The sequence below is a fragment of the Butyrivibrio sp. WCD3002 genome (genome assembly GCF_000424265.1).
Lineage (GTDB): Bacteria > Bacillota > Clostridia > Lachnospirales > Lachnospiraceae > Butyrivibrio.
On the sequence record NZ_AUJO01000004.1, the window covers coordinates 1 to 214018 of the forward strand.

Below are 214018 nucleotides of genomic sequence, written 5' to 3' on the forward strand. Positions count from 1 at the left end.
CGTTTCCAACTGTTATCCCCCAGTACGAGGCAGGTTGCCCACGCGTTACTCACCCGTCCGCCACTAAGATTTAACAAGATTCTGCCGAAGCTTCATCAGCGTTAAATCTCCGTTCGACTTGCATGTGTTAGGCACGCCGCCAGCGTTCATCCTGAGCCAGGATCGAACTCTCACGTTTAAATTCTATCTAATCACTTAAAGTGACTGGATCGTTCGTCTGACCAGAACTAAAGCTTGGCTTTGTTCTGTCCGTTTTTACCTTGTTAGGTTTGTTTTGTTCTCTGAAATTTCTTTTTGGAATTTTCAGGGTTGCATTACTATTCCATTGTCAAAGTGCTTTGTCTTGGCTTGTCAGCCGCAACTCTGATAGAATATCATGTTTGGCTTTCTCTGTCAAGAACTTTTTTAAATTATTTTTTCGTTCGCTTTTCTGTGTAGACGCTGAAGCCTTCCGGTCAGTCGTTTCTATCACTCGCAGCGAGCGAATATAAATATAACATCAGTGCCTTAGTGTGTCAATTACTTTTTTCAAATTTTTTTAAAATTTATAAAAATTTCTCAAACCCTCGTATTTACTGCGGTTTTGACGACGCTGTCATATATATTTTAGTTTTTCTTTATATTGTTGTTTTAATTGTATATGAATCTTTTAACTACTATATATAGTAGTTATTATATAGAAGATACTTATATCATTATTAGTTACTCTTCACTTTTGGCATTCTTTTTCTATTACTAATATGTGTTTATCTTTTCGGATCAAATAAATATAAAAAATCCTGACTAATAATAAATAGAAATAATCCCGTCCAGAAAATGCAACTTATAAAAACAATTTCTTATCCGGGAACTCATGAGAATAAAAAAATAGAGAGCATTGATTTCAATGCTCTCTGGAAGTTTCAACGGAGAAAGAGGGATTTGAACCCTCGCACCGCGTGAACGGTCTACACCCTTAGCAGGGGCGCCTCTTCAGCCACTTGAGTATTTCTCCATGTCTGAAAACCTCTACCAAACGGTATTTGGTTTTAATGGTCAGAGCTAAATATCTCTAACGCAAAAGTAATTATACAAAGACATTGATGCCTTGTCAACACATCTTTTAAGAAGTTGTAGCTCTTAAGCATCTTGCATTACTGCAGATTATTGAATCTTTTCAGTATTAAACTCCTTAATTGCAGTCTCGTAAAGATTATTACCTGATGAATCTATAACCACAATAGCCGGAAAATTCTCTACTGTAAGCTTTCTGATCGCCTCAGTTCCGAGGTCATCGTATGCCACTACTTCCGATTGCACTATTGCCTTAGATAAAAGAGCCCCTGCCCCGCCGATAGCAGCCAGGTATATTGCCCCGTTTCTGACAATAGCATCTATTACAGCATCTGATCTTTTACCCTTTCCAATCATGCCCTTAAGGCCCATATCCAACAGTGTCGGGGCATATTTATCCATTCTGCTGGCGGTGGTTGGGCCGGCAGATCCTATAGGACGCCCCTCTCTCGCAGGAGAAGGCCCCATATAATAGATGACATTTCCATCCACATCTATAGGAAGTTTTTCTCCATTGTCTATTGCTTCTTTCATTCTCTTATGGGCAGCATCTCGTGCTGTATATATAGTTCCCGATATAAAAACCATATCTCCGCTTTTAAGCTTCGCTATTGTTTCTTTATCAAAGGGAGCGGTGATCTTATATTCCATCAGCTTATTTATTCCTTCCGGTATAAATATATAGTAAGTTTACAAACTAATACTGCGATGCCTGTTCACATGGCAGCAAATATTCACAGCTACAGGTAGACCTGCAATATGGGTAGCATAGGTGTTTATATTAACGGCAAAAGCTGTTATTCTGCCTCCAAGACCGCCGGGACCGATTCCGGTACTGTTGATCCTTGTAAGTACTTCCTCTTCCATTTTTGCTACGTATTCGATATCTGAATGCTGTCCCACGGGTCTGGTAAGAGCTTCCTTGGCCATAAGTGCACACTTTTCAAAGGTACCGCCAATACCGACACCTACAACCATAGGCGGACATGCATTGGGGCCTGCATCCTTTACTGCCTGCACAATTGCATCCTTAACGCCATCTTCACCATCTGCAGGCTTAAGCATGAATACTCTGCTCATATTCTCACTTCCAAAACCCTTAGGTGCTATTGTTATCTCAACCCTGTCGCCGGGTACAATATCATAATGAATTACAGCCGGTGTGTTGTCCTTAGTATTTTCTCTGATAAGCGGATCACTTACTACGGATTTCCTAAGGAAGCCTTCCGTATATCCCTGCCTTACACCTTCATTTATGGCATCTGTTAAACTTCCACCCTCAAAATGAACATCCTGGCCAACCTTTATAAAGAAGACAGCCATTCCGGTATCCTGACAGATTGGTATAGTATCACTGTCTGCAATCCTAAGGTTATCCTCAAGCTGAGACAGTATTTGCTTTCCCAATGAGGATTCCTCCTCTCCTCTGGCCTTTTGAAGTGCAGCTGTCATATCCGGCGAAAGTCTGTGGTTAGCCTCTATGCAAAGCTCCTTTACAGCTTCTGTTATTTCTGATGTATTAATCGTTCTCAAAATATTCCTCCGCTATTATCAGGCCTTAAGGTTTTCACACAGAGCCTTTAATTCTTCAGCGGACGGCTCGGTGGGTTTCCAAAGTATGTGCTGACCATCATTCTCATATCTGGGAATAAGGTGCAGGTGGAAATGATTTACGGTCTGGCCTGCTGCCGCACCGTTGTTCTGAACAAGATTAAGACCATCTGCAGAAAGCTTTTCTGTCAGAGTCTTTGCAAGCTTCTTTGCAAGCTTCATAGCTTCTGCTGCTGTATCCTCAGGAAGCTCATACAGATTTGCGTAATGCTCCTTGGGCAGAATAAGGCAATGTCCCTTTGTAGCAGGTCCATTATCAAGGATTACATTGAAATTCTCGTCCTCATATATTGAATTTGTAGGAAAAACACCATTTGCAAGCTTACAGAAAATACAATTATCGTCCTTCATAGCCACTCCTCCATCGTGTATTCTTTTTTGAATATTTTAGTTATTAAAAATGTAATAATGATTCCACCAATCAGTCCGCCAATATGGGCTGCATTATCTATATTCTCTTCTCTAAAGCCGCTATATACTGAAAGACAGATAATAGCTATCAGTCTCCCCAGCAAATTCGAACCCGGCCTTAGATTTTTTCTTCCATATATAACAATGATTAAAACTGCACCAATTACGCCAAAAATAGCACCGCTTGCGCCAAGGGAAGGAGTAAGGTCATTTCTTATGACAGCATCCATAAGACTCACCATATCCCCTGCTAATCCCGATATCAGATACACGAAAAGATAGCTGATGTGTCCGAGATCATGCTCAGCATTTGCACCTATAAAGAACAATATCAGCATATTGCTACCGATGTGTTCTAAGGATGCATGCAGAAACATCGATGTAAATAACCTGTAATACTCCTGATTCTGGAAAAACCTGACAGGATCAAAATCGAATCTGTCCTGAAAATCATAACCTGCAAAGAAGCCATAAACAAAGATGATTACATTGCATGCAATAATCGCGATATTTATATAGGAAGATAAGAAAATCTGAGTCTGTCGCTTCCAAAAGCCCTGCATAGGATCCTCTTCTAAGCGATAATCCTCATTTTCCACCTCTTCCACCAGGTTTTCATCATTGTGTTCTTTCAATATTATTTAAAATCAAACAGCTGATCCATATTTCTCAGCAGTTTGAAATCTCCCTTCATCTTAAGGTTGCCCTCCATGAAAGCTCTCTGGAAGGTCATCCTGCCCTGAATTATCTGCTCAAGAACAGAGGTTGTCATGGATGCATGCACATCACTGCCGCTAGCCTCCTCAGCCTTGCACTCAAGATTCTGATTTTCTACTCTAAGCAAAATATCTCTGTCCTTGGTCTGATCCGTAAGTGTAATGTGATAAACAGCATGAAGCCCTGCAACAGGTTTAAAGTGGCTCTTAAGCTTACCCATAAAGTCTTCAATATGTCCTGCAGTCTGCTCTTTATCCATCTTATCTCTGAAAATATTACTCAGCTCTGCTATATCTTTTTTCTGGGTCTGCACGTATTCATCGTTGGAGACATATCTTGAAAGCTGCTCAGTCTCCTGCGGTGTCAGATCTGTTATTTTGGTAATGGCAACGCTGTTCTTAACAGCCTGATTACTAGTGGGCAGGGAATCCATTTTCTGATTCATGCTTCTGTAGATATTCTCGGCCTTTTTCTCTATGAGCTTCTGATAGCTTTCGTTTCTCTCAAAGGTTGAGGTATCAGCCACATAACCACAGATACCATCAAGAGGTATTCCGCCAAGCATCTCCCAGGCACAGGCAAGCTCCATCATGCCCTCACGCTCCCCATGGGTTGTGGACATTACAATAGGTGCCATATATAAGCCCTTGAGCTTATCCTCATCGCCGTAAAGCCAACATGCATCGAGAAACTGGTGCATGTATCCGCCTATTCCGAACCACTCTACAGTAGAAGCTAAAATAATACCATCTGCGCCTTTAAGTGTTCCGGGCAATGCCGTTATTCCGCTTTTATGCTCAAAGAGATTAAATTGTTCGACCTGAACATTGAGCTCCCCAAAAACATCCGACATTCTGGAAAGAACACCAAGAGTCGGATCATCGATAATTCCTCTTCCGCCATAATATATATTGATTTTCATACCATACCCCATGTACATGATTTAGAATAATCTAAATCACATTATACCACAAAGCAGATTTCTGAAATATACGAAGGCTCATTATTATCTGAATGAAAAAGCACATTTACCAAAGGATATCTCATCATCTGCTGTAATGATTCTCTTTTCGTTCGGAAGAAGTCTGATACCGTTAATGAAGGTTCCGTTCTTGGAGTTCAAATCCTGAAGCATCATCTCTCCTCCTATACTGAATACTTTTGCATGCATTCTGGATACTGTAGGATCCTTTATAACCGCATCGGCACAGGAAGAAAGCTTACCGATAACAACAGGAAGATTATCCAGAGGAATATTCTGTATTCCATCGGTTGCACTGTACAGTTTATGCATTTTCCCTGCAAAATTGAAATTCAAAAGGACTGTCTCTTCATTTTCATCATCCTCTTCCGGTGAATAGACTGTATCCTGCATATGAACAACCGCAGGAGCAGATTTCACCTCAGTAATTTCTTCGGGTTTTGCGTCCTCATCATCCTCATATTCTTCATCATCCTTATGCCTTTTGCTTTTCCTAATAATCGTTTTATTACTGCCGGATGCTTTAATGGTCTTAATGAAGCAGATAAGCGACATCATAACGGATACCATAAAGACTACAATATCAAGGAGGTTTTCTTCATAAGTCAGGATATATACTGCTCTGATATACCATAGCGCTCCGGCAACCATCGCAAAAAGTGCAGCCATTAACATACTGGCTCCAAGAGGGAGCTTTATGCCTATGCCCTTTCTTTTTTCATCAGCCTTAGCAGCTTCAACTTCATCATCTGAATCCTCCTCATCAATGTCATCTTCAGAAAATACACTTTGACTTATAAGAGTATCATCAACAGACTTCTTCTTTTTAAGAATTTCACCGATTACCATGGAAAAACACGGGCCATCCGGCTTAATTCTTTCGCAGATATCATAAATAAGCTCCGAAGCCTCCTGATCATTTATATCAATCATTTCAAGGAGGGATACAAAAAAGGATTCTGCATTCGAATTCTCATAGTCCGGGTTGTATAAAAAATAAAAGCTTCCCGTTGTTAAATCCTCAAAAATATAGTCTCCTGCAAGCATCAGATGATTCTCATCCAGGAAAAATCTTGATATTTCCTCGGTCACTTCAACAATAGAATTAAGGAGTTTTTTAAGCTTTTCATAAGGAATCCTGCGATTAGAGTACATGTTTGCTATGCTCTGCTTTGAATCTATCTCATAATATATGGCTGTCTCGCCGTCCATTCTCCTTATGGTAAAGGGAATTATCCCTTTTACCTGGTTATTTTCAAGCATCTTGTACTGATAGCTGTCAGTATCAGCTTCATCTATCTTAAGGATAAGATAATTATGAAGCGCTTCTCTATAATACTTTATGTCCATTTATGAATCCTTTCGTTTCTTACTTTTTACTGGCGACTTTCTTTGCTACGTCCAGAGATCGTTTGTATTTTCTAAGCTTTCCGGCAGGGTCTCTAAGTCTTACGGATGCCCTGGCACTTCCTTTGAATGTGGAAGGCAGGGCCTTAAAGTAGCCGGATATGGCATTTGTCTTTGTAGAAAAACTACCTTCTGTCACTAACCTATCTCCGCTTTTTGATGCGGATATAACAGGCTTATCAGCACCAAAATATCTAGCTCCTGTCTTACTTGCGGCTTTATCTCTTACATAATCTGTTTCCGAAGAGTATCCCTGTCCCTTTGATAAAAGCTCCGCCCGAAACCCCAGAATATATACATCCTGGGATAATAAGCATCTTCCGTAAAACCAAAAGGCCAGATAAATGATAAATGCCATAATAAAGGTTGCTGCCGGAACAATGAAGGAAGCTTCAACAGTCATGTAGGCAGGAAGCTTTTTCTCTTTAAATAAATGCAAAGGAAATTACCCCCATTCCGGCTGTCAGATATGGCAGAAATGCCATCTTACTCTTAAGAGATGCCTTCCCGGATATCAAAAGGAAAATACTGCCTATTGCCGAAAACACAAATGCCATGGTAATACCCGCAAAGGCAAGCTCCGAACCAAAAACAGGACCTGCTGCAATGACCATAAGGCCGTCGCCTATACCAAGACCAGTTTTCAAAACACAGGAAAGGGCCAGCATAATTGCACCGGGCAGAAGAGAAAGCGCCATGGTAAAAATGCCTTCTTTAAGATATATAATGCTGTAAAAACTCCATATTACCGATATAAGCGCACATGCCAAAGGATATATGATATCTATTTTCCTGCTGCGCATATCCTCAAATGCTGATATGAGCATTATGAGTAGTACTGCTACTCTGATTAATGTCTCAACTATTATTCTTTCTTCAATGATTTCCATATACTAATAACCTCGTAAATCTATCTATGTGCATTTATCCGCATTCTTTGCAGGCCCTTCTTCCTCCTACTTCGGAGAGCGGAACGGTTTTTACATTCCTGTTTATGGCGGAGCACTTATTCGTGCTGTGATATCTGTTTCCATAATTTGTAATGTACACAGTACCTCCTGCTTTCTTGCCGCAGTATTCACACGGATAATACTTTGAACCATCACTGCTTCTTTTGTTACCGATATTGCTTTTGGGGCAGGATTGTACCGAAACCTTTAGATGTGAACAGTTAATATTTCTGTGGTAAACACTGCCATTTTCCGTTATGTATACGTATTCCTCTTTTTTACTTTCATCATTGCCATGGCCGCCTGTAGGATCATAGCCCGTAAAGGCATGACCGTAAAATCTGCTTTCAACAGTAAAATCCGTGAAGCCTGCAATTCCTATAAGCGGATGTACCTTATAGGAAGCTACTATATCGATGATGTCACCGTCTGATCTAAATGCAGTCTGTAAAAAAGAAATGCCACCTGCTCCGCCTCTTATACAACTGTTTTTTAAGTAATCTTCTCCCAGATATGCCTTTACCTTTTTGGCTGCAAGCCCGCTTGTCAAAGCACCTTCTGCATAAGATGCACCTTTACTTTTTTCATTACCTGTAAGCATATCCGCATAAGCTGCCTGTTCCATAATCTGACTCCCCGTTTGATGCAGAGCAGCCTCCATATCACACTGTAGCCGCAAAATATCAAAGGCTCCCAGTATATTTATGAAAAAGAAGATAAAAAGAGGCAGAACAAGTGATGCCTCGACCGTTATTGAAGCGGCCGGTGACGGCCTTTTTCCTGTAAAAACCCGGAGAAGCAGGTCCTTTATTATTGATATTTTTCTTGATTTCATGTTAAATTTTCCTTTATTTGAAAAAGGCCATAACCGACCACTCCAACTGATATCATCCCATTTCATAGCTATATATTCTGTCCACTTCAAAGCTTTTCATTCCTCTGGAGGAAGCCTTAAAGTCAGCCTTGAAAGCATCAATACAATTATCTATTTTGAAGCTATCGTTACCTTTGGTGCTTCTTACATTCATCTCAATTACATCCATGAGCCTCATTGTTTTCTTGCCGTCATTTTCCGTAAGTATCAGCATTCTGAGGTAATCCTCATATTTAAGACCGGAGCCTCCACCGTCTTTTAGGTGATCGCCAAATGAGAGCATGGCTTCCAGCGAAAGCCTCCAGCTCTTTGCCGTTTTAACAAGCGGCACCTTTCCGCCTGTAAGCAGAATATGAAGGTCTGAAACACTCTCTGCAAAGGTCCATGACAGGATTATTGCAGTTTTAACAATCTCACAGAGCTCCGGCATGGCTATAACCGCCGATGCTGTAAGTGCAAGTGCTTCTGCTTCCGCAAGCTTAGATTTATCCGTCATGATATATGCAAAATTTGACGCCTCTCTCCAAAGAAGAAGCTTCTCTGCCACCTTCTCAAGGTTTTTGTAATCGCTGTCCTTTCCCGCATAGATGTATTCAAGCTCGTATTTAAGTCGTGAATCATCCTTCTCAGCGCCGTAGCAGGACGTTTTCTCAAAAATGTATTCGTTGAAAAGTGCCTTTTCTGATGCTCCCATCGAAAACTTATCATCCAGTCCCGTTCCTTTTGACAATGATCTATGGGATGCATATAGATCGCTATTAATTGCAGCTGACGAAATTTTTGACATATCGGGGGCTGCAAGAGTCAGAATCCCTAATCTCCTTTTTGATGCAACCGACTGGGCAGGATTATCGATATCAATTTCTTCATCTTCCCCGTCGCCATCGGTATCTGCTGAATATGTTTCGGAAATTTCCGAATTATTCTTGTTTACCTTTTTCTGAAAATCCGTGGAATCATAGCCTGTCTTATTAAGATCATCCACATTTTTGCTGACGTTCTTCACGATTTTTCCGATGGCATCCCCTTCCATGTATGAAAGGATTTGCCTTTTTAATACTGCTCCGCCATTATCTGATGCAACAGAATATCCGGTAATGCCTGATTCAAGAAGCTTTGCTGACATATATGTCTTTCTTCCTGTGATGCCTTTGTCAGTAAGCTCAAAGTTTTTCCTGAAATAATCCGCAAGATGCTCCTCTACATTTTTTATTGAACCGCTTTTACTTCCATAGGAATCATCCAAAAAGAGCAGCCCATATCTGTCAAAAAGCTCTCTGTTATATTCGCCGAGTACTGAATTCATTGATATATCCGAAACAAGCTCTGTTTTCATTTTGACCGCACCTATCCGCGCCCCGGAAAGGAGCGCAAGAATAAGTGATAAAATCACGGTCATTGAAAGTGAGAGATATACTGTAAGGTATCCATTAGCCTGTGACTTTAGCTGCATCTGTGTTAATTGTTTTAAATATCTCATGAACAAGACCATCAAGCTCCTTTTTAAAGATGATAACCAGGCCGATCAGCACCACGATGATAAGAATGACCTCCACTGTGCCCATTCCTCTCTCATCAAGAAGAAATTCCTTTGCCTTAAATGCCAGATAATTTCCTCTGTCTCTTACTGTTTCGATTACTCCTCTTAATCCTTCTTTTACTCTGTTTTTCATTTTTCTCCTCCTAATATGGTTAATAATTTATTTAGTAACACTCTTGTGATTACTATCAGAATGATAAATATGCGGGAACCATGATAACTATCATTACAATAAGCAGCATCATTATCATGGGGACAAGAAGCTTGGTCCCCGCTTCTTCGCCAAGCCTTCTGGCGTAGCTCATGCGCTCCTTTACTGCTTTATCCGCTTCTTCTTTTAGCAAAAATGCGAGCTCACTGTTTCCTTTTTTCAGATTTTGAGACAAAAGTGTCACCAACCTGGTGTACTGCTGGGCTCCGCATCTTACCCCAAATCTCTCATATACAGAAAGCTCTGATACTCCGCTTTGAAGCTCATTTGATGATTTTTTAATCTCTTCATATAAAAAGCTTTTGGCGCCGCCGCTATCCAGCTCTTTCTTATACTCCTCTGAGAAAAGCTCAAGAATGGCTCTCACTGATAAACCGGCCCCCATATAGAGGACAAGCCTTGATATGAACTGCGGATAATCCAGAATCAGCTTCCTTTTTCTCTCTTCCACCGCTTTATCCAGCTCCTTATCCTTAAAGACAAAGATTAGCGCTGATGAGATAATGACCAAAATAAGTATCATGAGACTGTTGTCATCTATAGTCTCTGAAAATATCAGCGACTTTCCCAAAACCTCACTTGGAAGCTCGAAGCTTTCCTTTTCTCTGCTACCTTCCTCTGCCTTTATCAGCTCCTCCTGAATTTTCTTTCGTAAAAAATCCGCTCCTGTGAGTTCCCTTTCATAAACATTTACAAAAAACTCATGCTCCCAGTTCATTTCCAGATAAGATATCTGTGCTGTTAAAACCACCAGGGCTCCTTTATCCGGAATCCCTTCTCCTGCAACCCTTCCATCGTAGGAAATTACATCACAGTCATCCGTTTTCCAGCTTATTTCAAAGGGATATCCCGGCACCTTTGTCACAAGATTAAGGTCCTTTTCTACATGACTTAAATCCTCATTTTCACCAAGAATTATCGTAGGAAGCTCCCCTATCAGCTTTGTAAACAGCTCCTGCGCCTGCTTCCTTGTATAGGCTCTCTCTTTAACAAGCAGTTCAAAATCGCCGTAGCTTTCACCGTCTTGACCTGTTACCGTAAGGGTTTGTGTGGTTTCGCTTTTGTCATATCCATTTCTTATGAGAAAGCCCTTTTCATCAAAAATGTCACTTCTTCTGGCCTGCAGATAACATACGGCCGCAAGAAATGAGCCCATGGTGATAAGCATCAGCGTAAAGCCAATTTTTCTGATGTAGTACTCACCCTGCTCCTTCTCCACATCAGTCTTGGAATTAAGAGCCTTTAAGCCGCTTTCGACCTTCTTCCTTGAAGGTGATCTATAGAAAAACCTGCTTTCTTTAATAAATCTTCTGTACAGAAAGGCAGCTATTTTATTAAAAAGGGTGCTTATTCTGTCCTTTGATAAATCTAAGGAAAGCTTCTCTTCAGCAGATAAGAGATATAAAAGTCCCATATATGCCGGAATCATCAGATATAATGCTATCAATGCAAAACCTCCATATTAAATCTCTATCGTTACTATCTTCTCTATCATCAGATATGCAGCTATGTAGATAAGAAGGCATACAGTCATGACAAACACGCCAAGCACATTTCCATATAAGACATCAAAAAATCCCGGATTTGTCAGTCCTACGTATGCCATTATTCCAAAGGGGACCATTTCCATAATCTGCGCCTCCATACGCTTCGCGGATATAATCACGTCTATCTCATTTTCCACTTCCATTCGTTTACCGATTACATCCACGCACCTCTCTATGGTCTCAGTCATATTTCCGCCACTTCTCTTTGCTACGGCAAACACTCCCGCAAACTCTGAAATGTCTCTGTTTCCTGATTTTCTGCCAAGCTTACGTATCATTTTTTCCACGGAGATATTGTTATTTATACCCTGGTGAATAATCTCCAGCTCTTTGCAGATAGGAGCATGCTTTCCGTAGAGAAGCTTCATATCGTGCTTTGCTTCAAGAAAGGAATTCTCCACTGAATATCCGGCTTTTTGAGCAGTGGACACTGCCATCATGGCATCCTTAAACTGTATGCCAAGATCGTGGTTGTCTTTTAGTTCTTTTTTCTTCTTTTCATGAAAAAACCAGGGTACCGAAAGAGGCAGAATGAAGACGGATACGGCAAATGATCCGTAAAAGAGCTTACCTGCAAGAAGAAGTATCAAAACATTTCTTAAAAGAATTGGTATATCAGATGGCACATATCTATATCGTAAGGCCTGCTGCCAATAGCTTTTCAACGTTTGTAAGATCATTTTCTTTTCTCCACTCACCTATGACTTTGTTATTTTCATCTACTCCGGTCTCCTTAAACCGGTACAACGTACGCATTACTATTTCTCCGGTCTTATCGTCCAGCTTTCCCGTCAGTTCGCATATTTCAAGCACCTTCCTTGTTCTGTCACGAAGTCTTCCAAGCTGCACAATTATGTCGATTCCCGATGCAATCTGTCCTCGTATCGCACTTAGAGGAATGTCCATTCCCATTAGTACCATGGTCTCAAGACGGGAAAGCATGTCAGATGCACTGTTGGCATGACCTGTTGACATTGAGATATGCTCCTCTTACACATCTTGACCCGAATAGGGACAAGGTGTTTTTTTTCACCTTTCAATACAATGCACCTGAAAATAATCAATTAACCATCAGATGCTATCTTAGGTCCATTTGAAAAGGGGTAATGGTGAAAAAACATTTGAAGTAAAGAAAAATAAATATAGTGTTCAAGTAAACACAGAAAATACGTTTTTAAACATTTCATAAGGGAGGATTGTTAAGATGTGCAAAGTTATAGCCGTAGCTAACCAAAAAGGGGGTGTTGGTAAGACTGTTACCAGCGTAAACCTTGGAATAGGACTTGCAAGAGAAGGCAAAAAAGTCATGATCATTGACTCAGATCCACAAGGCAGCCTTACGATCAGTCTTGGGTGTAAGGAACCTGATAGCCTTGATTATACTCTTGCGAACGCCCTTATCAACATCATAAATGATGAGCCTACAGACATAAATAAGGGTCTTATCCATCATGTGGAAGGTATTGATTTAATGCCTGGAAATATAGAACTTTCAAGTTTGGAGATAACACTTACAGGAGTTATAAGCAGGGAAACAATCCTACGGCAATACGTTGAAAAGGCTAGAAATATGTATGACTACATCATCTTGGACTGTGCTCCATCACTAGGGATGATGACCATAAACGCGCTGGCATGTGCAGATTCAGTGATAATACCTTGTCAGGCGGCATATCTCCCCGTCAAAGGACTTCAGCAACTGATAAAGACCATAGGCAGGGTAAAACGTCAGCTCAATCCCAAACTTAATATAGAAGGAATTCTTATTACAATGGTGGATAACCGCACTAATTATGCAAAAGATATCAGCAATCAGATCTATGAAGTATATTCATCTAGCATAAAAGTATTTCCAATAGGGATTCCATTATCAGTAAGGGCTGCGGAGATCAGTGCTACAGGAAACAGCATATACGTATATGATCCCAAAGGCAAAGCAGCATTTGCTTACAAAGAGCTAATCAAGGAGGTTATGAAGAATGACGAAAAGAGTTGGTCAGACAGTAAAGCTGTCTAGTATTGAAGAACTCCTTGGTGTTCCAAATACCGAAGGAACTGTGGATCTCGATGTGCAAACGATTTATCCGTTTGAGAACCATCCTTTCAAGGTCGTTGATGATAAAAAAATGAACGACCTTGTGGAAAGCATAAAAGAAAGAGGCGTACTTACACCAGTCCTTGTCAGACCTGATGATGAAGGAACTTATGAAATGATTTCCGGTCATAGAAGACTTCATGCAGCCAAGAGAGCTGGGCTGCGGAAGATACCTGCAATCATTAAAGAAATGACAAACGATGATGCAACCATTGCCATGGTAGACAGCAATGTTCAACGAGAAGAAGTTTTACCGAGTGAAAAAGCATTCGCATATAAGATGAAACTCAATGCTATCAAACATCAGGGTGTTAAAAGAACTTCACCCCAAGTTGGGGTGAAGTTACAAGCAGCAGATATCGTAGGTGAAACATCTGGAGTCAGTGGTACACAAGTTTCAAGAATAATCAGGCTTACAGAGTTAATTCCAAAGCTTTTAGATATGGTCGATCAAAAGAGACTTGCTGTAAATGTTGGTGTGGAAATTTCTTTTTTAAATAAGAACTATCAGCAATGGCTCTATGAATACATCCATGAAAATGGCATGCTCAAGCTTAAACAGGTTATGGAATTAAGAAAATACCGCGATGATGATTCACTCACTCAGGAACAGATGATAGACATCCTTATCAAAGGCAGGGCAACATCACAGACAAGAAAGAAAATAACCATTACTGAGCATAAGCTCAGCAAGTTTTTCCCAGCAAATTATACACAGCCAGAGATAGAAAGAATCATAGTAGAACTTTTGGAACAATGGAAACAAGAACATGAAAGTGAAGAACAGAATAATGCTTGAATACTATTACGGAGCACAGTCCAGGCAGTATGCCTCGGTGGAGATACCGAAGGAACTCCTGACGGGGAAGGATTTTTCTTCCCTGTCACCATCATCAAAGGTGCTGTACGCAGTACTACTGGACAAGATGCATGATGCCAAGAAAAATAACTGGTTTGATGAGAATAACAGGATTTACATCATTTATCCACTAAGAAAGATTGAAGAAGATATCAATTTTTCAAAGCATACAATTATTGACTGCATGAATGAACTAGAAGAAATGGGGCTAATTTGCAAACTTCAATCAAAAGGAAAACCTAGCAGAATTTATGTAAAAAATTTCAACAAAAGACATACATTTCAACTAATAGGGTAGTGCAAAAACTGCACCACTAAAATAATAGAATGGAAATAAAATGAAGGGAGAAGAAAAGCTTGAACGCAAAAATCGTTTTTGACTATTTTTATGGTCAGGAATCCGAAATGCATACATTTTACAGAATTCCAAAGCTCCTATTTGATAATTCATATTTCATGGATATGACAAATGATGCGAAGATCCTGTATGGACTTATGCTGGACAGAATGTCATTATCACAGAAAAACAAGTGGTTTGACGAGCAGAACAGGGCATTTATCCTGTTTTCACAGACAGAAGCCATGAATCTGATCAAATGCAAAAAGAATAAGGCTATAAGCTTATTCAGGGAATTAGAGAATATTGGACTTGTTGAGAGAAGAAAGCAGGGGCAGGGGAATCCGGATAGATTATATCTAAAGGATTTTGTTGAGAGAGATACAGAAAAGAACCAGAGGTTGGAAAAATCAACTTCAGAACAAGATGAAAAAGTTTCAGAGGTTGGAAAAATCAACCGGTTGGAAAATCAAACTTCTAGTAGTTGGAAAAATCAGCCTCTAGAAGTTGGAAAATCCAACCCTAATTATAATAATATTAATAATACTAACAAAGTAATACTAACAAATCATATCTCTTCGATAGAGCCTGATGCGAATGATGAATATGAAGCATATTCCGAGATTATCAGAGAGAATATATCACTGGACATCATGCTGGAACGCTTTCCTGATGATAAAGAGATTATTGAAGGAATCTATGACCTTATCCTCGAAACGGTGCTTTGTAAAAATGAAACTACCTGGATTGCCAAGAACCAGTATCCTACCAATTTTGTAAAATCCAAGTTTCTCAAGCTTAACAATCTGCATCTCGAGTATGTGATGGAATGCATGAGAAATAACACAACAAAAATCAGAAACATGAAGAATTATCTTCGGTCTACACTGTTTAATGCACCTTCGACCATGGGCAGTTACTTCCAGTCAGAAGTCAGTCATGACAAGGCTTGTGGAATCATTTGAAACCCGAAGATAGATGAAGGACATTATGTTAGCAGTTATTCTTATGCCACCTGGCTTATTACATTGAATTGCAAAGATGCATGTGGCAAGGTTTGCCTTTGCTCAACGCAAAAATAGGAAGATCCGTGCCGGCGTTCATGATACAGAACACGTAACCTAATAATGACCGGACTAAATAGCTCATATTTAGTATAACGGTGTTTGAATGCGGAGCAGTGGGAGGGCCTGGCTTCCCAAGAGATATAACATTAATAGCAAAAACCTGAGATTGCTCCTTAGGCTGAACAATCTCAGGTAATCCCTTAGTTCAACTGTGTAACATCTATATGTCCTTCTCTAATAACTTTAAATAGTAAATCTGATAAGTCTTTGTTCGTTATATCAAGTTTGCTTAACTTATCTCGTACATCTTCGTCAACCTTTGACATCGCGTTTTTAAGCGATTTATTAAATCTACCTGTAGAAAGTATCACATCTATTGAATTTGTCGGATTCTTTATTTGTGCTGTCAAAACAGGATCAAGAATCATCATAGCATCTGCCATAACATTTATTACTGCGGCACCACTTTGAGGTTCAGAATCTTCGCCAAAAATGCTATTTATTTTCTTTAGCAGTTCTTCAACGAGTATCTTATTATTGGAATTAACCGTTTTGCCATTTCCTGCACTCATAGGATGAAGAAGTACGGGGTCTTTCCACTTCCCTTCAATATGAATAGGATCTGAAAGTCTAAAGTCTTTTAAAACCAAATTTTTAACATCTATATCCTCTGCCCCAGCTCCGCGCAATGTTCTAGAGAGAAGCTGGACGAATTTATGAAAAACTTCAAGATCTGGATCACAAATATCAATCACCTGAGAAATATAGTTATAAGAACTATAGTACTTTCTCAAATCGCGCTTAAATGCACGAAGGTTGAGCAGTTCGTCTTGAATCTGTCTTAATCTAAATTCCATAGCATCTTTACTATCGGGATTTTTGACTATTGCTTCTTCACATTGCCGCTCCTCATTATGATAGCTCTGATATAGATTATTCCATTTGTCAGCTGGCTTTATGATAGCTCCATATAGCTTCCGTCTTAAATCATGTTTATCATTCTTATTAACAATATCCCTTTGTGCAGAATAATAGACCTCTTTAAAATTAGCAACATCATTATCATAATAGATATCTGCTGCATCTAGTCGTCTTTTTATTTGGTAAATTATGTTCAAATCCTGAGCTTTTTGCATCTCTGCTCCTAAATCATATAACTTAAAAGCCTTTTCTACTGCATCCGGAGCGTTGACAAAATCGACAATAAACACATCTTCTTTATTTTTATAGATTCTATTTAAACGCGAGTAGGTTTGAACAATTTCAACTGGAGAACCTATTTTTTTATCAACATACATCGCACATAATTTGGGTTGATTAAACCCTGTTTGAAACTTATCCGCAACAATCAATATTTTTCGTTCTCGACTTTCAAAAGCATCTTCTATTGTTTGTTGCCCTAATCTGTTAAAGTCCTCCTCTTTATATTCATAGTCAGCTTTAATCGCTGCAAACGGATTGGTTTTTATTCCGTATTTTTCAAAATCTATCGTATTATCCGCGTCTAAGATAGCTTCTTTACCTAAGACTTTGTTTGAAAAGGCAACAAGTGGATCTCCTGGTGCTTTAAATGACAAAGAATCCATTATAGGTGAATATTCAGGATGTGCCTTAATATAAGCATCCATGGCTCTTTTATATCTAATTACAGCTGCTCGCGATGATGTCACTACCATTGCTTTTGCTTCACCGCCTAACATAGTAACAACATTTTTCATAAAATGATCAACTATAAAAGCCGCCTTTTCCATTACATTTGTTGGGTGCAATGAATTCCACTGTGCTATACTTCGCCTTGCAGTCTTTTCATCAACCGGTTTATCTGTTTTCACTTTTTCTTGAATATTTCTAAGCGTTACATAATGGCTATATCCTTTAAGTACATCCAATATATATCCCTCTTCAATTGCTTGCCTCATTGGATATAAATCAAATGATTCCTTAAGCTCATTTCCATCCTTATCGTATTTTCCGTAAAACCTTCCAAATGTCGTTTTTGTCTTATCTTTAGGTGTAGCGGTAAAAGCAAAATATGAAATATTGGAAGGTAAAACATGATTTGACTGTTGCTCAGCAAAATATTCGTTTATAACATCCTCATCCGTTACCTCTGCTTCATCTGCAGGATTTCCTGCTTCCTTAAGTGCTGTATTTAACGCCGTGAATGCTGTACCCCCTTGAGAAGAATGTGCTTCGTCTATAAGAACCGCAAAACATGACCCCTGTAAACTCTCATTGGCGATAATTTCTTCTATAGCATATGGAAATGTCTGTAACGTCACTATTATTATCTTTCGTCCATCCTCAAAAGCCTTCGTCAACTGTGTTTTTTTGGCTCCGGATTTTCGTGTAACATCATCTCCTCCAATCATTTCTATTGCTCCCATCGTTCTGTTCATTGGAAGTTGTTTGATGGTTGCTTTAATATTTGTATCAAGATTAATCCTATCGGTGACAATAACTATATTTCTAAAAACATCTTCTTTTGTCTCTATATTCTTAAGTTGAGACAACATATAAGCCGTCCAGCTTATCGTTTCTGTTTTTCCACTACCAGCTGAATGTTCTATTAGATAGTGCTGCCCCACTCCATATTTATTTATATCTTCAAGGATTTTCGAAACACATTTCCATTGATGGAATCTTGGAAAAATCTGCTTTTCTTTAGGAATTAACCTACCCTTTTCATTCTTTACTATCTTTCTCTCTACAAATACAAAATCATGGAATATTCTTATCCAACTTGATTTTTCACAAACATCATTCCAAAAATATGATGTGGGATAGTCATCATCCCCCTCCTCGAATGGCTTATTGGGCATAAATAATCCATCTTTATCAAAATAACCTTTATTGAACGGTAAAAATACAGGCATACCTTTTCTTGAATCAAGATTTGTACACATCCAAATCTCGTCTTCAGAAATAGCAAAATGAACAATTGCTCCTCGCCTTGGCATAAGTAAATTATATTGATTACCAGAAGATGGATTATATGGTTTTCTATCATTTATATACTGTACGATAGCATCTTCTACTGTCTGGCATAATTCTGTTTTTAATTCTGCAGTAGCAACAGGTATGCCATTTATAAAAAACACTAGATCAATTTCGTCGCTCCCACCATCATCTTTATATCTGCATTGCCGCATTACCCTGAGGATATTATTCTCATACATTTTCCTCTGTTCTGCTATAGTATTATCAATCGGAACATTTCCACATAAATAAATAGTGCCATATCCTATTTCTTTAAATCCATCACGCAAAACCGCTATTGTTCCATCTTGATCTAAGTGGTCAGTTATTGTTTTTAAAAGATTTTTTTCCCAATTGGGGGATTTCTTTTTATCATCAATAAATTTCTTATTCGAATCATTCGATTTTTCAAGATAAGAAACGACATCATTTAAAAAGATTGCTGATGTTGGATCAAACCCATGACTGTTTTGGCTTACTACCCAATCTCCAGTTGTTTCCAGCTTCTCTGTAATGTATTCCTCTAAGTTTTCTTCAGTGTGTATATTATTTCGCACAGTTTTGATTGTCATTTATTTTTCCTTTCTACAATCAATCTTTCCAGTAACAGCATCATAAATGACAGATTTACGATATTCTTCAAGCTTCTCAATTGCTAATTGCTGTCTACTTACAGCTTCATCTGTCTTCGAAATAAATTCAACTAGGTATGCACTAATTCTTTCTTGTTCTTCTTTCGGTGGATTAGGAACCTTTATTCGTAGCAATTCATGAGGATAGGTTCTCCACCTCATTTTCATAAGACCATGACCGTTCAAATAACAGTCCTCATTAAACTGAGTATATCTGAAATAGCTGTTGTAATATGCCTTTGACACATTAGCCCCTGGTATTGCTCGATAAACATCATAATCAGGACTAGTTACTCCATCGTAATCAGAATAAGCTATAGCTCCCATCCAAGCCAATAGCTTATTAACTATAATATCGTTCTTTTTTACCTTTTTATAATCTATCACTGTTGTAGCTTTGTTTCCGCGTTCTTCAAGTTCATTTCTTGGTTTAACACCTATAGCAGTATATAGCGAAAGTAATAAAGCATCTGGATCTTCATTCCTTTCGTCTACGGTTCGAAACAATGATGTCAATGGAACAAATCCCCAATGTTCAGGGATTTCCTTAATCCATGGGCTAGCAACTGACTTGAGTTCGACATTTTTGTCAATCCCTTTTGTTACAACTTCTCTTATAACTGCTCTCTTATACTCTTCTATTCTCTCTATGATTTGATTATGTCGTCTAATAGCTTCATCAATCTGTGCTGTAACTGAATCTAAGTAGTCTGTTATCGCATACTGTACTTTTTTAGATGGAAGCAAAACATATGTGTTTTTTAAAGTGGTTTGTGAAATTGTGTAAAGCTTAACCTCCGTAAGTTGCTTGACGATTTGTTCCCTCCATGCTTCAGTACGCATAAGATATGCAATATACTTTGTGTTCATATCCTTTTTTAATTTCATAGTAATAGTGTGGTATCCTGAAAAAATAGGATCTTCCGTGCTAATTCTAACTGCATTACCACATCCTGCTATATCTTCAGATGTATCTGCCACGATGATATCATTTTTAGACACTAGTGAATTACTACTAGTATTTATGAAAGATTCATCAACATATCTAATTAGTTCATCATCAATTTCTACTCCGCTGCACGTTTTAGCATGAATCTGTCCATAACTAATAACCGGACAACCAGTCTCTTTTAAATCCGATTTAGTTATTGATAATCCTTTACCAAATGTAAAAATACTTTCTAGAGGAACTTTTTCCCAATCAGATGGAACCTCACCAGCCCATGCGCATTTATATGTATTTGAATCAATCATTTCAAAAATCCCTCCATAAATGATTCAAGTCCGTTTTCGAGTTCGAGAATTTCATCAGCAATTTCTCTTGGCTTACGAGGTGTATCATAATGATAAAAATAATTATTAAAGGATATTTTTGTTCCCACTAGACCTACTTTATCGTCTCCCATTCCCGCCATTTTTTCTCCAGAATCAGTAACACTCATGTCAATCCATGTGTCTGGAGCATATGGCAATACTTCACGTTGCATATATGAATCAATTTCTTCAAGATAAGGAATATCTTCATAGTCTTTTAACTCAGGATCAGGAACCATGTCACCATTTTTGTCTAAACAGATATCGTAGGAACTATCCTTAACTCCATATACTGATATCATGGCGTTAAATAACTGCTTATTTGTTACAAGTTTTTTTTGCTTTTCAAATTTAGATCTTATTGTGGATACAAAATCATCTAATTCCTTATAGACAACAATTTCATCACTCTTTTCATATATATACTCCTGAAGAATCTTCTTATTTGCGTCTGTCAGCCCTTTTACGCCAGTAGATTGCATCAGCATAGCAATTTTCTTCTTATCATCATCCAGCAATATTGCTTGTCTAAGTGGTCTTAGCGTAGTTATTCTACGATACATAAACTCTTCGACTGGCACTATCACACTTTTTCCATGATCATTCCCATCAATATATGTTTTACAAATCCAGTCCATTTGCACATCTGAAATATCAACTCGCTTCCTCCCCAAGTTTTTTCGTCTCACCTCATACATATCTGATGCATCAATAAGCTGAATTTTCCCTTTTCGGCTTGGTACTTTATTATTGTTTAGAATCCATAGATATGTAGAAATTCCCGTACTATAAAGTATGGGTAATCCACCCATTGTCTAAACACTCACTTCCCCTGATAAACACGGGGGTTCAGGACTGCTTTATACAGAAATCCGACTTATACAACCTTAGACAGCTTCATACACTTGATTTTTCGGTAATCCGACTGTATATTTAAGGTATTGGTAATTCAGATTTTGTCTAAATATCAACTCGAAATCAGACATATTTCACGTAGGAGGTACCAGTATGTACAGAATAATTGAAAAACAGAATTCAGCTGGCGCTTGCTATGAGATGCAGACTTACGACGGGCAGAATAGCCTGGTCTATACCAAACTTATACAGGTGAAATCATATGCAACGACCAGCGACGATGGTACAGACATGATAATGCTATATGACAGCCGGATGCAGCCCATTGAAGATGCTATCCGTTTCCTGAACTTCGGCGGTATGACTGGTCAGTCCCAGAACTATGTATTCCTCGCTACAACCGCATTGAAGTTCCTGTATGCATATCTCGACATATACGGCATCCGTTTACAGGACATGACCAAGAAGGAAGCCACTGGCTTCATAGACTTTCTGAAAGGGATTTCCAGAGAAGGACTGCTTTATAATACAGAATTGACAACCAAGAGAAAGAATGAAACCGTATCATCCTATATCAAGGTCGCAAGGAAGTATGTCGAGTATCTTGGCTATGATAAACATATCCTGCTCTCCAAAAGCAAAAGCTTCAAGACCATAATCATGCCTGAGTCAGACGGGGCCAAAACAATCCAGTCATACGATGTTTCTGTCAAGACAGCGAAAAGGACGGATTATGTCCCCGCTTATATCAATATCGAAGAATACAAGGCTCTTCTGAAGGAAACAGAGGACACTGCTACTCCACTTCGAGATCGCATCATATGCCGCCTTCTGTTTGAACATGGGCTTCGTATCGGAGAAGTATTCGGCTTGACTTTGGAAGACATCAAATCCAGGGAGAATAAGGATTTCACCGTTCAGTACAGGCTTGAACTTCGTAATCGCCTCTCGGATACGAAGGAACAAAACGCCAAATCTGCGATGAATGTTACTTCCGCTGACACTTACAAGGACCCTGATTACACCCGTAAAGGCATCGGATACCAGACCATAATCATCGGTGAAGATCTTGCCATGGAGTTGCTGGAATACATCAATATCGCCCATGACAGCAATAATAAGAGGTACATGGAACGCAGGGATACTTTTGCCACAGCAGATTCCGTCCCTTTTGGAAATCCGGATATCAGGCACAATTATTATGTCTTCCTGAATACACTCGGCAGACCGCTTTCCGAAAACATGTGGAACAAGAACCTTCGGGTGATATTCAAAAAAGCAGGGCTTGCTGTCGATGAAGGAGTCCGTAAGAACAACCTTAATCACAGGCTGAGACACGGATACGCCATGTATCTGTCAAATGTCCTGCATCTGCCAGATTTCGATGTGAAAACGCTTATGAGGCATAAGAACCTGTCCACTACAGCCATATACCACAACCCGACGCCAGAGGATACAGAACGGTTGCAAGAACAGCTTATCGAAAAATGGCAAATTAGCTTATTAAAGGATGGTGACGACTGATGGGTGTTAGAAAAGGCGAAAAGAACCCCAACTATCCAAAGAATAGGAAGTCAAGATATTACGCTTCCGATTATAATGAATCGCTCAAGGGAAAGAACAAATTCTCTGTTCCTGAAACGCAGGAGTTTATAGACCTGATGTATCAGTCCTGCGATACATATGGTGACGCACGCTTTCAGTCGCAAAGGGATGGATATAAGCGTACATTGGGACAGTTTGTCCTTGGTCTCGATATCGGTTTTGATATCAGCCAAATAGACGGCTCATATCTTGTGGATTTTTACTTCAATGCACCAGGAAGACGTGAATACACCACCCCTGTTGCTAAAGACCTGATATATCATTATCTCACCCTGAACAAGAAGTATCACTGGCATCCAGAACTCGATATCATCGCTGACAATACCTTCCCGTTCTGGAACGATATCCAAAACATGGGGCATCTTGTCATCCCGATGCTTGACGGTAGCAAAGACCCACACAGATGCCGCTTACTGAAAGCAAAAACAATCATGAAAAGCGGCAATCAGGTTTTAACCCTGGTGGACTTTGATACCGACAATCGTTTCATACAAGACCTTTTGATTGAATATCATCATTCTCAGCATGATGTTATTCCGAGGGTTTATCAGCTGGATTTCTTCAATCGGTTTGCCGAGAGCCTTGATTACCAGCTTCCTTCTAACATTTACGGCTTCAACGCAGATACTCTTCTGAAACAAGAAAAGTTCTTTGCAGCTATCCGCCGTGAACCAGAACTAGAAAACAGGTTCTTTTACCGCTTCATCCTTAGCAAACAGGGCGACAGAAAAACCATATCAATCGCTGACGGTATCACGCTTGGTTATATCATGAGCGAAGGATTCGCAAAATACTTCGTAAACGGCTACAGGTATGTTCCATTGAACCCGAACGAACCCATTCCCGCCATTGATTTATGGGCCATATCTCCGAATGGATTGGAACAGACTACGACAACCGATAAGCCTGAACATTTAAGATATCTGGACTTCACACGCATCAGCAATCCTACTGTGCGTCAAGCAGCAAAACAGTGGTTCTGGTCAGAGGCTAAGGCAGGCTTCGAAAACAGATGTCGTAATGCTCTGTATATCATGGAGTTCTTCGAATACAGAGATACCTTACGGTCTATGTATCTTGACAGGTTTATTCAGATCAGAGCAGGGACCGACCTCGATACTGCAAACACAGTTCTTACCGAAGAAGTCGTCATGTATACCAATGAGTGGAACGAAAAACTAACTTCACAAAGTTATACATCCCGCATGGTTCCGCTAAAGCTGTTCCTTCAGTTCATGAACGATAACGGTATTTATAAAACTGAAGTTGCTGCATTTGAATACCTTGACACAGGCGGCAAAGGAACAAAGTCGAAACAGGAAATCCTGCCTGTTCCGAAAGATGACTTCATGAAGCTGATAGCGAAACTGGAAGAAAAGGCTCAGAACAATACTCTTCACATGCTGTATTACATTGTATTCTGTCTGAACACACTCACCCCGCTCAGAATCAGTTCCATACTCGACCTTGATGACAACTGCCTGGTTGCAAAGAGCAAAGGCATTTATGCTCTTGAGGTAAAGGTGAAAACTTCTGACGGCGATGAAAAAGACATACAAATCTCCAAAGAAGTAAAGCGACTGGTGGAGGTTGCTCTCTCCCTGACAAAGGAGACACGAAACAACGCTCCTGCCGAACAGAAGCATTACCTGTTCCTTGTGAACAATCAGAAGGACTTCTACAGAAGCATTCCGAGCAGAAGTTATGCTAAATACTTGCATGATTGCTGTAATGAGGCTGGCATTCCGAAATACTCTGCTCAGAACCTTAGAAAGACATATTATACGAACCTTGTTGAGAACGCCATCAAAAACAATGTAAGCCTGATGAGTCTTAAAGAATTAACAGGACATGCCAACATAGATACGACTGAGAACTACTATGTAAAAGAAAACATTCGGAACTATCTTGAAGCAACATATGGTGTAGAAATCGGAAACATGCCCGTTGTCGGAACTGTCGCCAAGGACTATCCAGAAGCCAAGCACGAAGATATCGTGAACGATGGTTGCGGATACTGTAGGAATCCTGAATGCAACGTTCTCGGGACAGCGAACTGCCTGATGTGTAAGGGATTCATAACCACACCAAAACACATCGCTCAGTTCGAAGAAGCTATAAACATACTGAGCCAGCAAATCGTTGATAACGAGAATCCTCACGACAAAGAACATCTGTATGCGGTCAAACGGCTTTATGCCGCATATCTGGAACAGTTGTACATAAGAAAGGAGGAGGCTGAGAATGCAGCAACAATTAGTTGATGGCACAAATGTCTTAAAAATTGACTTCTTCGACTCAATCGGCATTCAGCTGATTCCAGAAGTCGAATCATTCCGTTCAGGATTGATGCCGAAAAATCAGATACTGGAAACATTCAAGCGGATTGATAAGCTTCCGTTTTCAAACCTTGATATCAGATTTTCTGATGATACATGGGACTTCTCTGCCACAACAGACTTGCCTGTATCCAAAACAAAGCTGGTGTTTTATTTCGACTCTTCCAGTGCCTATTGTGAGCCTTTGAAGATGTATGTTCTTGACGGCATCCTGAAAAAGAACGTTAAAATCAGAGTTCTTCAGAACAAAGTCATCAGCGTTATGCGTTTCCTTAAGCAGTTCGAAGCTGAAGGCTATAAGGTGTATTCCAGAGTGCCGAAAACAGCATTTAAACGCCTTTTCGACGACATGGAAGATACTTGTTCTTACAACACGGTTTGCGCATACAAAGGGCATTTATTGAGGTTCTCGGACTTCTATGAAAGAAACTTTGAAGAGCTTGCTGATAAGAGCATCCGCAAATTCTTGCAGGATAGAAATACAGCAAAGCTGAACGACATCAAACACGCAAACAAAACGCCTGAAGTGCCGATTGATTACTTCCCAGTATTCCTCGATGCTGTTAAAGCAATCATGCGAGACGAAAAGGAAGGCCCAGAAGACAGAATAACGGCTGCTACGATTGTTCTGTACAGCCAGATAGGTTTCAGAACCGCAGAACTCTTTACGGTGAAGACAGCCTCTATTCACAATGTATATTCTCCCAATAAAGACAAGCCTTTATACTACATGGATTTCATTAGCTTTAAACATGGTAAGGGAGAAAGCGGAGGCACTATCGCCCACACATATATCAATTCACTGTCAAGAGAGGCTTATAACCTCCTGGAAGAATTATGTCGTGAATACCGAAACAACCTTGGTGTTGATACACTGTTGGTTACGAAGTTTCAGAAAAACGCCACTACTACTGCCCAGCAGTACAGCACACGATACCGTAAGTTCGTAATGCGCCATTGGAAGGAGCTTCAATGCCTGAACATCGGGGACGATTATGAAGACCTGTCATTTTTTGAAGTTGGGACATTCTTCCAGCCTGACAAGGATGGATATTACACTTACGACAAGAATGCTGACTGGGCAAAAGACCTGCAGATGGACGACAGGATTTATTATCCCACCATCAGGCAATTCAGGGTCAGTGTGTGTACTTCCCTGTACCGTCAGCAGGTTCCTCTCCATTACATCAGGAAGCACATGAACCATCTTTCTGAGGATATGGCAGCCTATTACATCAGGCCACAGAAGAACCTCGAAAAGGAATACTCTGAAACCATCTACCGTGCTGTATTCAAAGACGGTTCAAAGATGCTTGGAACGAACGGTGATGCCTTTATTCAGAAGATTAACGAATTCATCGAGCAGAACCACATGAACATTCAGGATGACATGGAAGGTGTTATTCGGGTCGTTGCAAAGAAGTTTCCACTTCGAAGCAAAGTCGGCGGCATGTGCATCCGTTGTGGAGAAGTGATTCCGTGTGCATCGAATAACTCAACAGACGTTATCTACTGTGCCTTCGGCATGTGCCCGAATCATTGTCACATGTTTTTCATGGCGGATATCTCGTATGAAGAATACCTTCAGAACAGGGATACCGCTCAGTATAACAAGGATAACGGCTATAAAAAGGCTTATCAGAAAGAAGTCAACAAGCTGAAATACATCATCGAACACTCTCTGATGCCAGAACTGACCATGCTTAAAGATGAACTGGAACGGCACGGCGAAGAGGACATTCTGGAAAAGTATCCTCAGCTGACATATATCGTAAACCACTTAGATTCCATTAAACAGGAGGTTCAGACATGGATGTAAATGAAAGAGTCATGGAGAACCTGAAGACATTCGGCTTAGATACAGAGATCAAGCCTGTTACTATGAAACATTTGTCGAAGGTTGATGAAGTGCTTGCATCTATGGTGCAGGCACAGACCGATGCCATTCAGGAGATCAGAAACAACAAGATATCCATTAACCGGGTTGCGAAAGAAAGCGGTATTGCACGTCAGACTTTCTACAACAACCCAATTATTACAGCATATATCGAGGCTTATATTGCGGCTAACACGACAGCAAGTCCTTATGAAACCATTGAAACACTCAGGGAAGAAATCCGCAGGAAGGACGAACAGATTGCGGGACTGGTCCAGAGGGATGCTACTGTTTCCAAATGCAAGGCCGAAAACCTTAAACTTACTGACGAAATCGCTTCTCTCCGTGAGACCATTAAATCGCAGGAAGAGTTGATACGACAATTAAAGGCGGATACACTCAGATAGAACTATTTAGTTACCATTGAACGAGAAGGGCCCCACGGCAATGAACCGTGGGGCTGATTTTACTTCGCTGTATAAGACTTATTATCGTCTTCCGAGGCGTTTTCTTTGTTTGCCATATACTTTGTCAGGTAATCATCCAGAATGCGTTCTATGGCCATTGTAGCTGTCTGTCCGACGTCTTCACAGTACGCATCCAGCTTATCTTTGACATCCCGGCGGATGAAGTAGTTGATATTAACTCCGTCTTTCTTCTGTCTCGGCATAGCATCACCTGCTTTCTACAAAATCATGTATCGAACCATTGTAATCAATAAGAACACGCTTCACTATCACCTGCTGTTCTTCAGGAACCATGCTTTGGATTTGTTTCTGCAGCTGTCCTGTAGTAAGTGAATATCGAGAGTTGTTTACTAATACTCTTTCGTCGAACCTTTCTGCAATCGGTGTGTTATAGTGAATAAGCTGATCCTCAGCTATACGCAAAGTCTTTGTGACTGACATGCCATCTGTTGCTCCGGCAAGAAATGCCTGTATCAGTTCTTTGAAGGTCGTTGTATTCCTCATGCCATCACCTCACACAAACATCTGCTGAAGCAAACCTTTTTTGATTTGCATGACAGCATCATACATATCTTTTGACTCAAGAGACCACATATCAACATTTGTCAATTGCTCAGCCAGCTTATTCTGTTCTTCCATAGAAGGATATGGAACATCAATCTCCCAAAAGCCGTCCATATTGATAGACTTTCCGTCACGAATACCTTCCGTCAACTCACTTAGTTTACCTTTTATGAAGGCATCAGAGCGGAAGTAGTACTTGTAAAAAAGCGGGTTAATAGGTTTTTTAGCTCTGAGTATAGTGTATGCAGGACTAACAATCCCTTTTAATGTTGCCATTTCAAGTCCACCTTCAAATGACCTCAGGTGCATAATGAAATCATTTGGATGAACAAGCTTATAAGAGCCTGCAGCGGATTTATCATAACTGATTTTTCTTCCCGAACTCTCTCTCGGAACGGTTCCAATACCTTGAATGATAGTTAACACGGTTTCTTCGGGGTGGTTCTTTTCAGAGATACTCTCAAACAATTCAGACATCAGCAAAGTGTCACAGGTGTTAGTGTCTATTATGGACTTATCATCCCAATTATTGATAGCAGTTCTTGTATAGGTATTACCCTTTTCATGTAATTCTCCCACCAAAGTGAACAGCATATTGACATCTACTGGTGGCTCCTTCTCGGAGGCATCAACATATCTTGGTATATTACAGTTAAAATCGTTCTTTTCACGTATTTCATCTATTGATACTACATGCGCATATTTAGGAACATCTTCTCTTGCAACATAGGCATTGACTATACGGTCGATATCATCATCAGAGATATAATTCGTAGTTTTTTCAGTTGAATAATACTTACTTGCATCGATAAACAAAACATTTCCCGCATTGCCGTTTCTCTTTTTCTTTAGCACCATTACAATAACCGGCAGTTTTGCACCATGAAACATTTTAGGTGGCAACGCAATAATGGCATCAACCACATTCAGATTTTCTATCAGGTGCTTTCTTATCTCATATTCTGCATCATTTTTCTTGCCGTTTCTTCCACGCTTTCCTCTTGATAACGCTCCATTTGGAAGCAGAACAGCAATCCTGCCGTCTTCCGACATATGATATACCATGCTCTCCACAAACATCAGATCAGCCTTACCCTGTGGAGCAAGCACTCCACAAGATGAATAACGAGGGTCGTCCAATAGTTTCGGATTCTGGTCGAACTTGGCAGAGTATGGCGGATTCTCAACCTGAATATCGAACATTAGCGGTTCGTTATTCTCATAATAGTTGTCCGTTTTGATGGAGTCCGAATTAAAACAACTAAACTTCTTATAGGGAACACCATGCATCAGTAGGTTCATACGAAGCAGATTGTAGTTGCTGCCATTTTTTTCGGTTGCATAGAAGTGTCCAACTTTCTTTGTGGACAGATGGTTTTGTACCTCTAAAAGTAGAGATCCAGAACCGGCACAACTGTCAGCGGCATTCTTTACCTCATCCAGGCCAACGGTTGCAAGGCGGGCAAGAAGCTTGGATGCACAAGTTGGCGTAAAGAATTCTCCACCTTTCTTGCCTGCATCAGAAGCGAACAGAGAAATCAAAATCATGTAAGCTGTTCCCAGAACATCCATCTCAGCATCATCGACATTGAAGGAAATATCATCGACCTTCTGCATGACCTTAGCAATCAGAGCTGTCCTTTCGGATACTTCTTTGCCGAGATCCTTATCCTGAAGGTTCATATCGTCAAATAGTTTATCAAAAGCAGCTTCCGATTCTTGCCCAATAGTGGATGCCACCAGAGCAGAAATCGCCTTATCAAAGTGTTCAATGGAGAATTCAGACCCCTTTATTTCATCTATAAGAGAAGCCCATAGATACTTTGGCTCAATGATATAGCCAAGGTGTTCAATAGACCATTCCATGACAGTGGGCGCCAATTCATCATTTTTCAAAGCCTCACGATATGAAATACCATCATCCTTTAACAGGTCATCCATGTAACCCTCTGTTTTCTCCGAAAGATATCTGTAAAAGATAACACCAAGGATATAGTTCTTGAACTTACTGGCATCCATGTTGCCACGAAGTTCATTAGCGATAGCCCAAAGCTGGGTTGCCAGTTCTTGGGACTGTTTCTGTACGGCATCAGCCATAGTAGTATTCTCCTTTCATTATTCACCTTCAGCGGTGAATTTATTGTAGTTTTCCTCAAGGAATCCATTCAGCCGCTTGATATATTCAGTTATCCGCAACAAACCTTTCACACCTTGTTGCTGAAGTTCCACTCTCAGAAATTCTTTTGTAACTGATTTCGTGTCGATGAAGTATTCATGGACCATTCTTGAAACAAAACTTGTGTCCAGTTTGTTTTCACAGGAAAAGGATTCAATATCAGCCTGCATTACTTCACGTTCATATTCGTTGTAAGCCTCGATGATATCAGCATCAGGATCCAACTCAAAGAACCGTTCTGTCACGAATGCCTTCATAATATCCCGCTTATAACGCATCTTTTCATTATCGGAACGTTCGATTTCTCGGAGTATAAGGTCGACGGACTTGGTCATCTCATCATTGTCATTACGGTTGATATCCTTAAGAAGGTTCAGGATGTAAACTACATTGATTTTATCAGTTCTAACCAATTCGATATTGAAGTCCACATCAACCAGTACAGACTCTTTGTTGCCACCTTTATGCTTATCATAGTAGTACAGATACCAAGATTTAAAGTCGGCATATTCGTCTTCATCCAACGTCGGAGCAAGGTCAGCCCAATCGAACTTCGAGAAGGTCTTAAGTGTGCTCAGAATACCTGCCAACGTTCTGAATGCAATGACAAATGCCCTGATATCATCCTCAGACTGTAGGTTTCCTGCGTCGTCAGGTGTTGCCACGATGGATCTCAGTTCGTCTACCTGCTTATAGTATTCAGTGACATAATAATCATACGACTGAAGAAGATATGCGTTCGGATCTCCGTCACCGGAATACAGTTTCAACGCATCATCCTGCGCCTTCTTGATATTGCGGTAAGTAACTATCTGCCCAAACTGTTTCGTAACCTTGTCAACACGATTTGTCCGGCTGTATGCCTGAACCAGAGAATGCCATACCAAGTTTTTATCAAGGAACAAGGTATTAGTCGGTTTGCTATCAAATCCTGTCAGAAACATATTCACTACCAGAAGCAGGTCTACCTGAGGCAGGTCTTTCTGCTTCATGCGCTTAGAAATATCCTTGCGGTAGGCATCAAACTTGCTGAGGTCATAGTCCGTACCGAACATATCATTGTAGTCCTTCATGCAGGCTTCCAGATGCTCACCAGCGTGCTTGTCTGGGCTTTCTTCCATATCCTGATTGGCCTGATAAGTGAAGATGGCAGCAATCTTATATCCCTTAGAGTTGTGAGCCTTCATATAGTCATAATACTTCACCAGTGTCTCAATCTTATCAATGGCAAAGATAGCAGTATAAACACTGTTGTTTTCCAACCTGGTATGCTGGTTCAAATGTTCCAGGATATCATCCGAAATTGCTGCTATGCGCTCATCAGAGTGATACAATTCATCAATGTCAATCTTGTGGCGTTTGCAATATTCCACATCGTCCAGCGCCTTTGGGTCAATCTTGGCATCCTTAATGCCCGTGACAGAAATGCTCCTCATATATTCCACAGAAAAGCGAAGCACATTGCCATCGGCGATAGCTTCTTTGATCATATACTTATGGATGCACGGATCCAACTTACCAGAATGGAAAATATCAGCTGTTGTCTGTCCCTGCGGACCTTTATTCTCCTTAAAGATAGGAGTCCCGGTAAAGCCAATGTAATTGGAATTCTGGAAGTGTTTCCGGATCTGAGCGTGCATCTTGCCAAACTGCGAACGATGACACTCATCAATAATGAATACGCATTTCTGCTGTTTGAACGTCTCCATAATGGTATCGTACTTCTCAGAACGAAGAGCTGTAGCCATCTTCTGAATAGTCGTGATAATCAGAGTCTTAGAAGAGTCCTGAAGATCCTTTACCAGATTATAGGTACTGTCCGTTTGGTCAACACAACCTGCTTCAAAGCTGTTGTATTCATCAACTGTCTGATCGTCAAGGTCGCTTCGATCGATGAGGAAGAATACCTTGTCAATCCTGCGATCATCACGAAGTAGAGACGCCAATTTGTAGCTCGTCAGTGTCTTTCCTGAGCCAGTGGTATGGAAGACATATCCGTTCATATTAGCCATGATAATACGGTCAAAAGCTCGTCTTACGGCATAGACTTGATACGGTCTCATAATAAGTAGAACAGGCTCAGTATCCTTGATAACAAAATATCTGCTAAGCATCTCCGTTAGGTGGAGCTTTGTCAGGAACGTGTTTGTAAAATCCATCAGCTTATTTACGCGGACGTTATTCTCATCTGTCCAGAAGAATGTCAGAGACTTCAGAATATCCTGCTTATGACCGAACGGATCATTCTCATTGATATTTGCACAGTACTTGGTCATCGTGGAGTTGGATATTACAAACAGCTGGATAAACCTAAACAAACCTCTAAAGGAGAATCTTCTGTAGCGGTTAATCTGGTTCACAGCCTCATTTATTTCAATACCGGGGCGCTTTAGTTCCGTCTGCACAAGAGGCAAGCCATTAATCAGAATGGTGACATCGTAACGATTTTTATACAGAACATCACCCTTGTGGGCTGGATCCATCGTAACCTGATGTGTGACTTGATAACTGTTTCTCGTCTCATCATTGGTGAAAAACACAACATATACAGTCTTTCCATTATCAAGTTCCAGCACCCACTGTTCTCGCAATATCTTTGCAGATTCGTAAATGGTATGGTTTTCAAGGCGTATCATTACACGGTCAAACTCTGCATCTGAAAGTTCCGCCACGCCCTTTGCTGCTATCAGTTCCTTGGCATTAAGCTTACAGAACTGCTTCCTGAAGTTGGAGCATACATCGTCATAGTTCTTTAGGTCTATATATTCATAGCCCATGTCGTCAAGCCTGCCGATGTACAGTTCTTCAACTTCATATTCTGACTTTGCTTTAGGCATATAATCAATCTCCTTTGTAAAATAAACCATTGATATAATTATATTGTTAGTTCCAATACAATTCTACAAAACTATTGAATTATATTGATAATACAACCTAAAAAAAATAGGGATTTTCCCCTGTGTCATACAACTACCTGTCTAAATAATTATGCTGCTAATATATAATGCTCATTATTCAGTATTTTTACAATAAACAAATTACTGATATGGAAAAACAATGCTTCAGGTAACTTCACGATACAGTCAACTACATCTATCTTAAAAAGCCATCTTCTAATATTAGATTCTCCTTGTCCTGGGTCTCCATTAAACAATGGAGAGCCTGCTAATACTACAGCTGCTTTTCCACCACCTTGCTCAGTAGAAGCCATTTTACTCACTACATGCTGTAAAAATAACATTGCACCGTCATTAATTCTTGGAGTTCCTGCTCCGAATCTGCCATCATATCCCTTCTGCGCCTCTTCCTCAACTTTTTCTTTTTGCTTTTCCCATTTTTTTCCATATGGTGGATTAGAAAGAATATAATTAAATTTCATACTTGAAAACTGATCATCTATAAGTGTATCTCCCCACATTATGTTTTCTGATAAATCCTGAGTATTATTAAAATCATCTCCATCATTACTACTAATATTTCTAATAAGAAGATTTGACTTACCGATTGCCCAGGATTCCGCCTCACATTCCTGTCCATAAGGAATAATCATGGCTGGTGCAACCATATTTTTATCAGAATGCCATTCGTCAAGAAGATCAAGCGCATCACATATAAAACCTGCTGTTCCAAGTGTAGGATCATAAAGAGTTCTTATGGCTCCATTATCACTATTTAAAAGCTCGTCATCATTAGCAAAAATCATCTTAACCGCAAGTCTTACCACATCCTTAGGTGTCATGAAATCCTCTGCATCCTCTGCTATTTCTTCACCATATCGCTCTATTAGATGCTCATAAATATCTGACATCTCTCTATCAGAAACATTATCTGGTGAGAGATTAAATTTAGAGAATCTCTGGCAAACTTCATAGAGCATTCCTGCCTCTTCGAGGGTAGTACATGTATCTGCCATCTTAAATTTTTCCATTATTTCTCGAGCATTTTTACTAAAGCATCCAATATAAGCTTTTAAAGTTAACCATGTATTGTTAACAGGAATTGTTTTCAAACTATATTTTGAATAATTATAAAAGGGTTTTTTTGATACACTCGTGAAATCATATTCTTCTTCATTCTCATTTTTTTCTTGCTTTTTATACTCTTCAACAACAGCATCTTTAGTATCTTCAAGTGCGCATTCCAATCTTCGAAGTAATGTAAATGGTAATATTACTTTGTCAAAATCCTTTCTATTTATAGTATCTCTCGTATATTCCGCTATATCCCAAATGCTCTTTTCATAGTTAAAATTATCTTTAGCCATCTTTTCTCCTTTGTAATTCTTAATCTATATTTATTCTTGAATAATTGACTTATTCTTTGCTCTTACCAAAGTTGCTTTACTAATTCCCGTCATAGCTGTTACTTGAGAATAACTATGATCAATAAGTAGCTCTAATGCATGTTCTATCTGTGCAGCAGTATATTTCCTAGGTCTTCCTTCATGGAAATCCGGATGTTTCCTAGCAATAGCCCTACCCTCTTGAGTTCTTTCCACAATCATATCTCGTTCAAACTCTGCAAAAGCAAACATAATTGTACATATTAGCTTTCCTGTAGGAGTATCATCCATTTTCCCCATGTTAAGTACATTTACAGATATGCCCCTGTTTATTAGCATTTGAATGAATTTAGAACCTTCAGCCGCACTTCTAGCTACACGATCCAACTTTGTAACAACTAAGGTATCACCAGGAATAAGTTTGCATATAAGCTTTTCAAACTCTGGACGATTTGTTGTTGAGCCTGTAAATGTATCTTTATATATTACAGAAGCTCCTGCTTGCCTTAATGATAATTCCTGCGCTTCTAAGCTATTCCCATCTTTCGCCTGAGCCTTAGTACTAACTCTTGCATATCCATATATCAATTTTTCTCCTCCTTACAAAAACAGACCCAAAATATGACATCATTAATGATACCATATTTTGAGTCCGATAAATTGCCCATACTATGCGCTTTTTATATCAGTTTCATAACTTTTAAGTTATGAGACATCTATACATTTTTGTTAACATATCCGCAGATATTAATTTCTAAATTTTATAGTTGAAGGCAATCCTGCTTCCTGCAGCATTTTTGAATATACCCTCTTTTTGTTTTTAAAAATACAGTATTGTTACTCTTTTTTATTCCCACAAAAATCCCGCTTTATACTCTATTTCAGCTAAAGCACCTATTCCTATAGATCGTAGCTGTGCTACCCCATTTAGTCCTAGCCCCTTTAGTGCTTGCAGAGTGGTTATATTTTGCCTGACAAGAGCATAATAAACTCTATTAGATAGTTCCAGATCTTCAAGAGTCTCAATGGTATAAGTTGTACCCTTATCCCAAAACAAAGCACCAAATTGACGCTTAGAACCTATAATCTTAAGTATACGTTTTATAGTGTAATGTATGTTTTGCTTTGAAACCACGTAGTATTCTGCAATATCTTTAAACGTCTTTCCCTCAACATAGCGACGCTGAATCAATTCCTTTTGTTCTTCAGTAAGATCATCTAACATTTTCAAAAGAATAGAGTTTGTCTCTTGAGATATCGAAGTAGGTAATTCTTCCTTGCCCTGCTCTTTGCAGATATCTCTTAAGAGATTTAGCGGGTATTCATATTTTGGAGAAGAGTTTGCTTTTTTAGTCATGACAACATTATATCATCTAATGCCACGCTTTACATGGGATAACGCCATATGATATGGTGCACCGGGCAGGGTTATCATTATGCCCTGCCCGACCACTGCCCTGATCACATGGCGCAGGGTCACATGTCAAGCGTGGCTTTTTCTTTTATAAGCTGTTCTTCTTTATAAAAGCAACATTTAGCCTTGTAAAATGAGGGCTTTCCATTCTGCGTATTTTTTGCTTTCCATATACTGCAGGTTATTCCCTTCTCACCATCTTTTATCTTATATATCACGCCTTTCTCAGCACCGATCTTATCCCATTCACTCTTACAATGAAGAGGTATATATCCTTGATCTATAAATTCCGCTATCTCAAGTTCAGAAAATACCCCATGCTCCAGAGCAGCATTAGCAATAAGTTGCAGATTATTCATCAAAAGTTCTCCCTTCAAAAATAAATCTCTCTGATAACAACATCGTTACCAGAGGGATTGTTGTATTAAGCAGCTGTTCTCAGACCTTCCTCGATACTATATACATATGCATGATCGGCCAATCTGTCCTCTAATGACACCTGCGTAGAATTTACTTCATTTATCATCATCTTAAGCCCCTTGCTGTCAAAGCCCAGATTCATCGGAAGTATGATTACTTCGTGTACAGAAGATGGGATGACATAAAACTCTCCGCCAAGTTTTTCATATATATTATTCATCATTTCCGTATCCAACAGAGCTGAGGCTCCATGCAATTTGGATTTATTACTTAATACATACATTCCACTGTCTTCAGGCATTATGTCTTCAAAATCTCCACCTATCATCCTGCTGAGTACTTCAAACATTGACTGGAAAGTACTCTGCTCTATCACTGGAAGATTTTTAAGGGCTGTCTTATGTAATTCCTCTGTTGTTACTCCCCAGCTTCTCATGATACTATTTGTTACCGCAACTCCGGCTGTACCGTCCTCGCTTCTGTCCAGTATCACATAATATTGAACAGCAAGATCCTCTATTACCATATGCGGTCTGTCCTTAAGCAATTCCTTATTCATTTCAAGCGATACCAGTCTCGGTACAATCCTGTCCATACAATACGCAAACTCATTCAGACTCTCAACATCTAAATTATCAGGAGCTTCATTCTCAGTTCTCATATTTGCAATCTTCTGTAAGATAGTTCCCATATCCTCACCATCTCTATATTCTTCATAAAATTTCTCAAGATAGATTGTAGGAGCTATATTACTGTCCACCTCCTTGATTGTAAGCCCTGTAAGTCTTAAAGAATTATTCTTTGTCACAACCTTAATATCTACATCAGCATTAGAAAACCTCTCAGGTAAAAATTCTCTGATTCTACCTGCTATCTCATTTACAAATTCCTCAAACATCATGCTATTCATTATCATTATCTCCTTTTCTATTAACTACTCTCTTAACTACTAAAATGTTATTTAATTCAAGTGCCCCATCTGGGCCTCTGACACATATCATGGACATACCTCCTTGTGCAGTATTGGCAGTTGCTATGCCATACGACACCGCGCCATCAGAGGTTCTTGCAAGGGTTCGCTTGCGAACATCGCCTGCCCTTGCATGGTTCTCTGATGGCGCGTAGTCTGGCAATAGCAGCTGCCTGCACAAGTGATATGTCCATGTGTCAGATGCCCAAAGGGCACTTGAATAACTTTCTCTGCTAACATTCCATAATTAAAAATCCCTTATGCATAATGTCTGTAGCAAATGACTCCGGGATTGGATTTACATATACTATGTTGTAAATCTTTCCCTTGCAGATAACCCTAGCCCTCCTAAATATATGCATGAAAAAAGCACCTACCCTCAGGTAGATGCCTAAATAAAAAATACATTACTAATGATACGTTATGATTACCTTTGCATCTGGACTAAAATATTTGTCTGAACTAAATGAAGCTTCTCCATTAATTGTTATACTTTCTATCGTATCTTCCTTTTTCAGCCACCCTGCATCGTCTAAGTCGATCTCTGTAATATTTGTAAACCCAGCACTTTTTAGTTGTTCTTCGACAACATGATATTTTTTTCCTTCCATATCACTAGATGCTTGCCCCACTTTAATTAGTCCCGCATCTATGTTATTCCTTTCAGCCACGTCGTCTGACATAGCCCACCAACGTAAATCAACAAATATTAAAACCAAAAGTATAGACAATATAATTAATGCAAATATTGCTGCTTTATTCTGTCTCGCGTTCTCTCTATCTTTTCTTATTTCCTTCTCAACTGCAGCATCGTCAGTATATCTTTTATGGATATTTATATTATGTGTATAAACGCGTTCCCCATCATCAACCGAGAATTGGCTCCCACAAAAAGGACAAAAAAGAGTTTTCCTCCCCTGAATATCCATGTTTATTCCTGCTCCGCATGAAGGACAACTTAACTTATCAATTTTATATGCCATAAACGATTCCTCCAATCATGTGAAAACTTACGGCTTTTATGAATATTATAATTCCAGGATTAAAAAGAATCAAAATCGTCCTGCGTGGCCAGAACATCATATTCGCAGTTATCATTACCACTCTCAACGTACCCTGTATGCGTTCTGCCATATCATTTAACATAGGAATAGATTCTAAAGCGGTCTTACCATATATACCTCTAATACCTAGATTTGTATAGTTACCATTGCAATCCAATCCGTAAAACCTATTATCTCCTTCTGCAGCATCATAATAATATCGAGAATAACTATATGTAATGTTTAGCCACGCCTCAGCAGTTGGTGCAATCGCAAACATACCGGTTTTCTCGTCATATACGGCGTGACATGTTCCGCCTGCCATTATATGCATTATCGGTAACTCTATAGTTTTTCCTGTTGCCTTTCTAAAACATTAGTCGCATATTCATTCAGACTTTTATTGAACATAATCGCTAATTCATCATATCTTTTTCTATCGTTTTCCCCAATTTCGTTATAGTAGCTGTCTAATTGATTTCTAAGTTCGAAGAAAACCATTCTGTCTTTTATTAGCCTGTACTGATCGTAATCAAGCTTTTCTTTAGAGTACAAGACGTAATATATCGCATATGCAAATGGAGCAGTGAAAAGCAACATTACAAATACTCCGGTACCAGAACCAATAGTCAAAGAAAACAAAAGAAAAAATATATTGAATATAGTTATTGCACCGCCAACTACCAATACAAATTTCCTTACAGGATTGTCCATTGCTCTTTTTATACGTTCACTCATTGATTTTATACTCCTTCACTTGCTAGGTATAACTGTTATAAATCGAGCATATTCTATAACACAGAAATTTTAATTCGCAACTATACAGTTGTTATTGAAATAAATTTTCACACAAGTTGGGAAATAGCATTTTCTCTTTGTTCCCTATGTAATATTGAAATATAATGATTGTTGTATGAAAAAAGCTGGGAGGTATAACATAGATGTTTGATAGATGCTGTAGTACTGGTGCTCCAAAGATAAAATATAATATTATTCATAAACCCAAACCAATTATTTTATCAGAGTCTATGGATGAAAACATAAAAAATTTGCTTTGGTATGTTCCTAATATTAGCTCGTTTCAGTCCTTTAAAAATGAGTTGATTGAAGACAAACTTTACAATGATTTTTCATTTTCCTTTATATTGCATGAAATGGGTATAGATGAAGATCAGGACGTTAAGCTGTTGGATTCGAAAACAGCAATAGACGATGATGATTGGAATTACTATTTGAATGAAATATGCTGTGACTGCCAAAAGGTGATTATTTCTGCAATTGCTAGCCAATCCAAGACGAATAATCTATTGCGTTGTATAAGAAATTGCATAGCTCATGGTAGATTTGCTGTAATTGATGACAATTATTTTATTGGTTTTAACACTTCATCTGATGCACCTAATAGTGCCAAGAAGGCAATTGTTAAGATTAAGCCTGAATTATTGCTAAATGCTCTTAAAAAGCTAATGTCCCCATACGGAAGAGAAATTCTAATAAAGCATGCTCTTAATAGGGTGGGATATGTTGTGTCAGAATCAGCAGCTTTTGATATGTTAGCTGAGAAAGACGGAAGAAAATTTGCGATCGAACTGAAGCAATTCAAGGGTAAGCGATATCTACATTTAAGTGATGTTGAAGATATTCTGAATAGGATGAGAAAGATGCCAGCTGATGTTGAACGAGTGCTATTCATTGATACATCCCAGGTAATAAAAGAAGTCAATGTCGAAGTTGCTAAAATTGATAATTTCCGTATTATTGATAGCTCACAGATAAAAAAATTATTGAATAATCCTCCGGAAGATATTTTGTTGAAGAAATAAAAAACTTCAACTTTTGTGCGCTATGAAATATAGCGATGAAACATTCAAAAAAATAACATTTAAACTTGAACCAATTATATGAAACAGCTAAAGCATGAGGGAATAAGCATGTACGAGGAAACAACAATATAACTTATGGCATGTTGCAAATTAAATTATAATATGATAATATTCCTTCCGGTGGGGACCAAGGGGTCCCCATTTTTTTTGCAAATATTTAGAGGGTTGTTATGGAGTACAGAGTTAAGTGTAACGTATGTGGAGAAGTTTTTTGTTATACAGATCAAGATATTGCTAAGAATAAAAGCGCTTCAACAATGGAAGCTTTATCAGCAATAGGTTCGATTGCTGGGGCTCTTTCTGGCAACTGGGTTGCTGCTAGAGCAAATCAGGCAGAAGTTCATAATCAGGAAAGAAAGATTATAGATTTTGAACATTGTCCACATTGTCGATCTACTAATTTACATTTTATGACTGATGAGGAATGGAATGATTATCGCCAGAGCCAAAGCATAGCATCTGGAGCAGGATTTTCAATAAACTCTAATGCAACAGTTGAGACTTTGAAAAAAAGAGTGGAGCTGTTCCTCGAACAGAAAGAATGGACTAAAGCTGATTTATATTGCGAGCAGGCTTTGGATATGGAACCAGAAAATGGGGAATTATACTTTTTGAAATTGCTTGCTGATAAAAAAGTGGCCAATTTCATAGAATTAAAAGCATATAAGGACATATGTGATCATAAGTATTTTTCTTTAGCAAAAAAATATGGCAACGCAGATGTTCAAGAAAAGATTGTGAAACTAGAATATGAGCTAAAAAAGATTGAATATGAAAATCTTATTAGTTCTATAGATGAGAATCGTTCTAGTCTAGAACTGGCAAAAACAGCATTAGCTCTTAAGTCTATGATTCCGTTTGAAGATGCTGAGAAATACTATCATGAATGTGATGAATTATGTACTCGTAAGAAAGAAGAAGAACGTCAGGCAACTCTTCAGAGTTATTATACAGATTTGAACAATGCTCGGACTATTGAGGAAGTTGAAGCAGCAAACGAAAAGATATTAGAGATATCCACAGATTCAGAGAAAACATACTCACAGAAAGCATATCTCAATAAAAAAGAAGAAATAGAAAAGGCAATTGGCAAATCTGAAAAACAAAGAAAGGGCGTACTTGTTGCTTTAGGGATAATTAGTGCCATATTAGTGCTGGCATTTACAGTTATTATTCCGCTGGTTCAGTTTAATGTAGGATTTGCAGAAGCTAAATCACTGTATTCTTCAGGGGATTATAAAGGCGCAGATAACGCGTTGGACAAGCTTAGTATTACAGGTATAAACCAATATCGTAAGGCGGAAGTTTCCTACATGCGCGGCTTATGCAATGAGGCAACTGGTATTTCCGGCTATTCACATGCTATCAATTATTTCTTGGAAGCAGGTAATTATTCAGATGCGCAAGAAAAAGCCAAAGCACTATCGTATGCATATGGGATTAACTATTGGGATAAAGGTGATTTCTATGGATCACAAACATGGTTCGAAAAAGCTGATGGATACAAAGATTCAGGTGAATATCTAAGTAAAACGGAAGATCTTGTCTTGATGGACAAGGCAACAAACAAATTCTCTTTCAATGAATATAATGAAGGCTATGAATTGTTGAACCAGGTTTCTGTTTTAAAGGATGAAGCAGAAAAAATCCGTGCCTTCTACAAAACATATGAAAAATATACTGGTGATTGGGTTGTTGTTAGCCATGAGTATAAAGATGAGCTTTGGACTAGTGGAAAATGGTATAAAGACGATATTGATTTGAATGATACACGTCATGAAGGTACAGAAAATATTACATTCAAAGTAAATGTCAATATTGGAGTAGGAGAGCCAGAAGAATGTTTTACCCTCTATTGGGGAGATTGTGATAATGAGAAAGATCGTGAGATTAATGGGAGTATAGAAAATAATGTATTCACAATGATTCCGAAGGATTCCCAAAATCCCAAAAAGCTAACATTTAATCTTGAGACTGGAGAATTGCTATTTGAGGATCCGACCGGGTTTGCTGAATGTGATAAATATAAATACAAGAAAAAATAAAATATTGTTCACACTTTGAGTAGTCACTAAGTCAAACTGAATAAAAAGAATAGTATATAGTCATAGTGTTCAGGAATAATGAGGAAGGGAACGGTAATGAGATACATAGATATTGAACGACTCAGAAGTGATATAGAATCTGAGTGTATAGGAGCATTTTTAGGTGGCGGCTTTGGCGCTGCATTAGTAGAAGCTGGAGATGTTAAAACCGCATCTGTAGAAGATTTATTAGAAATGGCTGAGAAGTTTGGAATAGATATTTCAAAATATATTCAGTAGTCATTATTTTGGGGAAGGACATGTTATGAGCGAAAAGGTAGTTATCCAATATAGCACTAATAACAAAAGGGCTTATATTGTGCTGATTTGTCTAGTTATCATTGGCTTTTTATTTATAATTGCGTCAATGGTAAAAGCACATGAAAAAGAATGCTTCGCAGTGGAAAAAGAATTTAAGGCTGATATTGAGTCAGAACTGTCAGAAATGTGTACTGATCCATTTAAAAGTATTATTGATTATCATGTGAATAATTTGACTTATTCCATTAATAGAATAATAAAAAAATCAGATGGATCATATGTTATTGATTTAGCGTTATATGCTTTTTATGATTATTCAAAATATGGAGATCAGTTTTCAGACAGTCTAATAAGCTATGACCTTGAAGATTTGGTAGACCGATATAAATTGGAAAAAGACGGATTTAAGGTATCTTTAGTCGGTGACGTTTATATTAATGGAAATAAAAATATAAACGGCTCTGACTCACTTATTTCAAATAGAAAGGTTAGTGATTCATTTAAAACTAAAATATTGACTGCCTTCGTGTTTTTCATATTACTGGAGGCACTTTTAGGATTTTTGTTATATAAAGAAATCCAGAAAAATGAGGATAACCCCGATGCGCTAAATAGAGCAAAAATGGATCGGGTTGTGCTTATTCTATCTGTTGGTATTTGTATATGTTGTGTAATTGGTTATTTTGTGTACGCATTTAATAAGTCCAAGCTTGGTGATAATAGATTGGCTGATGGGGACTATGAAGGAGCCATAGATTATTATACAGATTCTTTAGGATATCCAAATGCGCTTAACAAGCTTTCATTTTCTAAAGCTTTGTTTATGGGAGAATATGAGGATGCTTATCTATTATCAAAGCAGATAAATAATGGGAACACTTATGTTGAACCAGTATTATACCAGAAAGCTTTAGAGTATATAGAAGGTAACGATTATAAAAAAGCAGCAAAGTTAATAGAGCTTATTCCTGATTATGAAGGCGTTTCTGGAATATACGACGATGTAAAGAACTATGAGTTGTATTATGATGCTTTGGAGTATGAAACCGAGTCTTTATCTGGGGCCTTGGAATTATATAAGCAACTTCCGTCCGACTTTGAAGATGTATCTGCAAGGATAAAAGAATATGAAAAATATATGCCGTTTGTGGGAATAAATTATGGAAGTGGAAGCTTTATAAGTGAGTACTATTATCTTGATGATTTCTATTGTGTTGATGGCAAGATTTTTGCTGATTCAGGAAATTGGGAGGATATAGAAATTAAGCCCTCGAATAAATCTGGATATGAGCTAATGGGAACGTGGGATGAATATAACAGAACCATATATTTGTCTCTAACGGAAGCAAATGTGGTTGATGGTGGCATTAATAATATTTTAAAGGCCAATGGTAGAACTGTTGCAAAAGGTCAGAAATCCGGAGCTGCTGCATCTGGGACTAATTCTAGTTCAGGCAGGTGCTCAAACTGCGGAGGTACTGGGTACGTAAAGTACTATTATGGTGGCAGTAATCTGGAAGCATACTTATCTGGTCATGATGCTTTCGAAATAGGAGTATGTGGTATGTGTAATGGTTCAGGAAAAAGTAAATAAAATACATGTTAGTTATTTTGTAATATTATGAAATTAAAGGAGCATATGAATTATGAAACAAACTTTTATTAAGACATTACTTGTAATAAACATTATAGGGGTACTTGTGTTAACCGGGTGTGGCGCGAAAAAGAGCAAGGAAGAACAATTGGCGGATCAGATAGCAGAGTTACAGGAAATGGCCAGTAACATTCAGATAAGTAGTCCTTTTGATGATGCACCAGAGGGAATGCAAATAGTTCATGAGTTGTGTTCCTATTTAGAAACACTACAAAAGCCTGCCAATAATATAGAGCATTATTGTACGTATGGTTGGGATGCGGATTTAGAAATAGAAGCGGATATGTTTAATAAGGCATATGCAGAAAAAGACACATATGTAGAACTGGCTAATAAACTAACAGACGAATACAGCGCTGATAAAAAGGCGTTTGACGAAGCCATGAAGTGTTATGCAGAGTTCTCTGAGCAGCTAAAGGATTTAGATTCGATAGAAAAGGCTCATGAATCAGGCCAATCGGTATTACCGGAAAAAACAATCTATTATTATAATTCAGTTTGTGAATTCAATAATAGTTATCTAAAACAATTACAAGGAAACTAAAACGCTTAGCGATGACAGTAGTTATGCGAAGTTTACTGGCAAATACGAAAAAGGCGATCCGGGGTTGGATCGCCTTTTCCTCTGCCTATTTCAAAATAAAAGCCCTCGAACTGGGATAGTAAAAATAGAGCTGTTGTCATTTCTCTATCAGTTGCTGGAAGTTTTTTTAGACTCTTCCTGCTGGTTAATATTCATCCCCCAAAGAGATATAAGCTCTGGAAGAATTTCATAAATAGAAAATGTTGAGAACTGATCAAGCCATTCGTCAGGTGAACTAAACTTCTTATCAGGATCACCCTGCTTAGCAAATACATAGGCCAGGTTCTCAAACAGCTCCAATGAAAACATATCCAGGTCTTCTTCGCCGCTTTTATCGATATCCTTCTCAAGCTTTGAAAGGTCCTTAAATATATCCCTTCCAAACAGATTGCGATAGATTCTTGGCGTAGCTGCACTGGCCATAAATATTACATCTCTCCAACTTTAAAATTCAGTTTTCTCTACTGCGGGAAAAGGCATGGAAAAACGGGCACGGCGCAAGCCGGGGTGCATGGGGGTTTTTCCATAAAAAAAGCCGAAGCATCTGCTCCGGCTGATTTCTGAAAAAGAACCAAGGGATTAACCCTCGGTCTTTGACAGGAAGTTTGCGCTGATATTTGTAATCTTGTTATTGAGCGCGTTAACCATATCGACAAGGCAGTTACAGTCCTCTGTCACCACGGCCTTCATCAATTTATAAAGATAAATTCTGTGTCCTTTCTGCGTAAGATCCCACTTGAAGGTAACCTCGGCATCAGATGGGAATTCCTTTGCCCAGTCATTAAGAAGCAGGTTATCAAGGTCAGTAGCCTCCAGGATTACTGTATTCTCCTTGCTGTCATATGTTGCTGAATTGATTGTAACGTACATAGTGTTTCTCCTTTCATGAGACGAGTTGATTGTTTTCTGCAGCCTCGCTGCGTGGCACATACAGTACGAAGTGAGGCGTGGATTCAAGGATGCCGTGGCACTTGCAAGGATTTTTTTAGCATGGCGTTAAGAAAAAATCCGCCGTCCTTGAAATCCATAACAGCGGAACGAAGTACAGTGCCAAAACGCAAGAGGTGCATAAAACACAACGAGCATGAAAGATCAGAAACACTTTACGTTAAAATCAGTCATGCAACATACAGCAAGGGACATACAGTAACCCGCTACTGACATCCTGCTTCGACCGGGCAAAGGAATCTCCATAGCAGAGGTTAACAGTGGGATCAAAATGACACGGAATTTATTAAATTGATGCCGTGGTGGGACTGTTGGCAAGATATGGTTACCGCGCTCAACAAGATTACATACAAGCAGACTTCATAAAGACCGTGGGTTAAGCACTTATCAATATGGAAATCTTAACGGAGCAGATGCTTCGGCTTGTCCCCCTTGAGGGGGCATGGGGGTGATCGTTTCATTCCCTGTCATGCCGCATCATTAAGGCTGTCTTGGTGACAGCCAGCGGCATGTGGTCTGGGAGCTCGGGCAGACCTGCGAAGCTGCTGGGAATGGTACAATTATAAGATGGCAGCGCGGAGAAAAAGCATTAGTGATAGTCCGCATGTATATTATAAAAATCTATTAAAAATATGAGCCGGTTCACCGCCATAAAAAATGCATTTTTAATGAGCCTCAATTGTGTAAATCATATATTAACTGCATCCTGCATTTATAAATATTTGTTTGATATTTCCTATTGCTGTAGAATGCACCATTTCCTATAATATACATATTATTTTTGTTTATGGTGAGACGGTAAGAACTGCCTCGGGAAAATCCTGTTAGCACAGGTATCCCGGGGCTTTTTTTGTCCTTTTTTATATCTCATGTAAACATGCATGGAAGGAGGTGAACAATATGCTGTTATTAGAGAGTTATGGGCTTTATAGTATGCCACTGCATCACAGAGTCCGTAATAAATTCATCATCTGCTATCGGAAAATAAAAAAGAGAATCGACCGCATCTTTAGATTGGGCACTAAGAAGTACATCAATCCACACATCTATGATGAATCGTATCTTTGGTGCTGGCGGTTACTTATTGAGTCATACAATCTGGACAGAGAAATGACACAAATTGGTGCTAAAAAGATAGCAATGATTCTTACATTGGACAGGCAGTATGATCTCTTTAGTGAGAAAAAACTCAACCGTCTGGTAAAAAAATTTGGCACCAAATATGGTGTCCCAAAAGAAGAAAACTAAAAAATGCCAGGCCAGAATGCTGCAACATTTTGGCCCGGCATCAGTATGATATTCAGCTGTAAAGAGCTTAACCATCCATTAGCAGGTTTATTATAGCTCTTTGCTGACATTCATTGCAAAAATCATGAAGCGAGGAGGTTTATATATGAGCAAAAAAAATATGAGCATAAGTGCTCAGATAGAATCATTGGAAGAGGAGTTATCAAGACTCCGTTCTTTAGAAAACATGTCCCTTAAAATGCTTGATCAGCTGCTCAAATCCAATTATGGATTGGGAAATAATGAGCTAAAAAATATGCTGGAATTTGGAACAAAAAATGATGTTTTTGAAGGAAAAATCAGCAAGTATTTTAATCTCAAAAATGCTACAGAAAAGGACACGTTCATCAGTATTATGTGCAATGAAGCAAGCAGAAAATACTATAAAGAAATGCTTCAGAAAATCCCTAAAAATACTCATAACGTAGATCAATGAAAGCAGGGTAAACGCATCTTTGAAGATGCGTTGAAGGGGCGCAGCCCATTACATTTACAAGGGCTAAATGCCTGCAGTAAATGTGGCAAGGGTGTAATTAAAACACGACCATCGGGAGAGTGTTTTAATTACGTAGGGAGTGCAACTCCCTGCAGTTGCGGAATAGCGGAATGTATCAACAAATGCAGGCATATTTTTAGTACGTTCTACGTACTAAAAATATTGCCAAATGAGTTGTTACATGAAGCTATGTAGCAACTGGCGGAAGGGGGTTAGTGCTTCGCTTGGGGGAACCTGCAAAGGGTCCCCCGGTAAGAACAAATAACCCGTAGGGCGTGAAGGGTTCGGAGAACACGTAGCGGGGGAACTTGTTCCCCTTATTTGTAAGGGCAAAGTAGAAATCAGCATCTGCGGATATGCTGTCAAAAGCGTCTTTGCATGAGCACTGAAAAATGCAAAGACGCTTTTGACAATCTTTTTCATCACGATATTGGGAGCATTTATCCGAGCTAGGTAGCAAGGATAAATCGACCTTTATCAGTGATGAAAAAACCGCAGATACTGATTGGAATTTTGTCCTTAATAACATTACAGGAAGGAGACATTTTTTGGAATTCTTAAAATATAAAACAGATAGCGAAATTGTTGCACACATCAAGCATGATATTCGCGCTCTTGAATCATACGGCAATGAGGACATTGATTCCTCGTTATCCCATAAGAATTACAACCTTGTTGATAGAGGGAAAACTGTCGAAGAAATAAATCAATACAGAAAAGATTTCGAAGCAAGCTGCTTCAAATATAACCGCAAAGGTCTAGTTCGTTCCATGGAGCTAATTTTTCATAAACCTGTAGATACTCCACCCGAACAAGAGGCGATATTTTTTAGGGCTTGCATGGACTGGTATGTTTCAGAGTATTTAGGCGGATGTTCAGACGCAGTATACGGAGCCACATGCCACGTTGATGAAAGAAAGTATGTAAATGAAGTTGATACCATAACTGGAGAAACAAAAAAACTCTTAGTGAGCAAAAACCATCTACATCTTTCAGTAATCCCAATCATCCCGGCTGGTTCAAAACATCCTGAATATAAGTATCGTCTCTGTGCAGACCAACTTACAAAAAGAGCCGTCCTTAAATCCATGGGACCTTCACTTCAGGCGTTCCTCAAAAAAAGAGGAATAGACGGTACTGTTTATAACCCCAATTCTGAATCCGGAAAGATAATAAAGCTTTCTGTTAAACAGCTGAAAGAGATAACGAATAAAACCGGTATTGTCATAAAGAAATCTCTTACTGTGGATCAACTTGCTGATATACTTCGCGAAAATCAGCAAGTAAAAATACATGATAAGAAGCTGGTGCAGTCATTAAAAAAAGCTTATCACAAAATCGAGATTCAGTCTCAAGAACTATCTAGAATTGGAATCTTAGAGGAACAGCTAAGCCAAGCAAAATCTGTTATCAGTGCTCTCAATAGTAATATTGCCATTTCTAACGAGAGGAATCATACTCTGACAGCAGAAAACAATCGTCTGACATCAGAGTTGCAAGAAAAGAATACAGCCATTCTTGATCTTGAAAAAGCTCTACGCATTAAGGAACAAAGTGTTGATCACACTAATAATGGATGGGGAAGTTCAGGCTCATGGGGAAATGATAATTCTTGGAGCCAAAAACAGGAGGAAGAATATACATGGTAACAGAAAAGAGATTTTCCATTTTTACAGATATTATTCTGTATTATCACATTTTATTTTTTGTGTTATATGGTGCTGTTTTGTTTCAAATCAGATACGTTCCATATATTCTGCTAACAAAACAGATGGGAACCGCCGACATGATGGTCACATTCATTCCCATTATAAGCACGATTCGAAAGGCAATCCGGTACCTGACGCAGCTCCTGATTCTTTTCTCATGGCTGATTCCATTTTTTCTAACTCTGAAAGCTAAATACTATATGCAATCTACTGGAAGAACATTTATGGAATATATTCAAGATATGCGTAGTAGTAAACCATATTTTCACCTTATTTCTTACTTTAAAAAAAATCTAGAAGGAAGAATAAAAAAAACAGATCTGCCTCAGATTCCATGGCGAAAGTCTTCAGGTTTTGTATATGGAAAAATAGATGATAAGTATCTACTTACATTTGATCCCTTCAAAGATAGAAATGGCATCGTATCAGCTATATGGGGCGCCCCCTCTACAGGAAAATCCGCCGGGGTAATAATTCCATCGAGTCGTACCTGGGGCATGAAACATGGCAAGCAACTGGGCAGCACATGCTTACTTGATCTTAAAGGAGAAATTTATGACGCCAACAAAGGCTTTCGCAAAATAAAAAGATTTTCTACCATACATCCAGAAGAATCTTATAAATTTGATCCTCTTATTAATGCAAGGTCAATGGATGATGATGAACGCGCAGAGTTCCTAAATGGCCTTTCTAGTATTCTTATCCCGTATGGTTCTTCTGGAAGTGAAAATGAATATTTCGTGAATACAGCCAGAACATGCTTTATTGCGATTTTTCTCTATTGTCTTCATAAGGATCCTGACATCAGCTTTCCTGACATATGCAAAAAAATAGCATTAGGCAGTTATAAAAAGTGGGGAGCCATTATTGAATCTGACAATTATGAGCCTTCTCTTATCTACATTAACAGTCTGAAAGATGAGAATGAAAAAAATGCCGGTTCTGGTTACAGCAAGCTCGTAGAGCCTTTACGTATTTATACAACTCGTACTCTTTCGTATCTACTTGGAAACGATGGTGAAATGATTACTCCTTCTGATCTCGAACACTGTACAGATATCTACATTCAGATAGATCCGAAAAAACTTCGAGAAGAACATGGACCGGTTGCCTCCATGTTGTTCGAATGCCTAATACGAGCAACCATGAATCGCAAAGAGCATGCCAATCCACCAATAGCCTTCATTCTTGACGAATTTGGGCAATTACCTGTCATTCCTATACTCCTGCAGGCTGCAGCTCTTCTACGTTCCTACAATGTATCCATTCTCCTAAGTTGTCAGTCTTTAGCTATGATAGATCAGCATTATGGAACCAATGATCGAAAAGCTCTGATGGATTGTATCAAAATACATGGATTCCTGTCTGTAAGTGATGTTGAAACCCGCCGATGGGTAACAGAAAAAATCGGCAAAAAGCGTGTTCTTAACTTCAGTAGAACTAGTAGCACAAATAGTAATGATACCAGTAATCATGGCATCACTGCTTGTGAAGGCGAGGAAGATGTTATTGCTCCCAGAGATTTAGAACAGCTCCCTTATAAGGATCAGATACTTATTGACTATGCCGGAAAATATGTTCTTGCAGAAAAGACATATTACTTCAAATAAGTTACATGATTAAAATATAAATCCGGTTTACGAAAGCAACGGCATATTGTAGGCTTTTTGAGGCAGGGATCTCTAAAAGATTTCCCTGCCTCTTGTGCATAATATCATGCGTCAAACCTATTTCCGCTTTCGTCATACATAATTCCTTTCTGATCTACTGTAAGCAGGTAGGAATGATACAATAAAAAAGAAATCTAAAATTACAGTGTTTGAAACACGCTTAACCACTAGCTTATAAGTATAGTCAAAAAAAATATGATCTCCCCCTTGTTAAGGCTCTGCGCCTTGCAATACACTACTTAATGATTTGACTATAGTAGATCTCTTAGATGGATTCCATCTAGATGTTACACGAAAATTATGTTCTCAGTCTATTAAGATATGAAAAGCGCTAAATAAATGGACTAGAGTACATTCTCTACATAAATACCAGTTTAGCTGGTAAGAGGTACAAACATGGAGACTAACAATATAACCATGTCGTTAGAGATCCTGCTTTTGAATGATCTGCTCCAAACGGGTGTAATAGATGATTCAATTTATGACAGGGTTTCTTATAAAATCCAAAAAGACATGAAAGAACAAAACGTTAACAATATAGCTGATCATATGCTTCATGGAGGTTCTTATGACGTCTAAGCGTGCAGCGATCTATCATTTCACCGATGGACTTCGACTTAAAAGTATATGTGATAATGAGATCGCCCGTATTAAAGAATATGCAGCTTCTAAAGGATACGATGATGTCGATGTATTCTGTGACGTTCGTACATCAAGAGAAGAACACGAAGTATTGGACGAACTGATTCAAAAGCGAAATCAGTATTCTGCTGTCTTTGCACGAGATTACTTTCACTACAACAAATACATTTTGAAAGTGAAAGAAATGCTACGCATGTTTGATGAAGATGATATTCATGTTTACACAAAAGATGATCTTCCTTTATCGTTCTCAAGTAATGCACCTTTTTCAGAGAATCTGAATGTCATATCATATTGTTGTCATTGGACGAAGCATTCTGATCCCAATGATCTTAAGCTAAAGAATGATATCCTACGACACTTTGTGAAAAATGAGACCAACTGGAATCTACTGACTCAGATTTCTGAAGAAGAGCGAAAAGGGCACGCTGGAATTCAGCCAGGACTATCCCATCTGTTGGAAATGAAGGACAGCTATCATATCATCTTGGTTGATAGCATCTCTTCTATCCATTGGCGGACACACAATTTCTGTGAGAAAAGAGGGCTTCTGGAAAAAGATATATTCTCACTGAGAGAAGGGTTTATTAAATTTGAAAGGAACCAAGTATGAGTTACGCAAGTGAAATACATAGGAAAATAAATAATTGTGAAGATCCTCTGAATGCCGTGATCTACGCAAGAGTCTCGACCGAAAATGATTCTCAGAAAGAATCCTGTGGTCATCAGGTTGCTCTGGCTGAAGCATTTTTATCCAAACACCCTAATATCAGGCTTTTAGAGACATATGTTGATGATGGCATCACTGCAGTCCTTGCCAACAATCGGCCTCAATATAAGCTCATGAGACAGCGCATTGCAAAAGGGGATGTCGACATAATCATCACAAAAGCATTATCAAGACTTAACAGGAATCAGTCAAATGCTCTTTCTTTGCGTGATCTTCTCATAGAACATGAAACTACTGTTTTTACATTGGAAGATAACCACCTCAATGACTTTGAAGACATGAACTGTGATATGATGCACAGTGTCCAATCAGTAATGAATGAACATTATTCACGCAGTCTCAGCGCAAGTCTTCACCGATATAATGATGTTCGATATAACAGTAAAGAACTAGCTGCAAGGAATATCACATTTGGTTACGGTTGGAATAAGGATGCAAAAGACGTCTTTATAAAGGAGGAAGAAGCCGAGATTATTAAGTGGCTTTTCAAGCATTACGTCTATCAGAATGAGACACCTGCATCTTTACGTAGAGCACTTAAAGCTAAGGGGATTTCTGTATGTGAGCGTACTGTTATAAATTACATCACCGATGAGAGATACATCGGTAAGTTCTACATTAACAAATGGGGCAGCAAATTCCGTCCTGGGAGAGGCGCCAAAAAATTCAAAAATGATAAGATCGACTGGGTTCTCGTCGAACGTCCTGATCTTCAGATAATAGACGAGCAACTGTTTGAATTAGCCCAACGTATCCGGCAGGCCAGGATATCAATTAATAATATTCCAACTTCTAAGGAAGCGACCCAAGCCAGATTTCGCGGAAAATATAAGTTCAGTAACAAGATATTCTGTCCTGAATGTGGTAAGGCATACCATTTTGACTATGCCGACGTACACAAGACGATACCAATCTACCGCATAAGAAGTCACTCAAATTGTACAAACAAGAATAATAGGATAGATGAAGAAGTTATTGAAGATATAACCCGACAGGCACTTAAGCATACTTACAAAAATAAGGAATCAATAATCTCTATTTTTGAAAGCGAAATAGCTAAAGTAGTAAAAGAATCTCAGAATAATGTTTCAGAGGTTCAAAATCTGAAGAAAAAGAAAAGTACTTACGAAAAGAAATTTAATAACTTGATGGATTTTCTATCAGAAGGTGGACTTTCTGTGCAGGCAAAAGCTTCCATCAAGGATAAGCTGAATGCCATCACTTGCGAAATAGACGACCTTGACAGAATGATTGAAGCCAGTGAGAATAGTGTCTTAGATGAATCATATGTCGAAGAAAAACTGATTGCCATCAGAGAAGCTCTCAACGAATTATGTGAGTTTACAGTTATAGACCGGAGCCGTATTCTAAATTACGTAGATAGAATCGAGATTCCTTCCGATGGTACAGTTGAAATTTGTTTTAAAACGGGGCATTTAATAATGTTCGACAGTGCAAAAACATGTTATAATCCTATTGAATCTAATTCTAATTCTAATTCAGTCAAGATGTGTACAAAACATGGCCGGTATTCATAGCCTGCAGCATATCTACACATTCCTCGCCGCGGACTTCACCTACAACTATTCGGGTTGGTCTCATACGAAGCGATGACTTTATCAGGTCCCTAATTGTGATTTCTTTACAGCCATCTACATTGGCGTTTCTTGTTTCAAGGCGCACCAGATTAGGGACATGTAAAATCTGTAATTCTGCATTGTCCTCAATTGTGATAACTCTGTCATCACTGGGTATACTGTCTGATAAAGCATTTAGGAATGTGGTCTTACCGGATCCGGTACCACCTGAGATAAAAATATTATAACCTGCTGCCACAAGAGTACTCAGAAAGCCGGCAAGTTCTGCGGGGATTGAGCCTATCTCTATAAGCCTGTCCATCGTTATCGGATTGTCCGGGAACCTTCTTATAGTCAATATCGGTCCGTTTAATGCGATGGGGCTGAGAACTATGTTCACTCGTGATCCGTTCTCCAGCCTGGCATCCGCCAAGGGGCTTGCCTCGTTGACAACCCTGTTGCATTTACTGACAATCTGCTGGATCACGTCCTCAAGCTTTTCTTTTGACTCAAACCGCAGGTCATATCTGAATAATCTTCCGTCCTTCTCCACAAAGATGTTGTCTGTTCCGTTCACCATTATTTCCGTGACAGAAGGATCATCCACCAGGATCTGGAGAACATCCAGCTTTCTTATGGAATAAAAAAGTTCCTTTCGAAGCCTTAGCTTTTCCTCCATAGATATTCCTTTTGATCTGCAGGCCTTGAGGATATTCCTGTCTATTCGATCAAGCATTTCCTCATCATCCACATCTCTGGAAAAATCCATCTCCGAGAGAATACTTTCCTGTATGCTCTTTTTTAATTCTTCATGTTCCATCAGTCTGCACTCCTATGCGGCTTTCTCTGATATGCCTGTAAAGATTACCCTTACTCTCTGAAGCATCCTCATAGATTATTCTGCCCTCGTTCATCCCTTCAAGCTCAGATAATTCCTTATTGAAATTCTTTATCCGCTCCTTTGCTGCAGCATCCTTTGCGCTTAGAATGACAATCTTGTCACATATTTTCAGCACATCAGTAAGTCCTGAAAAGCTCTCTGCAAAGTCAAGGATTATATAATCAAATCCTCCTGCCTTCTGAAGAAGGCTAATAAGCTTATGGTATTCATTTGCGCATAAATCTCTGACTGAAGAATGATCAGAAGGCAGATAACACAGCTTCTTATATTTTTTTCTTATTCTCTCAAGATATATTGAAAATCTCTCTTCATCGCATTCCGCGTAATACATAAGATCGCATATATTCTCGCAGGGCTCCTCTGTTCTGATTTCTGAAATACTACTTAGAGAATCATTACAGATATAGAGTACATTTCCGTGCTCTGAGAGACTAACAGCCAGATCAAATGCTGCTCTTGACTGATCTATTCCTCTGACGGGTGTATAAAATGCTATAAGCTTTATCTGAGTAGTTGCTGTTAACGACAATCTACCCGGCAATAACTCCGGCATCTCAAGGCACATGGAAAGTATGCTGTCTGCTACCCTCTCACTGCTTTGATACTTCCCGGTATGTCGAATGTTTAAATTACTTTCATCTCCGAATGCTGCCTCGCTTTCTGATAGCACACCCTGCCTCTCATCAAGAATCAGAATATTTTTAAAACCTTCAATAACATTGTTATTAAATAGTTTTTCAGAAATAACAAGAAGCGCATTTTTCTTATGGGCAAATTCCTTAAGCTTGGTATTCTCGGTAAAGCTTACTATTTCAAAAGGTATACTCAGTGCTTCTCTGAGGAAGCTATCCATTTTCTTGCAATACCTGCTATCAGGATCGCAGATAACCAGTGTGTTTTTCATCGTAGTCTCCTATTAAAAGCTTAGTAAAAGGCTCGTTTTTGTGATAAGCAGGACACTTATAAGCACCGGCAGCGCAAAATGGATTGTCTGGTTGATGCTTCTATACTTTATAGCCTTCAGTATTCCCAAAAATGCCGCAATTACAAAAGAGCATATTATTACCGCTATTATCTCTTCGTAGCCAAGAAACATGGCCGTAACAGCTAAAAGCTTTAAATCACCGCCTCCAAGGCCTCCGATTATATAGACCGGCAGAAGGCATATAAGCGTGATAATCGCTCTTAAAAGCTTCATGTAAAAAGGATCCTGGGATTGCCCAAAGAATGACAAAAGGGTTCCTACCACTGCTCCAAAAAGAAGCCAATAGTTTAAAATCTTGTGTCTGTAAATGTCAGTAAATGCTGATCCTGACAACAAACAGTACAAAACAGGTATTTCCATTGTTTATCCTTTCATTATTTGAAAAATTATACGAATCGGTATAAGGAAATTAAGAATTGTCACCAGGCTTAAGTGAAAATACGGCTTCGCGAATGCTTTTGGGGAAATGCTTTTAGGGGGGATTAGATTAGGTATAGTAGAAGGTGCTTGGCGAGTGCCAGCCGATCATTTTCACTTTGCTGATGTTTGACAACGAAAGCGATAATATCAGCTGGCCGGCCTGATGTCAAAATGGTAATTTTCTAACATAAAACAAATATTAAGTTTTTATGAAGATGATTTTTTTCAATAAAAAAGCCGGACATGATCTGAGATTCAAACCTATGTCCGGCTGTTTTTATTATTTTTTATCGTACAAATATCTTTTCTTAAGGTTTTTTGAAATTTACAGCTGAAAAAAGATTACGCCATAAATCCTCTTGATGTGACATTGCCCAAAACACTCTCACTAAGGGTTCCTCTGCCATAAGTAAGTCCTGCATATACCTTAGGGACATTTGTCATTACTGCACTTTCAGCATCTTTTTTTTCAAGCTCTATGTATGCCGCCCTTAAACTCTCGAAGGTCTTCACCACATGCGAAAGCCTTTCTTCATTCATTTTCACGGTGCATGAAATCAATGTTCTCTTTTCAAAAAGATATAGCTCAAGCAGTGTTCTTCCAAGCTCATAGCTTATGTTCAGAGAATGAATGAGTTCATCTATACAGCTCATTGCACGATACATGGATTCTGTATACATATTCTCGTCATCTTCTTCGTAAGCCTTTTTTGCATCATCGATATAATCAAGCACCATCTCATATAAAATGGTTATCATCTGAGTTTTGTTGGCCATCGTAATGCGTCTGGTGTAGGTCTGTATTTTTTCACGTGTCATAAGAGTCCCTCCTGACTGGTGCGAAATTCACTGTAACTATTACTGCAGGAGCTGAAGCACCTGTGAAGGTCTCTCATTAGCCTGTGCAAGCATGGTTGTTCCTGCCTGGGAAAGAACCTGCTGTGTTGAGTATACTGTCATCTCTTCTGCCATATCTACATCCATAAGTCTTGAATAAGCGGCAGTCATATTTTCGTTGGTAACGTTGATATTGCTGACTGTATGCTCCAGTCTGTTCTGATAAGCACCAAGTCTGCTTCGTATATCAGATACCTTCTGAATGGCATTTTTTATATCTTCTATGGCCTGATCTGCACCGGTATGAGGCGCCATCTTATAGCGCTTGTCTGCATAAGCCTTGATTTCATCAAGTTTTTCATTATAAGAGGCAAGCGGAGCTGCTCTAAGTACATCATAATACGCAATGGTGTCGGCAATCTGAGTGTTTCTGTTCTGATTTGCTGCATCTATCTGTGCTGCAATAGTGGGATCCATGGGAGTAGTGCTGGCTCCCGGATCTGCCATGTATGTTGCAATAAGCTCATCGGCCGCCTTATTTATCTCTCGAACCTTTTTCTCCTCGGCGGTGTCATAGATATAGGTCTGCTCACGATACTCCTTTTTTGCTTCAATTATTGCTCTGGCATCCTCTATGTTAAAGAAGTAATAATCCTCATTTTCACCGGCTTCCTTATTTTCATTAATCCTTTCCAAATCAAGATCATAGTAGGTCATGTCTATAATCTCGTTTTTCTCAGTAAATGAAAGGATATTGTTGGATACATTATTTACATAATCAACAAAATCAAGGAGATCATCCTTATATGTGCGGCTGACATCAGTATATTCCAAGCCAAGATTGGAAAGAGTAATCTTTGGAACTCTGATATCAAGTGTCTGACCTTCATTTGCTCCAATCTGCATAGTCATGGCACCTTTTCCTGTCAGCTCAAAATCGATTTTTTCGCCAACAAGCTTTCTGTTTACCTTAACCTCTATCTCTCTGCCGTCTCTTGTAGCTACCTTAAGCAGATCTCCATCAACTGTGACGGTTGCATCAGCCATATATGTGATGGTCTCACTTCCGCCCTGAGAAGTGATAACCCTGGATACATCAACATTTAACGAATCCACATAATGCGGATACTTAACATTGTCAATTTCCTCTACTTCAAAAAGTCTTACTTTGCCTGTTGCTTCGTCATATTCAGCATTTATTCCCTCAAAGTAGTAGTTTCCACCATCCACAAAATCGCTGTAGCTGTTAACTGTAATTGCAGGATCAGTTCTGTTATTTACGGTTGCATAGCCCTTAAGATCAAAGGAACCATCCAGAAGGCTTTGTCCGTTAAATTGGGTAGCCTCAGATATTCTGGTTATCTCCGCCTTAAGCTGACTTATTTCATCCTGAATAATATCCAGATCGCTCTCACTGTTTGTTCCGTTTGCAGCCTGAATAGACAGCTCATTCATTCTCTGGAGGATATCGTGTACCTCCGACAATGTGCCGTCTGCTGTCTGTATTACTGATATTCCGTCCCCCGAATTGCCACCTGCAACCGTAAGGCCCTTTATCTGTGCATTCATTCTTCTGGAAATTGCAAGACCTGAAGGATTATCCTTTGCATTTGCAATCTTAAGACCACTGGATAGCCTTTCGATTGAAGCTGCCAGCTTGTTATCGTTCGAAACAAGTGCATTGTTTGCGATCATTGCGGAAATGTTGTAGTTAACTTGCATGTGATGGACCTCCTACTGCATGCGTCACGCCTTAAAGTGCATGAACAAATATCGCTGCCATCCTTAGCAACTGTCTGTTATCGGAAAATCCTTTTTCCGCGCCTCGTACCACGCTACCTGCTTCGCTTCTGTGATACATAATACTTATGTTACTTTCTTTTATATCTAATTCACTATCCGGTAAATCAGCCTCTTTAACGAACCTGCTCCTTAGCTCTGTCATATACTCTATGACATCTTCAGATTGAGTAAGAGAAGATGCAAATGCACCCTTAAGCTCACCATTCTCGATGGTTACTGCCATCGATATTCTTCCATAAAAGCCGCTTTCCACGCTGGCTTCCATCTTAGAGCCCTCATTATCACTGTCCTTTAAGGTTACGTGCATGGATACTGTTCTTCCATCCACCTCGACAGGTATCTCAAAGCTTCCCCGATCTGCCATCTTTACTGCCACGGTTATCTGCTTTTGCATAAGCTGAATAGCCTTAACATCGATAAAAGATGCAGTACCTGACTCCTGTGTCAGCATATCATCAAGACTTTCCGAAAGCTCTTCAAGCTGCTCTTCATAGAACTGCTTAAATTCAATACCGCCTGCCAGCTCGTCTAAAATTTCTGCTTCCTTTTCCTTAAATGAAAGATCGGAAATTCTTTCTGCCTGATTAAATAGTCCGTTCCTTCCTCTCCTTCCGGCTCTCAGGTTAATAAGTGCTTCAAGATTTGATACGTTCACTTCAATTTCATTTCTTATAAGCTCTTCTGCAACATCTGTGTCATCAGCCATATCTACGATGGCTCTGATTCTGCGGGATTCCTCTGAATAATAAGCTTTTTCTGTTTCTATGGCTGCCGAATCTTCCTGCGTCATAGCAAGCTCATCTGCCAGCTTATCCAGGAGGGTATCCTCCTTGGGTTTAGCTTTATTCAGCTTCTCGGGATCAAGATTCTGATAAACAATATCAGCCTTTTCACTGTAATATAAAAATGCTGTTTCTATTTGGCTGTCTATGGCCTTTGTAATCCTTTCACCTGCATCTATGCCGGAAAAGTTTTCATCAAGCTTATAATCAAGACCTCTTTTTTCTGCCTTCAGTGTCCTTGTAGCACTGAGAAGATTTTCAAGAGTCATAGGAGCTCCGGTTTCAAGAACCGTTCCTATTGCTGCATTGTCAGTCTTTTTCAATGTATGGAAAAGTCTGTAAATACCAATGTAGCTTTCTTTCTCCTCAGGAGATATTTCGGCATTTTTCTCCAGTTTATAAAGGAACTTCGCATATTTTTCCTCTCTGCCCGATCTGTCCTTATCTCCGTCTGAGAGATTATTGGAAAGCTCATCCAAAGTCATATTTAAAGGATTCTTTCCTTCTCTAATCATATTCAGTACTGCCTGAGGTTTAAGCTTATCTATGGCATTTATAAGCTTTTCATCGACAGTTCGAACCTTCTCGATGTTTTCAGGAGATATCTCCATGCGGTTATATCCAAGTATTCTTACAACTCTCCTGTTTTCATCATTTAAGTCTTCCTTAAGATCAGTTAAAATATCATCGACATTCCTGAAGGCTTTCTTTATATTATCTCCAAGGTCTGCTCTAACCTGTGTTCCAACTGCTTCATAGGTTGCACCGGCCTTTTCGTATCTAAGCTTTAGCCTATAGCCGGACTCAATAATTGCGTCAAGGCTGTCATTTTTCTCAGGATCTATTCTGCCTACAAGAGCCAGAGGATACGTTCTGAATTCGTTTAGTTTATTTTCTGTGGTATCAAAAAGTCTCAGTTTCTCTGCACATTCTTTTCCCGTAATATCAGGAGTGCTGCCAAAAATACTTTTTCCTATTTCTTCTATTTCATTATTAAGGCTTGTTATGAGCTCCTCCATGGGTGCAGTATCTATTGAAAAGCCCTTATCTATCAGGCGAAGATTCGCTGTAACAGACATGGAAAGTCTTACTTCCTCAAGCTGCTTTCTTGCAGTAAGGAAATTAACATCCTGATTTTTTACAGGCTCACTTATTTGACTTTGCTGACCCTTTTCTTCATGGACATCAAACAGGGTCTTGAGATTTATCTTTTCGCCTCTTTTTACTGCTTCCTCTATATCGACATCTGTAATAAGCCTTGTCTTTTTATTTATAGCGACTGCCTTTTCAAGATGGTTTTCTTCTCCTGTAACAGTGCCTGCTGCCGCTGTATTCTTGTTGGCTATGGATTTTACAGCACTGTCTACTATAGCTTCCACGCTCATCGGAAGCTTTATGTTCGACAGCTCATCTGCCTTTTTTAGATTGTCCGTTGTAAGCGGTATGGACTGTTCAACCATCCACTTTGCAAGCTTTTCGTTTTCCGGTGTTGTCTCAAGTCCGGCTTCTTCAATTATTCTTGCTGCCTGATCTCTTAATGAGTCCCATTCGATCTTATCTGCTTTCTGGGCATAATATCCCCCCGCTTCAAGTGCTATAAGGCCGCGGCTTTTTGCATTTTGTCCATTTGTGGCATGCTCTGCCATGTAGATATTATCCATGGTCGCAGTAAGGTTGTTTGTAACCATGAATTTAACAGCGCCTTCGGAAAGAGAGTCTATTTCAGACATCTGCCTTACGGTCTCGGTCACTTCCTTAACATTTTCTTTTGTAACAGGGATATCATTTTTATGAAAAGTTGATACTATCTGGTTTGCAAGTCCTTCACTTCCGGTGATTTTTTTGAGCTCGCCGGCAGAAAGGTCATCAGTATATCCGATAATCTCTTCTCCTGACTGTGCGAGAACCGCCTTTATCTTATCAAGTATTGTTACTGTCTCATCTGAAGAGGTCTGTGAAAAATCAAAGCCCTCCTCCGCAGCCTTGGCGTAGTCTTCGGGAGATAAGGTATTTGCCATTACTGACATGTAATTATGGCGAATGGACATTTCTGTATTTTGCGCCTGTGCCATTATGTCATTTTGTGTCTTTGTGCCTTCTCCGTATGCATCATTACTAAACAGACTGCTGCCTAAGTCAACAACTGCTGCGCTCTGAGATTTAGTTACCTTCTGATTATTAAACTGAAAGCCTGCTTCCATGCTGACTGCTTTTTTATCAAAATCGGATTCCGTTCCTGACAATGCATTTATACTTATGTTCATATATCCTCCGAATGCAGGTCCATAAAAAGTAAAAAAGGTGACAGACATAATCCATCACCTTTTATTTCGGAATAATTATTTAATTTCTAAAGAACCGTTATTTCTTCTTTTTTGTAGCAGTCTTTGCTGCCGGCTTTTTTGCCGGTGCTTTTTTAGCAGGAGCCTTCTTTACAGGCTTTTCTTCCTTTCTATCCTCTACCTTTACTTCCTTTTTGGGTTCAGGCTTGGCATCAGGATTCTGGAAAACAAAAAGCTCTGCGCCATAGGGCGGAAGTGTCAAAGTAATACTGTAATCCTTGTAGTCACAAAGACCGGGCTCTGCCTTGATCTTATCCGGAACGCCACTACCGCAGCCTGCATATTTCTTATCAGCGCTGTCCAAAATGTGTTTATAAACGCCCTCGAATGGAACACCAACCTTGTAATTCTGAATCTCCATAGGAGTAAAGTTAATTACGAAAAGAACATTATCCCTTCCATTGCTGGCTCTTCTGTAAAAACTGAAAACACTGTGGTCCGAATCATCTGCATTGATCCACTCAAATCCACCCCAGTCATTATCAACCTCGTACAGTGCAGGATATTTCCTGTAAATCTCAAGAAGGTCTCTTACAAAATCCTTCATTCCGCGATTTAAATCCTCTGCAAGGAGGAACCAGTCAAGCTCTCTTTTTTCGCTCCACTCACGCTCCTGGCCAAAATCCTGTCCCATGAAAAGAAGCTTTTTACCGCTGTGTCCAAACATATATGCATATCCGGCGCGAAGGTTAGCATACTTATCTACCTTATATCCGGGCATCTTCTCAAGCATTGAGCACTTAAGGTGTACAACCTCATCATGTGAAAGAGGAAGGATATAGTTCTCTGCATTGTTATAGCTCATTGCAAAGGTCATCATATGATGGGCACCTTTTCTGAAATACGGATCAAGCTTCATATATTCACAGAAATCATGCATCCATCCCATATTCCACTTAAATGTAAAGTTGAGACCATCCTCTTCAACAGGTGCTGTAATCTTAGGCCATGCTGTTGATTCCTCTGCGATCATCATTACCTGAGGATAGGTTCCTCTTATTACGCTGTTAAGGTGCTTGAAGAATTCGATAGCTTCGTAGTTTTTATTTCCGCCGTCTTTATTGGGAACCCACTGACCATCTCTCTTACCATAGTCAAGATAGAGCATGGAGGCTACGGCATCTACTCTGAGTCCGTCAATGTGGAACTCCTTTATCCAGAAAAGAGCATTTGCAATAAGGAAATTCTTAACCTCATGCTTTCCAAGATTGAAAATCTTGGTACCCCAGTCAGGATGCTCTCCCTTTCTCGGATCCGGATCTTCATAAATACAGGTTCCGTCGAAGCAGCTAAGACCGAATTCATCAGGACAGAAATGTGCGGGAACCCAGTCAAGAATGACACCGATGTTGTTTTTATGAAGAAGGTTAACAAGATACATAAAATCCGTAGGCTCGCCGTAGCGCGCTGTAGGTGCATAGTAGCCTGTTACCTGATATCCCCATGATCCGTCAAAAGGATGCTCGGCGATTCCGATAAGCTCTATATGTGTATATTTCATCTCCTTGAGATATTCGACGATTCTGTCTGCGAACTGCCTGTAATTATAGAATCCGTCTTCTGTTCCGTCAGGATGCTTCATCCATGAACCGATATGGCACTCATAAATTGCAACAGGCTCTTTATTAATGTCCTTGCCCTTTATGGAGTCAAACCATTTTTCGTCGCTCCACTTAAATTTGGACAGATCTGTTGTTCTTGAAGCATTACCCGGGCGAAGCTCGGCATAGTTAGCATATGGATCAGCTTTGTACAGCTTCCTTCCATCCTGAGTGTAAATCAGATATTTATATAACTCACCTGTTCCAACTCCAGGAATAAATAACTGGTAGATACCCATATTTCCCATGCGCTGCATAGGATACATGTCCTCATCCCATCCATTGAAAGAGCCGATAACATGGACAGCTGCTGCATTTGGAGCCCAAACAGCAAAGAACATTCCTTTGACTCCGTTCTCTTCAGAAACATGTGCACCAAGCTTTTTATAAATATCGTAATGTGTTCCCTGACCGAAGAGATATTCATCCGCTTCGGAGATAAAAACTGTCTGACCCATATATAATTTCCCCTTGATAAGTTTATTTGTTTTACATTATAGCACAAAAAAAGGACAGACCACATTAATGGCTGTCCTTTTTGAATTAATGAAGGAAATCTTTTTCTCTAAGAATGATCATGTCATCCTCATCGAAACGCTTTCTGAAGATAACATCCACAACGTGACCAACAGAAGCTTTATCTGCGTAGTAGATAGCATCATCTACCATTTCCTTAACCTCAGAAACAGTAACCTCATGATCTACGGTCTGACGTTCACTGATTTTCTGATGCAGTGCAAGGATTCCCAGGTTATCTATTACATGCTCCTTTTCAAGTGCATACTGCTTAGCATAAGAAACAAGAGAATCGTCATCAAGGGCTTCAATATCAACACGTACATTAAAGCACTTCTTAAGATCCGGATATTTATCAAGAAGTCTGTCTATATCATCCTTCGTATCCTCTATGATAACAATATAGCCTTTATTCTCTATCTGGAGCTGCTTGAGAATTGTAGCTACCGTATCCTCCTTAAGATCTGCTGCCCTTCTGATGATAAGAGCACCATTTACAATCTTTTCAAAGATGGTACTTACGGATTTCTTATTCAGCGTTATAGCGCTGATCATTGCAACCTTACCTGAGAAGTTTGAATCTGTAGCCTGTACTGCTTTGATAAGTCCCTTTGCAAGGCTTACCGTTCCTGCACCCTCTTCACCTGTTACAATGGCATTGTTGGTATATGCTGCCATACTGAGATTATCGATGGCTTCAATAATCTGCTTTCTGGACTTGCGATGCTGAATATAGGGTCCAAAGAGCTCTTTTTCTTCGGGAGTCATGACTCTGACTCTTGTTTCGAGGGCTTTGTCCTCCTTTTCGTCAGTATCATCTTCCCCTGCCTTCACCTTAACTCTTTCTTTAGGTGCAGGTTCTTCCTCTTTTGAGGGTTCTTCATCGATCTCAGCAGTTTTCTCTTCTTCTACTTCTTCTGAAGCTTCTGTGTCTTCAGTCTCTTTTGCTTCAGCTAAAGTGTCATCCTCCTGATCCTGCCGACTTTCGGATTCTGCTTCCTCAAGCTCACTTACTGCTTTCTCTACTTCAGCGCTTTCTATCTCAGTGGTTTCCCCAAGATCCACCTCGGCTGCATCCACATCTGCTTCCGCTGTATAAACAAGCTCATGAAGTCCGTTGTCCTGTACAGTATCCTCGTAGCTTTCCTCTTCCGGATATTCACCCTCGTCAATATCCTCATCATCAGGATAATCTTCCATGAGTTCTTCTTCGTTATAGAATTCTTCCTCCTCCGGAAGTTCCTCAGGCTCTGTTTCTTCAGGCACATCCTCCTGCTCGGAGATAGTATTGGCAAATTCCAGATCTTCGCCTGTTATCTGTACCATGGACTGGGTGTTCTGCAAATCCTCCATGGGAACAATATCCTGGCTGCTTTCGGGTTCCTCGGGCTCGGGCATAAGGACCTCTTTTATCTGAGGCTCTTCTGCTTCTTCCATCTCTTCTTCCAAGAGAGGTTTTGCTGCCGTCTCATCAAAATCCTTAAAGAGCTCACCGGTTTCGGATGCCACCAGCTTTTTAACATTGTCGAGCTGCTGCTTTTGCTGATCCTTCTTGTAGCTTTCCCAGTCGCTCATAAAGTCACCGATACTGATCTGACCGGTAATCTGCTGTTCAACCTGCTTCTGCTCATCGATAGCCATACTGATCTGACCATCATATTCCTGAGAGAGCATCTTATCAAAATGGTTATTTACCTGATAGCGTACATTAGGCTTTATTACTGCACCGGGAACTTCATCCTGAAGTGGTTCATCAGTGAAAACCGCTCCCTTATAAAGTGCATGCTCATTTAGTGTAGCTGCCGCAATGTTAGCTACTATCTCTTTATCTTTAAGCTCGTCTGCAAGAGACGTCTTTATAATTGGTGTACTCTCTGTCTGCGCTGTCGGCTCAGAATAAGGCTGTTTATCCTCGTAGAATACCTCTGACATGGATGGAGCAGACTGGATGTCAATGGTGTCTGTAGTATCATACATCTCACCTGCATCATCGGCTTCCGGCTCATCATGTACTACCTTAGGCCCGTTGGCATCAGCAAAAAGCGCAGCTTCAGGGCTGTCTATCAATACCTCTTTAAGATTCTCTGCGATCTCCTTTTGAAGATCCACGGTATTATAATCACCTACATTAACGGTAGGAACCTCATATTCGGGTCTTGCCTCTACAGTATCCTGTATCTGCTGAACCTCTTCGGCGCCCCATAACTGAGTTTCCTGATTATAAACACTATCAGATGTATCGCTTGGCTGCTGCTCAACATATTCAACTGTATTACCAATTATCTGAGTTGGACTGTCATTTATGTCATTCTCCTGAGAATACTCCTGTACATTCTGGTAATTCTCAGAAACGGCCTCGTTTACTTCATCTGTTTTCATCTCAGCCGTATCCGCTTTAGCAAGGTCACCTGCTTCAAAATCTTCCGGAACCTGCGGAAGCTCCTTGGTAGGTGTCTTAGAACCTTCCTGAACATCGCGGCCAATTGCAGGCGAAGGCATCTCAGGAGCACTAATCGTGCCACCGGTTGCAGCTTTATACTGTGCATAAACTGCCTTCTGTTCAGGCGAAAGGGGCTCATGAAGTGCCTTAAGCTCGAGAGCCTTTATTACATATCTGCCCTCTCTCATATAAAGGAAAAGCTCATCACATTCTTCTATACATTCAGTTGTAAGACCGACTCTGTGGTAAAGATATGCCAGTTCGTAGGCCCACTTCTCGTTGTAATCGTGCTTTTTATATTCCTCAAGAACAGCTATACGTTCCTCTAGGCTGACTTCCTGCGCTTCATAAAGCTTGTACTGCAATATGTACCTGGCAGTATTTCTGGGCGCAAGTCTTACAAATTCTTTATAATATTCAACAGCCTGGACAAATTCGCCCATGGCAATAGCGAGTTCACACAGGGAGTAAACTATCTCTCTTCGTGTAGGACTCCTGTCATATGCAAGAAGCAGAATATCTCTACTCTCCTCCAGCCTTCTGTTTACTTTGTACAGATCACTTATAGCACAAAGCATACCGACACTCTTAACCCTCTTCCAGTCAATTGTGTCGGCTATCTTAACGGCATCAGCATAACGCTGTGCTTTTATTAGCGATTTAATCTCCTCAGCTCTGATTTTGTATTCTGTTTTATCCAAAATATTGCCCTCTAAAACTTTTTCATACTATATCTAGTGTAAATTTTAGCATAGCATACTATTGATGTCAAAAAAGTATAACGAAAAAACCGCGAAAATACGCGGGTTTTAATGATTTTATATTCTATAAAGTCGTTTTGCGTTTGATGTTGTTATATCCATAACTTCATCTGGTGTTAATCCCTTAATTTCTGCAATCTTTTCCACCACATAAGGCAGGTAAAGTGAAGAATTGCGCTTTCCTCTGTAGGGCTCCGGGGCAAGGTATGGAGAATCCGTTTCTATTACAATCTGTTCAATAGGAGCATATTCCACAACTTCCCTTAGCTTCTTGCCGTTTTTAAAGGTAATAACGCCGCCGACACCGATGAAAAAGCCCATGTTAAGATATTCTCTGGCCATCTCCACAGAGTATGAAAAGCAGTGGATGTCTCCACCGATTTCCTCTGCCTTCATGGCCTTCATGATATCCAGGGTATCCTTTGCAGCATCTCTTGAGTGAATAATCACAGGAAGCTTAACGTCCCTTGCCATCTGAAGCTGAGCCTCAAACCATTTCTTCTGAACATCCTTTGGAGGTTCGTCGTAGTGATAGTCGAGTCCAATCTCGCCAACGGCAACGGCCTTCTCGTAGGAGCACTGATTCTTTAGCCATGAAAGCTCTTCCTCATCCATCTCAGCGCAGTCACTTGGATGAACACCGATTGTGGTATATATAAACGGATATTTTTTGCAGAGCTCAAGGGACTGTTCTACAGTCTTTTTACTGGCTGTTGCATTTACTATTAAGCCAATTCCGTTCTCGTTCATGGATGATAAAAGTTCATCCCTGTCTGTATCAAATGCCTCATCATCATAATGGGCGTGGGTTTCAAAAATCATTATTTATCTCCGGTCTTATTTACTAGTGGATATAAGAGGTTTGAAAGCTCTGCGAATTCTGCAAGGCTGAGCTTTTCGCCTCTTACTGAGGGATTAAGTCCCATCTTGGAGAGGGCATCTGTGACCTGCTCTCTGTTAATACCAATATTTCCGTTCGCTACGCCATTGGAGAGGGTCTTTCTTCTCTGGGCGAAGGCTGAGCGGATAACTGAAAACATAAATTTGGAATCAGCTACTTCAACAGGGGGCTCTTTGTGACACTTTAAGTGGATTACCGCAGAATCCACTCCGGGCTGCGGAATGAATGAGCTTGGCGGTACTACCTGCACAAGTGAAGGCTCAGTATAATACTGAACCGCCAGAGAAAGTGCACCGTAATCCTTTGATCCCGGCCTTTCTGCCATTCTGTCTGCAACTTCCTTCTGAACCATTACAGTTATGCTGTCTATCGGAAGTTCACTCTCTAAAAGTCTCATGAGAATTGGAGTAGTGATATAGTATGGAAGATTTGCTACTACCTTTATGGGCTTTCCTCCATTTTCTTCCTGAACAATGCTCTCTATGTCGACCTTCAAAATGTCCTGATTGATAACCTTAACGTTATCGTATTCAGAAAGGGTATCTTCAAGAATCGGAATAAGCATTCTGTCGATTTCCACAGCTATTACTTTTCCAGCGCTCTCAGCTATATACTGAGTCATGGTTCCGATTCCCGGGCCGATTTCAAGGACAGTATCTTCCTTTGTGACGCCTGCTGCCTCAACGGTTCTGCTGAGGGCACTGTCATCAATTAGGAAATTCTGTCCGAATTTCTTCTGTATACTCAGATTATATTTTTCTATAACCGCCCTTGTTCCGGACACACATCCAAGTGTTGGCATAATACATCTCCATCGAATAACACATTTTAATGAATCAATTTCATTATACACTATATATTTATTTCCGTTTAAAAGTCAAAACCGAGAGCCTGGCTCCCGGTTTCAAAATTTGTGCAATAAACTTTTTTCAGTCATCATTATGCTCTGATAGAACTATATTGCCCTCTTCAAGGGTTTTAGGCACATCGATGATTCTCTGATTGGATGAGCCTCTGAACTTAAGTGATATATTCTTAAGATCAAGCTTAAACTCACCGTCCACAAGAACATCTATCATTGAAAGAATGGTATCTGTGTCATCGCAGTGGCAGCGGGCATTGTTTTTATCTGTAAGTTCTTCCCATACATAACCTGAATAAACCCAGATAGTTTTGTCTGGAAGTTCTTTTTTGATGCGCTCGATGAAAGGGCGAAGAGCCTTCTGATTAACAACCTCCATGGGTTCGCCTCCAAGGATTGTAAGACCTGTTACATAGACGGGACGAAGGGATTCAATGATCTCATCCTCTACTTCCTTGGTGAAGGGCTTTCCAAAATTGAAGTCCCAGGTCTCCTCGTTGAAGCAACCCTTACAATGGTGGGTACATCCTGAAACAAAAAGTGATGTTCTTACACCAACTCCGTTTGCAATATCAGTGGTTTTAATTTCGCCGTAATTCATAAATTTCCTCTTATTTATACTACTTATTTTAAGGTTTAGAAAGGAGCTACCATTTGATAGCTCCTTCTCCCCATTTTTAATATACCTTTTTCTCCTCCCTGATCCACCGAAATACTTCGGCCGCTCCGAATCAAAAGGGATTCTATGGCAACATGCATCAAAGATGCAGTACGCGCTCTTTAATCTCCTGTGTACGTCCCTGGTTCCAATACTGGGTTCCGATATATCCACAGGTACGTCTTGCTACGTTCATCTTGGTCTGATCTTTGTTTCCACAATTCGGGCATACCCAGATAAGCTTGCCGTCTGTGTCATTTTCAATCTGAATCTCGCCGTTGTAACCGCAGCACTGACAATAATCACTCTTGGTGTTCAGCTCAGCGTACATGATGTTCTCATAAATGTACTGCATAACTGCAAGAACAGCCTCGATGTTGTTGTTCATGTTGGGAACCTCAACATAGCTGATAGCTCCACCCGGTGAAAGTGCCTGGAACTCAGATTCAAACTTGAGCTTGGTGAAGGCATCAATCTTCTCTGTTACATGAACATGATAGCTGTTTGTGATGTAGTTCTTATCAGTAACGCCTTCGATCATACCAAAGCGCTTCTGAAGTGCTCTTGCGAACTTATAGGTTGTTGACTCAAGCGGAGTTCCGTAAAGGCTGAAGGAGATGTTGGTCTCTTCTCTCCACTTAGCACACTTATCGTTCATGAACTGCATAACACGAAGTGCAAAGTCTTTTCCTGAAGGATCTGTATGTGTAACGCCCTTCATGTACTTGGTACACTCGCAAAGTCCTGCATAGCCAAGTGAGATTGTGGAATAGTTATCAAACAATAATTTGTCGATCTTCTCACCCTTCTTAAGTCTTGCAAGTGCTCCGAACTGCCATAAAATAGGTGCTACATCTGAAGGTGTTCCAAGGAGACGGTTGTGTCTGCACATAAGAGCCTTCTTGCAGAGCTCTGTGCGCTCTTCCATCAGTTCCCAGAACTTTTTCTCATCTTTTCCTGAAGAGCATGCTACGTCAACAAGGTTGATAGTAACAACACCCTGGTTGAAACGTCCGTAGTACTTGTGCTCTTTATTCTCTCCAAGTCCCTTGTTGTCAGGAGTAAGGAAACTTCTGCAACCCATGCAGGGATAAACGTCGCCGTTCTTATATTCCTTCATCTTCTTTGCAGAGATGTAATCAGGAACCATTCTCTTTGCTGTACATTTTGCTGCAAGCTGTGTCAGATACCAGTAAGGTGTACCCTCATGGATATTGTCCTCGTCAAGAACGTAGATCAGCTTCGGGAAAGCAGGTGTGATATAAACACCCTTCTCATTTTTAACGCCTATGATACGCTGCTTGAGCATCTCCTCAATAACAAGCGCAAGGTCATCACGAAGCTGCCCCTCCGGTACTTCGTCGAGGTACATGAAAACAGTAATGAAAGGAGCCTGACCATTTGTAGTCATAAGAGTAATGACCTGATACTGGATAACCTGAACTCCTCGCTCGATCTCCTTGCGTACACGCATCTCGGCTATCTCATTTATCTGATCATCAGTTGCCTGCATTCCGGCATCCTCGAATTCCTTACGCACTTCTCTGCGGAACTTCTGTCTGCTTACATCTACAAAAGGCACAAGATGTGACAAAGTAATACTCTGTCCACCATACTGTGAACTTGCTATCTGTGCGATTGCCTGTGTTGCAATATTACAAGCTGTTGAAAAGCTCTTGGGACGCTCGATCATGGTCTCAGAAATAACTGTGCCGTTCTGGAGCATATCATCGAGGTTAACAAGACAGCAATTGTGCATGTGCTGAGCAAAGTAATCTGAATCATGGAAATGAATGATTCCCTCCTGGTGAGCCTTAACAACGTCCTCAGGAAGAAGGAATCTACGTGTGATATCACGGCTTACTTCACCTGCCATGTAGTCTCTCTGCACACTGTTTACTGTGGGATTCTTATTGGAGTTCTCCTGTTTTACTTCTTCGTTATTGCATTCGATAAGAGACATAATCTGCTCATCGGTGGTGTTTGATTTACGCACCAGGGCATGACGATAACGGTAGGTAATGTACTTACGTGCAACCTCAAACTTGCCGGATTCCATAAGGCCGTCCTCGACCATATCCTGGATCTCCTCCACGTTTGCTGCTCTTGTGAGAAGGCCGCACTTCTCCTCTACCTTTGCCTCTATGTTTTTGATCTGATCCGCAGACAAGCTTTTATCCGGTGTTACTTCCTTATTAGCCTTCTCTATTGCCGCAAGGATTTTCTCGCCATCAAAAGTGACTTCTTTTCCGCTTCTCTTGATAATTTTCACTGGTGAACCCCCTATGACTTCTACAACAATCAGGCACCCCCTATGTACCCGATCCCGTACTAGATTTAGATGATTATAGCCACATGAAAACTATATCTTGTGGCTACAATTAAACTATAATACATTATGTTGTATAAATCAAGTGACAATTTATCGATATTAAAAATTTCGCATAAGTTCAAGGCGGTTCAGCATTCTGAGGTACTTTGACAATCTATTGTTATCCGTAATTTCGTATCCTGACTCATAGTATGTGGTATTATGAGTAACTACAATATCTTGTGGTGTATTAAAAATAATCTTGCTATTTGCATCATTTTTAATATCGATGCCCATAACATCACCCAGGTGTCTGACGGTTCCATAGTTGCCATCCACCAGTTCTATACTGTCTCCAAGGATTTCTCTGTACAATGGCTTGAAATAATTAAAGTGGGTACACCCAAGAACCAGTGCACTGTATTTTGAGATATCATAAGGAGAAAACTGCTTCGTAATGTACTCTTTTACTTCGTCTGAATCAAATTCTTCCCTCTCTGCAAAGGTAACAAGCATGGGCATTTCCAGAAGATCAACTCTGTGAAGGTTGTCAACTCTGCTAAGAAGACTTGCGAGCTTCTCCTCCCTTAAAGTAACAGGAGTAGCCATAACCAGAATCCTGCTCTCTTCACTGGTGTTCTCAACTGCTGGCTTAACTGCCGGCTCCATACCAAGGATAGGAAGGTCATATTTTTTTCTGACATATGAAGCAGCAACGCTGGTAGCGGTATTACATGCTATTACGATAGCGTCAACTCCCTTTCCTATAAGAAAGCGGACTATTTCATCAACATATCCCTTTATCTCTTCCTCGGACTTAAGTCCGTAGGGTACATGCTCCGTGTCCGCATAAAATATGTATTCCTGATCTGAAAGAAGATGGTAGGCTTCGTGTAAAACAGACAGCCCTCCCATACCGGAATCAAAAATTCCTATTCGCATATCTATCCTCGTTGTTGTATAGTAGTTAAAGAAAATATTTATTTTACTATATCACTTATTAGGCGTAACCATGAAAGAATCTTATACTAACGAATTACAAAAATTATATGACGATGAGCGCGTAAGTCCCTTTATTCAGGAAATATGTGAGTACTATGCATCCTCAAGGGATTATGAGGACGGTTCATATATTGAGGAGATCGAGCCCCGAGAGATTGTGGAGCCTGTATACATCCTCTTTTTCCTGCAAAGGCGTGAGACATTGCTTGATGAGCTCTCTTATGTAAAAAAGAAGTATCCTGCACTCTTTGAAGCAGTATCCGATCTGCATGAAGAAATCCTTATACACATGGACATTCGCTCTCTTGAATCAAAAAGCTCACAGCGTCTGGTCGCCGCAATGGATGGAAAAATAGCATCCGCGCAGATCTTTGACAAAATCGAAGAGCTTGCAGACAGATATGATGAACTGTCAGAAGCTCTTGATCCATTTTATTCATGGCTGCATTCCTTCTCGTAAGGAGCAGCTTTTTCTTTACCTGAATTTCGTACAATACTTCTTTTTAATGAATAACTCTATGTGAAATTTACTCTTCTACCCTCAGGTATTTCATTACGCAGTACAAAACCTTTTCATCGTATTCCACCTGGGCCCATACGCCGTCATCACTTACAGCTATTCTGTCGAGAACTGTTCCCTCAGGAACCTGTGCCTCTATAAAATCATCTGAAATAGTACTTGGCGTATTTCTCAGGTTAAGCTCTGTGGTAGTCACAACCTTGTCGTTGGTGTAGGTGTATCCTGCAACCTGACCAACCTGTACGGTCCCACGCACTTCATCAGGATCAGGCTTTAAGTAAACATCATAGACCTTAGCCTTAAATATCATTCCCATAAGGATAAGAATAAAAATTCCGGTAAGGGCCGAAGCAATCCTTACAACAACATAAGGATTGATGCCACCGCCCATATCTTCATCCTCATCGAACCAGTCATCTTCATCACGGCCTCTTCTTCCCTTGTCCCGGGATGATTCCTTTACTGCTTTACGAGAAGCCTTCTTTTCCATTTTCTGTTGAGACTTCTTTTCTGCTTTACGGGAAGGCTTCCTTGCCGGTTCTCCGGCAGGACGGCGAGCAGGCCTTTCTTCATATTCATAGTCCTGGATATCTTCCTGTTCTTCCCTTACAGAGTGCCGAGGCTGCTCCTTCTGCTGTTTTGGAGGCTCATCATCAAAGTAGAACTCAGAAGAATCCTCATCTAAGCTCTCTCTTTCCCTGTCCATGGCTTCATGCTGAGTTCTGTAGTACTCCTCACGCTCACTCGCGGACAAAAAATCCAGGGGATCCTGAATCTCAATATCTATCTCTTCAGTATCCTGCTTCTCAAGATTTACTTTTTTCCTATAATCGTTAAAATTTCTGATATTATCTGCCAAAAGCTCTCCTCCGAATTCTTCAGGCCAATATCTCCCCCTGAAATAAGTAAACATCACCTTTTTTCCTAAAATCTAAAGGTTTTTTACTTAAATCAAAAGATATTTTATCACAAAACCAAAACATCTTCATCTTTTGGGCAAAGTTAAAGCCTCTCCGCTATGGGAGAGGCCTCATTCAACCATTATTTTATGAAACGATCTTATCGATCATGTTCTGGAGCTTAGCCTTACTCTGAGCACCAACTGCAGATTCAACAAGCTCACCATCTTTTATAAAGGCAAACATGGGAATTGACATTACACCGTATTTCTGAGCAATCTCTGGCTGCTCATCAACGTTGATCTTGCCAACCTTAAGCTCCCCATCGTACTCCTTGGCAAACTCATCGATCATGGGTGCCATCATCTTACAAGGACCGCACCAATCAGCCATGAAGTCAATAAGAACCGGAATCTTGCTGTTGAGAACTTCTTCTTCAAAGTTCTGTGTAGTAAAAGTATACTCCGCCATTGTCCACCTCTTTCCGCGATATCCTCTTATCGCTGTGTTAGATTTTAAAGTACTTACCTTTTAATAATATATTTGAAGATCGGATTGCCTTTCGCAGAAAACCGTTCCTCATATTCAGTCATTATATTGCCTTCATTCATAACTTCATCATTATGGAGATCGAAGGTAACCGCCTCAGCATGCCAACCTGCGGTATTGAGCTCCATAAGTGAAAAATCAAACAGATCCTTGTTGTCTGTCTTGAATTCCAGCTGTCCGTCCTCTTTTAAAATCTGATCATATCTGCTTAAGAAGGTACTGGAAGTAAGTCTTCTCTGAGCATGTCTCTCTTTTGGCCAGGGATCTGAAAAATTAAGATAGATTCTGTCTACCTCACCCTTCTCAAATACTTCTGTGAGAATCTCGGCTTCCATGCGGATAAATCTTACATTCTTAAGCTCAAGCTCTGTCTGTTTCTGTATTGCTCTTAGAAGTACGCTTGAATACTTCTCTATTCCAACGTAATTTATATCAGGATTGGCTGCTGCCAGATCCATTATAAATCTGCCCTTACCTGTTCCAACTTCTATACGGACAGGATTGTCATTGCCAAATACCTCTTTCCATTTTCCCTTGTGCTCCTCCGGGTTATCTATGGCAAAGGGTGACTCTGCGATCCTCTCTCTGGAACCGGCTATATTTCTTAAACGCATTAAAACATTTACCTTTCATTTTCCTTCTCTTTTAGTGTATCATAAATGGACAGAAACTTTATACTGTTTGACTGAAAAATAAGAAATTTTTCATATTTTTATCTGTATTTGGAGCAAAATAAATTGAAATTTAGCAAATTTAAAACAATAGCAATAATGCTTCTTACAGCACTCATATTTGTTAACTCAGGCTTCTATGTCATGGCAGAGACTCTTGAGGAGGAGGCTAATGAAAGAAAGCTTCTTCCAATTGAAAGTAACTCTATTTCCGGATGGCCGGAGGGTCCGGAAATCGGGGCAGAGGCTGCCATTTTGATGGAGGTAAATACAGGCACAATTTTGTATTCCAAGAACATACATGAGGAGCTCTATCCTGCAAGTACCACTAAGATAATGACCTGTCTTCTTGCAGTTGAAAACGGAAACCTGTCAGATACAATAAAATTCACTTATGATGCCATTCATTCAGTTCCGGCTGATGGCTCCAATATAGGTATGGATGCCGGAGAATATCTTTCTCTTGAGGAATGTCTTTATGGAATAATGGTCGGCAGTGCCAATGAGGTAGCTAACGCCGTAGCAGAAAATCTTTGCGGTTCCATATCTGCATTCGTGGATCTTATGAATGAAAAAGCTAAGTCCATCGGTTGTACCAATACTCATTTTGTAAATACCAACGGACTTCAGGACTCTGATCATTACACAAGTGCCTACGACCTTGCTCTTATCGGATGTGAGTTTTTCTCTAACGAGCTTCTTTGCAGAGTTGGAAATACACCAAGATATCACTTTGAGCCAAGTGCAGGTCAGCCCGATGATTTCTATCTCAACAATAAGCACAAGCTTATAAATGGTGAGATTCCCTATGTGGGAATAATCGGAGGAAAGACAGGCTACACGGATCTTGCAAGAGAGACTCTTGTAACCTGCGCTGAAAGAGGCAACATTAAGCTTGTATGCGTAATCCTTAAGGAGGAATCTCCTGCCCAGTTTACTGACACAGTTCAGCTTTTTGATTACGGTTTTAATAACTTCAAGGCAGTAAATGTAAAAAGTGAGGAGACCGGATATATTCCGAAGGATAACGCCTTCTTCTCACAGGGTGAGGATATTTTCAATGTAAAAGGCGCTTCTTTGGAATTTACCAAAAATGATTATGTATGTCTTCCTCAAAACGCCGAGTTATCTGATGCAACCTCAGAGATTTCCTATACAAACGATGAAAGCTCTCCTGAATCCATAGCCACTATCAGTTATTTTTACAGCGGTGTGCCCATCGGTAACGGACACATAGTTGTAAATACCAGTACTGCTGCAGATTCTAATGAGCATACACCTGAGCAGACAATTTACATTAATATAAAAACAGTCCTTTCCGGCCTTTTGTTAGCCGGAGGACTGCTGCTTTTATCAATATATATCAGTGCTCTCATATCAACCTACAGCTTCGGTGGAAGCCGTGAGGACAGAAAGCGTCTTTCAAGAAGAAAGAAGGAAGCCAAAAAAAGGAGCGGCCCGAGATTTTAATATTTCTTTTTCTCGGATTTTGCCTTAACCTCACGCATTTCCTTCTCTGTTATAAATTTCAGGGTTTTAACGGCATAGTACTTATCACGTTCAGTTTTCTTAACGCGGACCTTGGCCTTCATATAGCCGTGCTCCTTACAGACAGATACGCTGTAAAAGTGCTTGCCGTTAATGGAAAACCATTTTATCTTACGTCTTAAGGGATGGTTGCAAAGATAGCACTTTGTACCCATTACCTCGGGATCTGCCAGGAGTTCTTCCTTGGTCTTAAATTCCCTTGATATGTATTTTGCATAGTGATCAAAAATAATATGTACTTCCTGATCCTTGGTCTTTGGTGTCACATAATTATCAAAGGAATAATTGTAGAGAACCTTTTTATCAAGCTCAACAAAAATCCTTGCGGTATAATCCGCATCTGAGAGAGCCCTGTGAAAGGCACTGTCCTTCTCCATTCCAAGGCTGTCCGTGGCATGCTCAAGGGATCGTCTCATCTTACCGTCTTCATACATGATACTGTAAAGCTTTTGCACATCGTAGAAGGGAAGCGGTCTGTCGGATAAAAGCTTCATATCAAAAAAGTCCATATTGCGCTGAAGCTCTGTAAGATCAAGAGGTCCCCAGGTACAAAATATGGGATTCTCACCGCACCATTCAAGAAAATCCTTTATGACGGTTACAAAATCATCCCCGCTCTTAAGATCATCCATCGTGATGTGAATGAGATTCTCCGTTATCTTATGCATTTTTTTGTAAATCTGGGGACAGATGAGTCTGTTAAACTCACCTGTACGATTCATGTTTTCATCAAGACGGATTGCGCCTATCTCGATAATTTCGAAGGGCAGCGATTTTCCGTCCTTTTCCTTAACTGATTTCCCCTGATTCCATTCAAGATCAAAAACAATATAGTTTCCCATAAATTATTACTGTCTTTCTTTAATAATTAAGCGTCTGTGACCAGTGTTCCTGTCCGTAAATATCTGTGAATCTGAAGGATACGAGAATCTCTCCGTCTCCCACGCTTCTGTTTGAAATATGCATATCTTCCATGTCGCCATCAACTATAACGGAATCTCCAAGGAAATATGTATCCGTGTAGGTCTTATCGTATGCGTAGCAGTCGCAGATATATTCAAGCTTGTCGCCCTCTGACAATTCTGTCAGATTCTTTGCCACTGTATCTGTCTCGCCATTGACATAGTCGTAGGTTACGCCTGCCACATATCCGTCTTCATTCTCTGAATCAAAGATAAGGATAAGGTCTGCTCTTTGATCATTGAGAATTACGGGAACTCTTCCCATTATAGCGTAGTTATCGGAATCGCCCTGGGTATCAACGTGATAATAGGATACTATCTGATCGTCAATATAAAGCCAAGTTCTGTCAGAGGGTGCTACAGGGTTTCCATCATCATCAATATCATAGGAATTATCTAAACCAAGGTCCACATATCTGGTTCCGTCATCATAGAAAACATTGACCTCAAGATCCTGTACAAGATCCCACTGCTCGGCAGTCATCTGAATAGTATCGTCGCCATCATCATTTTTGACAAACATAAGAGCATTTTCATCAAACTGATTGGCTGATACATAGTCCGCCATATCCTGAATATCAAGACCTTTTCCAAAGAACTGTGTATTGGATGCATCAAGTCCTGAGATTCCACTATAGCTTCCCGAGAGCATTGTTGTAAACAGCTCAATAAGGGCATCACTGCTCGTTGTAGAGGATGAACTCTGGTAATCTCCAAAAAGACTTCCGGCCGGAGTCTGTGTTCCGCCTGCTGCCATCTGACCTGCTACCTGCAAGGAAGCAACCTTCTGAATACATTCAGAATAACTCTCATCCATTCCGATCGCTTCGCTGGTGCTGACCATACTGTCTACCTTAGAGGATTTCCTGTAAGGGAAGTACATGGAAAGGCCATAGGCGTTGGTCATGCCCTGGCTTGTGCGATTATACTTAACACAGCCTCTGATGGCATTTGCCAGTTCCTGTCCTTCCTCTGTTTCCATATTGTAACAAAGATGAACAAGGTCAACCTGGTCAATCTTGGTAGAAGCTGCAAATTCTCTTGTCTGAGCTCTGGCATTTGATACCTTCTTATACTGTTTATCAGAAATCAACTCAGAAGTAGAATTTGCAAAGCTCTTAAGCTCATCAGGTATTGTTTTCTCAAGCTCTGCAAGATCAATAATTGAAAGTGTTGTCTTCTGACCTCTGCAGGTGTTCTCGCAGGTTTTGGTAAATCCATCAATTATGTTTTTACCAATTTCAAGAGTAGCCATTGAGGGATTAGCTGAATATGCATTAAGCCAATCGGTGTAATACCAGCCAACACCGGGCTCTGTTTCTTCCGAAGCAATGAGATAATCACCGTATGAAGCAGTCATAAGTGCTGTCTCAACAGTAGCCATAAGGCAGGCATCAAAACCGATAAAGTCAAAGGTTACTCCGCTACCCTTAAGAGCCCTGTTAATACCGGAAAGTCCCATTGAGCCGTACTGGGCATTTTTCTCATCATAACCGTAACCGCTTACGGAGCCGCCGCCATGATCCCATAAAATAAGATCGTATCTGTTGGCAGGATACTGAGCCGCTGTCCATTTAATAAAGGATGCCAGATTATCAGGATCCGTCATTGGCTTTTTACCTACATCATCCTTAAGGACTCTGAGGACGCCCTTTTCAACCTTGTATATCTGGTTAACGGAACTGGATACTACATTGTTCTGCCACTTCTTACAGCCACCTGTATATACAATGATGTTTATCTGATCAGAGATATTTGCAGCCATCATTTCCTGAAGGTCCTTGGTGGCCATGGCGCTTCTGCTCTCAAGATCGGTTCCGCACATGTATACCATAATGGTGGTCACATCACTGCCATCATCCTTTATAACTGTGCGCTTAGCTCCAGCACCTTCAATAACTTCTTTATTTAGAACTCCTGTATTAGGTTCCTCTGCCCATTCACTTGATGTAGAATCATAATATCCAGTGCCGCCTCCAAGGAGGGATCCAAGAAGAGATCCAATCTGAGAAGATCCTGAGGTCGTACCGGACTGAGTCGTATTCGAATAGGAGTTATCTGTTGTCGCTACACTTGTACTATTATTGGTAGTTGAGTTTTCTATAGTCGCTGTCTGAGTATATGATTCTGTATCACTTTCTGAAGAGTCGCTAAAAAGTGATGAAAGACCGCCGCCTCCGCTAAGCAGAAGGATCACAAGTACAACTACTATTGAAAGAGGGCTTATTCCTCCGCTCCTTTTTGGACCTCCACCGTTTGATCCGCCGCCTGAGCCTTTACCTTTATATCCATCAGATGATCCCACCGGTCCTGTTCCAAGACCATCGCCTCTTACGTGGACGCCGTTTCCACCTTCTTCTATATTTTTCTTTCGCCTTACAGGTTCTGCCATGATGCCCTCCACTTTATATAGACTTTTTTCCATTCTATCATATTGTACTACTTATCGCGCTTTTTTGCTTTTAATCTAGTTAACTTCTGCCTTTCTTTCCTTTATTAAAATTCCATTAAAAAAGCTTTAATATCGGCATTTTGAAATACTTGTGATTTATAATTAAATATAGAATTTTACAGAGGGCGATGTATATGGCTACTGAAAACACTTATCAGGTTAAAAAATACTCATATAAAGAAATAAACGCCTCTATGGATTCCATGCGTGTAATGTTTGACATAGTAAGGCTTGTTGATGCTGAGGAATGCAGAGAGGTTAATATATCAGCTGATGGTGAATTGTGCTTTGGCAGGGAGTGCTATGCCGTTTGGAATGCTGATCACAGATGTGCCAACTGTACAAGCTTTCAGGCTTGCCATACTCAGTCCAAAAAGAGCCGCGTCGAGTATTTTAATGGTAAAACCTTCCAGATTCAGTCTGTTCCCATCGTTCTGACTTTGAAGGACGAATCTCCCTACTGCTGCAATTTAGAGCTTATTTCTTTCACTGATGATGCAGCTTCAGATGCTATGCTCCAGGTCGAAAAGGACAAGTGGGAAACAAGCGGCTATCTGTCTACTCATGATACTCTTACAGGTATACTTAACTGGGACGGATTCTGCAAAGGAGCCCGTAATTTAATCAGTAATAATTCTGAAAAGAAACTTTTTGTAATTTCTGCCGATGTTGATAACTTCAGGCTTGTTAATACTCTGTTTGGAAACAGTAAAGGAAATGAAGTTCTGGTAGGCATTGCAAAAATATTGGAAGAAATGTGCGGAAGTAGCGGCGTTGCAGGAAGATGCGGCGGCGTAAACTTTGCACTGTGCATAGATGAAAAGGATGACCTCGAAAAGTGGCTTCGCCAGATTTCCTCAAAGGTCGCGGAGCTTATTCACTCTCCGTCGTTTACACTGACTATGCACTTTGGAATATTTGATGTTAAAAACCAGAATCTGCCTATATCCATAATGTATGATCGTTCATACATGGCTTTGGAATCCATAAGAACAGATGAAAGTGTTTTCTATACATACTTTACTGATGAGCTTTTAGAGCAGGCAGTTCATGAACAGAAGATAATAAATGAGTTTAAATCAAACCTCAAAAGCGGACAGTTCATTATTTACTTACAGCCTCAGGTTACCAAGGACGGTGTGATCGAAGGCGCTGAATGTCTTGTAAGATGGTGTCTGCCCTCAGGTGATGTTCTTCCTCCTCTTGAATTTATAGAGATTTTAGAGCAGGTTGGTCTTATAGGTTCTCTGGATGAATATGTGTGGGAGCTGGCAGCTAAGCAGCTGTCTAAATGGAAGGGTACAGAGTTTGATAAGCTCTATCTTTCGGTGAATGTCTCGCCAAAGGACTTTTACTACCTTGATATTGCCAAGATTTTCCCTGCCCTGTGTAAAAAATACGACATATCTCCTTCAAAGCTTCATATAGAAATAACAGAAACCGCCATCGCTGATGAGATGTCCGGCAACATGGCTATTCTTGAAAGCCTGCAGGCAAACGGATTCACCGTAGAAATTGATGACTTTGGTAAGGGCTCCTCATCACTTGGTCTTTTAAAGGATTTAAAGGCCGATGTCCTGAAAATCGATATGCGCTTTATTCAAAGAAGCAGTGATGATGACAGGAGTAATGTAATTCTCGAATCCGTGATCGATATGGCAAAAAAGCTTCATATGGAGGTTATCTCTGAAGGAATAGAAACAAAGGCTCAGTTAAATAACCTGTCGGAACTTGGCTGCGACGTATTCCAGGGCTTCTATTTTTCAAAGCCAATTCCTGTGGCTGCCTTTGAACAGTATGCTAAAAAAATATTATAAAAATACGAAAATCAAAAATGCCCATCACCCGTTACAGGATGATGAGCATTTATTTTTTTACTTATAAAGTTCTTCCATTTCTTTAAGTGCTTCGCCAAATACTTCAAGTGCATCATCGATGGGCTTTGAAGTAGTAAGATCAACTCCTGCAATCTTAAGAAGACTTACCGGATCGTCTGTGCATCCGCTCTTTAAGAAATTCTTATACTGCTCTACTGCACTTTCTCCCTCTTTGAGGATGCGGCTTGCAATTGCAACAGATGCTGCAAAGCTTGTAGCGTACTGATAAACATAGAAGTTGTAATAGAAGTGAGGTATTCTGCACCACTCCCATGCAATCTGAGGATCAGAAACCATATCTTCTCCAAAGTACTGCTTATTCAGCTCATAGTATACATTTGAAAGTGACTCTGCTGTCAGCGGCTCACCCTTTTCAGCCATGTCATTGGTCTTTCTCTCAAACTCCTCAAACATGGTCTGACGGTACATTGTTCCCTTGAAGCTCTCAAGGAAATGATTTATGATGTATGCCTTCTCCTCCTTGGACTTTGCATTGTCCTTAAGATAGTGATAGAGAAGAACCTCATTTGTTGTGGATGCAACCTCTGCAACGAATATCTTGTAATCTGCGTTAAAGATGCTCTGCGCATGGTCTGAATACCAGGTGTGCATTGAGTGTCCCATCTCATGTACGAGTGTAAATACATCTTCTAAAGTGTTGTTGTAATTAAGAAGCATATAGGGATGTACTCCGTATGCGCCGCTACTGTAAGCACCACTTCTCTTTCCCTCATTCTCAACCACATCGATCCAGCGATCTTCATAGGCTTTTTTCACGATTGAAAGATACTCTTCACCAAGAGGTGCAAGAGCCTTCAGGGAAATATCCTTAGCTGTCTCGTAGTCAACCTCCATGTTGAAGTCCTTGATCATGGAAACATAAACGTCATACATGTGAAGCTCATCTACGCCAAGAAGCTTTTTCCTGAGGGAAACGTAGCGGTGCATCTTATCAAATCCCTTATGGATTGACTCGATAAGCATATCGCAAACCTTAGGATCGACGTTATTGCCATCAACGGCTGCTTCAAAATTGGAATTATATTTTCTTGCCTTTGAGTTGAAAATTCTGGCCTTTACTTCGCCGTCATAGAGAGCTGCCCAGGTATTCTTGAACTCCTCATATCTTCCATAGAATGCTTCGAAGGCTTTTTTTCTAAGCTCTCTGTCCTTGGACATCTGAACTGGAACAAATCTTCCGTTTGAAAGAACAACTTCTTTTCCTTCCGAATCCTCTACGCTGGGGAACTTAAGGTCTGCATCTGAAAGCATGTTAAAGCCTGTATAGGGAGTGTTTGCCATCTCGCCTGTTGATGCAAGGAGCTGCTCCATCTCTTTACTTAAGATGTGATCCTTAAGTCTTCTCATCTCTTTGATTATGATCTCATACTGCTTAAGAGAGGGCTCTTCCTTGTAGAAGGAATCAAGCTTCTCATCTGAAAGTCCAAGGATTTCAGGCTCAACAAATGATGTTTTCTCACTTATTGCAACGAGAGCTGATGAGGATTTTTGGTTCATTCCGTTATATTTGGAATTAGCTGTATCCTCATCATGTCTCATGTGTGCATAGCCATGGAATCTGCTCTCTAAAAGTTCAATCTGCTCATAGAGATTTAATGCTTCATATAAAGACTTTGCGCTCTCAGTAAGCTTTCCGCTGTATTTTGCAAGTTCTCCTGAAAGTTCAATAGCTTTATCAACTTCCTTTTGCCAGTCTTCTTCGTTTTCGTAAATATCCTCAAGTCGCCATGTAAGCTCAGCTGCAACTTCGGATCTCTTTGGTAATCTGTCCTGCATTTTTCTTCCTCCATTTAAAGATTTATTTGTAAATTTTATTTTCCCCCGATTTAGAACTGGAAGTATACGAATGGGTTCTCACCTGTATAGGCAAGAGTCAGTATAAGTCCAAGTTCAATAAAGAACAATGTCATTCCCTTAACTGTACCAAGGTCAAGTATAGGATAAAATCCGCTTAGTGTGCGATTTTCCTTTTTTGCTTTTCTATCTGCATAAATCGATGCTATAAGAAGTACTGCCATTCCCACAAAGGACCAGGCAAATGGCTGATTTATACCCTTCTGTAAAGTAACGATTCTCTTTAATATGAGAAACGCATCTGAAAATTTCTCGGATCTGAAAAATACAAAAGTTAATGAATTGAACATAAAAACATCAAATATGTTAAGTGCTCTTATAACCTGATTCTCAGATTTTCTTGGAACAAACTTATCCACGCAAAGCATGATTCCGTGGAGCCCGCCCCAAAAAACATATTTCCATGCAGCGCCATGCCACAATCCACCTATAAGCATTGTAAGGAACAGATTAAGGCACTGTCTGTATAGTCCTTTTCTGTTTCCTCCAAGAGGAATGTAGACATATTCCTTAAGCCATGTTGAAAGACTGATGTGCCATCTTCTCCAGAGCTCTGATATGGTTCTTGACATATAAGGTATGTTAAAGTTTCTGCTAAAGTCATATCCAAGGCATTTAGCGCACCCTATAGCCATGTCTGAATATCCGGAGAAATCAAAATAAATCTGAACCGAGTATGACATGGTAGCAAAAACCAGCGTAAAAGCACTAAAAGCAGCAGGCTTTGAATAAACATCATCAACAAATACGGACATGTGATCCGCAAGAACTATTTTCTTAAAAAGTCCAAATGCAAAAACCTGAAGTCCCCACTGAAGATTCTGCCAGTTAACAGATCTCTTTTCATAGAGCTGTGGCAAAAACTCCGATGCACGGACAATAGGCCCTGCTACCAGCTGAGGGAAGAAGCTGACATATAAGGCAAGCTTGATGAAATCCTTTTCAACAGGTATTTTCGCTCTTTTTACATCTATTACATAGCTAAGAGCCTGGAAGGTATAAAATGAAATTCCCACAGGAAGTATTATTTTAAGTGTACCAAGGTCACGGCCTATCATTGCTTCGAAGGTATCCATAAAAAATCCAAGATACTTGAAAATTCCAAGAACCGATATTGGTACCACTATTCCTGCCACGAACGCCGGCTTACTGGCTGTGTGCTGTGCCGAAATATATGACACAACTATCACAAATAGAAGAAGGAAACAAAAGCGGTAATCCCAGTAGCCATAGAAAAAGAAGCTGGCCAAAAGAAGAAATACTTCTTTTACCCTCTGTTTAAAATGGCGCTCTATAAAAGCCGTTCCGGCAAGCACTACAGAGAAGAATATTAAAAAATCAACTGATGAAAATGTCATTTGTTCTCCTCTAAATACTTATAAAGTTCTTCTGCAATCATTCTTTGTCCCTTTTTATTAAGGTGCCCCAAGCCCACCGAGGTATTAGTAAAGCCGTAGGCAAGGGTATCATTTTCATAGTATTCAAAAGCAAAACGCTCTGACATATCTATGTAGCCAATTCCGACTTCGCTGCATAATCTCGCATACTGAAGGCTTTCATTGTCTGTATTATCGTAGGTAAGTACTCCCTCATGATCAAGTCTCATTGTGGGATGAAAAAGTATTATTATTTGAACACCACTTTCATCTGCCTTCGCTTTTATTTTAGAAAGCACTTGTCTTAGAAGTTCTTCATTACAAAGATTATCTTCTTTCTTCTCTTCTACTAATGCCTCAGTAGTGGCACCTGCCTTTTCAAAAGATATTATCTTATCCTTTATTTCGCTTGGTCCAATTATCTCCTTAAAGCTCTCAAGCTGATAATACATCTGCCTGAGAAAAGGATTTTTCTGAAGCATACCGATTATGCCATCTGCGTGAGAACCTATGGTTTCTACAGTGCCATCAAGCATCTGATTAAGCTCTTCATCTGTAAAGTGAAGATAACCTGTCTCAATTACCACATCTTTTGAAGGCTTATATTTGTTCATGGCTGCATCAAAATTATTAACGCAGGTCGCAAAATAGTGCCCTGAAACACCTATGTCATAGATTCTAAGATCCGGTAAACTTTCTGATAAAAGTGCCGCAGAGGAATATCCGGAAGGAACATTGGATGCCTCCATCTGAGACGAACCCATAATGAGGATATCTATGTTTTCTCCCTCTACATAATCTGTAGTATCGTAGTAGCCTTCATTATTGGTCAATCCATAGGAATAGCCTTCTGTCCACTGTGAATGGAAGGTTTTTGGTTCCCATCTGTAATCAGTTGCACCATCAGGATCATCATAATGAACAGGAGTATTCGAATAGAAAAAACAAAAAGCAGATAATACGCAGAATGCCAGTATCATGGATAACAGTGTTTTGCCTGCCTTATTAAAAAACTTTGAAATCATAAAAAACCCCATAAATCTATATTGGCTGTCAAATATTTGTGTATACAAAACGAGGAAGCCTTTTGGCTTCCTCTCTCTAGACGTTCCCGATGTGGTGCTGCACATCCGGGGGATGTGCGCTTAGCACTGACCGAAGTGGAACGGAGATCGAACACACGACCTTCCGCTTATCTACCAAACGTTCCCGATGTGATTCGAACACACGACCTTCCGCTTAGGAGGCGGACGCTCTATCCAGCTGAGCTACGAGAACTCACTATGCGCTATTTATACGCGCCTAGTTATTTTATCACAGCAGTTTTTATTGTTCAACTAGCTTTGCCTTTTCTTTTATGGTAAAAGACCAGAATTACAATTGCTGTTACAACAGATATTATCTGAGCAAGTCTCCAGGTAAACGGCTCACTGAAGTATACTTTTATACTTCCGCTAAAGCCTGCAGGAATCTCAACAGCTACTTTTTTTGAGTCTGACTCTGTCACATTAAGTGATTTACCATCACTCTTTGCCTTATATTTTTTATAGCTCCAAAGCGGAAACTCTGCTGTAATATCCTGTCCGCTCTCGTTATTTATATCAGCAAATATAGTTGTGGCTTTCCTCTTAGTAATACCTCCGGAGATACCTTCTACTTCAGGAAGTATAAGCTCTGCCTCTCTGTAAGCTAGAGCGGCGTCAGCCCCTATGATTCCAAACTCATCAAGACCGTTAAAATAACATTTTCCTGAATCTATTGCAGAAACTGTATGTCCAGTTCTTAAGAGCTCATCGTAAAAAGTAAGGTCTTGCCCTATTGTCAGGATAGTCAGACAAAATGCTATGATGGCAGCTATCTCCATTCCAAGTGCTTTTCCTTCTTTTACAAAATTATCCTCTAATGCACCAAGTGATAACACAGTAAGAAGTACCACAAGTACGCTTATTACTCCGAGGAAATGCCATGGGAACTGAAGTATCTCCAGGGCTGAGTATAATTTTTCCGGAAGAAATCTGTAAACATCATAGTATGGGAACCACTTTGTGCACATGAAAATAAGTACTACTGTGCATAAAAGGAGCTTTGTTACCGTATTCTTAAGCTTACCAAAATATCCTTTTCCAAGAACTGCAGCGCAGATGAAAAGTGCTATCAGTGATGAGAAGCCAAGTGCTGCCCATCCTCCCGTATACTGCATGCTATCGGGTTTTGTCATAAAAAGATATTCCGGATTTGTGGCATTTCCCCAAAGGATATATCCATGCTCACCCATAAGCATTGGCACATTCATCAGATAGTCAACTACAGGAAGCATGAAATGTAATCCGAGAAGAATTGTAAGGCCAAGAGTTTTAAGGAGCTTTATGAATATCTTTTTGGAAAATGTCATCCTGAAAAATACAAGGCAGATAACCGGGATAACCATTACAAGTATAAATGTGGAATGGACATGGGTCTCGATAGTCATATCGATTCCAACAGCCATCTCAATTATGCCTATATATCCACCCAGCTTCACGCTGTCTGTATATATATCCCACATTCCAAGAAGGATAAGAGGCAAAAATGCGAAGGCCGCAAACTCTCCCACAAGGGCACCTGAGTAAATACTGTGAAGGTGGAATCCCATAAGTGAGTAAAGGGCTGCCCCGGCAACGCCGAGATATTTTTTATTTGTGATATTTCCAAAGGCTTTGTATGAAATAAGTACTGCTATGACATTCATCATCAGAATGTAGAACTTATATGCAAAAGCCAGTGAAAAGCCTAGAACTATCAGTACTGCCGAAGGGTAAAGGAACATGGAACCATATCCTACTCCATCAGCATAGCCATAGCCGTTGCACCATAATGGGTGTATTTTTACAGGAAAAATACCACTTTTAATTCCATCTGCTATAGCACAGAATCTTGTGAGATGATAATTTAAATCATCTCCAAAATACACACCCTTATGAACAAGAGGATAACTTGATAAAGCAATGATTCCAGCAAGAAGGGCTGCAACAGCGGCATTTTCCTTAAGCCATTTATCAGTTTTTTCTTTATAAAGCACAAATGCTGCTATCAAAAGATCAATTACTAAGAATAAAAAAAGCCATATTGAAAATTCGTGAAGTATTGTTCTACCTCTAAGATATTCAATGTGAATATCTCCTACCATGATGTAATCTTCATCTGCCAATACAGGGAAATTAACTCTGAAATTTCCGGATCTGTTGATATACGCAAGATGTCTGCCTGTCTTATTTTCTGTATTGTAAATACCAATTACATCCGACACCACATTGTCTGCACCTTTATTTCCGGAAAAATCATCCACCGATTCAATCTCGGAATAGATATCCTTTTTGGAATCCTCGTAAACATTATTAGTATCATAGGTGTAGCTGATATCATATATACCTTTTTCAAGATATATATTTTCAGTGGTTATCATCTGACCATTATGATACGAATGATCACAATAAGCGCCCTTCTCATATCCGTTATCTTTTCCCATATATAACAGAAGGTCATCCTGAAGGATGTCCGTTGCCATTTGTCTGTTAAATGACATGGTGTGTACTCCTAAAAGGATGACTTCTAATAAAATAATCAATGCAAAAAATATGCGTTTTTTATTCATGATACTTTTTGTTTTCCCCTAATTTTTTCCATACACAATCATATTAGTGGCTGATCAATCCTCTGCATAATTGACATAACCCTGCATCCAGATATTTCCTTTAAATCTTCTTCCGGGCTTTGGTTCTCCGAGAAGATCCTTTCTGTTAATGCAAACATCAAATATGAATTCATTGCAGTTTATTGTCATTACTACAAGAGTCTGGCCTGTGAGTCTGTTAGTCTCCTCGTGGCAATCCATTATTTCTCCCATAACAGAATACTGGTCACTTTCAACTCCGTAGGGCATGAAGTAATTATCTACAAGAGTATAGATATCAGTAGTCTTTATCTGCTTGGAAAGTGCACTGTAGGTATCCATATCCTCTATTGACAAGGATTCCATTGCTGACTCATCGCCTTTTCTGGCTTTGTGCATCAGCTTTTCTCTCTCGCGTGTTCTTTTTCTGACAAAACTCTTATCACTGTCTGTCTTTGCTATAGGCATTACGACAGTACCATTAGTTGAAAGAGCAGACATTGTAAGAGTGGTGCCGCGTATCGGAAATTTGTTTTCATTCTGCACTTTGATATATGGAATCATGTTTTGCAGATAAAAAATGATGGTAACTCCGACACGAAGATCATCACAGACACCGGCATAGGATTCTCTTGAAGCGTGACGTGTAACTGTAATGTCTTCTTCAGTTGTTATGCCGGTACCTCTGATATAGGGATAATAGTAATCGTACATGAATTTGTCCTGCTCGTTGAACTCGCCGCAGACACAAATTCCTATACCATCAGCGAAATCCTTGCAGAATTCTCCGAGCAACTTATCGCCATCCTTGGTAACATAGGATCTTGAATCTGCTTTCTGCACTGTCATCGCTATCAAATTCTGAATGTCTTCTCTGCTTTTTATATTTTCAAAGCCTATTGCCCGTAAATAATTATGCACGGATTTCACCTCCTTTCGTTCTTTCTATAAATATTTCTATAATCTTATTTTACAGGGATGAGCTTCTCTTTTCCACCCATGTAAGGTCTAAGTGCAACAGGTACATTTACTGATCCGTCTTCATTGAGATTATTCTCAAGGAATGCAATAAGCATACGAGGCGGAGCAACTACTGTATTGTTAAGTGTGTGAGCAAGATAATTTCCATCCTTGCCCTTGATTCTGATCTTAAGTCTTCTTGCCTGAGCATCACCGAGATTTGAGCAGCTGCCTACTTCGAAGTACTTCTTCTGTCTGGGTGACCATGCCTCAACGTCGCAGGACTTGCACTTAAGATCTGCAAGATCACCTGAGCAGCACTCAAGTGTACGAACAGGAATATCCATTGAACGGAAAAGATCAACAGTGTTCTGCCAGAGCTTGTCATACCAAACCTTTGATTCTTCAGGCTTACAAACAACGATCATTTCCTGCTTTTCAAACTGGTGAATTCTGTAAACACCTCTCTCTTCGATACCATGTGCACCTTTTTCCTTACGGAAGCAGGGTGAATAGCTTGTAAGAGTCTGAGGAATGTCAGCTTCTTCAATAATCTGTTCCTTGAACTTACCGATCATTGAGTGCTCACTTGTACCGATAAGGTAAAGGTCCTCACCTTCAATCTTATACATCATGGCTTCCATCTCAGGGAAACTCATAACACCTTCTACAACATTTCCGTGAATCATGAAAGGAGGAACACAGTAAGTAAAGCCTCTGTCGATCATGAAGTCTCTTGCGTAAGAGATAACTGCAGAATGAAGTCTTGCGATATCGCCCATAAGGTAATAGAAACCATTACCTGCAACTCTTCTTGCTGCTTCAAAATCAATACCGTTGAATCTTTCCATTATATCTGTGTGATAAGGAATTTCAAAATCCGGAACTACAGGCTCGCCGAACTTTTCAATTTCAACGTTCTCAGAATCATCTTTTCCGATCGGAACGCTTTCATCTATGATCTGAGGAATTACCATCATGATCTTAAGAACCTTCTCGTCAACAACCTTCTGGTTTTCCTCAAGCTCTGCAAGTCTCTTTGCATTAGCTGCTACCTCAGCTTTTTTAGCCTCAGCCTCTTCCTTCTTACCCTTAGCCATTAATGCTCCGATCTCTTTTGAAATCTTATTTCTGCTTGCGCGGAGATCATCTGCTTCCTGCTGATTTGCTCTTCTCTCGTTATCAAGTTCGATAACCTCATCAACAAGTGGAAGCTTTTCATCCTGGAACTTCTTCTTAATGTTTTCTTTTACTACTTCAGGATTTTCTCTTAAAAATTTGATATCTATCATTTTTGCATCTCCTTATTTATGCTTATTTTTTCTGACTTAAAACATAGATTTATCTATAGTTAATGGCTTCATCCAACGCAATCTGTTCTTCTTCACCAAGCTCAAGATCACATTTACCATTTTTGATTTCCTTTGAATATGTATAATTTCCATCAGTGCTATGAACTGAATTCAGTAGGAAACCGTTGTTGTCTTCATCAAGAAGTGCAAGTGCATAACTAAGTTTTCCACCCATCTGATTGAAGGCATCATATTTAATAATACCGATTTTCTGGAAACAGTATGCTAATCTGTTATACAGATTGTTAATGTCTTTTTGATTCTTTTGTGTCGCTTTTTTGATAATCTCATTATCCTCAAAAAGAGCAACAATTTCATCTTCTAGGGAAGCAGCCTGCTTTCCCTTCATAAATTTAGATATCTGTTCCTTGATACTCTTTATTTTTTTACCCTGCATTATTATGATAACAAACAGGATTATTATCAAGAGGATATTTATTATTAGTACATATGTAATATCCAAATTTATTCCCATTGAATCTAAAAGATTACTATTCATTTATTTCCCCTACCCCATTTTTATTTATAAAGCTTTTCTGTAATTTTCTCCAAATCATCTGTGCTATAGAACTCTATCTCAATCTTACCGGTTCCATCTCCCTTGGAAACAATCTCTACCTTTGTTCCAATTGCCTGCTTACATCTCTCCTCAAGCTCTCTGTAAGCTGATTCAACACTTTCGTTTTTGTCTACAGATTTCTTCTTCTTTTTATCCGGCTTACCGATATTTTTTACAAGCTTCTCTGTTTCTCTAACGTTAAGCTTTTTATCAAAAACTTCCTCAGCAATCTGAAGCTGTTCTTCCGGATTCTCTATAGAAATAAGTGCTCTCGCATGTCCCATGCTGAGCTTCTCATCTATAAGCATCTGTCTTACTTCATCGCAAAGCTTTAAAAGTCTAAGAGAATTGGTAATAGTTACTCGGCTCTTTGATACCTTCTCAGCAACAACATCCTGAGTATATCCAAACTCATCGATGAATCTCTTATATGCCAAAGCTTCTTCTATAGGATTGAGATCATCTCTCTGGAGGTTATCAATAAGAGCATACTCTGCAATTTCTTCCTCAGTAAGATTTTTAATAATTACAGGAACTTCTTTAAGACCTGCCTTCTTGGCAGCTCTCCATCTTCTCTCTCCTCCGATGATCTCATAATGATCACCTCTGTCCTGAACAATAAGAGGATTTATAATTCCGTGCTGCTTAATTGAATCAGAAAGCTCGATGAGTTTATCCTCATCAAAGGTTTTTCTGGGCTGATCTCTGTTAGGTTCAACCTTTGTAATATTGACTGTTGTTACCTGTCCCTCTTCAGGAGTCTCGGAGGTATTTGATTTAGTTGATGACTTAGGTGCGGGTGCAATAAGAGCATCAAGTCCTTTTCCAAGTCCTCTCTTTGCATTTTTTGGTGGCATATTTCATCTCCTCTATATTTAGTATAATGTTTCACGTGAAACACTAATAGTTGTAATTAATTAAAATTTTCTTCCGATTACTTCATCTGCTAAGAGTCTGTATGCTACAGCTCCTGCTGACTTAGTATCATAAAGATTTATCGGTATTCCATAGCTGGGTGCTTCTGCAAGTCTGATATTTCTAGGAATGATTGTTTTATATACATTCTCATTGATGTGATCTTTAACATTCTCTACAACCTGTAAAGAAAGATTTGTTCTGGAATCATACATTGTAAAGATGACTCCTTCCATCTCAAGTTCATTGTTGAGTCTGTCCTTTACAAGATTAACAGTGCGTACCAACTGGCTAAGTCCTTCCAATGCGTAGTACTCACATTGAATCGGAACAAGTACAGTATTTGCTGTAGTCATTGCATTTATAGTAAGCATACTAAGTGAAGGAGGACAATCGATTATAATAAAATCATAGTTATCTCTGATTTTCTCGATCGCATTCTTTAAGATATATTCCTTCTCTTCCATGTCAATGAGTTCGATCTCAACAGCAGCAAGATCAACATTGGCAGGAATAATATCAAGTCCATCTACTACATTTTTAATAAGAACGTCTTCCACATCAGCCTGTCCTATCAGTAATTCATAGATTGTATTTTCTAATTCATTCTTATCAAGTCCAAAACCACTGGTGGTATTTCCCTGAGGATCGGTATCGATCACAAGAACTTTTTTTCCTTTTTCTGCCAGGGTAGCAGATAGATTAATTGAAGTAGTTGTCTTACCAACTCCGCCCTTTTGGTTAGCGATTGCAATTGCTCTTCCCATATTTGCTATATCTCCCTCTTATTATTAAACTCAATTTTGTATTATATCATAATTATAAAATTATTTTATTGGCAAATTGTTTAAATTATATGCTCAATTTTCTAGTAATTAATGTTTCACAAATAAAAACAACTATATATTGGGTGACAATGTTTCACGTGAAACAATTACTTGTAAGAAAATATTTTCAAATTGTAATGTTTCACGTGAAACTTTTATAAAGGTTTTTTTTGTGGTGTACCTGCTTTTCGAGGATACTTATGTGGAGTATTCTGTCTCTTCTTAATAATACATATAGTTCTATTCACATCAGTACCGGGAAGATTAAATTCTTCGATTGAATCTGTTTTACCACCAAGAATAAATATAGCATTATTGGCTTCATCAATTTCTTCTTTTGCTTTATCTCCCTTATATGAAATAAATGATCCGTCAACTTTGATATAAGGAAGACAGTATTCACATAGTGTTGAAAATCTGGCTACTGCTCTTGAAACACAAATATCAAATTTTTCTCTAAGTTCACCTGTTTTGTAATCAGAAAAATCTTCTGCTCTTCCATGAACGGTTTTAATAGATCCAACACTATTAAGGTCAAGTTCATTAATTACTTCATCAAGAAAATTCAATCTCTTTTGGAGAGAGTCTAATAGAGTTACATGCAATTCAGGAAAAACAATTTTAAGAACAATGCCCGGAAATCCGGCTCCTGTTCCAACATCTATAAGTGATAAATCTTTTTTAGTAAAATCAAAATATTTTGCTGATGAAATACTATCAGTAAAATGTAATTTACATACTTCATCAAATTCAGTTATGCCGGTAAGATTCATTCTGGTATTCCAATCAACCAACATTTCAAAATATTTATCAAACTGATTTAATTGGTTTTCAGAAAGACTAATACCAAAGGATTTAAAGTCTTCAATCATAGTTTCAAAACTATGCATTTATATTTCTCCTTTAAAATACAATATATAGTGTTTCACGTGAAACATTATATACAATTAGTAGTTATTCAGATTTAGTTCCTCTATTATAATTTTCAAGATAAACTAATAAGACTGAAATATCAGCAGGATTTACTCCACTTATTCTGGATGCCTGTCCAACATTTACAGGTCTAAACTTTTTAAGATTTTGTCTGGCTTCTAATCTTAGACTAATTACATCATCATAATCTATATCAACCGGAATTATCTTTTTCTCAGTCTTCTTAAATTTGTCGACCTGTCTCTGCTGTCTTTCTATATATCCCTCATACTTGATATTGATTTCAACCTGTTCGATTACATCGTTCGGAAGTTGAGGTCTTTCAGGATCAATATCACTTATGTTTTGATAATTTAGCTCGGGTCTGCATATTAACTCAGCAAGTGAAACTGCTGTTTTTAATCTGGGTGATTCGTGCTTATCCATAAATTCCTGAATTTTAGCATTAGCACCAACCTTAATACTCTTTAATCTTTCAGTCTCTTCCTGTATCTGTTTTTCTTTTAAGATAAGTGCATTATATTTTTCTTCAGAAATGAGTCCTACTTCATAGCCTTTTTTTCGAAGACGAATATCTGCATTATCCTGTCTAAGCAAAAGTCTATACTCAGCTCTTGATGTCATCATTCTGTATGGTTCGAGATTATCCTTTGTTACAAGGTCATCGACCAAAACACCAATATAACCCTCTGATCTGTCTATAGAAATATAAGGTTTACCAAGTATCTGCATGCAGGCATTTATACTTGCATATAATCCTTGAGCAGCAGCTTCTTCATAACCACTGCTACCATTAAACTGACCTGCACTGAAAAGTCCTCTTACTTTTTTAATTTCAAGTGTAGGATGAAGTTCACCAGAGCATAGGCAATCATATTCAATTGCATAAGCATTTTTTACAATCACACAATTTTCAAGTCCGGGTACAGTTCTGTACATCTGAAGCTGAACATCCTCAGGCATGGATGAACTCATTCCGTCAACATACATTTCATTTGTATGTGTTCCCTCAGGTTCAATGAAAACCTGATGTCTGATTTTATCAGGAAATTTAATAACCTTATCCTCAATAGAGGGGCAATATCTCGGTCCTATACCTTCAATTACACCTGCATATATGGGTGACCTATCTATGTTATTTCGTATTATTTCGTGTGTTTTTTCATTTGTATAAGTAAGATAGCAATTATGCTGCTCCTTCTGAACAGATTCAGGATCAGTATCAAATGAAAAAGGTATTACAGGAGTATCACCGGTCTGAACTTCCATCTTGGAATAGTCGATAGTATTTCCATCCATTCTTGCGGGAGTTCCTGTTTTAAATCGTCTCAGATTTATTCCGGCTTTTATCAGAGAATCAGATAAAAGGTTAGAAGGCTGTAATCCATTAGGACCGGTATACTGAATTGATTCTCCGCAAAGACATCTGCTTTTAAGATAGGTACCGGTACAAAGAATTACTGATTTTCCTAAATATTCCAGACCAGTAACTGTCTTAACACCTTTTATAATTTTTTCATATCCTTCTTTTTTAAGCTCTGCATCTTCAATATCTTCAAAAAGAATTTCTGAAATCTCAGATTGCTTTATTATAAGATTCTCCTGGTTTTCTAAAATTCTTCTCATGGAATTTGAATATTCAAGCTTATCTGCCTGGGCACGAAGAGAATGGATGGCAGGTCCCTTAGATTTATTAAGCATCTTGGACTGAAGAAAGGTCTTATCTATATTTTTACCCATTTCTCCGCCAAGAGCATCAATCTCTCTTACAAGATGACCCTTTGATGATCCTCCAATATGTGGATTACAGGGCATGAAGGCAATATTGTCCGCACTTAATGTGAACATTATAGTCTTAAGTCCAAGCCTTGCAGCCGCCAGGGAAGCTTCGCATCCGGCATGACCTCCACCTATTACAATTACATCTACAATATCAGCTACCATAAAAACTCCTATTTACCCATACAGAATTTTGAGAAAATCTCATCAATAAGATCTTCATCAACTTCCTGTCCAATTATTTCACCAAGAAAAGCATAAGCATTCATAAGATCAATTGAATAAAAATCTTCAGACATTCCATCTTCAATACTTACGCTTACCTTTTCAAGACTGGTCTTAGCATTTATTAAAGATTCCTTTTGTCTAAGATTAGTAATATATACCTCTTCTCTTGGCATGATATTTCCGCTTAAAAACATAACAGATATTATTTTCTCCAGTTCTTCAATACCTGTCCTGTCAATCATTGAAGTTTTAATAACTTCAATCTCGTCTCCATACATTTTGTGTATGGATTCTTCAGTGATACTAATACTATCACTGATGTCATTTTTATTAAGTAAAACAATCACATGATTGTTATGGATTATATTTTTTATTCTTTCATCATCTGACAACTCATCATCTGTGGAATCAATGATATATAAAATAAGATCAGCTGTTGAAGCAGACTTAACTGCCTTTTCAACTCCTATTTGTTCAATCTTATCTTCGGTGTCTCTTATTCCGGCAGTATCAATTACATGAAGCACAATATCGCCAAGCTTAATATTTTCCTCAATAATATCTCTGGTTGTTCCTTCAATATCTGTAACTATTGCTCTCTCTTCACCGGCCAGCATATTTAAAAGAGATGATTTACCTGCATTTGGTTTTCCAATGATTACAGTTTTGATTCCATCTTTTCGAATGATTCCTTCATCGGAATTCTTTATAAGCTTATTAATTTTAGCAAGCCACTTATTATTCTTCTCAGAAAGATTTTCATCAAATCCGGTAAGATCATAATTCTCAGGATCATCTATTGCCGATTCTATAAATGCCATCTCATATAGAATTTCTTTTCTAAGTTCATCAATCTGTTTAAAAAGTTCACCTCCAAGCTGAAGCTCAGAATTTTTCATGGAAAACTCATTCTGAGAATGAATAAGATCCATAACAGCTTCTGCTCTTGTAAGATCAATTCTTCCATTAAGAAAGGCTCTTTTAGTAAATTCACCGGGCTCAGCAAGTCTGCATCCATTTTTTATAAGAAGCTTTAAAATGGTTTCCATAATCAGTCGACCACCATGAGAATTTATCTCTACTACATCTTCCTTAGTGTAGCTTCTTGGTGCTTTCATTACAGATATCATAACTTCATCAATTTTATTTTCATTTTCATCACATACAAATCCGTAATGAATAGTATGAGAATCAAAATTCTTTAAAGAATGATTTCCTTTAGCATCGATATAGAATTTGTCTGCCTGTTCAATAGCTGATGGCCCGCTTATTCTGATGATACCAATACCGGCATCTATCATTGCGGTAGCTATAGCACAGATTGTGTCTTCTTTAAAATACATATTATTCCTCTGAAAAAATGAAAACAAAATTTCTTTGGCAACCTTTTTATCATATATGAAATATCAAGGAATTTCATATATGATAAAAAAGCTGCCGCATTAAATGCGACAGCCCCATAATTATTTCTTCAGTGTAACTACAACTCTTCTGAAAGGTTCTTCGCCTTCACTATGAGTAGTAACATACTTATCACCCTGTAGAGCTGAATGTATAATTCTTCTCTCATAAGGATTCATAGGTTCAAGTGAAACTGATTGCCTGTTTTTACGAACCTTATAAGCAATATTTTTTGCAAGATTCTCAAGTGTGGCTTTTCTGCGAGTTCTGTAATTCTCTGTATCAACCTTAACGTGAATATAATCTTCACTGTCTCTGTTAACAACAAGAGAAATCAGATACTGGATAGAGTCAAGAGTCTGTCCTCTCTTACCGATAAGAACACCCATCTCATCTCCTGATAAATCAACCTCGAGAACTTTATCTGTTTCGTTGTATTTGGCATCAACGTTTACTTCCATCTTCATAGCACCAAATACATTTGATGTAAATTCTTTAGCCTTGCTGATAAATTCATTATCATATACATAAGAAGCAGGCTTTTCTTCAGGTATTTCTTCCTTTACTTCTGAAACCTTTTCAGGTTTGATGTTTTTCTTCTTTTCAGAATTAAAGGCCTTTTCTGATTTCTTTTCTTTTACAACTTTTTCTTCTACTACTGTGCTCTCTTCAACAGGTTTTTCTTCTGATTTAACCTTAGCCTTGATTATTGCAGGCTTTACATTAAAACCAAATAATCCGATTGAAGGCTGCTGTATTACTTCATAGTCAAGTTTATCGCTTGTAACGGATAACTGAATGCAAGCATCTGTGATACAATCATCAACTGTTTTAGCTGATATCTCAATGTATTCCATTACTGTTCCCCCTTATTATTTTTCTGATCGAATTCCTTAACCATATTAGCTCTTGCAAGAAGACTGTTCTTATTAGCTTTTCCGGAAGCGTAGATATCATTTGCCTTCTTAATCTTCTCATCCTTTTCAGCCTGAGAAATCTTAGATGAAGATGCTGCAGACATATTTCTTGTGTTCATGTTTGCATATCTGTTCATCTGAGGAGTTGCCTTCATTGCTTCAAGCTTTTTGTTATATTTATCGATGTTCTTCTCAATCTGAGCATCGATGTCCATCTTATCAATGTGCTTGTTGATAACAATCTGCTGAATTGTTCTTACTACGGCATTTGCAATCCAGTAGATACCCATACCTGCCGGGAATGTAAATGTGAAGAATAATGACATAACAGGCATCATCATGTTCATGGTCTTCATTGAGTTAGCCATCTGAGCTGCCTGGTCATTAGGGTCATTCGATGTATTTGCTGCCTGAGGCATAAGCTGGATGCTTACCCACTGAGTAAAAGCAGAAAGTGCAGGAATGATAATAGCACCTATAAGTAAAAGGAAGTGCTTTTCTGAAAAAGCAGTCTTTACCATAAAAATAGGTGAATCAGCAATGTTAAGTCCAAGGAAATTGTTGAATCTGTTAAGAAGATCATGGGTCTGATTTACATAACTTGAAAGATCACCAAAATTATCTAACAGATTATTCCAGTCTGTTGTAGATGCCTTATTAAGTACATCGATGAAAGTATTTTCGATGTATTCAACATTTCCTGATGTGAAAGAATCGTTTGTAAACTGTCTTGAAAACTGAGAAGCGCTTGATAATGTCTGTAAGAAATCACTTGCTCCTGCAGTCTCGCGAAGCTTTGAAACTAAAGGATAAAAAGCATCCTTAACCTGTGCAACATAAGCAGGCATTGAATAAATAACACGATAGAGTGCTATAAGAATAGGAAACTGAATAAGCATCTGAACGCAGCTTCCTGTCTGCGATACACCATACTTAGCATAAAGAGCTTTTATCTCTTCCTGCTGGGCAAGCATGGAATCATTATCCTTTTTGCCTTTGTACTTTTCCTGAATAACCTTAAGTTCAGGACTAAGTCTGCTCTGAAGCTTTGAAAATTTCTGCTGCTTATAAGTTAAAGGTAACAACAGAATATTTACTATAACAGTAAATAAAATAATAGCAAGACCGATATTAGGAATACCAATTTTATTAAGAGCCATGAAAATCCAGTTCATGATATGGCCAAGAAACCATGCAACTGGTCCTACGATCTTCCCCTGATATTGTGTTAATGCAATTAAATTCAAAATTCATCCTCCGTAATTACGGTACAGGATCATAACCCCCGCTTGAAAAAGGATTACATCTTAGTATTCTCCATAAAGCTAAAATGCTTCCTTTTAAAGCTCCGTATTTTTCTATTGCTTCCAATCCGTATTCTGAACACGTCGGTATATACGGACATTTTGTTCTCTTTAAAGGAGAAATATACTTCCTATAAAGTTTAATCAGAAATATCAGTATTTTCTTCATAATTCACCTCATCATTTTTCCTTAGATGAGACTTTCCTGCCAGATATAAGAATGACTTCTCGATTTCAAAGAAACCTGCATCCTTAGCACGGCTTCTGGCAACGACTACTATATCTAAACCACTATTAAATATATTTTCATGTAGCCTGTACGATTCACGAACAAGTCTTGCAAACCTGTGCCTTACAACACTGTTCCCAACTTTTTTACTTGCTGAAATACCAAGTCTGTTTATTTTAAGACCATTTTCTCTGACATAAACAACAATATTTTTATCCACATAGCTCTTACCGGTCTTATAAACAACATGAAAATCAGCTGTCTTTTTTAGCGATTCTGTTTTGATCATTCGTTAATTCCAAATTGAAACTTTATATAACATATAAAGAAATACGCGAACATGCATAGTAGCACATTCGCGCAAAAGACCACAATATGTGGCCCTATTATGCAGATATTCTCTTTCTACCCTTAAGTCTTCTGGCAGCAAGTACCTTTCTGCCTCCCTTAGTTGCCATTCTTGCTCTAAAGCCGTGAACACGAGCTCTCTGAAGCTTATGCGGCTGATAAGTTCTCTTCATAGTCGAAATACACCTCCTTCTTTAATTTGTATGCTAAATTGCATGCAATAAAAATTACTGTCTAATCAGAAAAAATCGATGTTATTATAGTAAAAATAAGAATTTTAGTCAAGCACAAAAAGAAATGTGGATAACTCGCAATTTTTTTCACAAAAATTTCTTCCAAGATATAGTATCAAAAAAAGTTATCCACACCAAAATGTTGATTTTGTGGATAACTTGTTATTATCTGTAAATTTAATATTTTTATCCACAAAATGTGGATAGAATGTGGAAAACATGTTTGAATAATGTTTATAATCAATTAAAAAATCCAGTATTTATGCGGGATTCATTCAGTGAATTAATATTTTCCACTTTTCCACTTTTTCCTCTCATATATTAAATTATAATTTTTTTTCAATATTTTTAAAAAAGTTATCCACAAAATGTACTTGTTTGATATTTATACCCCTATACGCTAAAATATTTCATAAATTCGCATTGGGAGAAATATATGGAAAAGGATACTGAAATTACACAAAAACTACATGAAAACTGGGAAGTTTTAAAGGATGAAGTCAGGGGAGATCTGGATATGACCACAATATCCTTTGACACCTGGGTAAAGCCTCTTTCTTTTTACAGTTATGAGAACGGAATTGCTACTATAATAATACCTTTTGATGACAGCAACGCTCTTAACTATATAGAAAAGAAATATCTAAAATTCTTCATAGTAAGAATATCTGAATTTCTTGATAAGAATGTGGAAGTAAAATTCGTACTAGAAAAAGATATTATTAATAATGAAGAAACTCATCCAAAAAAATCTGAAGAGCATGAAAACAGTCTTAATAACTATGAGTTTTCAAACCTTAATCCAAAATACAGATTTGATACATATGTCGTAGGCGGCAATAACAGATTTGCTCATAATGCATCTCTTGCTGTAGCCGAGTCACCAGGAGAAGCCTACAATCCTCTTTTCTTATACGGAGGACCGGGACTTGGTAAGACTCACCTTATGCATGCTATCGGACATTTCATTATTGAGAACAATCCCGGATCAAAGGTTCTTTATGTTACTTCTGAGCAGTTCACCAATGAAGTTATCGAATCCATCAGAAGTGGTAAAGCTGAAGCCATGAGCAGACTAAGAGACAAATATCGTACTGTGGATGTTCTTATGGTCGATGATGTTCAGTTTATTATAGGAAAAGAAAGTACTCAGGAAGAGTTTTTCCACACCTTTAATGTTCTTCATCAGTCAGGAAAGCAGATCATTCTTTCATCAGATAAACCTCCGAAGGAAATGGAGACTCTTGAAGAAAGATTCCGTTCAAGATTCGAGATGGGTCTTATCTCAGATATTCAGGCTCCTGACTATGAGACAAGAATGGCAATTTTGAAAAAGAACGCCGAAAACAATGCCCAGACAATAGATGATGAAGTTTTTGAATATATAGCTACCAATATTAAGTCTAATATCAGAGAGCTGGAGGGTGCTTATAATAAGATCATCGCTTTCTCAAGACTTAAAGGAATGGCTACTATTACAATAGATGATGCCAAGGAAGCTCTGAAGGATATTATTTATCCCGATGTTTCCAAGGTAATAACAATTCCTCTTATTATAAGTACAGTTTGTGAGCAGTACGGAATAAAGCAGGATGACATCACTTCCAAAAAGAGAAATAAGGAAATTGTACTTCCAAGACAGATAATCATGTATCTTTGCAGGGAATATACAGATGCTCCTCTCGAAGAAATCGGAAGAGCTCTTGGTAAGAAGGATCACACAACCGTAATGAGCGGTATAAATAAAATTAAGGATCTTCTTATCGGAGACAATGAAGTTTCAAGAACTATAGATATTATTAATAAGAAGCTTAACCCCGGAACATAATGTGGATAAATTTGTTTATAAACAGTTTATAAAATGTTTATAAATTAGTTTTGGGAGTGGAAAACTTTTTTATGGGTTTAAATCGCAAAATTTGCCTTGTGGTTAATCTGAAAGTTTATAACATTAAATTTTTATTTATCAACTATTAAAAATTTGTAAAAAAGGCAGATAAATTGTATAATGAATAAGGATTTCCACAAATCAACAGCTATTATTATCTATATTATTAAATAATAATTAATTTATATATATTATGGTTTTTCGAAGGGAGCTTTGAGCAATGAAATTTGTTTGTTCTAAATCGAATCTTGTTTCCGGATTACAGATAGTATCCAAGGCTGTACCAAACAAGACTACAATGTCTATACTTGAATGTATTCTTATTGATGCAACTGAAGGAGTTATTAAATTCATTGCTAACGATATGGAACTGGGAATACAGACCGAGGTAGACGGTAATATTTTAGAGAGAGGTTTTATAGCTATTGATGCAAAGATTTTCTTTGATATCATTCGTAAGCTTCCTGATAATGATGTAACTGTAGAAGCTGATGCTTCAAGAAAAGTAACTATCAGCTGTGAAAAGGCTAAATTCAGTATTATTGGAAGAAATGCAGATGACTTCACTTATCTTCCCAGCATTGAGAAGATTGATGGAATAAGTGTTTCACAGTACACCCTTAAAAATGTAATTCAGCAGACAATCTTTTCCATTGCGGAAAATGATACAAATAAGATGATGAGCGGTGAGCTCTTTGAAATTAACCAGGATACACTTAAGCTTGTATCTCTTGATGGCCACCGCATCTCTATCAGAAAAGTAAAGCTTCAGAACTCTTATGCACCTAAGAAGGTTGTAGTTCCCGGAAAAACATTATCTGATATCAGTAAGATTATTACCGACAGCACAGAGAATAATGTTGATATTTACTTTACAGATAAGCATATTCTTTTTGAGTTTGATAAGACAATAGTAGTTTCAAGACTTCTTGAAGGAGAATACTTCAACATCGATCAGATGCTTTCAAGTGACTATGAGACTAAGATGACAATTTCAAGAAGAGAGATGATAGACTGTATCGACAGAGCTACTCTTCTTGTAAAGGAAGGCGACAAAAAGCCAGTTATCATTTCCATCGGTGATGAGAAGATGGAACTTAAGATCAACTCTACCATCGGAAGTATGGATGAGGAAATAGATATTGAAAAGCAGGGAAAGGATATCATAATAGGATTTAATCCCAAGTTCCTGCTTGATGCACTTCGTGCTATTGAAGATGAAAGCATAGATATTTATATGGTTAATCCCAAGGCTCCCTGCTTTATAAGAGATAAGGATTCAACCTATATTTACCTTGTTCTTCCTATCAACTTTACAACAGTCAGCTAAAGAGAGAATAAATGATTAAGATTAGTTTAAGAGAAGGCGAAGAATTTATAAAACTTGGTCAGGCCTTGAAAAAAGCCGGCCTTGAGGAGTCCGGTGTCGATGCCAAGATGGATATACAGGATGGTCTTGTAAAAGTAAATGGCGAAGTGGACACAAGACGCGGACGCAAGCTCTATGAGGGTGATGTAGTAGAATTCAGAGATGAACAGGTACAGATAACGAAATGATAATAAAGTCATTAGAACTTGCAGATTTTAGAAATTATGAAAATCTGAAAATAGAATTTAGCAGCGGTACCAATATTTTGTACGGCGATAATGCTCAGGGCAAAACAAATATCCTTGAAGCAATCTATATGGCTGCTACTACTAAATCTCATAAGAGCAGTAAAGATAAAGAGATTATTTCTTTTGGAAAAGATGAAGGTCACATAAGGACCATCATTGAAAGAGATGGTGCAGAGTATCGGGTAGATATGCATCTTCGAAAAAGCAGATCCAAAGGAATAGCCATAGACGGACAAAAAATAAAAAAAGCTTCCGACCTGGTCGGAAGATGTAATGTAGTTTTTTTCTCACCAGAAGATTTGAGTATCATAAAGGATGGTCCGGTTGAAAGACGCAGATTCATGGACATGGAGCTCTGTCAACTGGATCAAATTTATTTAGAAAATCTATCTAAATATACCAAACTGATTGCAGAAAGAAATAAGGTTCTCAAAGATATTTTTGAACATCCGGAAACAAAGGTTTTACTTGATGTACAGGATGCTCAGATTATTGAATACGGATCGGTAATAATAAAATCCAGAGAAAAATTTATTAAAGAACTCTGTGAAATAATAGGTCCCATTCACCAAAAGTTAACAGGTGGAAGGGAAAATCTGAATATTTACTATGAACCCAATGTAACTGTTGCTGATTTTGAAAAAAAGCTGAGAGAATCAAGGCAAAAGGATATTTATCTTAAGCAAACAACAGTAGGTCCTCATAAGGATGACTTTTCTTTCAATGTCAGAAGTGAGAATCTTACTAACAAAGATGAAATAGATATCAGAAAATACGGTTCACAGGGACAACAGAGAACTGCTTCTCTCTCACTTAAGCTCTCTGAGATAGAAATTGTAAAAAAATCCAAGAAGGAAAACCCTGTTCTTCTTCTTGATGATGTTTTATCAGAGCTTGACAGTAACAGACAGAATTATTTGTTAAATACAATCGGTGATATACAGACGATCATAACCTGCACGGGTCTTGATGAGTTTGTAAATAACAGATTTGAAATCGATAAAGTATTCAGAGTAGTAAACGGAACAATTCCGGAAGACTAAAGGGGATAAAATGAGTAACGAACAAAACAACTATGGTGCTGATCAGATACAGATTTTGGAAGGACTCGAAGCTGTTCGTAAAAGGCCCGGTATGTATATCGGAACAACAGCCAGCAGAGGACTTCACCATCTCGTTTATGAGATTGTGGATAACTCAGTAGATGAAGCACTTGCAGGATTTTGTGATCACATAGAAGTAAATATAAATGCAGACAATACCATTACCGTTATGGATAACGGACGTGGTATTCCTGTAGATGTTAACCATAAATCAGGACTTACCGGTGTTGAAGTTGTATTTACAATCCTTCATGCCGGCGGAAAGTTCGGCGGTGGCGGTTATAAGGTATCCGGTGGTCTTCACGGAGTTGGAGCTTCTGTTGTTAATGCTCTTTCTGAATGGCTTGAGGTTCAGGTTGTCAGAGGCGGCAAAATCTATCAGCAGCGCTACGAAAGAGGTAAGGTACTCTACCCTCTTAAGGAGGTTGGAACTACCGATAAAGTAACTTCCGGTACAAAGGTTTCCTTTAAACCCGATGCACAGATTTTCAAAGAGACTACAATTTTTGAATATGACATTCTTAAGAAGCGTCTTAGAGAAATGGCGTTCCTTACAAAGGGACTTAAGATAACTCTCAGAGATTACAGAGTTGCCGAGGGAGAGGAAATTGTTGAACAGCATTTCCACTACGAAGGTGGAATTAAGGAGTTCGTTCAGTATCTCAACAAGAGTAAGAACACTCTTTATGATCAGATAATGTACTTTGAAGGAAACAAGAACAACGTTCAGGTTGAAGTATCACTTCAGCACAACGACTCCTTCAATGAAAGCACATATACCTTTGTTAATAACATAAATACTCCTGAAGGCGGTACTCACCTTGAGGGATTTAAGGCTGCTCTTACAAAGACCTTTAATGACTATGCAAGAGAAAACAAAATGCTTAAGGACAACGAGGAAAACCTCACCGGTGATGATATAAGAGAAGGTCTTACATCTATCATCAGTGTAAAGATTGAGGATCCTCAGTTTGAAGGACAGACTAAGCAAAAGCTTGGTAACAGTGAAGCAAGAGGTGCTGTAAACAGTATAGTTTCAGAACAGCTTACATATTTCCTTGAGCAGAATCCTCAGGTTGCAAAGGTTATACTTGAAAAAGCAATCCTTGCCCAGCACGCAAGAGATGCTGCAAGAAAGGCAAGAGATCTTACACGTAGAAAATCTGCTCTTGATGGAATGGGACTTCCCGGAAAGCTTGCAGACTGCTCCGACAAGGATCCTAAGAACTGTGAGATTTTCATAGTTGAGGGAGATTCCGCGGGTGGTTCTGCTAAGACAGCAAGATCCCGTGCAACACAGGCTATTCTTCCACTTAGAGGAAAAATCCTTAACGTTGAGAAGGCAAGAAGAGACAGAATTTACGACAATGCCGAAATCAGAGCAATGATCACTGCATTCGGTACAGGTATTCACGAAGACTTTGATATTGAAAAGCTTCGCTATGACAAGATTATTATCATGACCGATGCCGACGTAGATGGTGCTCATATCGCTACTCTCATGCTGACCTTCCTTTACAGATTCATGCCTGAGCTTATTAAAACAGGTCATGTATATCTTGCTCAGCCTCCGCTTTATAAGCTTGAGAAGAACAAGAAGGTTTGGTATGCCTACAGTGATGAAGAATTAAATAAGATTCTTAGTGACGTAGGTCGTGATCAGAACAACAAGATTCAGAGATATAAGGGACTTGGAGAAATGGATCCCGAGCAGCTTTGGGAGACAACAATGGATCCTGAGAGACGAATTCTTCTCCGCGTAAATGTTGATGAAGAAGCTGAGTCCGATGTGGATGTAACCTTTACTACTCTTATGGGTGACAAGGTTGAACCAAGACGAGAGTTCATAGAGAAAAACGCAAAGTTTGTTAAGAATCTTGATATATAATATTGGCCTTTCATTTTATATTTTATGAAAAGGCGTCAGCGAAGCTGACGGATAAGGATAAAAAATGGCGGATAACAATAATAACAACAATAATCAGAATGGCGAGGAGTTAGCTGATGATGCATTTGATCAGGTAACTACTGACAGAATTAAGGAAGTTGACCTTCAGAAAACAATGGAGTCTGACTATATAGACTATGCCATGAGTGTAATTGCATCCCGTGCTCTTCCTGATGTCAGAGACGGACTTAAGCCTGTTCAGAGAAGAATTCTCTATTCCATGATAGAGTTGAACAACGGACCTGATAAGCCACATCGTAAGTGTGCCCGTATCGTAGGTGATACAATGGGTAAATTCCACCCCCACGGTGACAGCTCAATTTACGGATCATTGGTAAATATGGCTCAGCCCTGGTCAATGAGATATTGTCTTGTTGACGGACATGGTAACTTTGGATCTGTGGATGGTGACGGCGCAGCTGCCATGCGATACACAGAGGCAAGACTTACCAAAATCTCAATGGAAATGACTGCAGATATCAACAAGGATACCGTTGATTTTGCTCCTAACTTTGATGAGACTGAAAAAGAGCCGGTTGTTCTTCCTGCAAGATTTCCTAATCTTCTTGTAAATGGAACAACAGGAATCGCTGTCGGAATGGCTACAAACATTCCTCCTCACAACTTAAGAGAGGTTATTGCTGCTGTTGTTAAGATGATTGACAACAAGGTAAATGAGGACAGAGAGACAGAAATAGAGGAACTTCTTCCCATCGTAAAAGCTCCTGATTTTCCTACAGGTGGTATCATCCTTGGCACAAGAGGTGCAGAGGAAGCCTACAGAACAGGTAGAGGTAAGGTTGTAGTCCGCGCTGTAACGGATATTGAGACAATGCCCAACGGTAAGAGCAGAATCATTGTCACAGAGCTTCCTTACATGGTAAACAAGGCAAATCTTATTACCAAGATTGCTGAATATGTAAAGCTTAAAAAGCTTGATGGTATCACAGCTCTTAGAGACGAATCAGACCGCGAAGGTATGAGAATCGTTATTGAGCTTAGACATGATGTAAATGCAAATGTAATGCTGAACCGCCTGTATAAGCATACTCAGCTTCAGGATTCATTTGGAATAATAATGCTCTCTCTTGTAAATAACGAGCCCAGAGTTCTTGGACTTGTAGATATGCTTCACCACTACATCGTTCATCAGGAGGATGTAGTTACAAGAAGAACACAATACGACCTTAATAAGGCTGAAGAGAGAAATCACATTGTTGAAGGCTTGCTGATAGCTCTCGACAATATTGATGAAGTAATAAAGATAATCCGCGGAAGTGCAACTGTTCAGATAGCAAAAGAACAGTTGATGGAAAGATTTGGATTATCTGATGTACAGGCTCAGGCTATCGTAGACATGCGTCTTCGTACTCTCACAGGTTTGGAGAGAGATAAGCTCGAGCAGGAGCATGCTGAATTATTAAAGAAGATCGAAGAATTAAAGCTGATTCTTTCCGACAAGAAGGTTCTTCTTGGTGTAATAAGAAATGAAATCTCCGAGATAGCTGATAAGTACGGTGATGATCGTAAGACTCAGATCGGACATGATGATTCAGAGATTGATATCGAGGATATGATTCCTAATGTAAACACAGTCATCGCTATGACAAATGTTGGATACATTAAGAGAATGTCTATCGATAATTTCAGAGCTCAGAACAGAGGCGGTAAAGGAATAAAGGGAATATCCACAATCGAGAATGATTATGTGGAAGACCTTCTTATGACCACAACCCATAACTACATAATGTTCTTTACAAATAAGGGAAGGGCTTACAGATTAAAGGCATATCAGATTCCCGAGGCATCAAGAACATCAAGGGGAACAGCAGTTGTAAATCTTCTGCAGCTCTCTCCCGAAGAAAAGATCACTGCTACTATTCCAATTAAGGAATATACTGATGAAAAGAATCTTTTCATGGTAACCAGAAAGGGAACTGTTAAGAAAACTCCTATAATGGAATTTGCCAACGTCAGAAAGAATGGTCTTACTGCAATAAACCTTGATGATGATGATGAGCTCATCGAGGTAAAGACCACAAAGGCTGATTCAGAGATATTCCTTGTAACAAAGAACGGAATGTGTATCCGATTCAAGGAAACTGATGTAAGACCTACCGGCAGATCATCAATGGGTGTTCGCGGTATTATGCTGGGCGATCAGGACGAAGTAATCGGAATGCAGCTCAATACCCAGGGAGATTCACTCCTTATAGTTTCTGAAAAAGGTTATGGCAAGAGAACCGAGCTTCAGGAATTCCACATTCAGAACCGTGGCGGTAAGGGTGTAAAATGTTATAAGATAACAGAGAAGACCGGAAATGTAATCGGTGTAAAGGCTGTTAACGGTGAGCATGAAATAATGATGATAACTGACAGCGGTATCATTATTCAGCTCAGAATGGAAGAAATAACCGTTCACGGAAGAGTAACATCGGGCGTTAAAATGATAAACCTTGATAAGGGTGTATCAGTAGTAGCTATTGCAAAAGTCAGAGAAAAGATTTCAAACGGTGATGAAGAATTTGAGGACATAGAGGACGCTATGGAAGAAATTCCTGAGGAGACGGTATCCGAAAATGATTCAGATGATTTTGATGAAACTGATGACTCTGACGACACAGAAGTTACGGGTGAAGACGAATAATGAGAATAGGCTTACTTATTTCCGAGTTTAATGACAAAAAAGAATGTGATATTTGTCTTGGTGCTGACAGAGCGGCAAAGGACCTTGGTGCTGAGCTGATCATCTTCCCGGGAAAGTATATTATCACTGATAAGACTTTCGATAAGGAAGACCCATATCTTTATCAGCACCAGGCTGTCTATGACTACAGCATAGACGCAGACTTTGATGGATTTATCGTTGATATCGATAAGATTGGGCATAAGTCTGCCATCTTGAAGAAGGAAGCTTTTCTTAAGCAGTTTGGAAAAAAGCCCCTTATGACTATCACCGAAACCGAAGGTTTTGATTCTGTTGTTGCAAAAAAAGATACAAGTGATGTTGAACTTGGATATCTGGCAATAGAGCAGATCATAGGAAAAGTAACCGGAAATCATGTAAAAGCTGTAAGAAGTGAAATAGAAGATTTCACAGAAGAAAATTACAGAGAGACGATAAAAAAGATCTCTTCCGTATCCGATATTATTATCAATAATAAGTGTAATGATGATTTTGATATCGGTGCGCTGAAATTCATAAATGCCGGAGTCAATAATTACGAAGTATATATACTTGAAGAACCTGTTGAGTATTCACTTAAAAAGGGCTGGAAGGTTCCGAAGCTCTGTAAGAAGTTATTTTCTATACATGATGGTAAACCTGATACTACAATAAATTCCAAGGATATGAAAATATCCGAGGTTTTCAATGAAACAGGTATCAGCGGAACCAAGGTTATAAGAAATTTCTTTTACGAAAGAGATCAGCTTGGATTCTTTATTATTGATTTTACAGATGATTTTAGAGTTGGATATTATGATGATATCCTTACAAATTGTTTAGTTGCCGGAAGCAGAAACGGATATCTTGAGAATCGTCTGAAAAATGCTGAAAGAGAGCTTGCCGAATGTCAGGAAGAAATCGCAAGAGACGGATCTGTACTTGATCATATCGGAGATATAGATTATCTTACAAGTCTTCCCAACAGACGAGGATTCTTTGCTAAGGCCTATGATCTTCTTAAAGAGCATTTCAGAGAAGGAACCTATGCGGTTGTAGCATACATCGACATGGATTCGCTTAAAAATATCAATGCCATTCACGGACATGACGAAGGTGATCATGCAGTTATCAGAGTATCCCAGATACTTCAGGAAGTATTTGGTGAAAAGAGCGTCTGCGGAAGAATTCGCGGCGATGAGTTTGCAGTACTGCAGGTTACTGAAGAAGAGGATAAAGCAGAGATACTCAGAATTGAGATGGCAAGACAGAACAATAAGCTTCTCATGGATAATACCAAATACCTCAATCACCTCATTTATTCCATCTGTGAATTTGACTATGAGGAAAGCCTTTCTCTTAGAGAAATGCTTAAGGAAACAGACGATAATCTCAAGAATATGAGAAGAATGGAAACTTTTAATAAATAATTATCAAAATGGCTATGTGAAACCGTAGCCATTTTTGTATATATTAAGACTAAGCTCACAAATGCCGATATATAGAGTAGAGATATAATGCGAAAAATAAAAAACATTGTAAAAAAGCGCATTATCAAGTATCATTTGATTAACAAATGAGGTAAATACAATGGGAACAGATACAAGCGGACTTAGTCCTGAACAGCAGGCATTATTTGCCAGCATAATGGGTAACTCGTCTCAGCAGGGTGCGGGTAGTTTTACTATGCCCGGAGCATCTTCTGCTACACCTGCTCCTACTGCTTCAGCAAACAGTAACAGACAGCTCAGTCAGGCAGAGATTGATGCACTTATAGCTTCGATGGGAAATAACTGATAAAAGCTGATATGTATAGAGGATCAAATGAGCGAGACAAATAATTCTGAAAATATAGAGTCACATTACAAGCACCAGATGAGGAGACTCATGTCCACTATAAAGTGGCTGGTACTTGGAATATTGATTGGTGTTTTGGTAGGGGCAGTGGGAGCTGCCTTTTTCCATGGGATAAAATTTGCTACTGAGTTTAGAAAAGCTCACAGCTTCGTGATTTTTCTGTTGCCGGTAGCAGGTCTTTTGATTGTACTGCTTTATAGACTCTCAAAGGATTTTGAGGATACCGGTACAAACCTTGTTATTACGACAATATCTGCCGGAGATCATCTTCCAATCAGGAAAATTCCACTTATTTTTGTAGCAACAATATTGACCCACCTTTGCGGAGGAAGTGCAGGACGAGAAAGTGCTGCTCTTCAGCTTGGCGGAAGTATGGGCCATAATTTTGGAAAGCTGATTCATCTTGACGATGACGACTGCAAGATAATTACTATGTGCGGAATGAGTGCAGCCTTTGCCGCGCTCTTTGGAACACCTATGGCAGCTGCATTTCTTGCCATGGAGATTGAGAGTATCGGTGTTATGTACTATGCTGCTCTCATACCCTGCGTTCTTTCTGCTCTGGTATCAAGCAGCGTTGCTATGTATTTCGGAACAGTTCCGGATGTATTTACAGTTAACATCGTTCCGGAGTTTACAGCATTTAGCGCTGTCAGATATGCGGTACTTGCAGTTTTATGTGCAACCATAAGTATTCTCTTTTGCATAGTGATGAAAAAAAGCGGCGAGCTTTACAAAAAGTTCTTCAAAAATCCCTATGTAAGGATATTTGTAGGTGGCTGTCTTGTAGTAATACTTACGCTTATTGTAGGAAACAACTACTACAACGGCACCGGTATGGATGTAATAGAGCTTGCAATAGAGGGAAAAGCTCCTTACGCTGCTTTCGCACTTAAAATGCTATTTACTGCCGTGACTATGGGAGCCGGCTATAAAGGTGGTGAAATAGTTCCTGCCCTCTATATAGGTGCAACCTTTGGTTGTCTCTATTCACAGATTTTTGGATTTAACTCGGCACTTTGTGCTGCTATAGGAATGGGAGCACTTTTCTGCGGAATAACCAACTGCCCTATCTCATCTCTTCTTTTGTGCTTTGAGATGTTTGGATATAACGGAATGCCATATTATCTTCTGGCGATTGCGCTTAGCTACACCTTTTCAGGATACTATGGTGTTTACAGTTCCCAGAAAATCATGTATTCCAAGTTTCACAATAAATACATTAACCAGAAAACCAGATAAATACGGAGTGATAATTTATGTCTAAAAAACTTGTATCATGGAACGTAAACGGACTTAGAGCATGTGTTTCAAAGGGTGAATTTCAGAAATTCATGGATGAAGAACAGCCTGATGTAATAGGTCTTCAGGAAACCAAGCTTCAGGAGGGACAGATAGAAGTTGAGCTTCCGGGCTATCATCAATATTGGAATTATGCAGAAAAAAAGGGGTATTCGGGTACTGCGCTTTTTACAAAGGAAGAGCCTATTAATGTAACCTACGGTCTCGGAATTGATGAGCACGACCATGAAGGCAGAGTTATCACAGCGGAATATCCGGACTACTATTTCATCACAGTCTATGTTCCAAATGCAAAGGAAGACCTTTCCAGACTTGAGTACAGATGCAGATGGGAGGATGACTTCCTTGCCTATGTTAAAAAGCTCGAGGAAAATAAGCCTGTTATTTTCTGTGGTGACCTGAACGTTGCCCATAAGGAAATTGATCTTAAGAATCCAAAGACAAACAGAGGACATGCGGGATTTACCGATGAAGAAAGAGAAAAATTCAATAATGTAGTTTCTTCTGACCTTGTTGATACATTCAGATTTTTTTATCCTGAGCTTGATGGAGCTTACTCATGGTGGAGCTATCGCTTTCAGGCAAGAGCAAAAAATGCAGGCTGGCGTATAGACTACTTTGTAACATCAAAGGCACTTACGGACAGACTTGAGGATGCAGTGATCTATAAGGATCAGATGGGTTCGGACCATTGTCCCGTGGGACTTATTATAAAATAAAGGCATTTAGATTTAGACCATGTCATTTAATTCATTTTCATTTATTCTAGTATTCCTGCCGATGGTACTGATCCTCAGGCACGGATTAAATAAACTAAAAATATGGAAGCTTGCAGACCTTTCACTTATTGCAGCTTCCTTAATTTTGTATGGGCTTTTTTCAGTTGATTTTGTATTGATACTTCTGCTTAGCGCTTTCATTACCTACTTCCTTGGAAATCTAATAATAAAAGCGGACGGAAGCCTCAAAAAGGGGATAACAATAGCGGCGGTAATCCTTAATTTACTGCCCCTTGCATATTTTAAATACACAAACTTCTTTCTTGAAAATGTATATGCGCTTGTAGGAAAACAGTACACAAGCCTTTCCCTTGTACTTCCGATTGGAATAAGCTTTTACACCTTTTCTCAGATTGCGTACATAATAGATACCTACCGCGAGAACACGCCGGGACATCCTGCCTTTAATGAAAAGGAAAGGCTTGGACGGGTATCTGTTACAGAATATCTTTTGTATATCACATATTTTCCTAAGATAATCCAGGGACCAATAGCTCTTCCATACGAGATGATAAGTCAGTTCAGGGATGATAAAAAAAGAACCTTGGATGCAGAAAAATTCAGAAGGGGCTTGATTCTTTTTGTAATCGGTCTCTCAAAGAAGATGCTTCTTGGGGATAATCTTGCAAAAATCGCAGACTACGGCTTTAAGTACACCTATTACATGGATACAATAACAGGAATCCTTGTACTTATCTCCTACGCCTTCCAGCTTTACTTTGATTTTTCCGGTTACAGCGATATGGCAGAGGGAATAAGTCTCATGATAGGCTTTGAGCTTCCCCAGAACTTTAATTCACCCTATAAAGCAAGGAGTGTCAGAAATCTCTGGCAGAGATGGCACATGACGCTTACAAGGTTCTTTGTAAGATACGTATATATACCTCTTGGTGGCTCAAGAAAAGGAAAAATGCGTACAGCGCTTAATGTACTTATAATCTTTTTACTGAGCGGACTTTGGCATGGCGCCGGTTGGACCTATCTATGCTGGGGCCTTGTTATGGGAATTGTTGTGGTCTTCGATGATCTTGGAATTATGGCTACAAAGGAAGACCTTAAAAAACACTATCTCCTAAGGGAAAAGCCTATGCTTGTGATTCCCGAAAAGCTTGGACAGATACTTACCTTCTGCGTATTTTTAATATCCCTTGTATTTTTCAGATCCCAGGATATGACCTATGCTATGCAGATGTTTAAGCAGTTCTTCATCTTCACCTGGCCGGGATTTATGTATAAGACTTCAGCAATGCTTGATATTTCCGAGAACTATCTGCTGCTTACTGCTGCAGGCCTGTACGCAAAGGAATTTAAAAACTATATTTACCTGGCAAGCTGGATCATCCTTGTCGCAATATCATTTTTTGTAAATTCAAGGAAAAACTCGAGAGAAATAGCTTACGGCGAAATACCGAATAAAGGCTTTACCGCACTTTTGATAATCCTTTTTGCATGGTCATTTATATCACTTTCACAGGTAAGCACATTTATTTATTTTCAGTTCTAGGCATCAGAAACAGGCGTAATTACCAAAGAATTTGATGCCTATAAGAAGAAAATGTTTGGAGAATATTTTTGAAAGATACTAAAAGCAATTCTAAATTCATAAAGCGGTTTGCCATTGGAGCCGTATCATTGCTGGTACTCATAGCTCTTGTGGTTGTGGTATTCGATCCATTTTTCCATTACCATAAGCCCTGGCTTGGACTTAAGGCAGTACTTAATGACAAGGAATATCAGTGTATAGGCACTCTTCGCCATTTTGATTACGATGCTCTGATAGTGGGATCCTCAGTTGTTGAAAATAATGACAACAGCTGGTTTGATGAAGCCTATAACTGCAAATCAATCAAGGCAGTAAGGTCATACGGTGCCACGGCAGATCTTTGCTATCTCATAGATGAAGCCTACAAATCGGATAATGAGATAACAAAGATATTTTATAACATAGATCCTTCTTCGCTTATCGCAGATACGGAGCCTACCTATGAATCCACAGGCTGTCCCATGTACCTGTATGACAACAATCCATTTAATGATATTCAGTATCTTTTCAATAAGGGAGTTATCCTTGAAAAAATCCCTTACATGATAGTGAATTCATATATTGCGGATTACAATGAAAATCTTTCCTATAACTGGGCTAAGTGGAAAAGCTTTGATTCGGGAAGTATTCTTGGATTGTATTTCAGGCAAAAGGAAATAAAGCCTATGCTGGATGAGAAGGTGTATGAGGAGCAGCTTAGAGGTAACATAAAACTTCTTACAAACGAGCTTAAGAAGCATTCAGATACGCAGTTTTATTTCTACTTTCCCTCCTACTCGATGCTTTGGTGGGATGGTATTTACAGAACAGGAGAAAGAGATGCCTTCATCTATGCGGAAAAGGAAATGATAAATGCTCTTCTTCAGTATGAAAATGCAGAGGTGTACTTTTTCCAGAAGGATGAAGAGGTAATCACAGATCTCGAAAACTATCTCGATACCATTCATTTTTCGCCTGAGATAAATAAGAGAATGCTTGATAAAATGGCTGGAGGTCAGGACAGACTAACTAAAGAAAACTACGAGGAAAAGCTTGATGAAATGAAGGCTTTCTCAGATAAAATAGTTGATGAGCTGGTAGTTCCATACGAGGAACAGGAAAGATTCAACTACGAAGAATAAAAGTAGTCACAACAATGCCCCTTTGGAAACAATCCAAAGGGGCTTTTTTACTAATTGCTATTAAAAAACTTACTTCAGTAATTTATCAGTAATTTACCATATCATGGAATAGATCATAGGAATCCTGCAGATGCTGACGGATATTCTTAAAGTCCTTATTGGCAACAGCCGTATAAAGAGTGTCCACAAGGAAAAGCTGAGCAAATCTTGAGCTTGTAACACCGCTCTTTTTATCTATTTCAGGGGATGTGGTGAACATTACATGATCGCAGCCCTGTGCAAGAGGACTGTTTCCAAGCTTTGTTATTGCGATAGTCGTCGCACCCTTGTTTTTGGCAATCTTTAGAATCTGCATTATCTCCTCTGTTTTCCCGGAATCACAGAGAAAAATCGCTACATCACCGCTTTTAAGCTGCGCTGCGTTCATAAGGCTGTTATGGTGATCCTCATTAAAGGTGACATTGTAGGATAATCTCTGGAATTTGGTATAGAGATCATAGGCTGCAAGTCCGCTGCTACCTACTCCAAAGATTCTGATCATGTCTGCGGAAACAATGGAATCTACAGCGCCTTCAAAGGACTTAGTATCAAAGAGTCTGTAGGTTGTCTGAATTGCCTGGGTGCTTGTGGCACATATATTATCGGCAATTGCCTGCATGGAGGTATACTGATCGATATCCTTAAACTCGATCTTTGGTCCTTCCTTTTCGGCATTATTTGCATTTGTAAAAAGCTCATGCTTTAAGCCTTTAAGTCCGGTATACCCAAGAGATTTTGAAAAACGACTCCAGGTAGCCTGCGTGGTTCCAGAATCATCTGCAAGCTCTGCCACTGTCTTATTAAAAATGCTGGCATCATTTTTCAAGCAGTAGTCAGCTGCCTTTCTTTCTTCTCTGGTAAGATTTGTATAAACACTTTTAATTCTTTCTTCAAGGATACTCATATTTATCTCCTTAATCCCCTATGGTTACAGTATATCGCAAAAACACAAAGAATATTATTAAATTACAATAAGAAACAACGCATATTTATTAAAATTCTATAAACGATATTATGTATATGATTTATTTGATATACTAATTATTAGGCAATTATAGGTTTTTTACTTGTAACATTTAACTTTACGGATTAATTGTCCGCAGTCAGAAAGGAGATTATAGTTATGAAATGGGTTTGCTCGGTTTGTGGTTACGTTCATGAGGGAGATACTCCTCCGGCAGAATGCCCCGTATGTCATGCACCTGCAGAGAAGTTCACAAAGCAGGAAGGCGATATGGTATGGGCTGCAGAACATGTTGTTGGTGTAGCTAAGGGAGCACCGGACGATATTATTCAGGATCTTAGAGCTATGTTTAACGGCGAGTGCTCAGAGGTTGGTATGTACCTTGCAATGAGCCGTCAGGCTATAAGAGAAGGATATCCTGAAGTTGGCGAATTCTATGCAAAGGCTGCTTGGGAAGAGGCAGAGCATGCTGCTAAGTTTGCAGAACTCCTTGGAGAAGTTCTTACAGATTCAACAAAGAAGAATCTTCAGATGAGAGTTGATGCTGAGCACGGTGCTACAGAAGGAAGAGTAGATCTTGCAAAGCGTGCAAAGGCTCTTGACCTTGATGCTATCCATGACACAGTTCATGAAATTGCTCGTGACGAGGCAAGACACGGCAAGGGATTCAAGGGACTCCTTGACAGATATTTCAGCTAAAAGACAGTTTCACAAAACTAAGAAAACAGAGAACCAATGGAGCAATCTGTTGGTTCTCTTTAAATAAAAATCTCTGATAAGCATATTTCGGATCAATATGGAAAGTAAAGCATTAAAGATATTTACCGATAAATATATATCCAATCGCCGGTTGTGCTGGGAAATGGACCAGCAGGTGATGTCAGACCTTTCATTTGCTAAATGGAAGGATACACTTATTGCGCGCTCAGAGATAATGAGAAAAATCTATCTGGAAAACGAAAAGTTCCTTGCTGATCTAAAAAAGGAACTTGAATCTGAAATTTCTCCTGAATTTTACGAACAACTTTTTAATACTGTTAAACTTCTTTATGACGGTGGTTACGATGATCTTTTCATAATGCGCACAATTGTGAATAGGATATTGCCTTATTTTGAGGAGAAAAAGGATTATCCCAAAATCCTATTCCTGAGAAAGGTAATAGCCTACGAACATTATGAGTTTTACGGAAGACTATCCCATGAAGAGGGTATGGATAAAGCCCTTGAGCTATATGAAAAGACTATAGAGTTAAAGGAATACTACGCAGAGCTTACCGACAGAGCAGACAGAAGAGCTATATTTGTATGCTACAGTAATCTTGTGGCCATACTGGCAAATGAAAAAGAAGATACATCCGAAAAGATTTTTAAATATATTGATGAAGGACTTAGATTCTGGCAAACCGATGTAGTTCAAAGAATTGACGGAAATGATACCGAATTCAATGAGCGCATGGATAGGCTGGAGACAGAGATTCTCTATGCAATAGATGCATCCAAGATGAAGGATGAAGAGCTAAGGGATGAGTATATAGGTCTTGTTCACAGACTAAAAAAGAAAATTGATAATGACGGACTCCCCGATACTGACGGAGGGCTCTTCAGAGCAGAAATTAAATGCAGACTACTTGAAAATGAAAGTGAGGAGGCACTTATAGAAGAGCTTATAGCTCATATAGACGGCCTTGGAGAGCTTGATTATGATGACGGAGATGTGGCGCTTGAAAAGCTTCTTGATTATCATAACAGCGGCTGCGAGATTTTTGACATCATAGAAAAATCCGAAAACAGACAGAAGCTTGAAGATAAATTTATTCCGAGATTTGTAAGTAAGATTACGGACATTCATGCCCATATTCCGTTTGGATTCTGGACAGGCGTTGTGGATGATGCCTGCGCGGAGTGGTTTTCCAATGCTGCTCCCTATGACAAGAATCCGGCAAGAAAAGCAGAGATGCTCCTTAAGCTTGTTATAAGCAGACAACCGATAACCTATATCCACAGTCTCATGGTGGGAGAAATAGCAGCACGTATCACCATTTCACTGATTAAGAGCAATCCTTCATTTTTCATAGGAATTCTTGATATGAAAGATGAAAATCAGGTAAAGAGCAGCCAGGAAGAGCTTTGTGATTATGCTACAAAGGCAGCACTTCTTCATGATTGCGGGAAATGTGAGATAGTTGAGGTTGTAAACAGACAGCACAGACATCTTTACAAGGAAGAATATAGTGTTATTCAATTGCATCCCGACAAGGGCTATGAGATGCTGCAGCACGATCCGGCATTTGATAAATATTTTGATATTATCAGAGGGCATCATAAAAGCTATGATGGAAAAAGCGGATATCCGGCGAATTTTAATAATGTCAAATCCAAGCTAAAGCCCATGATAGATCTGATAACAATAGCAGACTGCATCGATGCCGCAACAGATATTCTCGGAAGAAATTATGTTAAGAGCAAGGATTTTAACACTATCTATAATGAGCTGATTGCAGGTAGCGGAACTATGTATAATCCTGAAATAGTAGAGCTGATAGGCAGTGATAAATCGCTCTATCAGGATCTTTTGTATCTGACAGGTGAGGGCAGATTTGAGGTCTACTACAGAGCCTACAGAGAAATCATTCTAAGATAGCAGGTATTTTGAAGAGCTTCAGAATGCCTGTTATCTTTTTGTTATACGTCTGTATTCGCCGGGGGTCATGCCGCATTCTCTTTTAAAATACCTGTTGAAGTGATAAATATTTGTAAAGCCGCTCTGCTCTGCCACCTCTGCTATATGCAGCTCCTGGTTTGTAAGAAGGTGTTTTGCTTTGTCAATTCTGGCCGCCAGGAGATCATCCTTGGGAGAGGTATAGAAAAAGGTCCTGTAGTAATGATAGAACTGACTTCGTCCAAGGTTGGTCAGAGCGCACATTTTATCAATAGTCCATTCATCGCTGCAATTATTAAGCATCTCTACTCGAAAGGCCGTGAGCATGGAATAATTAACCGCTTGTTCATTAACGCCTGTGGGGAGGGAAAGGCTTCTCTCAGCAGTGATGATCAATTCTCTTATCAAAAGATCAATCATTCTCTCTCTTCTGATTTGCTTTGACAGATATTCGAATTGAAGCTTTCTTAAAATCTCTATTATCTGCTCATCATCCGCCGGTCTGAAAATAGTGTTCAGAGGAATCTGTACACCCTGAATCTCTGAGGGTTCGCAGGTAAAATGAGCAAAGGAGTTTATGAATCTCTTTTGTGCCTGGTAGTACTGCAGACTTCCGGGAGAATATAAAATACAGTCGCCGGGACGGCCCGTGACTCTTAAGAGCTTAATACCATCTCTGTAAACGGGCTTTGTATCTATTTCTCTGTCATCATCCTGATCATAGACGGACATATCCACACTTTCATAGGGAAAATAGAAATCCATTTTAGAAGCAAGATGGAGAAAAAGATAATCTCCTCTCCCTTCCGGTCTGTAAATGGTATCCCTGTCAGGATTATGAAAATTGTAGCCGCAGTAGTCTGTTCTAAACATGATAAATCCCCTTTTATAGAATCATCTCATAATAATCAATATGGAATATACCGGACAAAAAGTCAATAATTTCGGAATAAAAGCTATTTAAATGACAGATATCATCTGTGATAATAACAATATCTTAAAACAAAACATCAATTCTTAGTTTTATTTTGGAGGTTACAAAATGGCAAAGAAATTACAGAAAGCACAGATCTGTATCGACAGAGATTTTGAAATCAGCCAGATCGATAACAGAATCTACGGCTCATTCCTTGAGCACCTTGGAAGAGCAGTTTATGAAGGAATTTATCAGCCCGGCAATAAGAATGCAGATAAGAACGGATATCGTAAGGATGTTCTTGAGCTTATAAAGGAAATTCAGGTTCCCATCGTAAGATATCCCGGCGGAAACTTTGTATCAGGCTTTAACTGGGAGGACAGCGTAGGCCCTAAGAAGGATCGTCCCCGCAGAATCGAGCTTGCATGGAACGTTATCGAGACTAACCAGTTTGGTCTTAACGAGTTCATGGATTGGTGTAACAAGGCAAATACAAAGCCCATGATGGCAGTAAACCTTGGAACAAGAGATATTGACGCTGCTAAGAACATCGTAGAATACTGCAACATCAAGAGCGGTACCTACTACAGTGATCTTCGTATCAAGCACGGCGTAAAGGATCCTCATGACATCAAGCTCTGGTGCCTTGGTAACGAGATGGATGGTCCCTGGCAGCTCGGTCACATGACAGCTGCTGAGTACGGTATGAAGGCAGGAAGAGCAGGCCACATCATGAAGCTTGTTGATCCTTCCATCGAGACAGTTGTTTGCGGATCATCTTCACTTTACATGGATACCTTTGGTGAGTGGGAGAGACAGGTACTTGAGTGCAGCTATGATTCAGCTGATTACCTTTCACTTCACTCCTACTATGGCAACGCCGAGGATGATACACCTAACTTCCTTGCAAGCAGCGTAGCTATGGATAAGTTCATTTCACAGGTTATCTCAATCTGCGATTATGTTAAGGCAGTTAAGCGCTCAAATAAGACAATCAACCTTTCCTTCGACGAGTGGAACGTTTGGTATCACTCCAACGAGCAGGACAAGAAGCTTGAGAAGTGGGTTGAGCACCCGCATCAGCTTGAGGATGTATACAACTTCGAGGATGCTCTCCTTGTTGGTTCTATGCTCATCACACTTCTTCGTCACGCTGACAGAGTTAAGATTGCATGTCTTGCACAGCTTGTAAATGTTATTGCTCCTATCATGACAAGCGACACAGGCGCATGGAGACAGACCATCTTCTATCCTTACATGCATGCAAGTGTATACGGAAGAGGCACTGTTCTCAACACAGTTGTTAAATCTCCTTCCTATGAGAGTAAGCATGGCGATGCTCCCTACATCGACAGCGTTGTTACAGCAGATGATGAGAACGAGACAGTTACCATCTTTGCTGTTAACAAGAACCTTAAGGAAGACTTCGAGCTTACCTGTGACCTTAGACAGTATGCCGGTTATAAGGTTGTTGAGCACATCGTTCTTACAAATGATGACCTCAAGGCAGTTAACACAGAGAAGAAGCCTAACACTGTTGCTCCTGTAAACTCAAATGCAAGCAAGGTTGAGAAGGGTGTTCTTTCATCAGTTCTTCCTGCAAAGAGCTGGAATGTAATCAGACTTGCAAAATAAAAATCTCTAAATAACTCTCTTTTTTAAAATTCCTCGTATGGTAAAATGAACCATATGAGGAATTTTTTTATTAAAAAATCAAAATACATATTTTTTCTGATATCTGCGATGGCATTTCTAATGTTGGCTTCAAGGTCATCCTTTTTGTATGTGTTCAATAACTGGGATGATGCCAACAGCTATCTGTCTGTAGGAAAAGCGCTTTTTAACGGTAAAATGCCATACCGCGACGTCTTTGATCAAAAGGGTATGTACCTATACTTTTTCTATGGTCTTGCATATCTTGTATCCCACACTACCTTTGCAGGAGTTTATATTCTTGAAGCAATCCTTGCCTTTTTTGATATCCTTGGATTTTATAAGATATTAAGACTCTACACGGGAGAAAAGACATCTCTTATATTTGCTCCGCTAACCTTCGCGGTTACGGTTGTTTCAAAAAGCTTTTGGTGGGGCGGCGCAGCTGAGGAGATATGCCTTCCCTTCTACGTGTGGGGATTATATCTGATAGTCAGATATTTCAGGGAAGACTATCAGGAAAAGACCATGTCCATGAAGCAGATATTCTTTGGAGGAATCCTTGCAGGAATAATTGCCAATATAAAGTTCACAGGACTTGGCTTTTTCTTTGCATGGATGATGATGGTGTGGTTTTCCTTTATCTTTAGAAAAGAATTTGCAGATAGCATCAAGGCCTGCTTTGTTTTCCTCTTTGGAATGTTTGTAACCTTTATTCCCTGGATAATCTACTTTGGTATTCAGGGCGGACTTTATGAGTGGTACTGGGGATATGTTTATATCAACGTATTCCTCTATCCAAAGACAGAAGGCGGCAGCATATTCAGCCTTATCTATTCACTGGCAAAGATACTGTATTTCCTGATTCTGGATAATTATCATTACTTCATATTGGTGATTGTCGGAATTGTTTATTCTGTGCTCTCAAAGACAGAAGGGTTCCTTGGAAGACTGGTAGTACCGGTGCTTTTTGGCTTTTTATTCCTTGGAATATTCATTGGCGGAAGAACTCTTCCCTACTACTCTCTTCCCCTGTCTGTTTTTGCGGTGTTTGGCTTTGCACTTTTGGGAGCCGCACTTGAGCTTTTATTTGTAAAAAAGACGGACTCCGATATAGGAAAAAAAGGATATGGTATTCTCATGTTCCTCGGATGCTGCGCAGCGGTATTATTATCAATGCTTTTCATCTACAATACCTCCATGAACATATCCTATATGAAGGATACGGACGAAAGCTTTTTCCTGTTTAGATTCAGGGACGAGGTTCTTGAAAAAGAAAACCCCACCCTTTTAAATGTGGGCTGTCTCGACGCAGGACTTTATACTCTTACTGGTGTTGTTCCAAGCTGCAGATGGTTTCAGACCCAGACTCTTGATGTACCGGAGCCTGAAAATAACCCTTACCATGAGCAGGACAGGTATGTAAGGGAAGGCCTTGTTGATTTTGTTATAGCAAGGGATTCATATCCTGAGTGTATCTATGATAATTATGAGCTGATAGACAGTGAGGATTACAGCTTTAGCGGCATAGACTTTAAGTATTATCTTTTTAGGAAGAAATAATGCATAGATATACTATAGGTGATAGAATGAGAATAGTGCATAACCATGCATTTGATAAACTGATGATTATTATTTATTCAAAAAGGAGATAAAAATGGATTTAATACCCAGTTTTTCTGTAGATCACAATCTGATCGTACCCGGAATATATGAAAGCAGAGTTGATGAAGTAGGCGGAGAAAAGGTAACTACCTACGATATCAGAGTTACAACACCCAACAAGGAGCCTGCTGTTGACGTAGCTGCCATGCATACACTTGAGCATATTATTGCTACATATCTTAGAAATGATCCTGACTGGAAGGATGAAGTCATCTACTGGGGTCCCATGGGCTGCCTTACAGGCTTCTATCTCATTCTTAAGGGAAACCGTGCAACTAAGGATATTCACGGTCTTCTTCTGAATGCTTTCAGATCTGTTAAGGATTCTGAGACTGTTCCCGGATCGAATCCTGAGAACTGTGGCAACTGCCTCATGCATAATCTTCCCATGGCAAAGTGGTATGCAGCTAAGTTTGCAGACTATCTTGAAGCAAATGCAGATAATGAGAAAATCTTTGTATATCCCAGGACAGAGAGACTCGTTACTGACGACGGAAGACAGTTCTTTGATTCATAATATAAAAGTAAATTGTGCTTATTATGAGCTGACAGGTACAGAATAAATCTGAAAAGTGAGGGATAAAAATGAGTTACAAAATTGGAATCATCGGGGCTATGGAGATTGAGGTTGAGAGTTTAAAGAGCCAGATGAATGTTACCTATAAACTTGAAAAGGCTTCAATGAGCTTTTTTGAAGGCACTATAGGAGATACGGAAGTCGTTGTAGTAAAAAGCGGAATCTGCAAAGTAAATGCTGCTCTTTGTGTTCAGATTCTGGTTGATGAGTTCCATGTAACACATGTGATAAATACAGGCGCTGCCGGATCTCTTGATGCCAGAATTGATATAGGCGATTTTGTGGTATCAACTGATGCTGTTTATCATGACGTTAATGCCACAGTATTTGGATATAAAAAGGGTGAGATTCCCCAGACCGGAAGGCTGGAATTCCCTGCAGATAAGTGGATGATTGATGAAATCAAGATTGCAGCCGCAAGAGCAGGTATCGATGGCAAACTCTGGGAAGGCAGAGTCTGCTCCGGAGATCAGTTCATTTCCGACAGCGATGTAAAGGATGAGATAAAAAAGGAGTTTGGCGGACTCTGCACAGAGATGGAAGGAGCAGGGATTGCTCATGCATGCTTCCTGAATAAGGTTCCTTTTGTGATCCTTCGTGCGATCTCAGATAAAGCTGATGGTAGTGATATCATGGACTATCCCGAATTTGAGAAAAAGGCAGCAGCTGACTGCGCAGCACTTACAAAATGTTTTATTGAGGGGCTTAAGTGATACGATTTTTCATAAAATATTGCTATGAAAAATAATGAATGATAAAATTTTCTTACAATAGGCAAATAATAGGAGGATTATGTAACAATGATCAATTGGAGTAATCTTGATACACTTGAGTCATATAAAGAGCTTAAGGATGTTAAGAAGATAGACCTTGTGGCAGCAATGTCAGGAGAGAATGGAGCAGAGAGAGTTAAAAAGTACTCTGTGAAGATGGCTGATTCTCTTTCATACAATTTTGCCGCAAAAGAGGTTGATGATGATATCCTCGCAGCTCTTGATAAGCTTGCAAAGGAAGCTCAGCTTGCAGAGAAGTTCGAGGCTCTCTACAACGGCGAAGTAATAAACACAGGTGAGAAGAGAATGGTTCTTCATCACTTAACAAGAGGTCAGCTTGGCGAGAACGTTATGGCTGACGGCGTAAATAAGCGCGAGTTCTATGAAAAGGAACAGAAGAGAATCGCAGATTTTGCTGAGAAGGTTCATTCAGGCGAGATCGCAAACGAGAAGGGCGAGAAGTTTACTACTGTTGTACAGATCGGTATCGGCGGATCAGACCTTGGTCCCAGAGCTATGTACCTTGCTCTTGAAAACTGGGCACACAAAACAGGCAACTTCAAGATGGAAGCAAAGTTCATCAGTAACGTAGATCCTGATGATGCTTCAGCAGTACTTAATTCTATCGATGTTGCTCATTCAATATTCATCCTGGTTTCAAAATCAGGAACAACTCTTGAGACACTGACAAACCAGTCATTTGTAATGGATGCTCTTAAGAAGGCAGGTCTTGATGCATCAAAGCACATGATTGCTGTTACTTCAGAGACATCTCCTCTTGCAAAGAGTGATGATTTCATCGAAGCATTTTACATGGATGATTTCATCGGCGGACGCTACTCTTCTACTTCAGGTGTTGGCGGCGCTGTTCTTTCTCTTGCATTTGGTCCTTCCGTATTCGCTCAGTTCCTTCAGGGTGCTGCCGAGGAAGACAAGCTTTCTGCAGAAAAAGATATGATGAAGAATCCGGCTATGCTGGATGCAATGATTGGATTCTATGAGAGAAACGTACTTGGATATCCTGCAACAGCAGTACTTCCTTACTCACAGGGACTTAGCCGCTTCCCGGCTCATCTCCAGCAGCTTGATATGGAGTCAAACGGAAAGAGCGTAAACCGCTTCGGCGAGCCCATCGATTATGTAACAGGTCCCGTAATCTTCGGTGAACCCGGTACAAACGGACAGCACTCATTCTATCAGCTTCTGCATCAGGGAACAGATATCATTCCCATGCAGTTCATCGGATTTAAGAACAGCCAGCTGAAGAATGATGTAGATATTGAGAACAGCACAAGCCAGCAGAAGCTCTGCGCTAATGTTGCAGCACAGATCGTTGCTTTCGCCTGCGGTAAAAAGGATGAGAATCTCAACAAGAACTTCAAGGGCGGACGTCCTTCAAGTATCATCGTTGGTGAAGAGCTCAATCCTGTAACACTTGGTGCTCTCCTTGCACACTTTGAGAACAAGGTAATGTTCCAGGGCTTTGTATGGAATGTTAACAGCTTCGATCAGGAAGGTGTTCAGCTTGGTAAGGTTCTTGCAAAGAGAGTTCTTGCTCACGATACTGAAGGTGCGCTTACAGCTTACAGCGAACTTTTAAACATCTAATTTAAAGCAGCTCATCCCCTATATGGGAAGGAGAGCTTATGAATGAGGTAACAACTATTTACGAAAACTATACAGCAGTAGGCGATATTCTGGTTATGGCCACAGTTATAGTATTCGTTATATTACTGAAATCAGCCTATGTGAACAGAGGCAGGGAGATCCGTCTTTTTAAAGGAGTCCTGGTGCTTCTGTTTGCTGCGGCAGCAACTGACATTTTCTTTTATATCGTTGTTTCTAATCCTGCGGTTTATCCGCATATCCTTATATATATTCTAAGAGCACTTAAGCATCTTCTGCTCTTTTCCAGTTTGTTTGTATATGTGCTGTATATGAAAGACCCTCTTCATATAAACGAAAGTCTGGATATCAGATATATTGTTCTGTCCGTCTGTGTCCTTATATTTATGGCAGTTTATGACATTTTAGGAAGTGTCCTGAAGTTTGGGTTTTATATAGAAGATGACAATATTATTCATGATGGAGTAAATATTTTTCCATATGTATATATCTTCTTTGTGTCTTTGCTCCTATGGATGCTGTTTCGATACAGGGACAAGATTTACAAGCCTGTACTATGGGGAATTGTATCATCATGCTTTGTGTCATTTCTGGTGATGTTCATTCAGGGAATGCATAATCAGAGCTCTTTTACTATTGCAACATTTTTGTTTCCCACATACGCGGTACTCTATTACCTGCATGCAAATCCACTTGATATAGAGATGGGTTCAGCGCATGAAGTTGAATTTGAAAATCATATTGCAGAAATATTTGCCTGTAAAAAAGAGATACTTTTAGTCAGTCTGTATATGAGAGAATATGACTTTCCCGGTAATAAACTGCCTAAGGAATTAAGGGATAAGGTAAGAGACTACAACACCAAATATTTTAAGAGTGGGAAGATTTTCCAGATCTCCGGAGGAAGACTGATCTTTGTCTGTGATTATAAGGAAATTAGCGATTATAATGAGGTTGGAAAATGGATCATCAAACATCTCGAAGAACAGTACACAATCTACAAACAGGACTATAAGACAGTAATAACCAAGTCTGACGAGAGTCTTAGTGAGAGAAATGACTATATAAGTTTTATTCAGTATCTTGAGCGCAGGATGCCGGAAAATAGCGCAAAGCTGGTTACTGAAAAGGATATTTTGGCATATTATGATCACAGATATATAGTAGATGAGCTTGCAGATATTAATGAGAAAAAGGATATCCATGACAGCAGAGTCATAGTTTTCTGCCAGCCTGTTTACAATGTTACAACAGGTAAATTTGATACCGCAGAAGCTCTTATGCGACTTAAGCTTGAAAAAACCGGAATGGTATTCCCTGACAAATTCATACCTATAGCGGAGGCGCATAATTACATACATATGCTGAGTATGATAATTCTGGCAAAAACCTGTGAGCAGATAAAAAAGCTCATGGAGGATGGATACTATGTAAGGCGCATATCTGTGAATTTCTCAATGATGGATATAAGAGAAGAACATTTTGCATTTACAGTTAAGCAGATTATTGAGGATTCAGGAATTGAATATGACAAGATAGCTATAGAGATAACTGAAAGTCAGAACGAAAGAGATTTCATGATGGTACGAGACAGAATTTTTGAGATGCGTAAAAGCGGCATCATCTTCTATCTCGATGATTTTGGAACAGGCTATTCTAATTTTGAGAGAATCATGGAACTGCCCTTCGATATAGTCAAGTTCGACAGGTCATTAGTTATTGCAAGCGGATCAGATGTAAAGGCAGAGACAATGGTCTCCTACCTTGCTCATATGTTTACTGACATGAACTACTCGGTTCTTTATGAAGGTATCGAAAATGAAGAAGACGAAATGAGGTGCACCCGCATGTTTGCAAGATACCTACAGGGCTATAAATATTCAAAGCCCATACCTATTGAGAATCTGACAGAGTTCTTTGAGAAGGTTCACGACTATTAAGAATAAAATCTTTAAAAGAGAATGCACATCCCGCGAAGGATGTGCATTCTTTATTCTTTATTGGCAGCTTTTTCAATTATCTCAAGAATTGTTTTTGTTGCGCCCTGCTGATTGGATGCGCTCATGTTCTGAATGTATTTTTCCCTGTTTTCATAGACATCAAAGATGCTCTCAACAAGTATATCTTCATCAAGCTCCTCGTTATCGATTACAAGAGAAAAGCCCTGCTGCTCAAAGGATCTGGCATTAATGATCTGGTCTCCTCTGCTGCTCTTTGCAGAAAGAGGAATAAGGATATTGGGTTTTCTTAAAGCAGCCAGCTCGCAGATGGCATTTGCACCTGCTCTTGATACCACAACGTCAGCCATAGCGAAGATATCCTTCATCTCATTTTTTACATATTCAAACTGCTTATAGCCATCTACGCTGAGCTTAAGATTGTCCATCTTATCCTTGCCGCAAAGATGTACCACATTGAAATGAGGGAGGAGTCTTGGAAGCGCAAATCTTATGGTCTCATTAATGCTCTGTGCACCAAGGCTTCCGCCGGTTACCATGATGACTGGCTTGTCATCTGTAAAGCCGCAGAATTTCTTGCCAGCTTCCTTTGATCCTGTGAGAAGCTCTTTCCTTATGGGAGTGCCTGTAAGCACTGCCTTATCTGCGGGAAGGAGCTCTAATGTCTCAGGGAAATTGCAGCAAATGGTTTTCGCTGATGAGAAGCTGAGTTTATTGGCAAGTCCCGGTGTCATATCCGATTCGTGGAGTATGCAGGGAATCTTAAGGGAAGCAGCTGCTCTGATGACAGGAACGGAAACAAAGCCGCCCTTTGAGAAAACCACATCGGGCTGCAGCCTCTTAAGGAGTGCCCTTGCCTCAACAAAGCCCTTCATTACACGGAAAGGATCCGAGAAGTTCTTGGGATCAAAATATCTTCTAAGCTTTCCTGTAGATATTGAGTAATAAGGGATTCCAAAGTCCTCTATAAGTTTTTTCTCAATTCCGGTATGGGATCCAACATAGCAGATCTCATACCCAAGCTCCTTAAGCTCCGGAATAAGAGCTATATTAGGAGTAACATGACCGGCAGTACCGCCGCCTGTTAAAACAATTTTCTTGGACAAAATTATCAACCTCCGATAGCTGCAAGCGCTTCCTCTAATGCATAAGAGAGCTGATCAGGGCAGGATGTGCTTTTAAATCCACATTTGATTCCGCGAAGCTTTGCAATAGCATCGTGTGCATCCATTCCCTCAACTAGTCTTGCAACACCCTGAGTGTTGCCGCTGCATCCATTTACGAAGGATACGGATTTAACAATTGAGCCATCGAGCTCAACATTTATAGCTGTGGCACAGGTGCCGTGTGTCTTGTAAGTCATTATGTATTACCTCTGTTTAAAATGATGTTTTTTCCATTAAGCTTTCGACCTTTTTCCAATACTTATCGGGATCGATTCTTGCACCCTGAACATGGTCTGAGCCCAGTATCAGGCAGTACTGCTTGGGAGCAGCACATTTCTCATACAGATGAGCGCACATCTGAGGATCAATAACGGTATCCTCGTCGCCGTGTATGAAAAGAGTGGGTGTCTTGGAACGCGCTACTGCATCAAGCACGTTAATCTTATTGATATCGTATCCGCAGCGCAGCTTAACAAGAAATCTTATTATGAAAAGTGCAATACCGGTAGGCATCCAGCCTCCGATATTTTTCTTATATACATCTGCAAATTCCTGTGTAAGAGTACTGTAGCTACTGTCTGCAACTGCCATTATAACCTGGTTTGGAAGATGCTCTCCTGTGGTCATAAGAGTTGTGGCAGCGCCCATACTGGAACCGTGGAGAAGGATGTGTGCATCGGGATCCTTTTTGATGATCCAATAGATCCATTCGATTATATCGAGCCTGTCGAAGTAACCGTAGCCGATATAATTTCCATCACTTTTGCCAAAGCCTCTAAGATCCGGAAGAAGGACATTAATACCCATATCATGATAATGCTTTCCGAAAAAGCTCATAAATTCACCGGTACTTCTTACACCGTGAATACAGATAGCATATTTATGTGATTCCTCTTCTGCTTTGATATAAGTAGCATGAAGATTCAGATCATCAATGGAACGGGCGTAAACATCTTCTTTATCCTCTATCCTTTGAAACCATTCTCTGGACACACTGTCCATGGGATCTTTATCGATTTCTTCAGGAGTTTTCTGACTTGGAACTACTGACAGGTCATATAAACGTGATGCAGCTATGACACTGCCACCTAATACTGCAGATGCCAGGCCGAATAATACGAAATTTCGCTTTTTACTCATGACTGCCTCCTATCTGTCTTAATGTATAGAAAATTTTAGCAAATACTAATTAATTATGCAATCAAAGGCTTATTATCGTGGCACAAATTAACGAAATATGGTATTGTAATTAATAATATAAAATATGCTTGCCGATTTTTCTAAAATTATGAGGGGCGCACAATGATAGAAAGAATACTGGCAGAGAAGTTCAGGAAGCTCTATACTGAGAATTCCCTGAAATTAAAAAACTACGAGGATCAGCTTTTTACGCTTGAGGATCCCTTTGATTGGATACAGCTTCTCTCTGAGAGGTCTTACGTTATGCGTGAGGTCTATGCAGAGAATGAGGAGCTGATGGCTGAGCTATGGGATAAATGCTCTGAGGAGATTACACCTGACGAAGCTGAGCTTTTATATGATCTGGCCATCGGTTTTTTCCTTGATGGTCATCATGACTTTGTCGTCTTAACAGAATTCTGTGAGCGAATTCTTCCTGTGTTCATCGATATGGATGAGCCGGAATTCCTTGTCGCCATTTATCATGTTTTAGGAAGTGAATATGCGAAGTTTTATCGTTCTGTCGGTGATAAAACAGGTATGGAGACTTCTCTTGATTATTTCCGCAAATCAATAGCCCAGGCTAACAGATATTCTCAGATATCTTCTCCGGAAGTAAGAGAGTTTATTTTTAATGATTACATGTTGCTTATAACCTATCTCACCGGTTTCCACACCGAGAAATCAGAGAGTATAAGGTTATATGATGATGTATGGGCTCTTTGGAACAACGAGAATGTCCAGAGTATGGATGCAGATAACGAGACGATAAAAGGTTATTTATCTATTATTGATGATGCATTTATGGCAAAGAGCAAAAACATAGATATTTTATCTGAAGAAGACAAAGACAGATATCTGCAGCTTCTTTTCCAGACCTTCAAAAGAGCCGAGGAAAGAGACGGTAACGTGGAAGGGTCGCCTGACTACAGAACATGCCTTACATATAAATGGCTAAACGGTGATATAGACTCTGTTGAAGCGCTGAACGGTCTTATTAAGAGTATTAATGAGATTATTGAAAGGCCAGATTTTGAGAAGGATGATCCAATAAACTTTGAGCTTGTTCTCAGGCATTTTAAGTATGCCTGTACAGTTATAATGATCCTTGAAAAGATGAATCTTTCTCATGCAGAGCTTGAAGAGTGGACAGATAAGTTCCTTCCAAAATCAATGTCCATACTTGCAAACATTCCCTACAGATTCTTCACCGGTGATATGCAGCCTGTATGTGAGCAGTGGTATCACGCCGCTGCAGCTATAATCTCCAGTGAACTTGAAAAAATCCAGTTCATCATGCAGATGATAGTAAGAAGACAGCCTTTTACCTATATCCATTCCAAAATGGTAGCCAAAATAGCTACACTTATCGGCCGGGAAATGCTTGAAAAGATTCCTGAAGAGTTCGTTGGAGTAAGAGGTCTGGAGACTGAGCAGGACGTTCAGAAAAACAAGGCTTATCTCATCTCCTTTATAACTATAAGCGGACTTGTGCATGATATAGGTAAATGCTACATACCTGATACCATAAATCGTCAGAACAGAAGTCTTAACACCAAGGAATATGCAACCATCAGAAAGCACTCAGAGGTCGGATATAGAGAAGCCCAGGGCAATACAGCACTGAAACCCTATGCTGATGTAATCCTTGGTCATCATAAGTATTATGACGGTCTCCATGGTTATCCTCTTGGATATGACAATACCGAGTCACCCATAAAGATCATAATAGACATTATCTCTATTGCTGACTCAGTAGAAGCAGGTACGGACACCCTCACAAGAAGCTACACGCAGGGTAAGGACTTTATGAGACTTCTTAAGGAGCTTCAGAATGAGGCCGGAACCAGATATAACCCGAAGATAGTTAAGATAATAGAAAGCGCTCCCAAACTTATTGAAGAGCTCGAGAATCTTACAGGTCAGGGCAGATACGATATGTACTACAAGGCTATGCAGGAAATCCGTGGCAACACTGCAGAGGAGATTCCTATAATATAAATATGATATACTTAAGGAGCATACATGCGTTTTAGAACCAGGCTGATTATTACTTCGGCAACCATCGTTATTTTACCCTTTATCCTGGTCGTAGCATCGTATATTTTCATACAGAAGACTTTCGCCAGTGCGCCGCGAATAGCAACTTACACAATAGTTGCATTCCTGCTTATATTATTGGCGACCAGTATGATACTTACGACTTGGTTAAAAAAGGGATTTTTCGAACCGGTAAAAGAACTGAATGTAGCCATGCAGCATATTAAAGATGGAAATTTTGATTATATGCTGCCGACAGACATAGGTGACAAAGGCGAGATAGGTGAGCTTTACAGGAATTATGAAGATATGAGACTAAGGCTCAAGGAATCCGCCGATGAGAAGGTTATAAGAGAGGGACAGAACAAGGAGCTTATCAGTAACATCTCCCATGATCTGAAAACTCCCATAACTGCCATTAAGGGATACTCCCAGGGACTTTTAGAGGGAGTTGCCGATACCCCTGAGAGGCAGATGAAGTACATTCGCACCATATATAATAAAGCGAATGACATGAATAACCTTATCAATGAGCTTACACTTTATTCAAGCATCGATAACAACAGAATTCCATACAATTTTGCCAGAATTATAGTAGGTGACTATTTTGGAGATTGTATAGAAGAGATAGGAATGGAGCTTGACAGTAAGGATATAAAGCTCAATTACGCTAACCTGACCACGCCGGATACCCAGATAGTTGCAGATCCGGAGCAGCTTAAACGAGTGGTAAATAACATCGTAAGTAACAGTGTTAAATATCTTGGCCGTGAAGACGGAACAGGATGCATTGATATCAGAATATTGGATGAAGTAGATTCCGTCAGGGTTGAGATAGAGGATAACGGTAAGGGAATAGGAGCCGATGAGATACCCAATATCTTTGACAGATTCTACAGAACAGATGCCTCACGAAATTCAAAGCAGGGAGGCAGCGGAATAGGTCTATCAATTGTTAAAAAGATTATAGAGGACCATGGGGGATATATATGGGCCACCAGTCATGAAGGCGAGGGAACCTGCATGCACTTCGTACTTAGAAAGTATCAGGAGCATCACGAAAAAGCCGAGACTGAGACCGTGGTTGAGCATGATGGATTTGAAACTATGTAAACTGCATCAAAAAAATACTAACCAGGAGGACGCGGTATGAGCAGAATATTGATTGTCGAAGACGAAGAAGCCATTGCTGATCTTGAAAAGGATTATTTGGAGTTATCTGATTTTGAAGTAAAGATCGAAAATTCAGGTGATGTAGGTCTGCAGACAGCACTTAGCGAGGAGTTTGATCTTGTGATCCTTGATCTCATGCTTCCCGGCATGGACGGATTCGAGGTTTGCAAGCGCATCAGAGAAAAGAAGGATGTTCCTGTACTTATGGTATCAGCTAAAAAGGATGATATCGATAAGATAAGGGGACTTGGCCTTGGAGCAGATGATTATATCACCAAGCCCTTCAGCCCTTCAGAGCTGGTTGCAAGAGTAAAGGCCCACATGGCACGCTACTCAAGACTTGTAGGAAGCGGACATGAATCCAATGACGTTGTGGAGATCAGAGGACTTCGCATCGACAAGACCGCAAGAAGAGTTTATGTGGACGGAGCTGAGAAGAGCTTCACCACCAAGGAATTTGATCTGCTTACATTCCTTGCAGAGAATCCCAACCACGTATTTACCAAGGAAGAGCTTTTCCGTAAGATTTGGAATATGGATTCCATCGGTGATATTGCAACAGTAACTGTGCATATCAAGAAAATCCGTGAGAAAATTGAATTTGACACCAGCAATCCTCAGTATATTGAAACCATCTGGGGCGTTGGTTATCGCTTTAAGGTATGAGCCCTATAGAAATATTATACGAAGATGATGACATTCTTGTGTGCGTAAAGCCTGCGGGGGTAGCTGTTCAGAGCAGAAACGTTACTATTCCTGACATGGAGACTGCCCTTAGATCACAGATAATAAGAAGTGGAAAGTTTAAGAACAAATCCACAACTCTTCATGTGATACACAGACTGGATCAGCCTGTTGAAGGAATCCTTGTATTTGGAAGGATCAGGAAAGCAGCAGCTTCTTTAAGCAGCCAGGTTCAGGATGGCGGAGCTATGGATAAGCATTATCTTGCGGTTGTTTGCGGAGAATTTCCTGAAGCTGCGCAGGAAGGTGAACTGTGTGACTATATGTACAGGGATCCTGCAAGTAAGAGCGCAGTTATAGTGGATTCGTCCGATGTGGACGCAGGGAAGATCCCCGATGATGCCAAGAAGAGCACACTGACTTACAGGGTAATCTCTCAAAAACGAGTCGAAGGTATATCCCTTGTAGACATCCATCTCCACACAGGAAGATTTCATCAGATAAGAGCTCAGTTTTCACATGCAGGACACCCGCTCCTTGGCGACAGAAGATACTGTACGGCAGAAAGCGACGAGCTGTCCGCAAGACTTCGCGTAAAAAACGTAGCCCTATGTGCATACAGCCTATCCTTTGACCATCCTACAACTCATAAGAGGATGGAGTTTAAGATAGAGCCAAGGGGCGAGATTTTTGGTGAATTAAAAAGTGAATAAAAAAATAAAGGCAGGCCAAAAAGTGGTCTGCCTTTTATAGTTATAGTAAGTAGATTTTTGATCACACCTCAACCGGTGCGTTAGCCTGATCGGGAATTTCAACTTCCTTAATAGAAGGATCAATGTCGTGGAAGAAGGATCTTGTCTGAGTAAGACCATGCTTTGCATCCTCAAATTCCCAAATGAACTGCGGCGGGATGTTTTCACGGCCATACATCTGGATTCTTCCTGCGTAGGCGTGAATGATGCTTACATATTTTTTATCAAGCTCGTAATTTCTTAAAATCTCTCTGCGAAGACGAGGACGATTAGCCACAAATTTCCTGATATCTATCTTAAGGTCAAGAGGAAGCTCCTGCTCTCTGTCGTGAACTGCCTGCAGATATTTCTCATAGGTTTCATCATCAACCTTCTTGAAATGCTCTTCATATTCAAAGCAGGCTGCTCCGTCAGGCAGATCAAGTCTTACTCTTCCGCCATCATAAACCTCTTCAATCTTTGCCACAACCTGTGGTACCAGCGGCTTTCCGTTGTAGTCCAAAATGATGATCTTATCACCCGGCTTGTATTTACTCATAATAATCTCCTCAAAAATCAGTACCACCCTCACTTTGCATAAAAAACTATAGTCCTATAAGCCGCTGATTTCAAGGCTTTTCCTTCTTTTTTAAGACCTTTTCATTTTTTTTTAGAAATAATAAATCTTTTAGGTTGTTTTTAGGTTGACTTTGTATTATTGCATCAGAACAAAGGAAATGACTTACAGAAAACGAGGGCAAAAATGAGCGGATTTAAAGATACTTTTCAGAGATATGAAACGAAATATCTGTTGGAGGATTTTCAGTACAGAGCATTAAGAGAGCGACTTGAGGGCATGGCTCAAGTCGATGATTACGGGAAAACCTCCATCTTAAATATATATTATGACACACCTGATTTTTCACTTATAAAAAGATCATTGGAAAAGCCTGTATACAAGGAAAAGCTAAGGCTCAGAACCTACGGGATTCCGGAAGATGACACAAGAGCTTTTATAGAGATCAAAAAAAAATATAAAGGCATCGTATATAAGAGAAGAATCGGAATGAAATACCGGGATGCGATCTCCTACTTAAATGAAGGAGAGGCTGCAAAAGAACAGTCCCAGATATCAAACGAAATTGATTATTTTAAGAATTACTACAAGGGACTGGGGCCTGCAATGGCAATATCCTACGACAGAATAGCCATGGCGGGAATAGAAGACAAGGAACTTCGAATTACCTTTGATGAAAATATCAGATGGCGTGTTGATCATCTTGATCTGAAAAGAGGAAACGTCGGAAATGATATTTTAAAGCCTGGGCAGAGACTTATGGAACTTAAGATAGCAGGCGCGATGAGCGTAGAGATGGCTCATATCCTGGACGAGATAGGAATAAGGCAGACTTCCTTTTCAAAATATGGAAGAGGATATGTGGATTACATGTATCCTGAAGGAGTAAAGCCTGCAGTTAATTATGAAAACAACAGTAACGGTAAGATTATTCTTACAGCTTGATTTAGAGAAAAAGGAGATTTGAAATGTCTACATTATTATTTGAAAGTATCATGGAAGCAGGAACAATCACAGGAGCTTCATTTTTCGCAGCAACACTTTGCTCTTTGGCAATAGGTATTTACATTGCCTTTATGGCAAACATCAAGGGAAGCACATCCAAGAGCATGACCATCACTCTGGCACTTTTACCGGCAATAGTACAGCTTGTTATCATGCTGGTTAACGGAAATATCGGAGCAGGTATTGCAGTTGCAGGAGCCTTCAGTCTTGTAAGATTCAGATCACAGCCCGGTTCAGGACAGGATATCACCAATATCTTCCTTGCCATGGCAGTGGGCCTTTCAACAGGAATGGGATACATCGGACTTGCACTGGTATTTACTATTATCATTACTATAGCTAACCTTATTCTCAGAGTTGCTGATTTTGGCGGAATGGGAGCAGAGGTAAGAACAGTTAAGATTACAGTTCCCGAGAGCCTTGATTTTGAGGGCATCTTTGATGATATTTTTGCAAGATATACAACAAATGCAACACTTAACGAAGTAAAGACCACAGGAATGGGCAGCCTTTATAAGCTTTCTTACGACGTAACTATGAGAAGAGGCGCATCAACAAAGGCTATGATAGATGAAATGAGACTTAGAAACGGCAATCTTGAGATTTCCTTCTCAAGACCTATAGCAGTAGCAGAAGGAATTTGATAAATGAAAGGCAGGCGGGGCACATATTTTAAACTATAGTGCCCCGGCCTGATTTAGGTATAGATATGAAAAAGAAGACTTTACTTGCAATATTTGCAACCGGAATGGTACTGGGTGTTGGCGCCGCTGCCTGCGGAGCTACATCATCTGCAAAACAGACAGAAAGTGTAGATGCGGCGCAGGAATCAGAAGATGATACCTATTCAGACAGCGATGAGTCCGCAGATGCAGAGAATTCAGAGAACAGCACAACAGCAGATTCTGCGGCCAATGCAGTAAATGCTGGGGCAGACACTACTTCAATCGGAGCAGTGACATCAGTATCAGATCTGGATTTTTCAGACATGTTTACGGACAGAGATTCCGATTACAGCTATGATGAGAGCGAAGCTGTAAAAATCACTTTAAGCGGTAACAGCGCAGAATGCTCTGACAGCGGTGTAAGCATTGATGGAACAACCATCACAATAACTGCTGAAGGCACATATATAGTAAGCGGAACCTCGGATGACGGACAGATAATCGTAAATGCAGGAGATAATGACAAGGTTCAGATCGTGCTTGATGGTGTATCAATTACTAATGACGATGGTGCCTGCATTTATGTAAGTAATGCGGACAAGGTATTTTTGACTCTCGCGGACGGCAGCGTAAATAATCTCTCTGATACAGGCGCTGAGTATGTTCAGGAGGATGATTCCGTAAACATTGACGGCGTTATTTTCAGCAGAGATGATATAACAGTTAACGGAACCGGAGCTCTTAATATAAATGCATCCTATGCAAACGGCATTGTAGGTAAGGATGATGTGAAATTTACAGGCGGAACCATCAATATCACTGCAACAGGCAATGCTATTGAGGGCAAGGATTCTGTAAGAATTAAGGATGGAACCTTCAATCTTGTAAGCGGTTCAGAGAAGGACGGCATACATTCAAGTAACGAAGAGGAGTCCGGAAAAGGATACATCTATATAGAAGGCGGTGATATAGAGATCGTTGCAAAGGATGATGGTATCCATGCTGAAACAGTGCTTTACATAGCAGGCGGCAATATCAATGTAACAGAGAGCTACGAGGGCTTAGAGGGTGACACCATTGATATAACTGGCGGAAATATTTCGGTAGTTGCAAGCGATGACGGCCTTAATGCATCAACAAGTACCTCCCAGGACGAATTCGGATTTGGAAATATGGGCGGTGGTATGAACTATGATGAAAATGCCTATATCCACATCTATGGCGGCGAGCTTTATGTAAATGCAGCAGGAGACGGCATTGATTCAAACGGTGATCTCTATGTTGACGGCGGATATGTAGTTGTGGACGGACCTGAAAATGACGGAAACGGTCCTCTTGATAAGGGCGGAACTGCATATATCTCAGGTGGCACGGTTATAGCAGTAGGATCAAGCGGAATGGCTGAAACCTTCAGCTCTGATTCTGAGCAGTACTCGGTATTGTATGGATTTGAAACTACTTTGTCTGCTGGAGATGTTATCACTATTACTGACAGCACAGGCACAGAGCTTCTTAGCTATACACTTAATAAAACCGCGGCATCTGTAGTATTTAGCAGTCCTGAGCTTGCAGAGGGAGAGTACACGATAACAGCAGGTGATACCACAGATACCATAACGGTAAGCGACAAGGCAACAACTGCAGGTCAGACCGGAGGTATGATGGGCGGTCCCGGAGGCGGCCCGGGTAACGGAGGAGAACGACCTCAGATGCAGGACGGTGAACGCCCTGAGATGCCTGATGGAGAAATGCCCCAAATGCAGGACGGCGAAAGGCCTGAGATGCCGGATGGAGAAATGCCCCAGATGCAGGACGGTGAAAGACCTGAAATGCCTGATACGCAGAACAGCTCTGAGTCTGATTCCACAGAAGGCTAAATTTAAGTTTAACAGTCCTTGTTTTTATTTACAAAAAGGTCGAAATAGTGATAGAAATTAATTATGAAAAAGTTTCTCATCACCGTTTTGACGGCAACTATCTTACTTAATATTCTGGCGGTATTTGGACCGGGCTTTGCGGATGCCTACTCTGCCTATGTTTTTCCGATCTGGGTTGGTACTCTGGGGCGGCTTACTTCCCTTGCGCCGATTTCCGTGGGCGAAATAATGATTTTAGTCGGAGTTTTCTGGATTTTTATTTTTGCTTTAGGTTTGTGTGCAATACTTATAAACAGAAATAAGACTTTCCGCAGTGTCTATTTTGGCTACTGCAAGGCTACAGCAGGACTACTTATAATCATTTTCCTGATTATGACGCTGAACTGTTTTATCAATTACAGGACAACACCAATAGCAGAGGACTCCTTTGAAGCGAGAGAGTTTTCAGTGTCTGAGCTGGCTGAGCTCCGGGACTTTATTGTAAATAAATGTAACGAGCTGGCACAGGAAATGGACCGTGACGAAGAAGGAAATGTGATCTACTTATCTGAGAATGGAGCTTCTCTTACTGAGAGTGACATGAAGGTTGTGGCTGCAGATTCCATGAGAGGGATATCCGGAAGATTCCCTAAGCTTTCGGGATTTTATGTAACGCCAAAGCCTCTGTATTTTTCAGGCTTTGTGTCTCAGCAGTACATGCAGGGATATTATTTTCCTTTTTCAATGGAAGCTAATTACAACACGATCATGTACATCACCAATAAGCCCTTTACCATGTGCCATGAGCTTTCCCATACAAGGAGCTATATCATGGAGGATGAAGCAAATTTCCTTGCCTATCTTGCATGCACAGAGTCAGAGGATAAGCTTTTTAAATACAGCGGCTATATGGGCGTACTTAACTACGTGAACAATGCCTTTTATGAAAATGTGTCCAAGGAGGAATATAAGAGCCACGTAAAGCTCTCGGAGCTGGTAAGGCATGACAACATTTTTCTTGCTAAGGAGGACTGGGAAAAGGTGGAAGACGAATCGGTCCTTAAGACAGAAACAGTTAAAAAGGCAGCAGATACCTTTGTGGATACAACACTTAAGGCAAATGGAATAGATGATGGGAAGGCAAGCTACAACCGTGTTGTCGAGCTGATGCTGCTTGATTATTACGAATAGATATATTTTGGAGGCTTAGATGAAATTACTTTTAGCTGAAGATGAAATGGAACTTTCAAATGCGCTGGTTGCCATATTAAAGCATTCAAGCTATACGGTTGATGCTGTATATGACGGACAGGATGCCCTTGATTATATACTTAGCAGTGAATATGATGGAATAATTCTGGATATCATGATGCCCGGAATGATGGGTACGGAGGTACTTAAGAAAATAAGGGAAAAAGGGATATCTACCCCCGTTCTTTTCCTTACTGCAAAATCAGAGATTGAGGACAGGATAACAGGACTTGATCTGGGAGCGGATGATTATCTTACAAAGCCCTTCGATATGGGGGAGCTCCTTGCAAGAATAAGAGCCATGACCAGAAGAAAGTCTGACTATGCTCCAAATAATCTGACCTGTGGAAATCTTGAGCTTAACAGATCAACCTACGAGCTAAAGACAGAAGGACACGAGACCATAAGGCTTGTGGGAAGAGAGTTTCAGATGCTTGAGATGCTGATGGAGAACCCCGGCAGAGTTATATCGGTTGATGCATTCATGGACAGGATATGGTCTGATGGCGAAGCAGATGTAAATGTGGTATGGGTCTATATTTCAAACCTCAGGAAAAAGCTCACACAGCTTGAAGCTACCTGCGAGATCAAGGCTTCAAGAGGTGTTGGATATTCAATGGTAGTGAAGGGTTAAGTATATGGTAAAAAAACTCCGTCGAAAATTTGTATTAACGGCTATGCTGTCTTTGTTTTTAATTTTGGTAGCAATAATAGGCGTTATTAATTTTTTGAACTACAGAGAGGTTCAGTCCGGCGCGGATGATGCCCTTAATATACTTGCGGAAAATGAAGGCTTTTTCCCTGAGATGAAAATGGAATTTGGGAAAAAGGGTGATGGAGGCCCGCCCATGAAACCGGAAGATATGGAGGGGGTCTTTTTTGGAGGAAAAGCTGCCTATAACAGAACCATAGAAATGCCTTATCAGACAAGATATTTCTGGGTAAAGCTTGATGGAGACGGATCCGTTATAAGGACGGATGTAGGGCATATCGCTGCGGTATCCGAGTCAGAAGCAGAAGAGATAGCAAAGGAAGTATATAGCAGCGGCAATAAGGCACGGGGTTACTACGATTGGCACTACAGATATATCATCAAGGAGAACACCGACGGCTCGGTGCTTCTTATTTTCCTTGACTGCAGCAATGGTTTTTACGGTGCAAACAGACTTCTTCTGATGACTCTTGGAATAGCGTGTGTCAGTCTTGTAGGCATGTTTATTCTTGTTTACCTGTTTTCCGGAAAAGCAGTTGCTCCTGTTGTCGAATCCCTTGAAAAGCAAAAGAGGTTTATCACCGATGCAGGTCATGAGCTAAAGACACCTCTTGCAGTTGTGTCTGCAAATGTTGATGTCATAGAGCTTGAAGCAGGAAAAAGTGAGTGGACTGAGAGTATAAGAGGCCAGATAAAAAGAATGAACGGCCTTGTAAAAAACATGCTTACACTATCAAGGATGGAAGAAGAGAATATCCACGTAGTTTTTTCAGATGTGGATATGAGCTATGTAATAAAGGATACAGCCCAGTCATTTCAGCCTGTTGCTGAATCAAAAAATCTTAAGTACAACACGGATATTACGGAGAATATCCATATTACGGGGGATAAGAATGCTATAAATCAGCTTTCATCCCTGCTTTTGGACAATGCCATGAAATATGCGTCAGAAAAAGGCGTTGTGAATTTATGCCTTGAGCTGGACAGTAAGGGTAAAAAGGCCATACTTGAGGTCTCAAATACCTGCGACAGCATTCCTGATGGGAATCTGGACAGATTATTTGACAGATTCTACAGGGCCGATTCCTCCAGAAGCAGAAATACAGGAGGTTATGGAATAGGCCTTTCAGTTGCAAGAGCTATCGCCAATTCCCATGGCGGCTCCATCGAGGCAAAAAGGGACGGAGATCACATGATAAGGTTTATTGCAACAGTTCCGGTGGCAAAGCAGCAGACAAACTGATAGAATGGTTTATGAATTCCTGAATTTCCAAGGAGATTCAGGAATTTTATATTATTTGTTTTTATGAAAAGGAAGAATATGAAAAAACTATTAGTTACTGTTATTACTGTTTTATCTATAACGATGCTGTCAGCCTGCGGAATGTCCAAGGATAATCAGGCCCTTGCCGAGGCTAAAAGGGAAGAGCTTAGAAGCGCAAGAAAGGCTGCTGAGGAGCTTTATTCCCAGCTCACTGTGGAAACCTTCAGTGATGCGCTCTATAACTTTGAGCAAAAGGAAGAGGAAATCGAGGCTTTAGAATTTAAAAAGGTCAAAAATAAGAATACTGAAGGTGTTCTTATGGCTATGGACAGTCTTATCTCCGATTATCAGTACCTTTGTGGTGAGATGGAAAAGGAGCTTAAGATCGAACAGGACTTAAGCGAGGATATTGCAAAGTATCATGATGTTCTTTGCTATATTGAGAATAAATCCGGGTCAGAATTAAACAGTATGGTAGTTAAGGATTCGGCAGGCGGTGATTCGGGGAATCTTCTTTTTGACGGAATGACTCTTCCATCCGGAAGAATAATCGCCGGTATCACTATCACCTTATATGAAGGAAACTCATATACTCTTGTAACCACAGATACCCTTGGTAATGAGAATACATATGAGCTTTCTTTTGAAAAAGAAATGGCTGACATGGAAGAAAACGGTATTTCCATAATAATAAATGCCCCGGAGAACGGGGCACTTGTAAGTGATTATATTTACAGTGAATGATTTAGATACTAAAACGCAGAAGATCGAGGATCAGACCTGTGAAGGTTCCGATAAGATAAAGGATACCTGTTATCTGCAGGTTTCTGACCTTTCCTTCATTTACTCTGTAGAGGATAAGCAGTCCTACACCTGCGCCAACCAGAAGACCTGACATCATGGTTCCGAAGGTGATCATGCTGTTAAGATACAGAGTAGTGATTATGATAGAAGCAGCGCAGTTGGGAATAAGTCCTATTATTCCTGCAAGTACGTGACTTACCACGGCATTTCTGTTAAGGAAGGCTGAGATGGTATCTTCACCAATAAGCTCTATCAGTGTATTAAGCACGAAGGTGAAAATCAGCACATAAATAAAGATGTGCAGTGTATGTATAAATGCGGATTTAAAGATATTTCCATGTCCCTCGTGGGAGTGCTCGTGAGGAGTATGGGTCTCCTTAGCAATCTTTGCCTTGCTGATTTTCTGATTGTCAGCTGAAGCGTCATCACTTCTACCTCTGTGGGCTGAGATTTTAGGACTGTCCTCCTCGCAGTGACAATGCTCTCTTTTACATAGCTCTTCAATTCTGACAGGGTCGTTCTCGGCTCTTTTTTTGTATCTCCTGTAGCTCCTTAAGATAAAGTCCACAAGGAATCCGTAGAAAATACCAAGAGCTGCCTTAACGGCAATAATTTTTACCATTCTGTCAGCAGCTATTTCATTCGATGATATGAAAAGCGGCAGCATCTCATCTGAGGTTGACAGATAGATGGCTATCAGGGTTCCGAGGGTAATTACGCGGCCTGCATAAAGGTTAGATGCGGCAGCAGAGAACCCGCACTGGGGAAATGCTCCTATGATTCCACCAAAGAGTGGTCCGAATTTTCCGGCCTTCTGAACTATCTGCTGGGTTTTATCCCCTGTCCTGTGCTCTAAGTACTCCATAATGAGGTAGGTTATAAACAAAAAGGGCAGCAGCTTAAAGCCATCTATTAGCGTATCCAGAATTACATCTGATAAGAATTCCATTTTTTCTCCATTCGTTTTTCAAATTTTGCGAAACATTATCATATACATTTAAGCACACTTAATGATATATGTGCAAATTTGTGTTATAATCAGTTGGATTATGCGCAGATAATGATATTTGTATAGTTATTAAGGAGTACATATAATATGTCAGAACAGTCTTTATTACAGGTTAAAAATCTTTCTGCATCAGTAGAAGATCTGCCTATTTTACACGACATAAATCTTGAGATTAAGCCCGGAGAAACCCATGTTTTAATGGGACCTAACGGTGCGGGTAAATCTACACTTGGTTACACACTTATGGGTAACCCTCACTATAAAATTACTGAGGGCTCGATCATTTTTGACGGCCAGGACCTTACAAATGAGGCCGCTGATAAGAGAGCCAAGGCAGGAATGTTTTTATCATTTCAGAATCCTCTTGAGGTTCCCGGTATTTCACTGGGAAGCTTCATAAGGAATGCTTATCATGAGCAGACAGGTAAGCCCGTTAAGCTTCTTCAGTACAAGAAGCAGCTTGCAGAGGCTATGGACCTTCTTACCATGGATTCAGAGTACGCTGACCGTGATCTGAACGTAGGATTTTCAGGCGGTGAGAAGAAAAAGGCTGAAATTCTTCAGCTGCTTATGCTCAAGCCCAAGCTTGCGATCCTCGACGAGACAGATTCAGGTCTTGACGTAGATGCTGTAAGAACAGTATCCAAGGGAATTCAGGAGTATCAGAAGCAGAAGGACGGAGCGCTTCTTATCATCACTCACTCCACCAAGATCTTAGAGTCTCTTCATGTTGATTATACTCACGTACTTGTTAAGGGACGCATCATCACTACAGGAGATGCCAGACTTGTTGAAGAGATCAATGAGAACGGTTTCGAGAAGTATGTAAGATGTGAAGGCTGCAGTGGCTGCGACACTATTTGATAATTAGTTAAGGATAAAAAGATGGCAGAAAATAATAAGACGGTCGTTGATATTGACCGCAGTGTCTATGATATAAAGGATGTGGAGAACGAGCAGGACTTCTACCGCATGGAGGACGGTTTTACCGAGGATATCGTTAGGAAGATCTCAGAGGAAAAGCACGATCCCGAGTGGATGAGGCAGTTCAGACTTGATTCTCTAAAGATATATAACGAGCTTGAGATGCCTGATTGGGGCCCTGATACAGACGGCCTTGATATGAATCTCATTTCCTCCTATGTTCGCTCAAAATCAGATATGAAGGGCAAGTGGGAGGATGTTCCCGAGGATATCAAGAACACCTTTGAAAGACTGGGTATCCCGGAAGCAGAGCGTGAATCTCTTGCAGGTGTAGGTGCTCAGTACGACTCAGAGCTTGTTTACCACAATGTTAAGGATGAAGTTGCAAACCAGGGCGTTATTTATACAGATATGGAAAGTGCCCTTACAGGCGAGTATGCGGATATGGTTCATGAGTATTTCATGAAGCTGGTTCCGCCCACAGACCACAAGTATGCAGCTCTTCACGGAGCAGTATGGTCAGGCGGCTCATTTGTATATGTACCCAAGGGAGTAAAGGTTGATATCCCTCTGCAGTCATATTTTAGACTTAATGCTGCAGGTGCAGGTCAGTTTGAGCATACACTTATCATCGTTGATGAAGGCGCTGACCTTCATTTCATCGAGGGATGCTCAGCTCCCAAGTACAATGTTGCGAACCTTCATGCAGGCTGCGTTGAGCTTTTTGTAAAAAAGAATGCGAGACTTCGCTATTCAACCATAGAGAACTGGTCCAAGAACATGTATAACCTCAATACCAAGCGTGCGCTTGTAGAAGAGGGTGCAAGAATGGAATGGGTTTCCGGTTCCTTTGGTTCACATACATCATATCTGTATCCAATGACCATCCTTAAGGGTGACCACTCTACAATGGAGTACACAGGTATCACCTTTGCGGGAAAAGGTCAGAACCTTGATACAGGTGCCAAGGTAGTTCATCAGGGTAAATACACTTCTTCAGTGATTTCGACAAAGTCTATTTCAAAATCAGGCGGAATCGGAACCTACAGAAGTTCAGTTATCATTAATAAAGAAGCTAAGCATGCCAAGACTTCAGTTTCCTGCGATTCACTTATGCTGGATTCCATTTCACGTGCGGATACAATCCCCGGAATGGATATCAGAACCGATGATGCTGATGTAGGACACGAGGCAAAGATCGGACGTATCAGTGATGAAGCAGTATTTTATCTGATGTCCAGAGGTCTTTCCGAGGAGGATGCAAGAGCCATGATCGTCAGCGGCTTTGCTAATCCTGTTTCCAAGGAGCTTCCTCTTGAGTATGCAGTTGAGATGAATAACCTAATTAAGCTTGAGATGTCAGGAGGCTGATAGTAGCTTCTTACACACAGTTGGTTACAAAAGGACAAAAACATGGATTTAAAGATGAAAGTAAATCACTTGCCTGCACTGACTTACAGATTTCTTAGGTCAAACAGCAGCGAGATTGATGTAAATGATTTGTATATTGAGAATACAAAGACTCCTGAGCCTGATATGATTCCAGCGGCAGTAACTGTTAAAAGTGATGCCATAAAGAGCGATGTTCAGGATGTTTTTGCAGAGGTTAATGACAAGATCAAGGCTAAGCAGACTGAGCTTCCAGGGCCTAACGGCGATACAGCACCTTTCAATGCGGGACAGATCGTTCGCACAGGTATGGGCGTAGAAGTCGATAACCTTATGGATGAAATGAACGTACCTGTTATGATCATCACAGCAGATGAGGGTTATAAGGTTGAAGAGCCTGTTCACATTAAGTATTCTCTTAAGGATGGTGAATGCGTACTTGGAAGTCAGGTTATCTGTGCAAAGAAGGGTTCAGAAATAACAGTTATCATGGAGTATGAATCCGAAGCAGATGCAAAGGGCTTTCTTGGAATAAGCACCAGATTTCTTGCAGAAGAAGGAGCAAAGATAAACCTTGTTAAGGTACAGATGCTTAGCGAAGGCTTTATTCATTTTGATGATATAGGCGGCGTATGTGATGACAAGGCAGATATTGAGACCATCACAATGCAGCTTGGCGCAGGTAAGACCTGGGGTGGTACAAGAGTAACACTTCTTGGAAGAAAGAGTATTTTCAATAACCACACAGGTTACCTTTGCAGACATACACAGGAATATGACATGAACTATGTTGCAGATCAGTACGGACAAAAGACTGAGTCCAACATGGTTTTTAGAGGAGTACTTCTTGATAATGCGGTTAAGACGTTCAGAGGAACTCTTGATTTTAAGACAGGAAGTGCCGGATCTGTGGGTGATGAGCAGGAGGATACACTGCTTCTTAGCCCTGATGTTGTAAACAGGACTATGCCGGTAATCCTTTGCGGAGAGGAAGATGTGGATGGTCGCCATGGTGCATCTATCGGTCAGCTTGGAGATGACACTCTTTTCTATATGGAGAGCAGAGGAATCGATGAGGATGCTGCCAAAAAGCTTATGGTCCGTGCCCGCATGGAATCTATAGCCCGCATGATACCGGATGAAGCGCTGATTGTTCGCATCCAGCAATACATCAGAACGATACTGTAATTTATTTACTATAATTTTGCCTTCATGATTTAGGACGAGGGGTGTCTAAAGAGCGGAAGAAGGCTGGAAAGAGTGACTACATGACACCTGAGGATTTCAGAAAAGATTTCCCCATACTTGGAAAAGGGGACTACATTTATTTTGATAATGCTGCCACATCTCAGAGACCCACTGCGGTTGTGGATGCTATAAAGGATTTTTATGAAAATTCCAATGCAAATCCCTTAAGAGGTCTCTACGACTGGAGCGTTGACGCCACAGAGAGATATGAGCATGCAAGACAGGTGGTTGCTGACTTTATTGGAGCAGCATCTGCTGAGGAGATCATATTTACCAGAAATACCACAGAATCCATGAATCTTGTGGCTTACAGTTATGGCCTTTCTAATGTAAATGAAGGCGATGAAGTGGTTATCACTGTGATGGAGCATCATAGCAATATTCTTCCCTGGCAGATGGTGTGCCGTGAGAAAAAGGCAAAGCTCATCTATCTGGAGCCTGATGAAGAAGGCGTGATCACAGAGGCTGAATATAAGAGCAAGATTACTGATAAGGCAAAAATCGTGTCTATCGGGCATGTTTCAAATGTATTTGGAATAACCAATCCCGTTAAGGAGATTGCGGCTTACGCTCATGAAAAGGGCGCTACAGTTGTTATGGACGGTGCTCAGGCAGCTCCCCATATTCCTGTTAATGTGCAGGAGCTTGATGCTGATTTTTATGCATTATCAGGACACAAGCTCATGGCTCCCATGGGAATCGGCGTACTTTATGGTAAAAAGGCTATTCTTGAGAATATGAAGCCATTCCTTACAGGCGGCGAGATGATCGAGTATGTTACAAGAGAGGATGCCACTTATGCAGAGCTTCCTCATAAGTTCGAGGCAGGAACCGTCAATGCGGCAGGAGCTGTCGGATTAGAAGCAGCTATTAAATATCTTCAGAAGGTTGGCTTTGATTTTATAAGCAAGCAGGAAGAAAAACTCACTGTCCGCATGATGGAAGGCATGAAAAAGCTTTCTTACATTAAGATTTATGGATCATCAGATCCTAAAAAGCACAGCGGAATAGTTACCTTCACAATGGATGGGGTTCATCCTCATGATATTTCCTCAGTTTTAAATGATGATCATGTATGCGTAAGGGCAGGACATCACTGTGCGCAGCCTCTTATGCAGTTTATAGGTGCAGGATCAACGGCAAGAGCCAGTGTATATTTCTATAATACAGAGGAAGAGGTAGACAGATTCTTAGAGCACCTTTCCAAGGTCCGCGCTGTTATGGGATATGAGGACTGATAATTATTTTAAGAAAGACAATTAAAATAATGCCTTCTCCCTTGGGAGAAGGTGGCACGAAGTGCCGGATGAGGGTTTTAGAAAGGCAATATAATGGATTTAAAGGGTTTATACAGAGAAATAGTTAACGAGCACAATTTAAGACCTGTACACAAGGGAGAGATGGAGAATCCCGATCTTGTGCTAAGGGGCGTAAACCCCAGCTGCGGAGATGATATTACATTGCAGCTGAAGGTAGTAGACGGCGTTATTGATGATGCAATGTTCAGCGGATCTGGCTGCGCTATTTCACAGGCTTCTGTGGATATGATGGCAGATCAGATCATTGGCAGATCCAAAGAGGATGCAATTAAGCTCGCAGGAACCTTTATGGGAATGATCAAGGGTGAGATCAAAGAAGAAGAGCAGCTTGAAGAACTTGATGAGGCAGCAGCACTTCAGGATATTTCACACATGCCTGCCAGAGTAAAGTGCGCGGTACTTGGATGGAAGACTATGCAGGAGATGCTTGAGCATCCTGAAAAAGCCGGAAGTGTAAGCACAGAAGGCGAATGAAACCCGGAGCTGTGGTCATTAAAACCTGGGGAACAGATATCGGGAAATGTCAGATAATTATTTATATTATCAGATGTTGCGTAAACTATTGCCGCAACTCGCTAAATTATGTGATTAACAGGGAATTAATGAGGAGATTAAGTCCTTTTTTTATTTTTGCTGTTAATATAAAATTATTTTCGTGAGGGGAGAACTCGAAAAGGAGAAGAAGGGGAAATGAAAAGAGTTTTAGGAATAGTAATGGCAGCTGTACTTACAGTGTCATCACTAGGAGGGTTCGGAGGCCTTAAGGTTAAGGCAGCCGAGACAAATGTTTCGAGAGAAACAGCACTTGAAATCGGCAATGATGATTTTAAAACAGGTTCACTTACAAAGGAAGAGTCAAAGGTTGGCCGCTGGTATAAGTTCACAAACTATTCTAATCAGTGTTCTTATGCTGAAGTAACAATGTCACAGACAGATGGAGACGTTTGACCTAATTTTGAGTTCTTCTACAAGAATGGCAAGAGTACCGGTCATTCAGGTTTCTTTACAGGTGACGGTGAGACAGTAGTTATCGGCATGGAAGCTCATGAAACAATTTATCTTCACATCCACAGCGATGGTTGGAGAAGTGGTTTTTCAACTTACGTAAAGATCACTCTTGAAGAGCCAAATGATTTCAAAACAGTAAAGAAGACAGTTAAGTCAGGAAAGAACATTTACGGAACAATCGAGCATGATACTGATGTAGACGTTTTCAAGATTAAGCCTAAGAAGACAGGCACAATGATAATTAAGATCACAAACAATGATCTTGGAAATGACTTATCTCACCTTAATTACACCGTATACAACAAATCTAAGAGAGCTAAGGCTAACGGCAGAGTTGACTATGGTAAGACAACAAAGGTAAAGCTTAAGGTTAAGAAGAACCAGCCTATCTATGTAAAGCTTGATGGTTATTTCTTCTGTGCTCGCAGAGAAAACGGAACCTATGTAATAGGTACAAAGATTAAATAATTAGAATGTTTTATGGCTCCCGGAATCATAATGATTTCGGGAGTTTTTATTTTTTGAGTGCATTTTTAATTTTATGCGTGTAATTTTTTATTCTGCTGCATATATATTTAAGTAACAAGAAAAATTATATGTACGCTTAAAAAAATATTTCTTATGAGCGTGGCAAGGAGGGGAATAATGCCAAAGCAGGAAGTAGTTGAGATCGAAAATAGAGATTATGAAATCAGACACTTAAACGGTGCGTATAATAAACTGTTTGGATTTCCAAAAGCGAATTATAACCTGGGTCAGCTTTCTGATCTGCTCGAAACACGTCTTGAAAATCAGAATCAGAAAAACGCTTTGAGAGCGTATATGAATGCAATAGCAAACGATGAAACAGGAACTGAGACACTGAACGCAGTAACAGTATTTAGTAAATTTTTAAAAGACGAGCTTGATACAAGAGGCCTTATGAGTGAACTTTCCAGACTAAGCAAAAGTAGTGTGGAGCAGATGACCTTTAACAGCCATGATAATCTTGATATTGTAATTGAGTATGCTGAAGAAGAGCTGAAAAAGCTTAATAAGGGTGAAAAAAAAGAACCTGTAAAGAAAATCAGTTTTAATGATATAAAGACTATGAAGCATGAAGAAGTGCTTGATGAGCCACAGCATGAGATTAATATTGATAAGCTTAATTTGGATGAAGACCAAAGGGATAAGTTTATTGAATCAAAGTATGATGTTGAAACTATCAGAGTAATGATCGAAGGAAAACTCAAGAGTGACAATCAGAAGAAAGTTGTTAGAGCAGTACTGAACGGATGCTCGAAAAAAGGTTTTGATTGTGATGGTTTTCTCAAGAAATTCATTAAACACAGTAATGCTCTCATTAATGGCGATAAGTTAGCATCCACTTATATGGAGGATTTAGACAAAGAGCTTAAGTATGCAACTCATTTTAGTAAACACAGACCATTCCTGAGTGAAGCAGGAGAGCTTGCATCAAAAGAGGCTAACAAAAAGACACTTGGCAATGCGTCAAAAGTGAATGGATTTTTAGACAGTATGGATTCACAGAAGGATGAATTCCCGGCTGTAAGCAGAGAATCCTGTGAGTTTTTCCATACAATTACTGCAGATGCCAAAAATGCAAAGAGTGGCATTAGGAATTCAAAGCAATATAAGAGTTTTTATACGGAACTGAAAAAAGCATCGGAACTTATGGATAAGCTGTATTTGCTTTCAAATAATGGTGGAGAATCTATACGATTAACAGGAATTAAAAATAAAGATCTCAAAACGGATCTGCTTCCGTTTGCTAAGGATGGTAAGGTCATCAAACGCGAGGATATTATGACCGCCTACCAGCAGACTATGGAGAATGTTAAAAAATACGCCAAAGACTATGAGAATTATAAATTTAAGACTAAAACAGAAGATAAGAAAAGAGAACCCGGAAAGAAGCTGGTTAATTCAGACGACAAGAAAAAGCTTAAGCTGACAGCAGTCTTTACCGGTGAGAATGGCTATGACACATACATAAAGAAAAATAGTAAGAGTAAAGCATTATAACGCCACGCAAGATTCGAATGGAAAGAGAGCCATGCCGACAAACTCGAAACCGCTGCGCTTCTGTCTTCGCTCCGCTTCGGGCGGCGCTAAACAGACGTCCCCCGGACGTCTAGCGCCCTCGTTGTCGCGGCATTCGCCGTATAAAATAAAAGATATAGATTCCCCTATGTGAGCAAGATTCGCACGAGGGGATGAGCCACGCAGATTCGAAATTTACTACGTAAATTTCTCATTGTCGCGGCATTCGCCGCATATAAAAAATAGAAGGAAAAGTCTCTTATGTGAGTAAACTCCCAAGAGTCTTTTCCTTCTATTTTTCCTGCGTGGCTCATTGCTGACGCGCAAAAAAAGTACCGCCCCATGGGATATACCCACAAAACAGTACTCGGCGTGCGCCTCCAGGGGCTCGAACCCTGGACACCCTGATTAAGAGTCAGGTGCTCTACCAACTGAGCTAGAAGCGCATCTTTATTGGTGTTCGTGTCGCTGTCTCAACGACAAGTGATATATTACTACGGATTTTTTAATAATGCAAGCATTTTTTTAAAAAATTTTCAATTTTTTATTTTTTTCTTAGAAATGGCTTAAAATGGCGCTTTTGATTTAATCATTAGCACTGTTTTTTTATATTATGACACAAAATTAAAAAAATAGTTCTCAAATTTTAAAGAGATGAGGAAGGAAAGCTTCTATATTTTTTTATAGAGAATGGTAACAATCTTTCAAATAGAGGAGGTGTGATATAAGTGGAACCTATTAGAGAAGTAGCCACGCACGAATATCCGGATGGGGGATATATTACGACAATGGAGATCGAGGAGCATGAGATCTTTGTGTATCAGGGAAAAGATACCATGCACAGCGATGTTATCAATTACGGATTTTCTGCTCCGACACTGCTTGTTCTTGGGGACAGTGCATTTAGCAGAGATGAGGCGGCAGAATATGCCAAAGAAAACGGACTTTCCGATATTGCAGGAGAAAACGGCGGTAGCGTTATATTCCTTAATCCGCAAAAGGGTAAGGGCTGGGATACAGAGCCTTACGGCTTATATGAGAAGGTGATGGGGAAATTAAAGCTTACCCAGTGGGGCTTTGATCATGGCATTGTCTATGATGACAAGATACCAAAGAACTTCTTTGAAGAGCAGATGAGGAAGGAGCATCCCCTTGAGGATGAGACACCTGAGTACTTTATCCTGGGAAGCTCTGTTGCGGTTTATGTTTTTGCAAAGGGAAAGGGTGCTGATTATATAGGAAGATTCTATTTAAAGCATGTTGAGGGAAGCACTTATCTTGGAGACCTTGGAGAAGGAGATCTCACGATAACGGCAGCATTACTTGAAAAAATGAATGAAGCTCCGATTATCACAAGCAAGGAAATACATCTGGTATCAGTGGGAAACGAGGAGATAATAAATTCTGTTTTCTTAAGTAGCGGGGCTGTTGTAAACGTTTATAAGGAGCTTGATATAAGGGAGCAGTATGACGGCTGCATGGGCGATTATAAGCGTTGGAAGAACAGAGTAATGAAGGCTGACAACTGGCGAAAGGAGGGCATCGTAATGGAGCCGGAGACGCTGGTTGTCACCACCTGCGAAGACAATCATGCAAAGGGAATCAAAAGACCTGAGCATACGGTTGGAATCGTGAATTTCTATGGAAAGGACATGGATGTTCATGATGAGAAAAATAAAAAGCCTCTTATGCTTTGCTTCCACGGCGGCGGAGACAGCGCTGTTGCGACAGCTATGATAGGCGGATGGCCACAGATAGCCAAGGAGAACGGTTTTATTGTGAGTGCTGTTGAGATGCATCTGGAAGTTCCCGCAACTGAGGTTATGGAAGTACTTGAGCATCTTAAGAAGGAATTTGCCATAGATGAGACAAAGATATATGCTACAGGCTTTTCCATGGGCGGAATAAAGAGCTGGGATCTGTATCAGGAATACCCCAAAGCCTTTGCGGGACTTGCTCCCATGAATGCAACTGTTGATGTGGGAGAAAATTCGCAGTTTGAGAAGATTGGCAAAGTAAACAGAGAGGTTATGGTGCCTGTTTTCTATAACGCAGGCGAAGAATCACCTCTTGCCGAACTTCCAAGACAGGAAGAGAAATGCTTTAACAGAATCAAATATCTGTTTGAAGTAAATAAGGTTAAGAAAACCTATGATGTTATGTTTGAAGATAAAGAGAGCTGGAAGGATCAGTGCTACGGTGTCGGCGGAGATATCACAAGGCAGTTTGACGATAAGGATTATCCCGAGTGCATAACAACTGTCAGATATTATGAAAGTGAGGATGGCGAAATTTATACAGCCCTTAGCTCAGTAAGTCATCATAAGCATGACATCAGACCAAATACCTGCAGGATCGCATGGGATTTCCTTAAGAAATTCAGAAGAACTGCTGATGGCAAAATTGTAATAGAGAAATAATCACATAAAACAATGTATGAAAAAAGAAGGGAGAAGACATGTCACTATTTCACATTAATTACTTTTCACAATCACTTGCAAAGCTTACTGAGATTTACATTGTAGCTCCTGATGATGTTAACGAGCTTATGACGAAGGATAATCCGGCATACGATCGTCCGGCAAAGCTTCTTATTTTGCTTCACGGATATTCGGGAAATGCTGCAGACTGGGTTACAGGAAGTCCTATCAGAGAGATGGCAGGAAAATACAATCTGGTTGTTGCAATGCCGTCAGGCGATAACAGCTTTTATCTGAATGCGAAGCACACAGGCGGAAAATATCAGACCTACATAGGAGAAGAGCTGGTTTCTTATGTAAGAAAGCTCTTTAATCTTTCGGATAAGAGGGAGGATACCTTCATAGGAGGCTTCTCCATGGGCGGATTCGGTGCATTACATACAGGTCTTGAGTATCCTGAGACCTTCTCAAGGGTTATAGCACTGTCAAGTGCAAATATTGTTGAAGGACTTGCAATGATGCCGGATGATAATCCCATTGCCAATAAGGACTATTACAGACTGTGGTTTGGCGATCTTGAAGAGGCAGCAAAAACTCATGCAAATCCCAGGGTGCAGCTTGAAGCCATTAAGGCAGAAGGTAAGATAGCTCCCGCCGTATGGATGGCATGCGGTACAGAGGATTTTGGCTATGAAGGAAACAAGGCTCTTAGAGATCTGCTAAAAGAAAACGACATTGATGTTACTTATCATGAAGGTCCCGGTGAGCATAACTGGACATTCTGGAATTCATGCCTTGAGCCATCCCTTAAGTGGCTCTTTGGAATTGAATAATTTAATAGATGTGTCAATTTTTAAAATCCATGAGTCATTATTAGAAGTGGCGCAGGGGATATATCTATATACTTAAATCTAACAGGGGAGAACCCCCAAAACACGTATACCATTTGGTATCTGATGAAGGGTCAGATTTTCTTATGGAAAAAGGAGGATAACTGTGAAAAAGAAATTGCTTTCAATGATTCTGGCGATGAGTATGACGGTCCTGACAGCCTGTGGTGGTTCAGGCTCAGCTGATCAGGTGAGTGAGGATACCGGATCTTCAACAACTGAGACTGCGCAGTCCACCGAAACAACAGATACTGCTGATGCAGGGGAGGCAGAGCAGCAGAGCTGGGACAGCATCTCAAATGTAACTTTGTATTATCCTGTTTACTTCAATATGCCTAGTGAAGGTGGTATTGCTAGTGTTCAGGAGGAGCTTAATAAGTATCTTGAGCCCAAGATCGGCGTAGATATTGAGCTTCATCCCGTAGATATGTTCCAGTATACGGATCAGATCAATCTTGTTTTATCAAGTGGAGACCAGGTAGACATTTTCATGCCTCTTGCAGGTCTTAGCACCTATGTTACAAAGGGACAGGTTCTTCCCATGGATGACTATGTAGATTCCATGAAGGAAGCTATCGATCTTATGGGCGAGGACTTCATGAAGTCTTCATACGTAAACGGATCACTTTATTCACTTCCTGTTTATAAGGCAAATACATTCCAGTGGTACTTCATGTGCAGAAAGGATCTTGCAGATGAAGCAGGAGTTGATCTTGACAGCATAAACAGCGTGGCAGATCTTGAGGACCTTCTTACAAAGGTTCATGAGAACCATCCTGATATTTATCCGCTTTGCCCTACAAATCCCAACACATTCATGCTGATCAACGCAGCTGATGGCCCTGAAGCAGATGTAGATATCGACTATCTTGGCGACAACCCGGAATCCTGCACAGGTGCTGTTATCGGCAACACTGGAAAGGTTGAAAATTTCTATGCATCCGATGCCTTCAAGAAAATGGTAGAGAGAGCATACGATTGGAACCAGAAGGGTCTCCTTATGCCTGAGGCATCTGTATCACCTGACATCGCATCAGACCTTATCGCAGCAGGCAGAGGCTTTGGTAGTGTAATCGGTTATGGTTATCCTATGAGTGAGGCTATGGCTAACAGCGGAACCTATGGCGATTATGAGATGACATGGGCAACTTGCGGAACAGACCTTATGCAGAGTTCAGCATTCAGCAACCAGTTCAGTCTTGGATATACATCAGCTGATCCTGCAGCAGCATGCAGACTTATGAACCTTCTTTGGACAGATGAATATGTAATTAACACAATCATCTATGGTCTTGAGGGTGAGGATTATGTAATTCCTGATGGCTTCGATCCTGCAAATGCAATGCCCGATTATCCGGAAGGCGTAACAGCTGAGACAGCTCCTTACCAGGCAAGAGTATCCTGCGGATGCTTTGGTAACAACTTCCTTATGTATGGTTTCATGGGAGATGTTAAGGACTTTGGTATGGACCTTATCAACAACAGCAAGAAGTCCGATTACTTAGGATTCCTCTTTGACGGATCTAATGTTAAGACAGAGATCACTGCAGTAAACAACGTAATAAGCCAGTACTACACAGGCCTTGAGTGCGGTGAGATGAATCCTGACGAGACACTGCCTAAGTTTATCTCTGAACTTGAAGCAGCCGGAATCGACACAATCATTGCTGAAAAGCAGTCACAGCTTGACAGCTGGTTAGCACAGCAGTAATAAGCACTTAAAAATTCTCCGCCTGTAAGCTTTTCCGTTAAGGAGACAGGCGGAGATTTTATTAGGAGATATCACCACTATGAAGAAAAAACACAACCTGAAAAGAGATATTCCTTTCTTTATAATGCTTTTACCTGCCATGATCTATCTTTTGATCAACAGCTATTTTCCTATGTTTGGTATATTTATTGCCTTTAAAAATATTAATTACCAAAAGGGAATATTCGGAAGTGACTGGGCAGGCTTTAAGAATTTCGAATTCCTTTTTAAAACAAAGGATGCCGGAATAATGCTAAGAAATACACTTGGATATAATGTACTGTTTATAGTGCTCGGCATTGTTCTTTCCGTAACCCTTGCAATTATGCTTAACGAGGTAGGAAGAACGTTTTTGGCTAAGATCGCACAGCCTTTGATTATTTTCCCGAATATTATTTCCATGGTAATCGTGGCATATATTGTATTTGCATTCTTAAATGCACAGACAGGTTTTATTGATAAGACCATATTAAAAAATATGCCAATCTCCTGGTACAGTGAACCAAAATACTGGCCGGTGATACTGACAATCGTAAATATCTGGAGGGCTACAGGCTACGGTTCAATCATTTATATGTCCAGCATAGCGGGAATTGATGCTGAATTGTATGAGGCAGCACGAGTTGATGGTGCTACAAGACTGCAGCAGATTTTCCATATCATGATACCGCTCCTTAAGCCTACAGTTGTAATAATGGTACTTATGGCTATTTCTAAAATCTTTAATTCGGATTTCGGATTGTTCTATCAGGTACCTATGAACTCAGGTGCGCTTTATAACACTACGCAGACAATTGATACATACGTATACCGGGCACTTATGGAGCTTAGCGATATAGGAATGTCATCGGCTGCAAGTGTATTCCAGTCTGTTGTTGGATTTGTACTGGTTCTTACGGCTAACAAGGTTGTAGCCAAAGTCGATGCAGATAACAGATTATTCTGATTACGGGAAGGAAAAACAGATGAAGAATAAAAAACGTGGAAATGAAAAAGTATTTTTCATAGTTGCAGGAGTTATAGTTGCACTTTTTGCACTGTTCTGCTTTATGCCTATCCTGTTGGTAATTTCTGCATCACTTACAGATGAGCAGGCTCTTATAGCTGACGGATACAGATTTCTTCCTTCAAAGTTCAGCTTCGATGCCTATACCTATCTGTGGAGACAGCACCTTATGATAGGCAGAGCCTATGGAATATCACTCTTTGTATCATTTTTCGGAACAGCTCTTGGCGTAGCAATTACAATACTTGCTTCATATCCTCTTTCAAGAACATCCTTTAGGTGGAGAAATCTTTTTACCTTCATAATTTTCTTCACGATGCTCTTTAACGGTGGTGTAGTAAGTTCATACATGGTATGGACCAGGATATTCCATATTAAAAATACAATCTGGGCTCTGGTTTTCCCAAATTATCTTGTGGGAGCCTTCAATATCATTCTGGTAAAGAATTATTATCAGAACAACATCCCTGCTGCGCTTGTGGAAGCAGCTAAGCTTGACGGTGCCACAGAGTTTCAGATTTTCAGAAAGGTCATGGTTCCGCTTTCAAAGCCTGTAATTGTGACAATTACAATGTTCAGCGGCCTTGCATATTGGAATGACTGGACGAATGGATTATACTACATAAATAAAAAAGAGCTGTTCAGCGTACAGCTTATGCTTAATGAAATTCAGCAGAACGTCATGCTTCTCAGAACAGCAAACGAGAGAATGGGTATTGCAGTAAACCAGGCTGACATTCCGAGTAATGGTGTCAGAATGGCCATAGCGATAATTGCACTTCTTCCTATCATGATCATTTTTCCGATCATCCAGAAGGAGCTTATAAAGGGTGTAGTTATTGGAGCGGTAAAGGGATAAAGCTTCAGGGGTTTTTATGAAGATATTAATTTCAGATGATGAATATTATATAGTCCAGCTTGTGAATTCCAAGCTGGACTGGTCTCTTTTAGGGGTCGATAAGGTACTGATGAGCTACAACGGCGCTGATGCGATCGATATTTTCGATGCGGAAAAGCCGGAGCTCGTTTTGTGCGATATTGATATGCCAAGATATAACGGCATGGATGTGCTTGACCATGTGATGGAGAAGGCACCGGATACAAAGTTTATTTTTCTGACCTGTTTTCAGAAATTTGACTATGTAAAAAAGGCTATTAATAAAGGCGCTTTTGACTATATTCTAAAGCCCTTCAGTGAGCCGGAAATATATGCATGCCTGATGAAGGCAGTCAATGAGATCAGAGACAAAGAAAAGATTGAAGAGAGTAAGAAGCAGCTTCAGGAGCTGTTTTTAAGAAATCTTGTGATAAGAAATATCGGACCTTCAAGAAGTGAAATAGAAAATGCGCTTGAAAGATCAATCAATATAGGATACTCGCCGGATAAGAGATATCGTATGGTGCTTAGCTATATATCTCAGAAGGGTAGCGTTCCCAAGGATCAAAGTGTATATCAGTTTGTTTTTTACAATATGCAGTCGGAGATTTTTTCCGGGAATGCGGAGAAGATAGATGGAATGGATCTTTTATCGGACGGATATTACGGAGTTTTGAGGGTTTGCGACGAGGATACGGAGCTGGTGGATATCATGGCAGAGGCTCAGACTCTTTCCGGTATTGTGGAGGAGCATCTTGATACGGAGTTTTCCTGTTGCATAAGTGAGCCTGTGTATATGTGGGAAATGGCAGATACTCTTGATGAGCTTAAGAGCCATATAACAAGGCAGTTCCTTAATTCCATAAAGGTAGGACTTCTTCGGGACAGCGTCGATGACAACAAAAATCAGACCTGCATAATCGACAGAGAAAAAATAGAAAAATATCTTGATGAGCGAAATGCTGATCTTGTGGTGGAATATATCAGAGAGCTCTTAGATGAGCTTCAGCAAAGGACCATGTTGACGGGAAGCATAATCAGGGAGATGCATGCGGATTTCATGCAGATTGTGCTTGAGTATTGCAGTAAAAAGCATATAACTGCCCATGAGGTTCTTAGAAGCGAGGAGCTTTTGGCCTTCCAGAAAAAGATGGACCAGATGCCCTTTTACCTTATCAGATATGTTCAGCTTCTTTGTACCAATATCATAGAGATCATGGAAAATCAGGACAATGAATCGGTGATAGTTGCAAGGATTTCCCAATATGTTGAGGAGCATTTCAGAGAGCAGATAGGAAGGGATGAGATTGCCGAACAGCTCCATTACTCCAAAAATTATTTATCTAGAATTTTCAGTTCACGGCTTGGTATATCCGTGAGAGAATATATTAACGGATATAGAATTGAGGAGGCAAAGAGGATACTTCTTACAACGGATGTACCTGTGGGCGATATTGCGCTGGATGTGGGATTTGACAGCATGACTTATTTCTCCACTATTTTCAAAAAGGTAACAGGTGAAACTCCCTCGCAGTATCGAAGCAAAAAGAGATGAAGAAAAGAAGCGTATTTTATCCAATAATAATTATAATAAACAGCATGTTCATAATGCTGGCTGCTACGTATGCATTTACAATAGGCGGCTTTTTCCGTGAGGAGAAGGCTGCCTTTGTGCTTAGTAGAAAGCAGATGGTTTCCAATTATGTTAACAGGGCAGAGACAACCTTTTCATCCATTGAGGGTCATATGCTGGAGATTCAGACCATGCTCACAAGAGTTGAGAGCGTGAACTGGCTAAGGAGCAGTGACAGCTCTGAGCGAAAGGTTGAGGAGAGAAAGTACTACGAGCTTTTTTCACAGAAGGCCCACAGCGTCGAAGGAATGGACATTATCTTTTTGATAGATACTGAGGGTAAAACCTCTGTATGGGCCTACGGCGATGACCTTGCTTCCTCAGCCAAAATGGAATTTAGAGGATATCTTGAGGAAAAGAGTGACGAGATCAGCAACTATTTTTCCTACAACTGGCAGCCCTATAAGCTGGGAGAAGACCAGTATTATCTAAAGCTCTATAAGGTAAGCGGCTTCATGGTTGGTGCCCTATGCTTAGAGAGCCGCTTTGCCGATGAGATTCTTGGACAGGAGGAAAATGTTCATAGCCGTTATCTTAAAAACTCAGATGGTGAGATTGTTTTTTCCTTTGGCCCGGGGGATGCAAATGAAAAATCCGGTGAAAAGCATCTTTTAAAGGGAGCCTTTCTGATAGAGCAGCCTATGCCTGTGGCAGATTTATCACTATGCGTAAGCTTCAAGGATAACGTTCTTGAATATTTAAGGAGCGTTGTTGTAATCATAGCCATCTTCACCGGCGCAGTGTATCTGATAGTAGATTACATGTTTATCAGATATCTTAAGAAAAAGCTGCTAAATCCCATAACTGAGCTGTCAAAGGGTGCAGAGCAGATCATTGGCGGAAATTATAACTATGTGACAAAGGAAAACGGCGAAGGTGAGGTGCTTGTCCTTCAAAAGGCCTTCAATAATGCCATGCAGTCTGTTGTTCAGTTAAGGATAGATACCTACGAGTATGAGCTTAAGCAGAAGGAACAGGAGCTTCTTCGTTTGAGGCAGCAGCTTAGGCCTCATTTTTATCTGAATGCCCTTGCAGTGGTAAAGGGAATGGCCTTCCAGAGAAAAATGGAAGAAATTCAGGCATACATCGATGCCCTCACAATACACATCAGGTATCTTCTGAATAATGAGAGAACACAGATATCTCTTCAGCAGGAATTTGACCATATTGAAAACTACGTGAATATGCAGCGAATCTGTTTTCCGGGGAAAATTACGGCCTTCCTTGATCTGGATGAGAGTATTCGGGATATGATGATTCCTTATCTTTTGCTTCACACCATAGCTGAGAATGCTTTTAAGCACGGAAGAGGTAAAAACAATAATCTCATGTTTACCTTAAGTGCCAGAAAGGTGGAGGATGAGGACTTTAGCGGAGTTCTTATTGAATACGAGGATGCCGGAACAGGCTTTAATGAGGAATTCCTTAAGGACTTTGCGAAAAATGAGCCAAAGGAGGGTGAGCACTTAGGACTTAACAACCTTAAGCAGACACTTTCCATATACTATGGACAGAAGGTTGCTGAGCCTATAAGGATTATGAACGTTACCCCCAGCGGAGCCAGAATCGAGATAAGGATTCCTGCAGGCGGGGCAGATCCGGATGCCGCTAACATTGACAAATAAGCCTTTTAAGCTATACTATGAGAAAGATTATGGTTTTTTTAGTAGCATGGGATAACTATGCATATAAGATATAAAGATTAGGAGAATGAAAAAATGGCACAGGATGGAAAGAAGCTTGTATCCGAGATCACATCAATGGATGAGGATTTCACACAGTGGTACACAGACGTTGTCACAAAGGCAGGGCTTATCAGCTACTCTAACATTAAGGGATTTATGGTTATTAAGCCCGCGGGTTATGCTATATGGGAGCTTATTCAGAAGCACCTTGATGAGCGTTTTAAGAAGACAGGTGTTACAAACGCATATCTGCCAATGCTGATACCCGAGTCTCTTCTTCAGAAGGAGAAGGACCACGTTGAAGGCTTCGCACCTGAAGTTGCATGGGTTACACATGGCGGTACAGAACCTCTTACAGAGAGATATTGTGTTCGCCCCACTTCAGAGACCTTATTCTGCGATTACTATAAGGGAGAGATTCATTCCTATAAGGATCTTCCTCAGGTACTTAACCAGTGGTGCAGCGTTGTTCGCTGGGAGAAGGAGACAAGACCCTTCCTCAGATCAAGAGAATTCCTTTGGCAGGAAGGACACACAGCGCATGCTACCTTTGAAGAAGCAGAAGAGCGCACACAGCAGATGCTTAATGTATACGCTGACTTCCTCGCAGAGGATATGGCTATTCCTGTTATCAAGGGCCAGAAGACTGAGAAGGAGAAGTTTGCAGGTGCAGAGGCTACCTATACAGTAGAAGCTCTTATGCATGACGGCAGAGCTCTTCAGTCTGCAACAAGCCATAACTTTGGTGATGGCTTTGCTAAAGCATTCGAGATTCAGTATGCAGGAAAAGATAATAAGCTCCATCATGTATTCCAGACATCATGGGGTGCAACCACAAGACTTATCGGAGCTATGATCATGGTTCACGGTGACAATTCAGGTCTTGTGCTTCCTCCCAGAATTGCTCCTACTCAGGTTATGATCATTCCTATCCAGCAGAAGAAGGAAGGCGTCCTTGAGACAGCGGGCAAGATGCTTGAGGCACTTAAGGATTACAGAGCTAAGCTTGATGATTCCGACAGAAGTCCCGGATACAAGTTCTCCGATCAGGAGATGCGCGGTATTCCGCTTCGTATCGAGATCGGTCCTAAGGACATCGAGGCCGGCAAGTGCGTAATCGTAAGAAGAGATACAAGAGAAAAGATCGAGTGTGCTATTGATGAAGTAGCAGCTAAGGTTGGTGAGCTTCTTGTTCAGATTCAGAACGATATGTATGAGAGAGCTAAGAACCACCTCGATACACATACCTTTGCAGCAACCAATAAGGAAGAGTTTGAGGAAGCCTTCAAGGAGACAAAGGGCTTCGTTAAGGCTATGTGGTGCGGCGACAGAGCCTGTGAGGATAAGATCAAGGAAGACTATTCCGTAACCAGCAGATGTATTCCTTTTGAGCAGGAGAATCTGTCAGGCACATGTGTATGCTGCGGAAAACCTGCAACAAAGATGGTTTATTGGGGCAGAGCATATTAAAATAGATTTAGGAAAAGATTTAAGAGAGATTTGAACAAGGAAAACATTAAAATCAACATACCGCCGGCGGCAAGAGAGATATTGGACAGGCTCCACAGCGCAGGTTTCGAGGCCTACGTTGTGGGAGGCTGTGTTAGAGACAGCATTCTGGGAAGGGTACCCGGTGACTTCGACATAACCACCAGTGCAAAGCCTCAGGAAGTAAAGAGTCTTTTTGACAGGACCATTGATACGGGAATAGAGCATGGTACTGTCACTGTAATGATTGGTAAGGAAGGCTTTGAAGTTACCACCTACAGGATTGACGGCGAGTATGAGGATAGCAGACATCCCAAGGAGGTCATTTTCACTGCAAGTCTCATAGAGGACCTAAAAAGGCGCGACTTCACCATAAATGCCATGGCATACAGTGATGAAGACGGTCTTATCGATGAATTTGACGGACTGTCAGATATTGATAATAAAATAATCCGCTGCGTTGGAGAGCCCAAAGAACGTTTTACAGAGGATGCTCTTAGGATGATGCGAGCAGTAAGGTTCGCTGCGCAGCTTGGATACAACATCGAGGATAAAACAAGAGAAGCAATTAAGGAGCTTTCACCTACTCTTTCTAAGATAAGTGCAGAGAGAATTCAGGTGGAGCTTGTAAAGCTTATTACTTCCGATAATCCGGGAAGAGTAAGGGATCTTTATGAAACCGGAATTACCGCGGTGATCCTGCCTGAATTTGACAGGTGCATGGATACTCCTCAGGACAATATTCATCATGCATACACCGTAGGGGAGCACATTATCAGAACCGTGGAAGCCATTCGTGCTGATAAGGGCCTTAGACTTACGATGCTTTTGCATGATATTGAAAAGCCCTCCTGCAGAACTACTGATGATGAAGGTGTTGATCACTTTTATGGTCATGCAGAGAAGGGAGCTGCTACGGCAGTAGCAATTTTAAGACGTCTTAAATTCGACAAGGATACCATGAATCTGGTGGAAAAGCTGATCAGATATCATGATTACAGATATCCTGCCGAAAAAAAGAATGTAAGGAAAATGGCCAGCAGGGTTGGTAGGGATATCTTTCCACTTCTCTTGGAGGTCAGAGATGCGGATACAGCTGCTCAGAGCGACTATTTAAGAGATGCGAAAAACGAGTGGACAGAAGAAGTCAGAAGATTGTTTTCTGAGATACTACAGGATGGCGAGTGCCTTTCTATAGCCGATCTTGCAGTAAATGGCAGGGATCTTATGGATGCAGGCATTAAGCCCGGGAAAGAGATGGGGCTTATTTTAAAGGCGATGCTTGCAGATGTTCTTGAGAACCCTTCTCATAACATAAAAGAGTATCTTATGGAAAAGGATAATTTTGATAAGATTATCGAAGCAGCGGGGGAAAACAGATGAAAAGGATTGTGCGTTTGTTATTATCACTAATAATAGCGGCATCGATTTTTTCTGTGCAGTCTTACGCGGTATTTGCGCAGTCGCAGACAGGGGATAGCGAGGTAAGGATTTCCTTACTCGGAAAATATGACTCGGCAGATACGGCTTCTATAAAACAGATAAATACTGTTTCAAAGACAATTCAATTTAGAAATCATGATATAGGGAAGAATTATACCCTTAAATATGACAACACCTCGCAGATAACCAACATCCATGGCGAGCCGATTTCGGCTGCGCTTTTGGAGGTGGGTCAGGTAGTAGACATCACATTTCTTAAGGGCTCAAAGCATCTTAATTCTCTTACAGTGTCAAAAAAGGCATGGCTTGAGGAGAATGTCACTGACTTTAGTCTTGTAAGCAATGATGAGACGGCAAAGATCAACGGCACTGTTTTTCATATCACAAGAAAGACACTGATCATTTCGGACGGACAGGCTGTAAACCCTGAGGATATCCTTGCTACAGATACTCTTAGAGTAAGCGGCATAGATAAAGAGCTCTACAGTATCGTTGTAACAAGAGGACATGGATATGTCAGTCTTTCTTCCGACAGAGTAAACGACAGGACTCTTGTTGGTGCCTGGATTGAACTGGATAAGGAGGTTATCAGAAAGATTACTCCCAACATGCTGATAAGTGCTCCTGAGGGCAGCTATAACGTCAGTATTGCAGGAAACGGCACCAAGTTTTCATCAGAGATAGTCGTAAACAGAAACGAAGAGACGATTATTGATACCAGCGTTGTGGAAATAAAGCGTATTCAGGAAGGCAAGGTAACCTTTGTGGTTACTCCCAAGCAGGCAAGAGTCTTTGTAGACGGAGATGAGGTTGTAACAGAGGTTCCTCACAGTTTTACCTACGGTAAGCATAAGGTCCATATAATGGCGGATGAATACAAATCTCAGGACCACTATCTGAATGTAGGAGAACCGGACGCAACTATTTTCATAGACTTGGAAAAGGCTGAAGAGGAAAAGGATGACAGTAAGAGTACATCTGAAGAAAGCAGCACCGCAGAAGACAGTTCTGAAGAACCGGATGAGGGTGAGAGCGATTACTCCGCATCGGATTACAGCAATTATGAGAGCACCTCTTCCGGTAATAGCAGTGCATCAAGTAGGTCTTCTTCAAAGAACAGCTCTTCAAGGAAGTCTTCTGCAAAAACATCAAGCTCTTCTTCATCCTCCGCATCTGCATCTGTGGACTCAGAGGCTGCATCAACCACGATTTCAGTAGAGGATTCATCATCCTCTTCAAAGAGCTCGGATTCGTCAGCAGCTTCCACCACAAGCGATGATTCATCCACAAGCAAATCGGATGATTCGGGAAATAGTGATACGTCGGAAGAACAAAAGGATGAAAATTTAATAAGCGGATATAAGGTGACCTTTGACGTACCTGTTGGTGCGGAGGCATACCTTGATGATAATTATCTTGGAATCATGCCTGTGACCTTTGCAAAGACGGCCGGACAGCATATGGTTACTCTAAAAAAGGATGGCTATGAGACTAAGAGTTACACCATCAGCATAGATAAGGAAAAATCAAACGTAACCTATTCCTTCCCGGAACTTGTGCCGGAAAAGAAGGATGACGGTGGGGATACGCCGGAGGATAATCCAGGGGAAGGTGATACAGGTGAGGGCGACGATTCAGGCGCAGGCAAAACTGATGTCACACCGGGAGAAGGCGGATCAAATCCTGAGGAGGGCGGATCCGAAAAGACTCCGGAAGAAGAAAAAACTGATGAAACGCCTAAGGGTGAGGATACAACAGGAACAGAGAATCCGGAAGAAGGCGGAGCAGAGAAGGACGATAAAACGGATACTACCGATAAAACTGAGGAGGGCGGATTATCACCTGAGCCTGCCACAACAACTAAAACAGAAGAAGGAAATGACGGATAATGAGACTGGATAAATATTTAAAGGTTACAAGACTCATAAAGCGCAGAACGGTTGCCAATGAGGCCTGCGATGCGGGAAGAGTTATGATAAATGACAGAGTTGCCAAAGCATCCTCAGATGTAAAGGCAGGAGACATCATAAGCATCAGCTTTGGAAATAAGGATGTGAAAGTTGAGGTTCTTGATGTCAGAGAGACAATTCATAAGGAGGATGTAACGACGCTTTATAAGTATATCTAAAAAAGCGTCAAAATGACTTCGTTTAATTGCAAAGAGTGCTTCTATGCGATAAAATAAGGTCAGGAGTGAATTTACATGGCAACAAGAGCAAGATATAAAGGAAACAGCATACATAACAGGCTTGGCCTGGGGCTTGCCGGAATAGCGGTTATACTTTTGACTGTAGTTGTGCTTATCAGAAGTATTACTCTATACCAGAAGCTTAGTCAGTATGAGTCCAAAATTGCCAGCCTTCAGACTCAGATAGAGAGCGAAGAGGAAAGAAGCGAAGAAATCGCTGAGTTTGAAAAATATACTACCACGAGAAAGTATATTGAAGAGGTTGCAAAGGAAAAGTTAGGACTTGTATATCCCGGAGAGATCATTTTCAAGGATGAGAATGCCGGCAAATAATAAAAATAATTGGGCTTCGGAAGTTATTCCGAAGCCTTTTGAACTTACATAGAAAATAATGGACAAACATTTATCAAAAGTAAAAAAATTCATAGCTGATGAGGAACTTATAAAAGGCGACGAGATCGTTCTTGCAGGTGTATCCGGCGGGGCTGATTCCGTATGCCTTTTTAATATGCTCTGTGAGCTGTCAGCTGATCTTGGCTTTAAGCTTGCGGTAATCCACATAAATCACATGATAAGACAGGAAGCAGGCGAGGATGCGGCTTTTGTTGAAAAGCTCTGCGAGGATAATAGGATTTCTTTTTTCAAAAAGGATATTGATATTCCGGGGCTTTCAAAGACCACTGATGCATCGGAGGAAGAGCTTGCAAGAAATGAGAGATACAAGGCCTTTGAAGAGGTGGCCACCATGCTCTCTGAAAGGTATGGGAAAAAGGTCATCATAGCAACTGCCCATAATGCCAACGATCAGGCTGAAACCATGCTTCATAATCTTTTCAGAGGAAGCGGTATTAAGGGACTTTCAGGAATTAAGGTGCTGAGCTTTAGAGGTGACTTTGAGCTGATAAGGCCTCTTCTTGTTCTTGAAAGAGACGAGATAGAGGAATATCTGACAGAAAAAGGCTTAAAGTGGTGCACCGATAAGACCAATGAGACGGATGACTACACGAGAAACAGAATTCGTCACAATATCCTGCCTGTTGCAAAGGAGCAGATTAATAATGGTGCCATAAGGCATGCGGCTAAGGCAGCAGAGTATATTTCAGAGGTGGATGATTATATCGACGAGCAGGCTGATGCGGTATTTTTTGATATAGCAGCCATGAGTCAGGGCGGAATAATCATAAACTGCGAAAGCTGTGCAATGCAGCATAAGGTTGTACGAAGCAGAATACTTATGAAGGCAATAAAATTCATTGTTCCGCACATAAAGGATATTCAGTCCGTTCATTTATCGGAGCTTGATAATATGCTGCAAAGAACTGAGGGAAGTGAGAGCTTAAGCCTCCCCTATGGTATAAATGCAACAAGAGAGTATGGCGATCTTATCCTGACTCTTGGTGACATTTCTCCAAATGAGCAAGAAGATGCTGATGCTGAAGGCTTTTTCATAGATAAAGACCATCTGGAAGCCGGTGGGGACCATGTTTTTAATATTCCCGGTCTTGGGAAAGTAAATTTTAAGCTTTTTTTATATAAAAGTGACATGAAAATCCCTACGCTGGAATATACGAAATGGTTTGATTATGATAAAATAAGTAATAGTATGCAATTCCGACGTAGAGAGACAGGAGATGTTATCGAAATCGGTGATGGCACAAAAACACTGAAGAAATTTATGATAGACGAGAAAATACCTGCTAAAAGCAGAGAAGAGCTGTTTGTTCTCTTTGACGATAAGGATGTTATCTGGATTCCCGGATACAGAATAAGCAGTAAATTCAAAGTGGATAGCGATACAGCACGAATTTTGGAAGTGAAATTGATATCTGATTGATTTAGGAGGATTTTATGGCAGAATCAGTAAGAGTACTTCTTTCAGAGGAGGAAGTCGACAAAAGAATTCAGGAGATCGGAGACCAGATCAGTAAGGATTACGCAGGCAAAACAGTACACCTTGTATGCGTTCTTAAGGGCGGTACATTTTTCATGTGCGAGCTTGCAAAGAGAATCACTGTTCCGGTAACAATGGACTTCATGTCTGCATCAAGCTATGGCTCATCCACAAAATCAAGCGGCGTAGTTAAGATCGTTAAGGACCTTGATGAACCACTTAAGGATAAGGACGTTCTTATTGTTGAGGATATCGTAGATTCAGGCAGAACTCTGAGCTATCTTATCAAGATGCTTGGCGACAGAGGCCCTGCAAGCATCAAGCTTTGCACACTTCTTGATAAACCTGAGAGACGTGTAATGGATGTTAAAGTAGATTACACAGGTTTTGAGATTCCGGATGAATTCGTAGTTGGTTACGGTCTTGATTATGACCAGAGATACCGCAATCTGCCATACATCGGAGTCGTTGAATTCGACTAATAAATCCAAAAGGGAGTAACGACGTTGAAAAACAGAGGCTTTAACTTTTACTTTGGGCTGATAATTGTTTTGCTATTGGCACTTGCTTTTTTGGAGTATGGAAAGGGCAGGATTCAGTCATCAGACACAGCCTACACAAGAGGACAGTTGGTAAATGACCTTGAAAACAGTAAGGTCTACAGTGCTGTCATCATACCAAATGAAGAGACGCCTACAGGCGTGATCGAGATCATACTTACGGATCATTCAGAGAAGATTCTCTATGCGACTGATGTTGCAACTATTGAAGAAATTCTTGTAAGTCACGGAATCGATCCTGTAGTCAGGGATGTGCCGGGGGAGAATATCCTCATCAGCAGCATTATTCCCATACTGGTAGGCTTGTTTGTTATCACCTTCATAATTGTTATGATGAATAATTCCCAGGGGCAGTCTTCCGGAAACAACCGGATGATGAACTTTGGAAAAAGCAGAGCCAGACTTTCCACAGGCGAAGACAATAAGATAAAGCTTACTGATGTAGCAGGTCTTGTTGAGGAAAAGGAGCAGCTTGCAGAAATCATTGAATTTTTGAAGGATGCTGCCAAATTCACGAGAGTTGGTGCAAGAATTCCAAAGGGCGTACTCCTTGAAGGTGCTCCCGGAACAGGTAAGACTCTTCTTGCAAGAGCAGTAGCAGGTGAAGCGGGAGTTCCTTTCTTTAGTATTTCAGGTTCCGATTTCGTCGAGATGTTTGTCGGTGTCGGTGCTTCCAGAGTAAGAGACCTTTTTGCGGATGCTAAGAAAAATTCACCCTGCATAATTTTCATCGATGAGATAGATGCGGTAGCACGCCGCAGAGGAACAGGTATGGGTGGCGGCCACGATGAGCGTGAGCAGACACTTAACCAGCTCCTTGTAGAGATGGACGGTTTTGGAGTAAACGAGGGCATCATAGTAATGGCGGCAACAAACCGCGTGGATATTCTTGATCCCGCAATTCTTCGTCCCGGACGTTTTGACAGAAAGATCACTGTTGCAAGACCTGATGTAAGAGGAAGAGAAGAAATCCTCAAGGTTCATGCAAGAAATAAGCCTCTTGGCGATGATGTTGATCTTAAGAGCATTGCTCAGACCACAGCAGGCTTTACAGGTGCGGATCTTGAGAACCTCCTGAACGAATCTGCAATCAATGCAGCCATGGATAATCGAAGCTATATCAAGCAGCCCGATATTCAGAAGGCATTCGTACAGGTTGGAATCGGAACAGAGAAGCACAGCCATATTATTTCAGATAAAGAGAAGAAGATTACAGCGTACCATGAAGCAGGACATGCAATTCTTTTCCATGTTCTTCCGGATGTGGGACCTGTATATACAGTATCAGTAATTCCTACCGGAATGGGTGCTGCAGGATATACAATGCCGCTTCCTGAAAAGGATGAGATGTTCCTTACAAAGGGCAAAATGCTCCAGGAGATCATGGTTTCCCTTGGCGGACGAATCGCTGAAGAGATCATATTCGGTGACATCACAACCGGCGCATCAAGCGACATCCAGAAGGCTACAAGCGAAGCCAGAAAGATGGTCACCGTGTACGGAATGTCAAAAGAAATCGGTATTATCAATTACAATGAGCAGGAAGAGGACGTATTCATCGGATATGATATCCAGCATAACAAACGTAACTCTGAGCTCATGGCCGGCGAGATAGACAAACAGGTCAAGATTATTATTGATCTTTGCTATGCTAAGGCAAAGGATATCATCAGTTCCTACGAAGATGTTCTTCATAGCAGTGCGAAGCTACTTATGGAAAAAGAAAAAATAGGACGTGAAGAGTTCGAAGCATTATTCGAATCACACGCGGCTGTCTCTTTTAGTGAGGATGTGGCAGCACTTGCTGACCAGATATAAGGTTTGTGCAAAATAGACAAAAATGGATTGAGGTATTTAGTAATTTTGTGAAATTGGAGCATTTACCCCTTTGAGGGATGGTGCTATTATAATCACGTAACCCCCAATACATTTAAAGTTTTTTGCTATACCCATAAGAAAGAAATACCTTCTCTAAAACGGACAGCATCCCTAGCTGTCCGTTTTTACGTTATACAGATTTATAGATAGGGGAAAGCAGATGATTAGACAAGGCAGATTGTTTCATGACATGACGCTTGATTATTTACGACCGATGGAGCCCAAATCCGGCAGCAAGGTTTATCTGTATTTTCGTTGTGGCACAAAAGAAGCAGATAAGATCTTTATTATCTGGGAAAGTACGGAAGAGACCAGAGAGATCGTAATGAGAAAATATGAGACTGAGGATCAGTTTGATTACTATCAGACATCTGTAAGGATTCCGAAGTCCGGGGGCATAATCTATTATTATTTCCGAATAGAATCAGGTGATGAGAGAGTTTATTATGACAGAACAGGTGCTACCTACAGTGTACCAACTGCAAACAGATTCAGACTGATACCTGATTTTTCAACTCCTGAATGGGCCAAGGGTGCGGTGATGTACCAGATTTTCGTGGACAGATTCAGGAATGGTGATCCCTCAAATGATGTTCTTACAAATGAATATTATTACGTTAATGGAAAAAGCGTACATGAAGATAACTGGCGAAAGGATCCTGACCCCTATGGGGCAGATATAAGGACCTTCCACGGTGGTGATCTTCAGGGTGTTATAGATAAGCTTGGTTATCTTAAGGGACTTGGAGTAGAGGTTATCTATTTAAATCCCATATTCGTTTCGCCTTCAAACCATAAATATGACACGCAGGATTATGATCATATTGATCCCCATTATGGAAGGATTGTTTTTGATGTGGGCGAGCTTTTAACTGACAGTAATGATAACCGAAATGCCACACGCTACATCAATCGTGTAACCAATTTGAGGAATTTGGAGGCATCGGATGCGCTCTTTGCAAAGCTTGTTGAGGAAGCTCATAAGCTGGGAATTAGGGTTATTCTGGACGGCGTATTTAATCATTGCGGTTCGTTTAATAAGTGGATGGATAAGGAGGGAATCTATGAGGACCGGGATGGTTACGAGAAAGGTGCCTTTGTTTCAAAGGAAAGTCCATACAAGGAGTATTTCAAATTCAGTAGTGACAGATGGCCTAATAATGAAGACTATGAAGGCTGGTGGGGCTTTAACACGCTGCCAAAGCTAAATTATGAGGGCAGCAAAAAGCTGGAAGAATATATTTTAGGAATAGCGAAGAAATGGGTTTCCGCACCCTACTATGCAGACGGTTGGAGACTTGATGTGGCAGCGGACGTTGGCCACTCGGAGGAGTATAACCACCGCTTTTGGAAGAAATTCAGAGAAGCAGTTAAGGAAGCTAATCCAAACGCACTTATCCTTGCTGAGCACTATGGCAATGCAATGCCCTGGCTCATGGGCGGAGAATGGGATACTGTGATGAACTACGACGGATTCATGGATCCTGTCTCAAATTTCTTTACGGGAATGGAAAAGCACAGCGATGAGTTCCATGAGGAGCTGATCGGAAATGTGGGAGCCTTTTGGCAAAGTATGCAGAAGGCCGGAATAGAGGCTTTTTCAGAGAACTCATATTTCACAGCAATGAATGAGCTTTCCAACCATGACCACTCAAGGTTTTTAACAAGAACAAACGGCGTTGTGGGCAGAAGCTCAAATAGGGGCTGCAGGGCTGCCGATGAGGGAATAAGCAAGGCAGTTATGAGGCAGGCCGTGATACTTCAGATGACCTGGCCGGGAGCTCCGACAATATATTATGGAGATGAGGCAGGAGTCTGCGGCTTTACAGATCCTGATAACAGACGAACCTATCCCTGGGGCTTAGAGGATGTTGAGCTCATAGATTTTCATAAAAAGATGATAAATATCCGAAGGAGCAGCACAGAGCTAAAAACAGGCTCCCTTGTAAAGCTTGATGCCGGGGACAACGTTCTTGCCTTTGGCAGATTTAACCGTACCTGCGCTACTATGGTAGTAATTAACAGGAGCGAATACGAGACGGTGTGCGAGATAGATGTGGAGCCTCTTGGCATCCCAAGCGAGGCAAAGCTCCTAAAGGTTATGGAGAGTACTTCCCGGGGATTTAGAAGCGATCCGCTTAATTATAATGTTAAGAACGGCAAGCTTGTGAGGGTATATGGCCCTCTTTCAGCAGTAGTACTGCAATATAACAGAATAACTGCGGTTAACGAGGAGGCCTTCTGGTCTACCAACTTCTTCCGCATGTAAGGGTTGTGTGTATGAAGAAAAAAATTGGGCTGTTAATAAAAACAGCGATATTTCTGTGTCTTCTTGGTATATGCCTCTTTGGATGCAGCCTGATCGTCCAGAGAAAATCAAGCTATATCAAAAACGAGATGTATATGCAGGAGGCAAAGAAGAATAATATTGATGTTTTCATTCTGGGTTCTTCCCATGTGATAAACGGAATAAATCCCATACAGCTGTATGAGGATACAGGTATTACCGCATATAATCTTGGCGGATACGGAAGCGTGCTTTTATCAAGCTATTGGCAGTATCGCCTGGCTCTTGCCTATAATACGCCAAAGCTTGTGATCGTGGATGCCTATATGCTGGAGAATGACATCAGGTATATAGATGATCCAAATGCCAACGTAAACAGCGAAGAACTCCATCTTAATATAGACAGATTTCCTCTTAGCAGGACTAAGCTTGCTGCCATGGACGACATGTTTGAGCATCAGGAAAAGAAATATCCCTTCCTGTTTGATTTCATGGTTTACCACGACAGATGGAAGGAACTGGATTCAGATGACTTTAAGAGAGTTACGGGAAATGCTGAGATAAATCATCTTATGGGCGCTGATCTTAACTATGAGGTGCTCTCATCAGGACTTGCATATACTGATTTTGGAGCAGGCACTTTGGAAAATGAAACAGTTGGCACCACCTATCTTCGAAGAATAATAGAAGACTGTCAGAGCAGAGGCATAGATGTGGTTGTAGTGACGGTTCCTTTTCTTGCAATGTATGAGAATCAGGCAGCAGCCCATACCGCAGCAAATATAGCAGCTGAGTACGGAGTAGCGTCCATAAATATGCTTGAGATGCCGGGAATAGTGGATTATGACGTGGACTTCATGGATGCCGGTCACATGAATATCATGGGCGCCACCAAGGTTACGGATTTTTTTGGAAAATGGTTAAGTGAAAACAAGAACCTTCCGGACCACAGAAATGAAGCAGGCTATGAGAACTGGCAGAAGTTTTCTGAGGAATTTAAGGCGGGCATCCTTGCTAACAGTGAGGAAAATGAGGACCTGTATTCACAGCTGGTTTATCTTAATCTGACTGCTCGGGACAAAACCTTTGCTATAAGTATTAAGGGAGGCTCCAAGATATATGCGGATACAGCCCTTCTTAAGCTATTAAAGGGAATTGGCGCAACGGAGCAGCTTGATATAGCTACTGAAGGAAAACAGCCATACTTCATGATCTATGATCACGGGAATGTCAGTGAGGTTTGCGGTATCGCCGGTGCATCCGATTTTGATACTTCAAATGGACACATGCAGTACGAACCTGCAAGCGATCTCTACAGAGTACTTTTAATAGGTGATGATACGGAGAATAACGTTCTTTACTCAGATGCTCATCCCTATGTGGACCTTCAGCTTCTTTTCTTTGATGAAGGAGGCATATCATCACACCAGTATTACACTCTTGATTACCTAGATTATGAATATGCGCAGGAATAATACTTTACAATCCGGAGGATTACAATGCAGTTCGTTTCACTAAAGTTTTTATGTTTTCTGTTTGCTGTTATAGCAGTAAACTTCATACTTCCAAAGAAGATAAGATATATCTGGCTTCTGGCTGCAAGCTGGGCCTTCTATTTTATCGCAAGCGATAAGTTCCTTATTCTTCTTGTACTGGTTACGCTTATTACCTATTTGTCAGGAAGGTTCATAGAGAAGAACAAAGGGGAAAAGAAAGCAAAGACCATGCTTATCTGTACCATCGTTTTGCTGGTGGGACTTCTTGGATATTTTAAGTACACAGGATTTTTGCTTGATACGGTAAAAAGTATTCAGGGGCTTTTAAAGCTTCCTGAGTCGGAATTTGTAGTAAATATCATACTTCCTGTTGGAATATCATTTTATCTTTTCCAGGCTATCGGATATCTTGCAGATGTTTATATGGGAAGGATTGAAGCTGAGAAAAATTATCTTATGCTTGCTCTTTTCATATCATTCTTCCCTCAGATCACATCGGGACCTATCGAGAGAGCAGGAAATATGCTTCCCCAGTATAAGGAGCCTGCAGTCTTTTCATATGATGCCATGAGAGACGGACTTCTCCTCATGATGTGGGGATATTTCCAGAAAATGATCCTTGCTGACAGATTATCTGTCCTTGTAAATACGGTTTATGCTTCGCCAAAATCCTTTGGCGGCACCACGGTTTTTCTTGCAACTGTGTTCTATACATTTGAGATTTACTGCGACTTTGCGGGATATTCCAATATAGCGGTGGGATCTGCAAGGATTATGGGAATTAAGCTTATCAACAACTTTGAGTATCCCTATCTTACAGGCAGTATTGCAGAGTTTTGGAGAAAATGGCACATATCCCTTTCCACATGGCTTAAGGACTATATCTATATTCCTCTTGGCGGAAACAGAAAGGGCTTTGCCAGAAAGCTTATTAACATCATGATCGTATTTGCGGTCAGCGGACTATGGCACGGCGCTGCATGGACCTTCGTTGTATGGGGACTTCTTCATGGTCTTTATCAGGTAATCGGAATTCTTCTTAAGCCAGCAAGAGATAAGGTGGTGGAAGTGCTCCACGTAGACAGAGAGGGATTTTCTCACAGACTCTTTAAGATAATTGTCACCTTCCTTCTTGTAAATCTTGGATGGGTGTTCTTTAGAGCCGACAGCTTTGCAAAGGCAATGCTTGTGATTAAGAAATCCTTTAGCCCTACGCCCTGGGTCCTGGTGGATGGCACACTGTTTAACCTTGGACTTTCAGAGCCGGATGTCAGGCTTTTGTTTATGGGACTTATCCTGCTGATCGCGGTTGATATCTGCAATGCTAAGAATATAGTGGTTCGCGATGTTATCACAAAGCAGAGCCTGCCCTTAAGATGGATCATTTATATCTGCGCTGTGGTATTCATTGTTACCTGCGGAATTTGGGGTCCCGGATATGATGCAGCGTCATTTATTTATTCAAGCTTTTAAAAATGACCTGTAATTATATAGTCAAATTCATGAAATGTGGCTGAAATATCAAAAAAGATTGTAATATTTTTATTAATTGAGATATAATATTTCTAGTTATTTTGTTAACAAATTATACGAAAGGTGGTACAAATTATGCCATTAGTTACAACGACTGATATGTTTAAAAAAGCATACGATGGTGGATATGCTGTTGGTGCATTTAATATCAACAACATGGAGTTCATTCAGGCTATCACAGAGGCTTGTGACGAGCTTAAGAGCCCCGTTATCCTTCAGTGCTCAGCAGGAGCTATCAAGTATGCAAAGTTCCCTTACCTTGTAAACATGGTTAAGGCTGCTGCAGAGTCTACATCTATTCCGATCGCTCTTCACCTTGATCATGGTGCAAGCTTCGAAATCTGTAAGGAGTGTATCGACAACGGATTCACATCTGTTATGATCGATGCTTCTTCTCTTCCTTACGAAGAGAACATTGAGCTCTCTAAGAAGGTTGCTGAATATGCACACGAGAAGGGCTGCACAGTAGAGGCTGAGCTTGGTACTCTTTCAGGTGTTGAGGATGATGTAAACGTTGCTGATGATGCAGCACAGTACACAAATCCTGATCAGGTTGAGGATTTCATGAAGCGTACAGGCGTTGATTCACTGGCTATCGCTATCGGAACAAGCCACGGTGCTTTCAAGTTTAAGCCCGGCCAGGATCCTAAGCTTCGTCTTGATATCCTTGAGGAAGTTGTTAAGAGACTTCCCGGATTCCCGATCGTTCTTCACGGTTCTTCAGCAGTTCCTCAGAAGTACGTTGGAATCATCAATGCTAACGGCGGCGCTATGAAGGATGCTATCGGTATTCCGGATGAGCAGCTTCGTGCAGCAGCTAAGAGTGCAGTCTGCAAGATCAACATCGACTCCGATCTTCGTCTTGGTATGACAGCAGGTATCCGTCAGCACTTCGCTGAGCATCCTGAGCACTTCGATCCTCGTCAGTATCTTGGCGATGGCCGTGCTTATGTTAAGGAAATCGTTCACGACAAGATCATCAACGTTCTTGGTTCTGACGGTAAGGCTTGATAAGTACATAGAAACGATATTGAGGCTGCCACGGATTTTTCCGTGGCAGTTTTTACGTTTACGAGTTTACGATTTCTTTATTTTATTTTTTACGTTATCTCGTGTAAAATTATTATATATGCGTAGAAGGAAGGTTTTATTTTTATGAATAATCAGCTTACAAGAAAAGATATTGAGGACATGGAGGCTGAAATAGAGCACAGAAAAGTCGTTGTCAGAAAGGAGCTTCTTGAGGACGTTAAGGAAGCAAGAGCCCAGGGAGACTTAAGCGAGAATTTCGAATACTATGCAGCTAAAAAGGCCAAGAATCAGAATGAATCAAGGATAAGATTCCTTGAGAGAATGATAAAGACGGCAGAGATCATAGATGATGAGAGTGCCGAGGATGAGATAGGTCTTAATAAGACAGTGACAGTCAGAATTGAAGAGGATGGAACTGAAGAAGTCTACAAGATCGTTACAACTGTTCGCGGAGATGCGTTAAACGGACTTATCAGTGTCGAGTCACCTCTTGGAAAACAGCTTATGGGACATAAGGTTGGAGATAAGATAAACATCGAGGTCAACAAGGATTACAGCTACGATCTGACCATTCTTAAGATTGAAAATACAGAACTTACCGAGGATGATAAGATCAGAGATTTCTAATCGGTAATTCAAATAACGGTTCGGAGGAATGAACTATGGATGAAGATTTACATGTATTTCAACCGGTAGAACTAGATGATATTTTAGAAGGCCCGTTTAAATTCAATGATGATAACTGGGCTCTTTTGACTGCGCAAAAGGACGATACGGTTAACACAATGACCATATCCTGGGGTGGTGTCACCTATATTTGGGGCAGGACCTGTGCTGTTTTGTATGTCAGAGAGAGCAGCTTTACAAGGGAGCTGATTGACAGCAGTAAAAGGCTTTCCTTGTCATTTTTGGATCGGGGCGAATTTGCAGGAGCTAGAGATTATCTGGGCTCTGCATCCGGCCGCCATGAGGATAAGATCGCGGGTTCAGGCTTACATGTAAATTATTTCGAGGACATTCCTTTTATTGATGAGGCGGGAAGTGTCATAATCTGCAGAGTTTTATACAGGCAGAAGATGGTGGAGGACTGCTTCATGAATGGTCGTGTTCTTGCGGACCATTATAGAAATGAGGATTATCACTATACATATATTGCAGAAATTAAGCGAGTTATGATCAGATGAGTATTGTCAACAAAGCATCCTTTGAAGATATTGGGAAATTTATTTTTTTAAATGAAGAGCCGCAGCAGGCGGATTTGATACTTATACCGGGAGCTCCCATTGAGGAGCTTGCCTATCACGGCGCAGAGCTGTATAACAAGGGCTTTGCACCTCTGATTCTTTCAACGGGAAAATATTATTTTAAATATAAAGACCTCTATGAGGAGTTTCAGGTTTTCACGGGAAGCGGTGAAAATGCCCTGGGACAGGAGACAGAGGCTGAGTTTATACAAAAGCTTATGATGGAAAACGGCGTTCCAAAGGACAGTATAATTTTGGAAAAGGAATCCATGAACACCTTTGAAAATGCAGTGAACGCAAGAAAATGTATCGAAGAGGATTTAAAGGATAAGAATATTAAGCATATTATTCTGTGCTGTCAGGCTTTTCATGCAAGAAGAGCCCTTATGACTTTTCAGTCGGAGTTAAGAGACATTAAGATAACGGTCTGTCCGGTGGTGACAAGAGATATAAGCATAGATACCTGGATGGATACTGAGAAGGGATACAATCTGGTACTTGGGGAGCTGAGCAAATGCGGAGAGTATTTTAAAGGCAGCAGAATGTATGGGTTAAAATGATCTAGTATGGCGCTATTTATATGAGGGATATTTATATGCGCGTTAAACCAAAAAGGCGATGGATTGTCGCCACCCTTTTTGTTATTCTGTTTATCCTATTGGCATTTGTGGTAGATGGAATACAGAGAAGATTCATCTATAATGACAGAATGGTTCAGCTGACCACCTATTATGATCAGCTGGATTCAGTTATTACGCACAGATTTGCCAGACATCAGAAAATTCTAAGCAGCTGGATGTACCATTTAAAAAATAAGAATGAGACAGGTATAGACAGCTTTCATGATTATATTTCCTCAGAAAAATTAATATGGGAAGTCGAAGAGGTCTACCTTTTTGATGAAGCGGGAAATTACATAAACGATGAGGGAGAAAGCGGAAATGCAAAGCTTGATGAGGATGTGATAGAAAAGCTTACGCATCGCGGAATCATTCAGGTTGTAAAGTATACATCCGAAAAAGGAAAGAGGCAGGATCTTTATATTCTGGCAGTGGAGCCCGGAGAATATAACGGGTTTAATTACTGTGCCATCGGCATGGGTTATGATCCTGAGCAGATGAAGGAGAGACTTACAATAACAGCAGGCGATCTGGCTGATTCAGAGAATTATCTGACGGACTGGCAGGGCAATCTTATCATGGCATCCGTGCCTTCACACATGGAGCATACGAATATTCTGGATTATGTTACAGAGAATGCGGTAATAATCGGAAGCTCCGCACAGGCGCTGAGACAGAACATCTATGATAGAAAAAACGGCGTACTTCAGGTGAAAATAGCAGGTGAAGATTACTATCTTACATATCTTCCCTGCGAAGCTGTAGATTCCATGCTGATTTGCCTTACTCCAGTAAGCAAAGCGGATTCTACAATAAATCGCATGAGAATACTTAACAATATCTTCCTGCTTTTGGCCTTTGCATTCGTCATTGTGCTGGTTGTGGGAATTCTCAGATATACAAAAATGCAGGATGTTTTAGCCCTTGCAAAGTCTACAAACGATACCAAGAATAAGTTTTTGGCCAATATGTCCCATGATTTTAGAACGCCCATGCATGCCATGGCAGGTTATCTGGAGCTTATGAAGGAGAATGCGGATAATCCGGAAAAGGTCATAGAGTATGGTCAAAAGGCAGAGCTGGCCCATAAGAATATGCTGAATATGATAAACAGCGTTCTTGATCTTAGCAAAATGGAAGAGGGCGGCGATGAAATACAAAATAAAGAGTTTTCATTGGAAGCAGTGCTTGAAAACGTAAAGAATGACACTATGCCTCTTATAAACAGTAAATCCCAGATCTTCAGGATAGACAGGAGTAATACAAAGGAGGAACTGTTTATAGGTGATGTGGAAAAGCTTGAGCTTATACTAAAGAATCTTGTTAGGAATTCCAGTACATATACTGAGGATGAGGGAGAAATCAGCCTTGAAGTATATGAGGATAAGAGTATTGGAAATAATGAGATTGAGCTGCGTTTTGAGGTGTCCGACAACGGCATCGGTATGAGCAAAGAGTTCATCGAGCATATCTTTGAACCCTTTACAAGAGAGCACAGACAAAATGATAACAGGGAGCTTGGTGCAGGACTGGGTCTTGCGGTGGTTAAGAACCTTGTGGACATAATGGGCGGAACCATAGAAGCAGAGAGTATCATAAATGAGGGCACAGTATTTACTCTTAAGCTTACATTTGAAATACCCGAAAAATCTGAAATTGAAAATATGAAGCAGATATCCAAAATAGTAGAGGAGGGTGAAATAACCTATACTGCAGAGGATTTTGGAAATGTTTTTGAAGGCATGAGATTTCTTGCTGCAGAGGATAATGAGCTGAATGCGGAGATCATAATGGAGCTTATAAAGCTGAAGGGAGCTGAGTGCGACGTAGCCTGCGATGGAGAAAAGGCACTTGAAGCCTTCAAGAATTCAAAACCCGGATACTATGACATGATCCTTATGGATATTCAGATGCCTAACATGGATGGTTACGAAGCAGCCAGTGCCATCAGGAATCTTGTGATAGAAGGCCGTGAGGATGCGGCAACTATCCCGATTCTTGCCATGAGTGCCAATGCTTTCAGAGAGGATATTGAAAAGACCAGCGCATCCGGTATGGATGCACATATTCCGAAGCCTATAGACATTAAGCTATTTGAGAACACCGTCAAGGCACTTAAATTGAGAGGGCATACTATTGAGTGATAATGGAAATAATATAGGCAGGGAACCGGAATTTTCCATGAACTGGTTTTTTGATTATGTCACACAAAAAAATAAAAGTATCGCGGCCATATTTGATGCTGATACCTTTGAGGTGGACCTGATCTCTGATAATACCGAAGAGATAATAGGTATTCCCAAGGAGGAGCTTCTTAAGGATATTAATCTGCTTTTTGTTAATACAAAAGATGCTAAAACAGATTTTACCCCCACAAAGGAGGACCTTTTAAAGCTTGGCATTGGCGAAACCATGACCCTTGATGTTATTGATGCTGTAAACAGTATTACCGGAGAGCATATTTATTTTGAGGCTTCGCTGGAGCGTCAGATCATTGACGGAAGAGACAGATTTCTGCTGGTATGGGTTGATAAGACAGAGGAAGTTATAAGAAACAGGCAGATGGAGGACATGATCGATGTGGCAAATGCTGCAAATGAGGCAAAAACCAACTTCCTTGCCAACATGTCCCATGATTTCCGAACACCCATGAATGCCATAACCAATTTTAATCTGCTTATTGCAAAGAATTCGGATAATCCGCAAAGAGTAAGGGATTACACCCATAAAATTGGCCTGGCCTGTCAGAATCTGCTTAGGCTCCTGAATGATGTCCTTGATATGAGTAAAATCGAGAGTGGTGCCACAAAGATAAATCAGCAAGAGTTTGCCCTGGGACTTTTGCTTGAAGAGGTTAATTCGGTTATAGCCTTTCAGGCCAAGGCAAAGCAGCAGGATTATCAAGTCCACGCCGGTGGCATGAGACAGGACCTTTTCATGGGCGATAAGCAAAAGATCAATGAAGTTCTTGTTAATATTTTGGGTAATGCCGTTAAATATACCCATGTCGGTGGAAGGATAGATTTCACAATAAGTGAAGAAAAGGTTTCTACCGGTGATTATTACGACGTGAAATTCGAGGTAAAAGATAACGGCATAGGAATGAGCAAGGAATTCCAGAAGAATATCTTTGATGCTTTTACCAGAGAAGAGAAAAAAGAGGTAAGCGGTATTCAGGGCACAGGCCTTGGAATGGCAATAACAAAGAGTCTTGTGCAGATGATGGGCGGAACGATCTCCGTTGAATCCAATGAGGGAGAAGGTTCAACATTTATAATTACCCTGAGGCTTCCCGGCGTTAACCAGGATCAGGGGGATTTCTGGGAAAACCATGGAATCAGAAGGATACTGGTTATCGATGACGATATTCAGGAATGCGAGAAGATAAATACTGCCCTTCAGGATACCACTGTAGAGGTATTTTTCTCTACAAGCGGATATAAAGCGATGCACCTTATAGAGGTCAGCTACGAGGATGAAAGCGCTTTTGATGTAATAATTCTTGGAATGCAGATAAGGAGTATCAGTTGCTTTGAGCTGGCAGGCAGGATCAGGGAAAAGGATCTAAGACCACAGCCTGTTCTTTTGCTGCTTACGGAGGATTGGGAGGACGTGGCGCAGGAGGCGAGAGATGCCGGAATTTATGACTTCATAACAAAGCCCTTCTTTATGTCAACCTTCCAGCAGCTTATTGAGGACATTACCAGCAGACCAAGCACTTCGGGAGATAAGAAAAAAAGTAATCCACTGGAAGGTATTCAGATACTGGCCGCAGAGGACAATGAAATTAATGCAGATATACTTGTTGAGTTAATGAGCATGGAAGGTGCATCAATAGCGAGAGTTCCGGATGGAAAGAAGGCTATAGAGGTATTTGAGAAATCAGAAACAGGGTATTATGATGTTATCCTGATGGATGTACAGATGCCTGTCATGAATGGCTATGAGGCTGCCGGAAAAATAAGGGAACTTAACCGTGAGGATGCTGCTAAAATTCCGATTATAGCGATGACTGCGAATACTTATGCCGATGATGTGCAGAAATCACTGGATGCAGGCATGGATGCCCATGTTTCAAAGCCGATAGATATTGAGGTTTTGAAGACTACAATATTGGAACTTCTAGAAAAGATGCGGTCGACATAAGGATTTTTACATGTTAATATAATGTAGTTATTATCATATGATTATAAAATGGAGCAGATAGTTAAGATGAAGAAAGCGTTAGTAATTGGAGCCGGACCGGCAGGTCTTACAGCGGCCTATGAGTTACTTTCAAAATCAAATGAGATAGAGGTAGTTGTCTTCGAGGAGACAGATAAGTTCGGTGGTATCTCACGTACCGTTGAATATAAAGGGAACCGAATGGATATGGGCGGACACCGCTTTTTCTCCAAGGTTCCCGAAGTAAATGAATGGTGGGACAACATGCTTCCCAAGCAGGGTAAGGCGTCCTATGACGATATCGTTCTTAAGAGGAGTTCAACACTTACTCCCGGCGGTCCCGATCCTGAGACAGAAGACAGGGTAATGCTCAGAAGAAATCGTATTTCCAGAATTTTCTTCAACAGCAAGTTTTTCGATTATCCCATTACACTTAAGGTAGAGACCTTCACCAACATGGGTCTTGGTACTACCATAGTTGCAGGTTTTTCATATATCAAGGCTATGATCTTTAAGCGTAAAGAGAATTCCCTTGAGGACTTCTATGTAAACCGTTTTGGTAAAAAGCTTTATTCCATGTTCTTTGAGCACTACACAGAGAACCTTTGGGGAAGACATCCTTCTCAGATCGATCCCAGCTGGGGAGCTCAGCGAGTTAAGGGTGTTTCCATAATGGCGGTTCTTGCCAATGCCTTTAAGAAAAAGAGCGGCAAAAAGGGCGGCAAGGTAGAGACTTCACTTATTGAGGAGTTCAGCTATCCTAAGCTCGGTCCCGGACAGCTCTGGGATGTAACCGCATCAGAGATCGTTAAAAAGGGCGGCACAATCATTACAGGTGCCAAGGTTGTTAAGATCAACAAGGACGGCGATCATATCACAGGAGTTACCTATGAAAAGGATGGTCAGCTGGTAACTGTTGAGGGCGATTATGTAATAAGCTCAATGCCTATTAAGGATCTTGTAGCAGGCATGAATGATGTACCTGCAGATCCTGCAAGAATCGCAGCAGGACTTCCTTACAGAGATTACATGACTTTGGGTGTTCTCATTCCTCACCTTAATCTTGAGAACAAGACCAATGTAAAGACTATCGGAAATATCGTTCCCGACAACTGGGTTTATGTACATGACAGAAACGTAACCATGGGACGTTTCCAGATTTACAACAACTGGTCACCCTACCTTGTTAATGACATCGACCACACAGTCTGGATGGGACTTGAGTACTTCTGCAACGAGGGCGACTCAATGTGGAGTATGACTGATGATGAGTTTGCCAAGATGGCCATCAAGGAGATGGTTAAGATCAATCTCATCGGTGATGTGGATGAGGTTATCGATTATCACGTAGAGCGTGTTAAGAAGGCATATCCTGCATACTTCGATACCTATGATGAGATGGATAAGCTGGTTGATTACCTCAACACCATCGACAATCTGTACTGCGTAGGTAGAAACGGACAGCACAGATATAACAATATCGACCACTCAATGTGCACATCCTTTGAGACAGTTAAAAATATTCTCGGAGGAGTACGTGACAGAAGCAATATCTGGAGCGTAAATACCGAGAAGGAATATCATGAGTCTTCTAAGACCGAGAATCCTGAGGATGAAGAAATCGAGATAGACTAAACACAAATAAGGCGCCAAATTATTTTGGCGCCTTTTGTACAACAGTGCGGAAGATAGAGCACGTATATAAAAGAAAAATAAAAAACAAAATAGGAGGGTAAGATAGTGATTAATTACAAGAAAATTACTGAAGATACTTACTGGATCGGCGGAAGCGACAGGAGACTTTCAAGATTTGAGAACATTTTTCCTCTTGAGGATGGTGTTTCCTATAACAGCTATGTCATTTTGGATGAGAAAACTGCGCTTTTTGATACCGCGGATATTTCCATTTCAGATCAGTTCCTGGAGAATTTAAAGGGAATTCTTGCTGACAGGAAGCTGGATTATCTTGTCATAAATCACATGGAACCGGATCACTGCTCTCAGATAGCAACGGTTGTTTACATGTATCCTGATGTAACATTGGTAGGTAATGCCAAGACCTTTACTTTCCTTTCACAGTTTTTCCCTGAACTTGGTTCAATTAATAAGATAACAGTGGCTGAGGGCGATAGCTTAGAGCTTGGAAAGCATACCTTGAGCTTTGTAATGGCGCCTATGGTTCACTGGCCGGAGGCTATGTTTACATACGATGCTTCAACAGGCGTTTTGTTCTCCGCAGATGCCTTTGGAACCTTTGGAGCAATCGATGCCGGTATTTTTGCAGACGAATACGACTTCGAGAAGAGATTTCTTGATGAAGCCAGAAGATATTATGCAAATATCGTAGGAAAATACGGTATGCAGGTGCAGGCTGTTCTCAAAAAGGCAGCAGGTATCGACATTAAGTTTATATGCCCGCTTCACGGACCTATTTGGAGAGAGAATATTGCTTGGTTTATTGATAAATATCAGAAGTGGAGTACCTATACTCCTGAGGATGACGAGATCGTTGTTATCTACGGAAGTCTTTACGGACATACAGAGAGCGCTGCTCAGAGGGCAGCTTCAATGCTCCGTGAGAAGAGCGGTAAACAGGTAAGAATCTATGATGTATCACAGACACATGCGTCAGTTCTTATCTCCGAAGTATGGCGTTGCGGCAAGATTGTGCTGTTCTGTCCTACATACAATAATGGAATTTACACACCTATGGAGAATTTCCTTTCTGATTGCGCAGCACTTACCGTACAGAACAGAACCTTTGCGCTTGTTCAAAACGGAACATGGGCACCTGCATCAGGAAAGCTCATGAGAGAAAAGCTGGAGGCTCTTAAAAACATAACAATCGTAGAGCCTGTTCTCACAATAAAGAGCGCATTGTCCGAAGCGGACGAGCCTGAACTTAAGGCCTTTGTAGATGCCGTTGCAGAGGCTTAAGAATATAAAAACTAAATAACGGGAGAGTATTATGAAAGAGTTTTTGAAGAGAAAGAACATTGTCATTTCGGGGAAAAGATATGGTATTGATGCATTGTCAGCCATGGCACAGGGCCTTTTTGCATCACTGCTTATCGGTACGATTCTAAACACCATTGGAACACAGGCAGGAATCGCATGGCTTTCTGAGGTAGGAAAATATGCATCATCCATGAGCGGTGCAGCAATGGCTGTGGCTATCGGATTTGCACTTCAGGCTCCGCCTCTTGTTCTTTTTTCACTTGTAACTGTTGGTTATGCAGCAAATGCGCTGGGTAGTACAACTCTTTCAGGGGGCGCCGGAGCAGGCGGACCGCTGGCGGTTCTTTTAATCGCTATTCTTGCAGCAGAATGCGGTAAAGCTGTTGCAGGAGAGACTAAGGTAGATATTCTTGTAACACCTATTGTGACCATACTTGTGGGCGTTGGACTGGCATATCTTATCGCCCCTGCTATCGGGACCGTTGCTTCATCAGTTGGAAGCGTAGTTATGTGGGCAACCGAGCAGCAGCCGTTCCTTATGGGAATAATCGTTTCAGTGGTTGTAGGTATAGCACTTACACTTCCTATTTCATCCGCTGCTATATGTGCTGCTCTTGGTCTTACAGGTCTTGCAGGCGGAGCAGCCGTTGCAGGATGCTGTGCACAGATGGTGGGCTTTGCCTTCATGTCCTTTAAGGAGAATAAGTGGGGCGGCCTCATTTCACAGGGTATCGGAACATCTATGCTTCAGATGGGTAATATAGTGAAAAATCCTAAGATCTGGATTGCTCCTATTCTTACAAGCGCTATCACAGGACCTATCGCAACCTGCGTTTTCCATCTTCAGATGAATGACCCTGCAAGTGCGGTGGCATCAGGTATGGGTACCTGCGGACTTGTCGGACAGATTGGTGTTTATGCCGGATGGGTAAATGATGTAGCTATAGGAGCTAAAGCCGCTATTACAGCCTTTGACTGGATCGGACTTGCGCTTATCTGCTTCATTCTTCCTGCAGTGCTCACATGTGTATTTGGAGCAGCTTTCAGAAAGATTGGCTGGATCAAGGAAGGCGATCTTAAACTTTCATAATTAAACAAAAAGGGAGGATTCTTATGCGTAATGTAACTCTTGGAAAGACCGGAATTGTTGTCCCCCAGAACGGGTTTGGCGCGCTTCCAATTCAGAGAGATGATATGGAGACCAGTATCGAGATTCTTCGCAAGGCCTATGAAGGCGGAATGCGATATTTTGATACTGCAAGAGCCTATAGTGACAGCGAAGTGAAGCTTGGAAATGCCTTTGAGGGAATGAGAGATAAAATCTACATTGCCACCAAGACAGCAGCCAAGACACCTGAGCAGTTCTGGAAGGACTTAGAGACCTCTCTTACAAATTTAAAAACAGATTATATCGATGTATATCAGTTCCACATGGTAACCCAGTGTTACAGACCGGGCGACGGAACAGGTATGTACGAATGCATGGTAGAAGCTAAAGAGCAGGGTAAGATAAAGCACATCGGTGTGACATCACACAGAATAGCAGTAGCTATGGAGTGTGTAGAATCGGGCCTGTATGAAACCATGCAGTTCCCCTTCAGCTATCTTGCAGATGAAAAGGATATCGCACTTGTTAAAAAGTGTCAGGAGCTGGAGGTTGGCTTTATTGCCATGAAGGGCCTTGCAGGCGGCCTTATCACCAACTCAGAAGCCGCAATGGGATTCATGCTTGATTATCCAAACGTAGTTCCCATTTGGGGTATTCAGAGAATGAACGAGCTCGATGAGTGGCTTGCATTCTTTGATAAAGAGCCTGTTATGACTGACGAAATCAGGGCCTTTATTGAAAATGAGCGAGGGGAATTATCCGGAGATTTCTGCAGAGGCTGCGGATATTGTCTTCCCTGCGCAGCAGGTATCGAGATCAACAACTGCGCAAGAATGTCTCTTATGATTAGAAGAGCACCTAGTGCCGGCTGGCTCTCTCCGGAGTGGCAGGCCAAGATGGAAAAAATCGATGACTGCATTAACTGCGGTGCATGTATGAGCAGATGTCCCTACGGACTAAAGACGCCTGAGCTTTTAAAGAAAAACCTTGCTGATTACAGAAGGGTTATTGCAGGAGAGATAACGGTTTAAGAACACAAAAAAGAGAAAGGAGACAGGGTATGAAGGAGTTTGCCGGTTTTTCACATGGAATTAACCTTGGCGGATGGCTGTCACAGTGCAATCACACCAAGGAAAGATACGATAATTTTATTGTGGAAAGTGACATTGAGAAGATTAAGAGCTGGGGCCTTGACCATATCAGAGTACCCGTTGACTATGACCTTGTGGAGGAAAAAGACGGAACCTACAAGGAAGATGGTTTTGCTTACATTCAGAAGGCCATAGACTGGACAGGCAAGTACGGTCTTAATATGGTACTTGATCTCCATAAGACCTTTGGCTACAGCTTTGATGGCGGAGAGCAGGAGTCTGGATTCTTTGAAAACGAGGCTTACCAGGAGCGCTTTTATAGGCTCTGGGAGCAGTTTGCAAAGCGCTTTGGCAAATATGAGGACAGACTTGCCTTCGAGCTTTTGAACGAAGTAACCAGGAAGGAATACAAGGATATCTGGAACAGTGTTTCCACAGAGTGCATTAAGAGAGTACGCGTTTTTGCACCTACTATTAAAATCCTGGTGGGTGGATATTACAACAACAGTATTGTTGCTCTTAAGGATATCTGTGATCCCTATGATGAGAATGTGGTTTATAACTTCCACTGCTATGAGCCTCTTATTTTCACACATCAGGGTGCTGCATGGATTGATACCATGGATACCTCCTTCCGTATGCCCTTTGATTCTACATACAAACAGTACGAGGATAACGCCTTTGCCCAGCTTGGAAACAGGCCTGAGGAATTAAAGGTTGCGGATCCTGATAAGAAGCTTGGCATAGAGTACTTTGAGCAGTATATGGAAGAGGCGGTAAGAGTTGCAAATGAGAGAAATGTTGCGCTTTACTGTGGAGAGTACGGTGTTATAAATCTTGCAACTCCGGAGGATACGCTTAAATGGTATCAGTCAATAGGAAGCTGCTTTAACAAGTACAAAATCGGCAGAGCTGCATGGAGCTACAAAGAGATGGATTTCGGACTTGTGGATGCCCATATGGACAGCGTCAGAGAAGAGATTCTTAAGCTGATGTAATAATATTGAATAAAGGTTTCTTAGAATAGCCGGTTTCTGCCGGCTATTTTTGTGTGAAATTTACTGTAAATATGATGCATAAATCAGTGAAATCGTATATTTGTGTATTTTTATGGATGTATCATAAAGAAGTAGTAAAAAACTTTTAGCTATAATTTGATCTTATTACATAAGGAGGTTATTTCAATGAGTATTTGGAAAGCTACCAAGGTAGCAGAGATGTCAGCCAGAGAAAAGGCTCACATGGAGAAGGTTCGTAAGTTTGCTGCTGAAGGTATGGTTCTTTTAGAAAACGACGGAACTCTTCCGCTGGCTGCTGATACTAAGAAGATCGCACTTTTTGGTAACGGTGCAAGACACATGATCAAGGGTGGTAAAGGATCAGGTGACGTTAACAGCAGAAGCGTAGTTGGAGTTGAGCAGGGAATTCTTGAAGCAGGCTGTGAAGTTGTTTCAGGCAGCTGGCTTGATGAATACGACAAGATCTGCACAGATGCAAAGGCTGCTTATGATGCAAGAGTTAAAGACTTAATCGAGAACTCAGGCAATCCCATGGCAGGCTTCATGGAAATTTTCAACAATCCTTATCATGATCCCGACGTTCAGGAAATCGCTGATGCTGACATGGCAGATGCAGACGCAGCTGTATATGTAATCGCAAGAGATTCAGGTGAAGGTCGTGACAGAAAGCCTGTAGCAGGTGATTATGAGCTTACAGACAATGAGAAAAAGAACATCGAGAAGCTGGCAGCACATTATGATAAATTCGTAGTTGCTCTTAATGTGGGCGGTGTTGTAGATACAAAGGCACTTAGAAGCACAAAGGGCGTTGGCGCAGTTCTTCTTATGAGCCAGGCAGGTAACGTTATCGGTACTGTTTTTGCTGATGCACTTCTTGGAAAATCCATTCCTACAGGTCATCTTGCAATGACATGGGCTGAGAACTATTCAGACTATCCGGCTTACGACACCTTCAGCTCCCAGAACGGCAATGTAGATGATGAGTACTACAACGAGGGCATCTTCGTTGGATACAGATATTTTGACAGCTTTGGCAAAAAGCCTGCATATCCTTTCGGATACGGTCTTTCATACACAAGCTTTGATATTAATGTAAAGGACGTAAGCCTTGCAGGCGAAGAGCTCACAGCTAAGGTAGAAGTTAAGAATACCGGTGATAAGTTTGCAGGAAAGCAGCTTGTTCAGCTCTATGTATCAGCTCCTGACGGAAACGTCGAGAAGCCTGTTAAGGAACTTAAGGGCTTTGCAAAGACAAAGGAACTTAAGCCCGGTGAAAGCGATGAGCTTACAATCAAGGTTAAGGTTTCTGATTTTGCTTCCTATGATGAAGCAAAGGCATCTTATGTACTTGAGCCCGGTAAGTATTTCATCAGAATAGGTGAGAACGCATGCAGCACACATATTGCTGCAGCTGTAGAAGTAGCAGGTGAGATCGTTACACAGAAGCTCGCTAACAAGATGAAGGTTGATACAGAGCTTAAGGAGATCTCAGCTAAGGGTGCTACTCCTCTTACATATGATGGAGAAGAGTCCGAGAAGGCAGCAGCTAAGGTTCTTACACTGGATGCAGCTGCAATTAAGACTGTTGTAGCAGAGTATGAGGGTGCTCCTACAGAATATAACTGTGATAAGGCAGAGAAGATCACTCTTGAGGACGTTAAGTCAGGAAAGGCTACCATGGAGGATCTCCTTGGACAGCTTACAAGAGAAGAGATGGCAGACCTCTGCGTAGGAACAGCAAGGGGAGGCTTTGGCGGAACCAGCGTAATCGGTACTGCATCAGCAGTAGTTCCCGGCGCAGCAGGTGACACAAGCTCCAAGATGGCAGCAGACAGAGGCGTACACAACCTTGTTCTTGCTGACGGACCTGCAGGTCTTCGTCTTACACCTTACTTCGCTGTTGATGAAGAGAATCAGTATATTCCTGAGATGAGTGCTGTAGCATTTGATTTTGCAGGCACATTCGAGCAGCCCACAACAGATATTAAGGGTGAAGTTACAAAGTATTATCAGTACTGCACAGCTATTCCGATTGCAACCATGCTTGCTCAGACCTGGAACATGGATGTTATCGAAGAAGCCGGTGATATTGTTGGTATAGAGATGGAAGAGCTTGGTGTTAACCTCTGGCTTGCACCCGGCATGAACATCCAGAAGAATCCTCTTTGCGGAAGAAACTTCGAGTACTATTCAGAGGATCCGCTTCTTGCAGGTATGTGCGCAGCAGCTGATACAAAGGGTGTTCAGAAGCATAAGGGATGCGGAACAACCATCAAGCACTTTGCATGTAACAACCAGGAAGATAACAGAATGCACACCAATGCTCATGTAAGTGAGAGAGCACTTCGTGAGATTTATCTTAAGGGCTTTGAGGTAGCTGTTAAGGAGTCACAGCCTCTGTCAATCATGACAAGCTATAACCTCATTAATGGCATCCACGCAGCAAATAACTACGATCTGCTTACAGCAATATGCAGAAACGAATGGGGATTCGAAGGCGTAGTTATGACTGACTGGGGAACAACAGGCGGCATCGAGATGGAGCAGAAGACATTTAAGTATGGATGCTCAAACGCTGCTGACTGCGTAAGAAGCGGCAACGATCTTACAATGCCCGGTTCTGATGCTGATGTTCAGAACATCCTTGATAATGGTGTTACAAGAGCTGAGCTGCAGGCTTGCACACGTCGTATTCTCGATTGCGTGCTTAAGTGCAGATACTAATTAGGGTATTAGGCTTTGGGGAAAGCTTAATAGAAGGTTTTTAGAGAAGGTTTAAAAAGAAAGTTTTAGAGAAGGTTTTGAAAGAGCTGTCGCACGGGGGTGCGGCAGCTTTTTCGTATTATAGGATGAAAAAGCACTTCTTAATGATTCACAGATAATAGATATTTTAACGAAATTACATAGAAGTTTTAGAAAGTGGGCGGATTCTCTATGTATAATATTAGTGTAGCCTTGTGGTGCTATGCGAAAAAACAGATGCGCAAATATACAGGAGGATATGGTTATTATGAAAAGGAAACTAGTAAGCCTATTAACTGTTGCCGCTCTTATGATAGCTATGCTTACAGGATGTTCGTCAAAAAATGAAGTTGGAGCAGCAGAGCTTGCTGACAAGAAGGTCGGAGTTTGTATCTACCAGTTCAGTGACAACTTCATGACACTTTTTAGAAATGAGCTGTTAAGTTACCTTGTGTCCAGGGGATTCTCTGAGGACAACATCACAATTGTTGATGGTGCCAATAATCAGGATACTCAGACTGCACAGATTCAGGAACTTATTGATAATAATGTGGATGTTCTCATTGTGAATCTGGTTAACTCCTCTTCTGCGGGAACCATTACAGACCTTGTGGCAGGAGCAGGAATCCCTCTGGTTTATATTAATCGCGAGCCGGGACCTGCTGAAGAGCAGAGATGGGCAGATAAAAACATGAACGTCTGCTATGTAGGCTGCGATGCACGCCAGTCAGGAACATACCAGGGCGAGATCATTTCAGACCTTGGAAAAAACAAAGTCGACATCAATAAGGATGGCAAGATTCAGTACATAATGATCGAGGGTGATCCTGAGAACATCGATGCTCAGTATCGTACAAAATATTCAATCAAGGCTCTTCAGGATGCGGGAATTAATGTACAGTGTCTTGATGACCAGATTGGAAACTGGGAGAAGGATGCAGCAAAGCAGCTAGTGGCTGATTCTCTTAAGGCACATCCGCAGACTGAAGTTGTTTTCTGTAATAATGATGCCATGGCTCTTGGCGCACTTGAGTCAATACAGGCAGCAGGCAGAACTGTTGGAACCGACATCTATCTTGTAGGCTGCGATGCCCTTGCAGAGGCAGTTGAGGACGTTATAGCAGGAACAATGACAGGTACTGTTTTCAATGATCACATCACACAATCCCACAGTGCCGCAGATGCTGCAATTAATTATGCTGTAGGAAACGCTAACGACCATTATATCGGATGTAACTACGTTAAGATTACTAAAGATAATGCCAAGAAGATTCTTGAGTCAGTTAAGTAAGACAGTCAGTAAACAGAATAAAAAATAAACTAATATGGGACTGATTTCGTATCTCGCAAATATTATGCGGGATGTGGAGTTGTCCCATTAATTTTTGCAAAATTAATTTAAGAAAATATTTAAAAAACGTATTTAATTAGGTAAAATATCATTAAGTTAATGTGTAAAAGTATTATGGCAAAATGGGGTGCTAAGGGGATTCACATTAATTTTTAAGGGGTTTAACTGTTTCCAGGTTTTGATGAACAAAAAGTGGAGGAAGGTATGAAGAAAAGTGCAAAAAGGCGGAAAACGCTAATTACTCTGATTACTACAGTCGTAGTGATTCTCACAACAATTGTACCATCAGGATTTTCGATCCGCGCTAAGGCGGCCAATTCGAAAAGAGAAAAGGCGGCAGCTATTGCCTATGGTGAGATCGGTAATACTGACAGAACCAAATATGGAGCAAAGCCTGACTATGATTGGTGTGCTTATTTTGCTTCCTGGTGTGCGCATCAGGCAGGACTTGATGATTCACAATGGCTTTTTTCCGGAAGTACTAATATTTTGGTTGCATTCTTTGAGTCAAAGGGTAGATGGCATAATAAAACAACCAACACATGGTATTTCGAAAATGCCGGGTGGGTATCCATCGGAACCGGTATCGTTGATGATTATATGCCGCAAAAGGGTGACTTTGTGGCAATAGAGAATGATACGAAAGATCCGGAACCCGGTCATACAGGAATTGTATATGACGTTGATGTAGCTGCCGGAAAGCTTTATACGATTGAGGGAAATACAGGTCAGCAATATCCAAGAAGAGTTCTACAGAGAGAGTACTGGCTTAGCTCGTTGCGTAGAGTTGATGCTGGTTCATATATTGTGGGCTTTGGTGAACCAGATTATGGTCCGGATGATGATTTAGGTCCTAAAGGTTATAATATTGGCACTTCCATGACAGAGGTCTATGATTCTGACATTTTCACTCTTACATGTATCCCGGATAAGTCTGATATCACGAGCTATACACTCGTAGTAAATGGTAGAGGAGTGGATGTAACTGATCTCATGAAAGCCGGAAACGGTTCATCGGATTTTACGTTAAGGGGAAATGATGACGGAATATATGAAATTGGATTTTGTGTATCCAATAATTATGGCAGCTTTACGGGTACAAAGGAAAATGGCGGAGTTTTATCTATAACAAAAAAGAGCATTTCATGGGGAACTCCTGCAAATCTCGGAGAGCAATTTACAGGATGGATAGTAAATAATTACGGCGGAAGAGTTGCTGTACAAAGTACAGATGTAGTTTGTAAAAAGGCAAGTGGCGCTAAAAATGAATATTGGACATTTTACAGACAAAGTGATGGGTCCTACTTAATAAAGTCGTTAAATAATGGCAAGTATTTAGTAGATAAGGCTGATAAAAACGGAGCCGGAGCGACAATTGCCACCAGTTCAACAGTAGATGATTACGCTAAATGGTTTATTTATGATAAAGGCAATAATAATTATGTCTTTAGAAATGGCATGTTCAATGCCGGTGTACTTGATCTGCATAATGGAGGTACAGCAGACGGGGATCCATACCATTTGATGACTTATAGCGATCATTTTGCTCAGAAGTTTGATATTTTAAAGAGAGTACCTTTAAATTCAGTATCACTTAATAAAACATCATTAAGCTTAAAAGAAGGAGAGTCATCAAAGGTCACAAGGAACCTTAATCCGTCTAGCTCAAATGATATTTACGAAAGCTTTAATTGGAAATCATCTAATGAGAAGGTGGCTACGGTAAGCGGCTCACTGGAAGAAGCCACTATCAAGGCAGCAGGCGCGGGCACAGCGACAATCACTTATACAGTAACCACTAAGCTGGGGCAGACTTTTTCTGATACAATGGCCGTCACTGTACAAAAGAAAACAGTGGATGTGACAGACATATCATTAAACGAAAAGAGTCTTGAGCTCAAGACAGGTGACAAGAAGAAGCTCTTTGCTACAATATATCCTTCTAATGCAACAGAAAAGGGCATAATATGGTCTTCTAACAATTCGTCTGTTGCAGTAGTTGATAATGATGGTAATGTTGAAGCTAAGGGTGTAGGAACAGCCATCATTACTGCTACAAGCAAGGCTAATTCTAATATAAAGGCGACCTGCAGCGTAGAAGTATCCTATCCCACTATAGATAAGCCTGTGATTGCGATAGTCGAAAATTCCGTAGGAAGCATAAAAGTAGGGCAGGAAGTATATTATGACAGTTTTGTTCTTAATATAAATTTTTCAGATAGTTCTGTTGTATGGTCAAGTAGTGACGAAAGCATATTTACAGTTGATCAGACCGGAAAAGTGACCGGAAAAAAGGCAGGTGAAGCAGTACTTAAATTAGCCTTTGTTGCTGAGCCGTCAATCTATGACACTGTCACTGTTAAGGTAGTAGGAAATGATGATGGCGGCGGAAGTAGTTCCGGCGGCAGCGATGAACCCGGAACCGGAGGCGGAAACGATGAAGGCGATAAGCCTGGCACCGGAGGCGGAAGCGATGAGGGCGATAAGCCGGGAACCGGAGGCGGAAGTGGTTCCGAGAATCAGCAGAATCCTGATGTAAACAGTAACAACGATAAGGGAAACAATAGCAGCAACAAGCAGCCAAGTGTCGATTCATCAAATACCGCATATTTGGAAAAGGGCACAGAAATCATCTATCAAAACGCCAAGTATGTTGTTTCGGATACCGGGAAGGTTACTTTTGTAGAACTTATCAGCAAGAAGAAAACCTCTGCCACAGTTCCCGATGCTATAACCGTTGATGGAATCCAATACGAAGTAACAGCTATTGCTGATAATGCATTTAAGAATAATACTAAGCTTAAAAAGATAAAAATCGGTTCTAATATAACTGTTATTGGTAAGAATGCCTTTAGCGGATGTAAAAATCTAAAGAGTGTTACAATTCCTGCAAAGGTGGAAATTATCGGAGCAAAAGCCTTTTATAAGTGCAAGTCGTTAAGCAGCGTAAAGATCAAATCTAAGATTATAAGCAGCATAGGTAAAAATGCATTTAGTAAAATAGGTAAAAATGCAAAGATATCAGTGCCTAAGGATAAGAGAAAGGACTACAAAAATCCTCTTAAGAAGGCAGGATATGTGCTTAAGTAATGACTGATTAAGATTTGGCCGGGGATATGTGTCCCCGGCCAATTTTTCTGCCTGTAAGGTAAAGAACAATTATAATTATTCTCTCCATTTGAAACATGAAGGTGTGCTGATAATATAAAAAATGTAAAAGCGCTTTGAACAGACAACATGAATTACATTAAAAGAGAGGGTATGAAAAATGAACAGAGATATTTTTATAAGAAACCTGACTAAGGAAAAAATAGAGATGAGTCCCAAGGGCAGAAGCGCAAATGAGCTTTCACCTGAGGAATTTGAAAAATGCTATGAGAGCTTTTTTGATATGATCTTTGAGATTGCAGACACAGATGTATCAGAAATTGAGGGCTACGGCGAATTTGATGAGAATAATAAGGCGCCCTTTGAAAGTCTTGAAGCTTTCATAAAAGATGATATGCTGGGCGATCCCACAGAAGGCTACTGGAAGAACTGGAAGGAGATGTTTGGAACCACATTCCTTAAGGAAGACTACTACAATGAGATAGCTTCCAAGACACTTCACTATGCACCTTTCTGTGAAGATAAGAGATTCCTTGCAAACAACAACACATTCTTCTGCAACATGATCGTAGGTGAAGATGGAAAGACCTACTGTACTGACTGGGGAAGAGCAGGTATCATGGATTATATGATGGATTTTGCAATCCTTGATCTTAACAAGCCATATCTGCTTGTTCCGGAAAAGCTCTTTGAATATGCAAAAAAGAGAAATATTGAAATCCCTGATTTTAAGGAGCGCTTCCTGTGCATGGCTTATTACAAGGGAATTGTTACTCTTAGATGGCATGCATCAATTGACGATTTAGAGTCCTGCGAGTCCATCGTAAAGTCCATAAATGCACTTGAAGAGCGTATGAACAGGCTTTGATCAAAAAATATTGGGCGGGAGGAAATTACTTAAAATGAAATACGAAAATGCCGGGGACATTCTTCCTGCTAAGCTTTTGGAGGAGGTACAAAAATACGCGGCGGGGAAGCTCATATACATCCCAAAGAAAGAGAAAACCAAGGGATGGGGCGAAGCATCAGGCTACAGAGACAAACTGAATAAGCGAAATGCAGCTATCTGCAGCCGCTATTCCTCCGGTTGTTCAATCATGGAGATAGCAGAGGAGTTCTTCCTGTCTCCCGAAACCATAAAGAAACTGGTTTATGGAAAGAAGGTGAATTTGCCAATGTTTTCCAAAACAATTACGTCTGCTAAGCAGTACGCAAATGCAGGTATGGGCGAAGAATGGGTACGTATCTACCTAAACTCCCTGGGACAGGAAATGCCCGACAATTCGGACTTTTTCATGACAGAACTCATAAAAATTCCGCTTAGGCTAATTGAAAACGAAGAGGGTGAAGAGTCTGATGATCAAGGGAATGCTACCTTTGATGTACCTTTGATAGTTCTTTTTGATAACAAGAAATTTGTTACTCCTTATCAGCCCGGGTACTTACAGAACTTAAAGAATGAAAAGCACAACGCCCAATATGCTTTTGTCTTTGCTAGTACTGACGAATATGGGTATTTCTGGAATAACTTTGGTAAGAATTTCCAGAGATAGAAAAAAGATTTATAAACGTCATAAAACTTGTTTGTCATCTAATACAAACAAGTTTTATGGCTTTTTTATTTAGCGGTTTTTATCTCATTCCAATATTTCTCGGCGGGGTCCATCTTTTTAAGTATCTTCTCTGGTAATGGATTTATTGGATTGGGCTCCTGAGAGAAAAGAGAGTCTATACTCTGAACAGCTCCGGGACCAAGCTCATCATAGATCATCGGCTTATAATCTTCGAAAGCATGCCAAAAACGTATTTTTCCTGCCAGTCCATTAACAGGAGCTTTGTCGAATTTACGGGCCAGCTTGTAAGCATCATCTATACATATTCTCATGCTTGAATAATCACCAAGGCAGGATAAAACCATTCCTTTTAGTATCAGAAGAACCGCCTGCATCTTGGTGAGATAGCTTACATTGTTGTCGGTTGTGGCATCGTATATTTTTAAGCACCAGTCAATAATGTCACGGGCTTCTTGAAGGTTACTCTTTTTGTCTGTCTTAATAAGCGCTATAGCCATAGTGCTTGAATATTGCAGGCTTTTTATTAGTATAGAGACAAGGACTCTTGTGAATCTGTCCATGGATTCATCATATCTGTCCATATCCATCAGAATCTTAGCGATATTAAAGTCTGCTATTCCCATGTAATTGATCTTTTTAAATTCTGCAAGGGCTTCTTCAGGGTTATTCTGACTCTTTAGTTCAGCGATGCAAAGTCTTATTGAAAACTCATCCACATCAGGATCGGTGTTTTGAGATATCAGGCGAAGGGCTGATTCGTAAAGCGAGATTGTTTTCTCCAAGTACTTTTTATAGCCGCAGGCAGCAGTTATTACGTTATAGGTCTTTGCAGCTTCTAAGACTATCTTAAAGTTTGCGGGATATCTGATCAGTGCCTTGCCGGTTTCTGATATAGCTTCGTCGTATCGCGCTTCTTTTAGAAGAGTATTTATCTTTTGTTTTATGTCATCTACGCTCTTTGAAGAAATGCTGTATCCAAGGAGTACATCTACAGAAATATTGAAAAAGTCTGCCAGCTCAATAAGAGTCATTATGTCAGGGATTGTACTTCCGCTTTCCCATTTCGACACGGCGCCTATTGTAATTCCAAAGGCTTCTGCCAGCTCCTCCTGGGTAAGGCCCATTTCCTTTCGATATTTTTTGATGTTTTCACTAAGACTAAGCTGCATCAGCTATTTCCTCTCTTTTCTCTAATTCAGGTTTTGTTATAAGTGTTATTGCTAAAACTACTGCGGCAAAAAGTGATGCGAAAAGCATTATTCTGCCAGTTGCTATGCGGGATACCAAAATGCTGACAAGGAGTGATCCTATAGGCATCGCTGCTGTGGAAAAGGCGTTAAATACGGCAGATGCTCTTGCCATATATTCGCTGTCCACGGATTTCATGAACTGAATACCAATGATTCCTCCTATAAGTGTTGCTGCAAGCATCATTGCAAAAAAGCAGGCACTTACAACTATGTAGCAAAGAACTGCTTTAACGCTTACTATGCCGCCCATGGCGATTCCTGTAAGCCCAAGGCCAAGGATTCCGGTTCCGGCGCAGATTATTTGTAAGGGACTTAGCTTCTTTGAAAGTACAGGTAAAAGCGCTGCTCCTGCGATGCCTCCAAGGGAAGCAAATACGCCGCCAAAGCTAAGGAGCTCTCCGCCCATTTTAAATATTTCCTCTGCCATTGGTGCCTGGAGAGCATTGATGGGTACAAGCATGAAATTTAGTGCTACGCACAGCAGGCAGAAGTTTCGAACGACAGGTGTTTTTGCGATATATCTTATTCCGTCAGTAAAAAGTGTTGTGAAGCTCTCGGAAGGCTGGGCAGTAGCGGTTTCTTGAAGTATCTCTGTGGTGCTGTCTATGACTTCCTCTTTGGTATCTGTGCTTTCGTCATTTTTCATCATAAGTATAAGGACTGCCGCGATTATAAAAGTAGAAATATCAATGAGCATTGCAGGAACTGCGCCCCATGCAGCGATGATCACTCCTGCAATTCCTGTTCCGACTAACGATGCTGCGCTTGTAAGCATTTTTGAAAGGCTAAGGCCGCATGTCAGATGCTCTTTCTTTACGACCTGAGCGGTAAATGCAGAGGCAGCCGGCAGATTGAAGGATTCTATTGTGGTAATGATGAGAGTCAGAACCGCCATCACAGGTGCATTTACAAGTCCAAGTGTATAGAGGATAGCAAATGACGCTATGGTTATGGTCCTTAGAATGTATGTGATGATTATGACGGTCTTCTTATTTTTCTTCTCAACAATAGCTCCTGCAAAGGGCTGAACTATCACGTTTGGAAGCATGTTAAGTGCAAACACTATTGCAGACCACATGGCGCTACGGGTTATCTGATATACCAGCCATGTAAAAGCAAGGGCATCCACTGAATCGCCAAACCTGTCAATTATCCCCGAGAGCATAAGCTTTCTGTAATTGCTGTCATTTATAATGTCTTTGTATGTAACGCTGTTTTGTTCCATATGAAGCCTCCTGTCATTATCTCTATCTGGCTTCATTGTATATGGGGATGATATTAATTATAATACACCGGTAGTAGTGATGGTATAACAAAAACTTTCTTAGCAGGAAAATAGCAGATATGCCAGAAAAGGTCGGTTCCTGGGTGTTCAGGGGCTGGCTTTTTTAGCTGATTTTATAATAGTAGTGTTGTGCTTCAAAAAGGTCTTGATTCGGGCACGGCGTATGAGATCATTTCAATAGATATTGCTGACATAGATATTGGAAGAAACATCGGTGCAAATCTTCAGAGCCTTCAGGCTGAGGCCAATACCAAGATCGCTCAGGCAAAAGCTGAGGAGAGAAGAGCTATGGCGGTAGCGTTGGAACAGGAGATGAGAGCAGAAGTTGTTAAGGCTGAATCAGAAGTTCCAAAGGCAATGGCTGAAGCACTTAAGTCCGGAAACATGGGTGTATTGGATTACTACAATCTGAAAAATATCCAGGCTGATACCAAGATGAAAAATGATATCGGCAGTGGCATTAAGCAGTATGTAGACAGCAAAACAGATCAGGAGTAACGAAAAAACTTAGGGGCCTTTAATATGCTAAAAGTAATGGTAGTTGAAGATGAAGAACAGATCAGAATAATCCTTGGGAAGATGATAGAGAAAAACGAAGGATGCAAGGTGGTTTCTTCCTGCGAGAATTTCGCAGCTGCTATAAATGATTTCATCAAATTCCGTCCGCAGGTCGTTTTCATGGATATAGATCTGGGCGGTGACAGCGGACTGGAATGTGCCAAGGCTATCACTGAGGTTGATCCGAAGGTTAAGATAGTTTTTGCAACAGCTCACAGCGAGTATATGGCAGATGCCTTTGAAATCTATGCTTTTGACTATCTTGTAAAGCCCTTTGATATGGAGCGTATTAGGAAAACGCTGGACAGAATTAAGGATATGTCTTCGGAAAAGGAGATAGACGCAAAGAGCGAGGTTTCACATGAGAAGCTGATAATCAGAGGCAAGGAAGAGATAAATATCGTCAATGTTGCAGATATCATAATGGTCGAACGAACTGACGGCATTACGAGAATAGTCACCAAGGATGAGGTATTTCTTACATCTCAGTCTTTGTCGTCACTTGAAGAAAAGCTCGATCCGGAACAATTTATTAGGTGTCATAAGTCCTACATCATTAAAACTGATGCCATAAGAAAACTTGAGGTATACGGAAGGTGGACATATATAGTTAAGCTCAAGGATACGGAAGAGACAGCACTTATGACTTCTGAGAAGTATGAAGAGATAAAGAAGAGGTTTTCATAAGAGTCGAGTCCTGTAATGCAGGTACACAAATGCGAAGGCTAAAGGTTTTCTGAGAATTATCCGATATATGACTAAAGTATAAGTATCGGTACTTAACTACGCATATATTGATTCAAAGGAGGGAACATATATGGGTATTTCATCAGACAATCATGTGATCTTCAATATACATTCCGGCATACGACTTTCAGGTGTAAATCATACAGATTCTACAAATGGAAAAGCTGCGGCAGTAAAGCACGGCTCAAAGTCTGTAAAATCGAATAATCAGGATAGCGGCAATGAACTGCTTATGGGAGGCCTTTTGCGTAATAAGGCTGCTACAGTTGATCTGTCAACAGAGGGCAGAAATCTTTCAAGAAAGCTTAAAGAAGAGAAACTGGATGAACTGAAAGAGAAAACATATGAGGCAAGGAATGACCTTGATCGCGTAGATGCCCTTAATTCGAAGCTAAGAAATGGCGATGAACTGACAGATGAAGACAGAGAATTTATTAATGAGGAGCTGAAAAAGATTTCTTCTCAGAACTATACAGAGAAGAGATTCTATGTGTTTGGCAAGCAGGATTTTGAGGATGCAAAAGTCATGGCTGCCTTAAAAGAGCACATGATTCAAAGAATACAGATATATTCCGATATGCAAAAAGAGCTGGAAGCCCATAAGGACTCTGATGATATAAATAAGACAGCTCAGATGGTTGCTGAAGCAGAGCAGGAGCAGAATCAAAAGAAGAGAATAGTTGATATTTTGAAAGAGACTCTTGTAGATGATGAGGAAGAAGAGGAAGCTCTGGAGCATGAAAAAGAGGTGGCTTCTTCCAATGAAAATTCCGAAGCTGAGGGCAGCGGAATAATAGAATTTGAAAATGAGGAACAGGCAGTAAAATCATCCGAGGATATTCTTAAGTTCAGAGCAATTGATCTCATCGATAAAAATAAGGAGCAGATTGACAATATGTTCTCACAGTCACAGGGTGAGACAGAAGAAATCAGAGAGCTGAACAACAAGATGGACGCTGAGCTTATCCGCTCCTATGATCTTTTGACTAACGATGAGCTATCAGAAGAAGAGAAGCTGGAGGAGTTCAACAAGTCTTATAAATATATGGACAATCTCTTTTTTGAGAAAAGAATTGATACCGTAAAATCCAAGCTGGATTTCGATACCTGGCTCATAAGCAAAATTGAATTTAACAGCCACAACAATCTTCACGAAGTCCTTAAGGATGACGATGTTATAAATCCCATGGGCGGAATAGATATGGTCAGAGAGTTTTTGACCAGTGCGGATGCGTTTTGAGGGGTTTGTGAATCTTAGAGAATAAGAATTATTTACCGGCAGTCTGAGGGCTGCCGGTTTATTTTGTGCCAAAAAGAAACCTGAAGTTTCGAAAGAAGAAACCCACTGCTTATGGCATTGGTGGGATATGTACTGTACAATGATAGTGCATCTATAAAGTCCAGATAGTGCCAACTGATCAATCATCAACTTCTTTTTGCGGGTGTGCTTTGGCTTTCTTACGGGGATAAAATGGCTTGAATAAGCTGTTGTGATATTCGGAGATAAGATATGAAACTTGTTGAACTTAATGCATCGGATGTTGAGCGTATCTATACTGAACGCCTCATCTTTGATTTTCCAAGAGACGAACAAAAGCCTCTGGATGTAATTTTGAAGGCTATGGATAAGGGGATATATGAATGCCTTGGACTCTGGGATGAGGAAGAGGTAATCGGCTATGCTTTTCTTGTAAAAAAGGATAGGGATTATCTCATAGATTATCTTGCTATATCGCCCAAAAAGAGAAATCAAGGTGTTGGCGGTACAGCGCTTCAATTACTATCAGAATATTTTGAAGATGCTGACACTGTGATTTTAGAAATAGAAGATCCGGACAAGGCAGAAGATGCAGAAGAAAAGGAGCTTCAGTTAAGGCGGCGAGCTTTTTATCTAAGAAATAATTGCAGGGATACAGGGGTTAGAGCATTTTGTTTTCAGGTGCCCTTTCAGATATTGGTTCTTGGACAAAATAAGTCGGAGGACTTAGAAGAGCTGAAGGAGCTGTATCAATCATTATACAGAATGGTATTACCTAAAGAAATTTTTGATGAAAATATGGGGGATTTTTATTAAAAATATAGAACGCAAAAAAGTGCAATATTAAACTAAAATTCGATTGAGCGAGAAGAGAGAAATCATGAATGTTGTTGTAAAGCCGTTGGAATCAGATGATGAGAAAAAAGGCAAAGCCTATGTCCATTGGAAGTCATGGCACGAAGCCTATGAAAAGCTTGTGAGCGCGGCATATCTTGATAAGCTTACGCTTGAAAAGTGTGAGGAGTGGGCTTTTCAGTGGCCGGAAAATACTTATGTTGCCTTGGATGATGGGAAGGTTGTCGGATTTGTGTGCTGCTTTGGGCATGGAGATGATGAGCCTGATGTGGGCGAAGTCAATGCAATCTATGTCCTTTCAGAATATTATGGAACGGGCGTGGCGCAGCAGCTGATGGACACAGCTTTGGAGAAACTAAAAGATTATTCAAGGAAAGAATTGTGGGTATTAAAGGACAATCCTCGGTCGATAGCTTTTTATAAAAAATACGGATTTCATGAAGATGGCACAGAGAAATACTTAAAGAGCTTCGAAGATACTGAGATCCGGATGATCAAAGAATAAAACTACAGGAGAATTACTAGAGAATGTTACTTACAAAAAATATTGAGACACCAAGACTTATAATACAGTCCTGGAGAAAAACTGACACTGATTTTACGCTGGCACTTTGGGGAGATGCAGAGAATGGAAAGTATATGTCTGATCCTTCCTCAGAGAATCAGGATGAAGGCTACCGCCAGGCCGTAGCTGAGATGGAGGATAGTCCTGATGGATATTATCTGATAGCTATTTTGAAAGAGGATGGCAGCCGTGTCGGTACCTGCTGTGCTTTTCCCGAAAATGAGAATTATGACATCGGTTACTGCATATCTAAAGACCACTGGAAAGAAGGGCTTGGAACCGAAATGATAGGTGCGCTGATAGAATGGATCAGGGCAGCAGGTGGCAAGTCTGTTACCGGTGAAGTGGCAGATTTAAATCTTGCCTCTGTCGCACTTCTTCGTAAACTTGGTTTTTCAGAAGATAAGAAAACACGATACAAAAAGTATGGAGAAGAGACATACTTTGATGCTCATTACTATAAGCTGGATTTAGAGTGAGCTTGCGGTTAAGAAATATCCGTGCATAAACTCACTTAATAAGTGAAACGAGTGGTATAGCGTGCTCCAATATGTAATATATAGTCAGGTAAAGGAGGCTATGAAAATGAATAAGTTTATTGCATATTGCGGTTTAGATTGTGAAGCCTGTGAGGCTCGTATTGCTACTGTTAACAATGATGATGATCTGCGAGCAAAAGCCGCAAAGGAGTGGACAGAACTGAATCAGGTTGAGATTACTCCTGAGATGATTAATTGCGTGGGCTGTCGCATTGATGGTGTGAAGACTCCGTTCTGTGATTCGCTTTGCCAGATCAGACAATGCGGTATGAAGAATGGATTCGAAACCTGTGGGGATTGTCAGAACGTGAAGAGCTGCGATAAAGTTGCAGCAATCATCGGAAATAACGAAGAAGCTCGTAGCAATTTGAATGCTTAGCGACTATAATTAATTAAATATTTGAAGGGAGGCATGACTATGAAAGTACTGATCATTAACGGAAGTCCCAGAGTGGGTGGCAACACATCTATTGCAATTAACGAGATGGTGAAGGTATTTGATTCTGAGGGCGTTGAAACAGAAGTTGTACAGGTCGGCAACAAAGATATCAGAGGCTGCATAGCATGTTCTTCATGTAAGACGAGCGGAAAATGTGTCTTTGATGACATTGTTAATGAGCTTGCACCTAAGTTTGAGGCAGCAGACGGACTTGTGGTGGCATCTCCTGTATATTATGCCGCTGCAAATGGCACACTTGTATCCTGTCTCGACAGATTGTTTTACAGTACCGGCTTTGACAGGACCATGAAGGTTGGTGCAAGCATAGCTGTTGCCCGCAGGGGTGGATGCTCTGCTACATTTGACCAGCTGAATAAGTATTTTATGAACTGCGGAATGGCTGTTGCAACAAGCCAGTACTGGAATAGTGTCCATGGAAGAGATAAAGGTGAGGCGGAACAGGATCTTGAAGGCCTCCAGACCATGCGTACTCTTGCTAGGAATATGACTTTCCTTATGAAGAGCATTGCTCTTGGAAAAGAGAAGTATGGACTTCCTGAGACGGAAGAACGTCAGTGGACGCATTTTATTGGATAAGAGAGAGAATGGCGTATAGCATGAGCTAATAGAAATGTAAGTCAAATCAAAATTGAAATAAAAGAAAATATATAGGCATCTTATTTCAAAAACTCTGTGGAATTTGAAATAAGGTGCCTAAAATTTTACCTCCGCTTCTCCTGTGACACGCAGTAAGAACTTGTTTGGTTACTATTCACAGTGATTATAATCCGAACTAAGAATGCCGTAGATATAATAGTCGCACCAGGTCATTTTATTGCTTTATATTGGAGGTATAGGGAGGCAAGTTGCACTACCATGGTCACAAATTTTTCTATTGCTTCAGGATTAATTTTATCAAGTTTGCGATCCCCTTTTAATGCCAAATTCATTCCCTTTTCTGTGAGTTTGATTTTTCGTGGCTTAAGAATATTACCCTTTTTTGTTTTATATGAGATAATATAACCTTGGTCATATAAATATTTATATACTAACTCAAGGGCATAATCAGGTAACTCTTCATTTTCAGCTTTGTTGTTTTTGATTATCAATAAGTCTTGAAGAATAGTAACTGTCTGCTTTTGTGTCAGAGGTTTTATACTTTTACTCGGAATCATCCATTTTCCATCGACTTTTGTACATCCCTTTATTTTTCCTTCTCGGCAGTACTTAGCAACCGTGGATTTATTAACATCAAATAAATCTGCCGCAATAGCAGTATTCATATATTCAGTTGTGTCTTTTTTATTCATCAACAAATCTCCTTTATTTTGTATTCTTATCAAGAAAAAATTTGCATCTTCTATGGTAAATTTGCCTTTTCCTTTTTCAATTTATTGCTCAAAATCTTCTGTTGGCTTGATACTATTAACTTTTATCATTTTTAGTGCATAATCCCAATGCTTGTCCGCTGAACATATTTATTTAGATCCATTTATAGGTCTAATTATAGCAAATAAATGAAATGGAGATGGTTTTTGCAATGCTGTTCATCAAGAAAGATGTTTAAGCTGCAGAGATTATTGAAAGCAAGACAGGGGGTACTATTTCGTGGACTTTGTATGAGGATGGAACTTTAGATATAAGTGGAACTGGCGACTTACAGGGGGATTTGGGATATAAGAATTATAAATCATCAACAGAAATAAAAAGAGTACACCCATAGGTGTAGTAATGCCTTGGAACGCAAGTTGTACTTTTGTATTATCCATATTTTATATATCAACAGCCCGATGGTAGCGTTATCACTGACTCGTTTTACAAATTCATTCACAGCATTTATATAAAAGTTCAGCTTTCCGGGGAACTCAGGATCAAAGGGCTTTACTTTAAGTTCTAGCACAACATAGCATCGTAGATTTATGTGATAGAACAGAAGATCAAATTTACTTGTTTTCCTGCTATAATGATTTCTTTTTGCCTTTCTATAAAAGCCCAATTATTTATACAGGTATCATCATTAATAGATGCTAATAGAGGCGCTGTACAAAATATTACTTCGTATAATTACAGTTATATGTAACAGCATGAAAATAAATGTGTAATTCTGAAAAAGCCTGTATCTTGGGTAAGGATGTATTGTAAATTACTAAAGAAAACAGAATTTATTATTATACAAGATAATACTTTCATAAATGTGTGGAATTAAAAATAAACGATATAACGATTTATTGAAATAAAAATTAATTTATGATACCATTTACTGCATTGGGGATTAGGGGAAATCCCCATTTTTTTATGTGAAAATTTATTATGTATGGAAATTTTCTAAGTAGGAGTATTGTTATGAGAAGACAGAGAACTGACGTAGTATGCATAATATTCGCAATGATTATTTTATTAATAATTGATCTATATTCAACTAAAGCATATGCAAAAGAAAATGAGATTATTGAAGACACCGTTGACATAGCTACTATAGATAAGAATTATGTATATGATATAGATGATGATAACAGGTGGATTATCTTTAATAGTTATATTGGTAATGATACGGAAATTAATGTACCGGCATATGTGTTAATAGATGGAATAACATATAATGTAGTACTTAATGGAGGTATATGGAAAAATAATGCGAGTATTACAAGTATTTGTTTCGAGGCTGGAATACAGGCTATATCATGTAAATCTATGTTTAGCGGGTGTAGTGAATTGAGCATGCTTGATATAAGTGGACTTGATACAAGCAGAGTAACAGATATGTTTGCTATGTTTGAGAATTGTCAAAAGATTACATCTTTGGACTTAAGTAGTTTTGATACAAGTAATGTAAATGACATGGGCTGCATGTTTCGTAGTTGTACCAATTTACATAGTGTAAATTTGAGCAATTTTAATACAAGCAATGTCACTAATATGCGATGCATGTTTAAAGATTGTAATGAACTAACATCTATTGACTTAAGTATGTTTGACACAAAAAAAGTTGTTAATATGGGACATATGTTTTGTGGTTGTAGTGAATTGATAACCCTTGACTTGAGTATGTTTAATACAGCAAGAGTTAATGAAATGGACTATATGTTTCAGAACTGTAGTAACCTAAAAATATTGGATTTGAGTAATTTTAAGTTTCCGAATAGTCATCAATATTCAAGATGGTTTATGTTTGATAAAGCATTCACAAAAGATGCTCTGTTGGTAGTACCATATTCATTTATCTACTATGCAGCTACTAATTATACCTTAACTAATGTGTCAGACATTGAAATCCACATGCTAAATGCACGATTTGAAAGGCTATATAATTCGGACTTTTATGACGAAATTAATAGGTGTAATATTTCTGTTTTTTATGAGATTTCAAATGATTTTTCTTTTAGAATAGATGATTCGCAAATAATTCTCACGAAATTTCATGGAAATAATTCTAGTACAAGCATTGTAGCAATACCAGCTTATTGTCTTTATGAAGGAAAGAAATATCATGTTGCACTGGAGGGCTCAGTTTTTGAGAATAATAAAAGAATTACACAAGTTAGAATAGATGATGACGTTGACATTTTGAATTCAAATAGCATGTTTAGAGGCTGTACAAGTCTGACTGAGATTAAATATGGCGGAGAAATAGTTCAAATAGATGCGTATATGTTTTATGAATGTTCAAATCTTCAAAGTATAGGGGCATTACTTAATAAAGTCACGAGTATTGGCGATTACGCATTTTACGATTGTTTTCAGTCGGTTTACTATCAGAAAACACTCACACTACCATCATCATTAACGTCAATAGGTTATGCCGCCTTTTACAATTGTTATGGAATTGGGACGATAAAATATGCAGGAATACAATTATCAAATATTGGATTAAATGCATTTTTTTCGGACAAGACAGTAACCACTATGGTCGAGTCGGCAGACAGTACATTAAAAAAATATGATTGGAAAGGCTCCAATCGTGAAATAAAGAGAATTGTACCTAAATGGATTGAATCTTATGAATATGAGATTGACGATCAAAATCATATTGTGACTTTGGAAAAGTATGTTGGTACAGAAAAAGAGATAATAGTTGAAAGCCCTATAAATGTCGATGGTGAAACATATAATATTTGTTTAGAAAATACCTCTTTTTATAATAATGAAGTATTGGAAAAGATAACAATTTCTAACGATGTAATTATTTATTGTACAGATGAATTTTTTAGTGGCTGTGTGAACTTACAAAATGCAATGCTTCCAGAGAATACAGCTATCGGTAAAAATATGTATTATAATTGTGGTTCTTTGGAAGAAATATCTATAGGGGATGGAATAACCGTAATAAGCGAAGGTGCTTTTTTCGGATGCAATAGTCTTAGAAAAATTACTTTTTCTAGTGGTGTATATGAAATTGAAAAAGATGGATTCAGAGGTTGTATAAATCTAAAATCTATTGAATTGCCACATGGTCTAAAATATATTGGTGAACAGGCTTTTTGTGATTGCTGTAACTTGGAGAAAATAATATATGATGGAACAGAATTGGTAGAAATAGGAGCTAGAGCATTTTACACATCTAAGTGCATACCAACATCTATACTTTCAAAGAATAAGAAACTTATAGATTATGATTGGTACAGTTCTAACCGTATACCAAATGTATTTGTAAGCGAATGGATTGAAGACTATGAGTATTCTGTAGATGAATCTAATGAGATTATTACATTAAATAAATATATCGGTTCTGATACGGAAGTTTATATATCAGGCATTGCGTATATTGATTACAAAGAATTCAAAGTTCATATCAATAATAAGATTTTTAGTGATAATGTTACGCTGAAAACAGTTGAGATAGATAATAGTGTGATAGCAAACAGCACAGATAGTCTTTTTAAAGGATGCATAAAACTTAAAAAAGCATCTGTTCCAGAAAGCTTTAATGTGGGAAATGAAATGTACTATGGTTGCGAGGAACTACGAGAAATATCAATAGGTACGAGAAATACGATCATTGGTATGAGAGCATTTTTCGGATGTAATCAAATAATGGAAATAGCACTTCCTGACAAAATAACTGAGATTGGACAAGAAGCATTCAGTGGATGTGAGAGCTTATCGTTTGAGAGTATGCCTCAGAATCTAAAAAAGATAGGGGCAAAAGCATTCTTTGATTGTAAGGGTCTTGGGGAAATAAA

The 214018-nt window shown here is 40.2% G+C and carries 182 protein-coding genes, 3 tRNA genes, 1 rRNA gene and 1 pseudogene; 105 read left to right on the top strand and 82 right to left on the bottom strand.

Features of this window, described 5'->3' with window-relative positions:
• From G608_RS0106625 to G608_RS0106700, 16 genes and pseudogenes are all read right to left on the bottom strand, one after another.
• Window positions 1–178 (bottom strand): 16S ribosomal RNA (locus G608_RS0106625); the annotation flags it as partial.
• A 728-nt stretch (window positions 179–906) separates the two neighbouring features.
• A tRNA-Ser gene (locus G608_RS0106630) sits at window positions 907–994 on the bottom strand.
• Window positions 995–1143: 149 nt separating this feature from the next.
• On the bottom strand, window positions 1144–1704 hold the full coding sequence (locus G608_RS0106635; RefSeq protein ID WP_026495373.1) for a Fe-S-containing hydro-lyase: 561 nt from the start codon (window positions 1702–1704) through the stop codon (window positions 1144–1146).
• Window positions 1705–1743: 39 nt separating this feature from the next.
• Window positions 1744–2589, bottom strand: coding sequence for a fumarate hydratase (locus tag G608_RS0106640; RefSeq protein ID WP_026495374.1), 846 nt, complete (start codon window positions 2587–2589; stop codon window positions 1744–1746).
• A gap of 15 nt (window positions 2590–2604) precedes the next feature.
• Window positions 2605–3015, bottom strand: coding sequence for an HIT family protein (locus G608_RS0106645; protein WP_026495375.1), 411 nt, complete (start codon window positions 3013–3015; stop codon window positions 2605–2607).
• Window positions 3012–3710, bottom strand: a complete 699-nt coding sequence (locus G608_RS0106650; protein WP_051208952.1) for a rhomboid family intramembrane serine protease — start codon at window positions 3708–3710, stop codon at window positions 3012–3014. The genes G608_RS0106645 and G608_RS0106650 overlap by 4 nt, the downstream gene beginning before the upstream one ends.
• A 2-nt stretch (window positions 3711–3712) precedes the next feature.
• Window positions 3713–4714 (bottom strand): SCP2 sterol-binding domain-containing protein, encoded by a 1002-nt coding sequence (locus tag G608_RS0106655; RefSeq protein WP_026495377.1) that lies wholly within the window; start codon window positions 4712–4714, stop codon window positions 3713–3715.
• Window positions 4715–4798: 84 nt separating this feature from the next.
• The gene (locus G608_RS0106660; protein WP_026495378.1) at window positions 4799–6124 is read right to left on the bottom strand and encodes a DUF6382 domain-containing protein; all 1326 of its coding nucleotides are present in this window, start codon (window positions 6122–6124) and stop codon (window positions 4799–4801) included.
• Window positions 6125–6143: 19 nt separating this feature from the next.
• Entirely contained in the window at window positions 6144–6620 is a 477-nt protein-coding gene (locus G608_RS0106665) for a hypothetical protein (protein ID WP_026495379.1), read from the bottom strand.
• Entirely contained in the window at window positions 6607–7071 is a 465-nt protein-coding gene (locus G608_RS0106670; protein ID WP_026495380.1) for a hypothetical protein, read from the bottom strand. The genes G608_RS0106665 and G608_RS0106670 overlap by 14 nt, the downstream gene beginning before the upstream one ends.
• A 34-nt stretch (window positions 7072–7105) precedes the next feature.
• A complete protein-coding gene (locus tag G608_RS22320; RefSeq protein ID WP_051208953.1) occupies window positions 7106–7966 on the bottom strand; it encodes a TadE family protein in 861 nt (286 codons plus the stop codon).
• A 52-nt stretch (window positions 7967–8018) separates the two neighbouring features.
• On the bottom strand, window positions 8019–9458 hold the full coding sequence (locus G608_RS0106680; RefSeq protein ID WP_026495381.1) for a DUF5702 domain-containing protein: 1440 nt from the start codon (window positions 9456–9458) through the stop codon (window positions 8019–8021).
• Window positions 9436–9570: a Flp1 family type IVb pilin gene (locus G608_RS24415; protein ID WP_242829351.1), complete on the bottom strand. Its 135-nt coding sequence runs from the start codon at window positions 9568–9570 to the stop codon at window positions 9436–9438. Before G608_RS24415 ends, G608_RS0106680 begins: the two co-directional genes overlap by 23 nt.
• 163 nt (window positions 9571–9733) lie before the next feature.
• The gene (locus tag G608_RS0106690) at window positions 9734–11203 is read right to left on the bottom strand and encodes a type II secretion system F family protein (RefSeq protein WP_026495382.1); all 1470 of its coding nucleotides are present in this window, start codon (window positions 11201–11203) and stop codon (window positions 9734–9736) included.
• A 15-nt stretch (window positions 11204–11218) separates the two neighbouring features.
• Window positions 11219–11983 (bottom strand): type II secretion system F family protein, encoded by a 765-nt coding sequence (locus tag G608_RS20225; protein ID WP_081677334.1) that lies wholly within the window; start codon window positions 11981–11983, stop codon window positions 11219–11221.
• Window positions 11934–12281, bottom strand: a pseudogene (locus tag G608_RS0106700) (CpaF family protein); the annotation flags it as partial. The gene G608_RS20225 and the pseudogene G608_RS0106700, both read right to left, overlap by 50 nt.
• Window positions 12282–12507: 226 nt before the next feature.
• Between G608_RS0106700 and G608_RS0106705 the strand changes: the two are divergent.
• From G608_RS0106705 to G608_RS0106720, 4 genes are read left to right on the top strand one after another with little or no spacing between them, the layout of a single operon-like run.
• Window positions 12508–13320: a ParA family protein gene (locus G608_RS0106705; protein ID WP_026495384.1), complete on the top strand. Its 813-nt coding sequence runs from the start codon at window positions 12508–12510 to the stop codon at window positions 13318–13320.
• Entirely contained in the window at window positions 13283–14197 is a 915-nt protein-coding gene (locus G608_RS0106710) for a ParB/RepB/Spo0J family partition protein (protein ID WP_026495385.1), read from the top strand. The genes G608_RS0106705 and G608_RS0106710 overlap by 38 nt, the downstream gene beginning before the upstream one ends.
• A complete protein-coding gene (locus G608_RS0106715; RefSeq protein WP_207637686.1) occupies window positions 14175–14555 on the top strand; it encodes a replication initiator protein A in 381 nt (126 codons plus the stop codon). The genes G608_RS0106710 and G608_RS0106715 overlap by 23 nt, the downstream gene beginning before the upstream one ends.
• Window positions 14556–14614: 59 nt before the next feature.
• On the top strand, window positions 14615–15559 hold the full coding sequence (locus G608_RS0106720) for a DUF6017 domain-containing protein (protein WP_026495387.1): 945 nt from the start codon (window positions 14615–14617) through the stop codon (window positions 15557–15559).
• 302 nt (window positions 15560–15861) lie between these two features.
• Here the strand turns inward: G608_RS0106720 and G608_RS0106725 are convergent, their stop codons facing one another.
• The 3 genes from G608_RS0106725 to G608_RS20235 are packed head-to-tail and all read right to left on the bottom strand — an operon-like array spanning window position 15862 to window position 21398.
• Window positions 15862–19212, bottom strand: a complete 3351-nt coding sequence (locus G608_RS0106725; RefSeq protein ID WP_051208958.1) for a type I restriction endonuclease — start codon at window positions 19210–19212, stop codon at window positions 15862–15864.
• Window positions 19213–20526, bottom strand: a complete 1314-nt coding sequence (locus G608_RS22325; RefSeq protein WP_051208960.1) for a restriction endonuclease subunit S — start codon at window positions 20524–20526, stop codon at window positions 19213–19215.
• Window positions 20523–21398 carry a hypothetical protein gene (locus G608_RS20235; RefSeq protein WP_051208962.1) on the bottom strand — a complete coding sequence of 292 codons (876 nt, stop codon included), beginning with the start codon at window positions 21396–21398 and terminating at the stop codon, window positions 20523–20525. Before G608_RS20235 ends, G608_RS22325 begins: the two co-directional genes overlap by 4 nt.
• A gap of 196 nt (window positions 21399–21594) precedes the next feature.
• Here G608_RS20235 and G608_RS0106740 point away from each other — a divergent pair, with 196 nt between their 5' ends.
• The 4 genes from G608_RS0106740 (at window position 21595) to G608_RS0106755 (ending at window position 27668) form a co-directional block, all read left to right on the top strand.
• Window positions 21595–22965: a tyrosine-type recombinase/integrase gene (locus tag G608_RS0106740; protein WP_026495389.1), complete on the top strand. Its 1371-nt coding sequence runs from the start codon at window positions 21595–21597 to the stop codon at window positions 22963–22965.
• Window positions 22966–23171: 206 nt separating this feature from the next.
• On the top strand, window positions 23172–25310 hold the full coding sequence (locus G608_RS0106745; protein WP_207637687.1) for a site-specific integrase: 2139 nt from the start codon (window positions 23172–23174) through the stop codon (window positions 25308–25310).
• Window positions 25291–27204 (top strand): hypothetical protein, encoded by a 1914-nt coding sequence (locus G608_RS0106750; RefSeq protein ID WP_026495391.1) that lies wholly within the window; start codon window positions 25291–25293, stop codon window positions 27202–27204. Before G608_RS0106745 ends, G608_RS0106750 begins: the two co-directional genes overlap by 20 nt.
• Window positions 27195–27668 (top strand): DUF6262 family protein, encoded by a 474-nt coding sequence (locus tag G608_RS0106755; RefSeq protein ID WP_026495392.1) that lies wholly within the window; start codon window positions 27195–27197, stop codon window positions 27666–27668. Before G608_RS0106750 ends, G608_RS0106755 begins: the two co-directional genes overlap by 10 nt.
• A 59-nt stretch (window positions 27669–27727) precedes the next feature.
• Here the strand turns inward: G608_RS0106755 and G608_RS0106760 are convergent, their stop codons facing one another.
• The 13 genes from G608_RS0106760 to G608_RS0106820 all read right to left on the bottom strand — a co-directional run bounded on the left by G608_RS0106760 (window position 27728) and on the right by G608_RS0106820 (window position 39335).
• Window positions 27728–27931, bottom strand: a complete 204-nt coding sequence (locus tag G608_RS0106760) for a RepB family protein (RefSeq protein WP_026495393.1) — start codon at window positions 27929–27931, stop codon at window positions 27728–27730.
• A 4-nt stretch (window positions 27932–27935) separates the two neighbouring features.
• A complete protein-coding gene (locus G608_RS0106765) occupies window positions 27936–28232 on the bottom strand; it encodes a hypothetical protein (protein ID WP_026495394.1) in 297 nt (98 codons plus the stop codon).
• Between the two features lie 9 nt (window positions 28233–28241).
• Window positions 28242–30389, bottom strand: a complete 2148-nt coding sequence (locus G608_RS20240; protein WP_081677335.1) for a type I restriction-modification system subunit M — start codon at window positions 30387–30389, stop codon at window positions 28242–28244.
• Between the two features lie 18 nt (window positions 30390–30407).
• Window positions 30408–33305, bottom strand: a complete 2898-nt coding sequence (locus G608_RS0106775; RefSeq protein WP_035794941.1) for a type I restriction endonuclease subunit R — start codon at window positions 33303–33305, stop codon at window positions 30408–30410.
• A 149-nt stretch (window positions 33306–33454) separates the two neighbouring features.
• Window positions 33455–34732 (bottom strand): class I SAM-dependent DNA methyltransferase, encoded by a 1278-nt coding sequence (locus G608_RS20245; RefSeq protein WP_051208964.1) that lies wholly within the window; start codon window positions 34730–34732, stop codon window positions 33455–33457.
• Window positions 34733–34762: 30 nt separating this feature from the next.
• The gene (locus G608_RS0106785; protein ID WP_026495396.1) at window positions 34763–35338 is read right to left on the bottom strand and encodes a recombinase family protein; all 576 of its coding nucleotides are present in this window, start codon (window positions 35336–35338) and stop codon (window positions 34763–34765) included.
• 259 nt (window positions 35339–35597) lie between these two features.
• Window positions 35598–36107 carry a sigma factor-like helix-turn-helix DNA-binding protein gene (locus tag G608_RS0106790; RefSeq protein ID WP_026495397.1) on the bottom strand — a complete coding sequence of 170 codons (510 nt, stop codon included), beginning with the start codon at window positions 36105–36107 and terminating at the stop codon, window positions 35598–35600.
• A 119-nt stretch (window positions 36108–36226) separates the two neighbouring features.
• Window positions 36227–36541, bottom strand: a complete 315-nt coding sequence (locus tag G608_RS0106795) for a hypothetical protein (protein ID WP_155833237.1) — start codon at window positions 36539–36541, stop codon at window positions 36227–36229.
• Between the two features lie 47 nt (window positions 36542–36588).
• Entirely contained in the window at window positions 36589–37494 is a 906-nt protein-coding gene (locus G608_RS0106800; RefSeq protein ID WP_026495399.1) for a DUF5688 family protein, read from the bottom strand.
• Window positions 37487–37717, bottom strand: coding sequence for a hypothetical protein (locus G608_RS20250; protein ID WP_035794942.1), 231 nt, complete (start codon window positions 37715–37717; stop codon window positions 37487–37489). The genes G608_RS0106800 and G608_RS20250 overlap by 8 nt, the downstream gene beginning before the upstream one ends.
• Window positions 37718–37964: 247 nt before the next feature.
• Complete coding sequence (locus G608_RS0106810; RefSeq protein WP_026495400.1) at window positions 37965–38537, bottom strand: hypothetical protein; 573 nt, start codon at window positions 38535–38537, stop codon at window positions 37965–37967.
• Complete coding sequence (locus G608_RS0106815) at window positions 38527–38922, bottom strand: hypothetical protein (RefSeq protein WP_196810153.1); 396 nt, start codon at window positions 38920–38922, stop codon at window positions 38527–38529. The genes G608_RS0106810 and G608_RS0106815 overlap by 11 nt, the downstream gene beginning before the upstream one ends.
• Window positions 38923–38942: 20 nt before the next feature.
• The gene (locus G608_RS0106820; protein ID WP_026495402.1) at window positions 38943–39335 is read right to left on the bottom strand and encodes a hypothetical protein; all 393 of its coding nucleotides are present in this window, start codon (window positions 39333–39335) and stop codon (window positions 38943–38945) included.
• A 203-nt stretch (window positions 39336–39538) separates the two neighbouring features.
• Here G608_RS0106820 and G608_RS0106825 point away from each other — a divergent pair, with 203 nt between their 5' ends.
• The 5 genes from G608_RS0106825 (at window position 39539) to G608_RS0106845 (ending at window position 45023) form a co-directional block, all read left to right on the top strand.
• Window positions 39539–40420: a restriction endonuclease gene (locus tag G608_RS0106825; protein WP_026495403.1), complete on the top strand. Its 882-nt coding sequence runs from the start codon at window positions 39539–39541 to the stop codon at window positions 40418–40420.
• 230 nt (window positions 40421–40650) lie between these two features.
• On the top strand, window positions 40651–42525 hold the full coding sequence (locus tag G608_RS0106830) for a hypothetical protein (protein WP_026495404.1): 1875 nt from the start codon (window positions 40651–40653) through the stop codon (window positions 42523–42525).
• A gap of 96 nt (window positions 42526–42621) precedes the next feature.
• Complete coding sequence (locus tag G608_RS0106835; RefSeq protein ID WP_026495405.1) at window positions 42622–42804, top strand: hypothetical protein; 183 nt, start codon at window positions 42622–42624, stop codon at window positions 42802–42804.
• A gap of 25 nt (window positions 42805–42829) precedes the next feature.
• A complete protein-coding gene (locus G608_RS0106840) occupies window positions 42830–44419 on the top strand; it encodes a tetratricopeptide repeat protein (RefSeq protein WP_026495406.1) in 1590 nt (529 codons plus the stop codon).
• Window positions 44420–44471: 52 nt separating this feature from the next.
• Entirely contained in the window at window positions 44472–45023 is a 552-nt protein-coding gene (locus tag G608_RS0106845) for a hypothetical protein (protein ID WP_026495407.1), read from the top strand.
• Between the two features lie 147 nt (window positions 45024–45170).
• On the opposite strand, the gene G608_RS20255 is transcribed toward G608_RS0106845, so the two are convergent.
• Complete coding sequence (locus G608_RS20255) at window positions 45171–45485, bottom strand: hypothetical protein (protein WP_051208966.1); 315 nt, start codon at window positions 45483–45485, stop codon at window positions 45171–45173.
• A 156-nt stretch (window positions 45486–45641) separates the two neighbouring features.
• A complete protein-coding gene (locus tag G608_RS0106855) occupies window positions 45642–45932 on the bottom strand; it encodes a hypothetical protein (RefSeq protein WP_026495408.1) in 291 nt (96 codons plus the stop codon).
• A gap of 978 nt (window positions 45933–46910) precedes the next feature.
• Here G608_RS0106855 and G608_RS0106860 point away from each other — a divergent pair.
• The 7 genes from G608_RS0106860 (at window position 46911) to G608_RS0106890 (ending at window position 54082) form a co-directional block, all read left to right on the top strand.
• Window positions 46911–47258 (top strand): hypothetical protein, encoded by a 348-nt coding sequence (locus G608_RS0106860; protein ID WP_026495409.1) that lies wholly within the window; start codon window positions 46911–46913, stop codon window positions 47256–47258.
• 145 nt (window positions 47259–47403) lie between these two features.
• A complete protein-coding gene (locus tag G608_RS0106865) occupies window positions 47404–47733 on the top strand; it encodes a hypothetical protein (RefSeq protein ID WP_026495410.1) in 330 nt (109 codons plus the stop codon).
• A gap of 608 nt (window positions 47734–48341) precedes the next feature.
• Window positions 48342–49442: a plasmid recombination protein gene (locus tag G608_RS0106870; protein WP_026495411.1), complete on the top strand. Its 1101-nt coding sequence runs from the start codon at window positions 48342–48344 to the stop codon at window positions 49440–49442.
• The gene (locus G608_RS0106875; protein ID WP_026495412.1) at window positions 49436–51112 is read left to right on the top strand and encodes a type IV secretory system conjugative DNA transfer family protein; all 1677 of its coding nucleotides are present in this window, start codon (window positions 49436–49438) and stop codon (window positions 51110–51112) included. Before G608_RS0106870 ends, G608_RS0106875 begins: the two co-directional genes overlap by 7 nt.
• A gap of 456 nt (window positions 51113–51568) precedes the next feature.
• Window positions 51569–51751 (top strand): hypothetical protein, encoded by a 183-nt coding sequence (locus tag G608_RS0106880; RefSeq protein WP_026495413.1) that lies wholly within the window; start codon window positions 51569–51571, stop codon window positions 51749–51751.
• The gene (locus tag G608_RS0106885) at window positions 51741–52427 is read left to right on the top strand and encodes a recombinase family protein (protein ID WP_026495414.1); all 687 of its coding nucleotides are present in this window, start codon (window positions 51741–51743) and stop codon (window positions 52425–52427) included. Before G608_RS0106880 ends, G608_RS0106885 begins: the two co-directional genes overlap by 11 nt.
• Entirely contained in the window at window positions 52424–54082 is a 1659-nt protein-coding gene (locus G608_RS0106890; protein ID WP_026495415.1) for a recombinase family protein, read from the top strand. Before G608_RS0106885 ends, G608_RS0106890 begins: the two co-directional genes overlap by 4 nt.
• On the opposite strand, the gene G608_RS20260 is transcribed toward G608_RS0106890, so the two are convergent.
• The 13 genes from G608_RS20260 to murI all read right to left on the bottom strand — a co-directional run bounded on the left by G608_RS20260 (window position 54048) and on the right by murI (window position 73183).
• Window positions 54048–54941 carry a CpaF family protein gene (locus tag G608_RS20260; RefSeq protein ID WP_051208968.1) on the bottom strand — a complete coding sequence of 298 codons (894 nt, stop codon included), beginning with the start codon at window positions 54939–54941 and terminating at the stop codon, window positions 54048–54050. The genes G608_RS0106890 and G608_RS20260 overlap by 35 nt on opposite strands.
• Entirely contained in the window at window positions 54931–55926 is a 996-nt protein-coding gene (locus G608_RS0106900) for a hypothetical protein (protein ID WP_026495416.1), read from the bottom strand. Before G608_RS0106900 ends, G608_RS20260 begins: the two co-directional genes overlap by 11 nt.
• 12 nt (window positions 55927–55938) lie before the next feature.
• Complete coding sequence (locus tag G608_RS0106905) at window positions 55939–56367, bottom strand: prepilin peptidase (RefSeq protein WP_026495417.1); 429 nt, start codon at window positions 56365–56367, stop codon at window positions 55939–55941.
• Between the two features lie 402 nt (window positions 56368–56769).
• Window positions 56770–57246, bottom strand: coding sequence for a flagellar export chaperone FliS (locus tag G608_RS0106910; RefSeq protein ID WP_026495418.1), 477 nt, complete (start codon window positions 57244–57246; stop codon window positions 56770–56772).
• Between the two features lie 39 nt (window positions 57247–57285).
• A complete protein-coding gene (locus G608_RS22330; RefSeq protein ID WP_051208970.1) occupies window positions 57286–58986 on the bottom strand; it encodes a flagellin N-terminal helical domain-containing protein in 1701 nt (566 codons plus the stop codon).
• Window positions 58987–59017: 31 nt separating this feature from the next.
• The gene (locus G608_RS0106920) at window positions 59018–62113 is read right to left on the bottom strand and encodes a DUF6240 domain-containing protein (RefSeq protein WP_155833239.1); all 3096 of its coding nucleotides are present in this window, start codon (window positions 62111–62113) and stop codon (window positions 59018–59020) included.
• Window positions 62114–62210: 97 nt separating this feature from the next.
• Window positions 62211–64250: a 1,4-alpha-glucan branching protein GlgB gene (gene glgB, locus G608_RS20275; RefSeq protein ID WP_081677337.1), complete on the bottom strand. Its 2040-nt coding sequence runs from the start codon at window positions 64248–64250 to the stop codon at window positions 62211–62213.
• 85 nt (window positions 64251–64335) lie between these two features.
• Window positions 64336–67449 (bottom strand): tetratricopeptide repeat protein, encoded by a 3114-nt coding sequence (locus G608_RS0106930; RefSeq protein WP_026495420.1) that lies wholly within the window; start codon window positions 67447–67449, stop codon window positions 64336–64338.
• Window positions 67450–67566: 117 nt separating this feature from the next.
• Complete coding sequence (locus tag G608_RS0106935; protein WP_026495421.1) at window positions 67567–68331, bottom strand: TatD family hydrolase; 765 nt, start codon at window positions 68329–68331, stop codon at window positions 67567–67569.
• A complete protein-coding gene (gene rsmA, locus G608_RS0106940) occupies window positions 68331–69212 on the bottom strand; it encodes a 16S rRNA (adenine(1518)-N(6)/adenine(1519)-N(6))-dimethyltransferase RsmA (RefSeq protein WP_026495422.1) in 882 nt (293 codons plus the stop codon). Before rsmA ends, G608_RS0106935 begins: the two co-directional genes overlap by 1 nt.
• Before the next feature lie 127 nt (window positions 69213–69339).
• Window positions 69340–69873 (bottom strand): anaerobic ribonucleoside-triphosphate reductase activating protein, encoded by a 534-nt coding sequence (gene nrdG, locus G608_RS0106945; RefSeq protein WP_026495423.1) that lies wholly within the window; start codon window positions 69871–69873, stop codon window positions 69340–69342.
• A gap of 157 nt (window positions 69874–70030) precedes the next feature.
• Complete coding sequence (gene nrdD / locus G608_RS0106955) at window positions 70031–72202, bottom strand: anaerobic ribonucleoside-triphosphate reductase (protein WP_026495424.1); 2172 nt, start codon at window positions 72200–72202, stop codon at window positions 70031–70033.
• Window positions 72203–72361: 159 nt separating this feature from the next.
• On the bottom strand, window positions 72362–73183 hold the full coding sequence (murI, locus tag G608_RS0106960) for a glutamate racemase (RefSeq protein ID WP_026495425.1): 822 nt from the start codon (window positions 73181–73183) through the stop codon (window positions 72362–72364).
• Between the two features lie 70 nt (window positions 73184–73253).
• Between murI and G608_RS0106965 the strand changes: the two genes are divergently transcribed.
• Complete coding sequence (locus G608_RS0106965; RefSeq protein ID WP_026495426.1) at window positions 73254–73703, top strand: hypothetical protein; 450 nt, start codon at window positions 73254–73256, stop codon at window positions 73701–73703.
• A gap of 67 nt (window positions 73704–73770) precedes the next feature.
• Here the strand turns inward: G608_RS0106965 and G608_RS0106970 are convergent, their stop codons facing one another.
• The 3 genes from G608_RS0106970 to trmB form a co-directional block, all read right to left on the bottom strand.
• Window positions 73771–74622, bottom strand: a complete 852-nt coding sequence (locus G608_RS0106970) for a hypothetical protein (RefSeq protein ID WP_155833240.1) — start codon at window positions 74620–74622, stop codon at window positions 73771–73773.
• A gap of 187 nt (window positions 74623–74809) precedes the next feature.
• Window positions 74810–75133, bottom strand: coding sequence for a thioredoxin (gene trxA, locus G608_RS0106975; protein WP_026495428.1), 324 nt, complete (start codon window positions 75131–75133; stop codon window positions 74810–74812).
• A gap of 53 nt (window positions 75134–75186) precedes the next feature.
• The gene (trmB, locus tag G608_RS0106980) at window positions 75187–75825 is read right to left on the bottom strand and encodes a tRNA (guanosine(46)-N7)-methyltransferase TrmB (protein ID WP_026495429.1); all 639 of its coding nucleotides are present in this window, start codon (window positions 75823–75825) and stop codon (window positions 75187–75189) included.
• A gap of 123 nt (window positions 75826–75948) precedes the next feature.
• Between trmB and G608_RS0106985 the strand changes: the two genes are divergently transcribed.
• Window positions 75949–77352: a D-alanyl-D-alanine carboxypeptidase family protein gene (locus G608_RS0106985; RefSeq protein ID WP_242829350.1), complete on the top strand. Its 1404-nt coding sequence runs from the start codon at window positions 75949–75951 to the stop codon at window positions 77350–77352.
• Here G608_RS0106985 and G608_RS0106990 read toward each other — a convergent pair.
• Window positions 77349–78272, bottom strand: a complete 924-nt coding sequence (locus tag G608_RS0106990) for a 3'-5' exonuclease (protein ID WP_026495431.1) — start codon at window positions 78270–78272, stop codon at window positions 77349–77351. The two genes, G608_RS0106985 and G608_RS0106990, sit on opposite strands and share 4 nt — an antisense overlap.
• Before the next feature lie 19 nt (window positions 78273–78291).
• Window positions 78292–80784 carry a clostripain-related cysteine peptidase gene (locus tag G608_RS0106995; RefSeq protein WP_026495432.1) on the bottom strand — a complete coding sequence of 831 codons (2493 nt, stop codon included), beginning with the start codon at window positions 80782–80784 and terminating at the stop codon, window positions 78292–78294.
• A 194-nt stretch (window positions 80785–80978) separates the two neighbouring features.
• Here G608_RS0106995 and G608_RS20280 point away from each other — a divergent pair, with 194 nt between their 5' ends.
• Complete coding sequence (locus G608_RS20280) at window positions 80979–82661, top strand: putative bifunctional diguanylate cyclase/phosphodiesterase (protein ID WP_051208972.1); 1683 nt, start codon at window positions 80979–80981, stop codon at window positions 82659–82661.
• Between the two features lie 57 nt (window positions 82662–82718).
• On the opposite strand, the gene pepF is transcribed toward G608_RS20280, so the two are convergent.
• The 18 genes from pepF to rpmH all read right to left on the bottom strand — a co-directional run bounded on the left by pepF (window position 82719) and on the right by rpmH (window position 101546).
• Complete coding sequence (pepF, locus tag G608_RS0107005) at window positions 82719–84518, bottom strand: oligoendopeptidase F (protein ID WP_026495433.1); 1800 nt, start codon at window positions 84516–84518, stop codon at window positions 82719–82721.
• A 50-nt stretch (window positions 84519–84568) separates the two neighbouring features.
• Entirely contained in the window at window positions 84569–85954 is a 1386-nt protein-coding gene (locus tag G608_RS0107010; protein ID WP_026495434.1) for an MBOAT family O-acyltransferase, read from the bottom strand.
• On the bottom strand, window positions 85951–86997 hold the full coding sequence (locus G608_RS0107015; RefSeq protein ID WP_026495435.1) for an SGNH/GDSL hydrolase family protein: 1047 nt from the start codon (window positions 86995–86997) through the stop codon (window positions 85951–85953). Before G608_RS0107015 ends, G608_RS0107010 begins: the two co-directional genes overlap by 4 nt.
• A 179-nt stretch (window positions 86998–87176) precedes the next feature.
• Window positions 87177–87250: transfer RNA gene (locus G608_RS0107020), tRNA-Arg, on the bottom strand.
• Between the two features lie 55 nt (window positions 87251–87305).
• Complete coding sequence (locus G608_RS0107025; protein ID WP_026495436.1) at window positions 87306–89534, bottom strand: hypothetical protein; 2229 nt, start codon at window positions 89532–89534, stop codon at window positions 87306–87308.
• Window positions 89535–89657: 123 nt separating this feature from the next.
• Window positions 89658–90542 carry a DUF3881 family protein gene (locus G608_RS0107030; protein ID WP_026495437.1) on the bottom strand — a complete coding sequence of 295 codons (885 nt, stop codon included), beginning with the start codon at window positions 90540–90542 and terminating at the stop codon, window positions 89658–89660.
• 44 nt (window positions 90543–90586) lie between these two features.
• Window positions 90587–91873 carry a serine--tRNA ligase gene (gene serS, locus G608_RS0107035; protein ID WP_026495438.1) on the bottom strand — a complete coding sequence of 429 codons (1287 nt, stop codon included), beginning with the start codon at window positions 91871–91873 and terminating at the stop codon, window positions 90587–90589.
• 49 nt (window positions 91874–91922) lie between these two features.
• Complete coding sequence (locus G608_RS0107040; protein ID WP_026495439.1) at window positions 91923–92432, bottom strand: DUF4446 family protein; 510 nt, start codon at window positions 92430–92432, stop codon at window positions 91923–91925.
• A gap of 20 nt (window positions 92433–92452) precedes the next feature.
• A complete protein-coding gene (locus G608_RS0107045) occupies window positions 92453–93349 on the bottom strand; it encodes a ParB/RepB/Spo0J family partition protein (RefSeq protein WP_026495440.1) in 897 nt (298 codons plus the stop codon).
• A gap of 60 nt (window positions 93350–93409) precedes the next feature.
• Window positions 93410–94174 carry a ParA family protein gene (locus G608_RS0107050; RefSeq protein WP_026495441.1) on the bottom strand — a complete coding sequence of 255 codons (765 nt, stop codon included), beginning with the start codon at window positions 94172–94174 and terminating at the stop codon, window positions 93410–93412.
• A gap of 215 nt (window positions 94175–94389) precedes the next feature.
• A complete protein-coding gene (gene rsmG, locus G608_RS0107055) occupies window positions 94390–95124 on the bottom strand; it encodes a 16S rRNA (guanine(527)-N(7))-methyltransferase RsmG (RefSeq protein ID WP_026495442.1) in 735 nt (244 codons plus the stop codon).
• Window positions 95125–95188: 64 nt separating this feature from the next.
• Window positions 95189–97111, bottom strand: coding sequence for a tRNA uridine-5-carboxymethylaminomethyl(34) synthesis enzyme MnmG (gene mnmG, locus G608_RS0107060; RefSeq protein WP_026495443.1), 1923 nt, complete (start codon window positions 97109–97111; stop codon window positions 95189–95191).
• A gap of 8 nt (window positions 97112–97119) precedes the next feature.
• Window positions 97120–98517: a tRNA uridine-5-carboxymethylaminomethyl(34) synthesis GTPase MnmE gene (mnmE, locus tag G608_RS0107065; RefSeq protein ID WP_026495444.1), complete on the bottom strand. Its 1398-nt coding sequence runs from the start codon at window positions 98515–98517 to the stop codon at window positions 97120–97122.
• A 120-nt stretch (window positions 98518–98637) separates the two neighbouring features.
• Window positions 98638–99432, bottom strand: a complete 795-nt coding sequence (gene jag, locus G608_RS0107070; RefSeq protein ID WP_026495445.1) for an RNA-binding cell elongation regulator Jag/EloR — start codon at window positions 99430–99432, stop codon at window positions 98638–98640.
• On the bottom strand, window positions 99432–100739 hold the full coding sequence (locus G608_RS0107075; RefSeq protein WP_051208974.1) for a YidC/Oxa1 family membrane protein insertase: 1308 nt from the start codon (window positions 100737–100739) through the stop codon (window positions 99432–99434). The genes jag and G608_RS0107075 overlap by 1 nt, the downstream gene beginning before the upstream one ends.
• Window positions 100740–100755: 16 nt before the next feature.
• Entirely contained in the window at window positions 100756–100965 is a 210-nt protein-coding gene (gene yidD, locus G608_RS22830) for a membrane protein insertion efficiency factor YidD (protein ID WP_081677339.1), read from the bottom strand.
• Window positions 100937–101314: a ribonuclease P protein component gene (gene rnpA, locus G608_RS20285; RefSeq protein WP_051197888.1), complete on the bottom strand. Its 378-nt coding sequence runs from the start codon at window positions 101312–101314 to the stop codon at window positions 100937–100939. Before rnpA ends, yidD begins: the two co-directional genes overlap by 29 nt.
• A 97-nt stretch (window positions 101315–101411) precedes the next feature.
• Window positions 101412–101546 (bottom strand): 50S ribosomal protein L34, encoded by a 135-nt coding sequence (gene rpmH, locus G608_RS0107085; RefSeq protein WP_026495447.1) that lies wholly within the window; start codon window positions 101544–101546, stop codon window positions 101412–101414.
• A 496-nt stretch (window positions 101547–102042) separates the two neighbouring features.
• On the opposite strand from rpmH, the gene dnaA reads away from it, so the two are divergent.
• The 12 genes from dnaA to G608_RS0107145 all read left to right on the top strand — a co-directional run bounded on the left by dnaA (window position 102043) and on the right by G608_RS0107145 (window position 117429).
• Window positions 102043–103434, top strand: a complete 1392-nt coding sequence (gene dnaA, locus G608_RS0107090; RefSeq protein ID WP_026495448.1) for a chromosomal replication initiator protein DnaA — start codon at window positions 102043–102045, stop codon at window positions 103432–103434.
• A gap of 280 nt (window positions 103435–103714) precedes the next feature.
• On the top strand, window positions 103715–104824 hold the full coding sequence (gene dnaN / locus G608_RS0107095; protein ID WP_026495449.1) for a DNA polymerase III subunit beta: 1110 nt from the start codon (window positions 103715–103717) through the stop codon (window positions 104822–104824).
• 11 nt (window positions 104825–104835) lie between these two features.
• Window positions 104836–105051, top strand: a complete 216-nt coding sequence (locus G608_RS0107100; RefSeq protein ID WP_026495450.1) for an RNA-binding S4 domain-containing protein — start codon at window positions 104836–104838, stop codon at window positions 105049–105051.
• Window positions 105048–106154 (top strand): DNA replication/repair protein RecF, encoded by a 1107-nt coding sequence (gene recF / locus G608_RS0107105; protein ID WP_026495451.1) that lies wholly within the window; start codon window positions 105048–105050, stop codon window positions 106152–106154. Before G608_RS0107100 ends, recF begins: the two co-directional genes overlap by 4 nt.
• Window positions 106155–106164: 10 nt before the next feature.
• Window positions 106165–108102: a DNA topoisomerase (ATP-hydrolyzing) subunit B gene (gene gyrB / locus G608_RS0107110; RefSeq protein WP_026495452.1), complete on the top strand. Its 1938-nt coding sequence runs from the start codon at window positions 106165–106167 to the stop codon at window positions 108100–108102.
• A gap of 175 nt (window positions 108103–108277) precedes the next feature.
• Window positions 108278–110809: a DNA gyrase subunit A gene (gene gyrA, locus G608_RS20290; RefSeq protein ID WP_051208994.1), complete on the top strand. Its 2532-nt coding sequence runs from the start codon at window positions 108278–108280 to the stop codon at window positions 110807–110809.
• Window positions 110809–112257: a GGDEF domain-containing protein gene (locus tag G608_RS0107120; protein ID WP_026495453.1), complete on the top strand. Its 1449-nt coding sequence runs from the start codon at window positions 110809–110811 to the stop codon at window positions 112255–112257. Before gyrA ends, G608_RS0107120 begins: the two co-directional genes overlap by 1 nt.
• Before the next feature lie 160 nt (window positions 112258–112417).
• Window positions 112418–112624 carry a hypothetical protein gene (locus tag G608_RS0107125; protein ID WP_026495454.1) on the top strand — a complete coding sequence of 69 codons (207 nt, stop codon included), beginning with the start codon at window positions 112418–112420 and terminating at the stop codon, window positions 112622–112624.
• Window positions 112625–112651: 27 nt separating this feature from the next.
• Window positions 112652–113926, top strand: a complete 1275-nt coding sequence (locus G608_RS0107130; RefSeq protein ID WP_026495455.1) for a chloride channel protein — start codon at window positions 112652–112654, stop codon at window positions 113924–113926.
• Between the two features lie 17 nt (window positions 113927–113943).
• Window positions 113944–114705, top strand: a complete 762-nt coding sequence (locus G608_RS0107135; protein ID WP_026495456.1) for an exodeoxyribonuclease III — start codon at window positions 113944–113946, stop codon at window positions 114703–114705.
• Between the two features lie 19 nt (window positions 114706–114724).
• Entirely contained in the window at window positions 114725–116269 is a 1545-nt protein-coding gene (locus G608_RS0107140; protein ID WP_026495457.1) for an MBOAT family O-acyltransferase, read from the top strand.
• Between the two features lie 68 nt (window positions 116270–116337).
• The gene (locus tag G608_RS0107145) at window positions 116338–117429 is read left to right on the top strand and encodes a hypothetical protein (RefSeq protein WP_035794943.1); all 1092 of its coding nucleotides are present in this window, start codon (window positions 116338–116340) and stop codon (window positions 117427–117429) included.
• Window positions 117430–117514: 85 nt separating this feature from the next.
• On the opposite strand, the gene G608_RS0107150 is transcribed toward G608_RS0107145, so the two are convergent.
• On the bottom strand, window positions 117515–118372 hold the full coding sequence (locus G608_RS0107150; protein ID WP_026495459.1) for a MurR/RpiR family transcriptional regulator: 858 nt from the start codon (window positions 118370–118372) through the stop codon (window positions 117515–117517).
• 219 nt (window positions 118373–118591) lie between these two features.
• On the opposite strand from G608_RS0107150, the gene G608_RS0107155 reads away from it, so the two are divergent.
• Both G608_RS0107155 and G608_RS0107160 read left to right on the top strand, forming a co-directional pair.
• Complete coding sequence (locus G608_RS0107155) at window positions 118592–119131, top strand: NADH peroxidase (RefSeq protein WP_026495460.1); 540 nt, start codon at window positions 118592–118594, stop codon at window positions 119129–119131.
• Window positions 119132–119282: 151 nt separating this feature from the next.
• Window positions 119283–121073, top strand: coding sequence for an HD domain-containing protein (locus G608_RS0107160; protein WP_207637688.1), 1791 nt, complete (start codon window positions 119283–119285; stop codon window positions 121071–121073).
• Between the two features lie 30 nt (window positions 121074–121103).
• Here G608_RS0107160 and G608_RS0107165 read toward each other — a convergent pair whose 3' ends face one another.
• Entirely contained in the window at window positions 121104–121964 is an 861-nt protein-coding gene (locus G608_RS0107165; RefSeq protein ID WP_026495462.1) for a helix-turn-helix domain-containing protein, read from the bottom strand.
• Window positions 121965–122133: 169 nt separating this feature from the next.
• Here G608_RS0107165 and arfA point away from each other — a divergent pair, with 169 nt between their 5' ends.
• The 6 genes from arfA to G608_RS0107195 all read left to right on the top strand — a co-directional run bounded on the left by arfA (window position 122134) and on the right by G608_RS0107195 (window position 130241).
• A complete protein-coding gene (arfA, locus tag G608_RS0107170) occupies window positions 122134–123642 on the top strand; it encodes an arabinosylfuranosidase ArfA (protein ID WP_026495463.1) in 1509 nt (502 codons plus the stop codon).
• Window positions 123643–123750: 108 nt separating this feature from the next.
• Window positions 123751–125223, top strand: a complete 1473-nt coding sequence (locus G608_RS0107175; protein ID WP_196810156.1) for a hypothetical protein — start codon at window positions 123751–123753, stop codon at window positions 125221–125223.
• 94 nt (window positions 125224–125317) lie between these two features.
• Window positions 125318–125842, top strand: a complete 525-nt coding sequence (locus tag G608_RS20295) for an S-ribosylhomocysteine lyase (protein WP_035794944.1) — start codon at window positions 125318–125320, stop codon at window positions 125840–125842.
• Window positions 125843–125910: 68 nt separating this feature from the next.
• Complete coding sequence (locus G608_RS0107185) at window positions 125911–126615, top strand: 5'-methylthioadenosine/adenosylhomocysteine nucleosidase (RefSeq protein WP_035794945.1); 705 nt, start codon at window positions 125911–125913, stop codon at window positions 126613–126615.
• A gap of 87 nt (window positions 126616–126702) precedes the next feature.
• The gene (locus G608_RS0107190; RefSeq protein ID WP_026495466.1) at window positions 126703–128283 is read left to right on the top strand and encodes a glucose-6-phosphate isomerase; all 1581 of its coding nucleotides are present in this window, start codon (window positions 126703–126705) and stop codon (window positions 128281–128283) included.
• Between the two features lie 38 nt (window positions 128284–128321).
• A complete protein-coding gene (locus G608_RS0107195; protein WP_026495467.1) occupies window positions 128322–130241 on the top strand; it encodes an EAL domain-containing protein in 1920 nt (639 codons plus the stop codon).
• A 50-nt stretch (window positions 130242–130291) separates the two neighbouring features.
• Here the strand turns inward: G608_RS0107195 and G608_RS0107200 are convergent, their stop codons facing one another.
• The 3 genes from G608_RS0107200 to G608_RS20300 are packed head-to-tail and all read right to left on the bottom strand — an operon-like array spanning window position 130292 to window position 132565.
• Complete coding sequence (locus tag G608_RS0107200) at window positions 130292–131365, bottom strand: undecaprenyldiphospho-muramoylpentapeptide beta-N-acetylglucosaminyltransferase (protein ID WP_026495468.1); 1074 nt, start codon at window positions 131363–131365, stop codon at window positions 130292–130294.
• Between the two features lie 5 nt (window positions 131366–131370).
• A complete protein-coding gene (locus tag G608_RS0107205; RefSeq protein WP_026495469.1) occupies window positions 131371–131622 on the bottom strand; it encodes a TIGR03905 family TSCPD domain-containing protein in 252 nt (83 codons plus the stop codon).
• Between the two features lie 16 nt (window positions 131623–131638).
• Window positions 131639–132565: an alpha/beta hydrolase gene (locus G608_RS20300; protein WP_051208976.1), complete on the bottom strand. Its 927-nt coding sequence runs from the start codon at window positions 132563–132565 to the stop codon at window positions 131639–131641.
• 162 nt (window positions 132566–132727) lie between these two features.
• On the opposite strand from G608_RS20300, the gene G608_RS0107215 reads away from it, so the two are divergent.
• From G608_RS0107215 to G608_RS0107230, 4 genes are read left to right on the top strand one after another with little or no spacing between them, the layout of a single operon-like run.
• Window positions 132728–134605, top strand: coding sequence for an HD-GYP domain-containing protein (locus G608_RS0107215; protein ID WP_026495470.1), 1878 nt, complete (start codon window positions 132728–132730; stop codon window positions 134603–134605).
• A 24-nt stretch (window positions 134606–134629) separates the two neighbouring features.
• Window positions 134630–135757, top strand: coding sequence for a sensor histidine kinase (locus G608_RS20305; RefSeq protein WP_051208977.1), 1128 nt, complete (start codon window positions 134630–134632; stop codon window positions 135755–135757).
• Between the two features lie 36 nt (window positions 135758–135793).
• Window positions 135794–136483: a response regulator transcription factor gene (locus G608_RS0107225; RefSeq protein ID WP_026495471.1), complete on the top strand. Its 690-nt coding sequence runs from the start codon at window positions 135794–135796 to the stop codon at window positions 136481–136483.
• Window positions 136480–137214, top strand: a complete 735-nt coding sequence (locus G608_RS0107230) for an RluA family pseudouridine synthase (protein ID WP_026495472.1) — start codon at window positions 136480–136482, stop codon at window positions 137212–137214. Before G608_RS0107225 ends, G608_RS0107230 begins: the two co-directional genes overlap by 4 nt.
• 61 nt (window positions 137215–137275) lie before the next feature.
• Here the strand turns inward: G608_RS0107230 and G608_RS0107235 are convergent, their stop codons facing one another.
• Window positions 137276–137791, bottom strand: a complete 516-nt coding sequence (locus G608_RS0107235; RefSeq protein WP_026495473.1) for a hypothetical protein — start codon at window positions 137789–137791, stop codon at window positions 137276–137278.
• 204 nt (window positions 137792–137995) lie between these two features.
• Between G608_RS0107235 and G608_RS0107240 the strand changes: the two genes are divergently transcribed.
• From G608_RS0107240 to G608_RS0107270, 7 genes are all read left to right on the top strand, one after another.
• Window positions 137996–138754 (top strand): polyphosphate polymerase domain-containing protein, encoded by a 759-nt coding sequence (locus G608_RS0107240; RefSeq protein WP_026495474.1) that lies wholly within the window; start codon window positions 137996–137998, stop codon window positions 138752–138754.
• Window positions 138755–138777: 23 nt separating this feature from the next.
• Entirely contained in the window at window positions 138778–139458 is a 681-nt protein-coding gene (locus tag G608_RS0107245; RefSeq protein WP_026495475.1) for a DUF4956 domain-containing protein, read from the top strand.
• Between the two features lie 65 nt (window positions 139459–139523).
• On the top strand, window positions 139524–141356 hold the full coding sequence (locus tag G608_RS20310; protein WP_155833241.1) for a carbohydrate-binding domain-containing protein: 1833 nt from the start codon (window positions 139524–139526) through the stop codon (window positions 141354–141356).
• Between the two features lie 63 nt (window positions 141357–141419).
• The gene (locus G608_RS20315; RefSeq protein WP_035794946.1) at window positions 141420–142526 is read left to right on the top strand and encodes a DUF3810 domain-containing protein; all 1107 of its coding nucleotides are present in this window, start codon (window positions 141420–141422) and stop codon (window positions 142524–142526) included.
• A gap of 19 nt (window positions 142527–142545) precedes the next feature.
• Window positions 142546–143220, top strand: a complete 675-nt coding sequence (locus G608_RS0107260) for a response regulator transcription factor (RefSeq protein ID WP_026495476.1) — start codon at window positions 142546–142548, stop codon at window positions 143218–143220.
• 64 nt (window positions 143221–143284) lie between these two features.
• Window positions 143285–144541: a sensor histidine kinase gene (locus G608_RS0107265; protein ID WP_196810157.1), complete on the top strand. Its 1257-nt coding sequence runs from the start codon at window positions 143285–143287 to the stop codon at window positions 144539–144541.
• Window positions 144542–144619: 78 nt separating this feature from the next.
• Window positions 144620–145306: a hypothetical protein gene (locus G608_RS0107270; protein ID WP_155833242.1), complete on the top strand. Its 687-nt coding sequence runs from the start codon at window positions 144620–144622 to the stop codon at window positions 145304–145306.
• 1 nt (window position 145307) lies between these two features.
• Here the strand turns inward: G608_RS0107270 and G608_RS0107275 are convergent, their stop codons facing one another.
• On the bottom strand, window positions 145308–146315 hold the full coding sequence (locus G608_RS0107275; protein ID WP_026495479.1) for a putative manganese transporter: 1008 nt from the start codon (window positions 146313–146315) through the stop codon (window positions 145308–145310).
• 147 nt (window positions 146316–146462) lie between these two features.
• Here G608_RS0107275 and sufC point away from each other — a divergent pair, with 147 nt between their 5' ends.
• The 8 genes from sufC to G608_RS0107315 all read left to right on the top strand — a co-directional run bounded on the left by sufC (window position 146463) and on the right by G608_RS0107315 (window position 154288).
• Entirely contained in the window at window positions 146463–147239 is a 777-nt protein-coding gene (gene sufC / locus G608_RS0107280; protein WP_026495480.1) for a Fe-S cluster assembly ATPase SufC, read from the top strand.
• Between the two features lie 21 nt (window positions 147240–147260).
• Window positions 147261–148670, top strand: a complete 1410-nt coding sequence (gene sufB, locus G608_RS0107285; protein WP_026495481.1) for a Fe-S cluster assembly protein SufB — start codon at window positions 147261–147263, stop codon at window positions 148668–148670.
• Window positions 148671–148712: 42 nt separating this feature from the next.
• The gene (locus G608_RS22335; protein ID WP_051208981.1) at window positions 148713–149876 is read left to right on the top strand and encodes a SufB/SufD family protein; all 1164 of its coding nucleotides are present in this window, start codon (window positions 148713–148715) and stop codon (window positions 149874–149876) included.
• A gap of 80 nt (window positions 149877–149956) precedes the next feature.
• Window positions 149957–151174, top strand: coding sequence for a SufS family cysteine desulfurase (locus tag G608_RS0107295; RefSeq protein WP_026495482.1), 1218 nt, complete (start codon window positions 149957–149959; stop codon window positions 151172–151174).
• Window positions 151175–151267: 93 nt separating this feature from the next.
• Window positions 151268–151729, top strand: coding sequence for a Fe-S cluster assembly sulfur transfer protein SufU (gene sufU, locus G608_RS0107300; protein ID WP_026495483.1), 462 nt, complete (start codon window positions 151268–151270; stop codon window positions 151727–151729).
• 216 nt (window positions 151730–151945) lie between these two features.
• Entirely contained in the window at window positions 151946–152203 is a 258-nt protein-coding gene (locus tag G608_RS0107305) for a hypothetical protein (protein WP_026495484.1), read from the top strand.
• Window positions 152204–152290: 87 nt separating this feature from the next.
• Entirely contained in the window at window positions 152291–152731 is a 441-nt protein-coding gene (locus G608_RS0107310; protein ID WP_026495485.1) for a hypothetical protein, read from the top strand.
• Window positions 152732–152908: 177 nt separating this feature from the next.
• A complete protein-coding gene (locus tag G608_RS0107315; RefSeq protein WP_026495486.1) occupies window positions 152909–154288 on the top strand; it encodes a hypothetical protein in 1380 nt (459 codons plus the stop codon).
• A 391-nt stretch (window positions 154289–154679) separates the two neighbouring features.
• On the opposite strand, the gene G608_RS0107320 is transcribed toward G608_RS0107315, so the two are convergent.
• Window positions 154680–154752 (bottom strand) — tRNA-Lys (locus G608_RS0107320).
• Window positions 154753–155034: 282 nt separating this feature from the next.
• Here G608_RS0107320 and G608_RS0107325 point away from each other — a divergent pair.
• The 34 genes from G608_RS0107325 (at window position 155035) to G608_RS24270 (ending at window position 201321) form a co-directional block, all read left to right on the top strand.
• On the top strand, window positions 155035–156726 hold the full coding sequence (locus G608_RS0107325) for a hypothetical protein (protein WP_026495487.1): 1692 nt from the start codon (window positions 155035–155037) through the stop codon (window positions 156724–156726).
• Between the two features lie 38 nt (window positions 156727–156764).
• Complete coding sequence (locus G608_RS0107330) at window positions 156765–157559, top strand: alpha/beta hydrolase (protein ID WP_026495488.1); 795 nt, start codon at window positions 156765–156767, stop codon at window positions 157557–157559.
• Between the two features lie 163 nt (window positions 157560–157722).
• Entirely contained in the window at window positions 157723–159327 is a 1605-nt protein-coding gene (locus tag G608_RS0107335; RefSeq protein WP_026495489.1) for an ABC transporter substrate-binding protein, read from the top strand.
• Window positions 159328–159406: 79 nt separating this feature from the next.
• On the top strand, window positions 159407–160312 hold the full coding sequence (locus G608_RS0107340; protein ID WP_035794947.1) for an ABC transporter permease: 906 nt from the start codon (window positions 159407–159409) through the stop codon (window positions 160310–160312).
• Between the two features lie 19 nt (window positions 160313–160331).
• Window positions 160332–161231: a carbohydrate ABC transporter permease gene (locus G608_RS0107345; RefSeq protein WP_026495491.1), complete on the top strand. Its 900-nt coding sequence runs from the start codon at window positions 160332–160334 to the stop codon at window positions 161229–161231.
• A 16-nt stretch (window positions 161232–161247) separates the two neighbouring features.
• The gene (locus tag G608_RS0107350) at window positions 161248–162804 is read left to right on the top strand and encodes a response regulator transcription factor (protein ID WP_026495492.1); all 1557 of its coding nucleotides are present in this window, start codon (window positions 161248–161250) and stop codon (window positions 162802–162804) included.
• A complete protein-coding gene (locus G608_RS0107355) occupies window positions 162801–164507 on the top strand; it encodes a sensor histidine kinase (RefSeq protein ID WP_026495493.1) in 1707 nt (568 codons plus the stop codon). Before G608_RS0107350 ends, G608_RS0107355 begins: the two co-directional genes overlap by 4 nt.
• A 93-nt stretch (window positions 164508–164600) precedes the next feature.
• Window positions 164601–166037: a proline--tRNA ligase gene (gene proS, locus G608_RS0107360; protein ID WP_026495494.1), complete on the top strand. Its 1437-nt coding sequence runs from the start codon at window positions 164601–164603 to the stop codon at window positions 166035–166037.
• 45 nt (window positions 166038–166082) lie between these two features.
• Complete coding sequence (locus tag G608_RS20325; RefSeq protein ID WP_035794993.1) at window positions 166083–167438, top strand: CCA tRNA nucleotidyltransferase; 1356 nt, start codon at window positions 166083–166085, stop codon at window positions 167436–167438.
• Window positions 167439–167491: 53 nt separating this feature from the next.
• A complete protein-coding gene (locus G608_RS0107370; RefSeq protein ID WP_207637689.1) occupies window positions 167492–169387 on the top strand; it encodes a PEGA domain-containing protein in 1896 nt (631 codons plus the stop codon).
• Window positions 169387–169626, top strand: a complete 240-nt coding sequence (locus tag G608_RS0107375) for an RNA-binding S4 domain-containing protein (RefSeq protein WP_026495496.1) — start codon at window positions 169387–169389, stop codon at window positions 169624–169626. Before G608_RS0107370 ends, G608_RS0107375 begins: the two co-directional genes overlap by 1 nt.
• Window positions 169627–169701: 75 nt before the next feature.
• Window positions 169702–170019 (top strand): FtsB family cell division protein, encoded by a 318-nt coding sequence (locus G608_RS0107380; protein ID WP_026495497.1) that lies wholly within the window; start codon window positions 169702–169704, stop codon window positions 170017–170019.
• A gap of 58 nt (window positions 170020–170077) precedes the next feature.
• Window positions 170078–171520 carry a tRNA lysidine(34) synthetase TilS gene (gene tilS / locus G608_RS0107385; RefSeq protein ID WP_026495498.1) on the top strand — a complete coding sequence of 481 codons (1443 nt, stop codon included), beginning with the start codon at window positions 170078–170080 and terminating at the stop codon, window positions 171518–171520.
• Window positions 171521–171534: 14 nt separating this feature from the next.
• Entirely contained in the window at window positions 171535–172059 is a 525-nt protein-coding gene (gene hpt, locus G608_RS0107390; RefSeq protein WP_026495499.1) for a hypoxanthine phosphoribosyltransferase, read from the top strand.
• A gap of 24 nt (window positions 172060–172083) precedes the next feature.
• Window positions 172084–173955: an ATP-dependent zinc metalloprotease FtsH gene (ftsH, locus tag G608_RS20330; protein ID WP_051208985.1), complete on the top strand. Its 1872-nt coding sequence runs from the start codon at window positions 172084–172086 to the stop codon at window positions 173953–173955.
• 220 nt (window positions 173956–174175) lie between these two features.
• Window positions 174176–176284, top strand: a complete 2109-nt coding sequence (locus tag G608_RS20335) for a glycoside hydrolase family 13 protein (RefSeq protein ID WP_051208987.1) — start codon at window positions 174176–174178, stop codon at window positions 176282–176284.
• Between the two features lie 11 nt (window positions 176285–176295).
• Window positions 176296–177777, top strand: a complete 1482-nt coding sequence (locus G608_RS0107405) for a hypothetical protein (protein WP_026495500.1) — start codon at window positions 176296–176298, stop codon at window positions 177775–177777.
• A gap of 24 nt (window positions 177778–177801) precedes the next feature.
• Window positions 177802–179271 (top strand): MBOAT family O-acyltransferase, encoded by a 1470-nt coding sequence (locus G608_RS0107410; protein WP_026495501.1) that lies wholly within the window; start codon window positions 177802–177804, stop codon window positions 179269–179271.
• Window positions 179272–179406: 135 nt separating this feature from the next.
• On the top strand, window positions 179407–180342 hold the full coding sequence (gene fba, locus G608_RS0107415; RefSeq protein ID WP_026495502.1) for a class II fructose-1,6-bisphosphate aldolase: 936 nt from the start codon (window positions 179407–179409) through the stop codon (window positions 180340–180342).
• A 144-nt stretch (window positions 180343–180486) separates the two neighbouring features.
• Window positions 180487–180990: a transcription elongation factor GreA gene (gene greA, locus G608_RS0107420; protein ID WP_026495503.1), complete on the top strand. Its 504-nt coding sequence runs from the start codon at window positions 180487–180489 to the stop codon at window positions 180988–180990.
• A 35-nt stretch (window positions 180991–181025) separates the two neighbouring features.
• A complete protein-coding gene (locus tag G608_RS0107425; RefSeq protein ID WP_035794948.1) occupies window positions 181026–181547 on the top strand; it encodes a flavin reductase in 522 nt (173 codons plus the stop codon).
• Window positions 181544–182167: a YdcF family protein gene (locus tag G608_RS0107430; protein WP_026495505.1), complete on the top strand. Its 624-nt coding sequence runs from the start codon at window positions 181544–181546 to the stop codon at window positions 182165–182167. The genes G608_RS0107425 and G608_RS0107430 overlap by 4 nt, the downstream gene beginning before the upstream one ends.
• Before the next feature lie 35 nt (window positions 182168–182202).
• Entirely contained in the window at window positions 182203–184371 is a 2169-nt protein-coding gene (locus G608_RS0107435; protein ID WP_026495506.1) for a hybrid sensor histidine kinase/response regulator, read from the top strand.
• On the top strand, window positions 184364–186373 hold the full coding sequence (locus G608_RS20340) for a hybrid sensor histidine kinase/response regulator (protein ID WP_051208989.1): 2010 nt from the start codon (window positions 184364–184366) through the stop codon (window positions 186371–186373). Before G608_RS0107435 ends, G608_RS20340 begins: the two co-directional genes overlap by 8 nt.
• Window positions 186374–186439: 66 nt before the next feature.
• A complete protein-coding gene (locus G608_RS0107445; protein ID WP_035794949.1) occupies window positions 186440–188026 on the top strand; it encodes an NAD(P)/FAD-dependent oxidoreductase in 1587 nt (528 codons plus the stop codon).
• Between the two features lie 105 nt (window positions 188027–188131).
• Window positions 188132–189328, top strand: coding sequence for an FprA family A-type flavoprotein (locus tag G608_RS0107450; protein WP_026495508.1), 1197 nt, complete (start codon window positions 188132–188134; stop codon window positions 189326–189328).
• A 31-nt stretch (window positions 189329–189359) separates the two neighbouring features.
• Complete coding sequence (locus G608_RS0107455; protein ID WP_026495509.1) at window positions 189360–190439, top strand: PTS transporter subunit IIC; 1080 nt, start codon at window positions 189360–189362, stop codon at window positions 190437–190439.
• Between the two features lie 23 nt (window positions 190440–190462).
• Window positions 190463–191488, top strand: a complete 1026-nt coding sequence (locus tag G608_RS0107460) for an aldo/keto reductase (RefSeq protein WP_026495510.1) — start codon at window positions 190463–190465, stop codon at window positions 191486–191488.
• Between the two features lie 29 nt (window positions 191489–191517).
• Complete coding sequence (locus G608_RS0107465; protein ID WP_026495511.1) at window positions 191518–192546, top strand: glycoside hydrolase family 5 protein; 1029 nt, start codon at window positions 191518–191520, stop codon at window positions 192544–192546.
• A 186-nt stretch (window positions 192547–192732) separates the two neighbouring features.
• Window positions 192733–195291 (top strand): beta-glucosidase, encoded by a 2559-nt coding sequence (locus tag G608_RS0107470; RefSeq protein ID WP_026495512.1) that lies wholly within the window; start codon window positions 192733–192735, stop codon window positions 195289–195291.
• A gap of 328 nt (window positions 195292–195619) precedes the next feature.
• On the top strand, window positions 195620–196600 hold the full coding sequence (locus tag G608_RS0107475) for a substrate-binding domain-containing protein (RefSeq protein WP_442852214.1): 981 nt from the start codon (window positions 195620–195622) through the stop codon (window positions 196598–196600).
• Between the two features lie 264 nt (window positions 196601–196864).
• Window positions 196865–199750 carry an Ig-like domain-containing protein gene (locus G608_RS22340; protein WP_051208991.1) on the top strand — a complete coding sequence of 962 codons (2886 nt, stop codon included), beginning with the start codon at window positions 196865–196867 and terminating at the stop codon, window positions 199748–199750.
• Window positions 199751–199928: 178 nt separating this feature from the next.
• Window positions 199929–200636 carry a hypothetical protein gene (locus G608_RS0107485; RefSeq protein ID WP_026495514.1) on the top strand — a complete coding sequence of 236 codons (708 nt, stop codon included), beginning with the start codon at window positions 199929–199931 and terminating at the stop codon, window positions 200634–200636.
• Between the two features lie 34 nt (window positions 200637–200670).
• On the top strand, window positions 200671–201321 hold the full coding sequence (locus G608_RS24270) for a CD3324 family protein (protein WP_330366916.1): 651 nt from the start codon (window positions 200671–200673) through the stop codon (window positions 201319–201321).
• Window positions 201322–201386: 65 nt separating this feature from the next.
• Here the strand turns inward: G608_RS24270 and G608_RS22345 are convergent, their stop codons facing one another.
• Both G608_RS22345 and G608_RS0107500 read right to left on the bottom strand, forming a co-directional pair.
• Window positions 201387–202511: a helix-turn-helix domain-containing protein gene (locus G608_RS22345; RefSeq protein WP_051208992.1), complete on the bottom strand. Its 1125-nt coding sequence runs from the start codon at window positions 202509–202511 to the stop codon at window positions 201387–201389.
• A complete protein-coding gene (locus G608_RS0107500; RefSeq protein WP_026495515.1) occupies window positions 202501–203817 on the bottom strand; it encodes an MFS transporter in 1317 nt (438 codons plus the stop codon). The genes G608_RS22345 and G608_RS0107500 overlap by 11 nt, the downstream gene beginning before the upstream one ends.
• A gap of 189 nt (window positions 203818–204006) precedes the next feature.
• Here G608_RS0107500 and G608_RS0107505 point away from each other — a divergent pair, with 189 nt between their 5' ends.
• The 8 genes from G608_RS0107505 (at window position 204007) to G608_RS0107540 (ending at window position 209435) form a co-directional block, all read left to right on the top strand.
• On the top strand, window positions 204007–204375 hold the full coding sequence (locus G608_RS0107505; protein ID WP_026495516.1) for a flotillin-like FloA family protein: 369 nt from the start codon (window positions 204007–204009) through the stop codon (window positions 204373–204375).
• Between the two features lie 24 nt (window positions 204376–204399).
• On the top strand, window positions 204400–205122 hold the full coding sequence (locus G608_RS0107510) for a LytR/AlgR family response regulator transcription factor (protein ID WP_026495517.1): 723 nt from the start codon (window positions 204400–204402) through the stop codon (window positions 205120–205122).
• Window positions 205123–205252: 130 nt separating this feature from the next.
• The gene (locus tag G608_RS0107515) at window positions 205253–206422 is read left to right on the top strand and encodes a hypothetical protein (RefSeq protein WP_026495518.1); all 1170 of its coding nucleotides are present in this window, start codon (window positions 205253–205255) and stop codon (window positions 206420–206422) included.
• Window positions 206423–206692: 270 nt separating this feature from the next.
• Window positions 206693–207256, top strand: a complete 564-nt coding sequence (locus tag G608_RS0107520; protein WP_026495519.1) for a GNAT family N-acetyltransferase — start codon at window positions 206693–206695, stop codon at window positions 207254–207256.
• A gap of 43 nt (window positions 207257–207299) precedes the next feature.
• Complete coding sequence (locus G608_RS0107525) at window positions 207300–207800, top strand: GNAT family N-acetyltransferase (protein WP_196810158.1); 501 nt, start codon at window positions 207300–207302, stop codon at window positions 207798–207800.
• A 23-nt stretch (window positions 207801–207823) separates the two neighbouring features.
• Window positions 207824–208339, top strand: a complete 516-nt coding sequence (locus G608_RS0107530) for a GNAT family N-acetyltransferase (protein WP_026495521.1) — start codon at window positions 207824–207826, stop codon at window positions 208337–208339.
• A gap of 106 nt (window positions 208340–208445) precedes the next feature.
• Window positions 208446–208778 carry a DUF3795 domain-containing protein gene (locus G608_RS0107535; RefSeq protein ID WP_026495522.1) on the top strand — a complete coding sequence of 111 codons (333 nt, stop codon included), beginning with the start codon at window positions 208446–208448 and terminating at the stop codon, window positions 208776–208778.
• 39 nt (window positions 208779–208817) lie between these two features.
• Window positions 208818–209435: a flavodoxin family protein gene (locus tag G608_RS0107540; protein ID WP_026495523.1), complete on the top strand. Its 618-nt coding sequence runs from the start codon at window positions 208818–208820 to the stop codon at window positions 209433–209435.
• A gap of 230 nt (window positions 209436–209665) precedes the next feature.
• Here the strand turns inward: G608_RS0107540 and G608_RS0107545 are convergent, their stop codons facing one another.
• Together G608_RS0107545 and G608_RS24550 are read right to left on the bottom strand one after the other, a co-directional pair.
• Window positions 209666–210148 (bottom strand): helix-turn-helix domain-containing protein, encoded by a 483-nt coding sequence (locus G608_RS0107545; protein ID WP_026495524.1) that lies wholly within the window; start codon window positions 210146–210148, stop codon window positions 209666–209668.
• Between the two features lie 383 nt (window positions 210149–210531).
• Window positions 210532–210834, bottom strand: a complete 303-nt coding sequence (locus tag G608_RS24550; protein ID WP_081677344.1) for a PDDEXK nuclease domain-containing protein — start codon at window positions 210832–210834, stop codon at window positions 210532–210534.
• Window positions 210835–211181: 347 nt separating this feature from the next.
• On the opposite strand from G608_RS24550, the gene G608_RS20360 reads away from it, so the two are divergent.
• The coding region (locus G608_RS20360) for a leucine-rich repeat protein (protein ID WP_035794959.1) at window positions 211182–214018 on the top strand (2837 nt) is incomplete at its 3' end.

Excerpts from the sequence above, each read along its gene's own strand:
- G608_RS0106890 (WP_026495415.1), top strand. The coding sequence starts at position 52,424 with ATGAGTTACGCAAGTGAAATACATAGGAAAATAAATAATTGTGAAGAT.
- G608_RS0106880 (WP_026495413.1), top strand. The coding sequence starts at position 51,569 with ATGGAGACTAACAATATAACCATGTCGTTAGAGATCCTGCTTTTGAAT.
- G608_RS0107540 (WP_026495523.1), top strand. The coding sequence starts at position 208,818 with ATGAAAGTACTGATCATTAACGGAAGTCCCAGAGTGGGTGGCAACACA.
- G608_RS0106635 (WP_026495373.1), bottom strand. The coding sequence starts at position 1,704 with ATGGAATATAAGATCACCGCTCCCTTTGATAAAGAAACAATAGCGAAG.
- pepF (WP_026495433.1), bottom strand. The coding sequence starts at position 84,518 with ATGCAGGACAGATTACCAAAGAGATCCGAAGTTGCAGCTGAGCTTACA.
- jag (WP_026495445.1), bottom strand. The coding sequence starts at position 99,432 with ATGGAATACATTGAGATATCAGCTAAAACAGTTGATGATTGTATCACA.
- G608_RS0107135 (WP_026495456.1), top strand. The coding sequence starts at position 113,944 with ATGTCTAAAAAACTTGTATCATGGAACGTAAACGGACTTAGAGCATGT.
- G608_RS0106765 (WP_026495394.1), bottom strand. The coding sequence starts at position 28,232 with ATGAGGAATACAACGACCTTCAAAGAACTGATACAGGCATTTCTTGCC.
- G608_RS0107435 (WP_026495506.1), top strand. The coding sequence starts at position 182,203 with ATGCGCGTTAAACCAAAAAGGCGATGGATTGTCGCCACCCTTTTTGTT.
- G608_RS0107475 (WP_442852214.1), top strand. The coding sequence starts at position 195,620 with ATGATAGCTATGCTTACAGGATGTTCGTCAAAAAATGAAGTTGGAGCA.
- G608_RS0106775 (WP_035794941.1), bottom strand. The coding sequence starts at position 33,305 with ATGCCTAAAGCAAAGTCAGAATATGAAGTTGAAGAACTGTACATCGGC.
- G608_RS0106910 (WP_026495418.1), bottom strand. The coding sequence starts at position 57,246 with ATGACACGTGAAAAAATACAGACCTACACCAGACGCATTACGATGGCC.
- G608_RS0107375 (WP_026495496.1), top strand. The coding sequence starts at position 169,387 with ATGAGACTGGATAAATATTTAAAGGTTACAAGACTCATAAAGCGCAGA.
- G608_RS0107350 (WP_026495492.1), top strand. The coding sequence starts at position 161,248 with ATGAAGATATTAATTTCAGATGATGAATATTATATAGTCCAGCTTGTG.
- G608_RS0107100 (WP_026495450.1), top strand. The coding sequence starts at position 104,836 with ATGATTAAGATTAGTTTAAGAGAAGGCGAAGAATTTATAAAACTTGGT.
- G608_RS0106755 (WP_026495392.1), top strand. The coding sequence starts at position 27,195 with ATGGATGTAAATGAAAGAGTCATGGAGAACCTGAAGACATTCGGCTTA.
- proS (WP_026495494.1), top strand. The coding sequence starts at position 164,601 with ATGGCACAGGATGGAAAGAAGCTTGTATCCGAGATCACATCAATGGAT.
- rsmG (WP_026495442.1), bottom strand. The coding sequence starts at position 95,124 with ATGCATAGTTTTGAAACTATGATTGAAGACTTTAAATCCTTTGGTATT.
- G608_RS0107380 (WP_026495497.1), top strand. The coding sequence starts at position 169,702 with ATGGCAACAAGAGCAAGATATAAAGGAAACAGCATACATAACAGGCTT.
- G608_RS0106810 (WP_026495400.1), bottom strand. The coding sequence starts at position 38,537 with ATGGCATATAAAATTGATAAGTTAAGTTGTCCTTCATGCGGAGCAGGA.
- G608_RS0106990 (WP_026495431.1), bottom strand. The coding sequence starts at position 78,272 with ATGGGAAACTATATTGTTTTTGATCTTGAATGGAATCAGGGGAAATCA.
- G608_RS0107530 (WP_026495521.1), top strand. The coding sequence starts at position 207,824 with ATGTTACTTACAAAAAATATTGAGACACCAAGACTTATAATACAGTCC.
- G608_RS0107310 (WP_026495485.1), top strand. The coding sequence starts at position 152,291 with ATGGAAGCTCATGAAACAATTTATCTTCACATCCACAGCGATGGTTGG.
- G608_RS20225 (WP_081677334.1), bottom strand. The coding sequence starts at position 11,983 with ATGATCTTACAAACGTTGAAAAGCTATTGGCAGCAGGCCTTACGATAT.
- mnmG (WP_026495443.1), bottom strand. The coding sequence starts at position 97,111 with ATGGTAGCTGATATTGTAGATGTAATTGTAATAGGTGGAGGTCATGCC.
- G608_RS20300 (WP_051208976.1), bottom strand. The coding sequence starts at position 132,565 with ATGAGTAAAAAGCGAAATTTCGTATTATTCGGCCTGGCATCTGCAGTA.
- G608_RS0106750 (WP_026495391.1), top strand. The coding sequence starts at position 25,291 with ATGCAGCAACAATTAGTTGATGGCACAAATGTCTTAAAAATTGACTTC.
- G608_RS0106995 (WP_026495432.1), bottom strand. The coding sequence starts at position 80,784 with ATGGCAGAACCTGTAAGGCGAAAGAAAAATATAGAAGAAGGTGGAAAC.
- G608_RS0107190 (WP_026495466.1), top strand. The coding sequence starts at position 126,703 with ATGATCAATTGGAGTAATCTTGATACACTTGAGTCATATAAAGAGCTT.
- G608_RS0107025 (WP_026495436.1), bottom strand. The coding sequence starts at position 89,534 with ATGTCATTTAACAGACAAATGGCAACGGACATCCTTCAGGATGACCTT.
- G608_RS0106740 (WP_026495389.1), top strand. The coding sequence starts at position 21,595 with ATGTACAGAATAATTGAAAAACAGAATTCAGCTGGCGCTTGCTATGAG.
- G608_RS0107470 (WP_026495512.1), top strand. The coding sequence starts at position 192,733 with ATGAGTATTTGGAAAGCTACCAAGGTAGCAGAGATGTCAGCCAGAGAA.
- G608_RS0107235 (WP_026495473.1), bottom strand. The coding sequence starts at position 137,791 with ATGAGTAAATACAAGCCGGGTGATAAGATCATCATTTTGGACTACAAC.
- G608_RS0106760 (WP_026495393.1), bottom strand. The coding sequence starts at position 27,931 with ATGCCGAGACAGAAGAAAGACGGAGTTAATATCAACTACTTCATCCGC.
- G608_RS0106820 (WP_026495402.1), bottom strand. The coding sequence starts at position 39,335 with ATGAGTGAACGTATAAAAAGAGCAATGGACAATCCTGTAAGGAAATTT.
- mnmE (WP_026495444.1), bottom strand. The coding sequence starts at position 98,517 with ATGTATTTTAAAGAAGACACAATCTGTGCTATAGCTACCGCAATGATA.
- G608_RS0107215 (WP_026495470.1), top strand. The coding sequence starts at position 132,728 with ATGATAGAAAGAATACTGGCAGAGAAGTTCAGGAAGCTCTATACTGAG.
- G608_RS0106840 (WP_026495406.1), top strand. The coding sequence starts at position 42,830 with ATGAGCGAAAAGGTAGTTATCCAATATAGCACTAATAACAAAAGGGCT.
- G608_RS0106905 (WP_026495417.1), bottom strand. The coding sequence starts at position 56,367 with ATGGAAATACCTGTTTTGTACTGTTTGTTGTCAGGATCAGCATTTACT.
- sufC (WP_026495480.1), top strand. The coding sequence starts at position 146,463 with ATGTCAGAACAGTCTTTATTACAGGTTAAAAATCTTTCTGCATCAGTA.
- G608_RS0107195 (WP_026495467.1), top strand. The coding sequence starts at position 128,322 with ATGAATGAGGTAACAACTATTTACGAAAACTATACAGCAGTAGGCGAT.
- G608_RS0107130 (WP_026495455.1), top strand. The coding sequence starts at position 112,652 with ATGAGCGAGACAAATAATTCTGAAAATATAGAGTCACATTACAAGCAC.
- G608_RS20255 (WP_051208966.1), bottom strand. The coding sequence starts at position 45,485 with ATGGCCAGTGCAGCTACGCCAAGAATCTATCGCAATCTGTTTGGAAGG.
- G608_RS0107010 (WP_026495434.1), bottom strand. The coding sequence starts at position 85,954 with ATGACATTTTCATCAGTTGATTTTTTAATATTCTTCTCTGTAGTGCTT.
- G608_RS20295 (WP_035794944.1), top strand. The coding sequence starts at position 125,318 with ATGGATTTAATACCCAGTTTTTCTGTAGATCACAATCTGATCGTACCC.
- G608_RS0106680 (WP_026495381.1), bottom strand. The coding sequence starts at position 9,458 with ATGCAGCTAAAGTCACAGGCTAATGGATACCTTACAGTATATCTCTCA.
- G608_RS0107125 (WP_026495454.1), top strand. The coding sequence starts at position 112,418 with ATGGGAACAGATACAAGCGGACTTAGTCCTGAACAGCAGGCATTATTT.
- G608_RS22345 (WP_051208992.1), bottom strand. The coding sequence starts at position 202,511 with ATGCAGCTTAGTCTTAGTGAAAACATCAAAAAATATCGAAAGGAAATG.
- G608_RS0106800 (WP_026495399.1), bottom strand. The coding sequence starts at position 37,494 with ATGAATAGCATGATGTTTGAGGAATTTGTAAATGAGATAGCAGGTAGA.
- sufU (WP_026495483.1), top strand. The coding sequence starts at position 151,268 with ATGGATTTAAAGGGTTTATACAGAGAAATAGTTAACGAGCACAATTTA.
- G608_RS22320 (WP_051208953.1), bottom strand. The coding sequence starts at position 7,966 with ATGAAATCAAGAAAAATATCAATAATAAAGGACCTGCTTCTCCGGGTT.
- G608_RS24415 (WP_242829351.1), bottom strand. The coding sequence starts at position 9,570 with ATGGGCACAGTGGAGGTCATTCTTATCATCGTGGTGCTGATCGGCCTG.
- G608_RS0107040 (WP_026495439.1), bottom strand. The coding sequence starts at position 92,432 with ATGAATAGTAATCTTTTAGATTCAATGGGAATAAATTTGGATATTACA.
- G608_RS0106860 (WP_026495409.1), top strand. The coding sequence starts at position 46,911 with ATGCTGTTATTAGAGAGTTATGGGCTTTATAGTATGCCACTGCATCAC.
- glgB (WP_081677337.1), bottom strand. The coding sequence starts at position 64,250 with ATGGGTCAGACAGTTTTTATCTCCGAAGCGGATGAATATCTCTTCGGT.
- G608_RS0106965 (WP_026495426.1), top strand. The coding sequence starts at position 73,254 with ATGAAAGAATCTTATACTAACGAATTACAAAAATTATATGACGATGAG.
- G608_RS0107225 (WP_026495471.1), top strand. The coding sequence starts at position 135,794 with ATGAGCAGAATATTGATTGTCGAAGACGAAGAAGCCATTGCTGATCTT.
- G608_RS0107330 (WP_026495488.1), top strand. The coding sequence starts at position 156,765 with ATGTCACTATTTCACATTAATTACTTTTCACAATCACTTGCAAAGCTT.
- rsmA (WP_026495422.1), bottom strand. The coding sequence starts at position 69,212 with ATGCCAACACTTGGATGTGTGTCCGGAACAAGGGCGGTTATAGAAAAA.
- G608_RS0107165 (WP_026495462.1), bottom strand. The coding sequence starts at position 121,964 with ATGTTTAGAACAGACTACTGCGGCTACAATTTTCATAATCCTGACAGG.
- G608_RS0107465 (WP_026495511.1), top strand. The coding sequence starts at position 191,518 with ATGAAGGAGTTTGCCGGTTTTTCACATGGAATTAACCTTGGCGGATGG.
- G608_RS0107340 (WP_035794947.1), top strand. The coding sequence starts at position 159,407 with ATGAAGAAAAAACACAACCTGAAAAGAGATATTCCTTTCTTTATAATG.
- G608_RS20315 (WP_035794946.1), top strand. The coding sequence starts at position 141,420 with ATGAAAAAGTTTCTCATCACCGTTTTGACGGCAACTATCTTACTTAAT.
- G608_RS0107260 (WP_026495476.1), top strand. The coding sequence starts at position 142,546 with ATGAAATTACTTTTAGCTGAAGATGAAATGGAACTTTCAAATGCGCTG.
- G608_RS0106900 (WP_026495416.1), bottom strand. The coding sequence starts at position 55,926 with ATGAAAAACACACTGGTTATCTGCGATCCTGATAGCAGGTATTGCAAG.
- G608_RS0107410 (WP_026495501.1), top strand. The coding sequence starts at position 177,802 with ATGCAGTTCGTTTCACTAAAGTTTTTATGTTTTCTGTTTGCTGTTATA.
- fba (WP_026495502.1), top strand. The coding sequence starts at position 179,407 with ATGCCATTAGTTACAACGACTGATATGTTTAAAAAAGCATACGATGGT.
- G608_RS0106710 (WP_026495385.1), top strand. The coding sequence starts at position 13,283 with ATGACGAAAAGAGTTGGTCAGACAGTAAAGCTGTCTAGTATTGAAGAA.
- G608_RS0107050 (WP_026495441.1), bottom strand. The coding sequence starts at position 94,174 with ATGGGAAGAGCAATTGCAATCGCTAACCAAAAGGGCGGAGTTGGTAAG.
- G608_RS0106830 (WP_026495404.1), top strand. The coding sequence starts at position 40,651 with ATGGAGTACAGAGTTAAGTGTAACGTATGTGGAGAAGTTTTTTGTTAT.
- G608_RS0106670 (WP_026495380.1), bottom strand. The coding sequence starts at position 7,071 with ATGGAAATCATTGAAGAAAGAATAATAGTTGAGACATTAATCAGAGTA.
- G608_RS0106725 (WP_051208958.1), bottom strand. The coding sequence starts at position 19,212 with ATGACAATCAAAACTGTGCGAAATAATATACACACTGAAGAAAACTTA.
- G608_RS0107355 (WP_026495493.1), top strand. The coding sequence starts at position 162,801 with ATGAAGAAAAGAAGCGTATTTTATCCAATAATAATTATAATAAACAGC.
- G608_RS22325 (WP_051208960.1), bottom strand. The coding sequence starts at position 20,526 with ATGATTGATTCAAATACATATAAATGCGCATGGGCTGGTGAGGTTCCA.
- G608_RS0106645 (WP_026495375.1), bottom strand. The coding sequence starts at position 3,015 with ATGAAGGACGATAATTGTATTTTCTGTAAGCTTGCAAATGGTGTTTTT.
- G608_RS20305 (WP_051208977.1), top strand. The coding sequence starts at position 134,630 with ATGCGTTTTAGAACCAGGCTGATTATTACTTCGGCAACCATCGTTATT.
- G608_RS0106875 (WP_026495412.1), top strand. The coding sequence starts at position 49,436 with ATGGTAACAGAAAAGAGATTTTCCATTTTTACAGATATTATTCTGTAT.
- G608_RS0107120 (WP_026495453.1), top strand. The coding sequence starts at position 110,809 with ATGAGAATAGGCTTACTTATTTCCGAGTTTAATGACAAAAAAGAATGT.
- nrdG (WP_026495423.1), bottom strand. The coding sequence starts at position 69,873 with ATGAATTACGGCGAAATTAAAACCACTGATATTGCAAACGGAGTTGGT.
- trmB (WP_026495429.1), bottom strand. The coding sequence starts at position 75,825 with ATGCGTTTAAGAAATATAGCCGGTTCCAGAGAGAGGATCGCAGAGTCA.
- G608_RS20240 (WP_081677335.1), bottom strand. The coding sequence starts at position 30,389 with ATGGCTGATGCCGTACAGAAACAGTCCCAAGAACTGGCAACCCAGCTT.
- G608_RS0107535 (WP_026495522.1), top strand. The coding sequence starts at position 208,446 with ATGAATAAGTTTATTGCATATTGCGGTTTAGATTGTGAAGCCTGTGAG.
- sufB (WP_026495481.1), top strand. The coding sequence starts at position 147,261 with ATGGCAGAAAATAATAAGACGGTCGTTGATATTGACCGCAGTGTCTAT.
- yidD (WP_081677339.1), bottom strand. The coding sequence starts at position 100,965 with ATGAAGAAAATACTGATATTTCTGATTAAACTTTATAGGAAGTATATT.
- G608_RS0107155 (WP_026495460.1), top strand. The coding sequence starts at position 118,592 with ATGAAATGGGTTTGCTCGGTTTGTGGTTACGTTCATGAGGGAGATACT.
- G608_RS0107140 (WP_026495457.1), top strand. The coding sequence starts at position 114,725 with ATGTCATTTAATTCATTTTCATTTATTCTAGTATTCCTGCCGATGGTA.
- rnpA (WP_051197888.1), bottom strand. The coding sequence starts at position 101,314 with ATGATCAAAACAGAATCGCTAAAAAAGACAGCTGATTTTCATGTTGTT.
- G608_RS0107345 (WP_026495491.1), top strand. The coding sequence starts at position 160,332 with ATGAAGAATAAAAAACGTGGAAATGAAAAAGTATTTTTCATAGTTGCA.
- greA (WP_026495503.1), top strand. The coding sequence starts at position 180,487 with ATGAATAATCAGCTTACAAGAAAAGATATTGAGGACATGGAGGCTGAA.
- G608_RS0107430 (WP_026495505.1), top strand. The coding sequence starts at position 181,544 with ATGAGTATTGTCAACAAAGCATCCTTTGAAGATATTGGGAAATTTATT.
- gyrA (WP_051208994.1), top strand. The coding sequence starts at position 108,278 with ATGGAGTCTGACTATATAGACTATGCCATGAGTGTAATTGCATCCCGT.
- recF (WP_026495451.1), top strand. The coding sequence starts at position 105,048 with ATGATAATAAAGTCATTAGAACTTGCAGATTTTAGAAATTATGAAAAT.
- G608_RS20260 (WP_051208968.1), bottom strand. The coding sequence starts at position 54,941 with ATGGAACATGAAGAATTAAAAAAGAGCATACAGGAAAGTATTCTCTCG.
- hpt (WP_026495499.1), top strand. The coding sequence starts at position 171,535 with ATGGCAGAATCAGTAAGAGTACTTCTTTCAGAGGAGGAAGTCGACAAA.
- G608_RS20280 (WP_051208972.1), top strand. The coding sequence starts at position 80,979 with ATGGCTACTGAAAACACTTATCAGGTTAAAAAATACTCATATAAAGAA.
- G608_RS0106660 (WP_026495378.1), bottom strand. The coding sequence starts at position 6,124 with ATGGACATAAAGTATTATAGAGAAGCGCTTCATAATTATCTTATCCTT.
- G608_RS0107230 (WP_026495472.1), top strand. The coding sequence starts at position 136,480 with ATGAGCCCTATAGAAATATTATACGAAGATGATGACATTCTTGTGTGC.
- G608_RS20245 (WP_051208964.1), bottom strand. The coding sequence starts at position 34,732 with ATGGCTAAAGATAATTTTAACTATGAAAAGAGCATTTGGGATATAGCG.
- G608_RS0107240 (WP_026495474.1), top strand. The coding sequence starts at position 137,996 with ATGAGCGGATTTAAAGATACTTTTCAGAGATATGAAACGAAATATCTG.
- G608_RS0107185 (WP_035794945.1), top strand. The coding sequence starts at position 125,911 with ATGAGTTACAAAATTGGAATCATCGGGGCTATGGAGATTGAGGTTGAG.
- G608_RS20235 (WP_051208962.1), bottom strand. The coding sequence starts at position 21,398 with ATGGGTGGATTACCCATACTTTATAGTACGGGAATTTCTACATATCTA.
- G608_RS20310 (WP_155833241.1), top strand. The coding sequence starts at position 139,524 with ATGAAAAAGAAGACTTTACTTGCAATATTTGCAACCGGAATGGTACTG.
- G608_RS0107485 (WP_026495514.1), top strand. The coding sequence starts at position 199,929 with ATGAACAGAGATATTTTTATAAGAAACCTGACTAAGGAAAAAATAGAG.
- G608_RS0107305 (WP_026495484.1), top strand. The coding sequence starts at position 151,946 with ATGAAAAGAGTTTTAGGAATAGTAATGGCAGCTGTACTTACAGTGTCA.
- G608_RS0106885 (WP_026495414.1), top strand. The coding sequence starts at position 51,741 with ATGACGTCTAAGCGTGCAGCGATCTATCATTTCACCGATGGACTTCGA.
- G608_RS0107500 (WP_026495515.1), bottom strand. The coding sequence starts at position 203,817 with ATGGAACAAAACAGCGTTACATACAAAGACATTATAAATGACAGCAAT.
- dnaA (WP_026495448.1), top strand. The coding sequence starts at position 102,043 with ATGGAAAAGGATACTGAAATTACACAAAAACTACATGAAAACTGGGAA.
- G608_RS0106825 (WP_026495403.1), top strand. The coding sequence starts at position 39,539 with ATGTTTGATAGATGCTGTAGTACTGGTGCTCCAAAGATAAAATATAAT.
- G608_RS0107425 (WP_035794948.1), top strand. The coding sequence starts at position 181,026 with ATGGATGAAGATTTACATGTATTTCAACCGGTAGAACTAGATGATATT.
- G608_RS0107045 (WP_026495440.1), bottom strand. The coding sequence starts at position 93,349 with ATGCCACCAAAAAATGCAAAGAGAGGACTTGGAAAAGGACTTGATGCT.
- G608_RS0106815 (WP_196810153.1), bottom strand. The coding sequence starts at position 38,922 with ATGGCAGGCGGAACATGTCACGCCGTATATGACGAGAAAACCGGTATG.
- G608_RS24270 (WP_330366916.1), top strand. The coding sequence starts at position 200,671 with ATGAAATACGAAAATGCCGGGGACATTCTTCCTGCTAAGCTTTTGGAG.
- G608_RS0106920 (WP_155833239.1), bottom strand. The coding sequence starts at position 62,113 with ATGAACATAAGTATAAATGCATTGTCAGGAACGGAATCCGATTTTGAT.
- G608_RS0106865 (WP_026495410.1), top strand. The coding sequence starts at position 47,404 with ATGAGCAAAAAAAATATGAGCATAAGTGCTCAGATAGAATCATTGGAA.
- G608_RS0107015 (WP_026495435.1), bottom strand. The coding sequence starts at position 86,997 with ATGATTTCAAAGTTTTTTAATAAGGCAGGCAAAACACTGTTATCCATG.
- G608_RS0107510 (WP_026495517.1), top strand. The coding sequence starts at position 204,400 with ATGCTAAAAGTAATGGTAGTTGAAGATGAAGAACAGATCAGAATAATC.
- tilS (WP_026495498.1), top strand. The coding sequence starts at position 170,078 with ATGGACAAACATTTATCAAAAGTAAAAAAATTCATAGCTGATGAGGAA.
- G608_RS0107445 (WP_035794949.1), top strand. The coding sequence starts at position 186,440 with ATGAAGAAAGCGTTAGTAATTGGAGCCGGACCGGCAGGTCTTACAGCG.
- murI (WP_026495425.1), bottom strand. The coding sequence starts at position 73,183 with ATGCGAATAGGAATTTTTGATTCCGGTATGGGAGGGCTGTCTGTTTTA.
- G608_RS0107275 (WP_026495479.1), bottom strand. The coding sequence starts at position 146,315 with ATGGAATTCTTATCAGATGTAATTCTGGATACGCTAATAGATGGCTTT.
- arfA (WP_026495463.1), top strand. The coding sequence starts at position 122,134 with ATGGCAAAGAAATTACAGAAAGCACAGATCTGTATCGACAGAGATTTT.
- gyrB (WP_026495452.1), top strand. The coding sequence starts at position 106,165 with ATGAGTAACGAACAAAACAACTATGGTGCTGATCAGATACAGATTTTG.
- G608_RS0107270 (WP_155833242.1), top strand. The coding sequence starts at position 144,620 with ATGAAAAAACTATTAGTTACTGTTATTACTGTTTTATCTATAACGATG.
- G608_RS20335 (WP_051208987.1), top strand. The coding sequence starts at position 174,176 with ATGATTAGACAAGGCAGATTGTTTCATGACATGACGCTTGATTATTTA.
- trxA (WP_026495428.1), bottom strand. The coding sequence starts at position 75,133 with ATGGCGGAGTATACTTTTACTACACAGAACTTTGAAGAAGAAGTTCTC.
- G608_RS0106845 (WP_026495407.1), top strand. The coding sequence starts at position 44,472 with ATGAAACAAACTTTTATTAAGACATTACTTGTAATAAACATTATAGGG.
- G608_RS0107150 (WP_026495459.1), bottom strand. The coding sequence starts at position 118,372 with ATGAGTATCCTTGAAGAAAGAATTAAAAGTGTTTATACAAATCTTACC.
- G608_RS0106935 (WP_026495421.1), bottom strand. The coding sequence starts at position 68,331 with ATGATTTTTGAAACCCACGCCCATTATGATGATGAGGCATTTGATACA.
- G608_RS22335 (WP_051208981.1), top strand. The coding sequence starts at position 148,713 with ATGGATTTAAAGATGAAAGTAAATCACTTGCCTGCACTGACTTACAGA.
- serS (WP_026495438.1), bottom strand. The coding sequence starts at position 91,873 with ATGATAGATATCAAATTTTTAAGAGAAAATCCTGAAGTAGTAAAAGAA.
- G608_RS0107460 (WP_026495510.1), top strand. The coding sequence starts at position 190,463 with ATGCGTAATGTAACTCTTGGAAAGACCGGAATTGTTGTCCCCCAGAAC.
- G608_RS0106835 (WP_026495405.1), top strand. The coding sequence starts at position 42,622 with ATGAGATACATAGATATTGAACGACTCAGAAGTGATATAGAATCTGAG.
- G608_RS0106705 (WP_026495384.1), top strand. The coding sequence starts at position 12,508 with ATGTGCAAAGTTATAGCCGTAGCTAACCAAAAAGGGGGTGTTGGTAAG.
- dnaN (WP_026495449.1), top strand. The coding sequence starts at position 103,715 with ATGAAATTTGTTTGTTCTAAATCGAATCTTGTTTCCGGATTACAGATA.
- G608_RS0107175 (WP_196810156.1), top strand. The coding sequence starts at position 123,751 with ATGGCATTTCTAATGTTGGCTTCAAGGTCATCCTTTTTGTATGTGTTC.
- G608_RS0106855 (WP_026495408.1), bottom strand. The coding sequence starts at position 45,932 with ATGTACGTTACAATCAATTCAGCAACATATGACAGCAAGGAGAATACA.
- G608_RS0107295 (WP_026495482.1), top strand. The coding sequence starts at position 149,957 with ATGACACCTGAGGATTTCAGAAAAGATTTCCCCATACTTGGAAAAGGG.
- G608_RS0107205 (WP_026495469.1), bottom strand. The coding sequence starts at position 131,622 with ATGACTTACAAGACACACGGCACCTGTGCCACAGCTATAAATGTTGAG.
- G608_RS0107315 (WP_026495486.1), top strand. The coding sequence starts at position 152,909 with ATGCCAAAGCAGGAAGTAGTTGAGATCGAAAATAGAGATTATGAAATC.
- G608_RS0107545 (WP_026495524.1), bottom strand. The coding sequence starts at position 210,148 with ATGAATAAAAAAGACACAACTGAATATATGAATACTGCTATTGCGGCA.
- G608_RS0107520 (WP_026495519.1), top strand. The coding sequence starts at position 206,693 with ATGAAACTTGTTGAACTTAATGCATCGGATGTTGAGCGTATCTATACT.
- G608_RS22330 (WP_051208970.1), bottom strand. The coding sequence starts at position 58,986 with ATGCAAGTTAACTACAACATTTCCGCAATGATCGCAAACAATGCACTT.
- G608_RS0107455 (WP_026495509.1), top strand. The coding sequence starts at position 189,360 with ATGAAAGAGTTTTTGAAGAGAAAGAACATTGTCATTTCGGGGAAAAGA.
- G608_RS0106790 (WP_026495397.1), bottom strand. The coding sequence starts at position 36,107 with ATGACTAAAAAAGCAAACTCTTCTCCAAAATATGAATACCCGCTAAAT.
- G608_RS0107405 (WP_026495500.1), top strand. The coding sequence starts at position 176,296 with ATGAAGAAAAAAATTGGGCTGTTAATAAAAACAGCGATATTTCTGTGT.
- G608_RS0107245 (WP_026495475.1), top strand. The coding sequence starts at position 138,778 with ATGTCTACATTATTATTTGAAAGTATCATGGAAGCAGGAACAATCACA.
- G608_RS22340 (WP_051208991.1), top strand. The coding sequence starts at position 196,865 with ATGAAGAAAAGTGCAAAAAGGCGGAAAACGCTAATTACTCTGATTACT.
- G608_RS0107515 (WP_026495518.1), top strand. The coding sequence starts at position 205,253 with ATGGGTATTTCATCAGACAATCATGTGATCTTCAATATACATTCCGGC.
- G608_RS0106655 (WP_026495377.1), bottom strand. The coding sequence starts at position 4,714 with ATGAAAATCAATATATATTATGGCGGAAGAGGAATTATCGATGATCCG.
- rpmH (WP_026495447.1), bottom strand. The coding sequence starts at position 101,546 with ATGAAGAGAACTTATCAGCCGCATAAGCTTCAGAGAGCTCGTGTTCAC.